We start from the raw sequence: 223,819 nt of genomic DNA on the forward strand, positions 1-223,819 counted from the left end.
CCGAACTCAACCTCTGCGCGCTCCGCTGGAGCGGCGAGGCAAGCCTTACTCCCGCGCTTCCCTCGACCCACGAGACAAGCCAGGGCCAAGCCTTCAATCCTTCGCGTCACAGGCGGGAAGCTGCTGCCTCATGTGCAAGGCCTGCCGCGCAATCAGGGATGACAAGTTCAGCCAAAACCGCCAAAGAATGGCGCCCGACCTGAGAGACCGGTTCATGAATCTCGACCTCATCCTGAGGAGCCCATTACGTGGGCTCCTCAGGATGAGGGTTAGGTGTGCAGATGAGCCCGAGCTGAGGATCCCGCCCATGTCCGCCGAGAAGCCCGCCGAGAAGGCCGCACTTGCCCTTGCCGAACTCCGCCAGGAGATCGACCGCATCGACGAGGCGATGCACCGGCTGCTCATGGATCGCAGCACCATCATCGACCGGCTGATCGCCTCCAAGAACGCTTCGAAGACAGGCCTCGCCTCGGCCTTCCGCCCCGGCCGCGAGGCCTCGATGATGAAGGCGCTGGCCGAGCGCCACGAGGGCCTGCTGCCCCTGGATACGGTGGAGAGCATCTGGCGCGTGATCATCGGCACCTTCACCTATGTGCAGTCCCATTACACGGTCCATGCCGACGTCTCCGGGGGCGACGCGCCCATGCGGGATTCGGCCCGGTTCCATTTCGGCTTCACGGTGCCCTACGTGATGCATCCGAGCGCCGCGGCGGTGATCGAGGCGGTGGCCTCCTCCGGGGGCGATCTCGGCATCTTCCGCCTCGACCAGGGGGCGACGAGCGGCGCCTGGTGGCGCACGCTGGCCGACCGGGACCGCCCGAAGGTCATCGCGCGCCTGCCCTTCATCGAGCGGCCGGCCCATCCGGCCGGCACCCCGGTCTTCGTGATCTCGAAGCCCCTGGTGGATGCGGCCGTGCGCGACGTGGTGCTCTATGCCGCCCAGTTCGAGCGCTGGCACCGGGGCGCCAACGAGGCCCTGATCCGCCTCGGCGGCGAGGTGGTGGCGAGCGCCGCCGATGCCCATGGCCTGTCGGAGCTCATCGCGGTGCCCGGCGCCGTCGAGCCGTCGCAGCTGCACGAGACCCTGACGCGGGCGGGCGCCAGCCTCGCCCAGCTCGCCGAGGTCGGGAGCCATGCCGAACGTTTCCACGTGAAATGAAGCCCGACCTGCGCTAGAGCAGCCGCCAACAATTCGATTGCTAGGAAACAATGATGTCCGTTCGTCCCCAGCCCCGTCCCGGCGTGATGCAGATCGACGCCTATGTGCCCGGCAAGAGCAAGGCCGCAGGGGTTGCGAAGATCCATAAGCTCTCCTCCAACGAGACGCCGCTCGGCCCCTCGCCCAAAGCCATGGAAGCGATCCGGACCTTCGATCATCTCGAGCTCTACCCGGACGGCGCCGCCACGAAGCTGCGCGAGGCGATCGGGGCCCGCTACGGGCTCGATCCGAACCGGATCATCTGCGGGACGGGCTCGGACGAGCTGCTGTCGCTCATCACGAACGCCTATGTGGGTCCGGGCGACGAGGGCATCTTCACGGAGCACGGCTTCCTGGTCTACCGCATCGCGATCCAGGCTGCGGGCGGCACGCCGGTGGTGGCGCCGGAAAAGGATCTGCGCACCGACGTTGATGCGATTTTGGCGAAGGTGACCGACAGGACCAGGATCGTCTTCCTCGCCAACCCCAACAACCCGACCGGCACCTACATCCCGTTCGACGAGGTGAAGCGCCTGCACGCAGGCCTGCCGCCCCATGTGCTGCTGGTGCTGGACGCAGCCTATGCCGAGTACGTGCGCCGCAACGATTACGAGGCCGGACTGGAACTGGTCGCCACCTCCGAGAACGTGGTGATGACGCGCACCTTCTCGAAGATCTATGGGCTGGCCAATCTGCGCCTCGGCTGGATGGTGGCGCCTCCCCACATCGCGGATGCGATCAACCGCATCCGCGGACCCTTCAACGTGAGCGGCCCGGCCATCGCCGCCGGCATCGCGGCGATCCAGGACGAGGCGCATATCGCAAAAGCCGTCGAGCACAACGAGCGCTGGCTCGCCTGGCTCACCCGCGAGATCGAGGCGCTCGGCCTGAAGGTCACGCCGAGCGTCGGCAACTTCCTGCTGATCCATTTCCCGCAGGAGGCCGGGAGGACGGCCAAGGATGCAGACAGCTTCCTCACGGCGCGCGGGCTGATCCTGCGTCAGGTTGCGGCCTATGGCCTGCCCGATGCCCTGCGCCTGACCGTGGGCAACGAGGAGGCGAACGGCCTCGTCGTGGCGGCTTTGCGCGATTTTATGGGTGGCAAAAATGCCTGAGCGTCTCGGCCCCCCGCGTGACACGCCGCTGATCGAGCGCGTGGCGCTCATCGGCCTCGGGCTGATCGGCTCGTCCATTGCCCGCGCCGCACGGCACATGAATCTTGCGCGCACCATCGTGGCGGTCGATGCGAGCGAGGCGGTGGTGGCCCGGGTGCGGGAGCTCGGGATCGCCGACGAGGCGACCGCCGATGTGGCGGCCGGCGTGCGGGATGCGGATCTCGTGATCCTGTGCGTGCCGGTCGGCGTCTGCGGCACGGTGGCGGAAGCGATGCGCTCAGGATTGAAGCCGGGCTGCATCGTGTCGGATGTGGGCTCGGTGAAGGCCTCCGTGGTCGCCCAGGTGCAGCCGCATCTGTCTGAGGGCGTGCATTTCGTGCCGGCCCATCCGGTGGCGGGCACGGAGCATTCCGGTCCTGACGCGGGCTTCTCGACGCTCTTCCACAATCGCTGGTGCATCCTCACGCCGCCCGAGGGAACGGACGAGGCGGCCATCGGACGCGTGCGCGCCTTCTGGGAGGCCATGGGCTCCAACGTGGAGGTCATGAGCGCGCAGCACCACGATCTCGTGCTCGCCATCACCAGCCATGTGCCGCATCTGATCGCCTACAATATCGTCGGCACGGCGGCGGATCTGGAGACGGTCACGCAAGGCGAGGTGATCAAGTTCTCCGCCGGCGGCTTCCGCGACTTCACCCGCATCGCGGCCTCGGACCCCACCATGTGGCGCGACGTCTTCCTGCACAACCGGGAGGCCGTGCTGGAAATGCTGGGCCGCCTCAACGAGGACATCGCGCTTTTGGCGCGCGCCATCCGCTGGGGCGAGGGCGACAAGCTCTTCGACCTCTTCACCCGCACCCGCGCCATCCGCCGCGGCATCATCTCGTCGGGCCAGGAAACCCCTGAGCCGGATTTCGGCCGGAGGCGCGAGGACAAGTCTTAGGCGGCATTCATCGGGTGGGACGAAACTCCACTGTCATTCCGGGCTCCGCTGCGCGGCCCTGGAATGACAGAGCGTGGGTACATCCATCACGTCATGGCCGGGCTTGTCCCGGCTATCCCGATGATGTGAAGCGCCATGCCTTTCGGATCGAGATCACCGGCACAAGGCCGGTGACGACGTGAGGAATAGCCCTCAATAAAGCGGCTGCAGCCTCACGTTCGGGATCACGAAAGGTCCCATGGCCAGGAGGCCGTTTTCGAGGCGTAAGGGAGGCAGGGAGGCGAGCTGCGGCTTGGCGTTCGGCTGAGCGGCATTCGCGCGCGGCCCCTGTCCCAGCAGCATCCCCAGCAGATTGCCGCCGAGGCGCCCGCCGGTGAGGTTGCCGAGAAGGCCGTCGAGGCCGGCGGCCGCCACGTTCAGCTGACCGGCCGGCCGGTGCTGCTCGTCGAGGCGCAGCTCGCCCTTGGTCTCGATCTGGCGCGCGCCCTTGGCGGCGGACAGCATCAAAATGTCGAGCCTGCCGCCCGCTTTGCGCCAGAGCTCCATCTCCTCCGCAATGGTACCGCCCCTGAAGCCGTCGGCCTGAGTGACGGTGATGTCGGCGTTGAGGTTCGTCGGCTCCGCACCGCCGATGAGCGCATCGAGAAGCGGAATGCGCGCCTCCGTCACGGAGGCCGCGACATCGCGGGCCTGTTCGGCGCTCCGCGATGGGTTGGGTCGCACGTGAAGCTCCAGACGCTTGCCCGATCCGGTCAGCTCGCCGGCCGGCAGGCCTGTGACCGTGACCTTCGGGGCGTTGGCGGCAACGGATATCCGCTGCAATCCCGCCTGCGAGGCATTGATGCTGGCCTGCAGCAGATCCCAGCTGCCCTGCACCGTCACCGTGCCGTCCGTCACCTTCAGGGGGCCGGCCACCTCGGTGATGATGCGCCGCGGCTGGTAGACCTGCGCCACGGCCTCGGTGCGCCCGAAGGAGGCGTTCACCGCGCCACGCTTCAGGTCGAGCGTGTTGCAGATCACCTCGATGCGAAACGGGTAGCCGGCGATGGTGCGGTCCGCGCACGTCCATTCACGACCGGCTTTCGCCTCCGCGGCGAGCCAGCCGTCGAGCGCCTCCGCGGTGCGGTTGCGGATCACGAACCAGGCGACACTCCAGGCAATGGCAAGAAGGAGCAGCAGGACGAAGGGCGTGTAGAGCCAGAAACGGCTTCGGCGAGCATGCCCTGCGGGGGCGGCCTGATCCATGCGCGATCTCCTGTTGTGCGGATGCTGGGTTACTGCTTAGCGCCTCGTGCGGAAAAGTGGACACCATTTTTCCGCGAGAACGATGCGCTCATCGAAAGACAAGCATCGAATTCAGCCCCAAAAGTGGTTCCCACTTTTGGGTTCGATGCTATAGGCCCGAAGCAGGCAAGGTTCGGGCGCGGTGACATGATGGACCTCACGGAGGATTTATGGGTGTTCGGCTACGGCTCGCTCATGTGGCGGCCGGGCTTTCCCCATGTCGAGCGCATGCACGCCCATCTCTACGGCTACCATCGATCCCTCTGCGTCTTCTCCCATGTCCACCGGGGAACCCCTGAGCATCCGGGACTGGTGCTGGGCCTCGACCGGGGCGGCCGTTGCCACGGGGTCGCCTTCCGGGTCGCCCCGGAGGAGGCGGAGGGCACGATCCAGTACCTGCGCGAGCGCGAGCAGGTCACCGCCGTCTATCTGGAGCGCCGCCTTCCGGTGCGGCTGGCCGACGGCCGACGAGTCAGGGCGCTGGCTTATGTGGTCGATCGCTATCACGGGCAATATGCAGGGCGCCTGTCCTTCGAGGAAGTCTTGAGGCACGTGCGGCAGGGCAGCGGGGTTTCCGGGCGCAACCCGGATTATGTGCGCAACACCTACGACCATCTCATCGGCATGAGCGTGGTCGATCCGCTGCTGCACAAGATCGTGGCGACGCTGGATCAGGAGGCCTGAGTCTCGTCCTCGCGCAGATCCTCGAAGATCGCCCGGCGATCCTCCTCCGTCGCGGCAAGCCTGTGGATGTGCAGCTCGGTGGCGCCCAACTCCTGCACCTTGGCGAGCCAGCGCATCCGGGTGTGTTCGGCCGGCTCGGAGGCAGCCATGCCGGCATCGATGACCGTGCCGGTCCCGTCGCTATCCCGCCTGACGGCAAGGATCACGGCGTCCGTGACATCGAGAAGCTCGGCTTCATTGAGGGGATGGACGCCCACGATATAGCGGCGTCCCGAACGGCCGCGCCAGGAACTCAGGGTGGAAGAGGAGCGAAGCCCTGCGGTCGCCCGTAGCCTTTCCTCGCGCACGCCAGCCCTCCGCATTCGGTCGTTGCGGAGATCCCGCATGGCCGCGTTCCAGGATATGGTTCGTTTGTTCGCCATATGTTCTTATATGTAAGAACGGCCGAGTGAGTCGTCAAGGTGGCTGAAAGCTTGGCAGGAATTGGATTTGCGGGTTTTTGCGCCGGGCGCGAGTGGTCGCCTTCTGTCGTCATCACCGGCCTTGTGCCGGTGATCCCGATTGTGTGGAGCGCCGTGCTTTTCAGGATCGGGATGGCCGGAACAAGGCCGGCCATGACGTGGTGGGTGTCATCCCCGGTGAGCGCAGCGAGGGAAGGGGATCCATAGTGCTGAGCGTGTGAGTGGATTCCCTTTCCCTTCGCTTCGCTCAGGCCGGGAATGACACCAGTTTTCACGCCTTCGACAGGGAAGCCTCCGAGGCCGTCGCAGGACCGAGACCGAGCTCCTGCCGGCCCTTCTCGTAAAGCCTGTCCGAGGCCGTCTCGATTTCAACCTGCACCCGCTGGAAGAACTCTTCGCGCGAGAGGCCCGCTGGAATGGGGTCGAGCACCTCGATCCGCACCGTGCCGGGCCGGCGGATGAACTGGCGGCGTGGCCAGAAAAGCCCGGCATTCAGGGCGATCGGAATGCAGGGAAAGCCCAGATTCTGGTAGAGATGCGCCACGCCGTATTTGTAGGCTGGCGGAGCGCCCGGCGGCCGGCGGGTTCCTTCCGGGAAGATGATGATCTGGCGTCCGTGCTGTGCTTCCTCCTTCGCGCGCTGGGTCATCTGCACGAGAGCGACCGTGCCGGCCTTGCGGTTCACCGGCACGCACTGGGCCTTTGCCAGATGCCAGCCGAAGATGGGGATCCACATCAGCTCCCGCTTCAGGATGTAGGTCGGATCGTCGAGGATCGTCACGATGGTGAAGGTCTCAAGAAACGACTGGTGCTTGGCCGCCACCAGCGCCCCGCCCGGCGGGATCTTCTCCCGGCCGGTAATCTCGACCTTGATGCCGGCAATGACCCGCAGAAGCCAGATCGACGTGCGGCCCCACAACTTGACCATGTCCATGAAGACCCGCCGCGGCGCCAGGAGGCCCGGGATCAGCAGGATCAGCCACAGGATCAGGTTGGCGTAAAAGGCGATGTTGAACAGCAGGGAGCGGAGGATCAGCATGGCGTCTTGAAAATGAAAAGCGGGGCACCTGCTCCGCGGCGCCCACCATAGAGGGTTTTCGCCTAGGGTCCAGCTAGCGCCAGAGCGGTTCCGCAATCAGCTGCTTCTTGACGGGGGATCCGCCGCTGATGAGGTGGGCCACCGACGAGCGCTCCGGGTCGTCCTCGAGATGGGTGCGCACCCAGACCGCCAGGAACTTCAGGTATTCGGTGAAGATCACCCGGGCGACCGCGGGATTATGCCACCAATCGTGCGGATCGATGGTCGCGGCCACCGGATAGGGGATCTTCTGCAGGTTCGGCAGGGCGTGGTCGAGCTCCGCGAGGGTGCGCGGCATGTGGTAGTTCGAAGTCACCACGATGATGGTGTCGAAGCTGTTCTTCTCGGCCCAGCGCCGGGTCTCGATGGCGTTGCCGATGGTGTTGCGGGCCCGGTAGTCGAGATCCACGCAGCAATCGAACAGGCGCCGCTGTCCGGGATTGAGCCGGGCGATCTGGTCCCGGCTGGTGTTCTCGTTGACGCCCGAGATCAGGAGTCGCTTGGCATAACCCTTGTCCAGAAGATCGATGGCATCGCCGATGCGCTGGGCACCGCCGGTCAGGGCCACGATGCCGTCCGCCCGGGTTTCGGGTCGCTGCTCGGAGCGGTCGAGGCTGTAGACGAAGATGAGAAAGCCCAGGAAGCCGGCTATGGCGGCGCATGTCGCGGCCCAGAAGCCGAAACCCAGGATGCGTCGCGCCCACGACCGCCGTGCGGGAGCCTTAGGCGATTCCAGCATCGTCCAGCCCCAGCCGACGGTTTCCGAGGTGTCCATGGCGCCCGGCGCACTCCAACTCTGCGTTCGCGAGGTCATCCTGGACGAGGATAAGGGAGATTGCGGCAATGGAGAGGCGGCCTGCTCTTTCTCTGTTAACTCTCACCATCAACCATTTTCGTTAAGAAAGCGTCTCACGGTCAGGCGCGACACGATGCCCGTGATCACGGCCACGAACAGCGCGATCAGCACCACGACCGCATAACCCCGCCAGCTGATGGTGAAGGCGCCGAATAGGGCCTCGATCTGGTCGCCGGTCGGGCTCGCCCGCCAGGAGCGGGTCACGAGGCCCAGGATGAGGGTCAGGATCATGGCGGCGCCGGCCCCGATGGCGCTGCCGCGCAGGCCTAGCCGGAAGAAGCGCCGCTGGAACTCCTTGGCGATGAAGTCGTCGTTCGCGCCCACGAAATGGAGCACGTCAACCACCTCCCGGTTGCTCGCCATGGCGCCCCGGGTGGCGAAGATGACGGCAAGCCCCGCTGCGACCAGCACCAGGCTGACCAGGAACACGCCGACGCCGATGATGGTGTTGGCCATGGTGGAGAGCCGCGAGACCCAGAGGGCGTGGTCGTCCAGGGTCGCGCCCGGCACATCCCGCTGCAGGGATTGCCGCAGGGCCGCGAAATCCGGCTTCGCGTCCTCCCGGATCTTGATCACGATGAGGCGCGGCACCGGCAGGTCGTTGAAGTCGAGGCCGGTTCCGAGCCACGGCTCGAGCAGGCGCTCTGACTCCTCCTTGGAAAAGGCCTGAGCCTCCTCGACTCCCGGCGCCTGACGGGCCAGCGCCACCGCGCGCTCGACATCCTGGTCGGTGGAGCGCTGGGCATTGGGCCGGATCTGGATGGTGACTTCACGGGCGATCTCGGAGCGCCACTGGGCCGAGGAAGCCGCCACGAGCTCCGCCCCGCCGGCGCACAGGGCCGCCAGGAAGGTCAGGATCGCGATGACGGCCGCCAAGGCCTGGCCGCCGGCGGAGTCCACCGGCACGAGCGGAGCGTTCCGGCTCAACGAGGCGGGCAGGGGGCGCTTCCGGCCGTCGGAGGCCGCGGCGGCCTTCTTCAGGCCCGGTTGCGGGGGGGCATTCATCCGGCTCACTCGTCGATGTGCAGCCGGCCGTCGCCGAGCACGAGGCGGCGCACGTCGAGCTGATCCATGAGGCTGAAATCGTGCGTGGCGATGATCACCGAGGTTCCGAGCCGGTTGAGTTCGATGAAGAGGCGCAGCAGGCGGCGGGCAAGCGACGGGTCCACGTTGCCGGTGGGCTCGTCGGCCAGAAGCAGGTCGGGGCGCACGATCAGCGCGCGGGCGATCGCCGCGCGCTGCTTCTCGCCGCCCGAGAGCACCGGCGGCAGCATGTGCATGCGGTCGCCTAAGCCCACCCAGCGCAGGAGCTCGACCACCTCCGCCCGGTAGCTCGCCTCCTCCTTGCCCTGCACGCGCAGGGGCAGGGCCACGTTCTCATAGGTCGTCAGGTGATCGAGCAGGCGGAAATCCTGGAACACCACGCCCATGCGGCGGCGCAAGGCGGTCAGCTCGTCCTTCGAGATCCGGGAGACGTCCTCGCCGAACATGGAGATCAGGCCGCGGGTCGGCTTCACCGAGAGCAGGATGAGGCGCAGCAGCGTCGTCTTGCCGGCGCCTGACGGGCCGGTGAGGAACTGGAAGGAATTGGGCTCGATGGAGAAGGTCAGGTCGCGCAGGACCTCGGGCCCCATGCCGTAGCGCACGCCCACATTCTCGAAATGCACGACCGGCGCCGCGCTTTCATCGTAGTGATAATCGTCGTGATCGAGCGCTTTCACACGTAGTCGAGCCATCCTTGAAGTGAAGAAACCCGGCGATTCGCTTCCTTATCGCCCCGTTATGGTTAGCAAGCCATAAACTTGCAGGACTGTAACGGGAAGCAAAGCTCTCGCGGGACATTGCCGCAGGATGCCAAGCAATGACACTCCCTGTCATCACCGCACAGGGCCGGTGATCCCGATCATGGGGAGCGTCGTGCCCCCCAGAATCGGGATGGCTGGGACTGATCCCCGGATCAAGTCCGGGGACGGCCATGACGTGGTGGGTGTTATCCCCTCCGCTGCGCTCCGGCCGGGAATGACATTGGAGTTCATGGATTCGCCTGAAAACACGCCAACTCCGTTTGACATCCTTGGACAGTCATGGTCGTGAAGGGGCGGCTCTGAAAGCCCATTATTCTTTTCTGGACGAATGACGATGAGCACTGCCCACCGCATCCGGGTTCTTTTCGACGAAGACATTATTGCCAAGCGCAACGAGGCGCTGGCCCAGGAGATCGCGGCCGCCAAGCCCGAAAACCTGCTCGTCGTGGCCGTGCTCAAGGGCAGCTTCATGTTCGCCGCCGACCTGATCCGCGCCCTGCACCGGTCCGGGCTCACGCCCCAGGTCGAGTTCGTTCATCTGTCGAGCTATCTGGACGGAACGGTTTCCACCGGCAACGTCACGATCCTGCGCGACGTCGAGAGCGACGTGCGCGGACGCGACGTGCTGCTCGTGGACGATATCCTCGAGTCGGGCCGCACGGTCACCTTCGCCAAGGACCTGCTGATGGCGCGCGGCGCCAAGAGCGTGAAGACCGCCGTCCTGCTCGAGAAGCCCGGCAAGCGCGCCGTGCAGATCCAGCCGGATTATGTGGGCTTCACTTGCCCCGACGTGTTCGTGATCGGCTACGGCATGGACGTGGCCCATTCCTACCGGCAGCTGCCGTTCGTCGGGGTCCTCGATCACCTCGACAAGGACCCGGACCTGTTCGACAAGCCGGGCCAATAGCGCACGCTTCCTCATACACGGCCCTCATCCTGAGGAGGTTGTTGTCCGAGATGCGAGATCAGCCGTTGAGCCGCCAGATCGTGCCGTTGAGCAGGGTGGCATAGCCGACCCAGGCGAGATAGGGCACCAGCAGCAGGGCCGCGAGGCGGTCGAGCTTCCAGAAGGTGCGGATCGTAGCGAGTATGGCCACGATCAGGGCCGCGATGACCACGAGGCCCGCTACCGGGCTTTTGCCCCCGAAGAACGCGAAGGACCACGTCCCGTTCAGCGTCAGCTGCACGAAGAACGCGACAATGGCCGCCGCGCGTCCGGGCCGGTTCTCCGGCAATGCGAGAATGCGCCAGAGCGCGTAGGCCATCATGGCGTAGAGCAGCGTCCAGGCGACCGGGAAGGCCCAGTTCGGCGGCGTGAAGGCCGGCTTCTCAAGTCCCGCGTACCAGGTCGGGATGTTCGGCTGCGTGATCAGGCTTGCCGACACCGCCACCGCGACCACCGGCAGCACGGCCACGAGAAAACGTGGCAGCGGCGGCATTGCATGGCTGCCCGGCGCAGTTTGGTCTGTATGCATCCTCGAAATCCCTTTAAGGACAGCGTGTCCGTTTCCAGTGACGCAACCTGTCACGCTCTCCGGAGGTTCCCATGCCGTCATCGCGTTCCCCATGGTCGAAGCGCAGCCTGACCGCTCAGGCCATGGGCCATGTGGATCCGATCACCAGGGCGGTCGTGCCGCCGATCCATGTGGCGACCACCTATATCCGCGATGAGGACAATGCCTATTCCTCCGGGTTCGTCTATGGCCGGCCGGACAATGCCACGATCCGCGAGGCGGAAGAAGTGCTGGCGATGCTGGAGGAGGCCGAGGCCGGCGCGCTGCTGTTCTCGTCCGGCATGGCGGCGGCCACCGCGGTGTTCCAGGCCCTCGATCCGGGCGATCACATCGTCGCCTCCAAGGTCATGTACTGGGCCCTGCGCAGCTGGCTGATGACGGAAGCCGTCCGCTGGGGTCTCAAGGTCGATTTCGTGGAAACCGACAACCTCGATGCACTGCGTGAAGCGGTAAAGCCCGGCCAGACCAAGCTGGTCTGGATCGAGACGCCCTCCAACCCGCTCTGGACCATCACGGACATCGCCGGCGCCGCCGAGATCGCCCATGAGGCCGGCGCGCGTCTGGCGGTCGATTCCACCACCGCGTCGCCGATCCACACCCGACCGCTCAACCTCGGCGCCGACATCGTCATGCATGCGGCGACGAAAGTGCTGAACGGCCATTCCGACGTAGTGGCGGGAGCGCTCGCGGGTGCCAAGGCGGATGAATTCTGGGCCCGCGTCGTCAGCATCCGCAAGATGCAGGGTGCGATCCTCGGTCCTTTCGAAGCCTATCTTCTGATGCGCGGCATGCGCACGCTCCATGTGCGCACGGCAGCCCAAGCCAAAAGCGCGCTCGATCTCGCGCAGCGCTTTTCCAGTCATCCGAAGGTCGCCCGCGTGCTCTATCCCGGCCTGCCGCAGCATCCCGGCCACGACATCGCCGCCCGGCAGATGGAGAACGGCTTCGGCTACATGCTGTCGATCCAGGTCTCGGAAGGCGAGGCCGCGGCGATCCGCGCGGCGGCCCGGGTCGGCCTGTGGAAGCGGGCGACGTCGCTGGGCGGCGTCGAGAGCCTCATCGAGCACCGCGCCTCCATCGAGGGTCCGGGCACCCCATGCCCGCCGGACCTCCTGCGGCTTTCCACCGGCATCGAGGATGTGGAGGACCTGTATTGCGATCTGGACGAGGCGCTGCGGGGCTGACACCCGCCCACGTCATGGCCGTCCCCGGACTTGATCCGGGGATCAGTCCCAGCCATCTCGATCCTGTGAGGCTCGGCACTTTTCTAATCGAGATGACCGGCACAAGGCCGGTGATGACGGACAGGGAGGCCGGTGAATTCTCAGCGCCCGCTTAGCCAGCTATATTGATTCTGTCACAAAACCTGTGCTTCTGTCGTGTAGAGGCGAATTCTGTTTCGCTGCACAACAAGACCAAAGGGAAGACCATGACCCAATCCATCACCCGCCGCCGCGTCCTGCAGACCGGCGTGGCTGCCGCGGCGATTGCCGGCCTGCCGCAGACCAGCTGGGCCGCCGGCCCGGTCGTGAAGCTCCGCATCCTGGAGACCACCGACCTTCACGTGAACATCTTCCCTTACGACTACTATCGCGATGCGGCTGACGACACGGTGGGGCTTGCCCGCACGGCCACCCTGGTGAAGGGCGCCCGCGCCGAGGCTAAGAACTCCCTGCTGTTCGACAACGGCGACCTGATCCAGGGATCGCCGCTCGGCGATTTCGTGGCCTATCGGCAGGGCATGAAGAAGGGCGACGTGCACCCCATGGTCGCCGCCATGAACGAGCTCGCCTATGATTGCGGCACGCTCGGCAACCACGAGTTCAACTACGGCCTCGAGTTCCTGCAGAACGCCATGGGCACGGCCAAATTCCCGCTGGTCTGCGCCAACGTGCTCAAGGCCAACGGCGAGTCCCTGCAGAAGCCCTGGATCGTCCTCGACCGCGAATTCACCGACGAGGCCGGCGCCAAGCAGACGATCAAGGTGGGCGTGATCGGCTTCGTGCCGCCGCAGATCGTCCAGTGGGACAAGTCCCACCTCGACGGCAAGGCCACCACCATCGACATCGTGGACGCTGCCAACAAGCACGTGCCAGACCTCAAGAAGGCCGGCGCCGACATCGTCGTGGCGCTGTGCCATTCCGGCATCGCCGGCGGCGAGCGCAAGGGCGGCGAAGAGAACGCGGCGCTCCACCTCGCCAAGGTCGAGGGCATCGACGTGATCCTCACCGGCCACCAGCACTTCACGTTTCCGGGCGGCAAGGAGTTCAACAACATCGCCGGGGTCGACGTGCAGAAGGGCACGCTGCACGGCAAGCCCGCCGTCATGGCCGGCTTCTGGGGCAGCCATCTCGGCCTCGTCGATCTCGAGCTGACCAAGGAAGGCAATGCCTGGAAGGTCGCGAACTTCCGCACCGAGGCGCGCCCGATCTACGACCGCGTCGACCGCAAGGTCGTAGCCAAGGTGGAATCCGATGCGGCCGTGATGGCCGCCGCGAAGGCAGGCCACGAGGCGACGTTGAAATACGTGCGCGAGCCCGTCGGCACGACCGCCGTGCCGATCCACTCCTACTTCTCGCTGGTGTCGGACGACGCCTCCGTGAAGCTCGTGACCGAGGCGCAGGCCTGGTACGTGGCCGACCAACTGAAAGCATCCGCCTTCAAGGACCTGCCGATTCTGTCCGCAGGCGCTCCCTTCAAGGCCGGCGGACGCGGCGGTCCGAACTACTTCACGGAGATCAAGCCCGGCCCGCTCGCCATCAAGGACATGGCGGACATCTACATCTACCCGAACACGATCCGCGTGGTGAAGATCACGGGTGCCCAGGTGCGTGAGTGGCTCGAGCGCTCGGCCGGCATCTACAACCAGATCGATCCGGCCAAGGGCGGCGAGCAGGAACTCGTCAATCCCAAGTTCCCGGCCTACAACTTCGACGTGATCGCCGGCGTGCAGTACAAGATCGACCCGACTCAGGCCTCGCGCTACGACGACAACGGCAAGGTGGTGAACGCCAATGCGCGCCGCATCAAGGACCTGACCCATAACGGCAAGCCCGTGACGGACGACCAGCAGTTCCTCGTGGTGACGAACAACTACCGGGCGGGCGGCGGCGGCAACTTCCCCGGCGCCGACGGCACCACCATCGTGTTCGAGGCGCCGGACCTGACCCGCGACGCCATCATGCGCTTCATCCTGGAGAAGAAGGAAGTGGCCCCGAAGGCGGACGGCTCCTGGGCGCTCGCGGTTCCGGCCGGCGTCACCATGACCTTCACCACCGGCCCGAACGCCGCCAACTACCAGCCGGCCGGCATCAAGGTCGAGAAGATGGGCGACGCGCCGGAAGGCTTCGTGAAGTACAGGATCGTGAGCTGATCATCGCAGCATCGCAATCGGAGACGGCCGGGCTCATGCCCGGCCGTTTTCGTAGGGACGTCCGGTGCTGAGCGGAGGCCAGGGCCGAACCTGTTCGGTAGTTGGCCGTTACTTGGCTGACCCCTGACCGGAGAGCCCTGTGGGACAGATCACCTTCGACGGCCTTGGCCCCTATGACCTGCCCGACGCCACCCATGCCGACGCCAAGAAGGACGGCGACGGGTTCATGCTGTCGTTTCGCATGTGGAAATCCGAGAACGAATGGACTCTGGTGCGAATCCACGTGAGCGATGAAGAAGCCCATAAGCTCGTGCGCCAGATCGGAGACGAGCAGGTGAGAACGGACGGATCGACCATCATCTAGCGCGAAGCTCATCGCGGGCGTCGCGATCCGTTCAACAGCTTCACGCGAGCATCGGGTTCCGAGCCGGGCCGCACTTACAAATGACGCATTGGCCCTGTATGGTTCAACCATCAGCGATTCCCTAGTCGGCCGCTGCCCTTTTGGGCGCATGCTGCGTCTCGAAGCTTGTCCAGGCTTTGGAGAATGAATCATGCCGGTCGACCTCCCTCCTCAGAAGAAGCTCGCTCAGGCCGTTCCGGCCTCATGGAACCTGGTCTTCGATCGCTCCCTGAACTGGCTCGCCGTGGTTGTCGGCCTGGGCCTTTGCCTTTGGGTCATCACCCTCGGCACGTGAAGGGGAATCTGCTCTTGGATCCGAACCAACAACGCAAACATCCCTGGCTCAGCCTCATCGGCATCGCCGCCATCGGCCTGTTCGGGCTCGTCCTGATGGTGATCCTGACCCCCTGAACGATTCAACGGATTGCCCGGTCAGGGCAGGGCGATCACGTCTTTCAGCTGCTCAGGCTTCGGCTCCCTGCCGAGGCGGCGGCGCTTGGCCAGGATGATCGTGCCGTTCAGCTCCCCGCCGAACAGGAAGATCGCGCTGAGGGTATAGAGGAAGATCAGCGCCACCATGGCTGTGGCGAGGCCGCCATAGGTGGACGCGTAGGCCCCCGGATAGAACTCCAGATACCAGCTGAAGGCGAAGCCGCCGAGAAGCCACAGCGCCAGGGTCACGCCCACGCCCGGCAGCACCGCGCGGAAGCTGCGCCGCCCGGAGGGAATAAGCTTGTAGGCGAGCAGCAGGCCCGCCACGATGACGGTGGTTGCCACCCCGATGCGCAGGAAGGCGATCAAGCCGTCGAAGGGCTGCAGCGCCGGCACCCAGGACAGCACGATCCGCCAGAGGAATGGGCCGAGCACCACGAGCAGGGCGAGCGCCAGCAGCATGAGGGCTCCGGCAATCACGAAGGCGATGGACTCGAGCCGCGTCAGCCACCAGGCGCGGGTTTCGCGCACCCCATAGGCGCGGTTGAGCCCGACCCGCAGGCTCTCGACCCCGCTCGATGCGAAATAAAGCGCGAGCACCAACCCGAGGGTCACCACGTCGCTGCGCTTGACCGAGAGAATGGTGTGCACCTCGCCCGCGATGGGTCCCGCGATCTCCCGCGGCCAGGCCTCCAGGATGATGTCCGCAACCTCGTCCGCCAGGGTCCCGGTGCCGAACAGGCTCGCCAGCGCCGTGACCAGGATCAGGAACGGGAACATGGAGGTCAGCACGGACAGCGCAATATGGCTCGCAATCGCCCAGGCATCGTGCAGCACGAAGCGGGTGGACGCGATGGCAACGAGTTCGAGCCAGAGGCGAAGGCGGTTCAACGGCGGAGTCTCCAAGAGGCTGGAGATGGTGCGGCGGGGGTCAAGGGCAAGGAAACGGACTTTGAGGCAGCTGGGTTATGAAGCGTAAAATGAAGAGCACACCTTAAGTTATTCTTGAAAGGTTAGCTCTGCGAGCATCGCCGCCACACCTCTCCCTCGTGGAGAGGTGAAGTCGCCCCTCATTACGCATCGACAAACACTGGGGCTCGGGCCTACAAGGCCATTCCTCTCCTACGGCTTCAGCTTCGCATCACCCCATGAGCCCAACCCTCTTCGCCCGCCTCGCGCCGCCGCTGTTCGTGCTCATCTGGGCCACCGGCTTCGTCGTGGCGCGCCTCGTGGCGCCCTATGCCGAACCGCTGACGTTTCTGTTCGTGCGCTACGTGCTCGCCACCCTGGTGCTCGCCGTCATCGTCACGGTGGCGCAGGTTTCCTGGCCGCGGACCTGGAAGGATTGGCGCACCAGCATGATCGCCGGCGTTCTCCTGCACGGGTTCTATCTCGGGGGCGTGTTCTGGGCGGTCAAGCACGGGCTGCCCGCAGGAATCTCCGCCCTGGTGGCCGGTCTCCAGCCGCTGGCCACGGGCCTTCTCGCCGGACCCCTGCTGGGCGAGCGGGTCTCAGCCAGACGCTGGACCGGGATCGGCATCGGCTTCATGGGCGCAGCCCTCGTGGTGGCTCCGAAGCTCGGCGATGGCGGCGTGCCGCCGCTGGCGCTCTTCATCTGCGTGCTCGGCATGCTCTCCATCACCTTCGGGACGATCTGGCAGAAGCGCACCGGCAGCAATCTCGACCTGCGGGTCAATGCGACCATCCAGTATATCGGAGCCGCCATCGTCACCCTGCCGCTGGCGCTGCTGCTGGAAGAGGGGCACATGGATTTCACGCTTCCGCTCATCGGCGCGCTCGCCTGGGCAGTGTTAGGCCTGTCCATCGGGGCGATCGGGCTGCTGCTGTTCCTGATCCGTCAGGGCGCGGTCGTGGGCGTGGCGACCCTGCTCTATCTCGTGCCGCCGGTTGCAGCCCTCATGGCTTTCGCGCTCTTCGGCGAAACCCTGAGCCTGATCCAGCTCGCCGGCATGGCTCTTGCGGCCGCAGGCGTCGCGGTGGCGAGCAGGAACTGACACGGACAAAAAGCGTCTGAATTCATCCCCTCAACCTCATCCTGAGGAGCAGACGTCAGTCTGCGTCTCGAAGGAGGCTCCAGTGCTCTCTGGAAGCTCCTTCGAGACGCCGCTTGCAGCGGCTCCTCAGGATGAGGACTGAGGTTAAGGCGGTTTCTGAAATCGAATTACTTCGTGATCTTCACGGAAACCGGGTCGCTGGCGGGAAAGGTCTCCTCCACGCCCTCGTCGAGAAGCTCTTCCTGATGCTTCTTGTTCTCGGTCTGCTTGTCGTCCTTGCGGTCGTTCTTGTCCTGGTTTTTATCATCAGAGCGGTTCTTGTCCGTCATAGGGATCTCCATCGTCGGATTGCGTGTCATGTCGTGAAGACAACGCGTGGGGCCAAGCTCCGATCCTCCATCCGCCCAAATGAAAACGGCGCCTTGCGGCGCCGTTTCGGATATCTGCAATGGTCAGCGCGGCTGGCCCTGCTGCTGGTTGACGAAGTAGTCGAAGGGCAGCTCGGCGATGCGGAACCAGGTCAGCTCCTTCTCGCGGAAGGCGTTCCAGGAATCGTACATCTTCTTGAACTTGGCGTTGGAGGCCGCGAGCTCGCCGTAGAGCTTGTAGGCTTCCTTGTAGCTCTGCTCCATCACGTCGCGCGGGAAGGGTCGCAGCTGCACGCCCTGGCCCACGAGGCGGCGGATCGCGTCGGCGTTCTGCGCATCGTATTTCGCCACGCACAGGGCATTCGCCTCGGCACAGGCGGCTTCGAGGATCGCCTTGTAATGGGCGGGCAGCTCGTTCCACTTGTTCATGTTCACGTAGAGCGAGGGCTGCGCGCCGCCCTCCCAGAAGCCCGGATAGTAATAGTACTGGGCCACCTTCACGAAGCCGAGCTTCTCGTCGTCGTGCGGGCCGGAGAACTCGACCGCGTCGAGGGTGCCGCGCTCCAGCGCCGGGTAGATGTCGCCGGCTGCGAGCACCTGGGGCACCACGCCGAGCTTCTGCATGATCTGCCCGCCCATGCCGGCGATGCGCATCTTGAGGCCGTTCAGGTCCGCGATGGACTTAATCTCCTTGCGGAACCAGCCGCCCATCTGAGCGCCCGTCTGGCCGGCCGGGATCGGATAGACGTTGTAGTCCTTCATGAACTCGCGCACGAGGTCGAGGCCGCCGCCGTAATACATCCAGGCATTGTGCTGGCGCACGTTCATGCCCCACGGCACCGAGGTCTCGAACATGAAGGTCGGGTCCTTGCCGATGAAGAAGCTCGACAGGGTATAGGAGCACTCCACCGTGCCGTTCTGCGTGGCGTCGAGGGTCTGGAGCGCGCCGACGATCTCGCCTGCCGCGAAGGGCTGAATCTGGAACTTGTTGTCGGTGGCGGCGGCCACGCGCTTGGAGATCATCTCGCCCGCGCCGAAGAGGGTGTCGAGGCTCTTCGGATAGGCGGACGCCATGCGCCAGCGGACTTCCGGCTGCGCCTGAGCGATGGCCGGGGATGCGACAGCGCCTGCTGCAACTGCCAGGCCTGCGCCTTTGAGAACGTTTCTTCTGTCCATGAGCGTTTCCTCAACCGTTTTATGTCGTCACTGCCGGTTCGGCTGAACAATCCATAAAGCGGGAGGCACGGGGCTGTCACTCCATCTTCCGTAGAGACAGCTATGCAGTAGGCTCATTGGGTCATCCCGGACGAAGCGCAGCGAAGATCCGGGATGCCGGACGGGAGTGGCGCGGAAGCCCTCCTCCCCCTTGTGGGGAGGAGTTGGAGGTGGGGGTGTGGGCGCCACGCTGGTCTAGTCCAGCACCGGCACCCCCACCCCTGCCCCTCCCCACAAGGGGGAGGGAGACATTCGCTTGATCCGCACGCGATCCCGGACCGGCTTTCGCCGTCCGGGATGATGCGTGGGGGATGGGACTACCGCTCCTCGTTGCCGCCCTTGGAGAGCGGGCGCTGCTGCTGGCCGCTATGGGCGCGACCCGAGCGCTTCGGCGGCTTCTCGTCGCCCGTGGAGGAGGTCGACTTTCCACCGGACTGGCTGGCCGTGGGATGGCCGCGCACCAGGGTGCCCTTGGGCACGTCCACCGCGTTGCCGGGCGCCGGCACGCGGGCGCGGGAGGTCGCCCCGCCGCTCATGCCTGAGGGGCCCGTCGTGCCTTCCGTCTGAGCGCCGCGGGGGGCCGGGCTCTTGGTCGCCGTCGTGTTGACGCTCTCGGCGATCTCCTCGTTGGAGAGCTCGAAGCCGGCGTCCGCTGCGCCTTGCTCCGGCGGCACCTCCTTGAAGGAATGGAGCCCCGCCTTGGAGCCGCTCTTCACGCGATTGTCGTCCACATGGTCGATGTCGAGGTCGGGGTCGAGCTTCTTCGAGGCGCCCATCACGCCGGTGGCTTTGGCGGCCGCGCGCTTGGTGTTGCCGACATCGTTGCGCTGGGTCGGACCTGCGACGAAGTCGTCGCCGGCCTCTTCCTGCGCGATCTCGTTCAGCACTTCATCCACAGGCGGCTCAGGAGAGCGACCGCGTTTGTCTTGCGCCATGGGCTATTCCTCTTCTTGGGTTTCAGCAGGCTGATGGCTAGGAAGCCTCGCAGAGCCAACGTCCTTTCGAGGACGGGTGTTCCGGCCCTGCGACCGTGAAAAGCAGGGCCGGACGATCATTGCGGCGCATCGTCCTGCCGATGAGCCGGCATCCTTCTCGCCGGGTGAGGCTTTACCGGCCAAGCTCCTTCTGGATGTCCTGCAGCATGGTCAGGTGCTCCTGGATCTGGCCCCGCGCGAGCTTGGCAACGTTCGTGGTTTCGCGGTTGCCGGAGCCCTGCTTGAGATAGTCCTCCTGCAGCTTCAGCAATTCCTGATGCCCCTGAATCTGCAGGGCGACGTAATCCTTGTCGAAGGCAGCGCCTCCGGGCGCCTTCGACAGACGCTCCATGGCCTGCGCATCCTTGGCCGGCAGCTCGGGCGCCGTGGAAGCAGCCGCTTGAGCGCCGCGCGTGGTTGACGCTGTGGCGTTCGGGTCTGCGAAGGAATGCATGATCTCGGTGAGCAGGTTCTGCTCGCCGACCTCGAACTCCGCGAACTGCTTCACGCGCGGGTTCTGCGCCTTGGTGAGCGCGAAGTTCGACTGCTGCAGCGACACGGTGCTCAGCGCCAGCGCCTGCTGGATGTACTGCCGGTCGGCCTGCGACTGCTCTTGGCCCATGGCGGCCGGGGCGCTGTTGGCCTGACCCTGGCGGGCGGGGGTCTGCGTATCCTGCGGGGCGCCGCCCTGTTGCGTGCGCTGCTGGCGCTCCTGCGCGTTCTGCCCGAGGGCCGGATTGGTCCGCGTCTCCGCAGGTTGCGGTGCGGTCGATTGAGGAATGGCCTGGTTCTGCTGCTGAGCGAAGGCGGGAACGGCAATGGCGGCCATGAGGCCGGCGATCACGAGACGGCGTGACATCAAGAACTCTCCTGCAAAGGGACTGTGAGAGCGAACGTTTGCGGGAAAGTTTGGTTCAGGCTCGGAGTGAAGCGGCGTCAGCGCCAATCCTTGTCCGAACTCATCTGCATCTCGTCGGCCGCACGCTTGATATCGTTGAGGTCCACCGGATCGCTGAACGGATCCTCGTCGAGCTCCGTCACCCGGTTCAGGCGCTTCTGCCAGCGCCGCAGCTCGTCGATATAGGGCCCGTAGGGTACGCGCTTCAGGCGGCCGTTCTCCTCGACCAGATCGCACAGGCCGTTGTGCAGCCATTCGCCATTGTGCCAGTCGGGCATGTCCACGGCGGGAAACAGGCACACCCCGTGCAGGTCGATGCCCTGGCGCACGGCGGCGAGCGATTCCTCGACGATGTCGCGCAGCCAGTCCGGGCGGCCCTCGCGCAGGCCGCTCGTCTCGCCCACGATCATCGGGCGGCGGTAGCGCTCCCAGGTATAGGTGAGCAGGTCGCCGAGCGGCCGGATGCGCTCGTCATGCGGCTCCAGGGAAGCGTGCGGGCCGTTCTCGCGATATTCCATCTGGCCGAACGAGTAGGCGTTGACGCCCACGATATCGAGCACCTCCGGCGAACCGCCGAGCTCCGGGTGGCGCCGCCCGGCGATCACGTCCCAGGCATAGAACGTGTCCGTAAAGGTTTCGTGATCCGCCTCGTCCTTGAGATCCGGGCGGTCGTGCGGCGCAACCACCAGAATGAGCGGGTCGATGTGCACCATCCGCGCCTCAGGGACGACCTCGCGGATCGCCTTCACGGCCGCGATGTCGGCCCGGCACAGGGCGAGGCGCAGCCGCCGGCGGTCTTCGTCGGTCTTGCGGAAGGGCGCGGTCCAGGCCCATTCCCCACCCATGAAGGCGAAGAAGGTGATCTCGTTGATGGGCGTGAAGAAATGCGGGCCGCGGATCCGCGGCGTCACGTATTCCGCCGCCGCTTTCGCATAAGATGCGAAACGATCCGTGAAATCGGCTGCGAAAGGATCGACGTCGTCCGGATAGCCGTAGTGGCACAGGTCCCAGATCGGCAGGATCTGGTGGCGGTTCATGGCCGCGATGAACGGATCGAGCCCCGAGAAATCGTAAGCGCCGCTCTTGTCCACGAAGGGCCAGGGAATGCCCTGGCGCGCCACCGCGATGCCGAGCGAACGGAGAAACGCGTAATCCTCATCCGCATGCTCGCGGTGCTGCGTCTCGGCCACGAGATCCCGGCGGCCCCGATCCTTCCAGATGAAGGTGGAGCACTCGAAGCCCGACAGGAAGAAGGTCGGGAAAATGCCTGCATGAACAGGGGAGCGGCTTCCTGACGGTGACGGATCATGCAAGGCATCCTCCTCCTGGTCCAGGCAGAAGGGTCGAGGACTTGCCTTTCGCCGGACAAGCTCAACCTCCGCAGGGACAAGCGGATGAGAGTCGCAGGGTTCCGCGAACGGGTCGTGCCGGTTCGGGATGAACTTCGCTCAAGCGTGTCCGTTGTGAGAGGGTTGATCAGGAGCAGGAGGACCAATGCAGGACCGGACGACGCGAATCATCATGCTGGTCGTGGCGGTGCTGCTCGCGATCCTGGTGCTGCAGCCTTATGTGAATACCTACTTCTATTCCGCCCGCGCGCCGCGGCCCGTCGCGGCGCGGGGCGACCTGGCGGAGTTCGAGCGCACGACGATCCGGGTGTTCGAGACCGTGGCGCCCTCGGTGGTGCAGGTGGTGGCGCTGCAGGGGCGAGGCCCCGCCGGCGGAGAGCCGGCCGGTTCCGGCACAGGCTTCGTGTGGGATGCCGCCGGGCATGTGGTGACGAACCATCACGTGGTGGAAAACGGCTCCTCGTTTGCGGTACGTTTCGCCTCCGGCGAGGTGCGGCCTGCCGAGGTGATCGGGCGCGCGCCGAACTACGACCTCGCCGTCCTGCGGCTCCAGCGCCAGGGCGCCCTGCCGGCCCCCGTGAACGTGGGAAGCTCGGCCGATTTGAAGGTCGGGCAGACCGCCTATGCCATCGGCAATCCCTTCGGGCTCGACCAGTCGCTCACCTCCGGGGTCATCAGCGCCCTCAAGCGCCGCCTGCCCACCAGCGGCGGGCGCGAGGTCGCCGACGTGATCCAAACCGATGCGGCGATCAATCCGGGCAATTCCGGCGGCCCGCTGCTCGATTCCGCCGGCCGCCTGATCGGCGTCAACACCGCCATCTTCTCACCCTCAGGAACGAATGCCGGCATCGGCTTTGCCATTCCTGTCGATGTGGTGAACCGGGTCGTGCCGGAACTCATCCGCACCGGCCGCGTGCCGACCCCGGGCATCGGCATTCTCGCCGGCGACGAGACGCTCGCCGCCCAGCTCGGCGTAACCGGCGTGATCGTGGCGGGCGTGGTGCCGGGCTCGCCGGCGGACCGGGCGGGCCTGCGCGGCGTGGATGCGCGCGCCGGCATCATCGGGGATGTCATCGTGGGCGTCGACGACGCGCCGGTGCGCCGCCTGTCGGACCTGACCGACAGGCTCGAGAGAGTCGGCGTCGGCAACACGGTCAAGCTCGCGGTCGTGCGCAACAACCGTTCCGAGACCATCGAGGTCGCCGTCGCCGATGTGGAGCAGCAGGGGACGCGGAGCCGCCGGCCCTGAACCGAAGACAACCTTGGCAGGGTCGAATTTGTTTCACTCCGACCGAAACCTTGTCTCCTGCCCGCCGTTAGCCATCGAACCTTCAGCAGCGGAGGACCGAATGAAACTTGAAAGCGGCGACAACAATATCCTCGTACAAAGCTCGACAGTCGACCTGGGCGAAAATTTCCCTGAATTTGCCAAAACCAACATCCAGCGCATTGCCGGAAAATACTTCGGCCGGCTGAGCATGGGATCCGTGCATGTCACCCGCGAGGGGCCGACCTATCGGTGCACGGTCAACATGCAGATGGGCGCGCTCAAGATGATGACCGGCGAGGCCAAGGACAAGGATCTTTACACCGCCTTCCGCGCCGCCCTGCAGAAAACCGCCAAGCAGCTTCGCCGGACGAAGCGGGAGCTTCGCGAGGACAAGGGCGAGCGCACCGACAAGGACATGCTCCTGCGCGAAGGCGCACGATCACGCGCTCCGGAACGCGACATCGACGATGCGGGCCTGCCCATGAACGACGAGGGCGATTACCGCGCGGCCGCAGAGTAAGCGCACATCAACATCCTCTCCATGTCATCACCGGCCTTGTGCCGGTGATCTCGATTGAGTGGGGCTCTGCACTTTTCCGCATCAGGATGGCCGGGACTGATCCCCGGATCAAGTCCGGGGACGGCCATGACAAAGAAGGTTTCGTTCACTTCAGTCACGAAAAAGGCCGGGCTCCAGCCCGGCCTTTTCTTTCTTCACGACTGCTTTCTAGTTCAGCCGCACGCCCTGCGGCGGGCGCTCCGTGCCGCTGACGGTGACGTCGCCGATCATCAGGCCCATGGGGCCTGCATGCACCGGCACGGTCTCGCCGTCCTTGATGTCGCCGGCGAGAATCAGCTCCGCCAGCGGATCCTGCACGTGCTTCTGGATCACGCGCTTCAACGGGCGCGCGCCATAGGCCGGGTCGTAGCCCTTGTTCGCAAGCCAGCTGCGCGCCTCCTCGTCGAGCTGCAGCGTGATCTTGCGGTCAGCGAGCAGCTTCTGCAGGCGGCCGAGCTGGATGTCCACGATGGCCCCCATCTCCGAGCGCTGCAGCCGGTGGAACAGGATGATCTCGTCCACGCGGTTGAGGAACTCCGGCCGGAAGTGCGCGCGCACCACGCCCATCACTTCGTCGCGTACCTCGTCGGTGTCATGGCCCTCGGTCTGGTTCACCAGATATTCGGCGCCCAGGTTCGACGTCATGATGATGAGCGTGTTGCGGAAGTCCACGGTGCGCCCCTGGCCGTCCGTGAGGCGGCCGTCGTCGAGCACCTGCAGCAGGACGTTGAACACGTCCGGATGCGCCTTCTCGATCTCGTCGAACAGCACCACCTGATAGGGCCTGCGGCGGACGGCTTCGGTGAGGGCGCCGCCCTCCTCGTAGCCCACGTAGCCGGGAGGCGCGCCGATGAGGCGGGCGACCGAGTGCTTCTCCATGTATTCCGACATGTCGAGGCGCACGAGCGCGGTCTCGTCGTCGAACAGGAAGTGCGCCAGCGCCTTCGTCAGCTCCGTCTTGCCGACGCCCGTGGGGCCGAGGAACATGAACGAGCCCATGGGCCGGTTCGGATCCTGCAGCCCGGCGCGGGAGCGCCGCACGGCGGTGGAGACCGCTGCCACCGCCTCTGCCTGGCCGACGACGCGCCTGGCGATCGCCTGCTCCATCTGCAGGAGCTTCTCGCGCTCGCCCTCCAGCATCTTGTCGACGGGCACCCCGGTCCAGCGGGAGACGACGCCGGCCACATGGTCGGGCGTCACCGCCTCCTCCATCAGCCCGCCGCCATCGGCATGGGCCTCCACATCGGTGAGCTGCTTCTCCAGGCCCGGAATGACCCCGTAGGAGAGCTCGCCGGCCTTCGCCCAGTCGCCGTTGCGCTGCGCGGTGGCCAACTGGTTGCGGGCCTCCTCGAGCTTCTTCTTGAGGTCGGCCGCGGTGCCGAGCTTGTCCTTCTCGGCCTTCCAGCGCGCGGTGATGGAAGCCGATTGCTCCTCCAGCTCCGCCAGCTCCTTCGTGAGGCGCTCAAGGCGGTCGCGGGACGCGGCGTCCGTTTCCTTCTTCAACGCCTCCTGCTCGATCTTCAGGCGCACGATCTCGCGGTCGATGTTGTCGAGCTCCTCGGGCTTCGAATCGACCTGCATGCGCAGGCGCGACGAAGCCTCGTCCACGAGGTCGATGGCCTTGTCCGGCAGGAACCGGTCGGTGATGTAGCGGTTCGACAGCGTGGCGGCCGCGACAAGCGCCGAGTCGGTGATGCGCACCCCGTGATGCTGCTCGTACTTCTCTTTGAGGCCGCGCAGGATCGACACGGTGTCCTCCACCGTGGGCTCGCTCACGAAGACCGGCTGGAAACGACGCGCCAAGGCGGCGTCCTTCTCCACGTGCTTGCGGTACTCGTCCAGGGTGGTGGCGCCCACGCAGTGCAGCTCGCCGCGGGCAAGCGCGGGCTTTAAAAGGTTCGACGCATCCATGGCGCCATCGGCCTTGCCGGCGCCGACCAGCGTGTGCATCTCGTCGATGAACAGGATGATGCCGCCCTCGGCCGACGTGACCTCGCTGAGCACAGCCTTCAAGCGCTCCTCGAACTCGCCGCGATATTTCGCGCCGGCAATCAGCGCGCCCATGTCGAGAGCGAGCAGCTGCTTGTCCTTGAGCGATTCCGGCACGTCGCCGTTGACGATGCGCAGAGCGAGGCCCTCGACGATGGCGGTCTTGCCGACGCCGGGTTCGCCGATGAGCACCGGGTTGTTCTTGGTGCGCCGCGACAGCACCTGGATGGTGCGGCGGATCTCCTCGTCGCGGCCGATCACCGGATCGAGCTTGCCGTCGCGGGCCGCTTCCGTGAGGTCGCGGGCGTATTTCTTGAGCGCATCATAGGCGTTCTCCGCCGTCGCATTGTCGGCGGTGCGCCCCTTGCGCAGGGAATTGATGGCGGTGTTGAGGCCTTGAGCGGTCACGCCGGCCTGAGCCAGGATGCGGCCGGCGTCCGAGTCCTTCTCGACAGCCAGCGCCAGCAGCATGCGCTCGACGGTGACGTAGGAATCGCCTGCCTTCTCGGCGGCCTTCTCGGCCGTGTCGAAGAAGCGCATCAGGTCGCGGGTGGCCTGGGGCTGCGCGGCGGAGCCGGACACCTTCGGCTGCTTGGCGAGCCACTGCTCCACCGCCGCATGGGCGTCGCGGGAGCGCCCGCCGGCGCGGTCGATGAGCCCGGCGCAGAGGCCTTCCGGATCGTCAAGCAAAACCTTCAGGACATGGCCCGGCGAAAGCTGCGGATGGCCTTCCCGCATGGCGAGATTCTGCGCCGCCTGAACGAAGCCCCGGGCACGCTCGGTGTATTTCTCGAAGTTCATCAATCATCCCTCCTCGGATCTGCCCGCCCTGCCTGAGGCACAGGCAAATCCTGCGATGTCGGACCCTCATCGAGAGGCATCCGCTTGGGCTTCAAGATGGTGTGTCTAATTGGACACAACAAGAGGGGGAACCCGCTTGCCGCGCTGGCATTGACCCCACGACAGTTTGAGGAGGTTCCCATGACACGCGACCCGCGTTCGGAAGCCGAAAAAGCCCGTGCCGCCCTTGCCCGCAATGCGGAGATGGGCTTGGGCGTGCCGCAAAGTCCGGCCGAGCAGCAGCCTTCCGTGACGCCGGAGACCTTCGGCGACACCACCGAGAATGGCCGGGTGATCCGGGACGATCAGGGAGGGGCGGCCAACGCGGCGGACCGTGACATCGGGGATTCCACCGGCACCATCGCGACCTCCCGCGACATCCCGGTCTCGCGCCAGAACGTTCAGTCCCCGCCGACCCATCGCAGCGACGAAGAGGACGGCGTCCTCTCGCGCGCAAAGGAGTGAAGCACAATGGCTCTTTCCGATATCTTTTCCATGTTCAGCCCCAAGAAGCGCAAGGCCGAGAAGGCCCGCGAGGAGCTGATGAGCAATGCCGAGAAGGCGCTGCGCATGAAGCAGGAGGCCGGCTCGCAATCCACCATTCCCGAGCATCAGACCGCCAACGAGGGGATGAATCCCAAGACCACCAACGAGGATCACATCCCGGCTCGCGAAGGGTTCAACACGCCCGAGCTCAAGCGCTCGAGGGTCGCCCGCTCGGGGGACGCTTCGTAAGTCCAGCTTCACTCAGTTGAAGACGACAGAGCCCTGCCACCTGGCAGGGCTTTTTCAGGTATGGCCGCCGAATGCTCTTCAAATCTGCTGCCATGGCGGCAGGCAGCTCCCGTTCAGCCTCGCTGATAGGTGCCCGGTAGAAGCTGCTCGAACTTCGCGCTGATGATCTCGTAGCACTCGCATGCGGCAGCCTCGAGACCCGGGCGATCCGTGACCGTGATGATGCCTCTGCCCTGGCGGATCAGGCCCTTGTCCTGCAGGGCCCGGGCAACGTCGCTGACCGTCGAGCGCTGAACCCCGAGCATCTCCGCCAGGGACTCCTGGGTGAGCGGCAGCTCAGACTGGCCCGCTCGATCCTGACTCATGAGGATCCACCGGCAGCAACGGGCTTCCACGCTGTGAACGGCGTTGCAGGCCACGGTTTGAAGCGTTTGCGCCATGAGCGCCTCAGTAAAGCGCAGGACGAGCTGCTGGATGGCCGGTCGAGCCGCCATGGCCTCGTGCATCGCGTTGAGTTCGGTCCGCGAGGCCGATCCGCTCATCTGGACGATATAGCGCCCGAACGATTGGCGGGTCACGAACGCGCTCACCAGGCCGAACAATCCCTCGCAGCCGAAAGTCGCCATCTCGACGGACTTGCCGTCATGCATGACGGTGACGAGGGACACCATCGCATCGTGCAGAAAATAGGTATGCCCGATGGTCTCGCCCGCCTCGTAGAGGGTCTGACCTCGCTGCAGGTCGACGATGGTCAGACGGGGCTCCAGAAACGCAAAATCCTCTGGCGCCAGGGCTGCGAGAAGCCGGTTATCCTGATGCTGCGGAGTTTTCCGAACCTGTGCCATGGCAGAGGCCCCGATTCAGCGGAATACGCCGTCTTATTCAACGCGCCGGAGGGGCGGTATGCTCCACCGATGAGTGAATTCGCAAGGCATCGGGCTTGGGAAGTCGGGCACGGCGCCCCAACCCACCTTGCCCGCCTCCGGCTGATACAGTATCCAAGCTTCATGACCATCCGCATCGCCTCCCTCCAGCGCTATCCGGTGAAGGGCCTCTCGCCCGAGACCCTGTCCTCCGTCACCCTTGCGAAGGGGGACTACTTTCCCGGGGACCGGCTGTTTGCCGTCGAGAACGGCCCGGCCGGGTTCGAGCCGGACAATCCGCAGCATCAGCCCAAGATCAAGTTCCTGATGCTGATGCGGAACGAAAGCCTGGCGCGGCTGAAAACCCGCTACGTCGATTCCATCACGACCCTCTTCATCGAACAGGGCGGCCGAGAGGTGGCCCGCGGGGATCTGTCGACGCCGGAGGGGCGGCTTGCCATCGAGGCCTTCTTCCGCCGCTTCATGCCGAGGGAGCTGCGCGGCCCGCCGAAGGTGCTGAGCGCCCCGCAAGGCTTCCGCTTCACCGATTCCCGGCGCGGCTTCGTCTCGCTCATCAATCTCGCGAGCGTGCGGGAACTGGAGACCGTCGTGGGCGCTCCTGTGGATCCGCTGCGCTTTCGCGGCAACATCCATGTGGAGGGGCTTGCGCCTTTCGCGGAGTTCGACCTGGTCGGCCAGGTGCTGACGGCGTCCTCAGGAGCCCGCCTGAAGGTCACCAAGCGCATCGAGCGCTGCGCCGCCACCAATGTGGACCCGGACACAGGCATCCGGGACCTGGAAATCCCGAAAAGCCTGATGAAGGCCTATGGTCATTTCGACTGCGGCATCTACGCGGAGGTGCTGGACGGCGGCACCCTGGGGGCTGGCGAGAGCCTCGCGCGGGAACAGGCCGAGCTGGCGCTGTAAACACCCCCGCCTCAGGCAACAAAAAAGGGAGAGCCAGGCTCTCCCTTTATCATGTGGCAGGTCTGATCCGCTTACTCGGCGGCCGGGGTCTCGACCGGATCCGGGATGAAGCCGGGGTTCTCGGCGTTGGCCGCGTCGATCATTTCCTGGCGGGTGCGGCGGCGGCGGCGCGGACGGGCTGCGGCCTCGTCGTTAGCCGCTTCCTGCATCACCGGAGCGGGAGCCGGAGCCTCCGTTTCGGCAGCCGCGGGAGCAGGCGTGCGGACCGGGTTCGTGAGAAAAGCCGGCAGGGTGCCCTGGTCGGAGACCTCGTCATCCCGGCGGCGGTCGCGCTGGAAGCGCTCGCGGCGCTCCGGACGGTCGCCACGCTCGAAGCGGTCGTTGCGCTCCGGACGATCCGTGCGCTCGGGACGGTCGGCGCGATCCTGACGATCAGGGCGGTCTCCGCGGTCGAAGCGGGCAGGGCGCTGTTCATTGCGCTCGGTGCGCTCGCCGTTGTCCGAACGGGCCTCGAAGGGCTGCTCGTCACGTTGCTGGAAGTCCTGGCGCGGGCCGCGGTCGCGGGGCTGAAAGCGCTCGCGACGGTCGCCGCGATCCTGGCGATCACCGCGATCCTGACGGTCACCCCGGTCCTGGCGATCGTTCCGGTCGAAGCGCGGCTGACGCTCGGCCCGGTTCTCGTAGGGCTGCGGCTGGGAGCCGAAATCGCCCTCGTCGCCGTTGCCGAAATCCTGGCGGTCGGAGCCGGCGCGCTCGAAGCTCGGGCGCTCACCCTGGGTGAAGCCTTCCTCCTCGTTGCCGTCCTCGTCGAAGGATCGCTGCTGCTGGTAGCCGTACTGCTCGCGCAGCTGCTCCTGGGCGGCCGCGATGATGCGGAAGTAATGCTCGGCGTGCTGGAAATAATTCTCGGCCGCCACCGGGTCGCCGCTGGACTGCGCGTCGCGGGCGAGCTGGCTGTATTTCTCGGCGATATGCTGAGCCGTGCCGCGGATTTTGACATCCGGTCCATTCGACTCATAGCTCTTCGTCAAGGGATTGGGACCCTTGTTGTTGTTACTGCGGTTGTTGTTGTTACGACCGCGCATACGCCTGTTTTGTCCTGGTCTCATTGTTCGCTCTACGAGCCTCGCTGGTTCTTTAAAGCCCACGCGATATGCAAGCCAATATTCAACGAACGGGCTCAATGCCCACCGTTCGCGTGGCAAACCGTCTGTCGTTCAGCCACAGCCTTCAAGAGGCTTGGCCATCCTTCAGTGTCGGGTTCAGGTGATCGCGCTAGGCCGTTCCGTTCAAAAGCCCCTGCCTGCGCGATTGATATCGTTTGGTCTTCCGGCATGCCCCTGAAGGGCTGCCGATTTGTTTAGACCGAGGACGATCTCTACGCTTGAATCTAGCGGGTTCCTCTCGGTCCAACAAGGGTTATTTCCCACTTTATCCCACCCTGGGACAAGAAAGCCTCACTCGGCCATCACAATCGCCTCATGGCGACGCAGCGTGGGTTGCCTGATAGATCGTGTGCGATCCGCAGGATTTCAAGGTCATGAAGCTTGGCCAAACGAGACAAGGCCTCGGCCTGGTCGTACCCGATCTCCACCGCCAGCAGCCCCCCGGGAGCCAGCAGCCGCTCCACCTCAGTCAGGAGGATTCGGTAGGGTTCCAGCCCGTCCGGGCCCCCGTCGAGGGCGAGCCTCGGATCGTGCTCCCGCACCTCCTGGTCCAGACTCGGGAGCACCCCGGAGGCGATGTAGGGCGGGTTCGAAACGATCAGGTCGAACGGTCCCGACACCGCATCGGCCCAGCGGGACAGGGCAAAATGGCAGCGCTTGCCGACACGATTGTCATCCGCATTGGTACGCGCTGTCACAAGGGCGCCAAAGGACAGGTCGACCCCAAGGCCGGTGGCGTGCGGCAGTTCGTGCAGCAGGGCAACCAGGATGCAGCCCGATCCGGTGCCGAAATCCACCATCCTCAACGCGGCCTGCCGGTCGGGAAGCAGGTCGAGCACGGTCTCGACCAGGGTCTCGGTATCCGGGCGGGGCACCAGGGTCTCCGGGGAGAGGCGGAAGGGCAGGCCCCAGAATTCCCGCCCGCCGGCAATCCGGGCCACCGGCTCATGGTTCAGGCGTCGGGCCGTGAAGGAGGCGACGGTTTCGGCCTGTTCCGGTGTCAGAGCCACATTGGGGTCCGTGACAAGGTCCGTAGCCGAAACCGCGAGGGCTTTCAGGAGCAGCAGCCGGGCATCCAGGGCCGCGGTCTCGAACCCTGCCTCGGTGAGGGTCAGGCGCAGCTCCCTCAGGGCCACGGCGCGGGTCTTCAAGGCTTCGGACCCCGCCGATAGCGTTCCAGTCGCTCTTCCAGGGTGCCGGTGTGCAGCTCGAACAGGTGGTTGTCGTCGTCGTAGAAATAAAGCGAATGCCCTTCGCCCTCGACCCGGGGCCGGGATTCGCGGATCTCCAGTCCCAGCGCCTCGATCCGCCGGCGGTACGCGTCGATCGCGGCGGCCGGGATCTTGAAGGCGATGTGGTTGTAGGTGCGGGAGGGAAGGCTCTCGCCCTCCATCACGGCGATCCAGAGCCCGCCCACATCGAAGAATTTCTCGCGGGAGAGGGAGAAGGTGTCGCTGCCGGACGAATAGATCTCCCGGCCGCCGAGCGCCCCTTCGATGATGGCGCTCATGCGGTCAAGATCGCGGGTGATGAGCGTGATGTGGCTCAGTCCCTCGATCTTGCCCTCGATCTTGCCCTCGCTCATGCCGCCTGATCCTGAGCGGCGAGCTGGGCTGCCTGGTGTTCGGTGACCAGCGCGTCGATCAGCTCGTCGAGGGCGTTGCCGGCCATCACTTCCTCCAGCTTGTAGAGGGTCAGGTTGATGCGGTGGTCGGTGACGCGCCCCTGCGGAAAGTTGTAGGTGCGGATGCGCTCCGACCGGTCGCCCGAGCCCACCTGCGCCTTGCGGTCGGCGGCGCGGGCTGCGTCCTTGGCGGTGCGTTCGGCGTCATAGAGGCGGGCGCGAAGCAGGGCCATGGCCCTGGCGCGGTTCTTGTGCTGGGAGCGCTCGTCCTGAACGAAAACCACCATCCCGGTGGGGATGTGGGTGATGCGGATCGCCGATTCCGTCTTGTTCACGTGCTGGCCGCCGGCGCCCTGGGCCCGCATGGTGTCGATCTTCAGATCCGCATCGTTGAGAACGATGTCCACGTCCTCGGCCTCCGGCAGCACGGCCACGGTGGCGGCCGAGGTGTGGATGCGCCCTTGCGTCTCCGTGTCCGGCACGCGCTGGACCCGGTGGACGCCGCTCTCGAACTTCAGCCTGGCGAACACGCTGCGGCCCTTGATTTCGGCCACCACTTCCTTGTAGCCGCCCGCCGTGCCCTCGCTTTCGGAGACGATCTCGACCTTCCAGCCCTTCAGGTCCGCATAGCGGGTGTACATGCGCAGGAGGTCGCCTGCGAAGAGGGCGGCCTCGTCGCCGCCGGTGCCGGCGCGGATTTCGAGGATGGCGCTCTTCTCGTCCGCCTCGTCCTTGGGCAGCAGCATGAGACGCAGGTCCTGGGCGGCTTTCTCCAGGTCCTCGCGGGCCTGGGGCAGCTCGTCCTCGGCGAGCGAGCGCATCTCGGAATCCATTGACGGATCATCGAGCATGGCCTGCAGGCCATGCAGATTGTCCTCCATCGCCCGGTAGGCGCGGATGGCCTCCACCACCCCGTCGAGCTCGGCGAGTTCGCGGGAGAGGGAAACAAACGTCTCCGGGTCGGGCCCGGCATTGAGCGTCGCCGTGATGATGTCATGGCGGGCGAGAATAGCGTTCAGGCGATCAGAGGGAGGGGCAATCGACATCAGACCGGAATACCATGGGTTTCCGCAAAATGGGCAAGCTTCGGCCGCAGCGTTTGGCCGCCCCCGGCGTTCTTCAGTTCCTCGCGGATCAGGGCACTGACCTGCGCAACGTTCATCTCCAGCAGCATGGCCTTCACCGGGCCGATGGCCGCCGGGGACATGGAGAGCGAGCGGAAGCCGAGGCCGATCAGGGCCATGGCCTCGAGAGGGCGTCCGCCGACTTCGCCGCAGACCGTAGCCATGCAACCGGAGGCCTCGGCATGCTCGGCCACCATGCTCAGAGCCCTCAGCATGGGGGCGCTCAAGGGATCGAAGCGGTCGGCCACGCGCCGGTTCTCCCGGTCGCTGGCAAAGAGAAACTGCATCAGATCGTTCGTGCCGAGCGAAATGAAGTCGGCGCTCTCGCAGATTTCCCTGAGCTGGAACAGGAGGGACGGAACCTCCAGCATGACCCCGAGCTTCAGGTCCGACGGCAATGGATGGCCATGGTTGGCCAGGTGGACCTTCTCCCGCTCCACGTACTGCTTGGCGCGTTCGAACTCGTCGCAGGTCGCCACCATGGGGAACATGATCTTCAGGGGCCGGCCCGCAGCCGCCTTGAGCAGCGCGCGGATCTGGGCGCGCAGCAGGCCCGGACGGTCGAGGCCGATGCGGATGGCGCGCCACCCTAAGGCTGGGTTCTCCTCCTCGACGGACTGCATGTAGGGCAGGATCTTGTCGCCGCCGATGTCGAGGGTGCGGAAGGTGACGGGCCTGTCGCCGGCTTCCGCGAAGACCGTGCTGTAGAGCGCCTGCTGCTCGGAGGCCGAGGGCATGCGTTCCGCGATCATGAACTGCAGCTCGGTGCGGAACAGGCCCACGCCCGCAGCGCCCGTCTCGGCCAGATGCGGCAGGTCGACCACGAGGCCCGCATTGAGCTGCAGGGAGACCTCGACGCCGTCCTTGGTGACCGAGGGCACGTCCCGCAGCTTGAGATACTGCTCCTGCCGGCGGGCGCGCAGCCGCGCCTTCTCGGCATAGGCGGCCTCGACGTCCGGATTGGGCCGGATCTGCACCTCTCCCGCGGCACCATCGACGATGATGGCATCGCCCGGCTCGGTGAGGGAGGTCGCGTTCGAGACCTCGCCGACAGCCGGGATGCCGAGCGCCCGGGCCACGATGGCGATGTGGCTCGTGGGCCCGCCCTCTTCGAGGACAAGGCCGCGCAGGCGCGAGCGGTCATAGTCGAGCAGAGCGGCCGGGCCCATGGAGCGGGCCACGATGATCGCGTTCTCGGGAAGGTTCTCGCGCTCCGTGACGAAGTCCCGCCCCACGAGCCGGTGGAGCAGGCGGTTGGCGAGATCGTCGAGGTCGTGCAGGCGCTCGCGCAGGTAGGGATCCGTCTGGCGCAGCATGCGGGCGCGGTTGTCGGACTGCACCCGTTCCACGGCCGCTTCCGCCGTCAGGCCCGACGTCACCGCCTCGCGCATGCGCCTGAGCCAGCCCTGATCGTGGGCGAACATGCGGAAGGTCTCCAGCACCTCCCGGTGCTCGCCGTGATGGGCCACATCCCCGCGCTCGATGAGCTCGTCGATGGACAGGCGCACCTCGCCGATGGCGGCATCCAGCCGCTTCAGCTCCGCCTCGATGTTCTCGGCGATGAGGTTCTTGACCACCACCCGCGGCTCGTGGAGCACCACGTGGCCGAGGCCCACGCCGTCGGCGAGCGCAACACCCTTCTGGTAGACGGGGCGGCGGAGCGCAATGCCCGTTTCCACCGGGGCCAGGGCCTGCAGCTCGCCCGTGGCGAGCATCTCGGCCACCACCATGGCGGTGGTCTGGAGGGCTTCGACCTCTTCCTCGGTGTAGACCCGGTAGGTGCGGTTCTGGACGACGAGGACGCCAAGGGTATTGCCGGCGCGCAGCAGGGGCACGCCCAGGAAGGCGTGGTAGACCTCTTCGCCGGTCTCGGGCTTGTAGGAGAAGGCCGGGTGGCTCTGGGCGTCGGACAGGGCCAGGGGCTCCGCCGTCGAGGCGATAAGGCCGACGAGGCCCTCGCCCGACCGCATGACGGTAAGGTGGACGGCCTCCCGGTTCAGGCCCTCGGTGGCGAAGAGCTCGAGCACGCCGTCGCCGCGCATCACGTAGACGGAGCACACCTCGGCCACCATGTTCGCGGCGATCTGGGTGACGATCTTGTCGAGACGGTCCTGCGCCCCCACCGGCTCCGCCATGATCTCGCGGAGGCGGCGCAGCAGTAGGCGCGGACCGCCGGGAGCGCTTGGCATGAGCTTCTCTGTTCCCGTCCTATGAGGGCCGGCAGGGCGGGCCGGCGGCTACCTATTACGAGTGTCGCAGCCCGACAGTTCCCTCGTCAATCAGGCTTGATCAAGGCCGTATAGCGAGTGGAGCGTGCGAACCGCAAGCTCCGTATAGGCCGATTCGATCAGGACCGAGAATTTGATCTCGGAGGTGGTGATCGCCCGGATGTTGATGCCCTTGTCGGCCAGGGCCTTGAAGGCCCGGGCGGCCACGCCCGCATGGCTGCGCATGCCGACGCCGATGGCCGAGACCTTCACCACGTCCGTTGCGCCCTGGAGATCCTGGAACCGGATCTCGTCCTTGTGGGCGTTCAGGATCGCGCAGGCCCGCTCGTAATCGGCGGTGGGCACCGTGAAGGTCAGGTCCGTGGTGGCCGCGTTGTCGGACACGACCTGGATGATCATGTCCACGTTGATGTTGGCCTCGGCCAGGGGCACGAAGATCGAGGCGGCGATGCCCGGCTTGTCGGCAATGTCCCGCAGCGTGATCTGGGCTTCGTCGCGCGAATAGGCGATGCCCGTGACAATCTGCTGTTCCATGATGTCTTCCTCGTCGCAGATGAGGGTGCCGAGCTTGGGGTCGGCGGGATCGTCGAAGCTGGAGCGCACATAGGTGGGAACGCGGTGCATCATGGCGAGCTCAACCGAACGCACTTGGAGCACCTTGGCCCCCAGCGAGGCCATTTCCAGCATTTCCTCGTAAGAAACCCTGTCCAGGCGCCGGGCCTTGGGCACGATGCGCGGATCGGTGGTGTAGACCCCGTCGACATCCGTGTAGATGTCGCAGCGCTCGGCCTGAATGGCGGCGGCGAGCGCCACGGCGCTCGTATCCGAGCCCCCGCGGCCGAGCGTCGTGACGCGGCCCGTGGGCTGGTGCATGCCCTGGAAGCCGGACACGACGGCAACTTCCTTGTTGTCCGTGAAGCCCTTGATGATCCCGGTGCCGTCGATGGCGGCGATCCGCGCCGAGCCATGGGCGTCCGAGGTCATGATCGGGATCTGCCAGCCCTGCCAGGAGCGGGCCTTGAGGCCCATCTCCTGCAAGGCGAGCGCCAGGAGGCCGGAGGTCACCTGCTCGCCGGAGGCGACGACCACGTCGTATTCCTTAGAGTCGTAGAGGGCGGAGGCCTCCTTGACCCAGCCGACGAGCTCGTTGGTCTTGCCTGCCATGGCGGACACCACCACGGCCACGTCGTAGCCGGCCTCGACCTCGCGTTTCACATGCCGGGCCACGTTGCGGATGCGCTCTACGGTGGCGACGGATGTTCCGCCGAACTTCATGACGAGACGGGGCATGGTCGAGGAAGGCCGTTAAGGGTTCAGGAAAGATTTTGCCCTTCGCGGCGCGAAAGGCGCGTATACATGACGGTAGGGCCGCGCCCTGTCAACGCGCGGGAATCAATTCTTTGTCCTAAGGAATCCGGCTCCAATGACCCACGGCGCATCCACCACCATCGACCCCGCCGAGGTCGCCCGTTTCGACAGGATCGCCGAGACCTGGTGGGACCCGAAAGGGCCCATGAAGGTCCTGCACAAGTTCAATCCGGTGCGCTTGGCCTATATCCGCGACGAGGCCTGCCGCCGCTTCGGACGCGACCCGCGCTCGGCCCGCTCGCTTGAAGGGCTGACCATTCTGGACGTGGGCTGCGGCGGCGGCGTGCTCTCCGAGCCGCTCGCGCGCCTGGGAGCAGCAGTGACGGGGCTTGATCCCGCCCCCACGAACATCTCCGTCGCCCGGCTCCATGCGGAGCGTGCCGGGGTGTCGGTCGATTACCGCAACGAGACGGTGGAGGCGGTGGTCGCCAGGGGTGAGACCTTCCACATGGTGCTCGCCATGGAGGTGGTGGAGCACGTGGCCGACCGGCAGGCTTTCGTGACCGCCTGCACCCAGGCCGTGAAGCCGGGCGGCTGTCTCGCCATGGCGACGATCAACCGGACCCTGCGCTCCTTCGCGTCCGCCATCGTGGGGGCCGAGTACATCCTGGGATGGCTGCCCAAGGGGACCCACGAATGGGACAGGTTCGTCACCCCCGAGGAGCTGACCGGCGCCATCGAGGCGGCGGGCTTCAGGGTCGATGACCTCAAGGGCGTCGCCTACAACCCCTTGAGGGACAGCTGGTCCCTGTCCCGCGACACGGCCGTCAACTATATGCTGCTGGCCTCGAAGGCTGGAGCGGCTGCTCCCGTGGGGCGACGCTGAGCACCAGATAACCGGCCAGCGCCGACAGAACCGAGCCCATGAGCACGCCGATCTTGGTGGCATCCCCCAGCTCCGGCTGGCCCGGGAAGGCGAGCGCCCCGATGAAGAGGCTCATGGTGAAACCGATGCCGCACAGCAGGGCGACGCCGTAGCATTGAGCCCGCGTCGCGCCGGCCGGGACATCGGCGAGGTTGAGCCTGATCGCCAGCTCCGTGAACGCGTAGACGCCTACCTGCTTGCCGATGAAGAGGCCAAGGGCGATGCCGAGGGGGAGGGGACTGAGGACAGCATCGAAGGACAGCCCGGACAGTGACACGCCTGCATTGGCGAGGCCGAAGATCGGGATGATCGCATAGGCGACAGGCTTGTGCAGGGCGTGTTCGAGCCGGTGGAGGGGCGCATCCTCGGCACGTGTCTTCTTCGGATCGGGCTGGAGCGGGATGGTGAGGGCAAGGGCCACGCCTGCCAGGGTGGCATGAATGCCCGATTTCAGGACGAAGAACCAGAGCAGCGCGCCCACGGCAAGATAGGGCAGAAGCGACATGATTCCGAAGCGGTTGAAGGCCACCAGCGCGACGAGGCAGAGACCGGCCGCGCCGAGCATCGCCAGGGACAAGTCGCTCGTGTAGAACAGGGCGATGATGATGATCGCGCCGAGATCGTCGAGGATTGCCAGCGCCGTCAGGAAGATCTTGAGGGACGTCGGCACCTTCGAGCCGAGGATCGCCAGGACGCCGAGCGCAAAGGCGATGTCGGTGGCGGCCGGGATCGCCCAGCCGTTGCGGAGATGCGGCTCGTTCCAGGTGATGGCGAGATAGACGAGCGCCGGCACCACCATGCCGCCGAAGGCCGCGATGCCGGGCAGCATGCGGCGCGGCCAGGTGGAAAGCTGCCCGTCCAGCATCTCGCGCTTGATCTCGAGCCCCACCAGCAGGAAGAACACGGCCATGAGCGCGTCGTTGATCCAGTGCAGGACGTTCAGGCCCAGGACATAGGTCTTGAGCAGGCCGAAATAGGCATCGGCTAGAGGCGAGTTGGCGATCGCGAGGGCGACCACCGTCACGCCCATGAGGATCATGCCGCCGGAGGCCTCGCTGTCGAAGAACCTGCGCATCAGCGAGATGCGTCGCGTGGGCCTCAAGTCGCTCTTCGGCAGATCCATTCGTGACTCCTTTCTACCCCAACCGGCCCTGGGGCGAATGGTTCGGATAAAGCGTCCGCAGACGATCCGGTCCAATAACAAAACCAGGAGCAACTCTGCTGGATCAAACCCTCTCGGCCGCCACGCGCCTGCGCCTTGTGCCGAGCACGGTCTCGAGGGTAACCGGCCGGAAGTCCCAGGCGTCCACGCCCACATCGTATTGCCGGGTCTGGGGCTTCAGCTTGCCGTGGGAGTGGCCGTGCAGGTCGATCCAGCCGCGCCCCATGTTCTTCCAGGTGCGGAAGGCGTAGTGGCACATCACGACCGCATGCCCGTCGTGCACGAGTTCCGCGTAAGCCTGCACGCTCTCCCAGCCTTTGGCCGCAAGAGTGGCAGCGCCATCGTTGTTGCCGATGATCAGGTGCTTGCGGCCATGGAGCACGCCAAGCAGCTCGTCGATCCTCTCCGGGCGAACATGCAGGGCGAAGTCGCCCAGATGCCAGACGTCGTCCTCGGGGGAGACGGTCGCGTTCCAGTTGGCAATGAGCCCCTCGTCATGCTCGGGGATCGTCTTGAACGGCCGCTTGTCGATGCGCAGCACCCGCGGGTCGCCGAAATGGGTGTCGCTGGTGAAGAAAACCGCCAAATGAGCCCCTGCTATCGGTCATTGATGAAGTGGAGTTCGAAAACTGAAACGTCGACCCTGGAGCAGAGTTCAGTCCGACGATGAATGACCGCTGTGGCCCATCCGCCGGACAATGCTTCCTTAACGTAAGCTATGCTATTTCTGTTCTGCATCTGGCCAAACCGAGACAATAAAAGTCCCCAACAGCTAGGCTCGCTGTAACTGAGGTGCACTCACGCAGGGCTATCCTGTCACCATTGCTACCTCAAGGGGCAGATCTTGAAGATCATCACCACTCTAGCCGCGGCCGGCTTCGTAGCCGTGTCCGCTTTCAGCGCAGCGTCTGCTGCCAATCGGCATGTCGACATCGTCAACGATACCGGAATGACCATGTCCGAGTTCTACGCGTCCGCGACCGGCACGGACGATTGGGAGGAAGACATCCTCGGTTCGGATACCCTGGTTGCCGGACAGGTGTTCGACATCGACATCGACGACGGCACCGGTGCGTGCAAGTTCGACTTCAAGGCAGTCTTCACCGACGGAAGCTCCCACGTGAGACGCTCGGTCGATGTCTGCTCGATTTCGACATTCACCTATCGCCGTTGAGACCGAAGATCGTTAAGGGGAAAACAGATGATCAAGTCTAAGATTTTCGGGCTGGTCCTGACGGGCCTTGCCATGACCATGAGCGTTCCGGCACTGGCCGGAGGGCCGGGCGTCTATACGGTCAAGGGCAACAACGGCGAGCCGGACAGCGACTACACGGGAACGCTGACCATCGTCCAGACGAGCAAGGACACGTTCAAGCTCACCTGGAACATTGCCGGCGAGCGGTATGATGGTTTCGCCATCGGCGACGAGCGCATCCTTGCTGCGAGCTTCACCAGCAAAGGCGCCAGCGGAACGGCGCTTCTCGTTGAGGACGACGAGAACAAGGGCGGCTACAAGAGCGTCTGGGCGTTCAGAAATGAGACGCAGCTCGGCATCGAGGTGATCACGCCGAAGAAGTAGCCTGTCTCTTCAACTGGCGGGATCGGTGGAGCACCGCTCCTAATTCCTGTCGTCAGGCACGACCGGCAGGGGCAGCACGTCGATGCCTTCCTCCAGGAGTGCTCGCGCTTCGGCGAGGTCCGCCTCGCCATAGATCGAGCGCTCCTCCGCCTCGCCGTAATGCATCTTGCGGGCCTCCTCGACGAAGTCCTTGCCCACGTTCTCGGCACTCTTCATCACGTGCTCGCGCAGTGCTCGCAAAGCTGCGCGCAGCTCGCGCTCGCGCTCCGAGAGAACCGCAACCGGCTGAGGCTCGGGCGCAAGGGCAGGCGCCGCCTTGTCCGTGCGCGCCACGGAGGGCGCCATGATCTGCTTCTCGACCTTTGCGGAGTCGCAGAACGGGCAGGTCACGAAACCGCGCTTGCGCTGCGTCTCGAACGCGTCGCTTGAGGGAAACCAGCTCTCGAACTCGTGGGCCTGCTCGCAGGCCAGGGCGTACTTGATCATGTCCTTGCGAGACGTAAGGATTCAGGTGCGGAAAGGGAAGGGGATCAGGCGGTGGCCGCCCGATCCGTCGCGATGGTGGGAACGACCTCGACCTTGAAGGGACGGGCATTCTTGAGGGTCGGGATGCGCCCGCGCACCTCGGCCACGAGGGCCGTGTCGATCTCGGCCAGGAACACGCCGGGCTCCGTACCGCCTTCCGCCAGCACCCGGCCCCAGGGATCGATGATCAGGGAATGGCCGTAGGTCTCGCGCCCGTCCTCGTGCAGACCGCCTTGAGCGGCGGAGATCATGAAGGATCCGGTCTCGATGGCGCGGGCCCGGTGCAGCACGTGCCAGTGCGCCTCGCCCGTCTGCCTGGTGAAGGCAGCCGGCGCCGACAGGAAGGAGGCGCCGTTCTCGGCCAGAGCCTTGTAGAGGGCGGCAAAGCGCACGTCGTAGCAGATGGTCATGCCGAGATAACCCCAGGGGGTCTCGGCGGCCACGGCCCAGGCACCGCCCGTATAGGTGGCCGATTCGCGCCAGCTCTCGCCGTTGGGCAGGTCGACGTCGTAGAGGTGGATCTTGTCGTAGGAGGCCACCACTTCGCCGCTCGCATCGATCAGGAACGCCCGGTTGGCGACCTTGTCGCCCTCCTTCACGGCAATCGAGCCGATCTGGATCACGATTCCCCGCTCCCGCGCGACGTCGCGCAGAGCTGCCAATACCGGGTCCTGCGCCTCCGGTCCGACCTTGTCAAAGAGTTCGCCGCGGTCGCGGCAGACCAGGGAGGTCATCTCCGGCGTCTGGGCGAAATGCGCGCCCTGGTCGGCCGCCTGGCGCACGAGGGCGACCGCTGCGTCGCGGTTCGTGAGGACGTCGCGCCCGGAACGCATCTGGATGCAGGCGGCGGTGAAGCGGGCTGGGGTCATGAAGCTAGTCTCCGTCAGGCCTGTAATAAGGCCTTAAAAGACTGACCTGTCCAGCGTCAGGATGCTTCACCCAGCACGAGGTCTCGCGCCTAGCGCACATCCAGTGAGTAGCGGGCTATTCGGGTTGAGCCGTTTGGAAAGATCGCTTCAACTTGGAATGTATCGGGGCCTTTGTAGCCAGACGAGGGAGTATAGAAGACCTGGGTCGCTGGCGCACGCTTGGCATTGCAATGAAAGCGAATGTTCTCCTTCGGATAAGTGGGAAAATCTATAGCCTCTTTGATCTGGACTTGGCCGTGCTTGGGTTGTTCCAGGACCCGGATGCTTGTCGATCCTGTGGAAACACACTCCGGATTGAGGGAGCCAAACGTATCAACCTTAAGAGGCTTGCCGTTCAGGACGACCTTTGTGTTGCCTGGAGCCGAACCGGTAGTGTTGCAGCCTGCTACAAGCAGCGTGCCGAGCAAAAAATGTAATTCAGTGTGCGCATGTTTGTCCCTGGAATACCAAGGCACAAATCTTCATACATGTTATAACCCCATGCAAGCCAATGAGTTCGATATGCCCTACAGCAAAGCCGCGTGTGACTTTGCTGCATCACGCGGCTTTGATTCAGACAGCAAGTAGTCTCTCAAGCTGGCCCCTGTCATCAAGCTCGTACAGGTCGTCGCAGCCGCCGACATGCTTTTCGCCGATGAAGATCTGCGGCACGGTCGAGCGGCCCTTGGCCTTCTGGATCATCTCGGCCCTGGCTTCGGGCTTCTTCTCGATGTCGATCTCGGTGAATTCGGCGCCCTTCTCGGCGAGAAGCTTCTTGGCGGCCGAGCAATAGGGGCACCAGCTCTTCGTGTAGATCGTAATGGCAGGCATAGTCGGAAGATCTCCTGTGGTCGGGAGGATATAGGAAGCTTTGCGCCTCCGTCACAACTCCTTCACCACCCGGGCGAAGGCCAGAACGTCCACGGACGCCGCACCGCCGCGCAGGAGCGCCCTGGAGGCGGCGTTGGCCGTGGAGCCGGTGGTCAGCACGTCGTCGACGAGGAGCACCCGCCTGCCCTGCAGCCGCGCCTTGGCCTCCGGGGGCACCCGGAAGGCACCCTGCAGGTTCTCCTGTCGCTGCGCCTTGGTGAGCCCCACCTGCCGCCGGGTACGCTTGATGCGGGCGAGCAGGAACGGATCGCAGGGGATGCCGCTCCCGACCGAAACCGCTTTTGCCAGCGCCATCGCCTGATTGAAGCGCCGCCACCAGAGGCGCCAGCGGTGAAGGGGCACCGGAACGATCACGTCGGCGTCCGCCAGGAGTTCCGTCCCCGCCCTGGTCATCATCCCGCCGAGCGCCCGGGCGAGTTCCAGCCGGTCGTTGTATTTCAGACGGTGGATCAAAAGGCTTGCGGTGCCGTCATACTCGGCGACGGCCCTGGCGCGCTGAAACACGGGCGGGTCGGCGATGGCGGCCGGCGAGAGCAGCGGCTGGCCGAGATCGACGGCAAACGGCGTTCCGAGCCGCTCGCAATAGGGACGCTCGATGAAGCGAACGCCCGACCAGCAGGAGGCGCAGAGGGTGTGAGGCTCTCCCGTCGCCGCCTGGCAGGCGATGCAGGTCGGCGGGTAGAGGAGACCCAGGGCCGCACGCCCAGCCTCCCGCGCTCCCTGACGGAGGCGGGCGGGCAGCGGAACTGATTGGACCTTGCTGGGCTCGCTCATGCGGGAAGCTTAGCCGATGAAGGTTCGGAGGGCGACAATGCGTTTTCCTTGTCTCTTCCAGAGAGGGGTGGGAATGGAGTGGTCTGACGGGTGAAACCTTTCCGGCGCCTCCGCCCCGTCATGGCCTTGTGCCGGCCATGACGGGGCGGGTGTCATTCCCGGGAGGACGCGTCAGCGGAGGGGAAGGGAATCCATAGTGCTGAACGTGCAGGTGGATCCCCTTCCCGCACTTCGTGCACCGGGGATGACAAGCGCGAGTTCCTAAAAACTCCTTGGACCTTCGCTCGGCACACGCCATATCCAGCGCCTCATGAGCACGCCCCTCGTCTTCGACCGTTCCCTCGTCCGCCGCCGCCTGTCGCGCGCGCTGCACCAGGGCTATGCCGACTTCCTCCTGGTTCGCGCCGTCGAAGACCTGGAGGACCGGCTCTCGACCGTGTTGCGGGAGTTCCCGCTCGCGCTCGACGTGGGCACCCCCACCCCGGCCGCGGCGGAAGCCCTGCGCCGGAGCGGGCGCGTCAGGACGGTGATCCGCCTCTCGCCGGTGCAGGAGCCGGGGGGCATCCTGGGCGACGAGGAGCGGCTGCCGTTCTCGGGCGAGCGCTTCGATCTCGCCGTATCGCTCCTGTCCCTCCATTCCGTGAACGATCTGCCGGGCTCCCTCATTCAGATCCGGCGCGCCCTCAAGCCCGACGGTCTCTTCGTCGGCGCGCTGCTCGGCGGAAACACCCTCACCGAGCTGCGCCAGTCCCTGACGCAGGCCGAATCGGAGGTGGAGGGCGGCGTCAGCCCCCGGGTGGCTCCGTTTGCCGACCTGCGCGACATCGGCGGCCTGCTTCAGCGTGCGGGGTTTGCCCTGCCGGTGACGGACTCCGACATGGTCCGGGTGCGTTATGCCGATGCCTTCGCGCTCATGCGCGACCTGCGCCTCATGGGGCTGACCAACGCGCTGAACGACCGTCGCAGGACCCCGCTGCGGCGCGCCACCCTGATGCGTGCGGCCGAGATCTATGCCGAGCGCTTCGGCGAGCCCGATGGGCGGATTCCCGCGACCTTCGAGATCGTCTGGGTCTTAGGCTGGACGCCTCATGAAAGCCAGCAGAAGCCCCTGCGCCCCGGCTCCGCCAAGGTGCGGCTGGCCGATGCCTTGGGCGTGAAGGAGGGCGTGCCGAAGCCTGAGAAGGAGTAGCCGGCCCGCTTGCGCCTTGGGGTGCAACCAGGTTGCCCTATCTTCATTCTCCAGAGAGCCTGTCTTGGAGAAGGAAGCGCCATGAAGGAGCCCGGCCCGGATCACCCGATCACCGTTACGAAAAACCCGAACCGCATCCGGGTCATGCTCGGCGGCTTCATCGTCGCGGAGACCACGCAGGCGCTCACCCTGCAGGAGGCGAATTACCCGCCGGTGCAGTACATCCCCCGCGAGGATGTGCACATGGACCTCCTGGACTCGACCGATCACCACACCCATTGCCCCTACAAGGGCGAGGCCTCCTATTTCACCGTCAACGGAGGCGGGCTCGTGCGGGAGAATGCGGCCTGGAGCTATGAGCAGCCGTTCCCCTCGGTCGCCACCATCAAGGAGCATCTCGCCTTCTATCCGAACAAGGTGGACGCCATCGAGGAGTTCACGGACTAGGGCGTTCTCCTAAGGGCGTAAGGGATCCGGGTTGCTGCCTCGGCAGGCACAAGGCATCTTCGGCGCACATAAATCCCATCTCGGGAAGCATCCATGTCGCCGTTCATCTTCAACACCGCTCCGTCTCTCGTCTTCGGCTCCGGCAGCATCGCGCGCTTAGGGGAAATCGTCGCCCATCGCCTCGGGCCCCGGGTGGCGCTGGTCACCGATGCAGGGCTGGTGAAGGCCGGGCTCATTGCGCCGGCCCTGCACGCCCTGGAACAGGCCGGAATTGCCGTCGATGTGTTCGATGCGGTCGTGGCCGATCCGCCGGAAGACGTGGTGCTGGCTGCCGTTGAAAAGGCAAAGGCCTTCGATGCCAGGGCCGTGATCGGCTTCGGCGGCGGCTCCTCCATCGACGTGGCGAAGCTCGTGGCGCTGCTGGCTGCCAGCGGCGAGGCTCTTGCCGACATCTACGGCGTGGGAGCCGCGAAAGGACCGCGTCTGCCGCTGCTCGCCATCCCCACCACGGCGGGCACGGGATCCGAGGTGACGCCGATCTCCATCGTCACCACCGGGGCGCATGAGAAGAAGGGCGTCGTCTCGCCCCTCATCATCCCGGACATTGCGCTGCTCGACCCCGACCTCACCCTCAACCTGCCGCCCCATGTAACGGCAGCCACCGGCATCGACGCGATGGTTCACGCCATCGAGGCTTATACCTCGACGAGCGCCAACAACAATCCGGTCTCGCAGGCGCTCGCCAAGGAGGCCCTGCGCCTGCTTGGCCGCAACATCGAGCGCGCCGTGCATCAGGGCCAGGATGTGGAGGCGCGCTCCGCCATGCTGCTGGGCTCCATGCTGGCGGGCCAGGCCTTCGCCAATTCGCCGGTGGCGGCCGTGCATGCGCTGGCCTATCCCATCGGCGGGCATTTCGGCATTCCGCACGGGCTCTCCAATGCCCTCGTGCTGCCGCATGTGCTGCGCTTCAACGCGGGCGCCTGCGAGCAATCCTACGCGGAGCTCGCCCCTCATGCCTTCCCGGAGCTCGAAGGCCGCGCGACCGGATCGGCCTTCGTCGAGGCGCTGGCCTCCCTCTGCACGAAAGTAGGCTTGCAGCCGCGCCTGCGCGATGTGGGCATCCCGCAGGAGGCCGTGCCGATGATGGCCGAGGATGCCATGAAGCAGACCCGCCTTCTGGTGAACAACCCGCGACCGCTCACGCTGGACGATGCGCGCGCGATCTACGAAGCGGCCTGGTGAGACGCACCATGACGGAACGTCCCTCGCGCCCCGGCCGCTCGGCCTTCCGGCTGTTTCGTCCCATCGCCACCCGCTGGATGGACAACGATGCCTACGGGCACGTGAACAACGTGCATTACTACTCGTATTTCGACTCGGCCGTGAACGGCTGGCTCGTCGAGAAGGGGCTTCTCGCCATCACCGAGAGCCCCGTTGTCGGCCTCGTGGTCGAGTCGGGCTGCACCTATTTCGAGAGCGTCGCCTTTCCCGACGCGCTGGAGGCCGGCATTGCGGTGGCGCATCTCGGGCGCTCATCGGTGCGTTATCGGATCGGCATCTTCAAGCAAGGGGCTCAAGCGGCGGCGGCCCAGGGACATTTCGTCCACGTCTATGTGGATCGTGAAACCCAGAAGCCGGTGGAGATCCCGCCTGAAACGCGGGCCATGCTCAGCGAGCTGGTCTGATCCGTCCGCTCAACGACACGATGGCGACGCCCGACAGCACTACGGCGCCGCCGATGAACTCGCGCAATCCGATTGTCTCGTTGAGGAAAAGGACGGCGAGGACCGCCGTCCAGACCGGCTGGAGATACCCGACCATCGAGGCTCGTGTGGGGCCGGCGCGGCGGATGAGGCGCATGAACAGCAGGATCGGCAGGGCGGTCGAGACGATGCCGAGCGCCAGCAGCGAAGCCGCGCTGTCCGGCACGGCTGCGAAGGCTGAAGGGCCTGCGACGACGAGCGCCAGCGCCGTTGCCGGAATGGCGGAGCAGATCTGCTGACCGAGAGCGAGACGGGACGGGTCCGCATGCCTGATCGACCGGACATAGAGGTTCGCGCTGGCGTAGCTGAGGGCGGTCGCCACCATGGTCAGCACCCCCCAGGGACTGATGCCGCTGTTCGGCAGGGCCGCAGGTCCGATGAGAATGCCCATGCCCGCAAGGCCGACGAGGACGCCTGCGAAGCGCCGCAAGGTCAGCCGCTCGTCCACGAAGAGCAGGTGCGACAGAACCGCGACGATGAGCGGGCCGGAGGCCTGGATCATGGCCGCCGGAGCGGTTCCGATCTGGGTCAGCGCATGAGCCACGAGCACGTTCGGGATCCAGCCGTTGAGGGCGCCGAGAACCACCCAATGGTGCCACTGGCCGTTGTCGGGGCGGATGCTCTTGGCCTGCACGGCAAACCACAGGCCAAGGACGGACGCCCCTATGAGGCCGCGCATGGCAGCCAGCACGAAGGGGTTTATGTCTCCGCTCAGCTTGATGAACAGGAAGGAGGTCGACCACAGCATCGAGCAGACGAGGAGGTTCGTGGCCAGGAAGACCGGGGTCGGGGCTGCGGGAAGCGCGGCGGCTTGCCCTTGTGCGGAGGACATGCGCGATCTCAGACCAGGAGATCGACCAGGAAGGGGATCAGCGGCTCATCGGCCGGCGGCATGGGGTAGGAGCGCAGATCCTGCGGCTTGACCCATTTCAGCCCCTGTCCCTCCAGCGGCTGCACGAAGCCCTCCCAGCGGCGGCAGACATAGAGCGGCATGAGCAGGTGGAAGGTCTCGTAAGGATGGCTCGCGAAGGTCAGCGGCGCGAGGCAGGGCTCCTTCACGGTGATCCCGAGCTCCTCTCGCAACTCGCGGATCAGCGTTTCCTCCGGCCGCTCCCCCGGCTCGACCTTGCCGCCGGGAAACTCCCACAGGCCCGCCAGCTGCTTCCCCTCCGGCCGCTGCGCCAGAAGGATGCGGTTGTCCGCGTCGATCAACGCGACGGCAACGACGAGGGTGAGCTTGAGAGGGGGCACGTCGGAGATCCGCTTGGGCGCATGGCGTGAAGGGTCGGGGCCGGTTCTTAGCCTGTTTTCCCGGTCGGGGCGAACTGAATCTCGTGCGCGCTACGGCGCAGGTCCGGCGGCTTCCTGCGACACGATCATCGAAAAAGATCAGGCCCCATCTGCGGGATTGCCGACTGGCCTGCAGCGAGAGTCGAACGCGCAGCTCCATGCCGCTGTGGAGAAGCCTTTGTCCTATAGGGATGGATTTTCAGGGCAGGGTCACGGAGCCGCCCGTTCCAGTCCCGCCTGTGGCCGTGCCGCCGGTGGATCGGGCGGACGATGTGCCTTGCACATTCACCCTGGTGCGCGTTCCGTGCGTGCCGATCCCCAGGGCGATGCCCGCACCTGCTCCGTTGAGGAAAGCCGTCACGGGAGCCTGTGCGAAACCCGCTGCAACCGGCGTGTAGCGGCCGGGACGATCTTCAAACAGAACCACGTTGGTTGGCGGGGTCACCCCGTCTCCCGGATTGGACACCATGGCGACGCGCTGGTTCGTGGACAGAACGGTCTCACGAACTGTCATCGAATTGCAGGCGGACAGGAGAGAACCCAAGGTGCAGACAGCGGCAATGCAGGGTTTCGACAGTGGTGCTGCCAGCATCGCGAGCCTCCCGGATCAGAACTCAGCCACTTTAAGTGGGTCTCAGCAGCAGGGCCAGAAGCTATGCCGGATATCCGTAGACCTTGATTACTACCCCCTTCGAAGATGCTGGTTGAGGGGAAACGCCAAGCTTGGGCAGCGGGGGATCGGAATTTGCCGATCTTGGCAGTAATATTTTTCATATATTTATTGTGAACAAAGTCATCTTACGTTAGTTTTCGCGACAGACGGGCCAGTATTCGCCGTCCAATACTTCCCTAAATGCGGGATATCTTCAAATAACGGGGTTATTTTCACATCCGAAAGCTATGGGCCATCGGAATTCCTATGGTTTTGGCCTGAAGGAGAGAAATCATGAACTTTCCGAAGATCGCAAGATATGCCTTGATTACTGCTTTTCTCGCAGGAAGCTCATCTGTTGCGCTTGCGCAGGCGACAGGTGGAGGCGGGTCCGCCACAGGAGGTGACGCCACCAGCGGCGACGCGACAGGCGGCAGCGCCTCGGTTGGCGGTGGAGGAGGCGGAACCTCGACCGGCGGGAGTGCCACGAGCGGTGAGGCCACCGGTGGCGCCGGCACATCCAGCGGCGGTTCCGGCGGCAGCGGAACCGGCGGCAACGCCACGAGCGGCGATGCCACAGGCGGCGATGCGTCCGTTGACGGCGGCGGGGGAGGAACGGCCACGGGTGGCAATGCCACGAGCGGCAACGCCACAGGGGGAGCCGGCAGCGTGAATGGCGGCACCGGCGGCGGCACCGCCACGGGCGGGAATGCCACGAGCGGCAACGCTACGGGCGGAGGTGCCAGCGTGGGTGGTGATGCGGGTGGCGAGGCCATCGGCGGCTCTGCCCTGAGCGGAAGCGCCGTTGGCGGTAGCGGCACTGTCACGGGCGGCGGTGGCGGCACGGCAACGGGCGGCAGCGGCCTCAGTGGAACGGCAGCCGGCGGCACCGCTTCCGTCGGCGGAACCGGCGGGGGTGGTACCGGCGGCAGTGGTGGTGGGACCGGGGCCCCGGTGATCAACTCGGATCGCACGTCTGATTAGTTAGACAAGAGGTAGCCCGGCTGCGGAGTTTTGGCCGGGCTACCTTCATCGATCCTCGAAGCCCGCCGGAGGTTCGCCATGATCCCAAGGATTCTCGCCGGGCTGATGCTGGCAACTGCAATCGTTCCCGGTTTTGACGGCAGGGCGCTCGCGCAGGATCCTGCCGTTTCCCAGGGCCGATCGCATGGTGGATCGGCAACGGGCGGTGCCGCTCGCGGGGGCGATGCACTCGGAGGCACGGCCCGCGGGGGAGACGCCAAAGGCGGCAGCGCTGTCGCTGGGCGAGCCGAATCCGGCCAGTCGAACTGCGAGCCGGCCCTCATCAGGGGCGCCGATGCCAAAGGACAGAATGGGGTCGGCGTCAACGCGCGAGGAGGCGATGCTCGCGGCGGAGACGCGATGGGATGCAACGCCAGAGGTGGAGATGCCGTCGGCGGCAGCGCCACAGGGCAACCCCACTGATCTCCCTCGCGGAGCGCAGGATCGGGAACCCGGTCAGCTCCGGTAGTCGCCGTTGATCTCCACATAGGCCTTGGTGAGGTCGCAGGTCCACGCAGTGGCCTCGCCGCGGCCGAGCCCGAGATCCACCCGGATCGTGATCTCGTCGCCCTTCATGTAGGCGGAGGTCCTGGCCTCGTCGTAGTCCGGATCCCGGGCACCCTTTGCGGCGACCCGGATATCGCCGAACCAGATCGCCAGCTTGTCCCGCTCGGCGGGCTCGCCGGCTTTGCCGACGGCCATGACCACGCGGCCCCAATTGGCGTCCTCGCCGGCCACTGCGGTCTTCACCAGGGGCGAATTGGCGATCGCCATGGCGATGCGTTTGGCTGACGTTGCGCCCGTTGCGCCGGTCACCTTCACGGTCACGAACTTGCGCGCGCCCTCGCCGTCGCGGGCGACCTGCTGGGCCAGATCGCACAGGAGGCCCTCAAGCGCCGCACGGAACTCCTTGAGGCGCCGGTCGCTCGGCAGCGAGATCGCTGGCGCGCCTTTGGCGGCGGCGGTGCCGGTGGCGAAGAACAGGAGCGTGTCCGAGGTGGAGGTGTCGCTGTCCACCGTCACGCAGTTGAAGCTCTTGTCGGCACCCTTCTTCAGCAGCGCCTGGAGCGTGGAGGCGGCGATGGGCGCATCCGTGAAGATGAAGGAGAGCATGGTCGCCATGTCGGGGGCGATCATGCCGGCACCCTTGGCGATGCCGTTGATCGTCACGTCGACGCCGCCGATTTTGGCCGTGCGGGTCGCCACCTTCGGAAAGGTGTCGGTGGTCATGATGGCCTTGGCCGCATCGGTCCAGCCGGTGGGCCTGGCCTTCTTCTCGCAGGCCGCGAGCACGCCTTCGAACTTGGCGGCGTCGAGGGGCTCGCCGATGACGCCGGTGGAGGCGATGAACACCTGGGAGGCGCGGCAGCCTGCGGCCTCGGCGGCGATGTCGGCGGTCAGCTTCACCGCTTCCGCGCCCCTCTTGCCGGTGAAGGCGTTGGCATTGCCCGAGTTCACCACCAGGGCCCGCGCCGTGCCCTTCGTCAGGTTTTTGCGGCACCAATCAACCGGGGCGGACGGGCACTTGGAGCGGGTGAAGACGCCTGCCACGGCCGTGTCCTTCGGCAGCGTCACATAGAGCACGTCCGTACGGTTCTTGTATCGGATGCCGGCCTCCGCGGTGGCGATCCTGACGCCCTCGAGGGAGGGAAGCGTCGGAAACGACGTGGGCGCGAGCGGAGACACGGTCTTGGACATGAGGAACTCGGGAAAGAGCCGATGGGATACGACGTTGCGACCGCGACCTGTGGTTTTTTAAGGCTTTTTGTCAAGTGCAAGCTTCCCCGGCATAGCGGCCGCAAGGCGGAACGACGCTTCGCCCCTGCCGTCGACCCGGTCCTCGAGAACAATGGAGGCCTTCCATGACGGGCAAGCACCCCAAGATCCAACCTCAGGACCGTCCCCGCAGCGATCTCGAAGTCGATCCAGGCATCGGCCGGTCGAAAGGCTCCACCATGGCCGGCGAAGACCCGCGCGATCTCGACGGCGGTTCGACCTTCCAGGGCGACGTGGAGAACCAGACCAACCGCGAAGGCGGCGTCGATCCAGGCCGGATGGGCCGGACGAACAAGTAACATCCCCAACACTGTCATTCCGGGGCCGCGCAGCGGAGCCCGGAATCCATAAACACGACGTCTCAAATCAAAGTGAGCCGCGTGCCGCCTCGTCCTGGATCGTTAGGGGATATGGATCCCCGCCTTCGCGGGGATGACAGTGAGAGCTTCCTCAAACGAAAAGGGCGGCCCTTAAGGCCGCCCTGAACATTCCCGAAGCTGAAAACCTTACGGCTGCTTCTGCTCGACGAGGTTGCCCTTGTCGTCCAGGCGCTCGACCTTGGCGTTCTTGCGCAGGCCGAGGATCAGGTCCTGCTGGGCCTTGCGGGCAAGGTAGGTTTCCACCTGGTCCTTGGTCTCCTCGAAGGTCGGAGCCGGCTTGTTGCGCTTCTCCTCGACCTTGATCACGTGCCAGCCGAACTGGCTCTTGACGGGATCGGAGATCTGGCCGGCCTCCATCTTGAAGGCCGCTTCGGCGAAGGGCTCGACCATGCGGTCCTTGGTGAAGAAGCCGAGGTCGCCGCCATCGGTCTTGGAGCCGGGGTCCTTGGAGACCTCGCCGGCCACCTTGGCGAAGTCCTCGCCGCCCTTCACACGGGTCGCGATCGTCTTGGCCTCGTCCTCGTTCTCCACCAGGATGTGGCGGGCGCGGACCTCCTGCTCGGCCGGCACGCTCTTGACAGTCTCTTCGTAAAGCTTGCGGGCAGCCTCCGTAGTCACGGCCTTCTTGGCTTCCTGGTCGAGGTATGCGTCGAGGAGGGTCTTGTCCCGGTTATAGGCGAGCTTGCGGGCAAATTCGGCGCCGCTGCCGACCTTGGCGGCTTCGGCCGCCTTGGCCCCGAGCTTCAGGTCGATCAGGTAGCCGGTGAGCAGCTCGCGCTTCTGCTCATCGGGAACGTTGGGCATCTGCAGGGCCGAATCCTCGGACGCGATGGCGAGGTCGCCTTCCGTGATCTCGACGCCGTTGACCCGGGCCACCACCTTGGCGGGATCGACGGCCGGAACGGCCGCAGGCGACGTTGCGGAGGCCGCAGGGGAAGCAGGGGTCTGGGCGTAGGCGGTGCCGGCCAGGAGCGGCAGGGCGACGCCGAGGGTCAGAAGGCTCTTTCGGACGTTCAGTGAGCGATTCATTGTGTTTCCTCTGGTGAGCGTGATCGCCCACGGACAGCGACGATCAGATGGCCGAATGTGTTTACGTTTGCAAGTGATGGCATATTTATGTCACAGCATCGCCGCTCGCGGGGTGTTGAAGGCCCTCCGGACGTTCCTTGAGGCTGCGCCACTAAGGGCGCAGCCTTTAAGATGCACTCTGGGATGATTAGGTCTATAAGGCGGCGCAAACGCTCCTTGTCTCTTTACGGAATTTTCGAAGGCTCCCGATGTTCGGTTCTCTCGCGAAGAAAATCTTTGGCTCGGTCAATGATCGCCGGCTGAAGTCCTACCGGCCCAAGATCGCGGCCATCAACGCGATGGAGGCCGAGCTTGAGGCCCTGTCCGACGAGCAGCTGCGCGCCCGCACGGAGGACTTCAAGGCCCAGCTCGCGGCCGGCAAGACCCTGGACGACCTCTTGGTGCCGGCCTTCGCCACCGTCCGCGAGGCGGCCAAGCGGACGCTCGGCCAGCGTCACTTCGACGTGCAGCTCATCGGCGGCATGGTCCTCCACGAGGGGTCGATCGCCGAGATGCGGACCGGCGAGGGCAAGACCCTGGTGGCGACCCTCCCGGTCTATCTGAACGCGCTCGCCGGCAAGGGCGTCCACGTGGTCACGGTGAACGATTACCTGGCCAAGCGCGACTCGGAGTGGATGGGCCAGATCTACCGCTTCCTGGGGCTGTCCGTCGGCGTCATCGTCCACGGGCTCGACGATGTGGAGCGTGCCCAGGCCTATGCGGCCGACATCACCTACGGCACCAACAACGAATACGGTTTCGATTATCTTCGCGACAACATGAAGTACGAGATGGCGCAGATGGTCCAGCGGGGCCATAACTTCGCCATCGTGGACGAGGTGGACTCGATCCTGGTCGACGAGGCCCGCACGCCGCTCATCATCTCGGGCCCCCTCGACGACCGCTCCGAGCTCTACAACGCCATCGACGTGGTGATCCCGCGCCTCGACAAGAAGGACTACGAGCTCGACGAGAAGCAGCGCTCCGTGGCGCTCACCGAAGACGGGACCGAGAAGATCGAGGGCCTGCTGCGGGAGATCGGCCTCCTCAAGGAGGGCGACCTCTACGACGCCCAGAACGCCACCCTGGTCCACCACATGAACCAGGCGCTGCGCGCCCACACCCTGTTCCAGCGCGACAAGGACTACATCGTCCGCAACGGCGAGGTGGTCATCATCGACGAGTTCACCGGCCGCATGATGCAGGGCCGCCGCTATTCGGAAGGCCTGCACCAGGCGCTCGAGGCCAAGGAGAAGGTCCAGGTCCAGCCGGAGAACCAGACGCTGGCCTCCATCACGTTCCAGAACTACTTCCGCCTCTACGACAAGCTCGGCGGCATGACCGGCACGGCGGCGACCGAAGCCGACGAGTTCCTGGAGATCTACAACCTCGAAGTGGTCGAGATCCCGACCAACCGTCCCGTCGCCCGCATCGACGACGACGATGAGGTCTACCGGACGTTCGAGGAGCGCTACAAGGCGGTGATCCGCGACATCGAGGAAGCCTCCGCCAAGGGGCAGCCGATCCTGGTGGGCACCACCTCCATCGAGAAGTCCGAGCATCTGGCCGATATGCTGATCAAGGAGGGCTATACCCTCATCAACTTCGAGGATCCGCTGGCGCTCGAGCCCCTCTACCGCGATGCCCGCGCCGGACGCGGCACCAAGCACTTCGCGGTGCTGAACGCCCGCTTCCACGAACAGGAGGCCTTCATCGTCGCCCAGGCCGGCGTGCCGGGCGCGATCACGATCGCCACCAACATGGCCGGCCGCGGCACCGACATCCAGCTCGGCGGTAACGCCAAGATGCGCGTCGAGCGTGAACTCGCGGGCGTCGAGGGCGAGGAGCGCGCCCGACGCGAGAAGGAGATCCTCGACGAGGTGGCGTCCTTCAAGGAGAAGGCGCTCGCCGCCGGCGGCCTCTACGTGCTCGGCACCGAGCGCCACGAGTCGCGGCGCATCGACAACCAGCTGCGGGGCCGCTCCGGCCGCCAGGGCGATCCGGGCCGCTCCAAGTTCTACCTGTCGCTCCAAGACGACCTGATGCGCATCTTCGGCTCCGACCGCATGGACGGCATGCTGCAGAAGCTGGGTCTCAAGGAGGGCGAGGCCATCATCCATCCGTGGATCAACAAGGCCATCGAGCGGGCGCAGGCGAAGGTCGAGGCGCGCAACTTCGACATCCGCAAGAACATCCTGAAATACGACAACGTCATGAACGACCAGCGCAAGGTCGTGTTCGAGCAGCGCAAGGAGTTCATGGCGCAGGAGAGCGTGCGCGAGACCATCGACGACATGCGCCACGGGGTGATCGAGGACATCGTCTCCCGCGCCATCCCCGAGCAGGCCTATGCCGAGCAGTGGGACGTGGAGGGCCTCAAGGCGAACGTCCTCAACTTCCTCAACCTCGACCTTCCGATCGAGGAATGGGCTAAGGAAGAGGGCATTGCCGACGACGAGATCCGCGAGCGCATCACCAGGGCGGCCGACGAGGCTTACGCCCAGCGCATCGAGGCGAACTCGGCCGAGGTCATGAACTACGTGGAGAAGCAGGTTCTGCTGCAGAGCCTCGACCATCTCTGGCGCGAGCACCTCGTGACCCTCGACCACCTGCGTCAGGTCATCGGCTGGCGCGGGCTCGCCCAGCGCGATCCGCTCAACGAGTACAAGTCCGAGGCCTTCGAGCTGTTCAATGCCCTGATCGGTCATCTGCGCGAGCAGGTGACGGGCCAGCTCATGCGCATCCAGGTGGTGTTCCAGCAGCCGGAGCCGCAGGAACTGCCGCCCATGTTCGCCCAGCACCTCGACCCGGCCACCGGCGAGAACGAGTTCGACTTGGCCCGGGGCAGCGCCCTCGGGGCCGGGCCGGCTCTCGGCTTCGCGGCCGCCGCGGCGATTGAGCCGACGCCTTCCCGCGACCCGAACGACCCCTCGACCTGGGGCCGCGTCAGCCGCAACGAGCCGTGCCCCTGCGGATCGGGCAAGAAGTTCAAGCATTGCCACGGACAGTTCGTGGCCTAAAGCCGCCACTCACTGAACCATATCCATGAAAAAGCCCGGCCCCATGGCCGGGCTTTTGCTGCGCCGCCCAACATCTTCAAGTTTCAAAGACCATGATTCGCATCGAGAACGTCAGCAAGCAGAGCAGCCATCGGATCCTCTTCATCGAGGCTTCCGGAACCCTTCAGAAAGGGGAAAAGATCGGCCTCGTGGGTCCCAACGGCGCGGGCAAGACGACGCTCTTCCGGATGGTCACCAAGGAGGAGCAGCCGGACGAGGGCCAGATCTCCGTCGATCGCGGCATCACCATCGGCTATTTCAGCCAGGATGTGGGCGAGATGGCGGGCCGCAGCGCTGCGGCCGAGGTGATGGAGGGCGCAGGCCCCGTGAGCGCGGTGGCAGCCGAGCTGCGCGAGCTCGAAGCCGCGATGGTGGACCCGGACAAGGCCGGCGATCTCGACGCGATCATCGAGCGCTACGGCGAGGTGCAGGCGCGCTACGAGGAACTCGACGGCTACTCGCTCGAAGGCCGGGCGCGGGAGGTTCTCGCGGGTCTCGGCTTTTCCCAGGAGATGATGGACGGCGACGTCGGCGCCCTGTCGGGTGGGTGGAAGATGCGCGTGGCGCTCGCCCGCATCCTGCTCATGCGGCCGGACGTGATGCTGCTCGACGAGCCGAGCAACCATCTCGATCTTGAGAGCCTGATCTGGCTCGAGGACTTCCTGAAGGGGTATGACGGCGCGCTGCTCATGACCTCGCACGACCGCGCCTTCATGAACCGCATCGTCAACAAGATCATGGAGATCGACGGCGGCTCGCTCACCACCTATTCGGGCAATTACGAATTCTACGAGCAGCAGCGCGCGCTGAACGAGCAGCAGCAGCAGGCGCAGTTCGAGCGCCAGCAGGCGATGCTCGCCAAGGAAATCAAGTTCATCGAACGCTTCAAGGCGCGCGCCTCCCATGCCGCTCAGGTGCAGAGCCGGGTCAAGAAGCTGGAGAAGATCGACCGGGTGGAACCGCCGAAGCGCCGCCAATCGGTGGCATTCGACTTCCTGCCGGCGCCGCGCTCGGGCGACGATGTGGTCGTCCTGAAGAACGTTCACAAACGGTATGGCAGCCGCAGCATCTACGAGGGCTTCGACTTCGGGGTGCGCCGGAAGGAGCGCTGGTGCGTCATGGGCATCAACGGCGCCGGCAAGTCGACGCTGCTGAAGCTGGTGGCGGGCGCCACCGCGCCCGATGTGGGATCGGTGACCATCGGGGCGAGCGTCAAGATGGGCTATTTCGCCCAGCACGCCATGGAGGTGCTGGAGGGCGACCGCACGGTGTTCGAGTTCCTGGAGGATTCCTTCCCGCAGGCCGGGCAGGGGTCCCTGCGCACGCTCGCCGGCTGCTTCGGCTTTTCAGGAGACGATGCGGAGAAGAAGTGCCGCGTACTCTCGGGCGGCGAAAAGGCCCGCCTCGTGATGGCCAAGATGCTCTACGACCCGCCGAACTTCCTGGTGCTCGACGAGCCCACGAACCATCTCGACATCGCCACCAAGGAAATGCTGATCGATGCGCTCTCGCGCTACGAGGGCACCATGCTCTTCGTCTCGCACGACCGCCACTTCCTGGCCGCCCTGTCCAACCGCCTCTTGGAGCTCACGCCGGAGGGCGTTCACCAGTACGGCGGCGGCTACACCGAGTACGTGGCGCGCACCGGCCAGGAGGCCCCGGGGCTGCGGCACTGAGCGAGCGGCCCCATTCAAAGCCAAAAAGCCCGGCCCCACGGCCGGGCTTTTTGCTGCGGTGACGCCAGCCTGAGGCAAGCATCGTGAGGGATAAGGCAGGGAACCCGACAACCTTTTCGAAAAGCGTCCGTCACAGGTCGCTCTTCACATTTCCTTCCTCACTTTGCAGGCCGAAATATCATGGCATTGAACACGTCTCTTCCGGTGCTCATCGTTGACGACTACCAGACGATGCTTCGCATCATCCGCAACCTCCTGAAGCAGATCGGCTTCAACGACGTCGATGAGGCCAAGGACGGCTCCGAGGCCTTGGGCAAGCTCAAGGAGAAGAAGTACGGGCTGGTGATCTCCGACTGGAACATGGCGCCCATGACGGGCTTCGAGCTGCTCCAGAAGGTGCGTGCCGATGCGGAGCTGGGCAGCCTGCCCTTCATCATGATCACCGCGGAGGCCAAGACCGAGAACGTGGTGGCCGCCAAGCAGGCCGGCGTCAACAACTACATCGTCAAGCCGTTCAATGCGGAGACCCTGCGGTCGAAGATCGCCGCCGTGTTGGGTGAGTAGCCGCCATGCGTCTCCCACCGCCTGTTTCCTTCGATCCCCTGAGCCTGGATCTCCTGGCCCAGTCGCGCGAAAGCATCGCAGCCCGGCGGCATGCCGAGATCATGCGGGGCATGGCGGCCATCCATGCCGCCCTCGAGCCGAGCAGCGGAGCCTCCAAGGCCCTTCTGGACCAGATCCGGACCGACCTGCGCGAGGCGCTCCACCTCAAGGACGAGCTCGACGCCATCACGGAGTCTATCCAGCGCACCAAGCGCGAGATCGCGACCCTTCACTCCCACACCCCGGGCGGGCAGGTGACCAGCGTCACCGACGAGCTCGGGGCCGTGGTCTGCGGTACGGAGACGGCCACCAACAGCATCCTGGCGGCCGCCGAGGAGATCGACGAGATCACCGGAGCGCTGGCCTCCCGCCTGTCGGGTCCCGACGCCGAGATGGCGCGGCGGATCTCGGACCGGGTGATCACGATTTTTGAAGCCTGCAACTTCCAGGACATTACCGGCCAGCGCATCAGCAAGGTCGTGGGCTCCATGAAGTTCATCGAGGAGCGGGTGACCCAGATGGCACAGATCTGGGGCGGCCTGGAAAGCTTCAACGACGTGGAAGCTTTCCAATTGCCGGAGCGGCAGGGGGACGAGGCCCTCCTGAACGGACCGGCCCTGGACGGCGATCCGAACCGCACCTCCCAGGATGCCATCGACGCCCTGTTCGGGTGACCGAAAGACAAGGATCTGCAAAAGCCAGCGCTGCCTCCCAGCGAAGGCTTTTCTCTGACGCCGGCTTCTGACTTGCCCCCAAACATGCCGTTCCATCGGCTCAGCAGGTTACCTCAAACGAAAAGCCCGCCGGTGAGGCGGGCTTTTGCATTTCGTCAGGCTCGGCTGGGTCAGTTCGCGTTCGCGACCTTGACCGGTGTCGCGGCCTGTGCCCGCTTCTGCGGCACGTTCTTCGCGGCCGGAGCCAGCCTGGCAGCAGGGATGGCAGGCGCTGCCTGGACCGTCTCAGCCACGGGCTGTGAGGACGAGGTGCTGAAGAGGTCGGCGACGCCGCCGAACATCTTCTTGTAGAACGGCGTCTCTCCGGACGCAGGAGCTGCCGCGGCAACCGCCACCGGAGCCGTCTGCTGGGTCACGGCCGCCCGGGTCTCAGCCTGCGGGACGGGAACTTCCTTCATGGATGCGAAGGCCAGCGCGGTCGGCGGAGCCTCCGGCACTTCCTTGCCGGTGTCGTTGAGGGCGACCACCCGCGGGCCGGAGGAGATGCCCTCGGTGCGGCTCACATAGCCGAGCCTGCTGTCTGACACGCCCGTGACATTGGCGAGCGCCGTGCGGAAGGATTCATGCGTGTCGCCGTCGTGGTAGACGAGCTTGACCGGCTTCTCGCCCTTGGCGACGAGCTCCGCCACCTCCTGCTCGTCCTGGGCGCGCTTCTGGGCAACGACGGAGGCGGCGTCGGGATCGAGGTTGAACTCGTAGCGTCCGGGGCCGACGGCGACCCGGACTTCGTCCTTCGTCACCTCGAAAGCGTCGGCGCCTTCCTTCAGGTTCTTCCAGAAGGCGATGTTCGGGTCGAGGCGGTGTTTGGCCAGGTTCTCGGCCGTCATCCGGAACGGATAGGACTGGAACTGGAAGCCGCGCTGGCCGGCGCCGAGCGCCTCGCGAGCAATGGCGTAGATCTCGGCGACGTTCTGGTCCGTCATGGCGAAGCAGCCGCGCGACGAGCACGAGCCATGCACCATGATGTCGCCGCCGCTGCGGCCCATGGACCGGTCGAGCGCGTTCGGATAGCCGGTGTCGAACGAGAGATAGAAGTTGGAGTTGGGATTCATCTGCGCCGGGGTGACCGTGTAGAAGCCTTCCGGCACCTGGCGGTCGCCCTCGCGGTTCTTGGGGCCGAGCTGGCCCGACCAGCGGCAGACCGGGTAGGTCTTGAGGAGCGCGTACTTGCCGTTGGAGCCGCGCTTCCAGATCTCCAGCTCCGATTCCTTCTTGTAGGCTCGGACCAGGATCGGATCTTCCTTGGACATGCCCTTGGTCGACATCAGCGCCATGGTGGCGGACGGAATGGGCACGAGGTGGCGCGTGGAGCCACGGGAGAGATTATCGTCCTGGCAGGCAGCAAGCGCGAGCACCAGGCTCGCGGCCAATGCGATACGCTTCATCATGGGGACCCCGCAATTTTTGATCTGCCCGGCGCCTTTGCCGAACAGTTCCCCTTTACCCCTAAATCGTTAGCCTTAACCCGCCCTTACTGCAAGCGGGGCCATGATGGAGTCGTGGTGAATGGAAGGTAAAAAATCCGGTTTCTCGGCTTTTTAGCCGGCCTCTTTGGGGAGCAGAGCTCTCTTTGGAGGTAAAATGGCACCTGCAAAGGCGCCGGAGACCGCAAACCTGGTGCAGGCCTCCAGCCCCGGGCCCGCCGGCCGGTCAGAGCTTGCGGCCGATGGCGAGGAACTTGTCCGCCCGGTGGTCGCGGATCTCGGCCGGGCCCATGTTGCCGAGGTCGTGCAGGGCTTCCTCGATGGCATTGCCGGCGGCTTGAATCGTCGCCTGCGGATCGCGGTGGGCGCCGCCCACGGGTTCGGTCACGATGCCGTCGATGATGCCCAGCCGCAGGAGGTCCTGGGCCGTGATCTTCATGTTGGTGGCGGCATCCTGGGCGCGGGCCGCGTCGCGCCAGAGGATGGAGGCCGCGCCTTCCGGCGAGATCACGCTGTAGATGGCGTGCTCCAGCATCAGCACCTTGTTGGCGGTCGCGATCGCGATGGCTCCGCCCGAGCCGCCCTCGCCGATCACCACGGCGACGTTCGGGACGCCGAGGGACAGCTGCATCTCGGTAGAGCGGGCGATGGCCTCGGCCTGCCCGCGCTCCTCCGCCTCGATGCCTGGATAGGCGCCGGCCGTGTCCACGAAGGAGATCACCGGCAGGCTGAAGCGGTCCGCCATCTCCATCAGGCGCACGGCCTTGCGGTAGCCCTCGGGACGGGCCATGCCGAAATTGTGCCGGATGCGGGTCTCGGTGTTGTGGCCCTTCTCCTGGCCCATCACGCAGACGGGCTGGCCTCGGAAGCGCCCGAAGCCGCCGACGATCGCCTCGTCCTCGGCGAACTTGCGGTCGCCGGCGAGCGGGGTGAATTCGGTGATGAGCCCGGCGCAGTAATCGACGAAATGCGGCCGCTGCGGATGGCGGGCCACGAGGGTCTTCTGCCACGGCGTAAGCCTGCCGTAGAGATCCTTGAGGGCGTCGGCCGCCTTGACCTCCAGGCGCGAGATGTCGTCGGTGATGGAGACGGCGTCCCGGTTCTCACCGAGCGCCCGAAGCTCCTCGACCTTGGCTTCCAGCTCGGCGACGGGCTTTTCGAAATCGAGATAACTGCGCATCAGACTCTATGGGAAAAGGAGACCGGCGTGGCCCTATAGCCCTGCCGAAGCGGGGCGGACACTGGCGTTTCAGGCAGCCCAAGTCAAGTTGAGCCCCGCCTTGTCCCGTAAGACGCGGCGGAATCAAGGGCGATCAACCTACCCGCGATGCGGGAGCAGCCGGAACCGGGGCGAAAACCGGCGAGAGGCGGCGCGAGCGCTGCACGGCACGCACCGCGCCGGGCCGGTAGAGCTGCTTGGTCGCCTCCACGATATGGAGCCCCGCGAAGGGCAGGGAGAAGCCGGACCCCACCTGCTCCCAGGCCTGGGCTGTCTGGAGCAGGAAGCGGTTGCGCAGGGGCGGCACGTAGAGGGTCTCGGCCCAGCCCTCCGGGGAGAACCAGGTCTGGCGCATGAGGCTTTTCAGCTGCGAGCGGCTGTAGGGCTGGCCGTACCCGAAAGGCGTCGTGTCCATGCGCGCCCACAGCCCGCGCCGGTTGGGTGCAACCAAGATGATCCGGCCGCCCGGGGTGAGGATGCGCCAGATCTCGTGCAGGAGATCGCTCGGGCTCTCCACCGTCTCCAGGGCATGGACCACGAGAACGCGGTCGATGGAGGCGTCGGGCAAGGGCATCATCAGCGGATCGACGAGAGCCGAGGCCGAGGCCCCGGTGCTGGGCCAGTTCACCACGCCCTGGTTTGCCGGCATGAAGGCCAGCGTGCGCTCGCTCTCATCCTTCACAGCCAGGAGGTAAGGCGGCGCGTAGCCGAGGCCAAGCACGCGCAGGCCTGTCAGCGGCCCCCAGAACCGGTCGATCGCCCTGCCCACGAAGCGGCGCGTCACCGCCCCGAGAGGGCTGGCGTAGAAGCCGCGCAGATCGGTGATGTCGATGCTCATGACCTCAACAGGCTGCCTCTCGGGCTGATCCGATCATTGCAATAGAGGGTTCGGGATCTGGTTTCACGGGCCGACTGTCCCATGATAGCTCAGAGCACATCAAGACAAGGTTCCTCGATGTCAGCCCAGATCCACGCCTTTCTCTGCCTGCAGGACAATATCGGTGTTCTGATCCACGATCCCAATACGGGCGCCTGCGCGGCCATCGATGCGCCGGAGGAGGGGCCGATTCTCGCAGCCCTGGCCGAGAAGGGCTGGCAGCTGACCGACATCCTCGTCACGCACCGCCATTCCGACCACGTGCAGGGCGTCGAGGGTTTGAGGCGCCGCACCGGCTGCCGGGTGGTGGCGCCCGTGAAGGCGCGCGAAGCCGTCCCGTCCGCCGATGCTTATGTGCGGGAGGGGGATACGGTGCATGTGGGTGGCCTTCAGGCGCATGTATGGGAAACGCCGGGCCATTGCGCCGATCACGTCTCCTACTGGTTCGCGGCGGACCGCGCCCTGTTTGCGGGCGATACCCTGTTCACCCTCGGGTGCGGGCGCATGTTCGAGGGCACCTATGCCGATTTCTGGCACTCGCTGCAGCGCCTGGCTGCCCTGCCGGACGAGGCGCGGGTCTATTGCGGGCACGATTATACGCTCTCCAACGCACGCTTCGCCCTTGCGGCGGATCCGGACAATGCGGCGCTGAAGGCCCGAGCCAGGGAGGCGGAGGAGGCCAAGGCGCAAGGCCGCTTCCTTGTGCCGTCGACCATCGGCCAGGAGAAGGCGACCAATCCTTTCCTGCGGGCCGGGGAGCCGGCGCTCGCGAAATCCGTTGATAAGGAAGGAGCCGGCCCGGCGGAGGTGTTCCAAGCCTTGCGCGAATGGAAGAACCGGTTCTGATGCAGGGCAATCCTGCAGGAGCGGACGGCCTCATGAACCACCACAGCCTCATCATCGGACTCGAGAGCCGGCTCCTGAACGCCTGGCCCTCGTTCGATTATCAGCTCTATGACGGCTGGGTTCTCCGCCTCGCGAACGGCTACTCGAAGCGGGCCAATTCCGCGACGCCGTTCCGGCCCGATATCGGCCTCGACGATGAGTTGCTCGATTACATGATCGCCCGCTTCGTCGAGGCCAATGTGCGCCCGACCTTCCGTCTCAACGGCGTCGAGGCGTCCGATGTGGACGAGCGGCTGAAGCTGCGCGGCTTCAAGGAGATCGAGGCGACCCATGTGCTCACCGCCTCCATCAGCAGCGACGATTGCGAGCGCGACCCCGAAGTGGCTCTCGAGCCGCAGGTCTCCAAGCGCTGGGTGCGGGAGGCTGCGGGATCCTATGGCGGCGACAAGGCCGATGACGAGACCCTGATGCGGATCGTCTCCCGCATCCGCCAGAAGGCAGCCTTCGCCACCCTCAGCCTCGACGAGAAGCCCGTGGCCTGGGGGCTCGGGGTGGTGGAGCGGGGCTATGTCGGCCTCTACGACATCGTGGTGGCGCCTGAACTGCGCGGCATCGGCCTAGGCCGGCGCGTGGTTTCCAGCCTCATGGCCTGGGGCTGCGGGGAGGGGGCACACACGGCCTATCTCCAGGTGCGGGAGGAGAACGAGATCGCCCGCTCGCTCTACGGGGCGCTCGGCTTCGGAACCGCCTACCGCTACACCCACCGGGTCATGCCGGGACGCTCTTCTTCGGCGTGAGCGTGGCCACGAGCGCTCCCACCACGATGAGGCCGCAGGCCAGCGCCAGCGAGAGGGTCAGCGCCGCATAGCCGGCCACCACCAGCAGCAGGGTCGAGAGCACCGGGGTCGCATAGGAGGCGACGCCGAGAAAACGGATATCGCCCTGCTTCATGCCGATATCCCACACGTAGAAGGCCGCGCCGACCGGGCCCAGGCCGAGCGCCAGAAGGGCGAGCCATTGCGTCGTCGTCTCGGGCCAGACGGTAGTCTCGAAGGCCAGATGGCAGACGAGGCTGAGCAGCGAGGTCATGAGGCAGAAGCCCGCCACCGCATCGGTCGGCACCTGGCCGAAGCGGCGCGAGAGAACGGAGTACCCGGCCCACACGAAGGCGGCCACGAAGGCGCAGAGATAGCCCGGCATGTACTCCGCCCGCGCGTCGAAGGCGCCGCGACCGGCGATCAGCACGATCACGCCGGCAAAGCCGAGCAGCGCTCCGACGATGTGCGCCCGGCGCAGATGCTCGCCCGGCAGGAATGAGGAAAACAGGACGATGAGAAGCGGCCAGAGATAGTTGATCAGCCCCGATTCGGCCGGCGGCGCCCAGCGGAGCGCCGCGAAGTAGAGGGCGTGATAGCCGAACAGGCCGCCGATGCCCAAGGCCCAGACGACCGGCTTCTGGCGCAGGGCCTTGAGTCCCTGCGGCCGCACGATCCAGCTCGCCACGCCCACCAGCCCGCCGACCAGGAAGGTCATGGCGTTGAGCTGAAACGGCGGGATCGTGCCGGTCGCCGCCGTGAACAGGGCGAGCATGGACCAGAGCAGGATGGCGGTGAGGCCGATGGTGGTGGCGGTGCGAGTCGTCATGGTGCCGCCACTAGCATGTCATCCCGGTCGAAGCGAAGCGAAGAACCGGGGTGGCCCGATGAGACAAGCGCCTTTTTCCGCAAACGATCCCGGATCGCGGCCTGGAGCCGCGTCCGGGCTGACGCTTTCCGGTCAGGCCATGTACTGACCGCCGTTCACCGACAGAGTCGAGCCGGTGATGAAACCGGCATCGTCACCGGCCAGGAAGAGCACGCTGCGGGCGATCTCCTCCGCCTCGCCGAGACGGCCCACCGGAATGAGCGGCAGGATCTTGGATTTCAGCACCTCTTCCGGCACCGCCTTCACCATCTCGGTGGCGATATAGCCCGGCGCGATCACGTTGACGGTGACGCCCTTGTTGGCGTTCTCCTGCGCCAGAGCCTTGGCGAAGCCGATCACGCCGGCCTTGGCGGCGGAGTAGTTCGACTGCCCCATCTGGCCCTTCTGGCCGTTGATGGACGAGATGATGATGATGCGGCCGAAGCTACGCGAGCGCATGCCGTCGATGACGGGACGCGTGCAGGTGAACATGGAATCGAGATTGGTGCGGATGACGGCCGACCACTGATCGAAGGTCATCTTGTGGAACATGCCGTCGCGGGTGATGCCCGCATTGTTCACGAGGATATCGACAGGACCGAGCTCGGCTTCGACCGCCTTGATCCCGGCCTCGCAGGCCGCGACATCCGACACGTCGAACTTGAAAACCGGAATGCCGGTTTCACCCTTGAACTGGTTTGCGGCTTCATCGTTGCCGCCGTAATTCGCAGCAACCTTGTAGCCTGCCTGCTTGAGGGCTGTTGAAATCGCGGCACCGATGCCGCGAGTGCCGCCGGTGACCAATGCGACGCGCGCCATGCTGTTTCCTTCCCAAGAACGTTCTGCGGATCTCTCACGGACCCATTGCTGTGCGGCGGCCCGATTCAGTTCAGGCCGCCGCACAGCATACCTTACGATATGTGGCAGAACGTGGAAGGGAGAAGCTCCGTAATGTGCCTTAACGAAGCTTCTTGCCGTCCTGGCGTTTGAGGCGCTTATCTTTCAAGGCACATGGCAACGCCCATGCCGCCGCCGATGCAGAGCGTGGCGAGGCCCTTCTTGGCGTTGCGGCGGCCCATTTCGTGCAGCAGGGTCACGAGCACGCGGGCGCCCGACGCGCCGATGGGATGACCGATGGCGATGGCGCCGCCGTTCACGTTCACGATGGACGGATCCCAGCCCATGTCCTTGTTGACCGCAAGCGCCTGCGCCGCAAAGGCCTCGTTGGCCTCGACGAGGTCGAGGTCCTGGACTTTCCAGCCGGCCTTCTCCAGGGCCTTGCGGGAGGAGGGGATCGGGCCCGTGCCCATGATGGCCGGATCGACCCCGGCGGTGGCCCAGGAGGCGATGCGGGCGAGCGGCGTCAGGCCGCGCTTCTGGGCCTCGGCTTCCGTCATCAGCACCAGGGCGGCGGCGCCGTCATTGATTCCCGAGGCGTTGCCGGCCGTGACCGTGCCGTCCTTCGAGAAGGCAGGCCTCAGCTTGCCGAGCGCCTCGACCGTGGTGCCGGCGCGGATGTACTCGTCCTGGTCCACCACGATGTCGCCCTTGCGCGACGCGATCGTCACGGGAGCGATCTCGTCCTTGAAGCGGCCTTCCTTCTGGGCGGCCTCGGCCTTGTTCTGGGACGCGGTGGCGAACTGGTCCTGCTCCTCGCGGGTCAGCTGCCAGCGCTGGGCCACGTTCTCGGCGGTATTGCCCATGTGGTAGCCGTTGAAGGCATCCATCAGGCCGTCCTTGAGCATGGTGTCCACGAGCTTGAAGTCGCCCATCTTGGTGCCGGAGCGCATATGGGCGGCATGCGGAGCGAGCGACATGGATTCCTGGCCGCCGGCCACGATGATGCTGGCATCGCCGTTGGCGATCTGCTGCATGCCGATGGCCACCGTGCGCAGGCCCGAGCCGCAGAGCTGGTTGAGGCCCCAGGCGGTCTTTTCCTGGGGCACGCCGGCCGCCATGGCGGCCTGCCGGGCCGGGTTCTGGCCCTGGCCGGCCGAGAGGATCTGGCCGAGGATCACCTCGTCCACTTCCGAGCCGTCGACTTTGGCGCGCTCGAGAGCCGCCTTGATGGCGATGGCGCCGAGATCGTGAGCCGTGGTGTTGGCAAAGGCTCCGTTGAACGAGCCGACCGGGGTGCGCGCCGCTCCGACGATAACGATGCTGTCTCGGGCCATGCCTCTCTCCTATGCTGATCCGTGTGGTGCTGGAACGTATGTAGTGCTTGTTCGATGAAAGCCCCAGGGGGTGGGATGTCAAGGATAGGATCGTTCAGGCCACTCTCAAGAAGCCTTAGACTTTTGGCGCTTTGCACCCCTGTCATAAGGCCTATAATCAAATCGAGGCCGGCATCCTGCAGGACGGCGGCCCGGTGGATTTCCCAGGAGCGTATCGGGACAACATGGCGACGGACAAACAACCGACGGTCATCAAGAAATATGCCAACCGCCGCCTCTATCACACAGGCACCTCGACCTACGTGACGCTGGAAGATCTGGCCGGCATGGTGCGCAAGGGCGAGGATTTCGTGGTCTTCGACGCAAAGTCCGGCGAGGAGATCACCCGCTCGGTCCTGGCCCAGATCATCTTCGAGCAGGAGAACAAGGAGGGGCCGAACCTCCTGCCCGTCACGGTCCTGCGCCAGTTGATCCGCTTCTACGGCGACAGTATGCAGGCCCTGGTGCCGAGCTATCTCGAGTTCTCCATGAACAACCTCTCGCAGGAGCAGCAGAAGCTCAGGGAGCAGATGGCGCAGGCCTTCGGCCCTTCGGCCTTCCAGGCCATGGAGGAGCAGGTGCGCAAGAACATGGGCTTCTTCAGCGAGGCCATGCGCATGTTCTCGCCCTTCCCGCAACCTAATGCGGGCGCACCCGACGCAAAGCCCGTTCCCAAGGGTGAGGGGACCGATGAGCTCGATACCCTGAAGCGGCAGATGGCCGACATGCAGGCCAAGCTCGACAAGCTGGCCACAAAATAGGTCGAGGCTCTAACCTCGCGCCTTCTTCAGCATGTGCTGCAGGGAGGACGGCTGCAGGACGGCCTCGGGCTCCCCGAACAATCCGCCCTGCAGGTAATCCACGCCCCAGTTGGCGAGGAGCCGGGCGGTCGCTTCGTCATCGACCCATTCTGCCGCGGTGGCGATCCCCATATGCTGGGCCCGGTCGACAAGGGTGCGGACATGGAGCCGGTCGTCCGTGGAGCGCTTGAGCGGCTGGATGAAGACACCGTCGATCTTGAGAAGATCGATCGGCAGCACCCGCAGCTGGGCCGGCGGCACATGGCCTGCCCCATAGCCCGTGAGCGCGATCCCGACGCCGAGCGCCTTCATGGCATGAAGCCGGCCGAGATTGCGCCGGCACTCGGCAAGGGCGATCTCGGGGATTTCCAGAACAAGCCGGGCCTCGATGCCGGGGCGGGCGCCCAGATGCGCCGCCAGCATCGACAGCCATTCGGCATCCTGGAGGGTCCTGCCCGAGACCGGCAGCGCCAGGCGCTGACCCGGGGTGCGGGCCAGGAGATCGGCGGCCAATTCCAGCATGCGTCCATCGACGAGCAGAGGAAGGTTCGCCTCCTGCAGTGCGGCTGCAGGACCGAGCGGAGTGACGCGCCCGTCCGCTCCGGCCACCGAGGCGCAGGCGTGGGCCAGCATCGGCGCACGAGACTGCGCATCCACCATGGGCTGGCAGGCCAGAATCAGGCTGCGGGCGTTGAGGGCGGCAACCCAGTCGAACGGCGCCTGCTCGGCGCCGGGCGCCGGCTTGCCGGAGCGGGGCTTGTAGACAGCCGAGGCCTCACGCCGCTCCATAGCGGCTGCCAGAGCCTGCTCGGCAAAGCGCAGCAGCTTGGTGGCCTTGAAGGTATGGTCCGGGGCGCAGGCAGCGCCCAGGTGCAGCGAGGATCCGCCGGGACGATCCTGAAGAAGTCCCGACAGGCGCTTCATGGCGCCTGCGGCGTCTGCGGCCGGGCAGCAGGTGAGAGCCAGCGCGAAGCGGTTCGGACCGAGCGCCGCGAAGAGGTCGTGGCGGCGCAGCATCGGGCGAACCCGGCGGGCGACCTCGGTCATCTCGAGCGAGGTCTCCTGGCCGAACGCACCGATGATGAGGGTGCAGGTTTGGGAGACGCGGACAGCCTCGTTGATGGCGTCCTGGATGCCGCAGAGAAGTGCCGAGCGCTCCTTCAATACCGTCGGCAGGAGATCCCGGGCGCCGAAGGCGGAATCGACCCGCATCTGGCCCCGGGCGAAAGCGGGACGCCCGTGGAGATCCGGCAGCCAGCGGCCGGCATCCTCGATCATGACGACGCGGTCGGGCTCGAGGCGAAGGGCATAGCGGGTCTCGTAGGCCTGTCCCGGAGGCTCCGAGGCCGCAATGGCATCCTGGCGGGAGAGGCCGCAGCCCGCTTCGATCAGCTGGGCGAAGGCTTGACCGGTCTTCGGCAGGTCCCTGGACGGGAGCCGCAGAGCCTCGGCGGCGCCGGGTCCCCAGGTCAAGACGTCCGTGATCATGTCCCAGGCATAGAGCACGCCGGCGGTGGACGGGCGGGAGGCCCCAGCCTGGCTCCTGCGCGGCGGCCGGGAGGCTCCCTTGAACAGCCCCATGGGGCCCTGCCGCTTCGTTGCCATCACTCTCACCCTCGGAAATACGCAACAGATCCAGGGCGGCGACGCATGGGTCGCAGGTCAGGCCGGCCCTGGAGAACAAGGGTGCAGGATCGGCCTTGAGGCTTAATGAAGCGTAAAAAGCGTCGGGGATTCAGGGTTCATGGGGATTGCGGGCATAAAAAAACCGGCGCCTCGGGCGCCGGTTCTTGATGCTTTCGCATGCCGCGTAGGCTTACGCGTCAGCCTTCACCTTCAGGACCTGACGGCCACGGTACATGCCGGTCTTCAGGTCAACGTGGTGAGGACGGCGCAGCTCGCCGGAATCCTTGTCCTCGATGTAGGTCGGGGCCTTCAAGGCATCGGCGGAGCGACGCATGCCACGCCGCGAGGGCGACGTTTTTCTCTTAGGAACGGCCATTTCTCGTCTCCGGTAAAAAAGCGGAGCGCCCGCTCAACCGGGGAACGCTCACATCTCAAACTTGATGAGGTTGCGCCTCATACAAGGTCTCGGTGCAAATATCTAGCCCCCTGGAGCATTCGGCATGTTTTTCATTGCCGCAGGGGGCCCTCAAGAGGCCTCAGGGCTTCAGGCAATCGCTGAAGGGTGCCGCCCTCACCATCCGCACCTGCAGCTGTCCCGCCAAGGCCCGGTGCCCCGGCCTCGGGCGGGCCGGATTGCGGACCAGAGGGTTGGGCAGGGCCCGCGCCAGGAGAGCCGCCTCGCGGGCATTGAGGTTCCTGGCGGACTTACCGAAATATTTCTGGGCCGCGGCTTCGGCCCCGAACACCCCTTCGCCCCATTCGGCGATGTTGAGATAGACCTCCATCATCCGGCGCTTGGACCAGATCAGGTCGAGATAGAGCGCGATCGGGATTTCGAGGCCCTTGCGGATGTAGGAGCGGCTCGGCCAGAGGAAGAGGTTCTTGGCCACCTGCATGGGAATGGTCGAGGCGCCGCGGGCCGGCCCGTCCCCGTCGGCGGCCTCCACCACGTCCCGGAGGGCGTCCCAGTCCACGCCGTTATGCTCGCAGAAGCGGCTGTCCTCGGCGGTCAGAACCGCCAGCGGAAGGCTGGGCGAGATCTCGTCGAGGCTGACGAAGGTCCGCTCCACCGGCTGGAGGGTGAGCCAGCGGCCGAGCATGAGAGTCGAGACCGGCGGCACGGCCCAGTACAAAAGGCCTAGCCAAAAGACCGCACCGACCCATAAGAGAACAAGACCGAGGCCAATCTGGACGAGGCGGCGAAGAAAGCGGGCAGCCGTCATCGGCCTCCCGGACCGTCTCGACCGCAGCGTCCATTTCGGCTTCGATTGTTCACCCACGTTCCCCTCGGGCGGAGCGGCGGCCCCACCCGAATCCAGGCTCATCATGATGCCATCCACCCCTACTTTCACGACGCGGCTCTCCGAGGCCGCGAGAACGGTCGAAGCCAGTCTCGAAGCCTTGCTATCAGACAAAGCCTTCCCCGGCGAGATTGCCCGGCCGCCCCGGCTCATGGCCGCCCTGCGTCACGCCGCCCTAGGGGGCGGCAAGCGCCTGCGGCCTTTCCTGACCATCGAGGCGGCGCGTCTCTTCGGCGTGGAAGGGGAGGGTCCCCTGCGGGCCGGATGCGCCGTCGAACTCCTGCACTGCTACTCGCTGGTGCATGACGACCTGCCCTCCATGGACGACGACGACCTGCGCCGGGGCCGTCCCACGGTGCACAAGGCCTATGACGAGGCCACCGCCATTCTCGTGGGTGACGCCCTCCAGACCCTGGCCTTCGAGGTTCTCGCGGATCCGGCGACGGATACGGATCCGGCCGTCCGCTCCGACCTCGTGCTCGGCCTCGCCCGTGCCTCGGGTCTCGGCGGCATGGTGGGCGGCCAGCTCCTCGACCTGTCGGCCGAGGGCCGCTACGGGCCGGCGGAACTTACTGAGACTGATGTGCGCCTGCTCCAGATGATGAAGACCGGCGCCATCCTGACCTTCTCGGTGGAGGCGGGGGCGCTCCTGGGCAGAGCCGATGCGGCGGCGCGGCAGAGCCTCGTTGCGTATGGGCGCGCCCTCGGCGCCGCCTTCCAGGTGGCCGACGACATCCTCGACAGGGAGGCGACGCCCGAGGCGCTCGGCAAGCGCACGGGCAAGGACCAGGAGAAGGGCAAGGCCACCCTCGTCGATCTGCTCGGAATGGACGGCGCCCGCCGCGAGTGCCGTGAGCTCGTGGAGAAGGCGCACGCTTCTCTCGATCGGTTCGGCGCAGGGGCGGACACGCTGCGGGAGGCGGTGCGCTTCGTGGTCGAGCGGCAGGTGTAGCTCAGCCGATCACCCTGGGCGGACCTCAACCTCTTCCTGCCATCTGCGGACGGAGGCTGAGGATCTGCTCCTGCTGCGAGTCTGCTGTCCTTTCGAGGGGCGTCAGCGGTTCGCGGCACAGAGGGATCTCGAACGAGATGCGGCAGCGGCCATTGCCGTCGATCTCCGCTCTTGTCGCATATTCGGACAGAATGTCCTCCACGATGCCGAGACCCAAGCCGCTGGAGGAGGGGTCGGATCGCTCCTGCACGCCCCGTTCCGGCCTTGCACCATGGGTGCCGGTAAAGCCCGCCCCATCATCCTCGACCATGATCCGCGCCTTCTCGCGAAGGCGTTCCGCGCGAACCGCAATTCGCGTAGCGGCCCATTTGCGGGCATTGTCGAGGAGGTTGCCCATGACCTCCCCGAAATCGTGGGGATCCATGTCGACCGCGAGACCAGCCGGAATGTCGATCTGCCAGCGGAGTTCCTCGCCGCGCGGCAGGTGCTGCATGAGCCGCACGAGGCGGGCAACGGTCTCGTCCACCTGCGTGTAGGCGCCGCAGCCGACGGAGGCACCGCTGGTGCGGGCGCGGGCGACCTCGCGCTCCACATGGGCGCGGATGGTTTCGAGCTGTTCCTGCATGCGTTCCGCCGCCTCGAGCCGGCCTGTCTGCTCGAGGCGCCGCACCTCGCCGCCGAGGATGGTCAGGGGGGTCTTCAGGCCATGAGCGAGCGTTCCGGCCCGATCCCGAGCCTTGCGGACGAGGTTCTCCTGCCGGTCGAGCAGCTTGTTGATGCTCTCGACCAGCGGCGCGACTTCATCCGGAAAGCGGCGCGTCATGCGCCGGATCTGTCCTGTCTGCACCGCGTTCAGGTCGCGCCCGACCGTCCGCAAGGGACGCAGGCCCAATGAGACCTGCAGCCACGCGAACAGGACAAGGACCGTCGCGATGGGGATGAGGATGCGGGCCACGTCCCAACCGAAGGCCTCCCGCAACTCCACCACCTGCGCATGGTCGAGGGCCACCGCCAGGCTGAGGGTGCGCGGACCTTGCGGGCCGTCGATCGTGACCTCCCGCTCGATGACGTAGAGTTCGGCTCCGCCCGGTCCCTCGACCTCGAAGGCTTTCTCCCGGTCGGCGCGCTGGCCCGGATCCCCCGCTGAAAGGGTTTGATCCCATAGGGAGCGCGACCGCAGGATCGGGCGTCCTGCCTCGGATACCTGCCAGTAGGCCCCGCCATAGGGCTGGTGATAGCGCGGATCCGTCAGCCTCTCGCTCAAGCCTGCCTCTCCTTCCGTGCCGAAGGCAGTGGCAAGCTCGGTCCAGTGGATGTTGAGGTCCTGTTCCACATAGCGAAGCACTTGGCGTTCGAAGAACACTACGAGCGATGCCCCCGCGACGGCAATCGTCACGAGGATGGATGTGACAGCCACGATCAGCAGACGCAGCCTGATGGAATTGCGCGTCATGACGGGGGCGTCTCCATGATGTAGCCGTGGCCGCGGCGGGTCCCGATCGTCTGCGATCCGATCTTGCGCCTCAGGCGCGCCACCAGCGCCTCGATCGTGTTGCTCTCGGGCTCGTCCGAACCGTAGACGTGTTCGACCAGTTCGCTCTGGGCGACGACGCGGTCGCGGTTGTGCGCAAGATAGCGCAGCAGACGAAATTCCAGCGGGGAGAGCTCGATGGCCCGGCCGCTGACCATCACCCGCAGCCGCCGCGTATCGATGCGCAGGGGCCCGACTTCGATCAGAGGGGTCACATGCCGCCCGACGCGGCGGAGAAGGGCCGCGAGGCGGGCGATCAGTTCCTCCATCTCGAAAGGCTTGGTCAGGTAGTCATCGGCACCGGCGTCGATGCCTTCAACCCTCTGCAGCCAGGAGCCGCGGGCGGTGAGCACCAGGATCGGAACGGGACTGGCCTCTTCCCGCAATTGCCGCACCACCGACAGGCCGTCGAGCTTCGGCAGGCCGAGATCCAGGACGACGGCATCGTAATCCTCGGTCGACGCCTTGAACCAGCCCTCCTCGCCGTCTCTGGCGATGTCGACGACGTAACCGGTCTCGCCCAACGCACCGGCAATATCCCGGGCGATGGCCGGCTCATCTTCGACAAGAAGGATTCTCATCAGCGTCTCCTGATCTGCAGGATCTGGTTGCGGCGGGCGTCCACGACGACCTCCTGGTAACGGCGATCGCGGGTGAGAACGAGAAATTCATAACGCCATTCGCCGGCCCAGGATTGACGCAGGTCAACCTCCAGCACCTGCCCCGGAACAGCTTTGGCCACGGTGGGAAGGACTGTACTCAGGGCAAGAGCCCATCCCTGGGAGACCGCCTCATGCGCACGATCGGAGGAGGTGCTGCCCCAACCGCCCGGATGGGCTCCGGCCCGAGCGTCATCGTCGCCCCCTCGACCGCGTCCGCGACCCTGGCCGCCCTCGTCACCCCCGCGGCCCCGGCCGTGTCCTCCGTCGTCTCCACGGTCGTCGCGCCCCCTGTCATCTCCGCCGCCCCGGCCGCTGTTATCGCTGCCTCCACGGCCGCCATCATCCCCTCCGCCCCGGCTGCCACCGCCGCTGTCGCCGTCTTTGGCAAGGGCCGGCGGCAGCCAAGCACCTTCCACCGTGGCAAAGGCCAGGGGGAGAAGAACAAGGGCAATGAGACGACGCCGTATCATGGAGCTTTCCAAAGCAGCGCAGCATAGCACGCCCAAGCTGAGATTTCGCTGACATGACCCGTCAGGTTGGGGTGCTCGCCTTGATCCAGATTGCTCCTGCATCGGCGCCGTTCTGTGCGGCACCGGGTGAATGGAGAAAAACGATGCTGAAGCCAATCAAGAACGGTCCGAGTGTTCTGGTCCTGGGAGCCATGCTGGCCTCGCTTACCGCAGCGGCGGTTCCGGCGATGGTCGCAGGCGCGATTCTGTCGCCGGCCATGGCCCGGGGCGGTGGTGACGACAGCGGCGGTGGCGGCCGTGGCGGCGGGGATCGCGGCGGCAGCGACGACAATGGAGGCGGCGGCCGCGGTGGGCATGGCGGCGACCACGGAGGCGGACGGGGCGGCAGCGACGACAGCGGCGGCCGCGGGGGACGCGGCGGCGACGACAATGGACGGGGCGACGACAGCGGCCGGGGACGTGGCGGGGATCGGGCCGAGCGCGGCGATGATCGCGGCCGCGACAGGGCGGACGATCACGGCCGCGGGCGCGGCCGAGGGGCCGACGACGGGATGACTCGCGCCGATGACCACCGGCGCGGTCGCGGAGCGGACGACGTCCTGATGCAGGGCCAGACGAGAACGCAGACCCGCGATCAGCATCAAACCCGAACCCGCACGCGGGGCGCCGATCATGTGGCGGATGTGCGCAGGTCCCGCACGCGTGGGGCGGATGATCCCGCCTCCGCGCAGGACGACAACGGCGGCCGGCTTGACCGCGACAGGCGCTTCGAGCCGGGAGACGACCGTCGGGTCAACGGGCAGTAGCAGAGATTGCAGGCATGCCGGCTGTGAGAATGGTCCCCCGCAGCCGGCTTCGCCCGACGGGGTGAGGAGGAACCCCGCCTCACCCCGTCGGTACCCAGAACAGAAGCTTCACATGTCCTGGCCGGGCATTGTGCGGGACCGTGCCGGAAGGCGCGCCGCCATTGGCGAGGATCACCCTGCGCGATGCCTCGTTGTCGTCGTCGCAGGTGATCAGAACCCGCGAGAAGCCCTCCTGGCGGCAGACAGGCAGGATCATGCGCAGCGCCCGGGTGGCATAGCCGCGCCGCTGCTTCCACGGCACGATGGTGTAGCCGATATGGCCATAGGCGGTGGGCGGCAGCTCTTCCGTGCCGCGCTGGAAACGAAAGCCGATCCGGCCGCAGAATTCGCCGTCGCTGATCCAAAAATCATGCGCGGGCAGGCGCGCAACCTCCCGCCCATCGGTCAGGCGGATCATGGGACTGTTGTAGAGATCGTGAAGGAAGCGCTCGGGGTTGCGGCGCAGCTGCCAAAGCTGCTCGCGACTCACGTCCTGATCCGTGTTGGGTGACCAGCCGCGGGCGAGGGCGTCTTCGTAAGCCGGCAGCCAGACGAGGCTCGGGCGGATGAGGGTGATGTCGGTCATGGCGGCCCGAAGGTGACATCGCGCCGCCACGAGAGCAATATGTTTACACCGTCACCTGCGTGCCGACCTCGACCACGCGTCCCGTCGGGATCTGGAAGAAGTCCGTGGCGTCGCTTGCCGATTTCGCGAGGCTGATGAACAGCTTGTCCTGCCAGAGCGGCATGCCCGATTGGCTTGCCGGGCGGATCGAGCGCCGCGACAGGAAGAACGACGTCGCCATGATGTCGAACTTGAAGCCCTGCTTGCGGAGGATCGCCAGCCCGCGCGGGATGTTGGGCGTCTCCATGTAGCCGTAGCTCAGGCGGATCCGCCAGAACGAGTCGCCCACATGCTCGATGGAGACGCGATCCTCGTCCTCCACGCGCGGGATATCCGCGCCGTTGACGGTGAGGATCACGTTCTTCTCATGCAGCACCTTGTTGTGCTTGAGGTTGTGCAGGAGTGCGGCAGGCGCGGTATCCGGATCGCTTGTCAAGAACACGGCTGTGCCCTTCACCCGGTGCGGCGGGCTCTTCTCCAGCATCTGCACCAGCTCGACGAAGGGCACGTCGATCTTGCGGGTTTTCTCGAACAGGATCCGGGTTCCCTTCACCCAAGTGAGCATGACCACGAAGAAGCTGCCGGCGATCAGCAATGGCACGTAGCCGCCGTCCAGCAGCTTCACCAAGTTCGCGGACAGGAAGGTGGTGTCGATAAGCAGAAGGGGGATCATTGCCAGGGCGGTCTTCACCGGACCCCAGCCCCAGCTCCGGCTCATCACGATGCAGGCGAGCAGGGTGGTCACGACCATGGTGCCGAACACCGCGATGCCGTAGGCGCTGGCGAGGCTGCTTGATGAGCCGAACAGGATCACGAGAGCCACGACGGCAGCGAGGAGAAACCAGTTCACCCGCGGCAGATAGATCTGCCCCTGATGCGTCTCCGACGTGAAGCGAACCTCTAGGCGCGGCAGGATACCCAGCTGAACCGCCTGACGGGTCAGGGAGAAGGCGCCGGTGATCACAGCCTGGCTCGCCACGATGGTCGCCAGAGTGGCCAAGATGACGAGCGGCAGGAGCAGCCACGGGGGGGCCAGCAGGAAGAACGGGTTGGCGATGGTCTCAGGGTTCGACAGGACGAGGGCACCCTGGCCGAGATAGTTCAAGGCGAGGGCCGGAAAGACGACGGTTCCCCAGGCCATGCGGATCGGCTTGCGGCCGAAATGACCCAGATCCGCATAGAGCGCCTCCGCTCCGGTGACCGCAAGGCACACGCTTCCGAGAATGGCGAAGGCGGTTCCCGGATGGGTCACCAGGAAGGACACGCCGTAATACGGGTTGAAGGCGAGCAGGACCTCCCAGTCGTCGGCGATATGAAGAATGCCGAGGCACGCCATGGTGATGAACCACACGAGCGTGAGGGGACCGAAGAAGGCTGCCACCTTACCGGTACCGCGGCTCTGTACGGCAAACAGGCCGATGAGGATCGCCAAGGCGCCTGGCAGAACATAGTTCTCGAAGGAGGGGGCGACGAGCTTCAGGCCTTCCAGAGCGGAGAGCACAGAGATGGCCGGGGTGATCGCGGCATCGCCGTAAAACAGGGCCGCTCCGGCCATGCCCATCACAAGCACAGGCAGGCTTCGGCGCCCGAGAGCGAGCTGCGTCAAAGCGACAAGCGTCAGAGAACCGCCCTCGCCCTTGTTGTCGGCCCGCAGCAACAGAATGACATATTTGATAGTGACGGTCAGGATTAGCGCCCAGAGCAGCAGCGACAGGATGCTGATCACCAGCTCACGGGTCAGATCGACCGGAACACCGTGATGCCCTCCGGTCGCAGCTGCAACCGTCTCTCGCATGGCATAGAGCGGGCTGGTGCCGATGTCGCCATAAACGACGCCGATAGCGCCAAGAGTCAGGGTCCAGAAGCTCGCCTTGTGGTGGCTTTCCGGAAGGGTCGCCTCAGGGACTGCGGAATCCGCATGCCCGGGGGCGACAGCGTGCTGTTCTGCCATGGATGTTTTTCTTTGCGGATGTGCCCGCGGACGGCCCTTGTTCAAGTCACTTTGCAATCGACGAAGGGCGCCCCTTCTCCAAGAGCGCAGCGGCCGTCATTGCCGGCGCGGCAGGCTTCTAGCACATTACGTTTCAGCTTAAAACGGAATTTCTCTTAGGGTTCCATGGCTCAGCTTGCCGCCTCATTCGGCGGCATCGCGCCCGGGCTGGCCGTAGTTCCTGTCGATGTAGTCGATGACGATCTTCTGGAAGTCCTGGGCGAGGGTCGGTCCGCGCAGGGTCATGGCCTTCTTCCCGTCGATGAAGACCGGGGCCGCCGGCTGCTCGCCGGTGCCCGGAAGCGAGATGCCGATATTGGCGTGCTTCGATTCGCCCGGCCCGTTCACGATGCAGCCCATCACGGCCACGTTCAGGTTCTCGACGCCCGGATGGGTGCGGCGCCATTCGGGCATGGAGGTCGATATCCATGTCTGGATGTCGCGCGCCAGCTCCTGGAAGACCGACGAGGTGGTGCGTCCGCAGCCGGGGCAGGCCGCCACCAGGGGCACGAAGGTGCGGAACCCCATGGTCTGGAGCAACTCCTGGGCCGTCTTAACCTCAAGCGTCCGGTCGCCGCCGGGCTCCGGGGTCAGGGAGAAGCGGATCGTGTCGCCGATGCCCTGCTGGAGCAGAATGCCGATGGCGGCCGAGGAAGCCACGATGCCCTTCGAGCCCATGCCGGCCTCGGTAAGGCCGAGATGGATCGCATAGTCGGACCGGCGGGCCAGATCCTGATAGACGGCGATCAGGTCCTGCACGGCGGAAACCTTCGCCGACAGGATGATCCGGTCGCGCCCGAGACCGATCTCCTCGGCACGGGAGGCGGACAGCAGCGCCGACTGGATCATGGCCTCACGGGTGACCCAGCGCATGTCGCGCGGGTTGGCCGAGGCCGCGTTCTCGTTCATGAGGTGGGTGAGCAGCTCCTGATCGAGGGAGCCCCAGTTGGCGCCGATGCGCACGGCCTTGTTGTGCCGGATCGCCTGCTCGACGATGGCGCCGAACTGCCGGTCCTTCTTCTCCTTGAAGCCCACATTGCCGGGATTGATCCGGTACTTGGCCAGCGCCTCGGCGCAGGCCGGATGATCGGCGAGCAGCTGGTGGCCGATATAGTGGAAGTCGCCCACGAGGGGCACGTCCACGCCGAGCCGGTCGAGCCGCTCGCGGATCCTCGGCACGGCGGCCGCAGCCTCGTCGCGGTCGACCGTGATGCGCACGATCTCCGAGCCCGCCCGGGCCAGCGCCGCCACCTGGGCCACCGTCGCGTCCACATCCGCCGTGTCCGTGTTGGTCATGGACTGGACCACGATCGGGGCGCCGCCGCCGACCATGACGGAGCCGACCAGCACGCCCACCGTACGGTGGCGCCGGGCCGGCCCGGCCGAGCTCTCGGATGTGGTTTCGGCTTGAGGAGACGAGATGAAGGACATGCTGCAACCCACGACGGCAGCTCCGGGCTGCCGTCGTTTAGCTGATGCCAAAAGCCCCCTTCGTCAAGCGCGGCTTATCAAAGCATGCCGGGTGCTCGGTCAGTGAACGTCCCGGCAATGGGAGCAGTGTCCCGTGATCTCCAGAACGCGGGCCCGGGGTTGGTAGCCCTGCTCGGTCAGAATCTTGACGACGGTATCGGCGACATCGGGCGAGTTGACCTCCGTCGCTTCGCCGCAGGCCTCACAGATCAGGAAAGCCGTCGTTCCGCGGCTGCCCGAGCTTGCGAGATAGGCGTTCCGGCTCGCGAGACGGTGAGCCAGCCCCTGCTCGATGAGAAAGTCCAGCGCGCGATAGACGGTGATGGGAGCCATGCGGCGCCCGCCGGAGCCGAGCCGGTCAACCAGATCATAGGCGCCCAGCGGCTTGGTCGCGCTGAGAAGCACTTCCAGCACCTGGCGGCGGATCGGCGTTAGCCGGGCGCCTCTGGCCCGGCACAGAGCTTCCGTATCGGCCAGAGACTGCTTCGCCGTTACCGCGCTCAGAGAGGCCTTGAAGCCTTCGCTCTCGGTGGGGAGGTGATGCTGCAGAGACAGGGCATGGACCATCGGAATTCTTCTCCGGCTATGGCTGAAAGCGGCTCGGTGCCACACCCCAAATCAGGCGCATCCACCTCGTTCATACAGGTTATAACACTACCTGTATTGAGGGGTAAACAGCAAAGTCGATTGTTTGAGGATTAAAATACCCGGACCGCTGTAAGGCCGGCTTACGGATGCCGGAAGCGCCAGACGCTGGATTTCTTGATGTCCGAGTCCTCAAGGGTGCGGGTGACGGGCACCTCGTAGACGGCTAGGTTCTCAAGCCGGTCTTTTGGCAGGTAGCTGCGTCCCGGATCGCCAATGAGGACAATCGCCCCCCTGGTGCTGAGGCTCAGCAGCCAATCGGACACCCGGGCGGCCAGATCGTGCTCGTAGCAGATGTCGCCGGCGAGGACCGTGTCCCAACCCCCGTCCCGTCCGACGATGTCGGCCGCAAGCGGGGTGACGGCAACGCCGTTGGCCTCGGCATTGACGCCGATGGCCGCGATGGCAAAGGGGTCGATGTCGCAGGCGGTCACCTCGGCGGCGCCGGCCTTCATGGCCGCGATGGCGACAAGACCCGAACCCGAGGCGAAATCCAGCACGCGCCGTCCGCGCACCGTCTCGGGATGATCGAGAATGTAGCGCGCCAGCGCCTGTCCGCCGGCCCAGGCGAAGGCCCAGAAGGGCGGAGGAAGGCCGATCTCGCCCAGTTCCTCTTCCGTCCTCTGCCAGAGCTCCGTCGCCTCGTCCGCCACATGCAGGGCGATCTCCGGCGCATGGGGCACGGGGCGAAGCCGGGTCTCGGCGAGGATGAAGGCGACGGGATCGGCGATCATGAGGCCAGCATGGAGCGGTACAGTCCTTTGACGCTGTCCATCACGTCCCGTTCCGTGAAGCCGTCGAGAACCCGGGCGCGGGCGGCCTCCCCCATGCGGGCGACAAGATCCGGCTGGCCGGACAGGGTCAGGAGGGCATTGCTCAGGGCCGCGGCGTCGCCGGGCGGCGCGAGCAGCCCCTCGGCACCGTTCCGAACAAGGGTGCGGCAGCCGGGCACGTCCGTCGTGACGATGGCGCGGCCGCAGGCCGCCGCCTCCAGAAGCGTACGCGGCAGGCCCTCGCCGCCGCGGGAGGGCAGGCAGGCCACGTGATGCTCCCGCCAGACGCCCGCGATGTCCCGCGTTGCACCATGCCAGGCGATGCCGGGCTCCGCGCCCCAGGCCTTGAGGGTTTCCTCCGGGATCGCCTTGGGATTCGACGGATCGGGGGCGCCATAGAGGGAGAGCTCGACGGGCGCACCTTTCGCCCGCGCCATGCGGACCGCCTCTACGGCCACGTCGATGCCCTTGGACCAGAGCATGCGGGCGACGACCGCAACCTTCAGGGGCGGTTGCGGGGGCAGGGGGGCGGGCCTGAGGGCTTCGGGATCGACACCGGCGCCGCCGAGGATCGTGATGCTGGCGTCCGAGGAATCGAGGCCGAGAAGCGCCGGATCGTCCGTGTTCTCGAAGACGTAGCGGGTCCGGCTCGTCTGGAGACCGCGCACCAGCAGGCGGATCGCCCGCTGCGACAGGCGCCCGATCGTGTCGGCCCGGGCACCCAGAAAGCCTGAGCCCGTAAGCGCATAGACCCGTCGCCCGACCCCGGCGAGCGTGGCGGCAAAGCCGCCGATCAGAATGCTCTTGAGGGCGATGCAATGGACGAGATCCGCCTTCTCGGCCTTGAGGATCGCGGCCAATTGGCCGGAGGCATCGCCCATGGTGATGGGATTCAGGCTGCGGCGCTCGATGTTGAGCGGAACGACCTTCGCGCCCAGGGCCTCGATCACCTCCCGGTGCGCGCGCACCCGTGTCACCACCGTGACTGCAAGCCCCAGCTCGCGGGCAGCCCTGACCATGGGCAGGAAGTGGGAGGCGAAGAACCAGTCCTCGGTGACGATGAAGACGAGCTTGCGGCCAAGGATCTCGGGAACTTGGGTCTCAGGGAACGGGGTGGAGGGCAAGGGACGATCCGGGTGAAGCAAGGCGCCCTTGTAGCCTCCCCACCGGGAGAAAGGGAACTCCCCCCGGCCGCACCCGTTGCCGTCGACTTGTGCAACGGGAGGATTTCATGGCGGATTGGCTGCCGACCCTGCTGGCGACGATCGCCGGCATTCTCTCCACGTCGAGCTTCGTGCCCCAGGTGCTGAAGGCTTGGCGCGAGCGGGACACGGCCGCCATCTCCAAGCGCATGTATCTCGTCACCGTCACGGCCTTCGTCCTGTGGTCGGCCTATGGGTTCCTGATCGGGGCCTGGCCGCTCATCGTCTTCAACCTGCTGAGCTTGGGTCTCAGCGGCACCATTCTCTTCCTGAAGATCCGCAACGACCGCAGCGAGGCCGACGCACCCTCCCATGCGTCGACCTCACACAGGGAACCCGAGGCGGTACGGCCCGGTTGACGTTCTGCTCGTCAACAAGGCGCCCCATGCTGTTGGAACCCAACGCCACCTCCGAGAACATCGTCGACCCGCGGGATGCCGCTGAAACGGCAGGCCTCCTTTATGTCTCGGACGAGGTGCCCGGCATCCGGCGCAAGAAATCCGGCAAGGGCTTCACCTATCTCAAGCCCGACGGCTCCAAAGTCGCCGACAAGCCAACGCTCGACCGCATCAGGTCGCTTGCCATCCCACCCGCCTATACGGATGTGTGGATCTGCGCCAATGCCAATGGCCACATCCAGGCGACGGGCCGGGACGCCAAGGGCCGCAAGCAGTATCGCTACCATCCTGCGTTCCGCGAGGTCCGCGAGAGCACGAAATACGAGCACATGCTCGAATTCGCCCGAGGGCTGCCGGCAATCCGCAAGGCCATCGACGACCATATGAGCCTGCGCGGGCTTCCGCGCGAGAAGGTGCTGGCGACGGTGGTTCATCTGCTCGAGAACACCCTCATTCGCGTCGGCAATGCCGATTACGTGAAGCAGAACAAGAGCTACGGCCTCACCACCCTACGCGATCCGCATGTGAAGGTCGAAGGCGGCGAGCTGCGCTTCCAGTTCAAGGGCAAGAGCGGCAAGATCTGGAAGCTGAAGGTGAAGGACCGGCGGATCGCCAGGATCGTGAAAGCCTGCCAGGACCTTCCGGGGCAGGACCTGTTCCAGTATCTCGACGACAACGGCGAGCAGCAATCGGTCACCTCCGCCGACGTGAACGCCTATCTCAAGGAGATCACGGGGCGGGACATCACGGCCAAGGATTTCCGCACTTGGGCCGGGACCGTGCTGGCGGCGCTCGCCCTTGCGGAGTTCGAGGAATTCGACAGCGAAGCCAAGGCGAAGAAGAACATCCGGGCGGCCATCGAGAAGGTCTCGGGGCGGCTCGGCAACACGCCGAGCATCTGCCGCAAGTGCTACGTGCATCCAGAAGTGTTCTCTTCCTATCTGGACGGCGAGCTTCTGATCGAGATCAAGGAGGAGATCGAGACGGAACTGCGCGAGGACCTGGCCTCCCTGAAGCCCGAAGAGGCTGCGGTTCTCACCCTGCTGCAGGAGCGCCTGTCCCGCGAGGTGAAGAAGCAGGAAGATGCCAAGCCAGCCAAGAGCCGCCGCTCCACGTCGCGCAAGGCGCAGGCCAAAGGCCAGCCTGAGATCCTGGCCTAGGACGGAAGACAGAGTCCTAACTTTCCCGTCATGGCGGCCTCGTGCCGGCCATCTCGATTCTGGATAACACTGCGCTCTCCCTGATCGGGATCACCGGCACAAGGCCGGTGATGACGCGACATGGTACGCCGCAATCATACCTCCCAGCAGCTTGACCGGATCCGCCGCTCATGGTCCATCGCGCTCGTCCGATTGGCTTGAAAGGGTTTCGCGATGAGAGTGCTGGCGGTTGTTGCAGTTGCGTGGGCCTGTTCAATGGCGGGCGGGCTGTCATCCGCTCTCGCTCAGAACACCCCGCCGAAACCCTGGCCCGAGGTGAAGTGCGAGCGCTATGGAAAGGCCTGGGCTGAGGCGCTCGTGCGGCGGGGCCGGCAGGGCCTGAGCCGGGAATTCATCGAGCGTCACGAAGGTTTTCTCGCATCCGGCTGCACGACGCGGGCCGATGTCTGCCCCAGATCCGCCGAGGAACTCGACATGGCCAACATGATGGTCGTCGCAGCCATGAACGCCGGCACGGCGAGCACCTTCCCGCCCTTCGCCTGCCGCAAATGATCGCCGGCTTCGGGCTTTTGCCTCTCGAACATTTTCCGATCCCGTCGCGTTAGGCCTTCGCTCCCTTCGTTCAGCGAGGTTCCCATGCGCATCCATCACCTCAATTGCGGCTGCATGTGTCCGGTGGGGGGGCGGCTCTGGGATGGCGTGAGCCGCGGGCTGACCGGAAACCTGGTCTGTCACTGCCAGCTGATCGAGACCGATCGCAGCGGGCTCGTGCTCGTCGATACGGGCATCGGCGCCCGCGACGTGGATGATCCCTACGCGCGCCTGAGCCCGCTCTTCGTGCACGTCAATCGCATCCAGCTGGAACACCGCTATACGGCCATCGAACAGGTGAAGAGCCTCGGCTTCTCCCCGCGCGACGTGCGCCACATCGTGCTGACGCATCTCGACTTCGATCATGCGGGCGGCCTGGAGGATTTTCCGGACGCGACGGTCCACGTCCTGCGCGCAGAGTTGGAGGAGGCGGAGGTGCGGCAGGGCTTCATTCATCGCCGCCGCTACCGTCCCGAGCAATGGGACGGCGTCCGCGACTGGCGCTTCTACGATCCTACGGGCGAGCGCTGGTTCGGCTTCGGCTCAGTGCGCAGCCTCGACGGCCTGCCGCCCGAGATCCTGATGATCCCTCTGCCGGGCCATACGATGGGGCACGCGGGCATCGCCATCGACACGCCCGAGGGCTGGCTGCTCAATGCGGGCGACGCGTATTTTCACCGGCACGAGATGGACGAGGAGCCGTCCTGCACGCCGGGGCTGCGCGCCTACCAGAAGCTGATGGAGGAAAACCGGCCCCTGCGCCTCCACAACCAGGAGCGCCTGCGGGACCTGGCGAACGATCCCCGCGGCAATGTCAAGATTTTCTGCAGTCACGACCCTGTCGAACTGGAGGCGCTGCAGCGCATGAGCACCGGATGGCGTCCGCTCCGCTCGGACCCCATGTCGGGAATGCGGACGCACTAGCCTTCCCGACCCCTGGTCCCGGCCTGCCGCCGCCCTAAAAGCAGGCAGGTAAGTCGATAAGGGGAAGGCGGATATGGAATTCGATGCCCTGCTGCTCTCGCGCATCCAGTTCGCGTTCACGATTGCCTTCCATATCATCTTTCCGGCCTTCACCATCGGCCTCGCCAGCTGGCTCGCGGCGCTGGAGTTCAACTGGCTGCGCACGGGCAACCCGCTCTACCGCAATCTCTTCCGCTTCTGGGTGAAGGTGTTCGCGGTCTCCTTCGGCCTCGGCGTCGTGTCCGGCATCGTCATGAGCTACCAGTTCGGAACGAACTGGTCGCGGTTCTCCGAGTTCACCGGCAATGTCCTCGGGCCCGTCATCGCCTACGAGGTCATCACGGCGTTCTTTCTGGAAGCGGCCTTTCTCGGCATCATGCTCTTCGGCTGGGAGCGCGTCGGCGACCGCCTTCATTTCTTCGCCACCTGCATGGTGGCTTTGGGCACGCTCATTTCCGCCTTCTGGATTCTCTCCGCCAATTCCTGGATGCAGACGCCGGACGGCTTTGCCATCGAGAACGGCAAGGCGGTTCCGGTCGACTGGTTCAAGGTCGTGTTCAATCCATCCTTCCCCTTGCGCTATGCGCACATGGTGATGGGCTGCTACCTCACGACGGCCTTCGCGGTCGCCGGCATGTCCGCCTGGATGCTGCTGCGCCATCCGCACGATGCGCCGGAGGCGAAGCTCGCCGCCTCGCGGCGTTCGCTGTCCATGGCACTGTGGTTCGCCACGATCTTCGTGCCGGTCCAGATCATCATCGGCGATCTTCACGGCCTCGGCGTGCTGAAGTATCAGCCGACGAAGCTTGCCGCCATCGAAGGCAACTGGGATCGCATGGCCAACATGCCGCTGCGCCTCTTCGCCATCCCCGACGAGGTGGCGGAGACGAACCACTACGAGATCGGCATTCCGAAAATCGGCAGCTGGGTTCTCACCCATGCGTTCGACGGCGTCGTTCCTGGGCTGAAGGAGGTGCCGCCCGACCAGCGTCCGCCGGTCTGGCCTGTCTTCTTCTCCTTCCGCATCATGGTCGCCATCGGCTTCGCGATGCTGGGCATCGGCCTGTGGAGCCTTTACCTGCGCTGGAAAGGCACCCTGTTCACCAACAGAACATTTCTCACCGCTGCCATGATCATGACGCCGTCCGGATTCGGCGCGGTGCTCTTCGGCTGGTTCACCGCGGAAATCGGGCGCCAGCCCTGGGTGGTCTACGGACACCTGCGCACGGCGGATGCGGTGTCGCCCATATCGGCCGGAGCAGTCACGGCGTCGCTCCTGACATTCATCGTCGTCTATGCCTTCGTGTTCGGCTTCGGCTCCTATTATCTCGCCAAGCTCCTGCGGCGCGGTCCCGATCCGATCGAGGACATCCGCGGCGAGGATCTCGGCAAGAAGCCGAAGCGCCCGTTCTCCGTGCCGGACGAGGGCCTCGAAGGTCGGCCCGGCCACAAAGCTCTGCCTGCGCGATAGGAGACGGCACCATGTTCGGGTTTGGGACGGAATACGAGGGGTTGGCCTTCTGGCTGCCGCTGATCTGGTCGGGCCTCATCGCGGTGGCTGTGGCCATGTACGTGATCGTCGACGGCTTCGATCTCGGGGTGGGCATCCTCTTCAAGGCGGCTCACAACGAGAACTGGCGCGACCGCATGATGTTTTCGGTCGCTCCCATCTGGGACGGCAACGAGACCTGGCTCATCCTCGGCGGCGGCGGACTGTTCGCCGTGTTCCATGTGGCCTATGCGGTTCTGATGCCGGCGCTCTACGTGCCGATCATCCTCATGCTGATCGCGCTCATCTTCCGCGGGGTGGCGTTCGAGTTCCGCTTTAAGGCGGAGCGTTCGAAATTCCTGTGGGACAACGCCTTCTTCTTCGGCTCCCTGCTCGCGACTTTCTTCCAGGGAATGGTGCTGGGCGCCTTCGTGCAGGGCTTCGCCCACGATGGGCGCCAGTTCACCGGCGGCACCTTCGATTTCCTCACGCCGTTCAGCGTGCTCACCGGCATCAGCCTGATCTTCGGCTATGCCCTTCTGGGTGCCACCTGGTGCGTGATGAAGACCACGGGCGAACTGGAGATCTGGGCGCGGCGGATGTCGGTGCGTTTTCTCCTGCTCACCATCGTGGCCATGGCGGCGGTGTCCCTTTGGGTGCCGTTCCTCGGCCGCGAGATCGAGACGCGCTGGTTCTCCTGGCCCAACATCGCCTTCCTGGCGCCGATTCCCCTGGTCACGGCCTACGTGGCCTACCGGCTCTTCCGGGATCTGGAGGAGGGGCGCCATTACCGGCCGTTCTTCCTGACGATCGGCCTGTTCCTGCTCGGCTACCTGGGCTTGGGCATCAGCCTCTTTCCCTACAACGTGCCGCCGAACCTCACGATCTGGGAGACGTCCAACACGGTCAGTTCGCAGCTCTTCGCGCTGGTGGGCTTCGCCATCGTGCTGCCGATCACCTTCGCCTACACGGCCTATGCCTATTGGGTCTTTCGCGGCAAGGTCGCGGAGGAGATCTCGGGCGGCGGATACGGATATCACTGATGCGGGGCGATGCGCAGCGGTCTGGAGAGCGGCGCGGGAAGCGCCTGCTCTGGTTCGTCTTTCTCTACGTGGCGAGCCTCGCGATCTTCGCGGGGCTCGTCTACGGCCTGCGGGGCCTGGTGGACGATGTCTACCGATAGGTGCCGATGAAGCCCTTGTCAGTGAGCACGACCCAGCGGGTGCCGCGGCGCTCGATGGCCTCGACCTTGCCGACGCCCGGGAGGATGCCGCCCGGCATGACCTCATACAGGCGGCGGTTGCGGCTCTCGACGAGCGCCGCGCCGTTATAGACCTCGCGCAACACCCATCCGTCCACCGGCTCGCTCTTGACCGGCTTCGGTGCGGGCGCCTCTTCGCGGGCGGCGGCTTCCGTGACCGGCTGAGCGGCAGGGGCAACCGGTGCAGGAGGGGCAACCGGTGCAGGAGGAGCAGCCGCTGCGGCAGGCTTCGTGTTCAGAGCGGCCAGGGTGGTCATGATCTGGCCCTCCATTTTGTCCAGCCGGCCCTCGAGCGAAGAGAGCTTCTTGCTGGGCTCCTGAAGGCTGATCGCGAGCCGTTCGACCCTGTCGGTGAGCTTCGCCTGTTCGGACATGGCTGCTGTGGACGAGGTGTGCTCGATTTCCTTGAAGGCGGCAGCCGTGTTCCTGAGGGACTCAAGGTCGCTGCTCAGGCGTGACAGGATTTCCTGGCTGCGGGCGGTCTCGGCCTCGAGCTTCTCGATCGCGTCGCGGTTCGCAAGCGTTCCCAGGTAGGACGCGGACCAGCCGGCGCCGACCAGAATGAGGGCGATGGCCGCCTGTACGACGAATTGGGAGGAAGCGGACCGGCGGGTGCCGGCAGCCGGGGCCTTCACCGCGGAGGTCGGAACCGGGGGCTTGGCGTTCTCACGGGCACTTTTGATGGCCTCAGCCAGGGCGGCGCTTGCCGGGGAAACGATGCGGGCCGCGCTGTCGGACGCCGCGCCGGTTTCCGGTTTGGCTTGGCTGCCGTCCTGTAAACGTTTGCTGCTGTCCATAATGCGACCTCATTTTCAGGTCACAGACGATTAACCACGAATGCTTACCAATCCGTTATGGTTAAGATTCGAGGTGGTATTGCAACCCTCTCCAAATAAAGAGGGGCAGTAACTTCGCGCACATCAGCGTGGATCTACTAAGAACTTTTTATTGACATAGTTACATATAATAGGGTTACAACAGGTGGCGTAACGGAAAGCGACACCTTAGGGGCATCTCAATACCCATAAGAGTAATGAGCGCCATAGGCCGCGAGGCCTAACTATGACGAGATACTCTCGTGGGGCTCAAACCCCAACATGGCAGCCATCGCCAAATGGCTACCGCTGCGCTAGGTAATAACCTTGCGGAGCGGCACTGCAATCAAGCTGGCGCCGGTGACGCGTGCGCCGATGGAAAGAACACATGAAGCAGGCATCGAGAAATCGGGAAGAAAGCACAGAGGTCCAAGACGCTCTGAAATCCTGCTTTCCCTCATTCACGGGAGTTGCCGTCTTTTCGGCGGTGGTCAACCTTCTGGCCCTGACGGGCTCCATTTACATGCTCCAGGTCTATGACCGGGTGCTGTCGAGCCAGAGTATCGCCACCCTGATCGGCCTCTCCCTGATCACGCTCGCGGCGTTTGCGCTCTCGGGCGGCCTCGACATGCTGCGCGGCCGCATGCTGGCACGCATCGGCGCCCGCTTCGACGAACTCCTGTCGCACCGCGTCTTCGACCTCGTGGCCACGATGCCGCTGAAGGGCGCCAAGCAGTCGGAGAGCATGCAGCCGATCCGCGATCTCGACACGATCCGCGGCTTCCTTTCCAGCCTGGGTCCCACGGCCCTGTTCGACATGCCCTTCATGCCGATCTTCCTTATCGGCTGCTTCATGATCCATCCCGGCATCGGCGTCATGTCGGTTGTGGGCGGTGTCGTCATCATCTTCCTGACCATCTACACGGATGCCAAGAGCAAGGGCCCCTCCTACGAGGTGACCAAGAGCGGCGCCGAGCGGCATGCGATTGCGGAAACCAGCCGCCGCAACGCGGAGTCCATCCGCGCCAACGGCATGTTGGGCTTCCTGGCCAAGCGCTACGACGAGGTGCATGTCCGCCACGTCAACGACGGTCTGATGGCCAGCGAATCGTCCGCCGGCATCAGCGCCTTCGCCAAGGTCTTCCGCATGGTCCTCCAGTCGGCTGTTCTGGGTCTGGGCGCCTATTACGTGATCAAGGGCGAGATGTCGGGCGGCCTCATGATCGCCGGCTCGATCCTCATGTCCCGCGCCCTGGCGCCGATCGAAATCGCCGTGGCGCACTGGAAGGGCTTCACCGCCTCCCGCCAGGCCTATCGCCGCCTCGCGCACATCATGTCGATCGTGCCGGCCCAGGGCCAGCGCATGCCGCTGCCCGCACCCAAGTCGACACTCCTGGTGGAAGAGGTCTATGTGGGCGCTCCCGGCGCTCCGCTGCCGATCGTTCAGGCCGCCACCCTCCAGCTCCAGGCTGGCCAGGGCCTCGGCCTCATCGGTCCCAGCGCCTCCGGCAAGTCGACCCTCGCCCGCGCTCTCGTCGGCGTGTGGCCGACCCTGCGCGGCGAGATCCGCCTGGACGGCGCTGCCCTCGACCAGTGGGAGGCGGATCCCCTCGGCCGCTACATCGGCTACCTGCCGCAGGACGTCGAGCTGTTCGAAGGCACCATCGCCGAGAACATCGCCCGCTTCCAGCCCGACGCCAAGCCGGACGACGTCATTGCGGCGGCCCAGACGGCGGGCGCCCATGAGCTCATCCTCAACCTGCCCGACGGCTACGACACCCGCATCGGCGAAAGCGGCGCCTCCCTGTCGGGCGGCCAGCGCCAGCGCGTAGCCCTCGCCCGTGCCCTCTACGGCAACCCGTTCCTGGTGGTTCTCGACGAGCCGAATGCCAGCCTCGACGGTGCCGGCGACGAGGCCCTGAATCAGGCCATCCTGTCGGTCAGGAAGCGCGGCGGCATCGTGGTCGTCATCACCCATCGCCCGGCCGCCCTCGGTCAGGTCGATCAGGTCGCCATCATGGAAGAGGGGCGGATCAAGGCCGTGGGCCCGCGGGACGAGGTCCTGCAATCCGTCATGAAACGCAACGCGGCGCCGGCACCCGTGCGCCCGCAGCAGGCGCCGGCCGCCCAGGCTGCTAACCTGCGAGAGGTTGGTTAAATGTTGGTCATTCAAGCTCCCGAGAAAAAGCCCTCCGCCCACCAGCGGATCCTGCGCCAGTCGACCATCGGCGGCATCGCCATGATCGCCCTGTTCGGCGGAACGATCGGCCTGTGGGCGGCGACTTCGACCCTGTCCGGCGCCGTTGTCGCCGGCGGTCAGTTCGTGGTCGATACCAGCGTCAAGAAGGTTCAGCACTCGACCGGCGGCATCGTCGGCGAGCTGAAGGTCAAGGAAGGCGACCGGGTCGCGCAGGGCGATCTCCTGATTCGCCTCGACGAAACCCTGACCCGGGCCAATCTCCAGGTCGTGGCCAAGCAGCTCGACGAATATATCGGCCGCCAGGCTCGCCTTGAGGCCGAGCGCGACGCGGCCGCCGAGGTGCAGACGCCCCCCGAATTCGCCGGTCGCCTCAACGAACAGGCCATTCAGAAGATCATGTCCTCCGAGCGGACCCTGTTCCTGGCCCGTCGGGCCTCGCGGGATGCGCAGAAGGACCAGCTCAAGAAGCGAATCACCCAGTCGCATGACGAGATCAGGGGCCTCAGAGCTCAGCAGCAGGCGAAGGTTCGCGAGGCCGAGCTGATCGTGGAGGAACTGAAGGGCGTTCGCGATCTCTACCAGAAGAACCTGGTGCAGCTTCCGCGCCTCAACGCCCTCGAGCGCGACGCGGCCAGCATCGAAGGCCAGCGCGGCCAGCTTATCGCGTCGATCGCCCAGGCCGAAAGCCGCATCGCCGAAACCGAATTCCAGATCATCCAGATCGACGAGCAGATGCGCGCGGAAGCGATGCAGGAGCTGCGCGACATCCAGGGCAAGGTCGCGGAATACACGGAGCGGCGCGTGGCCGCCGAGGACCAGCTCAAGCGCATCGACATCCGGGCGCCGAGCGACGGCTTCGTCCATCAGCTCAACGTCCACACCATCGGCGGCGTGATCTCCCCTGCCGAGCCGGTGATGAACATCGTTCCGGTGAATGACAGGCTCGAGCTCGAGGCCCGGGTTCTCCCGAACGAGATTGATCAGGTGAAGATCGGCCAGAAGGCGAATGTGCGCGTTCATGCCTCCAATGCCCGCAACACCCCGGAACTGCACGGCAAGGTCAGCCGGATCTCGGCGGACGTGTCCAAGGACCAGCAGACCGGCATGACCTACTATACGATCCGGGTCGACCTGCCTCAGGACGAGGTCAAGAAGCTCGAGAACGTGCACCTTATCGCCGGCATGCAGGCGGAGGTCTTCGTCGAGGTGAACCAGCGCACCCCGCTGCAGTACTTCTTCAAGCCCATGCAGGAGCAGATTGCCCGCGCCTTCCGCGAGCACTGATCATCCGGTCGCATCCTGTTGAGCCGCGGTCAGGGCGACAAGCCCTGGCCGCGGTTTTTCGTTTGGGTATCCCTCAGGCTCCGCTCAAACCTGGAAAGTTCCGCCCAAGAACCCATAAACAGACGCGAAGGCCGCGCTCCCTGCGGCCCTTCGGCGAAGGGACATCCTGATCGTCCGCGCTGAGGCCGGGTCCGCCCCTTCGCCGATGGTGCTGGTTTTCTTGAGGAACTGAGTGTTTTGAGGATCATCTTCCGCTTCGGCGGTATCGCATTGCTCGTGGCGGCCATCGTCATCCTGGCGGTGCTGCCCTTTGCGACATCCTTCGTGGAGCAATGGTCGCGCCGCGACGTCGAGCTGCGGTCCCGTTTGGTGTTCAACTCCGTCCGCGATCAGGTCACGGGCCTTCTCGCCCGCAACGATGCTCAGCAGGTGGGGGGCCTGTTCGAGCGAATCGCCTCTGACGAGCGCATGCTCGCCATCGGATATTGCGACGGACAGGAGCTGCGCTTCCCCACAGCCAACATGCCCAAGTCCTTCTCCTGCGCGGAGGCGGCCCGCTCCGATGCGGAAAGCTTCTCCACCGTCAGGAACCAAGATCACAACGTCCTGGTCAGCTCCTTTCCCCTGAGCGCCGGTGGACGCTCGGGCCACCTCGTCGTCCTGCACGATCTGAGCTATGCCGACGAGCGGGGCGGGGAGGCGAGAAACTATCTCTTCCTGGCCCTTGCCGGGGTCGCCTTCGGGGCGGCGGCGCTGGCCGCCATGATCGCCGCCCTGATCATGCGGCGATGGCTTGCATCGATCCGGCAGGCGCTGGAGAGCGCCCGCGCGGGCAATGCTCAGCCGTCCACGGAGGAAAACATCATTCCCCTTGGCAGGGAAATCCGCGACGTGCTCCAGGAGCTGGAATCCTCCCGGCGGACCATCGATGCCGCGCACACGGACTGGAGCCCGGATACCTTACGGGCGGCGCTCGCCAACGAATTATCCGGCTCCGAGGTCATCGTGGTGTCGAACCGCGAGCCCTACATTCACAACCGCACGGATGCGGGCGAGGTCTCTCTCCAGATACCCGCCAGCGGCCTCGTATCGGCCCTGGAGCCGGTGGTGCGCGCCTGCGGAGGCACCTGGGTCGCCCATGGCAGCGGCACGGCTGACCGGGATACGGTCGACGCCAACGACCGGGTGCCCGTCCCGCCGAATCACCCGTCCTATACCCTGCGCCGGGTCTGGCTGTCGGAGGAGGAGCAGGATGGCTATTACTACGGGGCCGCCAATGAGGGCCTCTGGCCGCTCTGCCACATCGCCTTCGTGCGGCCGATCTTCCGCGAAGCGGACTGGCAGCTTTACCGGTCGGTCAACGAGAGGTTCGCCGACGCCATCGTGGCCGAAGCCAAGCGCGAGGACCCGGTCATCCTGGTGCAGGACTACCATTTCGCCCTGCTGCCGCGCATGATCCGGGACCGGCTGCCCAATGCCACCATCGTGACCTTCTGGCATATTCCCTGGCCCAATGCCGAGACCTTCGGCATCTGCCCGTGGCGCGAGGAGATCATCGACGGACTGCTCGGATCCTCCATCCTCGGCTTCCACACCCAGGCGCATTGCAACAACTTCCTGGACTCCGTCGATTCCTACGTGGAGAGCCGCATCGACCGGGAGAAGGACTCGGTGTTCTTCGGCGGCGAGGAGACCCTGATCCGTCCCTATCCGATTTCCATCGAATGGCCCCCGACGGCCATGGAAGGCCAGAAGCCGGTGGAGGAATGCCGCCGCGTCGTGCGCGAGCGCTTAGGGTTGTCGCCGGACATGCGCATCGGCGTCGGCATCGAGCGGTTCGACTACACCAAAGGCATCCTCGACCGCATGCAGGCCATCGATGCGCTCATCGGAGAGAATCCGGAATGGAGGGGCAACTTCACCTTCGTGCAGGTTGCAGCCCCGACGCGGAGCAAGCTTGCCAATTACCGACTGCTGCAGGAGGAGGCTGAGACTCTTGCCCGCGACATCAACGAGCGCCATGGCGGGGACGGATACCAGCCCATCAGGCTCCTCATCCGACACCACGAGCCGGACGAGGTGTTCGAGCTCTTCCGCGCTGCGGATCTCTGCATCGTGTCGAGCCTGCACGACGGCATGAATCTCGTGGCCAAGGAGTTCGTGGCCGCCCGCGACGACGAGCAGGGCGTGCTCATTCTTTCGGCCTTCGCCGGAGCGTCGCGCGAATTGTCCGAGGCTCTGATCGTCAATCCCTACAACGCCTATGCCATGGGCCAGGCCATCAACCGCGCTCTGACCATGCCCCAGCCCGAGCAACGGGAGCGCATGCGGCTGATGCGCGATCAGGTCAAGGAGCGCAACGTCTATCGCTGGGCCGGGCAGATGCTGCTCGCCGCCTCCCGTCTGCGCAAACAGCAGCGGATCAGACAGCTGATCGCCCGGGGCCGCAGGCGGGCGGCCGCCAATGCGTGACGTTTCTGCAGGACATAAGGCAATGGTCAAGACGAACGGGAACTATGCCCTCTTTCTCGATTTCGACGGAACGCTCGTCGATATCGCAGAGCGTCCTGAAGCGGTCGTTGTGGATCCGGCCTTGCCAGAGGTGCTCACGAATCTGCAGGACCGGCTCGGCGGTGCGCTCGCCATCATCAGCGGGCGTCCCATCGCCTTTCTGGACGGGCACTTCGCGCCGCGCGTGTTCGACACCGCCGGGCTTCACGGGCTCGAGCAGCGCATCGCCGGGCGACTCTCCATGTGCGAGCCGGACGAGCATCCCGCCCTGCGGGACATGGTGGCGCGCCTGAATACCATCGTGGCCGACAAGGAAGGCCTCCTGATCGAGGACAAGGGCTGCTCGGTGGCGATCCATTGGCGGCTGGCCCCGCACGAGAAGGACTTTGCCCTGGCCACCGCGCACGCGGCCATTGAGGCTCTTGGCAATGATTACCGTGTTCAGCACGGTAAAGCTGTGGCAGAAATCCTTCCCTCGGCGGCAGGGAAGGGCAAGGTGATCGAGCGGTTTCTGCACGAATCCCCCTATAGGGGACGACGCCCGATCTTCATCGGCGATGACCTGACGGACGAGAACGGCTTCAAGACCGTGAATGCCCATGGTGGCCTGTCCGTGCGCATCGGCGCTGGCGAGACCATCGCCAGGGTCCGGCTCGAAACGCCCGCGGACCTGCGCCAGTGCCTGGCCGCATGGGCGTCGGACGGTTCTCTTCCTTTCAATGAGGATGATTGTTGATATGAGTTCGCTGGATCTTGCCGTCATCGGCAATTGCATGATTTCGGCCCTGGTCGATCGCCGTGCGCAGATCGTCTGGAGCTGCTTTCCGCGGTTCGATGCCGACCCGGTCTTTTCGGCTCTGCTCGATTGCCCCGAAGGGCGGAGCGATGCGGACCAGAAGGGCGTCTTCGCCATCGACATGGCCGGCATGGTGAGCTGCGAGCAGAGCTATCTCCAGAACACCGCGGTTCTCGTGTCCCGCATGACGGATTCCTACGGCAATGTCGTCGAGGTCACGGATTTTGCGCCGCGCTTCAAGCATTTCGACCGCACCTTCCGTCCGCCCATGCTGATCCGCCGGGTAACCCCCGTGAAAGGGCGTCCGCGCATCCGCGTCCGGCTGCGGCCGCATTTCGAATGGGGCGAGCATCAGCCCGGCCTGACACGCGGCAGCAATCACCTGCGCTTCGTCGGCCCTGACTCCTCCCTTCGCCTGACCACAGACGCGCCGATCTCATACATCCAGGACGAGCGGTTCCTCGTGGTGGACCGGCCTATGTCGTTCTTCTTCGGCGAGGACGAGCCGCTGCGCTCGGAGGCCGACACTACGGCCCGCGCCTTTCTCGACAGCACGGTCGATTTCTGGCGCGACTGGGTTCGCTCGCTCTCCATTCCGTTCGACTGGCAGGAGGCGGTGATCCGCGCCGCCATCACGCTCAAGCTGTGCAACTTCGAGGAGACGGGTGCCATCGTGGCGGCGCTCACCACCTCGGTGCCGGAGGCGCCCCACACGCAGCGCAACTGGGATTATCGCTATTGCTGGCTGCGCGACGCCTATTTCGTCATCCAGGCCCTCAACCGGCTCGGCACCACGAAAACGATGGAGGAATACCTCACCTACATCACCAACATCGTCGACGACATGGACGCCGATCCCAATCAGAAGGACATGCCGCCGCTCTTCAGCATCACCCGCTCGCCCGATCTCGAGGAGCGGGAAGCCACGGCGCTCGCAGGCTATCGCGGCATGGGCCCGGTGCGCGTCGGCAACGCGGCCTATACGCAGATCCAGAACGACGCCTATGGCAGCGTCGTGCTCGCCTCCGTTCACGCCTTCCTCGACAAGCGCCTGATCCGCACCGGCAACCGGGCGCTCTTCGAGCATCTGGAGAAATTGGGTCACAGAGCCATCGAGGTGTTCGACCAGCCCGACGCCGGGCCCTGGGAGCTGCGCACCAAGGCGGCCGTGCATACCTTTCCGAGCGTGATGTGCTGGGCGGCCTGCGACCGGCTCATCAAGATCGCCGAGGCCATGGGGCGCGAGGACCGGGCCGCCTTCTGGCGCGAGAACGCCGAGCACATGCACCGGGTCATCGATGAGCGTGCCTACAACGCCGACAAGGGCACTTTCGTGTCCTCCTTCGACGGCGAGGACCTCGACGCCACGCTCCTGCTCCTGGCGGAGCTCGATTTCGTGAAGGCTGACGATCCGCGCTTCATCGCCACCGTGGAGGCGGTCGGGACCAAGCTGCGACGGGGTGACCTGCTTCTGCGTTATGATGTGGAAGACGATTTCGGGCTCATGCACACGGCTTTCATGATCTGCGGCTTCTGGTACGTGGATGCTCTGAACGCCATCGGGCGCAAGGAGGAGGCGAAGGAATTGTTCGAGCATATCCTGAGCCTGCGCAATTCCTTCGGCCTCTTCTCCGAGGATGCGGATTTCACCACCGGGGAGCTGTGGGGCAATTTCCCTCAGACCTACTCCATGGTGGGCCTCATCAACTCGGCCGTGCGCTTGAGCCGGAGCTGGGAGGAGGCGTTCTGATTGATGCGCTTACCTGAAAGATGAGCATCGGATGGATCCTAAAAAGTGCCTTCCACTTTTGGGTTCGATGCTCCGGACACCATAGGCGGAAAGGACGATAGGCTTCGATGTTCGCATTTCCCGTTCTGCTCGGCGATATCGGCGGCACCAATGCCCGCTTCGCCGTTCTGCCCGCGCCTGGAGAGCCTGTTCAGCTCCTGCCCCGCGCTCTGACGGCGCAGACGCCGGATCCGGTCGGAGCCGTCAGGATCGCGCTTCAAGGCTATGCAGGAGCCGCACCCCGCTCGGCCATCATCGCGGTGGCCACCCGCGTGGATGCGCCGGCCATCCGCCTGACCAATGCCCATTGGCTCATCGATGCCGAGGCCATCGGCCGGGCCCTCGACCTGGAGCGCGTGACTCTCGTCAACGACTACACGCCGGTAGCCGCCTCGGTGACCGTGCTCGACGAGGCAAGGGGTGATCTTGCGGCTCTCGGCAGCTTCGCTCCGCCCGGATCCGGAGCGCGCGTGGTCCTGGGGCCTGGCACCGGCCTCGGGGCCGGCGCCCTGGTACCGGTGGAGGACCGCTTCGCGATCCTGGCGACCGAGGCGGGCCACATGGAGTTCGGCCCGACGGATGACGAGGAAACTGCCCTTTGGCCCCATCTGGAACGGGTCGGCGGCCGTGTCTCCGGAGAGGTCGTCCTGTCCGGTCCCGGCCTCTTCCGCATCGCCAAGGCGCTGGCCGCCCATCGCTGCGTGGACTGTCCTTTCGCGATGCCCAACGACGTTCTGGCTGCAGCCCGCGAGGGCGACAGCCTGGCCAAGGATGCGCTTGATCTCTTCGCGCGCTTCCTCGGCCGCTTCGCAGGCGATCTGGCGCTCACCTTCGAGTCCTCCGGCGGCGTCTTCATCGCGGGCGGCATCGCGCCCCGGATGATCGACATCCTCCAGGCCGGCGCCTTCCGCGAGGCCTTCGACCGCAAGGCGCCCCATGACGCGTGGGCCAGGAAGGTGCCGGTCTACGCCATCGTCAACCCGGAGCCGGCCTTGCAGGGATTGGCCGCCATCGTGACGAATCCCGAGCGCTTCGTCTTCCCATCGCAGGGGTGGCAGGCTACCTGAGGGGCTGCCGCAAACGCGCCGAGCGGCCTAGAGCATCGGACCGAAAGTGGATTTGCACTTCGGGACCGAGGCTCCTTCTTTGAAGAGCGCATCGTGTGGACCGGAAAACCGGATCCCCTTTTCCGCACGATGCGCTAGGCCGACGGCGCTTCAACCTGCTGATTGGTGATGAGAACAGAACAGATCGCCCTTGCTCCGCTCGCTCCCGGAGCCGACCTCTCCCTGACGGTCCAGCGCTTCGGGCTGGAAGGCGCCCGTCCGCGCATCTATGTCCAGGCCTCGCTCCATGCGGACGAGATCCCCGGCATGATCGCAGCCCACCACCTGCGCGAGCGCCTCGTCGCCCTTGAGAACGAAGGCCGGATCCAGGGCGAGATCGTGCTCGTGCCCTCGGCCAATCCGATCGGCCTGGGGCAAAGGGTGCTGGGCAGCCATATCGGCCGCTTCAATCTTTCCGATGGCATCAACTTCAACCGGGGCTATCCCGACCTCGTGCCGAAGGTGACCGAGCGCATCGACAGCAAGTTGACCGGCGACGGGGAGGCGAATGTGGGGCTCATCCGCGAAGCTCTGCGGGCCGAGCTTGAGGCCTGGGAGCCGTCCAACGCGACCGAGGTCATGAAAAAAGCCCTGCTGGGCCTCGCTCAAGATGCAGACATCGTGCTCGACATGCACTGCGATGCCGAGGCCGTGGTGCACCTCTACGCCCATACCCGCTCGGCTGAGGCGTTCGCGCCGCTTTCCGCGCTCATCGGGGCCCATGCCTATCTCCTGGCCGACGTGTCCGGCGACGAACCCTTCGACGAGGCGTGCAGCCGCCCCTGGGCGGAACTGGCCGATCGCTTCCCGGATCGCCCGATCCCGTTCAGCTGCCACGCGACCACCCTGGAATTCCGGGGCGAGCGGGACGTGAGCCACGAGACCGGCCAGGCCGATGCGGCCGCGCTCGTCAGCTTCCTCATTCTGCGCGGTGCGATCGCGGGGGAAGCGCCGTCGGTGCCGCAGCCCCTGTGCCAGCCCACGCCGCTCGCGGCCTCCGAGCCGGTTCAGGCCCCTGTCTCCGGCATTCTGGTCTTCAGGGCCGATGTGGGAGCGCAGGTGAAGGCTGGGGACGTGATTGCCGACGTTGTCGATCCGCTCACCGGCGCTCTGGTTCAGGCCAAGGCGCCCTGCGACGGCGTGATGTTCGCCCGGATCGCCCAGCGCTTCGCCACCAAGGGCATGCGGCTGGCCAAGGTCGCCGGCACCACGGCCAAGCGGACCGGCAAGCTGCTCAGCGTGTAAGAGCAACGCTGCCTGTTCCCTCCCCGCAAGGGGGAGGGAAGCACCTTCTATGAGAACAAAAAGAAAGGCCGTCCCGAGGGACGGCCTTTCCATTGTCGGTTCCACGGCCCCGAAGAGCCGCCCTTAAAGGTGCGTTACGCACAAATCTCGGCAGAGGCCAAGATCCAGGTCGCGGCAACCGGGGAACGTAGGGTATGACAATGAGACACTGGATCACCTCCTTTCGTTGTTGACGGGAAACCCCCATATGGGGTGAGAAGAGCCCAGCAAAAGGGCGGGGCGCTGCGGCGTTCTGTCTCCCAACTCGATCCCAGAGAATTTTTGAGAACCATGACCGATCTTCCGGCCCCGGTGGGCCGCCGCCGAACCTTTGCCATCATCTCCCACCCGGACGCGGGCAAGACCACGCTCACCGAGAAGCTGCTGCTGTTCGGGGGCGCGATCCAGCTCGCCGGCGAGGTGAAGGCCAAGAAGAACCGCGTCTCGACCCGGTCCGACTGGATGGGCATCGAGAAGGAGCGCGGCATCTCGGTGGTGACCTCGGTCATGACCTTCGAGTATGGCGGCTGCGTCTTCAACCTGCTCGACACGCCGGGCCACGAGGACTTCTCGGAGGACACCTACCGCACGCTCACCGCCGTCGATTCCGCCATCATGGTGATCGACGCGGCCAAGGGCATCGAGGCGCGCACCCGCAAGCTGTTCGAGGTGTGCCGCATGCGCGACATCCCGATCGTGACCTTCATCAACAAGATGGACCGTGAGGCGCGCAGCCCCTTCGACCTGCTCGACGAGATCGAGAAGACCCTCGCCCTCGATACGGCTCCCGTCACGTGGCCGATCAGCCAGGGCCGGAGCTTTGCCGGCACCTTCGACCTGCGCCGCAACATGGTCCGGCGCATCGACACGGACGAGGAGCCGACGGAGGTCTCAGGGGCAGACGATCCGAACCTCATCAGCCTGCTGCCGCCGGAAGAGGCGGACGCGTGGCAGGAGGAGGTGATGCTTGCGCAGGAAGCCTGCAAGCCGTTCGACCTGGAAGCTTTCCGCGAAGGGCATCTCACGCCCGTGTTCTTCGGCTCGGCTCTGCGCAATTTCGGCGTGCGCGACCTCATCGACGCGCTGGCTGCCTACGCGCCGCCGCCGCGGGGCCAGGAGGCCGACAAGCGCCTCGTGGAAGCGGGCGAAGGCCGGATGACCGGCTTCGTGTTCAAGATCCAGGCCAACATGGATCCCAACCACCGCGACCGCATCGCTTTCATGCGCATCTGCTCCGGCAAGCTCCAGCGCGGCATGAAGGCGAAGCTCGTGCGCACGGGCAAGCCCATGAGCCTGAACTCGCCGCAGTTCTTCTTCGCCCAGGATCGGGCGATCGCGGACGAGGCCTGGGCCGGCGACGTGGTGGGAATCCCCAACCACGGGACGCTTCGCATCGGCGATACGCTCACTGAGGGCGAGGACATCGTCTTCCGCGGCGTGCCGAGCTTCGCGCCGGAAATCCTGCGCCGCATCAAGCTGCAGGATGCCATGAAGGCCAAGAAGCTGCGCGAGGCGCTGCAGCAGATGGCCGAGGAGGGCGTGGTCCAGCTCTTCGTGCCGCAGGACGGCTCCGGCGCCATCGTGGGCGTCGTCGGCGCGCTGCAGCTCGACGTTCTGAAAGAACGACTGAGTGCCGAGTACGGCCTGCCGATCGACTACGAGCCGACGCGCTTCTCCATCTGCCGCTGGATCACGGCGGACGATCCGCGGGAGCTCGACAAGTTCATCGAGAGCCACCTGTCGTCCATGGCGCGCGATCTCGACGATGCGCCCGTGTTCATGGCGGCTAACCAGTTCAACCTTCAATACGAGGTGGACCGCTACAAGGCGATCCAGTTCTCGGACGTGAAGGATTACCAGAAGAAGGCGGCGTAAAGCGCAAGTATCCTTCCGCGATTGAAACTCCTATCATCACCGGCCTTGTGCCGGTGATCTCGATTGGAAAGGCGCGGCACTCTTCGAAACGAGATGGCCGGGACAAGCCCGGCCATGACGTGGAGGGTATCATCCCCGGCGAGCGTCAGCGAGGGAAGGGGATCCACTCAGGCGCGTGACGCTATGGATTTCTCTTCCCTGCGATGGCTGCGCCATATCCGTCCGGGAATGACACCTCCGGATCAGGCTTCCAATTGGTTCAGCGGCAGGTCGATGCGCACCTGCAGGCCCTCGGGGCGCCAGTCATAGGCGATGGCGCCGCCGAGCTGGTCCTTCACGCTCCGGCGCGCGAGCTTCGAGCCGAAGCCTTCCGTGCTCGGCACGCCGTGGATCGTCGGCCCGTTCTCCTCCTGCCATGTGAGCGTGAGCATCACGCCCCGCACCCAGGTGATCCTCAGGCGGCCTTCGGGAACCGAGAGGGCTCCATATTTCGACGCGTTGGTGGCCAGCTCGTGCAGCACCAGCGTCAGGATCGTCGCGGCCTTCGGGCCGATCCGCACCGGCGGCCCCTCCAGGGTCATCGGCGAGGGCGCGTCCTGGTTGATGTGCGGCGCCAGGATGGCCTGCGCGATCTTCTCGACCGAGGTTTCTCCGTCTGTCGGCTCGCTGCCGGTGATGGCTGGGCGGATCAGTTCATGGGCCCGGGCCAGGGCCTCGATGCGCCCGCGCAGGGCGGCTGCCATCTGCTTCGGCGTCTCCGCCGTCCTGGCCGTGAGGGCAATCATGCCGCTCGTCATGGCGAAGAGGTTTTTGACCCGGTGGTTGAGCTCCTGCACCAGAAGCTGCCGGACCTCTTCGTTCCTGCGGCGCTCTGTGATGTCGATGATCGTTCCGAGAACGCGGGCGGGTTTCAGTTCGCCATTGACGATCTCGTAGAGCATGCGGCCGCGGCTGAGGATCCAGCGCACTTCTCCGTCAGGGCGGACGACCCGGTGCTCGACCTGGATCTGCCCTCCCGACCGGGGATCGCTCAAGCCCCCGACGCTGCTCACCACGTGCTCGCGATCCTCCGGGTGGATGGCCGAGTACCAGAACTCATAGGTTGCGGGCTCGTTCTTCGGCAGGCCGAAGATCTCCTTCTGCCGATCAGACCAGAAGGTCTCGCCGGTCTGGGCGTTCCACTCCCACAAGCCCATCTCCGTCGCCTCGACGGCGAGCGCCAGGCGCTCATTGTGGAGCGCGACCTCGCGGGCCTTGATCTCGGCCTCGCCGCGCGCCTTGACGCGCTCGGTCACATGGGCGGCCAGGGCCAGAATGCCGCTGATCTGATCGCCCCCATCGCGGACGGGCAGAAACTTGATGTCCCAGTAGGTGGTGGTGCCGGGCGTGAGGACGAGAGCATGGTCCTTCAGCTCCTGCGGCTCGCCGGTCAGAAACACCTTCTCGCGCAGGGAGCGAAGCTCGGGGGTGTACCTCTCGCCCATCACCTCCTGCACAGTCTGCCCGGTCAGATCCTCTTCGGAGGCGGACAGAGCGGATCGGAACAGGCGGTTGGCGAAAGCGAACTGCTGGTTCTGTCCAAGGGTCACGGCGATTGCCAGCGGCACGTTCTCCAGAAGCTCGGACAGAGCCTCACGGCTGAAACCTTCCGCTCCTCCGGGGAGGCGGATCTCATCGAGTCCATAGGCCCAGGGCTGAGAGGGACTCACGCTGACATCCTATACGAAAGCACATGAAGGAGAGACGCCAACACCGTAAAGACATTGTCGTCGTAATATTATTCTAGGCCGTCAACTTGCTTTGTCCAACCGTGGCAGAATCATCCAGCAGAGCTCTGGATGAAGCCTTCTCGGGAAACTGCGCCTGCACCTGCGCGATGTCGGCGATCGTCGGAAGGCTCGCCTCGTTGCCGAGATGCTGGATGGCATGGGACGAGGCCCCGCGGGCGAAGATGAAGTGCTCGCGCCAGGGCAGTTCGGGCCGGGCCATGGCGGAATAGACATAGGCGCCGTGGAAGATGTCCCCGGCCCCATTCGTGTCCACCACCTTGCCGGCTGGAACGTCGAGGGCGGGCAGGACGCCTTCCTGACCGGTCTCGTCGTACCAGACGAGGCCGCGCTCGCCCAAGGTCACGCCGCCGATCCTGCAGCCGCGGCTCTTCAGGTAGCCCAGCATTCCGGCCGGTGTCAGATTCATCTGCTCGCACAGGCGCTCGGCCACGATGGCGACATCGATGAATTCCAGGAGTTCATGGGTGTTGGAGCGCAGTCCGCCGCCATCGAGGGAGGTGAGGATGCCCGCCTCGCGGCAGGCCTTGGCGTAGTGGATCGCGGCATCGGCCTGGTGGCCGTCGAGGTGGAGTGCCCTGCAGCCTTGCAGGTTCAGCGGCGGGACCGGGTGCAGGTAATGGTCGTCGCGGCAGCGCACGATGGCGCGCTTGCCGCCTCGCGGCATGATGAAGGACAGGGAGGATTCGTGGACCTTCCGGTGGTGGACCGAGATGCCGTATTTCGCCGCCATGTCGATGAACATGCGGCCGAGCCAGTCGTCGGCGATCGATGTGAGCAGGTCGGGCGGAAGCCCCAGCTTGGCGCAGGCGAAGGCCGCCGTGACCGCATTGCCGCCGAACGAGATCGCATAATCCCGCGCTACGGTCTTCTCATCCCCGGTCGGAAGCTCGTCCGCCAGGAAGGTCACGTCGATATAGGTCTGACCGACAAAGAGAGCATGCATGGCTAAAACATCGTCTCACTGGATTTTCCGCCAAGTCTTGGACGAGCGGGAATGATTAGGCAAGCCGTGCGGTCTTCGCCTTTGGGCTTGGCGGTTGTCAGGCCCTGTTGAGCGTCGCGGCCAGGCGAGCCGCCGTCAGGGCCGCGTCCAGATCGGTCGCGATGAACTCGACGGGCGCGACGAGACCCTTGCGGAAGGCGCCGGAGACGATCGGATGAAGCCGGGCGCTTCCGCCCACCAGGGCCACCGGCCGGGAGCCAAGGCGCTTGATGAGGGCATTGGCGAGGCGAGCCAGCTCCTCGCCGGCTTCCTTCAGGATGCGAAGGGCCGTGGCGTCATCGGCATAGGCCGCCTCGCCCACGGCGCGGGCCAGCGAGCCGATCTTGCCCCGGTCGCCGCCATAGACGAAGGAGCGGACGACGTTCCAGTCGGTGCCGCCGAGCGCTCGGGCCAGGCAGGTGCCCAGCGTCGAGGCCCAGCCTGCGCCGGGGCTTTCCTCCTCCACCCGCAGGATGGCTTTGAGTGCCTCGCGGGCGATCCAGAAGCCGGAGCCGCCGTCATCGATGAGGTTGCCGCGCCCGCCGACCCGGATCACCTGCTTGTCCTCGGACAGGTAGTAGCCGATGGAGCCGGTGCCGCTGTAGACCAGGATGCCTTCGCCCAGCGCAAAATAGGCCAGGTAGGCGATCCACATGTCCTCGGCGACGAAGACCTTGTCAGGCGACAGTTCGAAGGTTTCCGCAAACATCGCCCGCATGGTGGCCTCGGCCGGGGTCTCGCGGGTCAGCCCCGTGATGCCCGCGACGATGCCGAGAGGCTTTCCCGTCCTCAGCACGGCTTGGGCCATGTCGAGGACGATCTGCCGGGCGCGCTCTTCCGCAGCCGCAGAAAAGAGATGGCCGGTCAGGGGAGCAACGGAGCCTTGCGCCACGCATGGGCCCTTGGCATCCGCCAGCCGCCAGCGCGTGGCGGTCCCGCCCGCATCGATGCCCAGCCCCAGCCCCATGTGCCCGCAGCCTTCTTGTCAGTGCCAGCTTTCTAGTCGACTTTGTTAGGACGTCCTGGAGAGATCCGCCAGAGCTTTGCGCAGATTGCCGTCGTGGCGTTCGAGCGCGCCTTGCGCCTCCGCCGGACTGGCACCCATCGCGATGAGGACGGCGGATTTCAGGTCGCCGCCGGCTTCAAGGATGGCATCCGTTGCGGTGGCCTCGTCGCAGTCGGTGATCTGCATGACCATGATCTCGCTGCGGCGGCGCAGCTTGGCGTTGGTCGCGCGCATGTTGACCATGAGGCCGCGATAGACCCGGTCCATGCGCACCATGATCAGGGTCGAGAGCAGGTTGAGGATCACCTTCTGGGCCGTGCCGGCCTTCATGCGCGTCGAGCCGGCAACCACCTCCTCGCCCGTATCGGCCAGGATCGGATGGGAGCAGACCTCGAGCAGGGGCGTGTCGGGATTGTTGGAGATGCCGATGGTCTGGGCACCCCTGGCGGCCGCCTCCTTGAGGGCCGCGATGGTAAACGGCGTCCGGCCGCTGGCCGCCACGCCGATCACAACATCGTCCGGACCGATGTTGTTGGTGCGGATGCCTGCAATGCCGTCCTCGACCGAATCCTCGGCATTCTCGACCGCCTGCATGATGGCGCCTTCACCGCCGGCGATCAGGTAGACGATGCGATCGTCGGGCCAGTTGAATGTCGGCGGCAGCTCGGTTCCGTCCTGAACGCCGATGCGGCCCGATGTTCCGGCCCCCGCATAGACAAGCCGTCCGCCGCGGCGCAGACGCGGCACCGCCTCTTCCGCTGCGGTGGCGATAGCCGGGAGAGAAGGCCTCACGGCTGCGACGGCGGAGAGCTGTCCCTCAAGGAAGGCGGAGAGGACGTCAAGGCTCGGCCAGGTGTCGAGGTCCTGATAGCGGGTACTGAAATGTTCTGTCGCCATTATGCCAACTTTCTTCCAGACCAGTATAGGACCAGTTGCGAGCCTCAACAATCGCCCGCCGGTGACTGAGCGGGGTCGGGCATCAACTTTCCTGTTGGCATCCTTTAAGTCACGCGAGCCGATCGAACAACGCGATCACCTGCTCGCCTGTTGCACGGCGTAAGGCAAGGATCCCGCTGTCCTTGTGCCGGCTCGGATGAACCCGGTTGGTCAGGAGAGACCAGGCGAGCCCGCGCTCGAAATCGATCCATAACCCTGTGCCGGTGAAGCCCGTATGGCCGATGGTGTCCAAAGAACAGGCATCGCCGCCGTGCCAGCCCGGATAGAAGCCCTCCCACCCCACCGTCCGCTTCTCCGATTCCCGTGTGCGGATGGCCTTGATGGATTCGGGAGACAGCCCTGTGCCGTCGAGGAGCGAACGGGCGAAGTCGAGCACGCCGTCGATGGTGCCGAACAGTCCCGCATGGCCCGAGGCGCCGCCCAGCGCGAAGGCGTTCTCGTCATGCACCTCGCCCCGGATCACGCGCCCGCGCCAAGAGTCCTTCTCGGTTGCAGCGCAGAGTTTGGGATCGGGCCTGAACGAGAAGCGTTCAGGAAGCGGCTGATCGATCAGCGACTGCCCGGTGATGCGCTCGACGGCGATGCCGAGCAGCATGTAATTGATGTCGGAATAGACAGGCGGCCCCGGCTGCCAGACGCGCTGCAGGATGAAGGCGCGCAGCGTGTCCGGGTCCTGCCCGTAGGTATAGAGCGGTTCAACGGCCGGCAGATGCGTCTGATGTGCGAGGCATTGGCGGAAGGTGAGCCGCCGCTCCACCGCGTTCATGTCGTATTGGCGCAGGTCCGGAATGACCTTCACCAACGGATCGTCGAGCGCGATCCGGCCCTGCTCGACCAGTTGCAGAACGCGCGTGGTCGTGAAGATCACCTTGGTGAGGGAGGCGAGGTCGAACCATGTTTCACGGGAAACAATTTCATGTTCCGGCTCGATCTGCGCCGCGCCGGCCCATTGCACCGCGCGTTCGCCATTGGTGGTAACGAGCCCAAGAACCGCGCCGGGAATGCTGCCGTTCTGGACCGAGGCGGCGGCAGGCGCGAAGGCTTCGTCGATCAGATCGGTGAGGGGCATTGCCGTCTCACGCTGCCCGGTGCAGTTCACCGCCTGGCATGGGGTGCGGCACGCCGGTCGTGGTCGGCAGGCTCAAGGGCAGATTGAGAGTTGATCTCACGGCGAGATAGCCGAAAGCCTGCGCCTCGAGGAAGTCTCCGTCCCAGCCGACAGTCTCAACCAGATCAACCGCAACGCCCAATTCTGCGTGCAGGCGCCTCATGAAATGGGCGTTGCGCCTTCCGCCGCCCGTGACGAGCCATCGCTGCGGAGCACGCGGAACGTGGCGCAGCGCAGCGAGGACGGATTGGACGGTGAACTCGGCCAGCGTGGCGGCTCCATCCGCATCGGAGAGCGCTTCCACGCCTCTGGCGCGGGCATGAAAATCCTGGCGGTCGAGAGACTTCGGCGCAGGCCGGTCGAAGAACGGGTTCTGCATGAACGCGGAGACGAGTGTCTCGTCGATCCTGCCGGAGGCTGCGAGCTGTCCGTTCTCGTCGAAGCTCAGGCCGCGGCGGCGCAGCACGAAATCATCAAGCAGCGCGCTCGCAGGGCCGGTGTCGAAGGCGATCACCACATCGCCGTCGATATAAGTGACGTTCCCGACGCCGCCGAGATTGAGGATCATGATCGGCTGGGCAAGGTTGCTGGCCAGGGCACGATGATAGAGGGGAACGAATGGAGCGCCTTCGCCCCCTGAGGCGACATCCGCATGGCGGAAGCGGTCGACGGTGTCGATGCCGAGCGCCTCTGCGACCCTCGGGCCCAGCCCGAGCTGGCGCGTGAAGCGGATCTCCGGCCGGTGGTAGACGGTCTGGCCATGAAAGCCGATGAGCTTCACCTCCGCGGCGGTGATTCCGGTCTCTTCCATGAAGCGCCTGATGGCTGCGATGTGCGCGTCCGTCACGGCCTGCTCGAGATCCTCCAGCGGCTCGGTCTGCGCCCGCGCCGGCTCGGCGATCAAGGCCTGGAGGGTTTGTCTCAGATCGTCCGGATAGGAGAAGGTGCAGCCTGGTCCTGGCTTCACGACCGTGTCGCCGTCCGTCTCGACCATGGAGACGTCGATGCCGTCCATCGATGTGCCGCTGATCACCCCGATGGCTTTGACGATGGAACGCTCCGACATCTGTTTCTCCGGCCCTGCCTGTTTGGTCGCGACCATAGCACAGACCAGGAGCCGGTCCAGAGTGGTATGATATTGGACCATGACAGGTCCGCGGCGATGTCCTATAAAATGCTTTGCGGCTTCCAAGGGAGGAATAGACGTATGGTCAGGTCAGCACTGCGCGGCGCGATCGGCGCAGGTTTCATGGTGGCGGCAATGGCCTCCGCCTCGGCTCAGGTTCTGGAAATCGGCGCGGATGCAGGCCCGACGGGCCTCGACCCGCATCTCATCACCGCGTTCCCGAGCTTCATGGTGGTGAACGGCAACATCTATGAAGGCCTCACGGCCATCGACAAGGATCTGAAGACCGTCCCGGGCCTCGCCGAATCCTGGACCGCTGCGCCGGACGGCAAGGGCTATACCTTCAAGCTGCGCGCGAACGTGAAATTCCACGATGGCTCCGACATGAACGCGGAGGACGTGGTGGCCTCCATCAAGCGCGTGCAGAGCAAGGACATCGCCTCTCCCCTGGCGAGCCGCCTGGCCGCGGTGGAAAGCGCCAATGCGCTCGATCCCCAGACCGTCGAGCTGAAGCTCAAGGAGCCGTCCGCCGCTCTCCTCAGCTCGCTCGCGACCATCGCCATCGTGCCGAGCGCCATGGAGGCGAACAAGGACGCCCTGCAGAAGGCGCCGGTCGGCACGGGTCCGTTCAAGTTCCAGGAATGGCAGCCCAACGGCTTCATCCTGCTCACCAAGAACGATGCCTATTGGGAGAAGGGCCTGCCGAAGCTCACCGGGCTCAAGTTCAACATCGTGCCTGAATCGGCCACCCGTCAGGTGGGTCTGAGCAACGGTCAATATGCGCTCCTGCCCAACATCGATGCGGCGACGGCCCTGCAGCTCAAGGGCAAGCCCAACGTGAAGCTCGCCGAGACCATGGATCTCGCCTATACGCTCATCGGCATGAACGTGTCGAAGCCGCCCTTTGACAACGCGAAGGTGCGCGAGGCGGTGAACTACGCCATCAACCGCCAGGAGATCGTGGATGCGGCCCTCTTCGGCGCCGGCGTTCCGGGCGGTCCGCTTTCGCCGGCCTTGAAATCCTGGGCGCTCAATGTCAGCCAGTTCGCCTGCTACAAGCCCGATCCGGCCAAGGCCCAGGCGCTCCTGAAGGAGGCGGGCGTCACGACACCCGTGGCCGTCACCCTGAAGGTCCTGCCGCGCCAGGACGTGAAGGACATCGCCCAGGTGGTGCAGGAGCAGCTGAACAAGGCGGGCTTCAAGGTCGAGCTGGTCAACCAGGAGCAGGGCCAGTTCATCCAGGATTGGCGCAACAGCAACTTCGACATGTTCGCCTCGATCAATGCCGGCCAGCCGGATCCGGACGAGTATTTCTTCCGCACCTTCCGCGCCGGCGGATCGACCAACGTGTTCAAGTATTCGGACGCGGAGATCGACGGGCTGCTCGATCAGGCCCGCAGCCAGCAGGATCAGACGGCGCGCAAGGCGGCCTATGACAAGGTGCAGCAGAAGCTCGCCTGCTCCGGCCCCGTGGCGCACCTGACCTACGGCACCCTGTTCTCGGCCATGAACAGCAAGCTGCAGGGCTATGACGTGATGCCGAACCGCTCGCTCATGCTGCTGCGCAACGCATCCTACTGAGCGGTTTCTCTCGCCCTGCGCCGCATTCGCGGCGCAGGGATCCATTCATCGAAGAGCCTGCCCGCATGAATCGCGTTCTGCTCGCCCGCCTCATCGATCTGTTCATCGTCCTCTTCGGTGTGTCGATCATCGTATTCCTGATGATCCGCCTGATTCCGGGCGATGCGGTGGCGATCATGCTGGGAGCCAATACCGAGATCACCCCCGAGCGCATGGCGGAGCTCAACCGCCGCGTCGGTCTCGACCGACCCATCGTCGAGCAGTACCTGCTCTGGGCGGGCGCTGCGCTCCGCGGTGATTTCGGCACCTCTCTCTGGACGGGACGGCCCGTGGCCGGCGAAATTCTCCTGCACCTGTGGCCGACGCTGGAGCTCACATTCCTGGCACTTCTCGTCGGTGCCGTGCTGGCGGTGCCGGTCGGCTGCCTGATGGCGCAGACCCGCGGCGGCGCGGCCGACGTGGCGATGCGCGTGACGGCCATCGCCGGGCTGACGATTCCCTCTTTCTGGCTCGGGATCGTGCTGATCCTGCTTCTCGCCAGCTGGGCGCCGGGCTTCGCGTCGCTCGGATATGTGCCGTTCTCCGAGGATCCCGCCGGAAACCTTCAAAGGATGACGCTGCCGGCCATCGCGCTGGCGCTGCCGATCCTCGCCAACCTCTCGCGCCTCGTGCGCTCGGCCATGCTCGATGCGCTGGGTCAGGACTATATCCGCACCGCCCGGGCCAAGGGCTTGGCCGAGCGCAAGGTCGTCTACAAGCATGCCCTGCGCAACGCGCTGATTCCGTTCCTCACCAGCGTCGGCATCATGACGGGCTATTTGCTCGGTGGCGCCATCGTGGTCGAGCAGGTCTTCGCCATTCCGGGCCTCGGCCGTCTCATCCTCGGGGCGATTGCCGAGCGCAACTACCCGCTGATCCAGGCCACCATCCTGGTAGTCACGGCCGGCTTCGTCCTCGTGAACTTTCTCGTCGACCTTCTCTACATCGTCGTCGATCCCCGCGTGAGGGCCTGAAGCCGTGCAGCGTCTGGCCAAGAACAAGCTTCTCGCCTTCGCGGTCGTCCTGGTGGCGATCCAGATCATCCTTGCTCTCGGCGCCCCCTTGTTCGCGCCTTACGATCCTATGGCGCAGAGCGTGGCGCGCCGCCTGCGGGCGCCAACCGAGCTGAACTGGTTCGGCACCGATCAGCTGGGCCGCGATGTGCTCACCCGCATTCTCTACGGCTATCGCACCTCGCTCATGGCCTGCCTGCTCGCGGTCGGTTTCGCGCTCTTCGCCGGAGGCGCCCTCGGACTTGTGGCCGCCTACTACCGCGGCTGGCTCGACCGCGTCATCATGCGCATCATGGACGTGCTCTTCGCCTTTCCGGTGATGCTGCTCGCCATCGGCATCATCGCGGTGCTGGGGCCGCATACCTACAGCGCAGCCGCCGCCATCGCGGTGGTCTACACGCCGATCTTCGCCCGGCTCCTGCGCGGCCCGGCTCTGGTTTTATGCGAGAGCGAATACGTGGCCGGCGCCCGCGCCATCGGCGCGTCGGATGCCCGCATCATCTTCCTGCACATTCTGCCGAACCTTGCGTCCGTCATCCTGGTTCAGACGAGCCTGCTGCTCTCCGCCGCGATCCTCGTGGAAGCCTCGCTCTCGTTCCTCGGACTCGGCACCCAGCCGCCGACGCCGTCGCTCGGCCTGATGCTGTCGGAGGGGCGCAACTTCCTCATGCTGTCTCCCTGGAGCGCGATCTTCGCGGGCTTTGCCATCCTGTTCCTGTCCTTCGGCTTCAATCTGTTAGGGGATGCCCTGCGCGATACCCTCGACCCGCGCCTGAGAGGACAGCCGTGATCGTGCGGCCTGCCGTAGCGGGTGACGTTCCGGCTCTGGCGGCTATCGCTGAACGGTCCTATCAGATGGCCTTTGCCGGGATACTGGAAGCGGATGTGCTTGCGGGCCGCGATGAGGCTTTCTTTGCCGAGCGTTTCGCGTCCTCATGGGAGCACATGCTGGTCGCCTTCCTGGACGACGAGCCCATTGGTTTTCTGCTCATGAGCGATGGCCATATCGACATGCTGTTCATGGATCCCAGGGCCAGCGGCAGGGGAGGCGGCGCACTTCTTTTGAGGGAGGCCGAGCGGAGAGGTGCGAAGAGCCTCGAGTGCTTCCGAGACAACCATGCAGCCCGCCGTTTCTATGAGTGCCATGGCTGGCAGATAGAGCGGGAATACGACCGGGAGTTCGCCGGCAGGAGCCGCAGCTTCGTCTTTTACGTGAAAATCTGACGTCTCAGAGCGTCACCACCCGACCCGTGCGCACCGCCTCGTCGGCGGCGAGCACGATGCGCAGGGAGCGGACGGCATCGTTCATGTGGTCCGTCAGGTCGAGATTCTCTTGGATCGCGCGCAGGAGGTAGCGCTGCTCCCGCTCGCAGAGGGTATCGTGATCCGGCTCGTCAGTGGTACTGATCCGCTCGTCGGCCTTCGCGAAAGTGCCATCATCCTTCAGAGCAGCATGATGGAGCAGGATCTGGTTGGTCTTCGTATGCGCGTTGATGTCGTCGGAGCGGATGTCCCCGGCTGTCTCGGCCATGACGATGCTGACGCTGCCTTTCGGGCCGATCACGTCCTTCACGAAATAGGCGGTTTCGCTCATCATCGGACCCCAGCCGGCCTCGTACCAGCCGACCGAGCCGTCGTCGAAGGTCACATAGAGATGACCGTAATTATACATGCCGGCCGGCATGTCCTCCGTCAGGCGCGTGCCGACACCGTGAACCTGCACGGGCTTCGCCTTCGTGATCTGGCACATGACGTCCACATAATGCACGCCGCAATCGACGATGGGCGACAGGGACTGCAGCAGCCGCTTATGCGCTTCCCAGGCTGCGCCGCTCGATTGCTGGTTGAGGTTCATGCGGAAAACGTGCGGGGTGCCCAGCGTCCTGGCGATCTCGATGAACTTGATCCAGGACGGGTGGTGGCGAAGGATGTAGCCGATGACGAGCTTGCGGCCGGTGCGCTGCGCCGTATCCACGACGCGCTGCGCATCCTCGACTGTATCGGCAAGAGGCTTTTCCACGAACACGTGAGCACCCGCTTCCATGGCCCGGATCGCATAAGGCGCATGAGTGTCCGACCAGGTGTTGATCGACACCACGTCTGGCTTCGTTGCCGCAAGCGCCTCCTCGAAGTCGGTGAAGCGCGGCGCGCCCAGCAGGGTCTCCGGAAGCGTCATGACCTCGATGTTGCGCGTGCAGAGCCCTGCAATTTCGTAGCCTTCGATCCGTGTATAGGCGAGGGCATGGGACAGACCCATATTGCCGAGGCCGACGACCAGAACCCGCTGCGCGCTCATCGAAGCTTTTCCTTTATTCGCTTTGACCGTCGATCCAAGTCTGCCGCACCTGCAGGCCCTCGTCGAGAAGGACAAGGTTGGCGCGGTAACCCGGCGCGATGCGGCCGAACTCATGATCCAGCCGCAGGAAGCTCGCCGGCACGAGGGACGCCATCCGCAGCACGTCCGGCAAGGAGAGGCCGAGGCGCTCGACGCTGTTGCGCACGGCGCTCGCCATGTCGAGGTCGGAGCCTGCGAGGGTTCCGTCCTCCGTGGTGAGGCGGCCGTCCTTGCGGTAGATCGTGCGGCCATGGAGCTCGAAGCTCGTCAGGTCCGTGCCGGTCACCGACATGGCATCGGTCACGAGCATCATGCGCTCCGTGCCCTTGGCGGCAATCGCCACGCGCAAGGCAGCATCGCTCACGTGGTGCCCGTCAACGATGAGGCCGCACCACGTATCCTTGCTGTCGAGTGCCGCGCCCACCGGGCCCGAATCGCGACCGGTCAGAGGCGGCATTGCATTGTAGAGATGAGTGAAGCCGCGCAGACCATGGCGCACAGCCTCCATGACGGTGGCGTAGTCGCTCGCGGTATGCCCGGCGCAGATCAGAACGCCGGCCGAGGCAAGGCGTGAGATGGCTTCCATGCTGTTGCGCTCGGGCGCCAGCGTCACAAGGGTGCGGCCCCCCTTCAGGGAGGTCAGGATGGCGATATCCTCCTCCTCCATCGGGCGCATGAAGGCAGGATTGTGCACGCCCTTGCGTTCGGGGCTGATGAAGGGACCTTCGACATGGATGCCGAGAACGCCTGGAATGCGCGCCGCCAGAGCGTCCCGCATAGCCTCGACGGCTTGCGCCATTGTCTCACGCGTGTCGGTGATGAAGGTCGGCAGAAGGCCCGTGGTGCCATAGGCCCGGTGTGCCTGGGCGATGGTCCTGATGCCCTCGACGCTGCGCATGTCGTTGTAGAGAACGCCGCCGCCGCCATTGACCTGAACGTCGATGAAGCCGGGAGCCAGCAGGCCGCTGACCGTGTGTCGTTCGATCCCGGTCCCGAGTTCGCCCTCATGCGGCACGCCGGTTATGCGGCCGTTCTCGATCACGACGGCGCGGCCATCGAGCATGTGCGACCCGTCGAAAATGCGGGCGCCGGTCAGAGCAACGGCCATCAGACGGTCTCCGTCACCTTGCGCAGCCGTGGCGGTTTGTCGGGATTGCGCCCGCGCGCCAGCGCAACGGCGTTCACGAGAGGGTAGAAGCTCTGAATGAGAGCGATCGGGGCGAGATAGGGATGCACATCCTCCACGGGCGGCAGCATGACAGAGGCGGGGCCTTCCGCCGCGCCCGCCACCACGACGGGAACACCCTGTTCGTTCAGCTTCGTCACGAGATCGTTGACGCCGCTGAGGGTCTCGTCCCGCTGGCTGAGGACCAGGATCGGGAAGTGGTCGCCGGCCAATGTCCAGGGACCGTGCATCAATTCGGCGGCGCTCATCGCTTCCGCATGAACGCCCGATGTTTCCTTGAGCTTGAGCGCCGCTTCCTGCGCGACTGCGAAACCGACGCCGCGCCCGACGACGAAGAGGTTGTCGGCGTCCGACAGGAGCGGCAGCGCGGGCGACCAGTCGACGGCGGACGCTTTGGCGAGAACGTCCGGCAGCGTGTCGAGCGCGTTCAGCAGGTCCTGATCCTGCGACCAGTGGGCGGCGAGCTGCAGGCCTGCGGCCAGGGCCGCGATGAAGGACTTGGTTGCCGCGACACTCTTCTCAGGTCCCGCGTGGAGCGGCAGCACCACCTCGCAGGTGGACGCCAGCGGCGACGAGGTGTCGTTCACCAGCGCGACCGTCAGCGCGCCGTCATCCCGCCCGGCCTGGGCGAGATTGAGAATGTCGGGGCTGCGGCCCGATTGCGATACGGCGAGGAACAGCGCATTGCGCATGCGGGGACGCGCCTCGTAGACGGACGTCACCGAGGGGCCGACGGAGGCCGTCACCAGACCTGAATGGATCTCGAGCAGGTACTTGACGAAGGTCGCGGCATTGTCCGAGCTGCCCCGCGCGCAAGTGACGGCAAAGGGCGGCGGAGCGGCGCGCAGACGCTCGCCCAGGTCCCGGCAAAGAGGCGCATTGCTCTCGATCAGGGATGCTACCACCTGCGGTGCCTGCTGCGCTTCGCGCAGCATGGCCGTGACGGTGGAAACAGCGCTGTTCGTTTCAAGTGTCATCATTGTGCATCCGTTCCGGCTGGCTGATGGTCAGCTCGGCCACGAAATCATAGGCATCGCCCCGGTAGTAGGACGAGGTGAACTCGACCACTTCACCGGTGACCGTGAAGGAGCGACGCTCGATGTAGAGCGCCGGGCTCTGGGGCGGAACGCCGAGGAGCGAGGCCTGTTCCTCGTTCAGAAGAACCGCATGGAGCCGCTGCAGGGCGCGGGTCGGCATGAAGCCCTTCTCGTGCAGCACGGCATAGAGGGATTGCTGCACCAGGGACGGATCCGGCAGAACGCGCGATGGAATGACGGCGTTCTCGATCGCCATGGGAATGCCGTTCGCCAGGCGCAGGCGATTGACGCGGCTCACCAGGTCGCCGGGCGAGAGGCCGAGCGCCATCAGCTCGTCCGTAGAGGCTGGCCCGGTCGACTGGCTCAGCATCACGGCCGAGGATTTCAGGCCGCGGGCCGACATGTCGTCGGTGAAGCTCGACAGGCGGGACAGGGGCTGCTCCAGCCGCATCTGCTGCGCGATGAAGGTGCCCGAGCCCCAGCGCTGGACGAGCACGCCCTTCTGCACGAGGCCCGTGATGGCCTTGCGCACGGTGACGCGCGAAATGCCGAGCTGCTTGGCGAGATCCCGCTCTCCGGGCAGGGCAGCGTCCGCCTTGAGCGCACCCTTGCGCACCGCCTCCTCGATGGATTGCTGAAGCTGAAGATACAGCGGGGTGGGATTGGCCTCGTTCAGGGGAAGAAGCGACAGGGCTTCACCCGATTGCTCGCTCATGAGGATCTCCCGGTCACGGCCACGCGAGCGAGCAGGATGGCGCCGTCGACAGCGTCTGCCATGGGAGCCGTGATGGTGCGCTGTATGGGGGGCGGGAGCCAGGGGCGCATGGGTTCGGCGAGGCCGCCGAAGAGGCAGATGGCTGGAGCGCCGAGGTCGAGGAGGCGCGTGGCGATCTGGCCCAACCCAGCGGCGGCGTGCGCAACAAGGTCGATTGCAAGTGGGTCCCGCCGTCCGGCATATTCAAGCACAAGCGGCGCATAGCGCCCGTAATCGCTCGGTCGGGCCTTGCCGACCCAGTCGACCAAGATCTCGAGATCGTTCTTGAACTCGGCCAGCACGGCATCGGAGAGAGAGGTCGAAGCCGCGCGACCGTCATGAGCCCAGATGCAGCGGCGCAGGAGTTCCCGCCCGATGGCAGCCCCGCTGCCCTCGTCGGAAACCTCATAGCCCCAGCCCCCGACATAGTGGCATTGGCCGCTCACGCCTCCATAGCCGCAGGAGCCGGTGCCGACGATGAGAATCGCCCCGGCGCCTCCCTTGAAGGCGCCGAGCCAGGCCGTGTGGGCATCCGTCTCGATCTCGAAGGATGCGAAGGGATGGGAGCGCGCCAGCAGGCGCTCGACCGCGCTGGTCTGGCCCGCGCCTGCAGCCCCCATGCCGGCATGAACCCGGCCGAGATCGCTCTCCTGAAGCCCTGCCTGAGACAGCGCTTCGCGGCACGCCGTGAGAATCGAGTTCCAGACCAGTTCGGGATCAAGGCGGATGTTGGATGGGCCGCCCGTTCCTTCCCCCAGCAGATCCCCTTGCCCGTTGCGCAGGCGCGCCCGGCACTTGGTGCCGCCGCCATCGATGCCAAGGAACAGGAGATCGGTCATGCGCGGATGAATCTCAAGGATGCGAGCAATTGGACGGCACAATGCCACTTAATATCCAGTTCGGGAAGGGTGTCGGCGGCATAACCCGGATCCCTGCGGACCGGTCCTGTGGATGCAGGTTCGTGAGAGGGTGGATGGAAGCTGGCAAATTCCGGAGGATCCCGCCGATGGGGAGTTGTCTTTGAATTTTGTCGATACCAATATGAGGTCACTTGTCCAAGGCATCTTCCGGTGAAACAGTCATGGCTGTCCGCTGGAAGGCACAACAACGCACATAATGGGCACGGGGCAACTATAAGGGAACATGCTCGGAGGTGTGGTTCGCAGCCGCCCCTGAGTTACGGAGGACGAAAACGATGAAGACGCTCCATTCCAAGGCTATCCGGCGCCGCGCGAGACAGCTGCTGGCGACCGCATCGGTCGTCGCGGCCGCTCTGGCTTTCGCCAATGCCGCCTCGGCCCAGACTCTCACCATCGAGAGCTGGCGCAACGACGATGCGGATGTGTGGAACACCAAGATCATTCCGGCCTTCAACAAGAAGCACCCGAACATCAAGGTGCAGTTCAAGGCCGATCCGCCGACCGAGTATAACGCTGCGCTCAACGCGCGCCTTGCCGGCGGTACGGCCGGAGACCTCATCACCTGCCGTCCGTTCGACGCGTCTCTCGACCTGTTCAAGAAGGGCAGTCTCGTCTCCGTCAACGACGTGAAGGGGCTGGAGAACTTCTCCGACGTGGCCAAGAGCGCCTGGTCCACGGATGACGGCAAGACCACCTTTTGCATGCCGATGGCCTCGGTGATCCACGGATTCGTCTACAACAAGGAGATCTTCGACGAGCTGAAGCTCGCGCCGCCCAAGACCGTGGCCGAGTTCCGTGCGGTGCTCGACAAGATCAAGGCCGACGGCAAGTACACCCCCATCGCCATGGGCACGGCCGACCAGTGGGAAGCCGCCACCATGGGATTCCAGAATATCGGCGTGAACTACTGGAAGGGCGAGGAGGGCCGCAAGGCGCTCATCGAGGGCAAGCAGAAATTTACCGACAAGCCCTATGTGGATGCGTTCAAGGAGCTGGCGAGCTGGGCTCCCTACATGGGCGACGGCTACAAGGCTCAGAAGTATCCGGACACCCAGAACCTGTTCACCCTGGGTCGCGCGGCCATCTATCCGGCCGGCTCCTGGGACGTTCCGATCTTCCGCAAGCAGGCCGATTTCGAGTTCGATGCCTTCGCTCCGCCCGTGGTGAATGCCGGCGACAAGTGCTACATCAGCGACCACACCGACATCGCCATCGGCATCAACGCCAAGTCGCAGAACATGGAAGCCGCCAAGACCTTCCTGTCCTGGGTGGCCTCGCCTGAATTCGCCGAGATCTACGCCAACGAGCTGCCGGGCTTCTTCCCGCTCTCCAAGGCGAAGGTGGATGTGAAGGATCCGGTGGCGGCCAAGTTCGTCGGCTGGCGCGGCACCTGCGAGAGCTCGATCCGCAATTCCTACCAGATCCTGTCGCGCGGCACGCCGAACCTCGAGAACGAGCTCTGGAACGTGAGCGCCCAGGTGATGAACGGCACCATGAAGCCCGAAGAGGCGGCCAAGAAGGCCGAGGACGGCCTTGCCAGCTGGTATGAGCCGCACAAGAAGTAAACCCTGACAGCGTCAGGCGGGCCGCCCCCGGGGGCGGCCCGCCTCCTTTTCCTCATTTGGTCCGGAGCGGCATGACGGATCTCACGGCCTCCAGCGTGCAGGCGGCGGACGCGGTTCCGGCCCGTTCGCGTTTCCCGATCCACATCGCGGTCTTCCTCGCGCCGGCGCTGGTGATCTACAGCCTGTTCTCGATCTATCCGCTGTTCGACACCATCCGCTTGAGCCTCTATGCCGGCGACGAGTCAGGCGTGCGCAGCTTCGTCGGGCTGCAGAACTTCCACACCCTTATGACGGATCCCAACTGGTCGGGGCAGTTCTGGAACGCGTTGCGCAACAACCTGATCTTCTTCGCCATTCACATGGTGGTTCAGAATGGGATCGGCCTGGGATTAGCCATGCTGCTCAGCCTGCCGCGGCTGACGGGCGGCAGCGTTTACCGCACCCTCATCTTCCTGCCGACCATGCTGTCCGTGGTCATCATCGGATTCATCTGGCAGCTGATGCTCAATCCGCTCTGGGGCATCGCGCCGAGCCTTTTGAAGGCGGTTGGGCTCGGCGGCCTCTTCGGCCCCTGGCTCGGACAGGAATCGACGGCGCTGCTGACGGTCTCCCTCATCTCCGTGTGGCAGTTCGTCGGCATTCCGATGATGCTGATCTATGCGGCCCTTCTGAACATCCCCGACGATTTGCTGGATGCCGCCACCGTCGACGGGGCAGGTCCCTTCAGCGTGTTCTGGTTCGTGCGCCTGCCCCTGATCCTGCCGACGCTGGGTGTGGTATCGATCCTGACTTTCGTTGCCAACTTCAATGCGTTCGACCTGATCTATGCGATCAAGGGTGCGCTGGCCGGCCCGAACTTCTCGACGGACATTCTCGGGACCTTCTTCTATCGCACCTTCTTCGGGTTCCAGCTCCAGGTCGGCAGCCCGACCATGGGAGCCGCGGTGGCGACCGCGATGCTGATCATCATCCTGATCGGCATTCTGATCTATCTGTTCGGCGTGCAGCGGCGGCTGCAGCGGCACACGTTCTGAGGAGTCCGGGACATGACAATCAGGCCCGGCCGCATCGCCGTTCATATCGCGCTGATCCTGTATACGATCCTGGCGCTTGGCCCGATCTTTCTGATCCTGATCAACGCGTTCAAGACACGCCGGGCGATCTTTGCCGACCCGCTCGGCCTTCCGAACGGCCAGACCTTCACCACCATCGGCTTTGATCGTGTTTTCGCGAATTCCGATTTCGGCCTCTACTTCTTCAACAGCCTCACCGTGACGGTCGTGTCCCTGGTGCTGATCGTGCTCATCGGGGCCATGGCCGCTTGGGCACTGACGGAATACCGCTTCCGCGGCAACACGCTCATTGGGCTTTACCTTGCCATCGGCATCATGGTGCCGATCCGCCTAGGGAGCGTCAGCATCCTGCGCATGATGGTGGAGCTTAATCTCGTCAACACTCTGACGGCTCTCATCCTCGTCTATGTGGCGCAAGGGCTGCCGCTCGCAATTTTGATCCTCGGCGAGTTCATCCAGCAGATCCCGAAGGACCTGCGCGATGCGGCGCGCTGCGACGGGGTCAGCGAGTACCGGATCTTCTTCAGCATCATCCTGCCCTTGATCAGCCCAGCCATCGCAACGGTCGCTGTGTTCACCATGGTGCCGGTCTGGAACGACCTCTGGTTTCCGCTGATCCTGGCGCCCGGCGACGGCAAGCAGACGATCACGCTTGGCGTGCAGCAGTTCATCGGTCAGTACGTGACGGACTGGAATGCGGTGTTGGCCTCCCTGACGCTGGCGATCGCGCCGGTTCTCGTCCTTTATCTTCTCTTCTCCCGCTATCTCGTGCGCGGACTCACCGCCGGTGCGGTGAAATGAGCATCATTCCAGGAATCGACCGCGATGGCTGAGGTTTCCCTTCACGGTGTTGCAAAGTCCTTCGGGGCCACCGAGATCCTGCGCGACATCAACCTGTCCGTGGATGATGGCGAGTTCGTCGTCTTTGTCGGCCCGTCGGGTTGCGGCAAATCCACGTTGCTGCGCATCATTGCGGGCCTTGAGACCGTGAGCGGCGGCGAGATCAGGATTGACAAAAAGCGGGTGAACGAACTGCCCCCGGCGGATCGCAAGATCGCCATGGTGTTCCAATCCTATGCGCTCTACCCGCATATGAACGTCTACAAGAACATGGCGTTTGGCCTGAAATTCGCCAAGACCGACAAAGCCGAGGCGGACCGCCGGGTGCGGCAGGCCGCCGAGATCCTGAAGCTGACGCCGCTTCTCGACCGCAAGCCGCGGGAGCTGTCGGGCGGCCAGAGGCAGCGCGTCGCCATCGGCCGGGCCATCGTGCGCAACCCCAGCGTCTTCCTCTTCGACGAGCCGCTGTCCAACCTCGATGCGGCGCTGCGCGTCAACACCCGACTCGAGATCGCCAAGCTCCATCGGGATCTGGGCGCCACCATGATCTATGTCACCCATGATCAGGTCGAGGCCATGACGCTCGCCTCCAAGATCGTGGTGCTGAACCAGGGCCGGATCGAGCAGGTCGGGGCGCCCCTGGAGCTCTACCGCTCTCCCCGCAACCTGTTCGTTGCCGGCTTCATCGGCTCGCCGCGCATGAACTTCATCAAGGGACAGGTTCTCCGCGTGAGCGAAGAACTCGCCACCATCGGCTTTGCCGGCACCGAGGCTGTCTTGGATGCGAGACCCGGCAGCGTGAAGCCCGGCGACCATGTGACTGTGGGCATCAGGCCCGAGCACATGGAAGTGGGTGGAGCGGATTCTACCCCTCTCAGGGGCACCATCGACGCCGTGGAGCAACTGGGCGAGTCGAGCTATGTCTATATGCGTCTCGCCAGCGGGGACGATGTGATCGTCCGTGCTCCGGGCGAGGTCGAGGCGACCCCGGGCGGCACCTATACGGCCCATGTGCCGACCCGCGCGCTTCATGTCTTCGATGCAGCGGGCCTGTCGGTTCTGCCTGAGCGCTCTTGAAGCGGAGCCTCTACGAGTTCGAGACGGCTGCCGCGATCCTCGGTGCCAGCGCACTGTTGAGAATCTCGGCAGGACGGCCTGACGCGACGACCTTGCCATCGGCGACAAAAGCCATCTGATCCGCCACGTCGGCAGCATCCTCAGGGGTATGAATCGTCATGAGGATGGTCACGGGGCGTTTCCGTCGCATCTCGTCGACGAGGAGAATCATGTCGCGCCGCAAGGTAGGGTCGAGGCTGCTGAAGGGCTCGTCGAGCAGGATCAGCGGGCGGCCCGAAACCAGGGCACGCGCGAGGGCCACGCGCTGGCGCTGACCGCCCGACATCTCACCGGGCCGGCGGTTTTCGAAGCCTTCAAGACCGACGGCTTCGAGTGTTTCTTCGATGAGCACCTTTTCACCGTCGGTCAGACTTAAGGAAGGCCGTATGCCGAGACCTACGTTCTGCGTCACGTTCAGGTGCGGAAACAGGTTATGATCCTGGAAGACGATGGCGACGGGCCGTTTGGCCGGGGCGAGCGGCAGCAGATTGTGGCCACCGAAGGTCAGTGTGCCGCTCTCAGGCGTCTCAAAACCCGCGATCATGTGGAGCAGGGTAGTCTTGCCGCCGCCGGATGGGCCGATGACGGCGCAGAGGTGTCCCGCCTTCACCGACAGCGAGTAATCGGCCACGAAATCGGGCCAGGTCAGGCGGCAGTTCTCAATCACCAGCATGGGACAAGCGACCTGAAATGTGAGCAAGCAGGAAGGCGACGAGAACGATGACGAGGCCGATGGCGGAAGCCTCATCGAGCCGGTATGCGCCGAGGCGCTCATAGAGAAGATAAGGAAGCGTCACCAACTCGCTGCCCCCGAACAACGCGATGATGCCGAAATCCCCGAAGGACAGGGCCATCGCCAGGGCAAAGCCTGCGGCGAGCGGGCGCCTGAGTACGGGCCAATCCATGATCGTCAGCTTCGCCCAGCCGGTGACGCCGAGCGAGGCAGCAACCCGGCCGTAGCGCTCCTCGGCGGTCAGCAGATGAGGCGCGACGAAGCGATAGGCGAAAGGCACGGCAGCCAACCCGTTGATCAGCGGCAGCAGGATCAGACCGGCGGAGGATGGATCTCCGAAGCGCTGGATCAGCAGGAAGAGGCCGGCCGTGAGTGCAAAGGGAGGAACGGCAAGGAGCGTGTCAGGCAGGAAGTCATAGAAGGCCGCGATGCGCGGCGAGCGCAGGACGAGGCGCCTGCGCCGTCCTGCTGTGGCGAGCGCGAGCGCCAGAATGCACGCGATCAAGGCCGCAGCGGCGGCGATAGCCATGCTCGTGACGAAGGCTTGGAGAAGATCCGCTTCCAGGATGTCGGGAATGCTGCGAACGCCTGTGAGGACGCTGAGGGCGAGCGGCGCGATGAACAAGGCTGCGATCGCGAGCACAAGGGCATCCAGGATCTTCAGGTGGCGATCCTCCGCATCGGGCCGGCGAATGAGGTTGCGGATCGTGTGGCCGACGGGCGGCCGGGTGAAGGCCCAGTGGAGAAGCGCCGTCATCGAGAGGCAGATCACGAGCTGGATCAACGCCAGCCAGGCGACCCGGCCGAAATCGAGATCGATCTTGAGCGCCTCGTAGATGGCCACCTCGAGGGTGGACCGGCTCGGGCCGCCGCCGAGCGCCAGCACGATGGCGAAGCTCTTGAAGCACATGAGGAAGATCAGGCCCGCGATACCGGGTAGCTCAGTGCGCAGCACGGGCCAGTCGAGGTGGCGGAAAATCTGCGCCGGCGTGAACCCGAAGGCGGTGGCGAGCCGCCAATGCTCGGCGGGGATCTGGTTCAATCCGTCCAGGGTGATCCGCGCCACGAAGGGAGCGTTCAGGAACACGTGGGCGATGAGAATGCCAGGATAACCGAAGATGCTGAAGTCGCCTTGCCATCCGAGGAAGGCGAGCAGCTCGGACAGCCATCCGCTGCGTCCATACACGGCAAAGACAGCGAAGACCGCAACAATGGTAGGCATCACCATCGTGGTGCTCAGGGCGGCCAGAACGATGCTCCGGCCGGGAAAGGAGCGCCGGACGAGGGCGAGCGCCAGGCCGATGCCGAGGGCAAGCGACAGAACGGTCGAAACCGTCGCCTGAACGATCGAGAAGGCGAGAACGCGGCCGAGGTAAGGGCCGATGGAGAAAAGCGTCGGCGTTCCTCCATCGACAGTGGCAAGGGCGATGAAGCCGCCGGCAACCAGACTCAGGATGGCGAAGGCCACCAGGGTCCCGGGATGAGGCAGCCTCAAGGTCAGCATGAGCGATCACCGCGCCGTGGCGTTGAGCCAGGCATCGGTGAAGGCGCGGCGGTTCTGCTGCACTTCCTCGGGCGTGAAGAGAAGCGCCTGTCTCGGCTGGATCATGTCCTTGAAGATCGCAGGCGTGCCCGACGGCGGGTTCTTCGCCGGATACATCCAGTTGGTCTCAGGGATCGCCGTCTGAAACGGCTCGCTGAGGATGAAGGCCATGAACTTCTTGGCGAGCTCCGGCTGCTTCGTCGTGCGGGTCATGCCGGCGAGCTCGACGTGAAGGTAGTGTCCTTCCGTGAAGGCGGCGGCCTTGTAGTTGTCCTTCTTCTCCGCGACGATGTGGTAGGCGGGAGACGTGGTGTAGGACATCACCATGTCGGCCTCGCCCTTCATGAAGAGGCCATAGGCTTCCGACCAGCCCTTGGTGAAGGTGACGATCCGCGGCTTCAGCTTGCCCCAGGCCTCGCCGGCCTTCTCGCCATAGACCTTCTGCATCCAGAGCAGAAGACCGAGGCCCGGTGCGCTGGTGCGGGGATCCTGCAGGACAACCTTCGGGCCGTCGGGATTGTCGACGAGCTCCTTCAGGCTCTTCGGCGGATTGGGCAGCTTATTGGCGTCATACACGAAGGCGTAGTAGCCCCAGTCGAACGGGATGAAAGTGTCGTCCTTCCATTCGATGGGAAGCGACAGGTCCTTCACCTCGGCGCCGTGTTGGGCGAAGAGGTTGAGGGACTTCGCCTCCGCCACGAGGTTCATGTCGAGACCGACCACCGCATCGGCCTTGGTGTTCTCCCCTTCAAGCCGCAGGCGTCCGAGCAGGCTGCCCGCATCCTCGGCGGAGACCCAGTTCAGCTCGCAGCCACAGGTCGCCTCGAAGCGTTCCTTGACGGTCTTGCCGGGGCCGTATTTTCCGGCGAACGAGCTGTAGGTGTAGACGGTGAGCGTCGGCTTGGTCTGCGCCTGAGCAAGGCCGGTGGCGAGCCCGAGCGACACGAGGGTGAGAAGAAGGCGGCGTAACATCTTAAGGGCGCTCCCATGCAAGAGGCAGGCCGGGCTGACGGCGCAGATTGCACGGGGCATGGCTTTTGTGGCGATGTCGCATGCTCATTCCCTCCGCCGGCATGACCCGGATCAGGTTCGACGGGTCGGCGGCCTGGCCGCCTCTCAGCCTCGTGTGAGGCTCCCCGTGAGACGCTTTGCTTCTAGACCAGATCAGAGGCGGCCACAAGCCACCCCTATTTCATTCATTTCCGGCTGCCCTTGTCCTTGCCGCCGGCTGTTGCCGCCCGGCGCAGGGCATCAGCAAGTGCGCCTCCGGACGCAGAGGCTTGCACCGCAGGCTTACGCTCCGCTTGAGCCCGGTGCTTCTGGAAGGCTCCCCGATTGTCGTCCTGCCGCCCTATGCCGCGCTTCTCGGCTGGGTCGCTCATGCGCATGGTCAGCGAGATGCGCTTGCGGGGAATGTCCACCTCGAGCACCTTCACTTTTACGATATCGCCCGGCTTCACCACGGTGCGGGGATCCTTCACGAAGGTGTCGGCCAGTGCCGAGATGTGAACGAGTCCGTCCTGATGCACGCCGACATCCACGAAGGCGCCGAAGGCCGCCACGTTGGTGACGACGCCTTCCAGCATCATGCCGGGCTTCAAGTCGCCGATCTTCTCCACGCCTTCCATGAAGGTGGCAGTCCTGAACTCAGGGCGTGGATCCCGGCCGGGCTTCTCCAGTTCGCTCAGGATGTCCTTGACGGTGGGTACGCCGAACTTCTCGTCCGTGAAGTTCTGCGGGTTGAGCTTTTTCAGGACGGCGCCGTTGCCGATCACCACCTTGATGTCGCTCTCCGTGGCTTCGAGGATCCGACGCACGACCGGATAGGCTTCCGGGTGGACGCCGGAGGCATCGAGCGGATCGTCGCCGTTCGGGATGCGCAGAAATCCTGCGGCCTGCTCGAAGGTCTTCGGCCCGAGACCTGAGACCTTGGTCAGCGCCTTGCGCGTCTTGAACGGGCCGTTGGCATCGCGGTGGGTGACGATGTTCTGCGCGACCCAATCGCCAAGGCCCGACACGCGGGCGAGCAGCGGAGCGGAGGCCGTGTTGAGATCGACGCCGACGGCGTTCACGCAATCCTCCACCACCGCGTCGAGAGAGCGGGAGAGCTTGTACTCGGCGAGATCGTGCTGGTACTGTCCGACGCCGATGGATTTGGGGTCGATCTTCACGAGTTCGGCGAGCGGATCCTGCAGGCGTCGGGCGATGGAGACGGCGCCGCGCAGGGACACGTCGAGGTCCGGCAGCTCCTGACTGGCAAAGGCGGAGGCGGAATAGACGGAAGCGCCTGCTTCCGACACCATGATCTTGGTGAGCTTCAGGTCCGGATGCTTCGTCACCAGCTCGGCCGCGAGCTTGTCGGTCTCCCGCGAGGCCGTGCCGTTGCCGATGGCGATGAGCTCGACCCTGTGGATGCGGCAGAGCCGCGCCAGGGTGGCCAGCGCCTCATCCCATTGTCGCTTGGGCTCGTGCGGATAGATGGTATCTGTTGCCACCACCTTGCCGGTGGCATCCACCACGGCCACCTTCACGCCCGTGCGATAGCCGGGATCGAGCCCGAGGGTCGCACGCGCGCCGGCGGGAGCCGCCAGCAGCAGGTCGCGCAGGTTGCCGGCGAACACCCTCACGGCCTCGTCCTCGGCGAGCTGCCAGAGCTTCATCTTCATGTCGAGCTCGATGGCGAAGCGCAGCTTCGTCCGCCAGGCCCAACGCACCGTGTCGAGCAGCCACTTGTCGCCGGGACGGCTCTGATCCGTGATGTTGAAGGCGAGCGCGACCCGGCCCTCGTAGCGGCTCACATAGCCTGGCTCGGCAGCGTCCTTGTCCTCCTCCATGCGCAGATCGAGAACCTCCTCCTTCTCACCGCGGAAGAGGGCGAGGATGCGGTGGGAGGGCAGCTTCGTCAGCGGCTCGGCGAAATCGAAATAGTCGGAGAATTTCGCGCCGTCGTTCTGCTTGCCGTCGCGCACCTTGGAGGTGAGGCTCCCGCGCTCCCAATAGATGTCACGCAGAGCGCCAAGTAGCTCGGCGTGCTCCGCGAAGCGCTCGACCAGGATGGAACGTGCGCCTTCGAGAGCCGCTTCCGGCGTCGCCACATCCTTCTCCGGGTTCACGAAAGCGGCTGCAGCCTCCTTCGGCTCGCGGGTCGGCTCGCTCAGGAGCAGGTCGGCCAGCGGCTCCAAACCGGCTTCCCTGGCGATCTGCGCCTTGGTGCGGCGCTTGGGCTTGTAGGGCAGATAGAGGTCTTCAAGGCGCGCCTTGGTGTCGGCGGTGTTGATCTGGAGCGCCAGCTCGTCGGACAGCTTGCCCTGCTCGCGGATGCTGTCGAGGATCGTCTTGCGGCGGCTCTCCAGCTCGCGCAGGTAGCTCAGTCGCTCCTCCAGGGTGCGCAGCTGGGCGTCGTCCAGGGTGCCGGTGACTTCCTTGCGGTAGCGCGCGATGAAGGGCACGGTCGAACCGCCGTCGAGGAGGTCGACCGCCGCCTTGACCTGCCACTCCTGAACATTCAGTTCGTTCGCAATGCGCTGACCGATGGATAGCATGGAAGTCTCCGAAAGGTTGAGGCGCGGCTTCTACGGTGCGGGGCGGCTCCGGGTCAACGGCCCGTCCACAGCGCCAGGGTCGCAGTGCCGGAACGGAAGGCACGTTTCCCGGCGATTTCACTTGGCTCCCGAAGCCCTGGCGTATAGACCGTCCGGCCCTTCTCGCCCGTTTCCGAGGTCCTCATGCCCCCGTCTCAAGATTTTTCCATCGGCATCGACTTCGGCACCAGCAACACGGTCGTGGCTATCGCGGGTCCGGATGGGCAAGTGGAGGCGCTGACCTTCGAGCATGGGGGCGAGAGCCTCAAGGTCTATGTGACGGCGCTCTGCTTCTGGGACGAGCGCCACGGCAATGGCCTGCGCACCGAGGTCGAGGGTGGCCCCTGGGCCATCGACCAGTTCCTGGAGGGGCTCCATGCCCACCGGTTCATCCAGTCCTTCAAGACCTTCGCGGCGAGCGCCACCTTCAAGGAAACCCGCATCTTCCGGGAGCGCTACGGCTTCGAGGACCTGCTGAGCGCCTTCCTGCGCACCCTCGTGCGCCACGGCGGCTCCCGCCTGGATTGGGGTGCCCGGAACGTGATCATCGGCAGGCCGGTCCAGTTCGCAGGCTACAATCCGGATGACGATCTCGCCATGCAGCGCTACCGGGCCGCGTTCGGCAGGCTCGGGGCGGAGCATGCCCGCTATGTCTATGAGCCAGTGGGGGCCGCCTTCTTCTATGCGCGGCAGCTCGACCACGACGCGACCGTGCTCGTGGCCGATTTCGGCGGCGGCACCAGCGACTTTTCCGTGATGCGCTTTTCGAAAGCTGACGGAGTGCTGCGGGCCGAGCCCCTGGGCCATGCGGGCATCGGGATCGCCGGTGACGCTTTCGATTACCGGATCGTCGACCGGGTCGTCTCGCCGCGCCTTGGGAAGGGCGGACATTACCGTTCGATGGGCAAGGTCCTGTCGATCCCGAACCACTACTATGCGAATTTCGCCCGCTGGAACCAGCTCGCCATGATGAAAGGCAGCGGGGATCTCAAGGAATTACGGGAACTCGCCCGTGCCGCACTTGAGCCCGAACCGCTCGAGAAATTCATCGACATCATCGAATACGATCTGGGCTTTGCCCTCTACCGCGCCGTCTCCTCGGCCAAGGTGGCGCTCTCCAACCGGGACGAGACGGAGTTCCGCTTCCAGGGTGAGGGAGTGGATATCCAGGCGCGGATCACCCGTGCCGATTTCGAGTGCTGGATCGCGGATGATGTCCAGAAGATCGCCGGCACCGTGGACGAGGCGCTCGCCAAATCCGGCGTGAGGCCGGAGCAGATCGAGCGCGTCTTCCTCACGGGCGGTACGTCCTTCGTGCCCGCCATCCGCCGGCTGTTCGTGGATCGCTTCGGCGAGAAGTGCCTGACCTCCGCCGACCAGTTCGAGTCGATTGCCTACGGCCTCGCCCTCATCGGCCAGACGGAGGAGCCGGGCCGCTGGGCCGTCGCAAACTAGATCCCGGGATCTGGCGAGTCTGGCTCCGGCCGCGGATGAAGGTCGCCTTAGGGTAGTGCGCCCGGCGGAAAGCAGGTGTATGAGGGTCCCCTGATCCTTTGCCCAAGCTCTGCCATGGAGGAAGCCTTGCTCACGAGTTCAGCCGCCGGCGTTTACGTCATCTGTCCCACGCCCTTCGAGAGCGACGGGCGGGTGGACGTCGCCTCGACCGACCGGATGGTCGAGGCCTATCTGAAGGCCGGGGCCACCGGGTTGACGATTCTCGGCATCATGGGCGAGGCCCCCAAGCTGGCGGCCGACGAGGCGCTGGCCTTCGCCCGTCAGGTCATCGCAACGGTGGCAGGTCGCGTTCCCGTGATTGTCGGTGTCTCGGCGGCGGGCTTTGCCGCCATGTCGGGCCTGTCCTCGAAGGTGATGGATGCGGGCGCTGCCGGCGTCATGATCGCCCCGCCCTCGACCCTGAAGACCGACGATCAGATCGTCTCCTATTATGCCGATGCGGTTGAAGCCATTGGTGCGGATGTACCATGGGTGCTCCAGGATTACCCGCTTACGACGAACGTGGTCATGACCTCGAAGGTGATCATGCGCATCATCGAGCAGAGCCCCTCCTGCGTGATGCTCAAGCACGAGGACTGGCCCGGCCTCGACAAGATCACCGCCTTGCGCCGTGCCAGCGACGCTGGGCAGGCGCGCCGTGTGTCGATTCTCTGCGGCAATGGCGGCATGTTCCTGCCCTTCGAGATGGAGCGCGGCGCAGACGGCGCCATGACGGGCTATGCCTATCCCGAAATGCTGGTCGGCGTGGTCAATCTCATCAATCAGGGCAAGCGGACGGAGGCGCATGATCTCTTCGACCGCCACCTGCCGCTGGTGCGCTATGAGACCCAGCCCGGCGTCGGTCTGGCCGTGCGCAAATACGTGCTGAAGCGGCGCGGCATCATCGCGACCGACACGCTGCGCAAGCCCGGACCGAAGCTGAGCCCGGAGACGATCGCCGATATCAAATGGCTGATGGAGCGCATTGAGCGCCCGTAAGAACAAGGAATACAAGATGAAAACAGGATTGGAAGGAAAGCGCGCGCTCGTCCTCGGCGCAAGCAAGGGCCTGGGCTTCGGCATCGCCCAGGGCTTGGCGGAGGAGGGCGCCCGCGTGGCTATCGCGAGCCGCACGATGGAAGGCTCGAAGGCGGCGGCCGACAAGATCGGCCACGATGTTCTGCCGTTCATCTGCGACACTGGCAAGGTCGATCAGGTCGATGCGCTGGTCAAGGACGTGACAAAGGCTCTCGGCGGTGTCGACATCCTCGTCCTCAACAGCGGCGGCCCCCCTCCCGGCAAGGCCCAGGGCGTGTCGTCCGATCAATGGCGTCAATCCTTCGATGCCATGTTCGTCAACTTGGTGCGCATTGCCGATCAACTGCTGCCCGGCATGATCGAGCGCAAGTTCGGCCGCATCATCTCGGTCATTTCGTCCGGCGTGATCCAGCCGATTCCGAACCTCGCCATCTCCAATGCCATCCGCCCTGCGCTTGTGGGCTGGGGCAAGACGCTGGCAAGCGAGGTGGCCTCTCATGGGGTGACGGTGAACGCCATTGCACCGGGCCGCATCGCCACCGATCGCCTGAAGCAGCTCGACGCTGCCAATGCCGAGCGCACGGGTCGCTCCGTGGAGGACGTGGCTGCCGCCGCTCGCGCGGGCATTCCGGCCGGGCGCTACGGCGAAATCGAGGAGTTCGCGGCAGCGGCCGTGTTCCTCGCCAGCGAGAAGGCCTCGTTCATGACCGGCTCGATCCTACGCGTCGATGGCGGACAGATCTCGTCCGTGACCTGATCGAAGACGGGTGAGGCATGACATTGCCTCACCCCCGCCATCACACGATGGCGCCGGCTGCGTGGAGAGCAATTCCGGCCGCCGAAGTCGCAGCCAGTGTCGGCAGCATTCCGATCTTGAAGCGGAACATCGCGATGATCGCCGCCACCGACAGCAGCAGCGCCCAGAGGTTCTCGCTCCCCCACACAGGTGCGTCAAAGCTGAGTATCCCCCACTCCATAGGGCGAACGTCCCTGAAGATCGTATGGATGCCGAACCAGATCGCGAGGTTCAGGATCACGCCCACGACGGCCGCCGTGATGGCCGTCAAGGCGCCGCTCAAAGAGCGATTGCCGCGCAGCAGCTCGATGTAAGGGGCGCCAAGGAAGATCCAGAGGAAGCAAGGGGCAAAGGTCACCCATGTGGCGAGAAGGCCGCCCAGCGTGCCTGCTAAAAGCGGATAGAGCGCGCCTGCGTCCCGAAAGGCCGCCATGAAGCCCACGAACTGCAGCACCATGATCAGCGGACCCGGCGTCGTCTCGGCCATGCCGAGGCCATCCAGCATTTCGCCGGGCTGCAGCCATCCATAGGTCTCGACCGCCTGCTGCGCCACATAGGCCAGAACCGCATAAGCGCCGCCGAACGTCACCATCGCCATCTTGGAGAAGAAGATCGCGATCTGGCTGAAGACATTGCCGCCGCCGAGAAGCAGCAGGAGGGCGGCGACCGGCAGGAGCCAGAGCGCCAGCCACGCAGCGGCTATGCGCAGGCTTCGTCCTGTGCTGGGCCTCGCATGAGCTGGCATATGCTCACCAAGCAGGTTACCGCCTTCGGTGTCACTCTGACCGCCATGCCCGCCGACTTGGAACTGCTGCAGGTTTGCTCTTCCGCCAAAAAAGCCCGTCAAACCGGCGGCTAGGATGATCAGCGGGAATGGCGCATCGAAAAAGAAGATCGCCACGAAAGCAGACGCCGCAATCCCGATAAGGATTGTGTTCTTGAGCGCGCGTCTGCCGATTCGCACCACCGCCTCGAGCACGATGGCCAGCACGGCCGCCTTCAGGCCGAAGAAGAGCGCCGCGACGAAGCCGACTTTTCCATAGAGCGCATAGATCCAGCTCAGGCCCATGATGGCGATGATGCCGGGTAGGATGAAAAGGCCGCCAGCCATGATGCCGCCCAGGGTGCGGTGCATGAGCCAGCCCACATAGGTGGCCAACTGCTGGGCCTCGGGGCCCGGCAGGAGCATGCAGTAATTGAGCGCATGGAGAAATCGGCTCTCCGAGATCCAGCGCTTCTCCTCGACCAGGATGCGATGCATCACGGCAATCTGGCCTGCGGGCCCGCCGAAGCTCAAGGCAGCGACCCGCAGCCAGACGCGAAAGGCTTCGCCCAAGGAGACGCCATGACTTGGGGCGGGCTGAGCAGGCGAGTCCCCTGAGGTCTGTAGCGTCTCGCTCACATCATGCTCCCGGCTTCTTCGAGGGCCAATTGTGTGTCTCATCCGTGGCATCCCGACACCACCGATAGAAGCTGTCATAGAGCAGGAGCCCCGCTTCCAGTTGAGCGAGATCATCCGAATACATGCGTGATAGTCCCAGGGATGCGGCTAGAAGGCCGGCCGCTTCGGGTGCGAGGTCGAGCCGAGCCGTGTCGGCGCCCCTCACGATCGTAGCGAGGTGCCTTAAGGGCCTAGTGCCAAGCCCGAACTCCTTGACCATCACGTCGAAGGTGCAAAGCTCCCCCCGATGGCTCCAGAACACATCGTGACCCTCGATATCAAAGGGCATGGCCCCAAAACGCTCTACGACACCTGGAACTTCCGAGGTCGGAACGAACAGGAATACAGCGTTCGGATCGACGAAGCGGCGGATCAGCCACGGACAGGCGATCCTGTCGATCTTGGGGCGTGAGCGTGTCACCCAGATCGTTCGACCGTGCGCGTCACGGGATGGAATTCTCGCGGTTGGCACCATGGGCAAGTCGGCTTGGGCCCAAGCCAAAGTCCCTCCCTCAAGGGTATTGGCCGGTATGCCCATATGGCGGAGCCAAGCCGCGACCCCATGGCTGAGCTTTAGTCCCTTCTGGCAGATCACGATGGCGGATTCACCCGTGAACTCATGAGCCCAGTCTGGCACCGTCCCGAATGGGCGCCTGATGGAGCCAGGAATGAGGCAAGGGTCGCTTGCGAAATCCTCCTCAGTGCGGACGTCGATGAGGACTGGGCACTTGGGGGTGCCGACAAGACGTGAAAGCTTTTCAGCCGAGATGGTGTTGAATGACGACATGATGCATCCGTGAGCGTTTGGTGCGGATGCGATGCTTGGGCATGTCGCCTCGTGGGGAGATCGCGTTCCCCATGACCGTCATCAAAGTTCAGCCCTTCGATTTTGTCAAATCAATTCAATCCAAACCAATAGTCTCTGAATCCGCCTCAGAGATCCTGCTCGGAGCCACGCTCCAGCGTCTGAACCACGAGGCCATTCTCGATCAATGCAGCCCATACGGCCTCGGCGGTGTCGGCAAAATTGACCAGTTCTCGATCCCTCTCGCTCACCATGCCGTGTTCGAGAAGGGCGTCGAACTTGATGACAGATTGCCAGTAAGCCTTGTCGAAGAGCACGATGGGCAGAGGCAGCGCCTTGCCAGTCTGCCTGAGGGTCAGGATCTCGAACAACTCGTCCAGGGTGCCGAAGCCTCCGGGGAACACCACCAGGGCATTGGCGCGCATCGCCAGGTGCATCTTGCGCATGGCGAAATAGTGGAAGCGGAAGGTCAGGTCAGGGGTCGAATAGGCATTGGGCTCCTGCTCGTGCGGCAGGGTGATGTTGAAGCCGATCGATGGTGCACCCACGTCGGCCGCTCCCCGATTGGCGGCCTCCATGATCCCGGGCCCGCCGCCTGTGGCGATCACATTGTCGCGTGTCCCGCTGGTGACGGTCAGGGCACCGCCGCGCTGTGAAGCGATGGCGCCAAAAGACCGCGCCTCCTGGTACCAGAACGGATGCCTGCCCGGTCCATTCTCGCGGATGCGAGCGCTGCCGAACACGACTATGGTGGATCGCACGCCCCAGGTCCGCAGGCTTTCCTCGGCCTTTGCGTATTCCAGCATGAACCTGACGCCCCGTGTGGAGTCACCCAGAAGGAAGTCCTGATCGAGTGCTGCCAAGCGGTACGATGGCGAGGCCATGTTGGCTGCAGGGGAACGCTTGCTGTCATCCATGAGGTGGGGCTCCTCTGACCCAGCCGCGCACAAAGCACAGTTTCTGAGCAGCGTTAATTTCCCATCGGTCCTATCGGCAGTTCCTGAGGGCTTGACGGCGGAATGCCCACTGGTTCGGCAGGGCTAGGAGCCTCACTGGGGATGGTCGGGGGAACGCCCACAGGTTCCTCAGGGCTCGGGATGCCGGCTGGGCCTGGGTCCGGGTGCACAGGCTGTGGTGCCGGATTGGGCACATCGGGCTGCGGATTCGGAGACGGTGTATCGGACATGTCTTGCATTCCTTCTCGGCTCGAAGCCAGACGGCGCCTTCCTGGCATTGCAATTGGGTAACTACGCAGCGAACGGAGGATGAACCGGGTTTGTTCCGAGCCTCCCCCACAGAGCAAGGCTGCAATGAATTTTCTCTATAGCCGCTTGCATCATGCTCGCTATATCAAAGGCGCACGAGGGAAGAGGGCGAAGCACAGCCTTCAAGGAAAGCGAGCGCCAGCCGATGAACCACCTGTCTTCAACGAACATCGCCCGTATCCTGCCGGAGGACGGCTTTCAGGGGGCGCTCGCCGGGCGTATCTGGCGTCCCGGTCTGGGGCCTTCGGTCGTGGCGGTGAGGGAGGATGGCCTCTTCGACATCTCCTCCACATGTTCCACGGTCAGCGATCTTGCCGCCATGGATGATCCGGCGCGGGCCCTGAAGGCTGCACAGGGCGAGAGAATCGGCACGCTCGAAGAGATTGCCGCCAATACTGCGCCCGACAGCCGCGATTCTACGAAGCCCTGGCTCTTGGCACCGATCGATCTTCAGGTCATCAAGGCTGCCGGCGTTACGTTTGCAGTCTCCATGCTGGAGCGTGTCATCGAGGAGCGTGCCCGCGGCGATGCCAGTGCGGCAGCGGCGATCCGGGCCGAGGTTCTCCGCCTCGTGGGCGACGATCTCAGCCGCCTCAAGCCGGGCTCCGCCGAGGCCATGGCGCTGAAAGACGTTCTCATGGCTCAAGGCGCCTGGAGCCAGTATCTCGAGGTGGGCATTGGGCCGGACGCGGAAGTCTTCACCAAGGCGCCGACCCTCTCCGCCGTCGGTACCTTCATGGATGCCGGTCTGCATCCCAAGTCCACCTGGAACAATCCAGAGCCGGAAGTGGTGGTGATCGTCACGGCTGAAGGAAAGATCGTCGGCGCCACCCTCGGCAATGACGTGAACCTGCGCGATTTCGAGGGGCGCTCGGCTCTGCTGCTCTCGAAGGCGAAGGACAACAATGCGTCCTGCTCGGTCGGTCCCTTCGTCCGGTTCTTCGACGAGGCCTTCTCTCTCGATGACGTGCGACAGACCACGGTGACGCTCACGGTGGAAGGGGAGGATGGGTTCAGGCTTGAAGGGTCGTCCTCCATCACGAAGATCAGCCGAGATCCCGAGGATCTGGTCGCGCAAACCGTTGGTCCGCACCATCAGTATCCAGACGGTTTCGCGCTCTTCCTGGGAACGATGTTCGCCCCCACGCAGGATCGGGGCGAGCCCGGCATGGGCTTCACCCACAAGCACGGCGACATCGTCACCATCGCGGCACCCAAGCTCGGGGCGCTCGTCAACCGCATGAAGCCCAGCTCCGAATGCGAGCCTTGGACCTTCGGTATCCGGGCACTCATGTCCAACTTGGCCCAGCGGGGCCTCATCAACACCAGACAGGCAGGTTAAGATGACGAAGAACTACATTGCGGGCGAGTGGCTTGCGGCATCGGAGGCCTCGCCGAACATCAACCCGTCGAACACGCAGGACGTGGTGGGCGAGTTCGCCCGCGCTTCGGCGGCAGAAGCCGAGCGCGCCATCGCGGCAGCCTATGACGCCTTCCCGGCCTGGTCGCGCTCCTCGATCCAGCAGCGCCACGACATCCTCAAGGCCGTGGGCGACGAGATCCTGGCCCGCAAGGAGGAACTCGGCCGGCTCCTCTCCCGCGAAGAGGGCAAGACCCTGCCCGAGGGCATCGGCGAGGTGACCCGCGCCGCCCAGATCTTCCACTTCTTTGCCGGCGAGTGCCTGCGGCTGGCCGGCGAGAAGGTGCCCTCCGTGCGGCCCTTCATCGATGTGGAGATCACCCGCGAGCCGGTGGGCGTGGTCGGCCTGATCACCCCGTGGAACTTCCCCATCGCCATTCCGTCCTGGAAGATCGCCCCGGCGCTGGCCTACGGCAACACCGTGGTGTTCAAGCCCGCCGAGCTCGTGCCGGGCTCGGCCCATGCCCTGTCCGAGATCATCATCCGGGCCGGGGTGCCGGCCGGCGTGTTCAATCTGGTCATGGGCCGCGGCTCCGTGGTGGGCGAAGCGATGCTGCAGAGCCCCAAGGTCTCGGCGATCTCGTTCACCGGCTCGGTGCCCACCGGGCGCAAGGTGGCCCAGACCTGCATCACGGCCGATCCCATGAAGAAGGTTCAGCTCGAGATGGGCGGCAAGAACCCGATGGTGGTGCTCGATGACGCTGACCTGAAGGTGGCGGTGGACTGCGCCGTCAACTCGGCCTTCTTCTCCACCGGCCAGCGCTGCACCGCTTCCTCGCGGCTGATCGTGACGGAGGGCATCCACGACCGGTTCGTGGCCGCCATGCAGGAGCGCATGCAGGGGCTGGTGGTGGACGATGCCCTGAAGGCCGGCACCCATATCGGCCCGGTGGTGGATCAGGGCCAGCTCGATCAGGACCTGAAGTACATCCGCATCGGCCAGGAGGAGGGCGCCAAGCTGGTTGCGGGCGGCGAACTGCTGAAGCGGGACGCGCCCGGCTTCTATCTGGCCCCGGCCCTGTTCACGGAAGTGGACAACCGGATGCGGGTGGCGCAGGAGGAGATCTTCGGGCCCGTGGCGACGGTGATCCGGGCGAAGGATTACGACGAGGCGCTGGAGATCGCCAACGACACGCCGTTCGGCCTGTCCTCGGGCATCTGCACCACGAGCCTGAAATATGCCAGCCACTTCAAGCGCAACGCGGAGGCCGGCATGGTGATGGTGAACCTGCCGACCGCTGGCGTGGACTACCACGTGCCGTTCGGCGGCCGGAAGGGTTCGAGCTATGGTCCGCGCGAGCAGGGCCGATACGCGCAGGAGTTCTATACCACGGTCAAGACCGCCTACACCTTCGACGGCAACGGTCCCTACGTGCCAAAGACGAAGGGAAGCGAGTAGCGCATTCCCGCGGCTGTTCCAGTCCCGGCACCTCTCACGGAGGTGCCGGGCCTCCGAACCCTTAACCTATGTGATCGACTAACCTCGATCTCCCATGCCTGTTGAACAAGATGAGCATTCCGGGCAGGGGTGCATCGGCTGTCGGATGTCATGCTCTGAGCTGCATTAACTTTATCGACAAAACTCAGGCAGCTTTTTGCCACATCCATTGAACTTTGCCACGCGAACGCCATCATAGGATTCCAAGAGGATTTCGCTTACACGCTCGAATTTCCGCAGTATCAAACGTTGTTGCATGTCGAATCCAGACGAGTTGCCTCTGGAGTATGAATTGTAACTTCGTTGTTTTAGGTCATCATGCTGTAAGTTCTTCGAGCTGATAAACGGCACTCGGTTAATAGTAGAGAACTTAATATGGTTACTTCCCGGCGTTACCTCATTGCCTCTTCTCTTGCGCGGCTCATCCGCAAGGAGCGGGGAGGCAATCGTGTCACGGAAGGCCACTTCCCGAACCAGGCTGACCGCAACTCCTTCGTGGTCGTCGAGGGTGACAAGGGTAGCCTCGTTCTGGTTCACGCGAGCTCCGGCGGGCCGATCGAGGAGCGCACCGAGGTTCCACGGGCTCATGCTGAGGCGCTTCTCGACGTGACACCCGGCAAGCTGGACTATCTCCTGACCCACTTGACTGTCGGCACCCGTGACATCCAGATCCTCCGCTTCGTGACGCCGGGCCCCCTGGACCTGATCTCCGTGTTCTTCGAGAGCGAGGATGAGGCCCGTGATTTCCGGCCGCTGTCGTGGTTCGGCGATGATGTCACGATGGAAGTTGCCTATCAGAACCGCTCCATCGCGCTGGAGGGTGCTCCTCAGGCCCCGGACGTCCCCATGTCGAACGCGGCTCTCAACAGCCTTCTCGATGCGCTGGAAAACCGTTACGTGGCGCCTCGGGGCTATACGACTCACCACGCGCCCGCTCGCAATTCCGTCGAGCAGGGTGGAGGGCAGCGGAACGCACCTCCTCCGCCTCCTGCAGCGCAGGCTGGCGAGAGGCCGGCGGCCCCGCAGCGGGGCGTTCTCACCAGGCCCGCCGCTCCGGCGGATGCCGACATGAGCGACGACGAGAATGATGACGGCGATCTGAACCTCAACATCGAGGACAACGTCATTCGCGAACTGGCGCGCTCGCTCCGGCCGCAGCGCCGCTGATTCTTGATCCCTCAAGAGCTCCCTGATGGTCGCATCAGGGAGCTTTTTCTTTAGCTCGGCAGGACGATGCAACTGCCTCCAGCCGAGCGGATGTCCCGGCACAGTTGTTCCGCGGCCTGCCGCGTTTCCGCCGGCGCGCGCACGCGATAGAAAGTTCTGGTCCCGCGGTAGCGCAGGCGTGTGCCGATGATCATCGGCCGCGCATCCTTGATCAAGGATGCGTAAGCCTGGCTCGCTCGCCTGAAGCTTGCCAGTGCTCTGTCCTTCGAGAAATTGCCGGCCAGCTGAACGCCCCAGGGTGCGAAGGGAGCTTCAAGCGTATTGCCACGGCCTGGCACGCGCAGGGTGGCGACGATCTGCAGGCATGTTTGTGGTTCGGTGCCTGATGCTTCCTGGCTGGTATCCTTCCTGTCCCTTGCATCGGAGGCCCACTCCTCCGCCGAGCGACCCGTCACGGCGACCACGTAGTTCTGCGTCTCCGCCGGTAATCCTCCCCGGCCGGCGAGCCATGAGGCGACCCGTGCCGGGCCGCCGTTATAGGCAGCGGCGGCCAAACCCAGATTGCCGAACTGCTCCGTAAGGTGGGCGATGAATTCTGCGGCTTTCGGGATCGCCTGCTCAGGATCGAAAGGATCGAGCAGCCCCCGCTCCCTGGCGGTGCCCGGCATGAACTGCGCAATGCCTTGCGCTCCCGCCGGGCTGACGACATTCGGACGGAAAGAGCTCTCCTGCCAGATCAGCTTGGTCAGCATGTTCCCCGGGATCTTCTGGGCCCGTGCGGCGCCTTCGATCAGCCGGCACAGGGCCTGCTCGACGGTTTCGCCCGACGATCCAGGATTGGCGGAGACCGTGCTGCAGCAAAGAAGGATTCCGCAAAGCGCCAGCCGCAAGCGCATGAACACCTCAGCGAGGAAAGGAGTCGGGGACAACGGATCGTGCCAAGCTACAGATAGGCGATCATGCGTCCTGCCAAGAGCGTGACGATCCAAGCAAGGAGCGACACGAGAGCATAGGTGCGGGCTTCCGGCGGCAGGGCTCCGGCGCGCAGGGCTGATTGGAATCGGGCATGGAAAAGCGCGACATTGACGAGGCCTAAGGCGATGAAGGCGAGCTTCACATAAAAGGCAGGGTTGGTTCCAAGCGCGCGGGCCTCCACGGCGAGAAGAAGCATGCCCGTCGGAATCTGCAGAGCAAGACCCGCAGCCGCGAGGGGAATGGCATAGCGCCCCACCTGCCAGGCATGCTTGCCATGTTCCGCCAGCACTTTCAGGTCGAACACGGCGATGCCGCCGACCACGAAGGCGGCCCCGAGCACATGCAGCAGGTTCGCGGCCGTATAAAGCCATGCGGAGTGGCGGCCCATGTGGCCAAGCCAGGAGCCTTCCAGGGCCGCGAGCAGGTCCAGATACATCGAGCGTCTAGCGCAGCTCGTAGGTCGTGCCACCCACGATAATGCGCTCCGCCCTCATCTCGGTCTCCGTGCGGGTGGAGGGGTAGCCCTCGAGCCTGACCGACGTTCCGGGCTTGATCATGTCCGGATTCAAGCCTCTCGCGCTCATCCGGAAGGGCGGCGCCAGCACCGCGTCCCAGTTCTTGTTCTCGTGGGTCACGACCACCGTCACATGGGGGTTCTCCCAGTTGGCCCGTTGGATATTGCTCGTGACCGATACCAGCCGGCCCGCGTCGTAGCTGCCCCAGCCGTGATGGGCTGCGGCGATGCCGCCTGTCAGAAGAGCGCCGGAGAAGAACAGTCCAAACAAGGGATACTTCATGGTCGTGGCCTCCTGCATTCCTCAGACCCTATCTCTTGGCAGAGTTGGCTGCAGCACAACTCCCGTCAAGGCGTTGATGCGATAAGGTCAAGCTCGATCATCGGATCGTGATGGGACGGGCGGGATTCGCTCCTCTGCTGATGCACGATTATGCTTCGGCTTCACGAATCACAGCTTGAGTGTGGCAATGTCGTCGATCCTGAAAAATCTTTGGAATCGCTTTGCAGGCGGAGGCGGCGCGAGCCGCCGCGAGGAGCCTGCTGCAGAAGCCATCGAATACAAGGGCTTCCGCATTCGTCCAGCGCCTTACTCCGCCAAGGGCGGGTACCAGACGGCAGGGATCATCGAGAAGGATTCCGAGGCCGGTGTGAGGGAACACCGCTTCGTGCGCGCCGAGACGCATCCGAGCAAGGACGATGCGACTGCCTTTGCGATCATCAAGGGCAAGCAGATCATCGACGAGCAGGGTGACCGCATCTTCGGCTGAATCATAAAAGACGCAGAGCTCCCAGGTAATCCGGCGCAACATCCGCGTCCGCGGCGAAACCAATGCCGTTTCCGGATGTTGCCTCCGCGAACATGCGGCAGCCCGCTGGAAGGCTCGATTAGATATTCTGATCAGTGTCCACAGAAATAACGATTAGCCTTGATGATAGCCGACCTTTTAAGTTCCTTCAGGGGCGCATCGCTATCAACCATTCACTCAAGGGAGAGAGCCATGGATAAGAGCCCCAAAGCACCGTCGGGAACGCCGGACCAGGTCCTGACGAATCGGCAAGGCCATCCGATCACCAACAACCAGTCCCAGCGCACCGTTGGAAGCCGCGGTCCGGCCACGCTGGAGAACTATCAATTCCTTGAGAAGATCACCCATTTCGACCGCGAGCGGATCCCTGAGCGTGTCGTCCACGCCCGCGGTTTCGTCTGCTACGGCGAACTCGAAGTCACCGGCAGGATCGGCGACGAGCCTGCCTCCAAGTACACCCGAGCCAAGCTGTTCCAGGAAGCCGGCAAGAAGACGCCGCTCGCCATCCGCTTCTCGACCGTGATCGGCGGCCGCGACTCCTCCGAGACCGCCCGCGACCCGCGTGGCTTCGCGGTGAAGTTCTACACCGAGGACGGCAACTGGGATCTGGTCGGCAACAACCTGGCCGTTTTCTTCATCCGCGATGCCATCAAGTTCCCTGATGTCATTCACTCCCTGAAGCCCGACCCGATCACGTTCCGCCAGGAGCCGAACCGAATCTTCGACTTCATGAGCCAGACGCCGGAATCCATGCACATGCTGACGCACCTGTTCAGTCCGCGCGGCATTCCGGCGAGCTACCGGCACATGGAAGGTTTCGGGGTCAACACCTACAAGATGGTCAATGCCCAGGGCGATACGGTGCTGGTGAAGTATCATTTTCATCCGCGCTGCGGGCTGGCGAGCCTGACGGCGGATGAAGCGGCCAAGGTCCAGGGCCAGGATCTCGGCTCCGCGTCCAAGGATCTCTTTGAGGCCATCGAGCGGGGCGAGCACCCGCAATGGGACATGTACGTCCAGATCATGGAGGATCACGACCATCCGGAACTGGACTGGGATCCGCTCGACGACACCAAGATCTGGCCCGAGAAGGATTTCCCGCTGCGGCACGTGGGCGTCATGACGCTCAACCGCAACGTCCAGGATCACTTCAACGAGAACGAGCAGATCGCCATGGGCACGGGCGTTCTCGTGGACGGGCTCGATTTCTCCGACGACAAGATGCTGGTGGGGCGGACCTTCTCCTATTCCGACACCCAGCGCTACCGCGTCGGTACCAATTATCTGCAGCTGCCGGTGAACCAGGCCAAGAACGCCAAGGTCTCCACCAACCTGAACGGTGGCCAGATGTCCTACCGCCGCGACCTGGCGCCGGGGCAGAACCCGCATGTGAACTACGAGCCGTCGATCCACAACGGGCTGCATGAGGCGCCCCGCGAGGAGCCGAACAACTCGCCCGAGATCCGGGGGCGACTGACCCGCAGCGTGCTTGAGCGCCGCAACGACTACGTTCAGGCGCGGGGCCGCTACTGCACCATGATGGACTGGGAGCGCGACGACCTCGTCCTCAACCTGGGCACGTTGCTCGGCCAGTGCGAGCGCGACGTGCAGGAGCGGATGGTCTGGCACCTCCTGTTGGTCCACGACGATTACGGCACCCGGGTGGGCGAGATGATCGGCATCACGGCGGATGATGTGCGCACCCTCCAGCTGCTGCCGAAGCAGGTGCTGACGGACGAGGATAAGGCTCGTCTGCAGAAGCTCGGCAGGAACGGCGACAAGATCGACCCGACCGTCTGGGGGCAGTGGACGAGTTCCGTGAAGAACTACAAGGCTTCCGCCGAAGAGGTCCTGAGCGGCATGCGCGACGTTCCGACGACCCCTGCAATGGGGCAGGCAGCCGAGTAGTCTACGCGGATCACTCGGGACGGTATAGGAACGGGTCAGGCTTCCTGGCCCGTTCTTCTTTGCGCATCTGCCATCCTGCGGCCCCGCCGGCTGCCCCGGCTCTCCGCATAGGCTTTTGTAAACTCCGCGCCGAAGAGCAGGATCAGGGACGAATAGTAGATCCAGAGCAGGATCGTGATGATCGAGGCGGCGGCTCCATAGCTCGAGGCCACGTTGCTCTTGCCGAGATAGTAGCCGATCAGCAACTTGCCGAGAGTGAACAGGAGGGCGGTCACGAGGGCACCGGTCCAGACGTCGCTCCATTGGAGATCTACGGACGGCAGCAGCTTGAAGATCATCGCGAACAGGAGCGTGGCGACGGCAAAGGCGACGAGGCTGTTGAGGAACCGGAGGATGATCGTCGCGCCTGAGAAATTAGCCTCAAGGTAAGACCCGACGGCCGTGAGGCCCGTATCGATGACCAAGGAGACGAGAAGCAGGAAACCGATGCCCAGCACCAGCGCGAGGCTGATCAGCCTGGTGCGGATGAAGCTCATGACCCCATAGCTGGCTGGCGGTTTCGCCTTCCAGATGATGTTCAGGTTATCCTGGAGCTCGACCACGGCTCCGGTCACCAGGAGCAGAAAGGTGAAGATCCCGACCGTCATGCCGATGATGCCGGAGCCGACATTGCTGGCGCTGGCGATCATCGCCTCAAGCGCCGAGGCTTCGTTGTTGCCGATCATGCCGCCGAGTTCCGCCACGATGGCGCCTTGTGCCGCCTCGCGACCGAAGGCGAGGCCGGCGACCGCGATGGCGGCGAGCAGCATTGGGGCCAGCGAAAAGACCGTGAAGAAGGCGATGGAGGCGCCAAGGCTCATGGCGCGGTCGTTCCACCAGCCTGCGGATGCCACCTTCAAGAGCTGCCATGTTTCGGAGAGCATGCAAGAACCGATCCTGCCGGACGGATCGGTCCGGCCATGCAAGTGTGTTGCCTTGGCCATTAACTGGCCGGCGCTTCCTCTTGTTCCTGCGAAGGTTCAGGACTTCCCAACAGGCCTGAGTGATCGCGGAGGAGCCGGCCATAGCGGTCGCCAGCCCGGCGCAGGCGGGCGACCTCCAGTCCTTCGCCCAGCGCCTCCGCCGCCATCAAGTGAGTGCCCAGCTGAAAAGCGAGATAGCAGGGCAGCATGAAGGCGAGCAGGGCCTGATCGAGCGGTCGCCCGCTCTCCTGCCGGACGATCTGACAGAGCAGCGAGGCTTCGCCTTCCGAGAGGTCCAGTTCGACGATCGCGCCCGCAACGTCCCAGCTCACGTCCTGGTGGCCGACGAGATCATGGGCCGCACCGTGATCGAGTGCATCCGTCTTGATCAGCCTGTTGCCCGAAACGAGCCACTCCCAGGCATGCAGGCGATTGTCGGTGGAGATCCGGTGCCCGCGGCCTGCAAGAGTGCTCGGATCTGCCAAGGACTGCTCCATGGCTGCCGCCACGTCCTCCCCGAGGGCTTGGCCTGCATTGTAGATCGCCATGTGGCGCAGCGCGTCGAGTGTAGCGCCCTGGTGCTCGGCTGCGGGAAAGTGTCGAGCGCGGAATCCCAGATAGGCGCCGACCCGATGAACGAGGCTCTCGCGGCTAATGCAGGCCTGATCGAGCCCGTCTAGGTCTCCATGCCAGCGCTCCACGAGGAAGCCATGGCGGTAGCCGACGGGCTGCGGCGTAAAACCCGCCTCATGAAGCCGGCGGGCCATCTTGAGTTTCCGTGCGCTGGTCTCGCCCAAGCCAGCAAATTTCACCAGCCAGGTCGCCCCGTTTGCGCGGGCCAGGAACTTGCGCCGTTCCTGCTGGATGTTTGCCGGTGGCCACGAGCCTTCGTCCGAGTAGCGTCGGGATCGCCAGGCACCTCCCGAAATCTCCTCCAGTGGCCCCTCCAACGGGCCCAGGAGGTCCTCCATCCAGCTCTCGATGCGGCGGGGAGGCGGCCCCCGTAGCAGGAAATCGTCCATGGTGATGACATGACGCGGAGCGGAGCTCCACCGCGCCCGGTGCTTGGCGCTGGCCTGCGGACCGAGCGAGCCGCCGTGGCTCGGGAAGAAGTGGATCTGGTCCCGCGGAACTCCGGCTTCTTCCAGCCAGTCGGCCACGGCTCCGAACGAGCTGCCCGACAGGCCCGGCCCCTCGTCGACGATGGCAAAGGTCTTCTCCCGACCGGCCGCTAGGCTCTTCGTGAGGTCCGGATCGACCCTCACTTCGCGTCCGAAGGGATGGCCGACCGGGCGCAGGGTGAAGGGAGCAGGGGCGCCGAGTTCTGCCGCCACGAGGGCACTCAGGCCCGCGCCGATGCTGCGGATGCCGATAACCTGGGTATCCCGCCCCAGACCCGACGCCCTGGCCGCTTCCAGGTAGCTTTCCGGATAGAGGGCATAAAAGGCATAGCCCTCCGCCTGCTTGGTCCGAATGGTTCGCGACCGATCGAACCCGTGAAGCTTCTCGAAAAAGGAATCGGGCAGCGGCGAAAGCTGCCTGAAGCCGCTGCGCCAGGACTCTCCCAGGGCGCGCGCGATTGCGGAAAGGCATTCCATTCCTGCTTCGTGGTCTTGGGTGCGGGCGTCAAAGCCGCGTTCATGGAACTCCGCATCGATGATGCCCTGGACGAGTTCGCTCGCGCTGATGAACGCTGTGACGAGAACCCCATGCCGTTCGATGCCCGACGGCATGGAGGATGCCTCAGACAGAAGAGCCATGACGGCAGCCTGCTTGGCTCCGACCGTCTCGACCGTCTCGATATCGCCGTAGACCAGCATCGGGGCTGCTTGCGGAACTCTAGGCAGCAGCCTCCTGCTTCAGCGAGGCCATATCGATCACGAAACGGTATTTGACGTCGCTCTTGAGCATCCGCTCATAGGCTTCGTTAATCCTCTGGATGGGGATGATCTCGATCTCGGCGGTAATTCCGTGCTGGGCGCAGAAGTCGAGCATTTCCTGCGTCTCCGCGATCCCGCCGATCAGGGAGCCGGCGAGCTGGCGCCGCTTCATGATCAGGTTGAAGACGGTGGTGGCCGGATGCGGTTCAGCGGGAGCGCCGACGAGCACCATGGCCCCGTCACGGGCGAGCAGCACGAGGTAGCTGTCGAGGTCATGCGGGGCCGCGACCGTGTCGAGGATGAAGTCGAAGCTGTTGCGGTGCGCCTTCATGGCTTCCCGGTCCTTGGAGACGACCACTTCGTGGGCCCCCAGCTTCAGCGCATCCTCGCGCTTGTTGGGAGAGGTGGTGAAGAGCACCACATGCGCGCCCATTGCGCGGGCAAGCTTCACGGCCATGTGGCCAAGGCCGCCCAGGCCCACGACCCCGACCTTCTGGCCAGGCTGAACGCGCCAGCGGCGCAGGGGCGAGAATGTGGTGATGCCGGCGCACAGGAGCGGCGCCGCCGCGGCTGGATCGAGGCCATCCGGCACCCGCAGGACGAAGCTCTCATCGACCACGATGGCGTCGGAATAGCCGCCATAGGTATTGGCGCCCGTGCCCTGCTCCGGGCCGTTGTAGGTACCGGTGAACCCAACCTCGCAGTATTGCTCCAGGCCGTCGCGGCACGAGCGGCAGGTACGGCAGGAATCGACCATGCAGCCGACCCCTACGACATCGCCGGCTTTGAATTTCTGCACCCCTGAGCCGACGCCGGTGACGCGGCCGACGATCTCATGACCCGGCACGCAGGGATAGAGCGTTCCGCCCCATTCCTCCCGGACTGTGTGCAGGTCTGAATGGCAGACGCCACAATAGAGGATCTCGATCTGAACATCGCGCTCACCCGGTTCCCGGCGCTCGAAGCTGAAGGGGGACAGCGGTGTGGATGCATCCTGGGCGGCATAGCCGAAAGCTTTGATCACAGGAAAGTTCTCCGGGTAGAGCGGACTGAAGGGGTAAGTCCCGCTGTGTATTCAGGCGCTACAGACGATAGGCTCCATCGACCCGCCGTCAACGGATGCAGACGGGGTTTGTTCAATGCGGGAGCCAAGCTCTTGCTGCATTGCAGCGCACGGCAGCTTTTCCACATGGTCACGGGCAAGTGAATCACCGGAGTCTGGCTTCCGTTTCGGCCCTCCCCACATCTTAAGTAAGGGCTTATTCTTGCTTGAGGAAAAGGCGCTTCGTGACTGTACGGGCGGCAATGCGGCACACCGAAACGGGTGATTGGTGAGAAACTTTAACTTGCCGTTCCGCCCGCAATCCGCGACGCTGGTTGTCAGGGCGGGCAGACTTCCAAGTCGCACAGACGGACCCGAGATTAGCCCGATCTGTCGCGACCTGTTCACCAGCCGCCGCAACGAAAGGGTTACGCCGCACCATTTGGCCGCATCATCGTATCGCATGGTCTGGGCAACCTTAGCGGTGCACAATAGTTGTCTCTGAGAGGGATTGGATTTCGGTGGCGCCATGCTTCATTCCGACGACCTGTTCTCGAGTTTCTTGAAGGCCTATGAGACCCGCCGCGAGGCGGAGATGTCCCTGGCGGAATACCTGGAAGGGTGCCGCACCGATCCCATGATGTATGCAAGCGCTCCAGAGCGCATCCTGGCGGCCATCGGCGAACCTCAACTCGTCGATACCTCGAAGGACGCGCGGCTCGGCCGCATCTTCATGAACCGTACCATCCGGGTCTATCCGGCCTTCTCCGAATTCTACGGCATGGAAGAGACGATCGAGATGATCGTCAGCTTCTTCCGTCACGCGGCCCAGGGGCTCGAGGAGCGCAAGCAGATCCTCTACCTGCTCGGCCCCGTCGGCGGCGGCAAATCCTCCCTGGCCGAGCGTCTGAAGGCCCTGATGGAGGTCAACCCCATCTATGTTCTGAAAGCCGGCGACGAGATCAGTCCGGTCTTCGAAAGCCCGCTTGCATTGTTCGATCCGGAGCAGATGGGCTCCGTGCTGGAGGAGCGCTACGGCATTCCCCGGCGGCGCCTGACCAATCTGCTCAGCCCCTGGGCGATCAAGCGCCTCGACGAGTTCAAGGGCGACATTTCCAAGTTCCGGGTGGTCAAGATCAACCCGTCCCGGATGCGACAGATCGGCGTCGCCAAGACGGAGCCGGGCGACGAGAACAACCAGGACATCTCGTCCCTCGTCGGCAAGGTCGACATCCGCAAGCTCGAGACGCTCTCCCAGAACGATCCCGACGCCTACAGCTATTCCGGCGGCCTCAACCGGGCGAACCAGGGCATCCTGGAATTCGTCGAGATGTTCAAGGCGCCGATCAAGATGCTTCACCCCCTGCTCACGGCGACGCAGGAAGGGAATTATGTCGGCACGGAGAACATCGGCTCCATCCCGTTTACTGGCATCATCCTGGCCCATTCCAACGAAGCGGAGTGGCAGACTTTCCGCACCAACAAGAACAACGAGGCGTTCATCGACCGCATCTACGTGATCAAGGTGCCCTACTGCCTGCGGGTCACGGAGGAGCAGAAGATCTACGAGAAGCTGATCCGCGGCTCCGAGCTGGCTGGCGCACCCTGCGCGCCAGCCACGCTGGAGATGCTGGCCCGGTTCTCCGTGCTGTCGCGCCTGCGGGCGCACGAGAACTCCAACTTCTATTCGAAGATGCGGGTCTATGACGGCGAGAGCCTGCGCGAGGTCGATCCACGCGCCCGCAGTCTGCAGGAATACAAGGACTCGGCCGGCGTCGACGAGGGCATGGACGGGATCTCGACCCGCTTCGCCTTCAAGGTCCTGTCCGCTACCTTCAATCACGACACGATCGAGGTCGCGGCGGATCCGGTGCACCTCATGTATGTGCTCGAACAGTCGCTCCGTCGCGAGCAGCTGCCGCAGGACGTGGAGCGGCGCTATCTGGAATTCATCAAGGCGGAGCTTGCCCCGCGTTATGCCGACTTCATCGGGCATGAGATCCAGAAGGCCTATCTCGAATCCTACCATGACTACGGTCAGAACCTGTTCGACCGCTATGTGGCCTATGCGGATGCGTGGATCGAGGACCAGGACTTCAAGGATCCCGATACCGGCCAGCTTCTCAACCGGGAGCTCCTGAACCAGGAGCTGACCAAGGTCGAGAAGCCGGCGGGTATCGCCAATCCGAAGGACTTCCGCAACGAGGTCGTGAAGTTCTCGCTGCGGGCGCGGGCCGGCAACAACGGCCGCAATCCGTCCTGGACGAGCTACGAGAAGATCCGCGACGTGATCGAACGCCGGATGTTCTCCCAGGTGGAGGAACTCCTGCCGGTGATCAGCTTCGGCTCCAAGAAGGATGGCGAGACCGAGAAGAAGCACGGGGAGTTCGTGCAACGGATGATGGAGCGTGGCTACACCGAGCGCCAGGTCCGGCGCCTCGTGGAGTGGTACATGCGGGTGAAGCAGGCGGGCTGACAGAAAACGGAGGCAGATCAGGCGTTCCTATGTACATCATCGACCGGCGCCTCAATCCAGGAGGCAAGAGTCTGGCGAACCGCCAACGCTTCCTTCGCCGCGCCAAGGCGCAGATCCAGAGGGCGGTGCGCCAGACCGCAGGAGACCGGGACATCACCGATCTCGAAAGGGGAGGCGAGGTCTCGATCCCGGCCGAGGGTGTTCGCGAGCCCAGCTTCCGGCGCTCGGGCGAAGGGGGCGTGCACGATCACATCCTGCCCGGCAACAAGCGCTTCGTCGAAGGCGATACGGTCGATCGCCCGCCCGGCGGCGGGGGCGGCAGCTCTGCCGGCGGTGATAACGGGGAAGGCGAGGACGACTTCCGCTTCGCCCTGACTCGCGACGAGTTCCTCGATCTTTTTCTTGATGACCTCGAGCTTCCCGACCTCGCCAAGCGGCGGGTTGCCACGGTCGAGACCCAGGGCGTGCGGCGGGCCGGCTACACGGTCACGGGCTCCCCGGTGAACCTGGCGCTGCTGCGCTCCATGCGGAACGCCCTGTCGCGCCGCATCGCCTTGCGGCGCCCCAAGCCCGAGGAACTGCTGCGCCTCCAGGAAGAGATCGACCGCCTCGAGAAGCAGGAAGGACCGTCCGAGCATCTCACCGCGCTGCGGCAGGAACTCGAACAGCTGAAGCTGCGCACCAAACGCTTCCCGTATATCGATCCCATCGATTTGCGCTATCGCCGCTTCGAGCCGGTCTCCCGGCCGGTCGCGCAGGCGGTGATGTTCTGCCTGATGGACGTATCGGGCTCCATGACGGAACACATGAAGGATCTGGCCAAGCGGTTCTACATGCTGCTCTACATCTTCCTGACGCGCCGCTACAAGCACGTGGAGATCGTGTTCATCCGGCACACCCACGAGGCGAAGGAGGTGGACGAGGAAACCTTCTTCAACAGCCCCGAGACGGGCGGCACCGTGGTGTCCTCGGCCCTGCGCGAGATGCAGCGGATCGTGGAGGAGCGCTATTCGCCTGACAGCTGGAACATCTACGCGGCCCAGGCCTCGGACGGCGACAACTCCCCGAACGACGGCAGCACCAGCGCTGCCTTGCTCCGCGACGTAATCCTGCCCGTCTGCCAGTACTATGCCTACCTGGAGGTCGGCAGCGACAGCGACCGGATGCAGACCGGCTTTATAAACCACAAGACATCTCTGTGGCAGACCTACGAGACGCTGCAGGAGCAGGGAGCATACCTTGCCATGCGCAAGGTGAACCACCGCCGCGAGATCTATCCCGTTTTCCGCGAACTCTTCCGCCGGCGTGACGCGGAGGCAGGAGCCAGGGTGCCATGAGCGTGATGGAGCGCGATCACCTGCTGTTTGAGGGTGCCGATTGGGATTTCGGCACCATCCAGCGCATCCACGATGCCGTCGAGAGGATCGGCGTCGGGGAAATGGGGCTCGACGTCTACCCGAACCAGATCGAGGTGATCACCGCCGAGCAGATGCTTGACGCCTATGCCTCGATTGGCATGCCTCTGTTCTACAAGCACTGGTCCTTCGGCAAGCGCTTTGCCCTTCATGAGGCGAGCTACCGCCAGGGGTTCATGGGGCTGGCCTACGAGATCGTCATTAATTCGAACCCGTGCATCTCCTACATCATGGAGGAGAACTCGGCCACGATGCAGACGCTCGTGATCGCCCATGCCGCATTCGGGCACAACCACTTCTTCAAGAACAACTATCTGTTCCAGGAGTGGACGGACGCCGACGGAATCCTGGACTATCTCGAATTCGCCAAGGGCTACATTACCCGCTGCGAGGAGCGTTATGGACACGCCGCCGTGGAGCGCGTGCTCGATGCCGCCCATGCGCTGATGTCCCATGGCGTCCACCGCTACCCGCGCAAGAAACGCCCTGACCTGCGCTCCGAGGAGCGGCGGGAGAAGGAGCGTCACCTTCATCTGGAGCAGACCTTCAACGATCTCTGGCGCACGGTGCCCACAAAGGGGGCTGCCGCAAAGCCGCAATTGAGCGATGAGCGCCGCCGTGCCCTCCTTGAACTGCCGCAGGAAAATCTCCTCTACTTCCTCGAGAAGTCCGCACCCCGCCTACAGCCCTGGCAGCGGGAGATTCTGCGCATCGTTCGCCAGATCGCCCAGTACTTCTATCCGCAGCGGCAGACCAAGGTGATGAACGAGGGCTGCGCCACCTACTGCCATTACCGCATCATGACCCGCCTGCACGAGACGGGGCAGATCAGCGACGGTGCCTTCCTGGAGTTCCTGCAGTCGCACACGAACGTGACGCGCCAGCCCGAATTCGACGATCCGCATTATGGCGGCATCAATCCCTATGCTCTGGGTTTCGGCATGATGCAGGACATTGAGCGCATCTGCACCAAGCCTACGGTCGAGGACCGGGAGTGGTTCCCCGAGATCGCCGGCAGCGGCGACGCCATGGCGGTCCTGCGCGATGTGTGGGCGAACTACCGGGACGAGAGCTTCATCTCGCAATACTTGAGCCCGCGTCTGATCCGGCAGTGGCGCATGTTCCATCTCGTGGACGATCCTGACCAGCCCGAACTCAGGATCGAGGCCATTCACGACGACCGCGGCTATCGCCGACTGCGGCGCTCCCTCTCGCGCCATTACGATGTCGGCTGGAGCGATCCCGATATTCAGGTGATCGATGTGGACCTCGCCGGAGACCGTCGCTTGATCCTCCACCATCATGTGCTCAATCGAACTCTGCTCCATAAGGACGATGCTCTGAGGGTGCTGCAGATGGTGGCTAATCTTTGGGGTTATGCGGTCGTGCTCAAGGAGGTCGAGCCCGCTACCGGGGCGATCTTCCAGGAGCATGTGGCGCATCCGCACGAAACTCTCTTCTGAGCGGCTGCTTTGACGCAAAAAAGCCAGGGACTCGCGGGATCATAGGTTTCCCTGGGCTCGGCCCTGGATTTCAGGGTCGGCTCCCTTGCAGGAGAATACCTATGGAACACAAGCCTGTAGAGAAGCTGCGTAGCGTCGCTGAGGTGCATGAGTTCAACCAAGGTTTCCTGTCCCGCCGCGAACGCCTTGAGCGCTGGGCGGAAGTGCTGGAGCGCCAGCCAAAGCGGCGCTTAAGGTCTCTGGGCGAGATCGAGTTCGTTCCGAAAGACAAACGGCCGCAACTGAGGTCGGACGAGTCGCCGCTCACGGTTGCCTTCGAAGACCCGATCCTGCGCGCTGCAGGCTTGAAGGGTGACACGCTCGGAGACGCCATGGAGTTCTTCGAACTCTCCGAGGGAGCCTCCCACCGCCTTCTCTGCTCCTGCATGAACGGCTGGAGCATGGAGGCCGGGACGACCGCCCGGAAAGTGAATCGCATTGCGAACCCTGATCATCGGCTCACGTTATTGACGGCAGCCGGGCTGCTGACTGCGGCACCCGCTGTGTTCTATATGCTGAGCTGAAGGAACGCTGCAGCATCGAGCCCTCTCAGGACATGAGGGCTCGATGGCTGGCCGATGTAGGGGCAACGGGAATGACGAAAGAGCCGGCGCGTCGTATCGGGCTGCCTTGGTACCGACGTGAGGATTATCCCCGCATCCGCGAGATGATGGCCGACAGGCACAATCTGGCGCCCACCTATGAGAGCTGGCTTGCGGCTGCCGAGAACAATGAAACCGTCGGGAGGGAGGCCGGTCTTCAGGTCAGTCGCATCCTGATCGAGCCTGAGGCCTTTACCCGCTGGTGCGCGGAGAAGGGTATGGAGCCCGACAGCGCAGCACGCAGAGACTACGTCGCCGAGAAAAACTCCGAAACCGCGCCCTGATCGCGGTCCTAAAGCCAAGCCTTGAAGTCTCCTCCCCGGTTCCTAGTTGCTCGGACATCATGGTGGAGGGACACCCTTGCTGAACGAAAACGGCACGAGCAGCGATATTTCCACTCTCGCGCACAAGAGCGATCGAGCCGGAGCGGCTCAATCCATGCGGGCGGCTATTCTCACGGGACCTGGACAGATCGAGGTACGCCAGGTGGCGCGCCCGGAGCCTGGTCCCGGTCAGGTGCGCCTGCGTCTGGAAGGGTGCGGCGTCTGCGCGTCCAATCTCACGCCCTGGGCCGGACCCGAATGGATGCGGTATCCCACCGAACCGGGCGCGCTTGGGCATGAAGCCTGGGGCTTCGTGGACGCTCTCGGCGAGGGTGTCGAGGGACTGACGGTTGGTGATCGCGTCGCGGCGCTCTCCTACAAGTCCTATGCCGAGTACGATCTCGCGGATGAAGGCGCCGTGGTGCGGCTGCCGGAAACACTTGCAGGGCAGCCGTTTCCCGGCGAGCCGCTCGGCTGCGCCATGAACATCTTCCGTCGCAGCGAGATCGAAGCCGGGCAGACGGTCGCGATCATCGGCATCGGCTTTCTCGGAGCCATCCTGACGAAGCTTGTCACCGATGCGGGCGCCCGCGTGATCGCGATCTCGCGCCGGCCCTTCTCGCTCGATCTCGCCCGCCGGATGGGCGCTGCCGAGACGATCCCGATGGACGATCATCACGCGATCATCGAGAAGGTGAAGGAACTGACGGGTGGCACGTTCTGTGATCGCGTGATTGAGGCTGTCGGCAAGCAGTGGCCGCTGGATCTTGCAGGCGAACTTACCCGTGAGCGCGGCAAGATCATCGTTGCCGGATACCATCAGGATGGCCCCCGTCAGATCAACATGTGGCTGTGGAATTGGCGGGGCGTCGACGTGATCAATGCCCATGAGCGTGATCCGAAAATCTACATGCAGGGTCTTCGCGAAGCGGTGGACGCGATTGCATCCGGCAGGCTCGATCCGAGTTCCCTCTACACCCACGCCTACCCTCTGGAGAAGCTGGACGAGGCTCTCAACGCCACGCGTGATCGGCCGGACGGCTTTCTCAAAGCTCTGGTGACCTACTGATGACGCAGCAGGCCCTTCTCAAGGAAAAGTCCGAACCATCATTGGGCCGTCCTCGCCTCGGCTTCCTCGGCGTCGGCTGGATCGGCCGGCACCGCATGCAGGCGATCCTCGGCACGGATGCTGTTGATGTGGCTGCCATTGCCGACCCGTCGTCGGAGATGGCCTCGGAGGCGGGCAAGCAGGCGCCAGATGCGAAGCTGGTCTCGACACTCGACGAGATCCTCGATCAGGGCGTCGACGGTGTGGTGATTGCAACGCCCAGCGCCATGCACGCGGAGCAGTCGATCCGGGCCCTGGAGCGAGGTGTCTCGGTGTTCTGCCAGAAGCCGCTTGGGCGGAACGCCGCGGAGGTGCAGGCGGTGGTCGATGCCGCGCGCAGGGCCGATCGGCTGCTCTGCGTCGATCTCTCCTACCGCTTTACGGAAGGCATGCGCCGCATCCGCGAGATTATCGGCTCTGGTGAGCTGGGGCATGTCTACGCCGTGGATCTTGTCTTTCACAACGCCTATGGCCCGGACAAGCCGTGGTTCTACGATCCGGCGCTCTCCGGCGGGGGCTGTGTGATGGATCTCGGCGTCCACCTCGTCGACTTGGCGCTGTGGAGCCTGAGCAACCCCGGAGTTGCCAGCGTCACCAGCAAGCTCTTCGCCGGTGGTTCGCCGCTGAAGGACATGGCCACTCAGGTCGAGGATTATGCGGTTGCGACCGTGGAACTGGAGACGGGCACTGCGGTACAGCTCGCCTGCTCCTGGCGGCTTCAGGCCGGGTGCGATGCGATGATCTCCGCCACATTCTATGGAACGCAGGGCGGTGTGTCATTGCGCAACGTGAACGGCTCGTTCTACGACTTCACCGCCGAGCGCTATCGGGGCACGTTGCGCGAGACGCTAACGACGCCGCCCGATGAATGGGGCGGACGCGCGGCTGCGGATTGGGCCTCTCGCTTGGCGGCAGGCGAACGATTCGACCCTGCGGCGCAGCAGTTGGTGGATGTCGCGAGAGTGCTGGATCGAATCTACGGCCGATGATGCCGTCTGCCGGCGGGATCCTGGAAACGATTAGGGCGGCTGAACCCGGTTCAGCCGCCCTAATCATGAGCGCTGCTCCGTGTGGATTCAGAGCACTTCCAGAATCTTGCTGGTCGGAGCCGACTGGCCCGCAGGCGCATAGCGCCGGATCATGCTGGCGCAGAACTCGGCGAACTCTTCCTTCACCTGCGGGGCGCTGGTGTGATGCGGTGCGATTCCGCGGTGCTCGGGTGTAAAGCAGAACGTCACCGTCACGTCGAATTCGGCAAGTGCTTCCATCTGGCGGTCGAACCACTCCAGCGCATTGGGACGGAAGCTGTCGGCCCAGGACAGGCCGGTGCGCAGATACTTCACGCCCAAACGCTTCATCCACATCACCGCATCATCAAGGCGGTGATCCTCGAAGTGGAACCACTGGCACAGGCCCATCTGGGAAGCGTACTTCGCATATTCCTCGAGAGAGGGCTTGGGCGTGCCGTCCTCGCGCAGCAGCCCCATGTAGAAGTGGCGGTAATACGAGGACCCTTCAGCCTCCCGGTGCCGCGTGGTCGCCTCCCAGGCGCGGGGCAAATCGTACAGGCTGTACCAGTGGATCTTCGGCACTTTGCCGATGAGGAGCTCTGCGGTTCTATTGAGGCCCCAGACCTGCACTTCCTCGGCTCCGAAGGTCGAGATGCCGACTTCGCTGACCCAAATGGGCTTGTCCGTCACCGCTCGGATCTCATCGATCTTCGCCGGCCAATCATGGATCTGCCAGAGGTTCCAGTCGAGTGGGAAGCCGTGAACGGCCACGACGTCGAGATGATCGAGGGCGCCGTGGCCCTCCAGCTTCTTGATGAAGCCGGGATCGATTGGCGAGATGCCGCCGAGTGCGCGGGGCAGGTTGGGATTCTCAGCCTTGATCGCTTGTCCGGCGGCAATCACCATCTCGGAAAAGAGCTTCCAATCCGGGTCGATCTCCGGATCCCAGTGGGATTTGTTGTTCGGCTCGTTCCAGATCATTGCAGCTTCGATCATGCGGTTCTCCCTTGGGCCGGGTAGACGGCGCCCGCTCCAGGCGGGGCATCGACACGGCGACAGATGTAAACTTCGGCTTCCGGATGCTGGACGATCTCGAATCCGGCGCTGCGGAGCATGGCTTCTACGCAAGCCGAGTTCGGTGCCCACCAGTTGGTCGGGTCATCCGCATAGCGATGTTCGATGAAGTGCATCTTCGGGTAGCGCGGATCGTCGAAATGGTCCGTCTGCCAGAAGGTGTAGTTCTCCTCGACCGGCATGGTTTCCGCCGATCCACGCTGCATAGACTGGAATACGAGAAGATCCCTGGCGACATGCTCGTGAATAAGGTCGAGGGCGAGAAGCGGATGGCGCAGATGGTAGAGGACGCCCATGAAGAGCACCACGTCGAACTTTTCGCCAAGCCGCCCGACATCATAGACCGACAGCTTCTGAAACTCGATGTCGTAGCCCATTGTCTGAGCAGCGAAGCGCGCCTGAGCAAGATAAGCCTCGTCGAAATCGACTCCCAGTACGCGCTCCGCCCCACGCTTCTTCATCTCCATGGAGTAGAAGCCGCCATTGCAGCCGATGTCGAGAACGCTCTTGCCGGTAAGGTCCTGCGGAATTGCCTCGGCGAATTGCTGCCACTTCACGGCAGGGTAATTGCCGAGGAAGTGACTGGGGGCGGTCCAGACGCCGCCTTTCAGCTCGATGTTGTGAAACCAGGGGCCAAGCGCTTCGGCTTTCCGGCGGATTTCTTCCGGTGGCATCGGATCGATCGCATTCATCGTGGAGTCTACTCCCTGCTCAAATCGTGGAGGCCGCGGGGCAGCCGGCCGGCAGGCCAACCCAACGCAACCCGCGCGCCTGTGACGTTCTCCTGCTGGGCCGCCTCACTCAGCAAGCCGATAGCGGATCGGTAGCCATGCAGCGTTCCGACATCGACATAGGATACGCCGGCCTTGACCCCGATGGCCTCGCCGCCTTGAGCAAGATAGGCGTTCACCAGGGTGCCGAAATACTCATCCTGGCGGTCGCGGGAGAGCCAGAGCTGGCGCAGCGCCTCGAGCACATGGCCCGGCATCCTGAAGGCGCCCCAGATCCAGCGCGACGAAGCATCATCCCGCTTCACCTGGATCTCCTGTACATGCATCGTCTCGTCCAGGACCACCGCGTCGAAGACCTGCGGGTTGTCGACAGGAAAGAGAAGGAATGAGAGTATTCCCTCCGGCAGTTCCGCGAGAGCCTTCTCCGGGAACCAGACCGTGTCCGGCAAGCCAACGATCACGCTCTCCTCGGCCGGGATCAGGGGAGCTGCACGGAACACAGCATCGCATAATCCGCTCGCCTGCGGCTGGACCACATAGGCGATGGAGGCGGTCCCGTAGCTTGCGCCATAGTACTCCATGATGTCGGACTTGCCCGGGGAGATCACGAAGCAGATCTTGTCGGCGCCGCCATGGATCATGCGCTCGACAAGGTATTCGCTGACCGCACAGGGGCGCTCTACGCCGTTGTCGAGACGGCTTCCCACCGGAAGAAGCTCCTTCGAGAAGGCCAGCGGCTGGATGCGACTGCCGATCCCTGCTGCAGGAATGATACCCCACATGGTCAGGCCTCCATCATGGCGGCGGGGCCACCGGTCGAAGATGGGATGGAACTGGCGCTCTCCAGCAGGATCTCAAGCTCGCGGGCCCGTTGCTCCGCGGTATGGTCCGCGAGCACCCGCTCACGGCCAGCGCTGGCAACGCGTTTCAGCTCGGCATCCGTGAGATCGAGAGCACCGACCGTATCGTCACTTGTTTCCGCAATGAGGATCTCCTGGCCGGGCTGGAAGAAGCTGTCGAGGCCTTCCCAATTGTCTGTGAGGATCGGTGTGCCGCAGGCTGCCGCCTCGAACAAGCGTCCCGAGGGGCACCAGCCCATCTCCGCCATAGCCTGCCGGGTGATGTTGAGCGTCAGGCGCGAGGAGGAGAAGAAAGCGGGGTGCTCCGGCGGCGGCAGATGTCGGACGAAAGAGATGTTGGCCTGCCAGGGGAAGTCGGCTGGATATTGCGCTCCTCCGATCAGGAAGTGGTGATCCGGCCGCAAGCCTGCAGGATCGATGAACAGGCGTTGCAGGGCGGCTTGCCGGTCCGCCGCATAGGTGCCGAGATAGGAAAGGTCCGAGACATAATGCTCTACCGGCTGCACCGGGTGGTGCACGTCGGGATCCACGTGCCCGTAAAGGGGCGCAACGCGGCGGGCCCCGAGCTCAGACTGAAGCCTGTCGAGGGCGCAACCGCCCGTGTAGCTGAGCGCCAGATCGAAGTCGCGCAGGCCCCGCGGGCTGATGTAGCTAATGGACTCTCCTGCTTCCAGGCGCGAGAAGGTAACCGGAGTGTCAAGATCGTAGAACACATGGAGCGGACGTGGTGCGTCGAGCAGGAGTTTGCTCGCTGCGATGCCGTCCGGGCAATAGGAGGTTGCCATGGCCACGTCTGCGTCGGCCAGTTCGGCCTCGGCCCGCCGGCGGATATCGCTCCAATCCTGATAGAGGACGAGCTCGCCGCCCGGGATTTCGAAGAGATCCCGGTTAGCGGAATAATAGGGCACATCCTTTTCGAAGAACACGACTCTGTGTCCCCGCTTCGCGAGCGCCCGGACAAGACCTCGCCAGAGGGTCGCGTGGCCATTTCCCCAGGATGAGGAGATCGTGAGGCCGAAAATGACGATCTTCATGCGGGCACGACCTCGTTCAGACGCAACACTTTCGAGCCCCAGTCGCCGACCACGAGGGTGCTGATGGAGGCAGGGTCGATGTCGAAGCGTGCATAGGCGTCGAGCGGCAGGCCGAGATGATAGAGCAGGGCGGCCTTGATGACGTCGCTGTGGCTGACGAGGATGACGCAGCGATCAGAATGGCGGCTGCGCAACTGCTCCAGTACGCCGACGATCCGGATCTGCGCTTCAAGCATCGTCTCCCCATAGGGCGGGCGGCTGTTGCTGCGGGCATTGTTCCATGCCGCCCAGCGGGGATCCTGCGCCAGAGCCTCGAAGCTCGTGCCGGACCAAGCTCCGAAGTCGATCTCGGCGATGTCCTCGCAGAATCCGAGCTCCTGGCCGAGACGGGCCGCAATGGGTTCGGAGGTCTCTACGGCCCGCTCGAGCGGGCTTGTCTGAATGCTGGCTATGTTCTCGTTGGCGAAGCGCGCCGCCAGACGTTCAGCCTGGGCCTTCCCGATTGTGCCGAGATGCACACCCGGCATGCGGCCGCACAAAATGGTGCCGACCCGGTCATGGGCTGCATGGCGCACGAGATGGAACGTGGTGGTCACGTCCAGGCACCCCTATTCTTCGTCGCCATCAATGAACCGGATGGTTCTCTCGCGAGCTTCGTTGTCGGTGAATTGCTGCGGCGGTGACTTCATGAAGTAGCTGGAGGGGCCGGTCAGTGCGCCTCCGATCTTGCGATCCAAGGCAAGCTTCGCGCAGCGGACGGCATCGATCACGATTCCAGCGGAGTTGGGCGAGTCCCAGACTTCCAGCTTCACCTCCATGTTCAGCGGCACGCCGCCGAAAGCGGTGCCTTCCAGGCGGATATAGGCCCATTTGCGATCCGTGAGCCACGGCACGTGGTCGCTGGGGCCTACATGGATGTCGTTGGCGGGCAGGGGGATGTCGAGCTGGCTGGATACAGCCTGAGTCTTCGAGATCTTCTTGGATTCAAGCCGCTCTCGCTCCAGCATGTTCTGGAAATCGGTGTTGCCGCCGAAGTTGAGCTGATAGGTACGATCAAGCCGCACGCCGCGCTCGCGGAAGAGATTGGCCAGCACGCGATGGACGATGGTGGCGCCGACCTGGCTCTTGATGTCGTCGCCCACGATGGGCAGCCTGCGCTCCTCGAAGCGCTTGCGCCATTCCGGGTTGGAGGCGATGAAGACCGGAATGCAGTTGACGAAGGCGCAGCCCGCCTCCAGCGCCCGTTCGGCATACCATTCTGTCGCCTTCTGGGATCCTACGGGCAGATAGGAGACCAGGACATCCGTCTTGGACTGCCGCAGGATCTCCGTGACATCAGCCTCCTCCTGGCCCGATTCCTCGATCTCCTCCCGCAGGTACTTGCCGAGACCGTCGAGGGTCTTGCCGCGATGAACGATGATGCCGCTCTCAGGAACGGGCGCAAAGCGCTGCGTGTTGTTGGGTTCGGCGAAGATCGCCTCGGAGACGTCCCGGCCAACTTTAGAGGCGCTTATGTCAAAGGCCGAAGAGACCTCGACATCGCTGATATGATATCCGCCGATGTCCACGTTCATCAGTCCCGGCACAGGCTCGTTGCCCTTGGCGTCTTTATAATAGGAAAGGCCCTGCATGAAGGACGAGGCACAATTGCCGACGCCCACGATCCCGACGCGGACCTTTCTCGAACTCATGGCAGTTTCTCCCTTGTGCGCCCGGACAATTGCCTGCACTCTTGAGGCGCCTCCAGAGGCGGCAACGGGCAAAGACCGGGCGGCATCGTCCCAAGCTTGGCCGTCAACGTTCGGGAAAGGTATGTAGTTCCCTCTCTCGATTCCTGCCTTGGGTCTCTTGTCTTAGCGCGTCGGCGCCCAAACTACTCAGCAGGTGCAGGAACAAAGATGAAGCCTCGGCGTTTCCACAGCGAAAGGCCAAGCTTGCAAGGGATATACATGGCGGGACTGGTTGCCTGATGGGTCCCGCCTTTGCCTGTTCATGTCTGGAATATGCGGATGTCTCGCGTCGCTTTTCCGGTCAGGAAACGGGCTTCGGTTCCCGGTCGACCATTTGGCTTGCAGATCAGTGAACAGATCCGGAGGCATCTCGTGACGGAAACCATCCTCATTACCGGCGGTGCAGGCTTCATTGGACGTTACGTTGCTCGCGCCTGCCTGGAGCGCGGTCACCGGGTTCGGGTGCTCGACAGCCTCATCGAGCAGGTTCACGGCGACAAGACGCAGGCCGACGGACTCGATCCCGAGGTCGAGGTCGTCGTTGGCGACGTGCGCGACGAGACGGCGGTCCTGAGGGCGCTGAAGGGGGCCACGAAGGTGGTCCACCTCGCGGCGGAGGTCGGCGTCGGCCAGAGCATGTATGCCGTCGACCGTTATGTCTCTGTCAACGATTACGGCACCGCAGTGCTGTTCCAGCAGCTCATCGATAATCCGGTCAAGCGGGTGGTCGTCGCCTCGTCCATGAGCATCTATGGCGAGGGCCTCTACAAGGATGCCGAAGGCCGCATCCGTGAGGATGTCGCACGCACGCCGCGCGCGAGCGAGAGCGACCCCTGGGATCCCCTCGACGAGCAGGGGCGCCCCCTCGTCCCGGTGCCGACGCCGGAATGGAAGAAGCCGGCGCTCGCTTCCGTCTACGCCCTGTCGAAATATGTCCAGGAGCGACTGACCCTGACCCTCTGCCCAGCTTACGGAATGGAGGGTGTCGCACTCCGGCTCTGGAACGCCTATGGCCCCGGGCAGGCACTGTCCAACCCCTATACCGGCGTTCTCGCGATCTTTGCCTCGCGGCTTCATAACGGTCAGCCGCCGATGATCTTCGAGGACGGACAGCAGCGCCGCGACTTCGTGCATGTCGAAGATGTGGCGCAGGCCTTCGTTCTGGCCCTTGAGCATGAGAAGGCGCCGGGCGGCGTCTACAATGTCGGCAGCGGCCAGGATCGCACCGTTTCCGAGGTGGCGGAGCTGCTGTCCCACGCCATGAACCGCCCCATGGCGCCGGAGATTGCCGGCAAGGCGCGCATCGGCGATATCCGTCATTGCATTGCCGACATCACGAAGATCCGTGAGGAGCTGGGTTACAGCCCTAATAAGGACTTCTCGGAGGGCTTGGCGGAACTCGCCGAATGGGTTGCCAAGCAGGAAGCCAAGGATCTCGTGCAGGAGGCCCGCAAGGAGCTGGAAGCGAGAGGCCTGGTGGCATGAAAGCAACCGACACGCCTCCCGGTGCCCCTGCCATCCTCCGTCGGAGGCCAGTTCTGGTCACCGGCGGTGCGGGCTTCATCGGGTCCAATCTCGCCGACCGCTTTGCAGGCGAGGGTCACGACGTTCTGGTTTATGACGCGCTGGCGCGTCCCGGCGTCGACCGCAATCTGGAATGGCTGAAGAAGCGGCATCCGAGCAAGATCTCGGCCGTCGTCGGCGACATCCGGGACGAGACGGCTGTGGCCGATGCCGCGGGTGAGGCGCAGGCCGTGTTCCACATGGCGGCGCAGGTCGCCGTCACGACGAGCCTCGTCGATCCGCGCGAGGATTTCGAGATCAATATCCGCGGCACCCTGAATCTGCTCGATGCGCTCCGGCAGCGGAATGAGCGGGTGCCGCTGATCTTCGCTTCCACCAACAAGGTCTATGGCGACCTTGCTGATGTGGAGCTTGAGAAGACGAACGACGCCTACAAGCCCCGCAACCCCGCTGTCCGGGATGCGGGCATCGGCGAGACGCGGCCGCTCGATTTCCATACGCCGTACGGCTGCTCCAAGGGAGCGGCCGATCAGTATGTTCTGGACTATGCCCGCTCCTTCGACATTCCCACCTGCGTGATGCGCATGAGCTGCATCTACGGCCAGCGGCAGATGGGAACCGAGGACCAGGGCTGGGTCGCACACTTCCTGATCCGCGCTCTCGAGGGCGAGCCCATCACGATCTACGGCGACGGCTGTCAGGTCCGAGACGTGCTCAACATATCCGATGCGGTCGATGCCTACGCGGCCGCGTGGGCGCGGATCGATGCGGTCCAAGGCAAGGCTTTCAACCTCGGTGGAGGGCCGACGAATGCCATCAGCCTGCGCCAGCTCATCACCCATATCGAGGATGTGATCGGCCGCCCAGTCGAGACAATCTACTCAGACTGGCGGGCCGGCGATCAGCGCTACTACGTCTCCGATACCCGACTCGTGACGCGGGAACTCGGCCTGAAGCAGCCGACCTCATGGCTCAAGGGCGTCGCCGCTCTTGCAGAATGGCTACAGGCGGAGAGGGGGCTCGCGCGGCCGGAATCGGCTCCCCGTCTGCGGGCTGCCGAGGCTCTGTCATGAAAGCGGGCCGTGGGCTTAGGTTGCGTACCCTCGAGAGCTGCAATGGCCGCACCTGAAGTTGCGACGAACCTGCATGTACTCATGACGGCCGATGCGGTCGGCGGGGTTTGGCAATATGCCATCGACCTCGCCGGTGGCCTGCGAGCGCAAGGTGTCAGAATGACGATTGCGGTCCTGGGCCCTGCGCCTTCAGCGGCTCAGCAGGCCGAGGCCGAAGCGGCTGGTGCGGAGCTCGTCGCAACGGGCCTGCCTCTCGACTGGACTGCACTTCATCAAAGCGAAGTGGAAGAGGCCGGTCACGCCATCGCGCGCCTTGCAGCGCAGGTTCGGCCGGACCTCGTTCATCTCAATGCGCCCGCGCTGGCAGCCGATGCAGAATTCGATGTGCCAATTGTGGCTGCATGCCATTCCTGCGTTGCCACTTGGTGGCGGGCCGTCAAAGATGGGCCCTTGCCGAACGATTTCATCTGGCGCACGGACCTCGTGCGGCAGGGGTATGCTTCTGCGAGCCAGCTTCTGGCGCCCACCCTCGCATTTGCTCAGGCGACTGCTGAAACCTATGGCCTCGCGCAGCTCCCAACAATCGTGAGAAACGGAAGGCGCGTCCTGTCAGGTCAGACGGATGCTCGCTCAGAGCCGTTCGTCTTCACTGCAGGGCGCCTCTGGGACGAAGGAAAGAACTTCGCCACCATTGATCGTATGGCTGCGCGCCTGTCGGTCCCGGTCGTCGCTGCTGGCCCGCTGCAGGGGCCGAATGGCGTGCACGTCGAGGCCCACCATGCCAAGCCTCTTGGCCGCTTGAGCGATGCGGATGTTGCACGCCAGCTCATCAAGCAGCCGATCTTCGTGTCGACGGCGCTCTACGAGCCGTTCGGCCTTGCTGTGCTGGAGGCGGCCCAGGCCGGCTGTGCCCTTGTCCTCTCAGACATCCCGACCTTCCGTGAGCTCTGGGAGGGCGCGGCGCTGTTCGTCGACCCAAGGAATGAACATGAGGCTGCCGATGCCGTCGAGCGTCTGGTGCGGAACCCGGACGCACGAGCCGTCCTGGGGCGTGCAGCCAGAAAGCGGGCCGAAGCTTATGCGGTCGAGGTCATGAGTGAAGGTGTTCTGAGATCCTATCGGTCCGTGCTCGCCGGCACATGCCATGAATCCTCCCTTGAGGGCGCTGCCGCATGAAGTTCGTCTATTTCACCCATTCCCTTGCCTCCTGCTGGAATCACGGCAATGCGCATTTTTTACGTGGTGTGCTGCGCGATCTGGTTCATCGCGGGCATGAGGTGGTGGCTTACGAGCCCAAAGGCTCCTGGAGCCTTGAGAACCTGCTGAAGGATCACGGCGAAGCGGGGCTCAATGCTTATCGCAGTCTCTATCCCGAATTGTCGTCGACCGTCTTCGATCCTGATCTCGATCTGGAAGAGGCGCTCGCCGATGCGGATGTGGTGATCGTCCATGAATGGAACGACCCTTGGCTCGTTGCCGCCATCGGCAAAGTGCGCAGGCAGGGCGGCCGTTTCACGCTTCTCTTTCACGACACGCACCATCGGGCTGTGAGCGATCCCAACGCCATCCGTCAGTTCGATCTCGACGGATATGACGGTGTCCTCGCCTTCGGCGAGACCCTCGCGGAGGTCTATCGCCGCTGGGGCTGGGGCGAGCGCGTTCATGTCTGGCATGAGGCTGCGGATACGCGTCTTTTCCATCCTCCGGCTCAAGAGGGAGAGCGGAAGGGGCTCGTCTGGATCGGCAACTGGGGCGACGGCGAGCGCAGTGATGAACTGGAAAGCTTCCTCTTCCGCCCGTCACAGGCCGTCGGTCTGCCACTGGATATCTATGGAGTCCGCTATCCCGAGCACGCGCTCGAGACTTTGGCCCGTTATGGGATCACCTATCGCGGCTGGCTCCCGAATGCCCGGGCTCCGGAGGTATTCGCCCGTCACCTGGCGACAGTGCATGTGCCGCGCCGCTTCTATGTCGACATGCTGCCGGGCATTCCCACCATTCGCGTGTTCGAAGCCCTCGCTTGCGGCATCCCGCTGATCTCCGCCCCCTGGAGCGACTCGGAAGGCCTGTTCAGCCCGGGAACGGATTATCTCGTCGCGCAGGACGAGGCTGAGATGGCGCGCCATCTCAAGGCTGTGCGCAACGATGCCGAACTGCGCCGCTCATTGGTCGAGAATGGCCTCAACGCCATTCGCAGTCGCCATTCCTGCGCCCACCGGGCCGAAGAGCTTCTTGCCATCCTTGCCACTCACGGCGCCGGAGCGCCGCTGGAGATGTCCGCATGAAAATCGCCTTCTACGGCTCAAGCCTTCTGTCCTCGTACTGGAATGGCGCCGCCACCTATTATCGCGGTCTGCTGAGCGATCTCGCCCGCCGCGGCTACAGCATCACCTTCTACGAGCCGGATGCCTTCGATCGTCAGAAGCACCGCGACATCGATCCGCCGGACTGGGCGGAGGTGAAGGTTTATCCCGCGACTGAGGATGCGATGCGCGGCGTCGTGGCCGAAGCAGCAAAAGCCGATGTGGTGGTGAAGGCCTCCGGCGTGGGCGTTTTCGACAACGAACTTCTCGAAGGAGTTGTGGCCGCCTCGCGTCGGGACGCCATCCGCATCTTCTGGGATGTGGACGCCCCGGCGACCCTCGCCGAGTTGCGCGAAAGCCCGGACCACCCGCTTCACCGCACCATGCCGTCGCTCGATCTGGTGCTCACCTATGGCGGAGGCCCGCCGGTGGTCGCGGCCTATGAGGGATTTGGCGCCCGCCGCTGCATCCCGGTCTATAATGCCTGCGATCCGTCGACCCATCACCCGGTGCCGGCAGAGGAGCGTTTCAAGGCGGATCTGTCCTTCCTCGGCAACCGCCTACCCGACCGCGAAGCCCGCGTGGAGCAGTTCTTCCTGGAATCCGCCGCCCACCTGCCGAACCGCAGCTTCCTCATCGGCGGCAATGGCTGGGAAACCAAAGGCATGCCATCGAACGTGCGCCACATCGGCCATGTCTACACCCGCGATCACAATGCCTTCAACACAAGCCCGCTGGCCGTTCTCAACATTGCTCGCAATTCCATGGCGACGACAGGTTATTCGCCCGCGACCCGTGTCTTCGAGGCAGCAGGTGCCGGCGCGTGCCTGATCACGGATGCCTGGGTCGGACTTGAGCTCTTCCTGAAGGAGGGCGAGGAAGTGCTCGTGGCTCGTGACGGGAAGGATGTGGCCGATCATGTCGAAGCCCTGACTGCCGAGCGCGCCCGCGCCATCGGCGACGCCGCCCGGGCGCGGATCATGGCCGAGCACACCTATACGCGCCGCGGCGCGGAGGTGGACGCAATCCTGCGCGAGGAGGCATCCCTGAAGCGTGAAAGGAGCGTGGCGTGAGCAATCTTCGCGTCATCGTTCTGGGCTTGAGCCTCTCCTCATCGTGGGGAAACGGTCATGCGACGACCTTTCGGGCGTTGCTGAAAGCCTTTGCGGCACGGGGGCACGACATCCTGTTCCTCGAGCGGGACGTGCCCTGGTATGCCTCGCATCGCGATCTGCAAGACCCCGACTTCTGCCGCCTTGAGTTCTACTCCAGCCTGGAGGATCTCAGGCGCTACCGCGATGTGATCGCCGATGCGGATGCGGTCATCGTCGGCTCCTACGTACCCGAGGGCGACCTCGTCGGACAATGGGTGCAGCAGACGGCAAACGGCGTGGTGGCGTTCTACGACATCGATACGCCGGTGACGCTCGCTAAGCTGGAACGGGGCGATTACGAGTATCTCACGCCCGGGCTCATCGGTGATTACGATGTCTACTTCTCATTCACGGGCGGCCCTACCCTCGACCACCTCATGGAGCATTACGGCTCGCCGGCTGCGCGAGCGCTCTATTGCTCTGTTGATCCAATTGCTTATCCCGCGCTCGATCGCGAAAAGCGGTGGGATCTCAGCTATCTCGGAACCTACAGCCCCGACCGGCAGCCGACCCTTGAGCGGCTGCTGATCAAGCCGGCGCGGCGTGCGCCGCATCTGCGTTTCGTCGTGGCAGGCCCGCAATACCCTGCCGATATCGACTGGCCGTCCAATGTGGAACGCATCGACCACGTTCCTCCAGGGGATCATCCGGCCTTCTACGCCCAGAGCCGCTACACGCTCAATGTGACCCGGGCCGACATGATCCGCGCCGGGTACAGCCCGAGCGTCCGCCTCTTCGAGGCAGCGGCCTGCGGAACGCCGATCATTTCCGACATCTGGGATGGTATCGAGACCCTGCTCGAGCCGGGGCAGGACATCGTCCTCGCCGAGAAACCGGATGACGTCCTCGATGTGCTCAGTACATGGGCCGAGACCCGACGGAAGGCTTTGGGCGCCTCGGCACAGAAGCGAATTTTAGCCGAGCACACGGCCGCTCACCGCGCGGCTTCCATGGAGCGGGATCTGCTGGATGCGATGAACCGTCAGCGCAGGGGTTCTTCTCTGGCTTTGGAAGTCGGGGCCTGACTGTGTGAATAGATTCGGAGGACGGCATTGAACCAATGCCAAGCTTCAACGTTGGACCAGACCAGGTTTGTACCTCGGGACCACCGTTGCCGGTCTGAGAAGGAGCGTTTGCATGAAGAACGGTAAGAGCAAGCACGTCCTTGTTGCGGGCGGTGCTGGATTTCTAGGATCCCACCTTTGCGATGCTCTTCTCAGCGAAGGCGCTCACGTGGTCGTTCTCGATAATTTTCAGACAGGGCGAAAACAGAACCTGCGCCATCTGGAACGTGATCCCCGCTTCGACCTTATCGACAGCGATATCATCAAGCCCTTGCCTGCCCGCCTGCGGTCCAAGCGGGGGAGGTTCGACGAGATCTACAATCTCGCCTGTGCGGCCTCGCCTCCCCATTATCAAGCAGATCCCGAGCACACGATGCTGACGAGCGTTGTCGGGACGCACAACCTTCTCACATACGCAGAAGACATCGGGGCACGCTTCTTCCTTGCATCCACGAGCGAGATTTACGGCGACCCTGAAGTTCATCCGCAGACCGAGAACTATTGGGGCAACGTTAACCCGACGGGTCCACGGGCTTGCTACGACGAAGGCAAGCGCGCCGCCGAAACCCTGACCTTCGACTTCGACCGTTCCGGCCGCGCCGATGTCCGGGTTGCACGGATCTTCAATACCTATGGACCCCGCATGCGCGCCGATGACGGCCGGGTCGTATCGAATGTAATCTGCCAAGCCCTGGCTGGCGAGGACATCACGGTTTATGGGGACGGGAGCCAGACGCGTTCGTTCTGCTACGTGTCGGATCTTGTCGATGGTTTTCTCCGCCTCATGGCCTACCAGGGACCGTTCCCGGGGGCGGTCAATCTGGGCAACCCGGTTGAGCTGACCGTCGGCGACCTCGCCGAAAAGGTTCTGGCGATGACGGGTTCGTCCTCTCGCATCGTCACGCGGCCTTTGCCGATCGACGATCCTCGCCGCCGCCGCCCCGACATTACACGCGCCAAGCAGCTCCTCGGATGGTCCCCGCTCACATCCCTTGAGATCGGCTTGAAGTCCACGATCGCGTGGTTCTCCGACGAGAGAGCCCATGACGGCAAGTCCAATCGAACAGCACCTGCCCTGCAGAACGCCGCCACGATGGGGCAGGTCTAGTTCCGTCGCTCCTCCGTTTTCCATCGGAAAAATTTGTGAATGCGCTGGCGAGGGTCAGCGCATTTTTGCTGCTCGGATCAGCTCCCGCTTGCAGCGAGCCTCGAACAATTGATCCGTCTGAACCTGAGTCGGATACGCGATAGACTCTGCTCATTCTCGATAGGGGGCAAAGAAAAGGGCGCTCCCGGAGAAGCGCCCTTGTTCCACCTGTACCGGGTTGGATCAACTCTTCGCCACGCCTACCGTGTCCGCCATCTGAGCGCCGCGGGTACCCATGGGCTGGTGGGCGCCCTCCGTCGTATCCTTGGCTGTCTGGTGCTCCATCTCGGCGTTGATCTCGGCCCCGAGCAGAACGACCACGCTCGAGATCCAGATCCAAGTCATGAAGCCGATCACTGCACCCAAGGAGCCATAGGTTTCGTTGTAGCTGCCGAAATTGGCCACGTACCAGGAGAACAGCATCGATACGGCAAGCCAGAGCACGGCGGCGATGATGCCGCCCGGGGTGACCCATTTCCATTCAGCCTTGTCGCGGCTCGGGCCGTAGCGATAGACCAGCGACAATCCGAACACGACGACAAGCAGCAGGACCGGCCAACGCGCCAGGGATAGCAGCCATTCGAGGCTGCTGCCCAACCCGATGAAATCCAAAAGGATTGGAAGGACGATAATCCCGGTAATAGCGAGGATAATGAAGACGATCGCTCCCAAGGTGAACGAGAGAGACATGGCGTTCAGCTTAATGAAGCTTCTCTTCTCTTCCTCGTCATACATAATGTTGAGGGCATCGAAGACTGCCTTCATGCCGGCATTGGCGCTCCAGAGGGAGATGGCGAGACCGATGACGAAGCTGAGGCCTAGGGTTCCTCCGCCTTGCGAGGCGATCCGCGTGACCTGTTCGCGAACGATGTCGAGAGCCCCGCTTGGAAGGACGCCCGAAAGCGCATTGAGGTGATCCTGCAGTGAAACGGGATCAGCGAAGAGGCCGTAGAGCGACACTAGAGCGGCGATGGCCGGGAAGATGGCAAGCAGGGCATAATAGGTCACACCGGCTGCAACGGACATCACCCGGTCCTTGCCGAACTCCTCATAGGTACGCCACAGAATGTCCTTCCATCCTTTCGAGGGAATTTCGGTCGGCGTGTCCGCACTGCGTCCGCGGCCCTGCTCATTAGCTGCATGAGGCGGAGCATGCTGCTTCTCGGAGAAGCCGGTGTCGCGCTCACGTCTTTGGGTTTTACCCTGCTGCAGGGGGCGCCGCACGGGGCGTCCAGCTGCGGCTTGGACAGGGCGACGCTCCCCGGATGCCACGAGCCTCACGAGAGCCCAACCGAGAACCACAGCCCACATGGTCGTGACGGCCGAAGAGGTTTGCTGCGTTCCAGGTTGCTGGACAGCCGGATTATTCGCCATAGTCAGACACAGCCTCGCTTGTCAATCGCCAGCCGGAGCGGCCTTGGCTCAACCGTAAACCTCCCGAAATAGACAGCGGTTCCAATTGGTTGCCCCGTTCACAGAATACGGCTGCTGCAGAATCCGGGAAGGAAACCCTGCAGGGGTAGGTTTCGAACAGGGCTGCACTACAACCAAAAAGTCCCCTGAAGCCTTGAGTATAAGGAGCAGTTATGACGGCGGCCGCGCGCTGGATCACAGGCTTTGTCATTATCATAGCGGCTCTTCTCGCAATTTACGCCGAGCTTCCCCGCATCATCCATGAGCCCGGCCTGTGGGATTTCGGATCCTTCGTTGCCTCCGGGCGAGCCGCGAGCGAGGGGCTCAATCCGTATGGGATCTACCCTCTGACCCTACGCGTGGAACTTCCAGGGTTCGAATCGTGGAACCCCAATCTCAATCCGCCGATCTCGGCGCTCCTGTTCCAGGCCTTCGATGTGGCCGATCCATACGTGACATACCAGGTCTGGCGGTGGATCTCGGTTTCCGTCTATGCGGCTGCGATCCTTCTTCTCGTCAGCCGAGTCAAGAGCCGTGCCGAGGCTCTGGTTGTCACCGTGTGGGCTTTTGCGCTTGCCGGGTTCTGGGACACGCTCTTTCTTGGACAGATCTATCTGCCGCTGGTTCTCGTCGGCATTGCAGCATGGCTGTTGCTTGAGCGCGGGAAGGGTCTCATGGCGGGTCTTCTCATTGGCATCGTCGTGGCCATGAAACCGAACTTCCTGGTTTGGCCCGTGCTTCTCTTCCTGTCAGGGCACCACCGCTCTGCGGTCGCATCTTTCATTACGGCAGGCGCCATCAGCCTGATCCCGATGATGATCTACGGACCTGAGGTTTATCGGCAATGGTTCGAGCTGGTTGCCGCTGACGGAAGCCGAGCCCTCTTCCTCACGAACGGCTCCTTTGCCGGTCTTGCTGCCCGAGCCGGTATCCCATCCGTCGGTCTCGCGCTCGGCTTTCTTCTATTGGCAGGGCTGGCTGTCTGGGCTTTGTGGCGGCGACCCGATGTTCTCACGGTCAGCGGCATGGCGCTCCTGGCGTCGATACTGGCTTCGCCGCTCGGCTGGATCCACTACACGCTGTTCCTGCTCCCCGTGATCGTGCGGCATTGGCACAAGCCTGCCATGCGCGCCGTCGCCCTGCTGCTCATCATCCCGGTGCCCTTCATCATCGATCAACTGGGCAAGCCCGATTGGGTTCAGCTGACAACAGGGTCCGTCTACGGCTGGGCGCTGGTGCTGTGCCTGGCGATCCTCATCAGCGATGAGTGGCGTCGTCCCCGGCAGGACGAACAGCGAAGGTCAGACGCTGTTCCCTTACCCGAGCGCCATTACAAGCCGAGCGCCTCCTGATATGCGAGCTGTCAGCCGCCACTCGAGGGGGAGATCTTCTGCTCTTCCTGTTCGGCTTCAGGCGAGCGGCTGACGGTTTCAGCAGGCTCGCGAAGGACATACACCTTCCAGTCCTTCGTTTCCTCCTCGAGGTCATAATGGTCGGACAGGTAGTCCGCATAGATCTGGCGCAAGCCTTCGGCCGTTGAGAACTCGACGGGCCATTTCGGCTCCATCACGACGCGGACATCCTGAAAGAGCGTCTCAGGAGGGAGATGGTGGTGCTCGTTGATCGTACGCCCCCAATGGTGCCACGTACTGTCTCCCCGCGGCGGCGCAAGGTCGAGGCCAGCCGAGAAGGGACCTACGAAATCAAGGACGTGAACCCGGCCTGCTTCATCGCCAAGCGCAGAAAGGGCCCGAGCGCCGTCACCGAGGCTTTCGAGATAGCGGGAGAAGACGGGGTAGTTATCCTCCGTCCATAACTGAACCAGCCTGACCCGGTCGAACTTCGGCAACGGCACCGCCTGACCCTGGTGTGTGCTGGCCAGAATGGCGTGGAGGCCAAGGGTTGCAGCGTGATGGAGGCTGCTGGGCAGAACGAAAGCCAGCAGCAGAAGCTGAGTGCCAGCGGCCAGGGCCGGAGCCTTCCTGTTGGCCGGTGCCGGCGCAGAACGAGCCAGAAGCTCCGCCGCGACAGCCGCCCCGGCCGGAAGGGTGACGATGCCCCAGACCTGAAAATTCTGCATGATCAGCATGAAACCGGAGCCGGCGCAGAACCCATAGAACAGTAAGTCGCGGATGCTCCGCGTGCGCCAGAGGGCAAGAGCGGCGAACATCGCAAACAAGGTATAATCGGCAAGATTCCTGAGAAACACCGAGACGAGTTCATCCAGCGACTTGAAGCTGCCGCTGACCCCGCCTGCCAGAAGAAGGTCGTCGAAGTGGGCCTCGGTCGCATTCCAAAAGGATTCAATCAGCAAACCACCTGCCAGAACCATGCCGAATGCCGCCGATGCCCATCGCCGCTGCTGCGAATCGAGCAGCATCAGGATGAGAAAGCCGAGCGCCACCAGCCCGTAGCTGAGCTTCATGTACAGCATGAGCAGGGTCAGCCCGGCGGCGCAGAAGGCATCGAGTACGCTTTGCAATGAGCGATGGTGGAGTGGCCGGAGGTACAGGATCAGAAGGAGGCCGAGAGCCGCCCACCCGATCCGGTTGTAGAACATGCCGAAGGAAAGACCGGCAATGCTCTCCCCTAGATTGACGGGAACGGCTGCAACCAGGATCAGAAAGACGGACAGCGGCAGGGCGATCGCAGGTCTCAGGCGCGAGCTGACGATGTGAGCGGCAGCCAACGCCATCATCAGGACCAGAAGCGCCATGCCCACCGGCATGGCTGCGCCCAGATGGCCGGAGATCCAGTAGCCCAAGGCTGGAACATAATAGACGAGCGGCCCAAGAGCCGTATGGAAATCCCGGTTCGGGACCTGCCCCTCGCTCACGCGATGCACGCCATCGAGGAAGATGAACAGGTCGTTCAGGTAACGGGTCGTGACCGTCTGGCCCGGCAAGGCGAGCAGCAGGGCGCAGATTCCCGCCGCAGCAAGAACGAGCGCCGCCGAGGTTGCCGGGCTTATCTTCGATACATTCATGGTCACATTCCATCCCCAGCCCCAACACGGGATGGCTGTGCATGTTCCAACGGCTGTCCGACGCTGCTGAGCATGTTCGCTTCGCGGCGCTTGTACACGGTCCAGAGATCGCTGTAGCGTATGGGATCAAATGCCTCTCGGATGTAGGCCCCGTAGAGGTTGCGCAGGGGGATGCCGTTGATGCCGGCCTTCGGCACCATCAACACATCGACATCTCCGAGCAGATGCTCCGCAGGCAGGTGATGGAGATCATTGATGTTGCGTCCCCAGTGGAGCCAAGCGTAGTCGCCGCGGGAAGGGGGCAGCCCCAAGCCCGCCGAAAAGGGATTCGCGAAATCCAGAACCGAGACGTTCTTCGGTTTCACCGGTAGCTCGCTCAGGAGGCGCGCGCCTTCCTGGATGCTCATGAGATAGTCGGTCATGAAGCTGCGGTCGCCCGCTACCCAAAGGTTGGTCAGTCGCAGCTCATTGAAGCGCGGCAGGCCAAACGGCTCGCCCACGCGTGCCGTGGCAGCGCTGGAATGCACGCCGAGCGCCATGAGGCAGTGGAGGCTTGTCGGCAGGAGAAAGGCGAGCAGCAACAGCGGCGCCCCGCGGGCCAGAATCCCGCTGCCTCCTTGGCCGGCGTGCCGGTGGGAGCGCAGCAAGATCTCCGTCGCGACGGCCGCGCCGGCGAACAATGTGATAATCCCCCAGGGTTGTGAGTTCTGGTTTTGGATCATCAAGCCAGGACCCGCACATATTCCGAAGAACAGGAGATCGCGAATGTTGCGGGTCTGCCAGAGCACCAGGGCAGCAAAGATGGCAAGAAGAACATAATCCGCCAGATGACGGAGGAAGGCTAATGACAGATCGACTATGCCGCGCGTTCCGCTCACCCGGCCTGCGAGCGCGAGATCCTCGAGATGAGCAAGCGAGGATCTCCAGACCGCTGCAATGAGCAGAGCGGAGAGGGCAATCATGCCAAGAGCCCAAAGCACCCAGCGACGCTGGCGGGCATCGAACAGCATGAACGCGAGAAAGGCGAGGGCGACAAGGCCGTAGGTCGCCTTGGTGTAGAGCATCGTCAAGGTGAGGGCGGCGGCGCAGAGAGCATCAAGCGGGTCCTGGCCGCCTCGGGTCCGCCCGGGCTGAAGATACATCACGAGAAGCGCGCTGAGGGCCGCCCAACCGATTCGGTTGTAGAACATCGCAAAAGAGAGGGATGCGATGCTCTCGCCGAGATTCATGGGAACGGCAACGATCAGGAGCAGAAACAGGCCGTAGGGAATTGCCACGCTCGGTCGGAGGCGCGAACTGAGGATGTGAGCCATCGGCAGGGCAAGCCCGATGGTCACGGTCGCCATCGCTGTCGGCAGTGCACCGCCCATGCTGCCGGAGATCCAGTATCCGAGAGCCGGCACATAGAATGACAATGGGCCCAAGGCTGTGTGGAAGTCGCGGTTGGGCACCTGACCCGACACAATCCGATGCGCACCGTCGAGAAAGATGAAAAGGTCATTGAGGTAGGCGGTCGTCACCGTCTGGCCTGGAAGGGCGAGGAGCAATCCGAAAGCCACCGCGGCACAAAGGAGTGTGCCAGCTACCCACTGCGTCCGGTGGCCAGGAGAACTCGTCATGAATGGCCGTCCTGCTGCAAGGCGGCCTCTGAAGCCGAAGGAGGACGGCGCCGGTGCAGCTTCCAGTGCTGCGTCTCGCCGGCCGTGTCGAAATGCGCCGCGATATAGGGGCCGTAGATGGCCTGGAGCTGTGGCAACGGACCTTTCAGGGCGTCCGGACCATCAGCAGGTTTCGGCTCCATCACGAATTGCACATCGGCCAGCAAATTCTCCGCTGGAATGTGGTTCGTGCCGCCGAGGGTTCGGCCCCATTGCAGCCATGGCGTATCGCCTTGTGCCGGAGGAGCGTTGAGCGCCATCGAGAACACGTTCCCCTGATCGAGCACGAAGATCCGACTCGGCTTCGGGTCGAGTCTCGATAGTGCGTCGAAGCCGTCTCGGAGAGTGTCCTGATGGGCGACGGCTGTATCGAAGTCGCTCCATGTCCAGAGGTTCGCAACCCGAATCTGCTCAAGGTTCGGAAGTGGCACGGCATTGCCTGCCCGAATGCTTGCTGCAGCCGTGTGAAGGGTGAGCGCAGCCAAGCAATGGATAGAGGTGGGCAGGACAACCGCAAGGAAAAGCAGTTTCGCACCTGCGCCCGTCGACCAGCTCCCATTGTCGATGGCCCTCGCTCGGTGCTCGTCAGACCGAAGGATCGTCTCTGCGGCAACAGCTGCCGCGCCATGAAGCATGATGATGCCCCAGGCCTGGAAATTCTGATTGATGATCAGGAACCCTGCTACGGCACAGAAAGCATAGAACAGAAAATCCCGGATGCTGCGAGTCCGGTACAGGGCCATGCCGGCGAACAGGCCGAGCAGAACGTAGTCGGCGAGGTTGCCGAGGATGTGATCCGTGATCTGCCCCCAGGTACCACGCAGCCCGCCGCCCACATCGAAGGCCATCCGCAGATCGGCTAGATGAGCAAGGGAGGATTGCCATATGAGCTCGATGATCAGCGCGGCTAGCACCGTGATCCCTAAGGCACCAGCGGGCCAGCGGCGCTGCTGCCGGTCGGACAGCATGAGCACAAGAAAGGCGAGGGCCACAGCACCGTAGCTGAGCTTCGTGTAGAGCATCAGAAGCGTCAGAGCGGTCGCGCAGGTCGTATCCAGGATCGTCTGGCGACGGTCGATACTCAGCGGGTGGAGATACATGACGAGGAGCGCGCCTAGGGCGACCCAGCCGATCCGGTTGTAGAACTTGGCAAAGGACAGGGATGTGACGCCCTCGCCGAGATTGATGGGCGCCGCCAGAATCAGGAGCAGGAACAGGCCGTAGGGTATGGCGATGAAGGGATGAAGCCGCGAGCCGAGAATATGCGCCATCGGCAGGGCGAGCACGAGGGTGATCAGGGCCATGGCGGTGGGCATGGTGCCGCCGAGGCTTCCTGACAGAAAATAGCCAGCTGCCGAAAGGTAATAAGCGAAGGGACCTAGAGGCGTATGGAAGTCCTGATTCGGGACTTGACCTGCGGCGACCCGGTAGGCGCCGTCCAGAATGACGAAAAGATCATTTAGGTAGCGGGTCGTAACGGTTTGTCCTGGAAGGGCGAGCAGCAGGGCGAGGAAGGCCGCGGCTGCGAGCAGGATCGGCCCAATCTTCATGGGGCGCTCAGTCCAGAGCCGCATGGTTCTTATCCTCCAGGCGTCAAGGGTTGTTAGAGGCGCAAGCGCTTGAAGAAACGTTCCGGAATGCTCCCGATGGCCATCATGACGGGCCGCCAGATCGGGCGCACGTAGATCACGTCACGGCCGCTCTTCTCGGCAGCCGTGAAGATGGCGCGTCCAACCTCACTGGGCTCCGCAGTCAGGACGGGAGGCAGCTTCATGCCGGCTGTCATCTGCGTACGCACGAAACCGGGTTTGACGGTCACCACCCGCATGCCTTTAGGCGCCAGACGGTTGCGCAGGCCTGACAGGAACGCCGTGAAGCCTGCCTTGGCGGCGCCATAGAGATAGTTGGACCCGCGTCCGCGATCGCCTGCAACGGAACTCACGCCGACAAGGGTGCCGGATCCGCGCGCCAGGAAGCGCTCGGCGAACAATCCGAGCAGGAGCGCCGGCCCCTCGAAATTCGTTCGCAGCACGAGGGATGCATGGCTCATGTCGGTCTGACCCTTGGCCTGATCGCCCAGTTCCCCGATGACGCACACCACCGAATCCGGCAGCGTGGACAAGGCATCGGCGAAGCTCTCGAAGGCACCGGTCTCGAGGATGTCGAGCCGGTGCACCGTCACCTCGGCGCCGGTACGAGCGCGGATGTCATCAGCGTTGCGCCGGGCCTCCTCCTCGTTTCGGGCGGCGAGCTGCACCTGCCACCCGGCCTGAGCGTAGTGAAGGGCCGTAGCGCGTCCGATATCGGAGGTGCCGCCCACGAGAAGGAGAGTTTTCGAAGGTTCCATCAGATGCCCAGCCGTGCCGACAAACGTGAAGAAATTCGGCCGGTCGCCCCTATGGCCCGCCGCATGTCACGAAAGCGGGACAATCCGGGATAGCCGGCCTCAAAGGTTGCAGGCGATTGCCTTGCATCCTTGGCTAGATAGAGCCGTCCCCCGGCTTCGACCACCAAGCGGTCAAGCTCGTCGAGCAGAGGGAAGGTGTCATCGCCGACGGGCAGGTCGAGGGTCAGGGTGAACCCCTCGAGCGGGAACGAGAGATCGCCGTGGCTCGGCCCCAATTGCTTGAGTACGGCCAGGAAGGACGCGTTGCCATGTTTGGAGATCCGCTCGAGGATGCCGCCCAGGACAGCTTGTGCCTGCGCGGTGGGGATGACGCATTGATACTGCAGGAAGCCGCGCCGACCATAGATGCGGTTCCAGTTGCCGATCCCGTCGAGGGGGAAGAAATAAGGATTCCAGTGCACCAGGAAAGGATAGCCGGACTTCACGGCGCCTGCCCGGAAGTACAGCTCGTTGAAGGCGGACACCGACAAACGGTTGAGAGTGAAGGAGGGCAGGTCGAGCGGAACTCCCAGGCGCCCGAGCCTGGAGGACGGATAGGGCTCGGCTCCGGGTCGGAGGGCGTCCACGTCCCGGCCGGTGGCGTGCTCGGCCGCAAAGATCAGTGAACGACCGAGCGAAGCGCCGCGGGACAAGCAGTCGATCCAGGCCACCGAATAGGTGGCGCGGCTCGTCTCCTTGAGGGCCTGGATGGCGCCGTCGAGATCGTGGGCCATAGTGGTCGTCTGGCGCATCCATCCGGTCTCGATGGGCCGGAGACGGAAGGTGGCATCAAGGATGGTGCCCGTAAGCCCCATCCCGCCGATCGTGGCGGACAGGAGCTCGGGATTCTCGTCACGCGAGCAGGTGACGATGTCTCCGTCCGGCAGAGCCAGCGTCAAGCTCTCCACGTGGTCCCCGAACCCACCGTCCCTGTGGTGGTTCTTGCCATGAACGTCCGAGGCGATCATGCCTCCGATGGTGACGAACTTGGTGCCCGGCACAACGGGAGGGAAAAAGCCCCTTGAAACCACGATGTCGAGCAGGTCGGAGAGCAGGACGCCTGCTTCGACTTGGATGCGGCCCGTCGTCCGATCGAAGGCTCGGATGCGATCGAGCCCCCTGGCCATGAGAGTGACCCGTTCTCCGATGGCGGCATCGCCATAGGCGCGCCCGTTGCCGCGGGCCACCAGCCCGGTCCGGGAGGCCATCAGGGAAGGGAAGGCTTTGGAGGACGTGGGGCTGAGGGTCTCTGACGGATGGCGGGGGTAGCGTCCCCAACCGGTGAGTTCCGTCATGCCTGTCGCTCCTTGAACACGAAGGTCCGATCCAGAATGAACTTGGCGGCGTAGCCGATGGAAAGTCCAAGCACCGCGCCGGTATACTTTGCCAGATCCGTTTGCCAGATCATCCAGAAGGCCACCTCGAAACCCCAGAAGACCAAAGTGGTCAGAACGCTGAAGGCGCCATAGAGGGTGATCTTCTGGAACTCCTGCCGATGGCCCCCATAGTCATCGTCGAACACCCACTTTTTGTCGAGCACGTATTTTAGGATGAAGCCGGCGGCCGTTCCCATCAGGATGGACAATGCCAAGGGAGCGACGGGCGCGGTCCGGATGACGATCTCCTGGGTGACCAGATTAACCAGGGTCGCGATGATGGCGAACAGGACATAGCGGACAAACATCATCGACCCCGCTCTCCCGTGAGGCCTTGGAGGAGGCTTTGAGAAGGTCCTGTGCTCTGGATTGCTCGCCGACGGGTCATGACCTAGACGGCAGCCAGGATCAGGATAGCGGCGGCTGCCACTGTCATAAGGCTGCCTCTGTCCTTGAGCGCGAACACCACAGGATCATCATCCATTATCCGTCGCCCGGCGAGCATCAGCGCGCGTGCGATCCAGAACATGAGAAGCGGTCCTACAAGCCAGAGGAGCTGAGGACGCGAGTAGAGCTCATTGACGCTGTCGCTCGAGATGTAGAGTGCCAGGATCGTCACGGCGTTGAAGCCCGCAGCCGCAGCCAGGGCCGCTACGATGTCCAGGTCGCTGTTCTTGTAGTCACGGCTGGTCGGGTCCGGAAGATTGGCGTCGCGGCGAGCTGCCAGTTCCACGTAGCGCTTGATCAGGGCCAGCGACATGAAGATCATCATGCTGAAGGCGATCAGCCACTCGGACACGGCCACGGATGCAGCCACAGCGCCTCCGACCACCCGGACCGAGTAAAGGCCAGCCAGCGTGATCACGTCGACCACCATCATGCGTTTGAGCACGAAGGAATAGGCAGTGGTCAGAGCGAAGTAGCCAAGCAGCACTCCCAGGAACGACAGCGACACAGCGGACCCGACAACCAAGGCTGCGAGAAAAAGAACCGGGATGGCAATTACGCCGTGCATCAGGGGAATGGCGCCGCTTGGCAGGGGGCGCTTGCACTTGCTGCGATGCCCCCGGTCGTCCTGCAGATCCACCAGATCGTTGAGAATGTAGATGCTCGAGGCGCAGAGCGAGAACGCAATGAACGCCAGAACAGCCTGGGTGACAGCCTCCAGCGTGAACAGATGAGCTGCCAGGAGGGGGAGGAAGATGAGCGCATTCTTGGCATACTGATGCACACGCAGCATCTTGGCCCAGGTCCGCCAGGTCGGGCGCGCATGGTTCAGGTGCTCGGCATCAGGACATTGGCTGGCAAGCTTTCTCCGCACCCCGGCAGAGGTGCGGATGGCGATGGACTTGGCAGCTTTCTCCCAGACGGGAAGATCTGCTGCATCGTTTCCGACATAGTCGAACCCACGCTCCCCGAAAGCCTCGACGAGCTGCTGGGCTTTCCTTTGACCGGCCAGATTCGTGGTCTCGTTGGAAGCGAACCATCCGTTGAAGAGGCCAAGGTGCTCCGCGATGCCCTCCACCAAACGCTGGTGACTGGCGGAAGCGAGATAGACAGGGCGTCCAGCAGCTCTGGCCTGATGGATCAGGGACAGGACTTCGGGGTCGTACGGCAACGTTCCGGGGTCGAAATCGACAGGCTCGGACAGGCGGTGCTTGAGGGCGGCCTTGCCACGGGAGAGCGCCATCAGCATGTCGAAGACGGATTGCGGTCGACGGCCCAATTCCGAAAAGGCTGTTTCGATCAGGAGGTCAGAGGCGATCAAGGTGCCGTCGAGGTCGACGACGAGAGGGCGGGACGCCTCCTTAGGAGTTTCGATTTCGAGAGTCGTCCAATGGGCCTCATCCCTCTCGTATCGACGCTCGGCGCGCTCTGACTGGCGGGGGTTGTGGGCGCTATGGGGCAGAGTCCGCGATTTGAGGTCAGATTGCACCAAGAGCCCATGCTCCCTTTCTAAAAGTCTTCAAAGAACTTGTTTTCGGTCGTTCTGCCGCTGTTTAAATGGAGCACTGTCGCTCCATGCCAAGACACTGTTGCCCCTTTCAGCCGCGAGCATCGTCAACTGGCTGATCCGGATTCGCTGTTCCATAGCGGTCGAGTAGAACGTGACGGCAAACCAACAAACGCGGCTGTAAAAAGTTTCATGGCTTGCTTCGTTCAGTGGCCCGAACTCGGGGTTTTGGAACGTGGCAGGATGCCTGCCGGGCGCAAGAAACGTTAACCATCATCCTTAACCGCGCTGCAAGGATGTTGGACCAGAGTTTGTCTCAATCCACGAGGAGGATCTGAGATGGACGAGTGGTCAGGGCGCAAGTGGGAGCCTGTTACCGAGGAGCGCCTGCTTCGGGCAATTGATGTGCTCGTTGAGATCGCCAAAGAGCATGGGTCGTCGTTCGATCCTGTTCTGGAAACGGTCAGGCAGGAGCTTCACGATTTCCGACGCAGGCATTCTGCCATCGGGCAGGTAGAGCATGAGTCAGGAGTTCTCCTCCGCAAGGCAGGCTAAGTCATACCGATTGCCGATGTGCCACGACTACCTGAGGCAATGGCATGGCCCATTGTCAATGAGGGGCTTTGGTTCGCGCAAGGGCAGCGAAGCATTAGGCTGGCTGCAACTGCTCCTCGCGAACGAGGCGCGCTGGACCATCGTGGGTTCCTCGCACGTGATATTGAAAGCCGGCTTGATCCGCTGGGAGGAGACGAGTGACCTCCCAGATGTCCTCAGGGCGCATGGTGTCGGTAGTCGTCACCATGTTGAGAAAAGCTTCCACCGTGTTGGTGCTTGCGAGCTTGACCAATCGCACCCGGTCTCCGACTTTGAACTTGTGCGACGTCATGGCACGCTTCCCCACTCGATAACGACCTGAGCAGTAGGAACTAACATAGGTTAGTTTCGTTCCACGCCTCATGATGAACAGCTATTCACACCAATCTCCTGTCGTCCTGCTCGTCGAGGATGAGCCGCTCGTGCGCATGGCGGCGGCCGACGACCTGCAGGAAGCGGGCTTCCATGTTCTGGAGGCTGCCAATGCCGATGTCGCGCTGGCGGTTCTGGAAACCTGCTCCGAGAACGTACAGGTTCTCTTTACGGACATCGACATGCCGGGGTCCATGAATGGGCTGGATCTTGCGGAAAACGTTCAGCAGCGCTGGCCGCATATCTCGCTCTTGATTTCCTCGGCTTATCACCGCCCGGGCCCTGAAGCGCTCCCAGATGACGGACGATTCGTGCCTAAACCTTATTGCAGCGACGACGTAGTCCAGCAGATCCGTGAACTCGTAACGAGCCATTGATCCCGATCTGCTTGTCTCATCACGAGAGCTGTTCTTGAGGCTTGACGGTTATCGCGATCGCGAAGCAGCGCGTTTCTCCGGGCTGGATTAATACAATCCCTGGCTTGTCTGAGAAGTCGCCCGTGAAATCTTGCGGATCTGCATGTCCTTGCCATGGTTCGATGCAGATGAAACCTGCTCCCGGTTTGGACCAAATTCCCAGATGCGGCATGTCAGGAAAGTCGACGCGAAGCGAGGCATTACCGCGGGCGCCATATTCGACGGAACGGCTTCTGAGCCGATCAAACACAAGAGCATCCGCTTCAAAGAGACTGTCGCGCAGAGCGAGGGTACGGCCTTGCACAGGGCTGGGTTCCGTCTCCTGGCGGAGAAGACCCTCGAGAGGTCGGCGGACCGGCGCGGTTTCCTCATGCTCAAATCGAATCTCATGTGCATCGCGCGGGTCGCCATAGGGCAGCGGCCATCTAAAGGCCGGGTGGAAGCCGAACGAGACGGGCAGACCGGAGGAGCCGGTGTTGATGACAGCCGCCGCGATGCTCAAAGTTGAACCCTCAACCGCATAGGTCACATCCAGCTGGAAGGGAAAAGGATAGCGCTGAAGCGTGGCTTCACTGGAGCAGAGCCGGAAGTGGCACTGAGATGAGCTTGCCTCTTTGACCTCAAAGCGAGACGTGCGGGCAAAACCATGCCTGGGCAACTCGTAGTCCGAGCCGTTGAGACGGATGCGATCGTTCCTCACGCGGCCTATGATGGGGAAGAGCAGGGGAGAGCGTCCGGTCCAGAAGGCAGGATCTCCGTCCCAGAGCCAATCATGCCCCCGCTCATCCTGAAGTCGAATGAGCTCGGCTCCCTCGGCAGACACTTGGGCTCTCAGCTGTGGACTGGATATGGTGACGCTCATTCTTCAAGCTTCCTTTCCCATGGCAGACCTAAGCACTAAGACGCGGATAGGCAGATGGGGCCCGAGGCAGGATGGACAAGGCTGATGAAGCTTCAGGAAAGAAACCAAGAGTTTTCCCCCGCCTTACTAGCCTTCTCTTGAAAAGTAATTCGCTTGAACAACGCGGCTCCGCAACAGGTCTGCCAGGGTGTGGACTGCGGTCTATTATTTGCCGAACAGCTTTGCCGTTCTGTCGAGGCGAGGCCTGACAAGCATGGAACTCCACCGGCTCACGAGATCTGGGATCTGTGAGGCTGCCATCGGTTTCGCATACAGAAAGCCCTGGGCATAATCGCAACCTAGCTCGCAAAGGCGGCGGGCCTGCCCGTGTGTCTCCACTCCTTCGGCCGTGACCCGAAGCTGCAGGCTCTTTCCAAGGCTGATGACAGCCGCGATAATCGCTTCGTCATCGGAGTCCTGCTCGAGATCCCGCACGAAGCTTCGGTCAATCTTGATGTGATCCACGGGAAATTGCTTCAGATGTGTCAGGGAGGCATATCCAGTTCCGAAATCATCCAGTGCAATCTGGATCCCCTGCTGCCGGAATTTCGCGAGAGCCGAGGAGACGTTGTCTGAATTCTTGCCAAGAAGAACCGTTTCCGTGACCTCCACCTCGAACAGCGAGGCCGGCACTCTCAACCGGTCGAGTGTCCGCAGCAGGTTGTCGACGATGCCCGATTGGCTGAACTCTGCAGGGGAAAGGTTCAGCGCCACCCGGCCGATCTGGAGATCCTGATCCAGCCAGTTGCGGACATCGGCGGCTACTTTTGCGGTCAGCTTCTTGCCGATGGAGGCCGCGATGTCATGGTCCTCGAAGACCGCACCGAAGTAGCCAGGGGTGAGCAAACCCTCTGTCGGATGCTGCCATCGTGCCAGCGCTTCAAGGCCAATGATCTCGCCTGTCGTGAGGCAGATCTTCGGCTGATAGAAGGGAACGATCTCGTCGTTGGCGATGGCCTCGCGCATGCCCCGTCCGAGTGACACCCGCTGCTCGATGACATTCCGCATCTCGGGCGAGTACGTAATGACACGGTTCCTCCCCTGAGACTTGGCTTGGTACATCGCAATGTCAGCATCCTTGATCAGTTCCGCGGGAATGCCATCATGATCAGGATAGGCGGCAATGCCGATACTCACGCGGCTGATCAGCGTCCGCTTCCGGTAAATGAATGGCTGCCGAAGCATCTCGGCGAACAAAGAGCCGAGCCGTGTCGCATTCTCAAGCTTCAGCGGGTCGACGACGAGAACGGCAAACTCGTCGCCGCCAATCCGCGCCACAGTATCGCATCCGCGGACCATCGTTGACAGGCGGCGAGCCGTTTCCTGCAGCAGGGCGTCCCCCGCATCGTGTCCGATTGTATCGTTGATATCCTTGAAGTCGTCCAAGTCGATCAAGAGAAGGCTGACGCTTGTATCGTTCTGCCGCGCATAATCTAGAGCGGCATCGAGGCGGTGCTGAAACAAGGTGCGGTTGGGGAGACCGGTCAGAGCATCATGATTCGCCGACCGCCATATCTCTCTTTCCGCTTCCTTCTGCTCGCTGATGTCGAAGGTGACGCCCACGATACGATCGGGGCCGGCCTGTTCACCTCTGGCGCGCAGCCAACGGGTCTCCCCGCTCGGCAACACATAGCGGCATTCGATAGAACTGGCGCCGTCTGCCTGAATCTGCCGCAGAAAGCTCTCCACTGCCTGGTGATCATCAGGATGAATGCCCGTCATGAAGGTTCCGTCGACACCTGACCTGATACCAAGAAGGGCGAGAGAATTTTCAGAGCGGGTGGTTGCGCCTGATTGCGGATTGAACTCCCATGCAATCATATGGGCAGCCTTCAGCGCCAGCTGCAGGCGTTCTTCGCTCGCCCTCAGTGCCTGCTCCGACTGCTTGCGTTCGTGGATATCCATGGCAATGCCGAACCATTGCTCGACCTTCCCTTGCTCATTCTTCAGGGGCTGCCCACGCACGATGAACCAGCGATACATGCCGTCCAGAGCACGGCGCAACGGCATCTCGATCTCGAAGGAAATGCCTTTGCCGAGGGAGGCGCTCCACATGCCGAGAATCTGCTCGCGATGAACGGGATGAATTACGGAGGCCCAACCGTCGGCAGGGCCATCCTCGGAACGCAGGCCAGTATACTCGTACCAGACATCGTTACAGTAGGTGAAGTCTCCGTCGGGGTTGCTGAACCAGACGACCTGCGGCGCGCTGAAGGACTGCGGCATGACGTCGATAAGAGTGCGGAGGCGCCTCTCGCTCTTTCGCAGACGCTCCTCAGTCGCGCGAAAACCCGTGATATCCCGCGAGATGCACAGGAAGCCTTGCGGGTCGCTGTCACCCCCTCTTATGGCGGTGACGACAACATCCCACCACTTCTGGGTTCCTGTCATCGTTGCGCATGGTCCTTGGAAACGTCCTATCCCGCCCGCCTTGACAGCGTCGATGGCCTCCTCGGCCTCCTTGCCGTTAATGCTGCTCCAGATTTCAGCCCAATGGCGGCCTTCAATCGTGCGGAAATCCTCGACTTCCATGGCACGCATGCCACCCTGGCTCATGAAGCGCAGACGCCCCTTCAAATCGAATACCTTGATGCAGTCGTCCGAGCTTGCCAGAAGGCGGCGGGTAAACTCCTCGCTTTCTGCGGCCGTCTTGCCGGCAAGCTTCAGTTCGATTTGGCACATGATGGCTTGGGCTAGAGTTGAAAGCGCTTCTCCCTGATGCTCAGCGAGTCCAGCAGGACGTGCAACGTGATCGAGAACGCAGAGCATTCCCAGAGGTAGGCCGTCCTTCGTTCTGAGTGGAACCCCCGCGTAGAAGCGTACGTCAGGCTCACCTTCGACACGGACTCTATCCTTGAAACGTGGGTCCAGGCTTAAATCGGAAACAACGAAAAGGCCTGGCTGCAGAATGGCGTGATTGCAGACTGAATTTTCACGAGGGCTCTCTGTGAGTTCAAGTCCGATCCTGGCCTTGAACCACTGCCGATCATCATCAAGGAATGAAACATAGGCAATCGGGGTATTACAGATCTGAGCCGCGATCTTCGCAAGGCTATCAAACTCGATCTCCGGTTCCGTGTCCAGAATGTTAAAGTTCTGGAGCGCAGCGAGGCGGTCAACCTCTTTCCAATGAGGCAGATTGCTGTGACCAGGGCACTCAAGCATGCAAAAACTGCCTGTTGGGAAACATAGGGGCTGTTCGGAGATGCCAGGCTGCTGCCGACCCGATGGAGCGGCATCATTCCTTCGAGCAGTCACTCGATCCGTTGCAAATCGATGATCCGGGCTGACCGGTAAAATGGCAGTGCGTCATGCTGGTCTTAGGAAAAGACCTGCCATAGTGCTGATGACTTCAAGTTCGCAATGATTGAACGATTGTCAAACAAACGAGGTACTTGCCGCTCTACCTAAGGTCAAGAAGCAGCAACATGACACCGAGCTTTAGAGTTAATGAAAGCCTCATGAGAGTCTTGCCTGTTGCACGTGTAACGATACCTGTTTTGCCGGCGTGGGGAACCGTACGGATCTACCTGTCGTGCGCTGATGCCTGAAAGAGCTTCGCCTCGACTGACATGAAGCTTTGCACTCAATTTGGCCGTGGCAGCCTGCTGATTTCGCAGGTTGCGTAAGTGGTTCTACGTACCCCTAGATTACGGAGACTACGTAGTTACATGAGATCATAACAACAATCCTAGAGAGCAGGAGAGGGGATGCAAAGTTCCATGAAGTGAAAAACATCAATTTTGGCAACTGCTTGAACTCGGCGATGGGATGTGCCTGTCACGAGCTGATGGGACATTCTGCCCCTGAAAGTATTGTTTAACGTTGGTTAAGGAGCATTAACCATAAGCCAGTAACAGCTCCCTTTATTTACGTATTGTCCTCGTGAGGGCCAAATTATAGTTTCTGCCTCAGCCGCTAAGCGACATAAAACAAAGTAAATATCAGCATGCGGCAAGCATAGAATAAATTGACGCACTTAATTACTAAGGCGGGGCAGAAAAAATGTATATCGTCGTCGATGACCGGCAGATGGTTACGTCTGGATATGTTGCAAGCTTCAAGCGTGAAGGCATATCCTCCCTTGGCTTATATGCAGACGAATTCAGCGATTGGCTCGAGTCAGCCTCCGACTCCGATCTGGAAGCAGTACAAGGCTTCGTGCTCGGCAGCTTCGAAGAGCGGGTTCACTCTGCCGAGAGCATCCGGCGCTATTCCAAAGCACCGATCATCGCATTGAGTGATGTTCGGTCTCTTGAAGAAACGCTGGAACTCTTCACTGCGAAGTTTGACGATGTTGTGCGTAAACCTGTTCACGTCCGGGAAATTCTTGCACGGGCCGAAGCCGTCTGGCGCCGGGTGAATGCAAGCTCTGGGAAAAAAGTTCAGGATGAGAGCGACAGGCTCAAAGTTTTCTTTGATGGACGGGATCCGGAGATCGATGGGCTCCCTCTCTCCCTCCCGCGCCGTGAGAGGCACATTCTTGAGTACCTGGTTCGCAAGAAGGGTCACCGTCTGACCAAGAAGCAGATCTTCGATGCGGTTTACGGAATCTACAGCGATGACGTCGAGGACAGCGTTGTTGAGGGACATATCAGCAAGCTGCGCAAGAAGCTGCGGCAGCGGCTCGGGTATGATCCGATCGATGCCAAGCGGTATATCGGCTATTCCTACGTAGGTGTCGCCTCCTAGATCCTTGTCGCTTTGATGTTCGGCCATCGCACCTAGCTGCGATAGCCTATGTCTTTACAGATCCCGCAGGACTAGAGCAGTTTCTGAAAGGGCTTCAGGCCTTCATAAGTCCGGCAATTCGCTCATTGAGGCGCTCGCCTGTCGAACTCCCATGGCTGAACAAGGTCTCTCTTCTCCAAGAGCTTCGACGGGTTATGCAATGCTCGCGAACCATGTTTGCCGGCGATCTGCAGACGCGCATCATTGGCTTCTATGCTGATCGATTGTTCTCTCCGAATGGATTCGGAGGCGATAGTGACAAATCCATTACCCAGACTTGCAGATGTAACGGCAGGGCCATCTGAAACCTTACTACACTGCGCCTGAGCAATTTTCTGTCGAAATCGAGCCGCATAAGTGCCCGTCTCATGCGTGCGTTAACTCTATTGCAGGAAACGCCGTCTTATTCTTCCTCAACGTCATGGCTGCGGCTCAAGAGGCGCAAAGCTCAACGGATCAATTCTTCGTCCGACTTCAGGCGAAGCAATGATCAGGTCCGGCCGCTCAGCCTAAGTGGCTGGCAAAGTGACGGAATGAACGAGGCGGACTGGGGTGCTGTCATGAAGATGAAAATTCCGCAGGCCACGGCCTGTATGCGGCACGTATACGGCAGGTGCATTCCGGTTCTCCGATCCTGAACTGAAGTCGACCCTTCCGTTTCCACGCGTGAACATGAGGTTCAGCGCTTTATTGCCGGCGTGAAGGCCGCATGATCCTCCCATACTGAAGCGCCAGGTGATCGGCGCTGCTCAGTTCACATAGTAAGAGTTGAGACACGGCAATGGACGACCTTCTTCTTGAGTTTCTGACGGAGACCAACGAGCATCTCGAAACGGTCGACGTGGAGATGGTCCGTTTCGAGCAGGATCCGAATAACGAGGCAATTCTCAGCAACATCTTCCGCCTGGTTCATACCATCAAGGGAACCTGTGGCTTTCTCGGCCTGCCGCGGCTCGAGGCGCTGGCCCATGCCGCGGAAACGCTCATGGGCAAGTTCCGTGATGGGATGCCGGTCACAACACCGGCCGTTTCGCTGATCCTCACTACCCTTGATCGAATCAAGGAGATTCTTGGGGAACTGGAGCGCCAGGGAGCCGAGCCGGAAGGGTCGGATGGCGATCTCATCGAGCACTTGGAGAGAATGGCCGCGCAGGAAGCGCCTGCCCCGGTAGCAACTCCTGCTCCACAGCCGGCGCGATCTTCGGTCACTGCAGTTCACCAAGTGCTGGACCGGGAGCTGAAGCCGGGTGAGGTCTCGCTCGACGAGTTGGAGCGCGCCTTCCAGGAAGCTCCAGGTCCGGAGAAGACTGTGACCGCCGGAACTCTGGCATATCAGGTGCTTGAGCGTCCTCTGAAGCCGGGCGAGGTTTCTTTGGATGAGCTGGAGCGTGCATTCCGCGAGGCTCCTGGGCCGGCTCCTCTCGTGATCGACAAGCCTGCTGAGAAAGCATCAAGCGAGAAGTCCGTGGCTCCCGCTGCAGCGCCTTCAGCTGCTAAGAAGAATTCCGACTCGCCGGAAGCTGGTGAGGGTGGGGAAGGCATCTCCGGCAAGGTTCAGACGATCCGTGTCAACGTCGACACCCTCGAACATCTCATGACGATGGTGTCGGAGCTCGTTCTCACCCGGAATCAGCTGCTAGAGATTGCCCGGCGCAGTTCGGAGGACCACGGCTACAAGGTGCCACTGCAGCGTCTGTCCCAGGTTACGGCCGAGTTGCAGGACGGGGTGATGAAGACCCGGATGCAACCGATAGGAAACGCCTGGCAGAAGCTGCCGCGCGTCGTGCGTGACCTGTCGAACGAGCTCTCGAAGAAAATCGAGCTTGTGATGCAGGGTGCCGACACTGAGCTCGATCGGCAGGTCTTGGAGGTCATTAAGGATCCTCTCACCCATATGGTCCGCAACTCGGCGGATCATGGCATCGAGAGCCCGGCCGACCGGAAGGTGGCCGGCAAGCCGGAGAAGGGCACAATCCGCCTCAATGCCTACCACGAAGGTGGCTCGATCACGATCGAGATCGCGGATGACGGCAAGGGGTTGAACTTCGCGGCCATCAGGAAGAAGGCTGCCGAGCGTGGGATCGCAAGCGATGCCGAACTCGAGCGGATGAGCGATGCCCAAGTGGCGAAGTTCATCTTTCACCCTGGCTTCTCCACCGCCGCGAAGGTGACTTCCGTCTCGGGTCGCGGCGTCGGCATGGATGTGGTCAAGACCAATATCGAGCTCATCGGCGGAACAGTCGACATCCGCTCAGAGCAGGGGCGTGGAACGACCTTTACGATCAAGATCCCGCTGACGCTGGCTATCGTGGCAGCGCTCATCGTGTCGTCCAAAGACCAGCGCTTCGCCATTCCTCAAGTCGCTGTATCGGAACTCGTCCGGGTGTCGCCCACCTCCGAGCACTCGATCGAGCGCATCAACGGGACGCCGATCCTGCGCCTACGAGACCGCCTGCTGCCGATCGTGCCGCTGTCGAAGGTCATGGGCCTGTCCGGAAACGAGGACGTCAACCACGGCTTCGTGGTGGTGACGCAGGTGGCGCATCAGCGCTTCGGCATTCTCGTCGACGGAGTATTCCATACTGAGGAGATCGTCGTAAAGCCGATGTCCTCCAAGCTGAGGCACATCCAGCTCTTCTCCGGAAACACCATTCTGGGCGACGGAGCCGTGGTGCTGATCATCGACCCTAACGGGCTTGCCCGCATGGTCGGCTCGGAATCTGACCGCAACGAGTTCCAGAGCGAGGCCAACCTCGAGCAGACGGTGGTTGCAGCGGACGAGATGACGAGCCTGCTCGTCTTCCGCGGAGGAGGCGAGAGCCTGAAGGCGGTTCCGCTCTCCCTGGTGACGCGCCTAGAGGAAATCGAGGCATCGACCATCGAGTGGTCGAGCGGACGTCCGGTCGTTCAGTACCGTGGACGTCTGATGCCACTGGTCTCTTGTGACGAAGAACTCACGATCAAGCGGCAAGGCATGCAGTCGCTGCTGGTGTTCTCGGATGGTGACGTGTCGATGGGGCTCGCCGTGGCCGAGATCGTCGACATCGTGGAGGACAAACTCGATATCGAGCTCCTTGCCGAGCGCTCCGACCTTGTCGGCTCCGCGGTTGTCAGGGGACGCACCACTGAGATCGTCAATGTGGCACACTACCTGCCAATGGTTCTCGAGACATGGTCGCGCAAGGATCGAAGGGGCGGCTCGGAGAAGTCCCTGCTCCTCGTCGACAGCTCGACCTTCTTCCGGGACATGCTTGTGCCGGTTCTGAAGGCGTCGGGTTACCGCGTTCAGACCGCTTCGACAGCCCAGGATGCGGTTCGCCTACTTTCCAATGGCCTGCAGGTTGATGTGGTCGTCACGGACCTGGAGCTTTCAGGGCATTCCGGCTTCGCCTTGGTTGCGTCCCTCCGGGCTGATCCGCATCACAGCACGACTCCGGTGATCGGGCTGACCGTCAAGCCCGACCCTCAGCAAATTGCCTTGGCGAGGAAGCTGCGTATCTCCGAGATCGTCTCCAAAATCGACCGTAGAGGCCTTCTCTCCGCACTTTCAGAGCTCAATGGCTCGCTTGAAGAGGCTGCTTAATCATGAAACTCATTGACTCAATCCCTTCGGGGAACGTGAAAACCACCTCCAGGCAGATGGAGTTCGTGACGGTCACAGTGGCGGGACAATTGCTGGGGCTGCCGATCAGTCGTGTGCATGATGTCTTCGTCGTGAGCGAGATGACCACCGTTCCTTTGGCGCCTGGGGAAATCGCAGGTCTCCTGAACCTCCGTGGGAGGGTCGTTACCGCAGTGTCGCTGCGTCGTCGTCTCGGATTGGACGACACCTACGAAGGAGGTAGACGCATGGCTGTCGGCCTCGAGAACCAGGGCGAGGCCTATGGACTTCTCGTGGATGACGTCGGTGAGGTCCTCAAGCTGGATCCGGACGAAATGCAGCCGAACCCGGTTCATATGGATCGTGGCTGGGTAGGGCTCTCGCAGGGCGTTCATCAATTGAGGGACCAGTTGCTGATCGTGCTCGATGTTGACGCCGTACTAGCCTTCGAGACGGAGCGGGAAGCTGCGTAAGTCACGTTCGTTGAGCCCGTGTGCTTCAGTTCATCAAATCAGGATATAGGAAGTTTGTCGTGAGTCTTGATCTATCAACACCTGTTCTCATCGTTGACGACTACCAGACGATGCTTCGCATCATCCGCAACCTCCTGAAGCAGATCGGCTTCAACGACGTCGATGAGGCCAAGGACGGCTCCGAGGCCTTGGGCAAGCTCAAGGAGAAGAAGTACGGGCTGGTGATCTCCGACTGGAACATGGCGCCCATGACGGGCTTCGAGCTGCTCCAGAAGGTGCGTGCCGATGCGGAGCTGGGCAGCCTGCCCTTCATCATGATCACCGCGGAGGCCAAGACCGAGAACGTGGTGGCCGCCAAGCAGGCCGGCGTCAACAACTACATCGTCAAGCCGTTCAATGCGGATACGTTGCGATCTAAAATCAGCGCTGTCTTTGGTTGATAAGTAGAACAAGAGCAACGATCATGACCGTTAGAAAGAGCTACCGCATCGAGGCGAGCCTAGGCATTGGTTCGCAGGACGAAAGTGTTATCGAGCGTCATTCCGAAGTCATGGGAATGCTGGCGACGATCAAGGAGTCGATCGTCCCGGCAAAAGAGATCTCAACATCTCTGCTGGAGGAACACCGCCGCGATATGCAGGAGGCTCTTCGGCTGAAGGCGGAGCTCGATTCGATCTATGAGGCGATCGAGCGCACGAAGAGAGAGATCGCCACACTCCGGTATGCCGGTGCCCAGGGAAAGGAGATCACCCGGGTAACGGACGAGCTCGGCGCCATCGTTACCGGAACGGAGACAGCCACGAATTCGATCCTCGCTGCCGCAGAAAAAATCGATGAGCTCTCCAGCAACTTGTCATCACGGCTAGCAGGAAGTGATCAGGATATCGCTCGTGAGATCCTGGATCATGTGATCAGTATCTTTGAGGCCTGCAACTTCCAGGACATTACGGGTCAGCGAATCAGCAAGGTCGTCAATGCGATGAAGTTCGTTGAGGAACGCGTTCATCACATGATGGAGATTTGGGGCGGCATGGAAAGCTTCAAGGATGTCGAAACTATCGACGATCCGAAGCGCGAGGGAGATAAGGCGCTCCTCAATGGACCAGCTTTGGCATATGATAACGGGGTGACGTCCCAGGACGCCATTGACGCGTTGTTCAACTAATCCCGGCTGGGTGACCGTCAGACTTTTAGGTACAGCATAAGCCCAGCCTCCGAGGGCTGGGCTTATGCTGTACGGCAGTTTCGGGTTGCCGGAAATGCTAACTCAATAGCTTTTGCACCTGCTGCGAGGCGATGAGGCTCATGAGCCTCTTCAAACCATCTTCTGTTATTGCCAGAATTATGCCGCCACACACTTCAGAACCGCCGGCGAAGCCATAACTCAACACAGTTGCAGGCCTAAGGCCGCCGGTGCCATTCGAGAGATAGCCTTGCAAGGACCCTGCTCGGCCGGTATGTCCATTCTGGACTCTCAATCCGGTAAACTGCCCCGCAAGAGGATGAGGGATAATCCGCAGCCTATCACGCTTGTGAAAGGCGATGGCGAGGTTGCTGTTGGCAAGGGCAACCGCAATATTCTCTTCGAAATGAAGATGGGCCTCGAAGCCAGCTGTGCTTCGGGAAGATCGGAAGCGATCGAAGATTGCGATCGCGTTCATATCATCCAGGCACACGAGAATGCGCGAATGATCGTAGCAGGGGCCATGCACATTCGTGCCCACCCGAATGGCGCAGGCCTTCTCGAGCGATAGCGCTGCTTCAATCCATCCAAAGCCAGCAGTCTGTTCGCGATGATCTGGAACAGCCACGTTATGAGCTCGTGACGCGAGCAGGTACTGGCGCGTAGGACCGGCCTCCAGGACTCCCGATCCTCCAGGATCCGTAATCCACCTCACTCCGCGGGCGGAATAAACGAATGACGTGCAGTCGTAATGCCCATTCTCATGCCGCTGCTCGTTGATCGTGGCACAGAGATAGCTCCAGTCCGGCTTCTGGGCGTAGTTCCGGAAGGCGATGAGACCTGCATGATCCGATATATGGAGCCTCGGACCCAATGGGTAAGCCAGCTCCCCCGCGAGAGCCTGATCCGATAGGAGATGTCTTCCGTATCCCGAGATCAGGCGCCGCAGCCAGGAGGCGTGATGGAGGCTACGCGGAATGTCTCCGAAGGGAGCAAGCATCCCGGCCGGGTCAGTCGTTGCGACAAGAGCTTTAAGGCTGTCCTTCAGACGCGCGTCGAGAAGCTGTGTGAGGTCCTCAGCCCCACGTTGATCCTTGAGATGCTGGGACAGGATCATGCCAATGGATATCAATTCCAGCCGGTAGTGTTGGGACTGCTCATTCGATGACCCGCCTGGACCGAGGAGATGGTCAAAGCCGTTACGCAATTGGGCAAGGGCAACTGATCGCCAGTATTGGGAAAGGGGGAAGTTCGGAATGCCGGACGAAGCGCTCAAAAGGGCACAGGCGATGCGGATTTGCAGAATGGAATGGAGGAAGATATTCTGGCCCAGGATCTCGGCGAGAGCGAACCCATGCTGAATGACCTCCGCAGCGATCACGCGCAGCTTTTCGACAGGTCTCTTCTTGACGATTGCTGCGGCTGCGAGCAACCGAAGCAGAACTTCCGTCCGTACGGCGACCGACGCAGGATAGGCGCTGAGGGGGTCCTTGGGATGCCCCCATGGATTAATACGAGACCAGGAGAAGGCGAGGTCCACGGCCCTTTGCACCCCGCTCGCCTGCGGATCGTCAACCAGATCCAAAAGCCATGACAGAGACTGGTATTCCAGGCGCCATGCGGGCGACTGATAGGGATCCTCGGCCCAATCCGGTGATGAAGGCAAGGGCCACGCCTGGAAGCTGCCGAGAGTGAGCAGGCCATCGGCGAGGGCTGCCGATTGGCCCTGCTGAACTCCCCGCAGCTTGTCGTGTATTGTCGGTGCAGTTGCCAGCGTCTGACGATCGATCAGACTGTCGATCATGCTGGTGTCATTGATGCTAGCCCTACCTGTAGAGCTTGTCTGAAGCTGTCGGAAGACCTCATTCACGAAAGCCAAGGCATCGGACTTCTCTTCGCCCATGATGCTCTCCAGCAGGAGATCGTCACCGAGAGATGTCTCGAGTGGGGTCACAAGGCTGACTTGCGCCTCGTCTCGCCGAACTTGAAAACCGAGGTCGACCGTTACGGCCTGATCCGGCGGAGCCAGCTCTAATGTGAAGCGTCTCGTCTGTCGGTTGATCGGTATATCGATGTAGGCTCCGACACCAGGCAAGCTTTGCAGATCGCCCGGCGGGGCTACAATCTCCCCGTCTGTGTTGCGAAAGATGACGCGCGCCAAGGCTCCTTCGGCGCTTAAATTCTGGTTGACGAGTTGGCCTCGAACAAAAAGGGTTTTGGCAGGGGCGACCCCGTAGGAAAACCAGGCTGGGTCGGTCTTCAACTGAACCCAGGAGCGACGCGGGCCACTTGCTATTGGATGAGAGGGAATGCTCGATGCATCTGCCTCGTCACTTGCATGCTGGGCAATCTGCAGAAGCTTTGGGTCGACAATGGTGAAGGGATGTGAATTGCGCCAACTGCGGAAGGTAATCGTGATGTGCTTCGCCGGAGAAGGCACCAGAAAAGCGCATTGAACCTCTGCCGCATTCCTCTGATCGCTGCTTCGATCGTAGTAGTCGGGGCCGGCAATGTGGCAGCTGTGAGGGTCGATCTGAGCACGGGTCAGACCCGGAACATAAGCGAAGTCGATGCTTGAGCTATCCTCGGTCAGGAAATCCAAGCCAATGACCGCGAAATCATGCACCATCCTACTTTTCTCTTCGGGGTGCCAGGAGATCTGGAAGCTGAGCTCGCACCAAGCATCCTGCGTAAGATCCTTGAATTCGAGAGTGGCTCGCGACCATCGGTTCTGGTTCGCAACGACAAACTGTCGGGCGCCGTTTTCCTCTTGAGGTGTTTCCTCGCCGCGGTCCCGTGGTGCCGGAAGGATCTGTATGACATCGGCCATTGAGGCACCAGAGTTCTAGGTGGAAAGGTTTGTCGAGGAGGGTTTGCCGTACACGCCAGCGCGAACCTTGTTCACTTCCGACAGAGTCAGAGCCCGGTCAATTGAAAATTCGCAGCCACCAAGCGACGCAGAAGCCTGAGCTTCAGTTCGCCTGCTGGTTTGGTCAGTTTCCTGTTGTGACCTCTAGGAACAGGGCCATGCGGATCAGCTCGGAGAGACTCTTGGCTTCCATCTTCGCCATGACATTCGACCGATGGATCTCCACTGTGCGGATGCTAATGTTCAACTCGTGAGCAATCATCTTGTTGGCTTTGCCGGCAACCAAGCCATCGAGCACTTGCCGCTCCCGCTGTGAGAGCGACTGCAGCCGCGCCTGGGTTCGAAGAAGCTCCTGGTTTCTGCGAACGCTTTTCTCGTCGCAGACAAGCGCAAAGCGGACAACCTCCAGGAAGCGGTCCTCCCGGAATGGCTTTTCGAGGAAATCGATGGCCCCTGCCTTCATGGCTTCCACGGCGAGCGGAATGTCCGCATGGCCAGTCATGACGATTACAGGAACATTCAGCCCACGCCCATTGAGGCGCCGAATGAACTCCAAGCCGTCGATGCCGGGCATCCGCACATCTGTTACAATGCAGCATCGCCCTGGATCGTTGACCTCGTCGAGAAAGGCTTTGGCGGATTCATACAGACGAACGTTCAGGCCAGCCGACACCAGCAGGAAGGAGAGAGCCTTTCGCACTCCGACGTCATCATCCACCACATACACGATCGGCGTGTTCGACACTGGCCATGTCCTCCTTGTCGACGGTTCTGAGGGTAAAATGAAAGGTGGTGCCTTCACCAGGGATCGACACAGCCCAGATCTTGCCGCCATGGGACTCCACGATCGTCCGGCTGATCGAGAGCCCCACGCCCATGCCGCTTCGTTTCGTCGTGGTAAAGGGCTTGAAAAGGTTCTTCAAGACCTCCGGCGCAATCCCTGAACCCGTGTCCTGGACACTGACCTGGACCATGGACTCCGCTGGCACAGGCTGAGCCTTGATCAGCAGTTCGCGCCGGTCCGCCTCCTGCATCGCTTCGATGGCATTGCGGATCAGATTGAGCAGCACCTGCTGGATCTGTACGCGGTTTACAAAGACCAGCGGATTCTCGGACGGAAAGTCGTATTCAACCTTTACGTCTTCTTCCTTGGCGCCCACCAGAGCCAGGGCACTGGCTTCCTCGACGAGACGCTGGAGCGCCTCGATCTGGTGCTCGCTTCCTCCCCTGGACACGAACTCCCGCAATTGCCGAATTACCTCTCCGGCGCGCAGGGCCTCCTCGGCGGCCTCGTTAACGGCATGGCGGACGAGGGATATCTTGTCGCCTTCAACGTTACTGAGGATGAGGCCACATCCTTTCAGGTAGCTTGTGATGGCCGTCAGGGGTTGATTGATTTCATGGGCCAACGTCGAGCCCATCTCGCCCAAAGCGGTGAACCGAGACATGTAGGCGAGTTCGGATTGCAACTCCTGCATCCGGGTCTCGGTACGCTGGCGTTCCGTCAGATCGCGGATGAAAGCCGTGAAGAAGCGCTCTCCTTCCGATTCCATCTCGCCGACCTGAACCTCCATCGGAAAGGTTGAGCCATCCTTGCGCTGGGCGACCACCACGCGTCCGCTCCCGATGATGCGTCGTTCTCCCGTCTCGCGATAACGGCGGATGTAGCCGTCATGCTGCTCGCGATAGGGCAGGGGCATCAGGAATTTGACGTTAGTGCCAATGATTTCCTCGGGCTGGTAGCCGAACATGTTCACGGCTGTCGCGCTGAAGGACTGAATGATGCCGCTCTCGTCGGCCACGACCATCGCGTCTGGGACAGTCTCGAGAATGGACCTAAGATGCGCCTCGCTCGTACGCAGGCGCTCTTCGCTCGAGCGCAGGGCATTCTCGGCCAGCTTGCGTTCCGTGATGTCTTGAACCGTTCCGATCTTGCGAATGGGACGGCCGTCATCATCGACCAGGGTGCGGCCGATCGCCGTAACCCAGCGTTCTACACCGGTGTCGGCACGAATGATCCTGAAACTGCCGCTGTAGGTCAGGTCGCTGCCCGGCTGATCATCGTAGAAGGTGTTCGCCATTCGCTCACGATCATCGGGGTGGACGCAGTCGAGAATGACTTCGCGCGTGATGGTCACATCCGGCGCCAAACCAAGGATCTGCCGCGCCTCAGGCATCCACTGGCGCCTGCCGGTGACAAGGTCTTGATCCCAGATGCCAAGGGCTGTGGTTTCGATGGCCAGGCGCAGCCTTTCCTCGCTGCTGCGCAGCCTCATCTCCGCCCGGCGCTGATCGTGGATGTCCGTGACGGTGCCCACCCATTCCTGAACTTGACCATCTTCGTTGAGCAGCGGGACTGCCCTGGCCAGCATCCAGCGATATTTGCCGTCGAGGCGCCGGACGCGGTATTCGAGCATGCCGGGCTCTTCTGCCGCACGGATGACCTGCCACTGGGCGGTGAGCTTCTTCCGGTCGTCCGGATGCACGGTATCCAAGAAACCGAAACCCGTGTAATTCTCGTTGGACTGGCCGCTGAAGGCTTCCCAGCCCCAGACTTTGGTAATCGCACCGTCCGTCGCCGCACGCCAGACGATCGCGGAACTGGCTTCGATGAGTGCGCGGTACTGCTCCTCGCTTCGTCGCAACCGCTCAGCAGCCAACTTCTGCTCATGAATGTCCGTGACCGTACCAATCCACTCCTGAACTGCGCCATCGGCATCGAGAAGGGGGACGGCTCTCATCAGGACCCAGCTATATTCGCCGTCCGGCGCAAGAGTTCGATACTCATTGGTCCCCGTTTCCTCTGAAGCCAGGGTTTCCAGCCAGGCTGCCGTCACGCGCTCTCGATCTTCGGGATGAACGGCATCAAGCCAGGCAAAGTCTCCGCCGCTCTCAGACGGTAGGGAGGGGTGTGTGTCCCAGCTCAGAGCGCCGTCAATGATCATCCCACTGGCATCTGCACGCCAGACGATCGCGGAGCTTGCCTCGATGAGGGCCCGGTAACGCTCCTCCTGAGTTTTCAAGGCTGCTTCCGCAGCCATGAAGCGGCTGATGTCGCGGGCGGTGAGGACGAAGCTGGGCTTTTCATCGTCTCCGGTGCGAAGCGCATCAAGCGTCAATCGGCACAGGATGTGGATGCCATCCTTTGTCCTACAGCGGACTTGGTCGGCTGAGTGCCCGGAAGCGGCGGCTGTGTTGAGATCCTGCAGGGGCTTCCCGCGAAGCTGCGCATCCGATGAATAGAGAAGGGAAAAGTGGCGGTTCAGGATCTCATCCGATCGCCAGCCATAGATGCGCTCTGCGCCCATATTCCAAGATATAACATTTCCATCCTGATCGAGAGTGATCAGGGCGAAATCGACTATGGCATTAAGAACGCAGGCAGGATCGGGGCTCGCGTGAGACGCAGGCCCGCTGACAAGATCCTTGAACGCAGATGTATGAGTCATGACCCCCCAACCCAAGAGCTGCGTTGCTTGCAGGTTTTTAACGTATTGGCAATTGATCGTGCAAATCGGCAAACCGGATATGCTCATGTGGCATTGAAGAGTGTTCCGGCGACCGCGCTCTTCATGAGGATAGCTGGTCGAAAAGCAACTGATTCGAATGCGACATGGTAGCGCTCACAAGCGCAATGTAATTCAGTAATAAATCAGAGTTTTCGGAACAGAGTTTCAACGATCTGCTCTGAGCCGCAGGTCTCATGCGTTTGAAGACGCACTTTAGCCTCCGGCTCCAGCCGTACTGACATCCGCAGAGGCCAAGTCAGCCTCGTGCAAGGTTAGCGGCTTAAATGCCTCTTTACCATGTTTGCTCGGAGATTCCTGTGACGGCACCTGTCTATCTGTTCGATCTGGCATCGCGACAGGCTCAATGGCTTGCCGCGCGCCAGACAACAATTTCCGGCAATGTCGCGAATGCCAATACTCCCGGCTATCGCGCCCGGGACGTGGAGCCTTTCGCCGATGTTCTCGACAAGACCAAGCTGGTCATGGCGGCGACGGACAACGGACATATCGGGATTCCTCAATCGCGTGTTGAAGCAACGAAGGTGAAGAAGTCCGAGAGCTGGGACACGGTCTACTCGAAGAACTCCGTGAGCCTTGAGCAGGAGCTCATCAAGGCAGGCGAGGTCAATCGCCAGCACTCCCTGAACACGAGCATCGTCAAGTCATTCCACAGAATGCTGCTGACTAGCGTGAGGACCCCGTCATGATAGATCCTTTGATTGCTTCCGGTAAGCTGTCCAGCGCTGGCCTGGAAGCACAGTCCGCGCGTTTGCGGGTGGTGTCTGAGAATATCGCAAATGCGAATTCCACCGGGCGGACCCCAGGGTCAGACCCCTATTCGCGCAAGACGATCACCTTCCGCTCCGAGCTCGACCGGACACTGGGCGCGGCTTCGGTGTCGGTGAAGGATGTCGGCCAAGACGAGGCTCCTTTCCCGGTCGAGTATGATCCCGGCAACCCGGCTGCCGATGAGAACGGCATGGTCAAGAAACCGAACGTGAACATGCTGATCGAAATGGCCGACATGCGGGAAGCCAATCGTTCCTATCAGGCCAACCTGCAGATGATGAAGCAGGCGAGAGCCATGATCTCCGCAACAATTGATCTCATGAGAGGCTGATATGATCAGCGCCGTATCCTCCATCTCTTCAATGATTGACAGTCCTGCGGCGGTCACTGCTGTTCCAGCGTTCGGCACGATGCAGCCGCCGGCAGGAGCCGCCGCCGGCGCGTCGCCAGTGAGCTTCAGCGACATGATGGCTCAAGTGGCCACGTCTGCCGTCGACACGATGAAGGCGGGCGAAGCCGCGTCTATTGCGGGCATCCAGGGAAAGGCCTCGGTGCAGCAGGTGGTCGAGGCAGTGATGTCGGCCGAACAGACACTTCAGACTGCAATCGCCATCCGTGACAAGGTGGTTGCGGCCTATCAGGAAATCGCACGGATGGCGATCTAAGGGGATAAGACAATGAGAGCGCTTGCGATTGCTGCTACGGGAATGAATGCTCAGCAGCTGAATGTCGAGGTGATCGCCAACAACATCTCGAACGTCAATACAACTGCCTTCAAGGCGGCACGGGCGGAGTTCACGGACCTGCTCTATCAGACCGAGCGTTCTCAGGCGATCCCGAACCAGGCAGGCTCGAGCCCTGTGCCTGAAGGGGCTATGCTGGGTCTCGGCGTGAAGACGGCGGCCATCCGCAACCTCCACCGGCAGGGCTCCCTGACGAACACCTCGAACCAGTTCGATCTTGCCCTGAACGGACGCGGTTGGTTTCAGGTGAACGCACCGAGTGGCGAGATTGTCTATACTCGTGCAGGATCATTCAACAAGAACGGCGATGGACAACTCGTCACCCTCGACGGCTACACCCTCAATCCGCCCATCCTCGTTCCGCCGAATACGCTCGACGTGACGATCAATGAGTCAGGCGAGATCTTCGCGAAGATCGCTGGGGAGGCTCAGCCTCAGAACCTGGGCCAGTTGACCCTTGCGAACTTCGCCAACGATGCAGGCCTGGAGCCTCTCGGCGGAAACTACTACCGTGAGACTCTGGCCTCAGGCGCTCCGGCTGTGGGCATTCCGTCCGATCCCGGTTACGGAAAGATCCATCAGGGATACCTCGAAGCCTCGAACGTGGATCCGATCAAGGAAATCACGAATCTGATTTCGGCCCAGCGCGCTTTCGAGATGAACTCCAAGGTCATCCAGGCCGCGGACGACATGGCCGGAACCGTCTCAAAAGGCATCCGCTAAAAGCGGTATCCGAGTGATCCCATTATGAAGCACATCGTCAAGCTCACTCTCGCCGCAACGATGCTAAACATCGGAATGCTGCATGTTGCGATGGCGGAGGAGCGTATCCTGCCGGTTCCAGCCGTGACCATCTATGTGGGCGATACGATCCAGGAGTCGATGCTCAAGGATAGGGCTTTCCCGGAGAACTACCGCTACCGTACGGCAGTCGTGGAGTCGCCCCGCGTCTTAGCTGGAAAGATGGCGCGCCGAACCCTTCTGCCAGGCGAGCCGATTCCGATGAACGCCGTCGACAACCCTAAGCTCGTCACGCGTGGCGTTCAGGCTCAGATCGTATTCGAGGAAGGCGGGCTCTCGATCATGGGAGTCGGCGTTCCCTTGCAGTCCGGCACCATGGGCGAGACGATCCAGGTCAAGAACGTCGACAGCGGTCGGGTCATCACCGGACGGGTTCAGGCCGACGGCCGGGTCCGGATTGGAGTCTATTGATGCTTCGCGTTTTCCTCTTTCTCTTCGCCGCCCTGCTCGCAGGTCAGGTTCAGGCTGCCACGCGCATCAAGGACGTGGCATCGGTTCAGGGCGTCAGGGACAACCAGCTGATCGGCTATGGCCTCGTCATGGGCCTGCAGGGAACCGGCGACACCCTCCGCAACTCCCAGTTCACCGAGCAGTCCCTGCAATCCATGCTCGACCGCATGGGCGTGAATGTTCGCGACATCAACCTGCGCACCCGCAACGTCGCAGCCGTCATCATCACGGCCGACCTGCCGCCCTTCGTCGGCACCGGGTCGCGAATCGACGTGACCGTCACATCCATGGGTGATGCGACGTCGCTGAAAGGCGGCACCCTCATGCTGACCGCTTTGCAAGGCGGCGACGGCCAGGTCTACGCGGTTGCCCAGGGCGCCATCGCAGTGTCCGGTTTCTCCGCGCAAGGGCAGGCCGAGACCTTGACCTCCGGGGTTGCAACGGCCGGACGCATTCCGAACGGCGCATTGATCGAGCGTGAGGTCCAAGGGGGCTTCGATGCCGTCGGTGGGCTGGCGTTCGAGCTCAAGAACCCTGACTATAAGACGGCGACGCTGATCACCGATGCGATCAACCAGTATGCCCAGCAGCGTTTCGGCTTCCGCGTCGCGTCTCCCCGGGACTTCCGGACAGTCGTGCTGCAGAAGCCGAAGAACATCGCAGCAACCCGCTTCATCGCCGAACTCGGCGATCTGGAGATCCGGCCCGATACGCCTGCGCGAATCGTCATCGATCAACGGACCGGAACGGTCGTTATCGGAAAGAACGTGCAGATCTCGACGGTGGCGATCACTCATGGGGCTCTCACGATCCGTGTGACGGAGACGCCCGAAGTCTCGCAGCCGGATCCGTTCTCGATGGGTCAGACAGTGGTGGTGCCGCGCACGCAGATCACGGCAGCGGAAGAGCGTGTGCCCCTCGCGATCGTCCGGGGCTCGGATCTGCAGACCCTTGTCAAAGGGTTGAACCAGATGGGTCTCAAGCCGTCCGATGTCATCGCGATCCTCCAGGCGGTCAAGACCGCAGGAGCTCTTCAAGCGGAGTTGGTGATCCAATGATCTCTCACATGACGCGTCAGAAGTGGCGGCGAATGGCAGCCTGCGGCCTGATCCTGGGGAGCATGGCATCCGGCGGCGTTAAGGCCCAGGACGCGAATGCGTCCCCTAAGAACAGCCAGTTTTGCACCAATATCGCCGATGCGGCCTCGGATGCGCGCTTTGCGCTGCAGAAGCAGGCCCTTGCCGATATGGAAAAGGAAATCGAGGGCCGCATCAAGGTCCTGGAGGCAAAGCGCGCCGAGTACGAGGAATGGCTCAAGCGCCGCAACGAGGTTCTGGAGAAAGCTGACGAGACAATCGTCATGATCTATTCGCGGATGCGTCCGGACGCGGCGGCTCTCCAGCTCATGAATATGGATGAAGAGATCGCGGCAGCCGTCATCGCCAAGCTCAATCCACGTGCCGCAAGCGCGGTTCTGAACGAGATGGAGCCGGCGCGCGCTGCCCAGCTGGCCAATGTCATCACCGACGCTCCCAAGCGCGAAAAGAACCTCGTGAGGCAAAATTGAATCATCTCATTGCCATTGTCGGCCTGTGTTTCCTTGCCGCCTGCGCGACAAGACCGGAGGATCTGGGGCGTGAGCCAGGCATGACGCCCGTCGGCTCGGGTATTGCCGTCCAGCGCGAGCCGCTCCCGCACCTGTTCAAGGGTACCGGACCGTCGGCCGCCAATTCTACCTGGAGCAATGCCAGCGCCGATCTCTTCACCAGCCCACGGGCCCGGCAGGTGGGCGACATCGTGACGGTGAACATCCAGATCGACGATAAGGCGGAGTTCGAGAACGCCAGTGACCGGTCGAGGCGATCCTCGGTGGGCGCCGGTCTCGACTATGCGTTCTCTTTCAAAGGCTGGAATGCGGATGGCACGGCGGATGCCGGAATCAACTCCTCATCCGACTCGAAAGGGCAGGGGACCATTGATCGCTCCGAGAAGCTGCGCCTGTCGGTTGCCGCGATCGTCAACGAGGTGCTGCCGAACGGCAACGTGGTGATCAGCGGCTCGCAGGAGGTACGCGTGAACTACGAGGTTCGCGTGCTCAACATCGCCGGCATCGTGCGGCCCCGCGACATTTCGCCGAAGAACACCATCAGCTACGACAAGATCGCCGAGGCCAGGGTTTCCTATGGCGGACGCGGGCGCCTCATGGAAGTCCAGCAGCCTGCCTATGGGCAGCAGCTGTTCGATGTTCTGACCCCCTTCTAGCCAGAATACGAGGATCAGAAACATGGCCAAGGCACTGGAACTTCCGGCTCCAGCCGGCAGCGCACCGGCCCGGGAGGGATCGTTGAGATGGATCCTGACGCTCGGCCTCCTGACCCTGCTCTCGGCGGCAATCGGAGGTGGGTTCGGGCTGGTGATGGTCTCCGGCATCGAGAAGCGGGTCGAAGAGAAGTACAAGGCTCTGCCTGAAAAGACTGAAGTCGCAAGTCCTTATGCCGGCGACATCGGGATCAAGAAGCTCGCCCCGGTCGTGACGAATCTCGCCGCCTCGGCCGAGGATTGGGTGAGGGTGGAGGCTTCCATCGTCTACAAGATGAGCGAGGGGCAGAATCCCGACGTGATGGCCGGTGAGATCCGACAGGATATCCTGGCCTACCTCCGCACGCTGTCGCTAGCGCAGATCCAAGGGCCGAGCGGCCTTCTCCATCTCAGGGAGGATCTCAACGAGCGCGTCAAATTGCGCTCGAAGGGTGCCGTCCAGGAGCTTGTTCTCGAAACCCTTATCGTCCAGTAGGTGCGAACGCAGTCTGAGTTTTCAAACCGCCAGTTCATTCTCCCGAAAGACCATTGCCATGCCTCTCCGCCTTATCCTGACCGGCGCATTCATTCTGCTGGCATCAAGCGCCAATGCCCAATTGGCGGATCTCCAGGCTCTGCTTCCTTCCGGGGAGGGCGCCGTCAGCGGACGCATCATTCAGCTTGTCGTGCTCCTGACGGTGCTGTCTCTCGCGCCGGGTCTTCTGATCATGGTGACGAGCTTCACCAGATTCGTCGTGGCCTTCTCGTTCCTGCGCTCGGGGCTTGGTCTCCAGAGCACGCCGGCCAATATCTTCCTGATCAGCCTATCCCTGTTCATGACCTTCTTCGTCATGGGCCCGACCTTCGACAAGGCATGGAATGAGGGTGTTCGACCGCTGACGGAGAACCGAATCACCGAGACGGAGGCTTTCACCAAAACCACGGAGCCGTTCCGGGATTTTATGCTGACGCATGTCAGGCCGAAGGATCTCCAGATGTTCAGCGATCTGGCTGCCGTCAATTATCCCAAGCCCGAGGAAGGCGAGAAGATTGACCTGCGCATCCTGATTCCAGCCTTCATGATTTCCGAACTGAGGCGCGGTTTCGAGATCGGGTTCCTGATCGCTCTCCCGTTTCTCGTGATCGATATGATCGTCGCCACCCTGGTGATGTCAATGGGCATGATGATGATGCCCCCGACCGTCCTGGCCCTGCCGTTCAAGATCCTCTTCTTCGTCCTGATCGACGGCTGGAACATCCTCGTGAGCGGCTTGGTGCGCTCCTACTTTTGATTTCCACCTGGCGCGGCAAGCTCCCCACCAACGAATTGAGCAAACTCTGAGAGGCAGCAACCTTCGCACAAGGTTGGCGACGCAAAAGTAGTCTCGATAACTTCTATCAGTACCGAGATTCCTCATGCCTGGTCGTCAACACGCCGAAAGACTCTGGAGTAGTTTGCTGCTGCTGGGCCCACGTCGCCTGGCTGCCTTGGCCGCCATCGGCCTTGCTGTCTTCCTGTCCGTCGGCGTCGGAGCCTATTACCTCAGCCGTCCGGCGCAGGAGACCCTGTACACGGGCCTCGACCGGGAAGATGTCGGCCGAATGGGCGCCGTTCTCAAGGACGCGGGCATTCCCTTCGACGTCAGCGCCGACGGAACGGCTCTCCTAGTCAGCTACGGCAACACGGCTGCCGCTAGAATGCTGCTGGCCGAGAAGGGGCTGCCGCACAGCACGAAATCCGGCTACGAGCTCTTCAACGATCTCGGTTCACTCGGCCTGACCTCCTTCATGCAGGAGGTCACGAAAGTTCGTGCCCTCGAAGGCGAGCTGGCACGCACCATTCAGGGCATGAAGGGAATCAAGGCTGCCCGCGTCCACATCGTTCTTCCGGATCGCGGCTCCTTCCGCCGTGAACAGCAGGTGCCTTCCGCCTCCGTGGTCATCCGCACCTCGCCGGCTGATGATGCAACGGCGGCCCAGGCGATTCGGCACCTCGTGGCAGCCGCCATCCCAGGCATGGCCGTCGACAAGGTGACCGTCATGAACACTGACGGCACTCTTCTGATGTCCGGGGATGATGCCGCCAATGCTTCGACAGGCAAGATGGCCCGCCTTGAGAAGACAGTGGGTCTGGAGATCCAGGACAACGTTCGCCGCACCCTGGCACCCTACCTTGGCACAGGCAATTTCGAGATCAGTGTCGCGGCTCGCCTGAGCACGGACAAGGTCAACACCAGCGAGACGATCTTCAACCCCGAATCGAAGGTCGAGCGCTCGGTCCGCACGGTCAAGGAGACGGAAGTCGCGCAGAACAGGAGCGGACAGAAACCGACGACCGTTCAGCAGAATCTGCCTGACGAGAACGTCCGCGCCGAGTCGGGGGACAGCTCGAGCGAAGACAACCAGCGTCGCGAGGAACTCACCAACTATGAGATCTCCTCGAAAACGATCCAGACCATCAGCGACGGCTACCAGATCAAGAACCTCTCCGTTGCCGTGCTGGTGAATAAATCCCGGATCGCCTCCCTGCTGGGCGAGAATGCCACTCCTGCAGAGATGGACGCGAAGATGACGGAGATCGAGCAGCTGGTGTCTTCGGCTACCGGCTTCAGCAAGATGCGAGGCGACCAGATCAAGGTCGCGGCTGTGAGCTTCGTCGACGATGGCGGCATGCTGCAGCCAGTACCCGGCCCGTCGCTGACCGAGATCCTGATGCGCCAGTTCGGCACGGTCGTGAATGCCCTTACCATTCTGGCTCTGTGCGCAATGATGATCTGGTTCGGCCTGCGCCCTGCCGTGAGAATGCTGATGGCGCGCCATCAGGCTGAACTCGAGCTTCAGCGCGAGCAGGCGGCTGCTCTGGCTGCCGCGGAGGCCGAGGAGGCTGAGAATGAGAATGGAAGGCAGGCGCTTCAGGCCGCTCTCGAACGGGAGGAGCAGAACCTCATCGAGATGCCTCGTACTCCACAGCGCAAGCTTGAGCAGATCATTGAGCTCAGCGAAGAGCATGCCGCTGCCGTGCTGAAGCAGTGGCTCGGGCGGGAGGCCGCATGATGCCTGGAGCGATCGCCAGCCTGCTTGAGGATTTCTCGCCAGCGCCCCGCAGGGAACCAGTGGGAATTGGGATTCTGCGCTCCGTCAAGGTTGCGGCTGAACCCGACCTCACGCCGCCACCGCCGGCGGTGGACCGGCAGGCCGAACTCGCCAAAGCTCTCGAAGCGAAGGTGAGGGCTGAGGAGAGGGAGAGTGCCCGGCAGCAGCTTGAGGAGGCAGTTGCGGCCGAAAAGGCACGCTGCGACGAGGAATTGGCGGCCCAGCGGGTAATCTGGGCTGAGCAGCAGGCCGGACAGCTCTCGACGTTGATCGTGGAAGGTCTCGGCCGGATCGAAACCATGCTGTCTGAGAGAGTGGCCAACGTTCTGAGGCCTTTCGTTTCTGAAGCCTTCCGGCAGCAGAGCATCGTCGAGTTTAAGGAAGTGCTCGCCACTCTTCTCCTTGGTGAGGAGACCGGGCCGATGAAGATCGCGGGCCCCAAGGATCTATTGCTGGTGCTGAAAGAGAGTCTCGGCCCCCACAGCGCTGTGATCGATTTTCTTCCGGGCGACTATGTCGAGGTGAGCGTCACCACCCGTGACACGACTGTTCAGACCCAGCTGCGTGCTTGGTCGGATCGACTCGAGCGGGTTTTGAAAGCTGAGCCATGATGTCAAAATCGGATAAGCAGGAAATCGTCATCGTCAGGAGAGGCGGTGACGACGAGGATGTCGTGAAGGGCGGAGCGTGGAAGATCGCTCATGCCGATTTCATGACCGCCATGATGGCCTTCTTTCTTGTCATGTGGCTCATCAGCCTGACGGATGAGGAGACGCGCAGCGGCGTAGCCAACTACTTCAACCCAGTGCAGCTTGCGGAATCGTCCCCAAACAAGAAGGGACTCGACGACCCGCAGAATGTGCCGCCCGATAAGGAGACCGACAATACGAAGGACGGTAAAGAGAAGGGCAGCGGCGAGGGAACAGGCGGGAAGTCCCACCAATTGCAGAAGCCTCGGTTCAAGGAAGGGGCCTTGTTCCAGGATCCTTACGCCGTGCTCGCCCGAATCGCAGACGAGGTCGAGGCAACGCCGCACGACACACTCGGCGCGGACGTCACTCCTGGTGAGAGCGACGTGCCTGGTTTGAAGGCCGGCGAAGCTTTCCGCGATCCATTCGATCCGCTCTACTGGCAGGTCGCGCCCGTCGAGGAAATGAAGACCGACACGCCGTTGAAGCCCGGTACGGCGCCGTCGGCGCCGTCCAAAGCCATCATCGATGCAATCGCATCCTCGAGCGAAAAGCCGCAGGCAGGTCACAAGACGCAACAGCAGGCGCCTTCAGGCGGTACGGCATCCGCAGAGGGCCGGGCTGCGCCTTCGTCGGCTCTCGGCTCCCCTGCAGAACAGAATGCCGCGGAGGTGAACGCCGCCGACCAGAAGGCGGCGGAGCTGAAGCGGGAGATCCTCAAGGCCGTTCAGCCGACAAAAGACGTGACGCCTCAACCGCATATCGAGGTCCGCCGGACAGGCGCCGGGACGCTCATCAGCCTCACGGACGATTTCGACTTCACGATGTTCGCGCTCGGCTCCGCCGAGCCGCACGCCAAGGTCGTGCGCGCCATGGCTGAAATCGCCAAGATCCTGCAGGCGCGCCCGGGGAAGATCGTGATCCGTGGTCACACCGACGCTCGCCCCTTCAAATCGGCCAATTACGACAATTGGCGCCTGTCCCATGCCAGAGCCCAGATGGCCTTGTACATGCTCGTGCGAGGAGGCTTGGATGAGAAGAGGATCGTACGCGTCGAGGGGCATGCAGACCGGGAGCCGAAGATCCCGTCCGATCCGAATGCCGACCAGAACCGCCGAGTCGAGATTCTTCTGCAGGAGTAATGACGGTGAGATTACGCCTGCTCGCTGCTTTCGGGATGATTTCGCTCCTCACTACGCATGGCATTGCGAACGAGAGCGGCCGCCCTGTCGAGGCTGCGCCGAAGCCTGCTGTCGAGGAGCCCAGACCTTTGGCTGTTCCCAGCCCCCTCCAGATGGTGCGCACGCTGCACCTGATGCAGGATCAGATCGCAACGGGCTCGACGGAGGCTCATGTCGCTCAAAGAGGCTTGTTGGGTGTTCTGGATATTCGTTTCATGGAGCTGGCGCCGGAGGTCTGGCAGAACGGCAAGAACGTTCATGCCGCCGTGTTGTTCGTTCTCAGCGGCGGCAATCCTGGGCTCTTGCGGAAGCTTCTGGAATTGGGTTCCTCCGTGGTCGCAGAGAATGACAGGCCTCTCGTCGAAGGCGCTCTCGCCTATGTCGAGGGCCGGGAAGAGACCGCATACAATGCCCTCGTGTCCCTGGACCCGCGCACCTTTCCACCGACCATGAGCGCGCAGCTGGCATTGGTTCAGTCGGCACTCGTCGTCCGGAAGGATCCTGCGAAATCCGATGAACTGCTTGACTTCGTGCGGCTCCAGGCGCCAGGCACGCTTTTTGAAGAGGCTGCGCTGAGACGGCAGGTCTTCATTGCAAGCCAGACGGACCACATCGAAAAGTTTCAGTATCTCGCAGCAAATTACCTCCGGCGCTTCCGGCACTCGGTTTATGCAGGCAACTTCCGGCAACGTCTCGCTTCTGCCTCGACACGGATAGACTTCGGTCAGGACAAGTCCCGGTTCGACGGCTTTGTCGCTATGATGCAAGAGCTTGAACCCGAGGCGCGACGCGATCTTTACCTTCTTGCTGCCCGCGCATCCGTCGACCAGGGATTTACCAAATCCGCTCGCCTGCTGGCGGAGAAAGCCCAGGAACTGGTGGAGGGCGATAGGTCTAGCGCCGTCCGCGCAAGGCTCTATCGTGCGGCCTCCATGATCACTTCGCCTGAGAGTATCAAAGCGGCAGCCGAAGAACTTCGCCAACTCGACCGGTCAGTTCTTCCTGCGAGCGACGTGGCTTTGCTGGATTCAGCCATCGCAATGGCCAACCACATTCAGACGATGCCGGGCGCGCCTCCTGGTCTGGCCGAGAAGGAGAAGCCCTTGCCCTCCAAGGCAGCCCCCGAGAGGACCGCGGACCTGACCGTTCCAGCGCAAGGGCTGGAACAGCTTCAGGCCCTATCCAAAGCCCGTGACGCCTTGAGCCGCGTCGACAGGTTAATCAAGAATCAGGCGTCCGTAACTCAATGAACCGTCTCGATCTCATGTCTCAGACACCGCCGCGTCCCGCCGACTCGACGCAGACGCCGCGCGGTCTCTCCTCCGCTCCCGATGCTCGGCAGGGTGGTAAAGGCTCCGGGAGCGGGGTGACGGGGTTCGACACTGTGCTCGAAGGTCTCTCGCGGGAGCAGGGTCGGGAGAGCGTGGATCCTTTTCCGGATGATAATCTGTTGAACCTGACCGAGCAGGCAGCGGAATCGCCTCCAGTCGACACGACAGCATTAGAGGCTCTGCTCTCGGCCACCTCGCCGGACGGGACCAGTGCGGGAACGGCCGTCCCCTCGGCAGGAAGTCAAGCCTATTCCGTTCTTGAGAGCCTTCTGCCTCGCATCCTGCCGCAGAGCGGTGCAAGCGGCGATGCCGATCCGGAGATGCGCAACGGCGCTTCTTCGATGCTTCCGCTGCTGACCTCAGATGCAACGGCCGACACCATCCTGAGCCCTGCCATCGGGCCGAAGCTATCGGTTTCGGTTCAGAACCAGGAAACGCATTTCCGGCCCATCGTCGAGGGCTTCGAAGCAGCACTTCCAGAGACGGCTCCGGCCGAATCGATCGAGGCTTCGACCGAAGTTTCTTCGAGGGATCTTGGCGTCAGGAAACCCATAGAGGTTGCAACGAGGCAGCCTCCAATCAATCTGCAGCAGCGATTGGGCGACGAGCCGGTGCGCCGTGATGCTGACGCGCCAGGCACCCGTCGGGTTGATGAGGAGATGGGCTTCGACAGAATTTCTCACGGTCGCCTGGCTGACCGGACCGAGGTGCAGAAACAAACTGCCGTAGGAGTTCAGAAGGCCGATGGCGGTTCGCTACCAGCTGGAACGCTCCATCAGATGGCCAGAGCGATCCTGGACGATGTGTCGGAAGTCTCCAGCCTCCAACAGCCTTCTTTCGCGGGTGACGGCGTGCATCGCGTTGCCGTAGCCCGCGCCTCAGGAGGTGTTCTCAGGGTTCTCAGTCTGCAGCTCAATCCAGTGGAACTGGGCCTCGTGACGATCAAGATGCGTCTATCCGGCGACAGCCTGGAAATGGAGCTTCAGGTTGAGAAACAGGAAACGGCCGAACTCCTCAGAAACGATACCGAAAGACTCTCCAGCCTGCTGAGAACTTCTGGTTACAAGCCAGACGTGATCAACATTCAGACTGCTGAAACAACCAACCATGACCGCAATTCCTTCCAGCGTCCGCATTCAGGTGCGCAAGACCAAAGCTTCCAAGGCAATGCAGACGGCCGGAATCATTCCTCCAGACAGCATGGGCGAGACGAGACGGAAATCCGCAATGAGCCGAAGCAGCAGAGTGGGACTGTTGGCAGCAGCAGCTCTGGCGGGGTTTACCTCTAGCGTCATTCACGTGTCATCGGCAGTCGCTCAGCCTCAATCAGGGCTGTGCGAGCGTGAAATGATGCGCGCTTCCGCTTTGTATGGCGTTCCGCTGGGAATGCTCTATTCCGTAGGCCTCACCGAGACCGGAAGGCGAGGTAGCCTGCAGCCCTATGCTATGAACGTCGAGGGCAAAGCCGTCTTCTCGAACAGTGCGGCCGAGGCAATCCAGAAGTTCGAGCAGGCGAGCCGGTCCGGAGCCAAGCTGGTCGACATGGGCTGCATGCAGATCAACCATCACTACCACCGCGAGAAGTTCCCAACGATCGAGAGCATGCTGAACCCGCGCATGAACGTGGAATATGCTGCGCGCTTTCTCAAAGAACTGAAGACCCGTCACGACACATGGACCATGGCGGTCGCGCGTTATCACGCCGGACCCAATAACGATCCGGCGCAGAAGCGCTATGTCTGCCGTGTTATTGCCAACATGGTCGCAACGGGGTTCGGCGCCTGGACCCCTGGGGCGCGCTCGTTCTGCGCGGATGCTCCGGGCCTTAACCCCGGGCAAACAGCTTCCGCCGATTAGGAAACCTCCACGAGATCACTTTTCCCGCTAGGGCGAGCCGTCCTAGCGGGTCATCGTCAGTTCAGTCTTGGAGCCGCTCAGCGTACCAGACAGAGCCGCCTCGGCGCCTGACAAACGGGCGATGACCTGCCCCCGTGAGAACAGGGTGACCTCGTTGTCACGGATGCTCCATGCATTGACCATCTTGAGGGTGTCGCTGGAGCAGCCCTGTGTCGAAGCTCTATACAGATCCAGCGATGGGACACTCGAGAGCTGGATGCGGCACGAGGCGGATCCGACATTGGCATTCCATGTACCCGCATAGGAAGATGGGCGACGAGGCGGCGTGAAAACTCCAGGGGCACTGGCCTGAGCATCGGGGCTGGTCTCGCGTTGCACAGGCGCAGAGTCCTGGGAACCGGATGCGGGAAGAGGCTCCTGGTAGACGTCGGTGCCAAGCGCCGACCGGCTTGGAAGCGATCCAGGAGGGAGCTCCGGCTCAAGATGGACCTCATAGCCTTTCCGGACGGCGCTCAAAGGCGCTTCAACGACATGGGTCGTCTCATGGGCCTGCTGAATGGCAACTCCGTCTATGGACAGAACCTGCGGTTTCCCCCAAGGAGCGGAATAGGCTGGGTAGCTCCTTAGTGTGGAAGTGTGCCCCCATGGGCCTTGGCGATAAGGACCGTCCGTCGAGTTGCACGCTGAGACCGTGCCTGCAACCATGAACACGGCAACCTTGGAAGCTGCTTTGCGATTCATGAGTTTAAGCCGCGGGCGCTCAGTCATCAATGCCGAACAGCTTCAGTAAGGCAGTAGGAAGACTGGAAACGCGGAGGAAGGGGCCGGAGGCGCGCGGAGGAAACGATGCGCGCGAAGGAGGATAGATTGAAGTCGGATCGCTTGAAGGCTGGATCGAGCAGAACCCTGCTGATCTTCACACCAATGTAGTAGTCGCCGAAGATAAGCTGGAAAAAAACGGTCACGGAATCGTGCACGAATTCCATATCGAGGATGACGCAGGACTGGTCGCCCCGGACCGTTCTGACATGGGCGACATGGCCATATGACAGGGTCTCGTCCTTGAAGAACAGTTCGGCGGACGAGGTCAGCATCTCATCCATGTTTCCGTGCAGCTGGTTGTCAGCATAGTACCTGATGATATCGGCATCCGCGAGGCAAAAATCCGCAATGACATCCTTAATATTGCAAGCGAGGACCTCCTCGAACGCCCGGATATCCAGATGCTCGATTGACGAGGCCACCATGTCCACGGCGCGAATGCTTCTCATTTCGACCTCGTGAGAATGTAGAACAGGATCTGTGCGACAGCTTTGTAGAAGTCAGGAGGAATCATGCGATCCACCTCAACATGATTGTACATGGATCTTGCCAGAGGCTTGTCTTCGATGACGGGAACGCCACTCTTCTCGGCAATCTCGCGGATCTTGAGCGCGATGAGGTCCTGCCCCTTGGCGACAACGATCGGCGCGTTTGCCTCGCTGCGCTCGTAGCGCAGAGCAATCGCGTAGTGAGTCGGGTTTGCGATGACGAAGGTAGCTTTCGGTACGGCGGCCAGCATCCGTTTGCGGCTTCGATCCTGAGCCAGGGAGCGCATACGTGCCTTGACCATGGGATCGCCTTCCATCTGCTTGTACTCCTCCTTCACCTCCTGCTTGGTCATCTTCAGGTCGCTGCGCCACTTGAACCGAGCCCAGAGGAGGTCAGCGGCGACGAGGACAATCGTGGCAATCGCGATGGCGGAGACGAGACGCATCGCCATGGTCAACATCAGCTCCGGAAGAAGGGACGGATCACTGAACATGGCATTCAAGACCTTATGTTGCTCCGATCTCAGGAGCAGGATGCTGACCAGTGTCATTGTTCCGAACTTGAACAACGACTTCAAGAATTCGACGAGGCCCTGCTTGCCGAAGATGCGCTTCAAGCCACCGGCGGGTGAGACCCTGTTCCATTGGGGCCTGATCCGTTCAGACACCACGGACGGAACATTCTGAAGGATTGAGGCCGAAAGGCTGCAGGCGGCCAAGATGACGATGACGGGCAGCAGGCATTGTCCCACCTCCATGGCAACAGCCTGCATCAGGTTCGCCGCATCGGCGCCCGTCTCCAGGCGGAAATCCTGCGGACGGTTGATGAAAAGCGACAGTTTTTCCGTCAGCGTCTTGGTGTTGTTGCGAACCGCAAAGGTCAGGCCGATGAGGATGCCTAGGACCGAGGCGAACAGAGGCGCCTCCCTGGAGAAAGGAATGTTCCCCTTCTCCAGGGCATCGCGCACCTTCTTATCGGAAGGCGCTTCTGTCTTGCTGTCCTTGTCATCCGTATCAGACATAAGCTGAAACCTGCCGCCTAGAAGTAGGCTTCATCCTCTGTCTCTGAGTTGATGACGATCTCTCCGCGACCGGCCATCTCGAGTGCCAAGTCCGTGATTGTCCGGCGAGCTTCCGCGATGTCGCGATGCGCCGAAGGCTCCTTGCTGTTCAACTCGTGCTCGATCATGCGGCGAACACGCGATGAGAGAGCCGACAGGACGACTTTACGGAACTCGTCGTTCGTTCCCTTAAGGGCGAGGACCACACGATCCGGCGGCACCTGATCGAACAGCGTCGTACGATCCTTGGGAGTGAGCTTGACGATATCGTCGAATGTGAAGAGCAGCCCTCTGAGAATTTCCGCCGATTTCGGACGGACGGTCGAGAGATTGGTCAGGACGTCTTCCATGTGATCGCGTTCCATCTTGTTGATGATGTCGGCGATCTTGGCGTGGGTGTCCGCGCCAGCGTTCTTCGAGAAGTTTGCCATGAAGTCCTCATGGAGCGTTTTCTCGATATTCTTCATGGTCTCATCCACGATCGGCTTCATGCTGAGCATACGGCGCATGAGGTTGTTCCGAAGCGGCTGAGGAAGCTGAACCATAACTTTCGCTGCGCAGGAGGGCTTGACCTTGGAGAGGATCAAGGCTGCCGTCTGAGGGTGCTCCTTCATCAGGTAGGAAGCGATGGCGCTTTCAGACACCGTCGAGATCCGCTCCCAGATGCTCCTGTTGGCATTGCCGACCACCTCGCTCATGATGCTGGCGATCTGCTCCGGGCTTAAGATTCCGGTCAGCAGCTTCTCGATGTGGGCAGCGCCTCCGATGAGGTCCGCTCCATCCGTGAAGTTGGATGCGAATTCCTCCACCAGTTGTTCGATCTGCGTGGGCGAGACGGGGCCCAGATGCGCGGCCGACTTGGTGACGAGGCGGATCTCATCCTCGCTGAAATGCTTTAGGACCCTACTAGCAGCAGGCTTCCCCATCGCAAAAAGCAGTGTTGCGACACGCTCGGGGCCCTTCAGGACCTTGGAGCCATTCGCCTTCATGGGAACTGGTGCGACCATGCGGATAAGCCACTTCAGCCGTTAAGATCGTTGCTCGGAGGCCCGACGATCTCGGTCAGCGAGATCCCGAAGCGGGAATTGTCGTCCTCGACAACCACCACTTCGCCACGGGCAATAATTCGGCCATTGACCACGACATCGACAGGTTCGCCTACGCGGTGATCGAGCGGAACGATGGCTCCTCTGCCGAGCTTCATCAGGTTGGCGACGGGCATGGTGGCGGATCCGAGAACCACCTGGATCGTGACCGGGATTCGCAAGATGGAGTCGAGGTTTCTGCCTCCAAGCTTGTCGTCCTGCGAGGAGATGGCACTCTCCTGCTGCCAGATGGCCTTGTCGTGAGACTTAGGATCGAAGGGATTTGTCATGGGAACGAACCTTACGAATTAAGGGAATTGGGGCGTGGCTGAGCTTGCCGGCTGGCCTCTCGTGTGAGGGTTTCCAGTTGCGCTGCGACCGCTTTGGCCTCTTCGATACGCGAGCCGAGCAGGGCGAGCGTCTCCTTGCCTTCAGCCCCGAAGCTCATGACTGCCGTTTGAGCGCCCTTAAGGGCGTCTCCCGTTCTGTCGAAGATCTGCTGATACTCGGCATGGTACCGATCGAGCTTCTTGAGCTTCACGTACATGACCGCAACCATGATGCTGGTCGTGACAAGAGCCAGGAAGAGGATGATGTTAGCGAGGGAGGACATCGTCGAGGAATTCCTTTTCTTGGTCGATGTGCTCGTCGACCTTAAGAACGTAGGTGCCTTCAGACTGGCCGATATTGCACCAGAACAAGCCTTGATTGTTGCCTTCGAGCTTGACCCGGCTGCGGGGTGTCGCCTGCAGTTCGATGACGTCACCCACCTTCAGATCGGCGATCTCGCCCAGGGATAGGAAGCGCTCCTCGAGCACCGCCTTGAGCGTCACTTCCGTCTTCTTCACCTCGGTTGCGATCTGCTTCATCCAGCGCGGATCCCGGCCGGAAGACTCGCTTGATACGACGCGGGAGAGCACCTTGCGCATCGGGTTCAGAACCGATTGCGGAATGACGACGAACATCTCGCCGCCGCGGTTGAGCGCCTGAAGCAGGAACTTCGCGGCCACGGCCTGATTGTTCCGGCGTCCGATGACCGCAAAGTCCATGCGGGTTTCGATGCGCTCGAGCTTGAACTTGGTGTCGGCGACCAGCGCGAAGGATGCTTGCAGGGCCTTGGCAACCTGCTCGAACAGCGTCTGCGCCATCCGCAGCTCGATGGTGGAGAAGCCGCGGGCCTCCTCGACGGGTGCCTCGGATCCGTCGGATCCGAAGAGTACTTCCACCATCGTGTAGATGAAGTCGCGATCGAAACCGATCAAGATGTGGCTGTCCCACTCTGGGGCATGAAAGATGCCGGCGACCGCATTGGCCTCGTACATCTCGAGGATTTCGCTGACTCGCCCGCTCTCGAGGCCGCTGAGCGAGTAGTACATGGGCGAGGCCGCCATGTGGCGCAGATGCTCGGCGCAGCTCGTGGTCATGCGGTCGAAGATGACATGGAGCATCGGAAGCCGGTCGAGCGAGAGACCCGCCGAGTCCAGCAGCATGTCGCGAATGTCGTTGGCGCTCTGTGTGCCGCTCATCGTTTAGGCCGCCTCTTTCAGTTCTTCGGAACGGCCACCCGTCGTCGTGGCGGCTTCGACCTCGTCGATGGTGGGGCGGTACTCCACCGAGATGCCCTTACGGCCATGCTCGACGGCGATCTGCGGCAGCGCGCCGTTCATGTAGGCGATGAGCGCCTGCTTCACGATCACATAGACACGCGTCTGCTTTTCCCTCGTCGCCTTGACCTTGTTGGCGAGGGGCGACAGGAACGCATAGGAGATGAAGATGCCGACAAAGGTTCCCACTAGGGCCGAGGCAATCAGACCGCCCAGGATCGCCGGGGATTGGTCGATGGCGCCGAGAGCCTTCACGATCCCGAGCACGGCAGCCACGATGCCGAGCGCCGGCAGGGCTTCAGAGACGGTGTTGAGGGAATAGTACGGCTTCATACGATCACGCTTGAGAGTCGCGATCTCCTCCTCCATGAGCGCTTCGATCTCATGGGGACGGGCATTGCCGATGATGATCAAGCGGGCATAGTCGCAGATGAAGAGTGTCAGGTCCCGGTCTTTCAGGACGCTCGGGAACGACTTGAAGATCTCCGATTCCTCGGGCTGATCGATGTGCCCCTCGACCTCGTTGCGCGGCCTGTTCTTCAGTTCCCGCATCAGGGCGTAGAGGAGGCCGAGGATCGAGAGGTAGTGTTCCCGCTTGGGAACGGTGCCGGAGATTGCCTCACGGGCGGCGCGCCCGGTGTCCTTCACCAGGGGCATGGGATTGGCGATGATGAAGGTGCCGATCGCGATGCCGCAGATGATCACGTATTCCCAAGGCTGCCAGATGACGGCCAAATGCCCGCCCATGGCGACATAGCCGCTGACGAGCGAGCCGATGGCAACTGCCAGTCCGATCAAGACGCCCAATGTCGTAGTCCTCTATCGAAATTCAACCTGTTGACGATGTCCTAACCACGGAGGCTTGCGCGAAGCTGGAAACGCGGGAGCAAGCCTCGTGCAAGGCTGCTCGACTACGGATCCTGCATAGATCACCGGGCCTGCAGCTGCCGCATCTGAAAGGCTGGCGCACCACCTGGTGACATCGGTGTCCCACGGGGACGCAGGCTGGAGGAGTTCAGATGCAATCTTCGCTCTATGTGTCGCTGTCCGCTCACGTGGCCATGGAAAAGCGCCTCAGCACGATTGCGAATAACGTTGCAAATATCAACACGGGCGGCTTTCGCGCGGACGAGGTGAAGTTCGAGGAGATCCTGTCCCTCGCGGCGAAGGAGAATGTGTCGTTCGCCTCATCCGGTCAGAACTTCGTATCCCGACGTACGGGACCCATCGTGAAGACGGACAATCCGTTGGATGTTGCGATCCAGGGAGAGGCCTGGTTCGCTTTCAACGGTCCCAACGGAGCCGTCTACACGCGGGATGGCCGGTTCAAGATGAACGAGAATGGCGACCTGCTGACCGTCGAAGGGTTCCAGGTGCTCGATGCGGGTGGGGCTCCCATTGCCCTTGACCCGATAGCAGGAACTCCCACGATCGGCCGGGACGGCACGATCTCCCAGGGCAACAACCAGGTCGGGGCCATCGGTCTCTTCAACCTGAGCCCTGATGCCAAGCTCACCCGCTATCGAAACTCGGGCGTGATCTCGAGCGTCCCGGGTGACGTCGTTCAGGACTTCAACTCGAACGGTATTCAGCAGGGCTACAGCGAGGGATCGAACGTCAATCCGGTCTTGGAAATGACCAAGATGATAGCCGTTCAGAGAAGCTTCGAGAGCGCGGCGACGACGATTCAGGAGAGCGAATCGACTCTCATGGATGCAATCAAGACCCTGGGTCCTAGCACCTGATGGCTGCTATGAACGCGCTGCAATCGCTCGAAGAGTTCGTTCTCACCGAAGGTGGGGCGCGGCGGAAGGTCAGGATCAGCGGCGTCATCAACGAAGTCACGCCGAGCTACTACCGCGTCGCCGGTCTGTCCCAGTTCGTCAAGCTCGGGGATCGGGTCGGGTTTGCTGCTCAGGACAAGACCGAGATCGGGGAAGTCGTCCGCATCGACAGCGGCGGCGTCACGGTCAAACCCTTCAACGGAAGGATTGAGGCCGGTCTCGGTATGCCGGCCTTCCTCGTGGGGGATATCGGCTTGAGCCCCGATCACAGCTGGCGCGGGAGGGTGATCAACGCCCTCGGAGAGCCGCTGGATGGATTAGGGCCGCTCATTCCGGGCGCCAAAGCGGTTCTGAACGACGCCGAACCCCCATCGGCCATGCTGCGCTCTAGGGTCAAGGAGCCGCTCAGGACCGGCGTGAAGGCCATCGACCTGTTCACCCCGATCTGCAAAGGGCAGCGCATCGGGATCTTCGCCGGTTCGGGCGTCGGCAAGTCCACCCTCCTGACCATGCTGGCGAAGTGCGACGGCTTCGACACCATCGTCGTTGCCCTGGTCGGCGAGCGTGGACGTGAGGTCAGAGAGTTCCTGGAGGGGCCGATCCAGGCTAATCTCCACAAGTCGATCATGGTCGTCTCGACCGGGGATGAGAGCCCGATGATGCGCCGTCAGGCGCCGAGGACAGCCGTGGCCCTGGCGGAATACTTCCGCGATTGCGGCGAATCGGTTTTGCTCATCGTCGATTCCGTAACCCGCTATGCCCATGCGGCCCGCGATGTGGCGCTTGCCGCCGGCGAGCCTGCGGTCGCGCGCGGATATACGCCCAGCGTGTTCAGCGATCTCCCGCGCCTTCTCGAGCGTGCCGGGCCGGGAGAAGAGGGCCGGGGAGGAGCGATCACGGGCATCTTCTCGGTGCTTATCGATGGCGACGATCACAACGATCCTGTGGCCGACAACATCCGCGGAACGCTCGACGGGCATATCGTTCTTGATCGCGCCATCGCCGATCAGGGGCGCTATCCAGCCATCAATGTCCTCGGCTCGATCTCGCGCTTGGCCGATCACGTGTGGTCGCCCGATCAGAAGGAGCTCGTTCGTCGCCTGCGCGGCCTCATCGCGCGATTCGAGGATACGCGCGATCTCCGGCTGATGGGTGGTTACCACCCTGGCAACGATCAGGAGCTCGATCAGGCCGTGGTGCTCGTCCCAAAAATCTACGATGCTCTGCGGCAGGATCCCTCGATGCCGGCGAGCCGCGACGCTTTCATGGATTTGGCTCAGATCCTGAGACAATAGCATGAACCTTTCACCCCCATCCAAAGCATGGCTCAACACAGCTTCGCACAAGCGTCGTGGTGTTTAGTTCAGGCTGAAATCTAGGAGCTATCCATGAGTCTTTATGGCGTTCTTCGTAGCGGCGTCTCTGGCATGAACGCCCAGTCCAACAAGCTAGGGACTGTCGCCGAAAACATCCAGAATTCGAGCACGACCGGATATAAGCGCGCCTCGACGGAGTTCTCGTCGCTGATCCTGCCTTCGAGCGAGGGCAACTACAATTCCGGCTCCGTCACGAGTCGCGTCCGCTATACCATCGCCGATCAGGGGCCTATCGCCTACACGACATCCGGGTCGGATCTGGCGATCTCGGGCAATGGCTTCTTCGTGGTCACCGACCCGAGCGGCTCTCCTTATCTCACGCGCGCCGGCAACTTCGTCAAAGACGGGCGGACCGGCAATCTGATCAACGCGGCGGGCTTCACGCTGATGGGCTACAAGCTTGGAACGGAGGCGGTCGATCCTTCCCTGAACAGCCTCGATGGCGTCGAGCCGGTCAACATGGCTTCCTTCGGCATGCAGGCGACGGGGTCGACGGCGGGAACATTCAAGGGCAATCTTCCCTTCGGCCAGCCCGTCGCAGTCGCCACCGGCGTACCAACGCCTCCGACTGCTGCGCCGCCCGTGGCCGGCAGCACTCGTTTCGAGGCTCCTGCCGTGAGTCGCGGCGCACAGATCGCATTCAGCGTCGGTGGCGGCGCGGATCAGTTCTTTACAGTTACGACGCAAAAGACACCTGCCGAAGTCGCTACAGCCATCAATGCTGCCGTCACGGCCGGTACGCTCTCCGGAGTGAACGCCACGACGAATGCCGCCGGCGATCTGATTCTGACGTCAACCGTCTCACCCACGACGACCAGTGTGACGGGATCCTTTACATCGGTGAGCAAGGCATCTTCGCTTCAGGTTTACGACAAGGTCGGAAATCCGATTAAAGTCGACATCTCGCTCTCGAAGATCGACGCCGATACCTGGACCATCAGCGTCTTCAACGGCAGCGATCCCGCCGCACCGCTCACGGGAACGACAGCGATGGAGCTGAACTTCGATGCGGACGGCAAGCTGACCGGATCGGGCGTGCTGGGCTTCAACATCCCTGGCGGCGAGGCCTTCAACCTCGACATGACGGGCATGACGCAGCTCGCCGGCGAGTACAACGTCACCGGCAGCTCAAACGGCAATGCGCCTTCGGCCGTCAAGGACGTCGAATTCGCTGCCGATGGCACAGTCTACGCGGTCTATGAGGACGGTACCCGTGTTGGCGCCTATCGGATTCCGCTCGCGACCGTTCCGAGTCCCGACAACCTCAGCCCGCGAGCCGGCAACGTCTATGAGACGACGGCGGCTTCCGGCGGCTATCAGGTCGGCTTCCCGGAAATGTCCGGCTTCGGCTCGATCGCTTCGGGAGCCCTGGAAGGGTCGAACGTCGATATCGGCACCGAGCTCACGGCGATGATCGAAGCTCAGACCAGCTACACGGCCAACTCGAAGGTCTTCCAGACCGGGTCGGAACTGCTCGACGTTCTGATGAACCTGAAGCGGTAACCTGCACTCTCTTGCCCCAAGGCCATTGATCTATGTCTTTGTCTGTTGCCTACAACACGGCACGTTCATCGCTCCAGGCGTCGCAATCGCAGATGGCGGTTGTGTCGCGCAATACGGTCGGTGCTTCGGACCCGAACTACTCACGCAAGATCGGGGCGCTAACGACGACGGGTGGATTCGCCCGGATCACGGTGCTTCGGGCGAGCGACAGCGCCCTTTTGTCGAAGATGCTGGAGACCACCTCCAGTGCCGCAACCCAGAAGGCGCTGCTCGAAGGGCTGCAAAAGCTCAGCGCGACCATTGGCGATACGGAGCTCGATCAATCGCCGGCGGCTCGCATGGGAGCTCTGAACAGCGCGCTCCAACAATACGCGAATGCACCGGACAATCCTGATCTCGCTCAGGCGGTCGTCAAGGCCGCCACAGAGATGGCGACGAGCCTCAACGATGCCACATCCACGGTTCAGGCCGTCCGCCTGGAAGCCGACGGCCAGATCGGGGATTCGGTTGCGCGCATCAACGACCTACTTCTCAAATACGAGAAGGCAAACAACCAAGTGATGAGCGGATCGGCTCTTGGAGCCGATGTGAGCGACGCGATGGACCAGCGTGACAGCCTCATCGCGCAGCTGTCCGAGGAGATCGGCATCACGGTCGCTCCCCGCGCAGGCAACGATGTTGCTCTCTACACGGATAGCGGTGTCCCGCTCTTCGACCGGTCTCCGCGGACCGTGACGTTCGCGCGCACGACCGTGTTCGGACCTGCGGTGACGGGAGCGGATGTGTTCATCGACGGCATCCGCGTCACGGGACCGGGTGCGCCGATGCCGCTGAATTCCGGCAACCTTGCGGGGCTGACCCAGCTGCGTGACGACATCACCACAACCTACCAGGGACAGCTCGACGAAATCGCCCGCACCCTTGTCGAGGCCTTCGCGGAGAAGGACCAGACGGTGCCGCCAGATGTGGACAAGCCTGGTGTCTTCACCTATCCGGCTGGCAAAACTGTGCCTGGAACGCCGGCTCCGATCGGGCTCGCCGGGGTGCTGCGGGTGAACGCTGCGGTCAATCCGGCTGAGGGCGGAAAGTTCGAGCTGATCCGCGATGGCGGCATCAACGGAGATGACTACGCCTACAACCGGGCCACCAGCCCGAATGCTGCATTCTCCGAGCGCCTCTCCGGGCTTGTGGATGCCATGTCGGTGAAGCGTCCGATCAACACCGGCCTGGGATTCGGCCCACAGGCATCGCTTCTCAGCCTTACCTCATCGTCGGGCAGCTGGCTTGAGGCGACGCGTCAGAGTGCGCATCAGCGGGTGGAGTATCAGACGACCCTTCTCGGCCATGCATCCGAGGCGCTGTCCAATGCGACGGA

The 223,819-nt window shown here is 63.5% G+C and carries 213 protein-coding genes and 1 riboswitch (1 of these 214 cut by a window edge); of the genes, 108 read left to right on the forward strand and 105 right to left on the reverse strand.

Annotated elements, in window-relative coordinates:
• Positions 1–307 precede the first annotated feature (307 nt).
• Genes AC0QTX_RS01710 through AC0QTX_RS01720 form a run of 3 tightly spaced genes read left to right on the forward strand, consistent with a single transcriptional unit; the run spans position 308 to position 3,256 of the window.
• Positions 308–1,159, forward strand: coding sequence for a chorismate mutase (locus tag AC0QTX_RS01710; protein WP_474602090.1), 852 nt, complete (start codon positions 308–310; stop codon positions 1,157–1,159).
• 53 nt (positions 1,160–1,212) lie between these two features.
• Positions 1,213–2,313: a histidinol-phosphate transaminase gene (hisC, locus tag AC0QTX_RS01715; protein WP_474602395.1), complete on the forward strand. Its 1,101-nt coding sequence runs from the start codon at positions 1,213–1,215 to the stop codon at positions 2,311–2,313.
• Positions 2,306–3,256 carry a prephenate/arogenate dehydrogenase family protein gene (locus tag AC0QTX_RS01720; RefSeq protein WP_474602091.1) on the forward strand — a complete coding sequence of 317 codons (951 nt, stop codon included), beginning with the start codon at positions 2,306–2,308 and terminating at the stop codon, positions 3,254–3,256. The genes hisC and AC0QTX_RS01720 overlap by 8 nt, the downstream gene beginning before the upstream one ends.
• A gap of 192 nt (positions 3,257–3,448) precedes the next feature.
• On the opposite strand, the gene AC0QTX_RS01725 is transcribed toward AC0QTX_RS01720, so the two are convergent.
• Positions 3,449–4,501, reverse strand: coding sequence for a DUF2125 domain-containing protein (locus tag AC0QTX_RS01725; RefSeq protein WP_474602092.1), 1,053 nt, complete (start codon positions 4,499–4,501; stop codon positions 3,449–3,451).
• A 186-nt stretch (positions 4,502–4,687) separates the two neighbouring features.
• Between AC0QTX_RS01725 and AC0QTX_RS01730 the strand changes: the two genes are divergently transcribed.
• Positions 4,688–5,224 carry a gamma-glutamylcyclotransferase gene (locus tag AC0QTX_RS01730; RefSeq protein WP_474602093.1) on the forward strand — a complete coding sequence of 179 codons (537 nt, stop codon included), beginning with the start codon at positions 4,688–4,690 and terminating at the stop codon, positions 5,222–5,224.
• Here the strand turns inward: AC0QTX_RS01730 and AC0QTX_RS01735 are convergent.
• From AC0QTX_RS01735 to ftsE, 5 genes are all read right to left on the reverse strand, one after another.
• Positions 5,212–5,610: a hypothetical protein gene (locus AC0QTX_RS01735; RefSeq protein WP_474602094.1), complete on the reverse strand. Its 399-nt coding sequence runs from the start codon at positions 5,608–5,610 to the stop codon at positions 5,212–5,214. The two genes, AC0QTX_RS01730 and AC0QTX_RS01735, sit on opposite strands and share 13 nt — an antisense overlap.
• A gap of 346 nt (positions 5,611–5,956) precedes the next feature.
• The gene (locus tag AC0QTX_RS01740) at positions 5,957–6,724 is read right to left on the reverse strand and encodes a lysophospholipid acyltransferase family protein (protein ID WP_474602095.1); all 768 of its coding nucleotides are present in this window, start codon (positions 6,722–6,724) and stop codon (positions 5,957–5,959) included.
• 73 nt (positions 6,725–6,797) lie between these two features.
• On the reverse strand, positions 6,798–7,538 hold the full coding sequence (locus tag AC0QTX_RS01745; RefSeq protein WP_474602096.1) for a YdcF family protein: 741 nt from the start codon (positions 7,536–7,538) through the stop codon (positions 6,798–6,800).
• Positions 7,539–7,646: 108 nt separating this feature from the next.
• Entirely contained in the window at positions 7,647–8,624 is a 978-nt protein-coding gene (locus tag AC0QTX_RS01750; protein WP_474602097.1) for a cell division protein FtsX, read from the reverse strand.
• 5 nt (positions 8,625–8,629) lie between these two features.
• On the reverse strand, positions 8,630–9,253 hold the full coding sequence (gene ftsE, locus AC0QTX_RS01755) for a cell division ATP-binding protein FtsE (RefSeq protein WP_474602396.1): 624 nt from the start codon (positions 9,251–9,253) through the stop codon (positions 8,630–8,632).
• Between the two features lie 505 nt (positions 9,254–9,758).
• Between ftsE and hpt the strand changes: the two genes are divergently transcribed.
• Positions 9,759–10,331: a hypoxanthine phosphoribosyltransferase gene (gene hpt / locus AC0QTX_RS01760; RefSeq protein ID WP_474602098.1), complete on the forward strand. Its 573-nt coding sequence runs from the start codon at positions 9,759–9,761 to the stop codon at positions 10,329–10,331.
• A 58-nt stretch (positions 10,332–10,389) separates the two neighbouring features.
• Here the strand turns inward: hpt and AC0QTX_RS01765 are convergent, their stop codons facing one another.
• Complete coding sequence (locus AC0QTX_RS01765; protein WP_474602099.1) at positions 10,390–10,899, reverse strand: TspO/MBR family protein; 510 nt, start codon at positions 10,897–10,899, stop codon at positions 10,390–10,392.
• A 71-nt stretch (positions 10,900–10,970) separates the two neighbouring features.
• Here AC0QTX_RS01765 and AC0QTX_RS01770 point away from each other — a divergent pair, with 71 nt between their 5' ends.
• The 4 genes from AC0QTX_RS01770 (at position 10,971) to AC0QTX_RS01785 (ending at position 15,009) form a co-directional block, all read left to right on the forward strand.
• On the forward strand, positions 10,971–12,122 hold the full coding sequence (locus AC0QTX_RS01770) for a trans-sulfuration enzyme family protein (protein ID WP_474602100.1): 1,152 nt from the start codon (positions 10,971–10,973) through the stop codon (positions 12,120–12,122).
• A 245-nt stretch (positions 12,123–12,367) separates the two neighbouring features.
• The gene (locus tag AC0QTX_RS01775; RefSeq protein ID WP_474602101.1) at positions 12,368–14,311 is read left to right on the forward strand and encodes a bifunctional 2',3'-cyclic-nucleotide 2'-phosphodiesterase/3'-nucleotidase; all 1,944 of its coding nucleotides are present in this window, start codon (positions 12,368–12,370) and stop codon (positions 14,309–14,311) included.
• 139 nt (positions 14,312–14,450) lie between these two features.
• A complete protein-coding gene (locus tag AC0QTX_RS01780) occupies positions 14,451–14,675 on the forward strand; it encodes a hypothetical protein (RefSeq protein ID WP_474602102.1) in 225 nt (74 codons plus the stop codon).
• A 190-nt stretch (positions 14,676–14,865) separates the two neighbouring features.
• Positions 14,866–15,009: a hypothetical protein gene (locus tag AC0QTX_RS01785; protein ID WP_474602103.1), complete on the forward strand. Its 144-nt coding sequence runs from the start codon at positions 14,866–14,868 to the stop codon at positions 15,007–15,009.
• A gap of 137 nt (positions 15,010–15,146) precedes the next feature.
• Here AC0QTX_RS01785 and AC0QTX_RS01790 read toward each other — a convergent pair whose 3' ends face one another.
• Entirely contained in the window at positions 15,147–16,037 is an 891-nt protein-coding gene (locus AC0QTX_RS01790) for a YihY/virulence factor BrkB family protein (protein WP_474602104.1), read from the reverse strand.
• A gap of 257 nt (positions 16,038–16,294) precedes the next feature.
• Between AC0QTX_RS01790 and AC0QTX_RS01795 the strand changes: the two genes are divergently transcribed.
• A complete protein-coding gene (locus tag AC0QTX_RS01795) occupies positions 16,295–17,161 on the forward strand; it encodes a DMT family transporter (protein ID WP_474602105.1) in 867 nt (288 codons plus the stop codon).
• A gap of 167 nt (positions 17,162–17,328) precedes the next feature.
• On the opposite strand, the gene AC0QTX_RS01800 is transcribed toward AC0QTX_RS01795, so the two are convergent.
• From AC0QTX_RS01800 to AC0QTX_RS01820, 5 genes are all read right to left on the reverse strand, one after another.
• Positions 17,329–17,490, reverse strand: coding sequence for a hypothetical protein (locus tag AC0QTX_RS01800; RefSeq protein ID WP_474602106.1), 162 nt, complete (start codon positions 17,488–17,490; stop codon positions 17,329–17,331).
• 123 nt (positions 17,491–17,613) lie between these two features.
• Entirely contained in the window at positions 17,614–18,705 is a 1,092-nt protein-coding gene (locus AC0QTX_RS01805; RefSeq protein WP_474602107.1) for a TRAP transporter substrate-binding protein, read from the reverse strand.
• Between the two features lie 356 nt (positions 18,706–19,061).
• Entirely contained in the window at positions 19,062–19,679 is a 618-nt protein-coding gene (locus tag AC0QTX_RS01810) for a hypothetical protein (protein WP_474602108.1), read from the reverse strand.
• 172 nt (positions 19,680–19,851) lie between these two features.
• Positions 19,852–20,577: a DUF4142 domain-containing protein gene (locus AC0QTX_RS01815; protein WP_474602109.1), complete on the reverse strand. Its 726-nt coding sequence runs from the start codon at positions 20,575–20,577 to the stop codon at positions 19,852–19,854.
• Positions 20,578–20,654: 77 nt separating this feature from the next.
• A complete protein-coding gene (locus tag AC0QTX_RS01820) occupies positions 20,655–21,929 on the reverse strand; it encodes a glycoside hydrolase family 1 protein (protein WP_474602110.1) in 1,275 nt (424 codons plus the stop codon).
• A 181-nt stretch (positions 21,930–22,110) separates the two neighbouring features.
• Between AC0QTX_RS01820 and AC0QTX_RS01825 the strand changes: the two genes are divergently transcribed.
• Together AC0QTX_RS01825 and hpf are read left to right on the forward strand one after the other, a co-directional pair.
• Positions 22,111–23,214: a S1C family serine protease gene (locus tag AC0QTX_RS01825; protein ID WP_474602111.1), complete on the forward strand. Its 1,104-nt coding sequence runs from the start codon at positions 22,111–22,113 to the stop codon at positions 23,212–23,214.
• Between the two features lie 100 nt (positions 23,215–23,314).
• On the forward strand, positions 23,315–23,755 hold the full coding sequence (gene hpf / locus AC0QTX_RS01830) for a ribosome hibernation-promoting factor, HPF/YfiA family (RefSeq protein ID WP_474602112.1): 441 nt from the start codon (positions 23,315–23,317) through the stop codon (positions 23,753–23,755).
• A 207-nt stretch (positions 23,756–23,962) separates the two neighbouring features.
• On the opposite strand, the gene clpB is transcribed toward hpf, so the two are convergent.
• Positions 23,963–26,584: an ATP-dependent chaperone ClpB gene (gene clpB / locus AC0QTX_RS01835; protein ID WP_474602113.1), complete on the reverse strand. Its 2,622-nt coding sequence runs from the start codon at positions 26,582–26,584 to the stop codon at positions 23,963–23,965.
• A 180-nt stretch (positions 26,585–26,764) separates the two neighbouring features.
• Between clpB and AC0QTX_RS01840 the strand changes: the two genes are divergently transcribed.
• Entirely contained in the window at positions 26,765–27,088 is a 324-nt protein-coding gene (locus tag AC0QTX_RS01840; protein WP_474602114.1) for a hypothetical protein, read from the forward strand.
• Between the two features lie 6 nt (positions 27,089–27,094).
• Positions 27,095–27,358: a hypothetical protein gene (locus AC0QTX_RS01845; RefSeq protein WP_474602115.1), complete on the forward strand. Its 264-nt coding sequence runs from the start codon at positions 27,095–27,097 to the stop codon at positions 27,356–27,358.
• Between the two features lie 113 nt (positions 27,359–27,471).
• Here the strand turns inward: AC0QTX_RS01845 and AC0QTX_RS01850 are convergent, their stop codons facing one another.
• Entirely contained in the window at positions 27,472–28,203 is a 732-nt protein-coding gene (locus tag AC0QTX_RS01850) for a Crp/Fnr family transcriptional regulator (RefSeq protein ID WP_474602116.1), read from the reverse strand.
• Between the two features lie 162 nt (positions 28,204–28,365).
• Here AC0QTX_RS01850 and AC0QTX_RS01855 point away from each other — a divergent pair, with 162 nt between their 5' ends.
• The gene (locus AC0QTX_RS01855) at positions 28,366–29,148 is read left to right on the forward strand and encodes an MOSC domain-containing protein (protein ID WP_474602117.1); all 783 of its coding nucleotides are present in this window, start codon (positions 28,366–28,368) and stop codon (positions 29,146–29,148) included.
• Positions 29,149–29,219: 71 nt separating this feature from the next.
• Here the strand turns inward: AC0QTX_RS01855 and AC0QTX_RS01860 are convergent, their stop codons facing one another.
• From AC0QTX_RS01860 to AC0QTX_RS01885, 6 genes are all read right to left on the reverse strand, one after another.
• Positions 29,220–30,233 carry a DUF4167 domain-containing protein gene (locus AC0QTX_RS01860; protein WP_474602118.1) on the reverse strand — a complete coding sequence of 338 codons (1,014 nt, stop codon included), beginning with the start codon at positions 30,231–30,233 and terminating at the stop codon, positions 29,220–29,222.
• Between the two features lie 383 nt (positions 30,234–30,616).
• The gene (gene prmC, locus AC0QTX_RS01865; RefSeq protein WP_474602119.1) at positions 30,617–31,465 is read right to left on the reverse strand and encodes a peptide chain release factor N(5)-glutamine methyltransferase; all 849 of its coding nucleotides are present in this window, start codon (positions 31,463–31,465) and stop codon (positions 30,617–30,619) included.
• The gene (gene fosX, locus AC0QTX_RS01870) at positions 31,462–31,899 is read right to left on the reverse strand and encodes a FosX/FosE/FosI family fosfomycin resistance hydrolase (RefSeq protein WP_474602120.1); all 438 of its coding nucleotides are present in this window, start codon (positions 31,897–31,899) and stop codon (positions 31,462–31,464) included. The genes prmC and fosX overlap by 4 nt, the downstream gene beginning before the upstream one ends.
• Entirely contained in the window at positions 31,896–32,984 is a 1,089-nt protein-coding gene (gene prfA, locus AC0QTX_RS01875) for a peptide chain release factor 1 (RefSeq protein ID WP_474602121.1), read from the reverse strand. Before prfA ends, fosX begins: the two co-directional genes overlap by 4 nt.
• The gene (gene ptsP / locus AC0QTX_RS01880) at positions 32,984–35,251 is read right to left on the reverse strand and encodes a phosphoenolpyruvate--protein phosphotransferase (protein ID WP_474602122.1); all 2,268 of its coding nucleotides are present in this window, start codon (positions 35,249–35,251) and stop codon (positions 32,984–32,986) included. The genes prfA and ptsP overlap by 1 nt, the downstream gene beginning before the upstream one ends.
• A gap of 90 nt (positions 35,252–35,341) precedes the next feature.
• Entirely contained in the window at positions 35,342–36,580 is a 1,239-nt protein-coding gene (locus AC0QTX_RS01885) for an aspartate kinase (protein WP_474602123.1), read from the reverse strand.
• A gap of 133 nt (positions 36,581–36,713) precedes the next feature.
• On the opposite strand from AC0QTX_RS01885, the gene ubiG reads away from it, so the two are divergent.
• The gene (gene ubiG, locus AC0QTX_RS01890) at positions 36,714–37,484 is read left to right on the forward strand and encodes a bifunctional 2-polyprenyl-6-hydroxyphenol methylase/3-demethylubiquinol 3-O-methyltransferase UbiG (protein ID WP_474602124.1); all 771 of its coding nucleotides are present in this window, start codon (positions 36,714–36,716) and stop codon (positions 37,482–37,484) included.
• Here the strand turns inward: ubiG and nhaA are convergent.
• Together nhaA and AC0QTX_RS01900 are read right to left on the reverse strand one after the other, a co-directional pair.
• Positions 37,426–38,646, reverse strand: coding sequence for a Na+/H+ antiporter NhaA (nhaA, locus tag AC0QTX_RS01895; RefSeq protein ID WP_474602125.1), 1,221 nt, complete (start codon positions 38,644–38,646; stop codon positions 37,426–37,428). The two genes, ubiG and nhaA, sit on opposite strands and share 59 nt — an antisense overlap.
• A gap of 103 nt (positions 38,647–38,749) precedes the next feature.
• Positions 38,750–39,271 (reverse strand): metallophosphoesterase family protein, encoded by a 522-nt coding sequence (locus tag AC0QTX_RS01900; protein WP_474602126.1) that lies wholly within the window; start codon positions 39,269–39,271, stop codon positions 38,750–38,752.
• A 258-nt stretch (positions 39,272–39,529) separates the two neighbouring features.
• Between AC0QTX_RS01900 and AC0QTX_RS01905 the strand changes: the two genes are divergently transcribed.
• Together AC0QTX_RS01905 and AC0QTX_RS01910 are read left to right on the forward strand one after the other, a co-directional pair.
• Positions 39,530–39,859 (forward strand): hypothetical protein, encoded by a 330-nt coding sequence (locus tag AC0QTX_RS01905; protein WP_474602127.1) that lies wholly within the window; start codon positions 39,530–39,532, stop codon positions 39,857–39,859.
• 27 nt (positions 39,860–39,886) lie between these two features.
• A complete protein-coding gene (locus AC0QTX_RS01910; RefSeq protein ID WP_474602128.1) occupies positions 39,887–40,264 on the forward strand; it encodes a hypothetical protein in 378 nt (125 codons plus the stop codon).
• A gap of 39 nt (positions 40,265–40,303) precedes the next feature.
• On the opposite strand, the gene AC0QTX_RS01915 is transcribed toward AC0QTX_RS01910, so the two are convergent.
• The 5 genes from AC0QTX_RS01915 to AC0QTX_RS01935 form a co-directional block, all read right to left on the reverse strand.
• On the reverse strand, positions 40,304–40,750 hold the full coding sequence (locus AC0QTX_RS01915) for a DUF1178 family protein (RefSeq protein ID WP_474602129.1): 447 nt from the start codon (positions 40,748–40,750) through the stop codon (positions 40,304–40,306).
• 44 nt (positions 40,751–40,794) lie between these two features.
• Positions 40,795–41,658 (reverse strand): carbon-nitrogen hydrolase family protein, encoded by an 864-nt coding sequence (locus AC0QTX_RS01920; RefSeq protein ID WP_474602130.1) that lies wholly within the window; start codon positions 41,656–41,658, stop codon positions 40,795–40,797.
• An 89-nt stretch (positions 41,659–41,747) separates the two neighbouring features.
• A complete protein-coding gene (locus AC0QTX_RS01925; RefSeq protein WP_474602131.1) occupies positions 41,748–42,173 on the reverse strand; it encodes a hypothetical protein in 426 nt (141 codons plus the stop codon).
• Positions 42,174–42,270: 97 nt separating this feature from the next.
• The gene (gene grxC / locus AC0QTX_RS01930; protein ID WP_474602132.1) at positions 42,271–42,528 is read right to left on the reverse strand and encodes a glutaredoxin 3; all 258 of its coding nucleotides are present in this window, start codon (positions 42,526–42,528) and stop codon (positions 42,271–42,273) included.
• Between the two features lie 51 nt (positions 42,529–42,579).
• A complete protein-coding gene (locus tag AC0QTX_RS01935) occupies positions 42,580–43,362 on the reverse strand; it encodes a ComF family protein (protein ID WP_474602133.1) in 783 nt (260 codons plus the stop codon).
• Positions 43,363–43,672: 310 nt separating this feature from the next.
• Between AC0QTX_RS01935 and AC0QTX_RS01940 the strand changes: the two genes are divergently transcribed.
• The 4 genes from AC0QTX_RS01940 (at position 43,673) to AC0QTX_RS01955 (ending at position 46,683) form a co-directional block, all read left to right on the forward strand.
• Entirely contained in the window at positions 43,673–44,551 is an 879-nt protein-coding gene (locus AC0QTX_RS01940; protein WP_474602134.1) for a methyltransferase domain-containing protein, read from the forward strand.
• 81 nt (positions 44,552–44,632) lie between these two features.
• The gene (locus tag AC0QTX_RS01945; protein ID WP_474602135.1) at positions 44,633–44,998 is read left to right on the forward strand and encodes a DUF427 domain-containing protein; all 366 of its coding nucleotides are present in this window, start codon (positions 44,633–44,635) and stop codon (positions 44,996–44,998) included.
• Between the two features lie 93 nt (positions 44,999–45,091).
• On the forward strand, positions 45,092–46,240 hold the full coding sequence (locus AC0QTX_RS01950; RefSeq protein ID WP_474602136.1) for an iron-containing alcohol dehydrogenase: 1,149 nt from the start codon (positions 45,092–45,094) through the stop codon (positions 46,238–46,240).
• Positions 46,241–46,248: 8 nt separating this feature from the next.
• Entirely contained in the window at positions 46,249–46,683 is a 435-nt protein-coding gene (locus AC0QTX_RS01955; RefSeq protein ID WP_474602137.1) for an acyl-CoA thioesterase, read from the forward strand.
• On the opposite strand, the gene AC0QTX_RS01960 is transcribed toward AC0QTX_RS01955, so the two are convergent.
• From AC0QTX_RS01960 to AC0QTX_RS01970, 3 genes are all read right to left on the reverse strand, one after another.
• Positions 46,667–47,593 carry a DMT family transporter gene (locus AC0QTX_RS01960; protein ID WP_474602138.1) on the reverse strand — a complete coding sequence of 309 codons (927 nt, stop codon included), beginning with the start codon at positions 47,591–47,593 and terminating at the stop codon, positions 46,667–46,669. The genes AC0QTX_RS01955 and AC0QTX_RS01960 overlap by 17 nt on opposite strands.
• 8 nt (positions 47,594–47,601) lie before the next feature.
• Complete coding sequence (locus AC0QTX_RS01965) at positions 47,602–48,012, reverse strand: (deoxy)nucleoside triphosphate pyrophosphohydrolase (RefSeq protein WP_474602139.1); 411 nt, start codon at positions 48,010–48,012, stop codon at positions 47,602–47,604.
• 238 nt (positions 48,013–48,250) lie between these two features.
• Positions 48,251–48,643, reverse strand: coding sequence for a hypothetical protein (locus AC0QTX_RS01970; protein WP_474602140.1), 393 nt, complete (start codon positions 48,641–48,643; stop codon positions 48,251–48,253).
• 354 nt (positions 48,644–48,997) lie between these two features.
• Between AC0QTX_RS01970 and AC0QTX_RS01975 the strand changes: the two genes are divergently transcribed.
• Both AC0QTX_RS01975 and AC0QTX_RS01980 read left to right on the forward strand, forming a co-directional pair.
• Positions 48,998–49,687 (forward strand): hypothetical protein, encoded by a 690-nt coding sequence (locus AC0QTX_RS01975; protein WP_474602141.1) that lies wholly within the window; start codon positions 48,998–49,000, stop codon positions 49,685–49,687.
• Between the two features lie 78 nt (positions 49,688–49,765).
• The gene (locus AC0QTX_RS01980) at positions 49,766–50,149 is read left to right on the forward strand and encodes a hypothetical protein (protein ID WP_474602142.1); all 384 of its coding nucleotides are present in this window, start codon (positions 49,766–49,768) and stop codon (positions 50,147–50,149) included.
• Positions 50,150–50,182: 33 nt separating this feature from the next.
• Here the strand turns inward: AC0QTX_RS01980 and argJ are convergent, their stop codons facing one another.
• Positions 50,183–51,424 carry a bifunctional glutamate N-acetyltransferase/amino-acid acetyltransferase ArgJ gene (argJ, locus tag AC0QTX_RS01985; protein WP_474602143.1) on the reverse strand — a complete coding sequence of 414 codons (1,242 nt, stop codon included), beginning with the start codon at positions 51,422–51,424 and terminating at the stop codon, positions 50,183–50,185.
• Positions 51,425–51,588: 164 nt separating this feature from the next.
• Between argJ and AC0QTX_RS01990 the strand changes: the two genes are divergently transcribed.
• A complete protein-coding gene (locus tag AC0QTX_RS01990) occupies positions 51,589–51,801 on the forward strand; it encodes a hypothetical protein (protein ID WP_474602144.1) in 213 nt (70 codons plus the stop codon).
• Positions 51,802–52,008: 207 nt separating this feature from the next.
• Here AC0QTX_RS01990 and AC0QTX_RS01995 read toward each other — a convergent pair whose 3' ends face one another.
• The gene (locus tag AC0QTX_RS01995) at positions 52,009–52,911 is read right to left on the reverse strand and encodes a peptidylprolyl isomerase (RefSeq protein WP_474602145.1); all 903 of its coding nucleotides are present in this window, start codon (positions 52,909–52,911) and stop codon (positions 52,009–52,011) included.
• Between the two features lie 248 nt (positions 52,912–53,159).
• On the opposite strand from AC0QTX_RS01995, the gene secA reads away from it, so the two are divergent.
• The 4 genes from secA to AC0QTX_RS02015 all read left to right on the forward strand — a co-directional run bounded on the left by secA (position 53,160) and on the right by AC0QTX_RS02015 (position 58,962).
• Complete coding sequence (gene secA / locus AC0QTX_RS02000) at positions 53,160–55,970, forward strand: preprotein translocase subunit SecA (protein WP_474602146.1); 2,811 nt, start codon at positions 53,160–53,162, stop codon at positions 55,968–55,970.
• A 92-nt stretch (positions 55,971–56,062) separates the two neighbouring features.
• Positions 56,063–57,685, forward strand: coding sequence for a ribosomal protection-like ABC-F family protein (abc-f, locus tag AC0QTX_RS02005; RefSeq protein ID WP_474602147.1), 1,623 nt, complete (start codon positions 56,063–56,065; stop codon positions 57,683–57,685).
• A 180-nt stretch (positions 57,686–57,865) separates the two neighbouring features.
• Entirely contained in the window at positions 57,866–58,249 is a 384-nt protein-coding gene (locus AC0QTX_RS02010; RefSeq protein WP_474602148.1) for a response regulator, read from the forward strand.
• Between the two features lie 5 nt (positions 58,250–58,254).
• On the forward strand, positions 58,255–58,962 hold the full coding sequence (locus AC0QTX_RS02015) for a protein phosphatase CheZ (protein ID WP_474602149.1): 708 nt from the start codon (positions 58,255–58,257) through the stop codon (positions 58,960–58,962).
• 170 nt (positions 58,963–59,132) lie between these two features.
• On the opposite strand, the gene AC0QTX_RS02020 is transcribed toward AC0QTX_RS02015, so the two are convergent.
• The 3 genes from AC0QTX_RS02020 to AC0QTX_RS02030 form a co-directional block, all read right to left on the reverse strand.
• A complete protein-coding gene (locus AC0QTX_RS02020; protein ID WP_474602150.1) occupies positions 59,133–60,410 on the reverse strand; it encodes a L,D-transpeptidase family protein in 1,278 nt (425 codons plus the stop codon).
• Positions 60,411–60,672: 262 nt separating this feature from the next.
• The gene (locus AC0QTX_RS02025; protein WP_474602151.1) at positions 60,673–61,626 is read right to left on the reverse strand and encodes an acetyl-CoA carboxylase carboxyltransferase subunit alpha; all 954 of its coding nucleotides are present in this window, start codon (positions 61,624–61,626) and stop codon (positions 60,673–60,675) included.
• Between the two features lie 133 nt (positions 61,627–61,759).
• Positions 61,760–62,503, reverse strand: a complete 744-nt coding sequence (locus AC0QTX_RS02030; protein WP_474602152.1) for a class I SAM-dependent methyltransferase — start codon at positions 62,501–62,503, stop codon at positions 61,760–61,762.
• Between the two features lie 117 nt (positions 62,504–62,620).
• Here AC0QTX_RS02030 and gloB point away from each other — a divergent pair, with 117 nt between their 5' ends.
• Both gloB and AC0QTX_RS02040 read left to right on the forward strand, forming a co-directional pair.
• On the forward strand, positions 62,621–63,388 hold the full coding sequence (gloB, locus tag AC0QTX_RS02035) for a hydroxyacylglutathione hydrolase (protein ID WP_474602153.1): 768 nt from the start codon (positions 62,621–62,623) through the stop codon (positions 63,386–63,388).
• Between the two features lie 32 nt (positions 63,389–63,420).
• The gene (locus AC0QTX_RS02040; RefSeq protein WP_474602154.1) at positions 63,421–64,185 is read left to right on the forward strand and encodes a GNAT family N-acetyltransferase; all 765 of its coding nucleotides are present in this window, start codon (positions 63,421–63,423) and stop codon (positions 64,183–64,185) included.
• Here AC0QTX_RS02040 and yddG read toward each other — a convergent pair.
• The 3 genes from yddG to AC0QTX_RS02055 all read right to left on the reverse strand — a co-directional run bounded on the left by yddG (position 64,157) and on the right by AC0QTX_RS02055 (position 67,245).
• Positions 64,157–65,032, reverse strand: coding sequence for an aromatic amino acid exporter YddG (yddG, locus tag AC0QTX_RS02045; protein ID WP_474602155.1), 876 nt, complete (start codon positions 65,030–65,032; stop codon positions 64,157–64,159). The two genes, AC0QTX_RS02040 and yddG, sit on opposite strands and share 29 nt — an antisense overlap.
• 132 nt (positions 65,033–65,164) lie before the next feature.
• Complete coding sequence (phbB, locus tag AC0QTX_RS02050) at positions 65,165–65,890, reverse strand: acetoacetyl-CoA reductase (RefSeq protein WP_474602156.1); 726 nt, start codon at positions 65,888–65,890, stop codon at positions 65,165–65,167.
• 176 nt (positions 65,891–66,066) lie between these two features.
• Positions 66,067–67,245 carry an acetyl-CoA C-acetyltransferase gene (locus AC0QTX_RS02055; RefSeq protein ID WP_474602157.1) on the reverse strand — a complete coding sequence of 393 codons (1,179 nt, stop codon included), beginning with the start codon at positions 67,243–67,245 and terminating at the stop codon, positions 66,067–66,069.
• A 224-nt stretch (positions 67,246–67,469) separates the two neighbouring features.
• Between AC0QTX_RS02055 and phaR the strand changes: the two genes are divergently transcribed.
• Positions 67,470–68,045 carry a polyhydroxyalkanoate synthesis repressor PhaR gene (gene phaR, locus AC0QTX_RS02060; RefSeq protein WP_474602158.1) on the forward strand — a complete coding sequence of 192 codons (576 nt, stop codon included), beginning with the start codon at positions 67,470–67,472 and terminating at the stop codon, positions 68,043–68,045.
• A gap of 9 nt (positions 68,046–68,054) precedes the next feature.
• On the opposite strand, the gene AC0QTX_RS02065 is transcribed toward phaR, so the two are convergent.
• The 3 genes from AC0QTX_RS02065 to mtgA form a co-directional block, all read right to left on the reverse strand.
• Positions 68,055–69,689 (reverse strand): EAL domain-containing protein, encoded by a 1,635-nt coding sequence (locus AC0QTX_RS02065; protein ID WP_474602159.1) that lies wholly within the window; start codon positions 69,687–69,689, stop codon positions 68,055–68,057.
• 211 nt (positions 69,690–69,900) lie between these two features.
• Positions 69,901–70,086 (reverse strand): 50S ribosomal protein L32, encoded by a 186-nt coding sequence (gene rpmF / locus AC0QTX_RS02070; protein ID WP_036358586.1) that lies wholly within the window; start codon positions 70,084–70,086, stop codon positions 69,901–69,903.
• 160 nt (positions 70,087–70,246) lie between these two features.
• Positions 70,247–70,933, reverse strand: coding sequence for a monofunctional biosynthetic peptidoglycan transglycosylase (mtgA, locus tag AC0QTX_RS02075; RefSeq protein ID WP_474602397.1), 687 nt, complete (start codon positions 70,931–70,933; stop codon positions 70,247–70,249).
• A 103-nt stretch (positions 70,934–71,036) separates the two neighbouring features.
• Here mtgA and AC0QTX_RS02080 point away from each other — a divergent pair, with 103 nt between their 5' ends.
• The gene (locus AC0QTX_RS02080; protein WP_474602160.1) at positions 71,037–71,963 is read left to right on the forward strand and encodes a polyprenyl synthetase family protein; all 927 of its coding nucleotides are present in this window, start codon (positions 71,037–71,039) and stop codon (positions 71,961–71,963) included.
• Positions 71,964–71,988: 25 nt separating this feature from the next.
• On the opposite strand, the gene AC0QTX_RS02085 is transcribed toward AC0QTX_RS02080, so the two are convergent.
• From AC0QTX_RS02085 to AC0QTX_RS02095, 3 genes are read right to left on the reverse strand one after another with little or no spacing between them, the layout of a single operon-like run.
• On the reverse strand, positions 71,989–73,416 hold the full coding sequence (locus tag AC0QTX_RS02085) for a sensor histidine kinase (protein WP_474602161.1): 1,428 nt from the start codon (positions 73,414–73,416) through the stop codon (positions 71,989–71,991).
• Positions 73,413–74,075, reverse strand: coding sequence for a response regulator transcription factor (locus AC0QTX_RS02090; protein ID WP_474602162.1), 663 nt, complete (start codon positions 74,073–74,075; stop codon positions 73,413–73,415). The genes AC0QTX_RS02085 and AC0QTX_RS02090 overlap by 4 nt, the downstream gene beginning before the upstream one ends.
• Entirely contained in the window at positions 74,075–74,236 is a 162-nt protein-coding gene (locus tag AC0QTX_RS02095) for a PepSY domain-containing protein (RefSeq protein ID WP_474602163.1), read from the reverse strand. Before AC0QTX_RS02095 ends, AC0QTX_RS02090 begins: the two co-directional genes overlap by 1 nt.
• Before the next feature lie 51 nt (positions 74,237–74,287).
• Between AC0QTX_RS02095 and AC0QTX_RS02100 the strand changes: the two genes are divergently transcribed.
• Both AC0QTX_RS02100 and AC0QTX_RS02105 read left to right on the forward strand, forming a co-directional pair.
• Positions 74,288–74,653: a hypothetical protein gene (locus AC0QTX_RS02100; RefSeq protein WP_474602164.1), complete on the forward strand. Its 366-nt coding sequence runs from the start codon at positions 74,288–74,290 to the stop codon at positions 74,651–74,653.
• Positions 74,654–74,769: 116 nt separating this feature from the next.
• The gene (locus AC0QTX_RS02105; RefSeq protein ID WP_474602165.1) at positions 74,770–75,432 is read left to right on the forward strand and encodes a hypothetical protein; all 663 of its coding nucleotides are present in this window, start codon (positions 74,770–74,772) and stop codon (positions 75,430–75,432) included.
• Between the two features lie 79 nt (positions 75,433–75,511).
• Here the strand turns inward: AC0QTX_RS02105 and AC0QTX_RS02110 are convergent, their stop codons facing one another.
• The 6 genes from AC0QTX_RS02110 to AC0QTX_RS02135 all read right to left on the reverse strand — a co-directional run bounded on the left by AC0QTX_RS02110 (position 75,512) and on the right by AC0QTX_RS02135 (position 82,098).
• Positions 75,512–76,057, reverse strand: a complete 546-nt coding sequence (locus AC0QTX_RS02110; RefSeq protein WP_474602166.1) for a GNAT family N-acetyltransferase — start codon at positions 76,055–76,057, stop codon at positions 75,512–75,514.
• Between the two features lie 43 nt (positions 76,058–76,100).
• Positions 76,101–78,047, reverse strand: a complete 1,947-nt coding sequence (locus tag AC0QTX_RS02115; RefSeq protein ID WP_474602167.1) for a potassium transporter Kup — start codon at positions 78,045–78,047, stop codon at positions 76,101–76,103.
• A gap of 183 nt (positions 78,048–78,230) precedes the next feature.
• Positions 78,231–79,517, reverse strand: coding sequence for a flavodoxin-dependent (E)-4-hydroxy-3-methylbut-2-enyl-diphosphate synthase (ispG, locus tag AC0QTX_RS02120; protein ID WP_474602168.1), 1,287 nt, complete (start codon positions 79,515–79,517; stop codon positions 78,231–78,233).
• Positions 79,518–79,616: 99 nt separating this feature from the next.
• Positions 79,617–80,123, reverse strand: coding sequence for a Fur family transcriptional regulator (locus AC0QTX_RS02125; RefSeq protein ID WP_474602169.1), 507 nt, complete (start codon positions 80,121–80,123; stop codon positions 79,617–79,619).
• Between the two features lie 161 nt (positions 80,124–80,284).
• Positions 80,285–80,935 (reverse strand): class I SAM-dependent methyltransferase, encoded by a 651-nt coding sequence (locus AC0QTX_RS02130; RefSeq protein WP_474602170.1) that lies wholly within the window; start codon positions 80,933–80,935, stop codon positions 80,285–80,287.
• Positions 80,932–82,098, reverse strand: a complete 1,167-nt coding sequence (locus tag AC0QTX_RS02135; protein ID WP_474602171.1) for a glycosyltransferase family 4 protein — start codon at positions 82,096–82,098, stop codon at positions 80,932–80,934. Before AC0QTX_RS02135 ends, AC0QTX_RS02130 begins: the two co-directional genes overlap by 4 nt.
• A 107-nt stretch (positions 82,099–82,205) precedes the next feature.
• On the opposite strand from AC0QTX_RS02135, the gene AC0QTX_RS02140 reads away from it, so the two are divergent.
• The 7 genes from AC0QTX_RS02140 (at position 82,206) to AC0QTX_RS02170 (ending at position 87,960) form a co-directional block, all read left to right on the forward strand.
• Positions 82,206–82,535, forward strand: coding sequence for a SemiSWEET family sugar transporter (locus AC0QTX_RS02140; protein WP_474602172.1), 330 nt, complete (start codon positions 82,206–82,208; stop codon positions 82,533–82,535).
• Positions 82,536–82,561: 26 nt separating this feature from the next.
• Positions 82,562–83,734, forward strand: a complete 1,173-nt coding sequence (locus tag AC0QTX_RS02145; protein WP_474602173.1) for a DNA topoisomerase IB — start codon at positions 82,562–82,564, stop codon at positions 83,732–83,734.
• A 255-nt stretch (positions 83,735–83,989) separates the two neighbouring features.
• Positions 83,990–84,286, forward strand: a complete 297-nt coding sequence (locus AC0QTX_RS02150; protein ID WP_474602174.1) for a hypothetical protein — start codon at positions 83,990–83,992, stop codon at positions 84,284–84,286.
• 84 nt (positions 84,287–84,370) lie between these two features.
• Positions 84,371–85,249 carry an MBL fold metallo-hydrolase gene (locus AC0QTX_RS02155; protein ID WP_474602175.1) on the forward strand — a complete coding sequence of 293 codons (879 nt, stop codon included), beginning with the start codon at positions 84,371–84,373 and terminating at the stop codon, positions 85,247–85,249.
• Between the two features lie 73 nt (positions 85,250–85,322).
• Positions 85,323–86,759 carry a cytochrome ubiquinol oxidase subunit I gene (locus AC0QTX_RS02160; RefSeq protein WP_474602176.1) on the forward strand — a complete coding sequence of 479 codons (1,437 nt, stop codon included), beginning with the start codon at positions 85,323–85,325 and terminating at the stop codon, positions 86,757–86,759.
• Positions 86,760–86,770: 11 nt separating this feature from the next.
• Positions 86,771–87,820, forward strand: coding sequence for a cytochrome d ubiquinol oxidase subunit II (gene cydB, locus AC0QTX_RS02165; protein WP_474602177.1), 1,050 nt, complete (start codon positions 86,771–86,773; stop codon positions 87,818–87,820).
• Positions 87,820–87,960: a hypothetical protein gene (locus tag AC0QTX_RS02170; protein WP_474602178.1), complete on the forward strand. Its 141-nt coding sequence runs from the start codon at positions 87,820–87,822 to the stop codon at positions 87,958–87,960. The genes cydB and AC0QTX_RS02170 overlap by 1 nt, the downstream gene beginning before the upstream one ends.
• On the opposite strand, the gene AC0QTX_RS02175 is transcribed toward AC0QTX_RS02170, so the two are convergent.
• The gene (locus AC0QTX_RS02175) at positions 87,951–88,835 is read right to left on the reverse strand and encodes a hypothetical protein (RefSeq protein WP_474602179.1); all 885 of its coding nucleotides are present in this window, start codon (positions 88,833–88,835) and stop codon (positions 87,951–87,953) included. The two genes, AC0QTX_RS02170 and AC0QTX_RS02175, sit on opposite strands and share 10 nt — an antisense overlap.
• A gap of 406 nt (positions 88,836–89,241) precedes the next feature.
• Between AC0QTX_RS02175 and AC0QTX_RS02180 the strand changes: the two genes are divergently transcribed.
• The 8 genes from AC0QTX_RS02180 to AC0QTX_RS02215 all read left to right on the forward strand — a co-directional run bounded on the left by AC0QTX_RS02180 (position 89,242) and on the right by AC0QTX_RS02215 (position 101,698).
• Positions 89,242–91,011, forward strand: a complete 1,770-nt coding sequence (locus tag AC0QTX_RS02180; protein ID WP_474602180.1) for a type I secretion system permease/ATPase — start codon at positions 89,242–89,244, stop codon at positions 91,009–91,011.
• Positions 91,012–92,337, forward strand: coding sequence for an HlyD family type I secretion periplasmic adaptor subunit (locus tag AC0QTX_RS02185; RefSeq protein ID WP_474602181.1), 1,326 nt, complete (start codon positions 91,012–91,014; stop codon positions 92,335–92,337). It begins immediately after the preceding gene.
• A 237-nt stretch (positions 92,338–92,574) separates the two neighbouring features.
• Positions 92,575–94,809 (forward strand): alpha,alpha-trehalose-phosphate synthase (UDP-forming), encoded by a 2,235-nt coding sequence (locus AC0QTX_RS02190; RefSeq protein ID WP_474602182.1) that lies wholly within the window; start codon positions 92,575–92,577, stop codon positions 94,807–94,809.
• A gap of 22 nt (positions 94,810–94,831) precedes the next feature.
• Positions 94,832–95,584, forward strand: coding sequence for a trehalose-phosphatase (otsB, locus tag AC0QTX_RS02195; RefSeq protein WP_474602183.1), 753 nt, complete (start codon positions 94,832–94,834; stop codon positions 95,582–95,584).
• A gap of 1 nt (position 95,585) precedes the next feature.
• A complete protein-coding gene (locus tag AC0QTX_RS02200; RefSeq protein WP_474602184.1) occupies positions 95,586–97,394 on the forward strand; it encodes a glycoside hydrolase family 15 protein in 1,809 nt (602 codons plus the stop codon).
• 167 nt (positions 97,395–97,561) lie between these two features.
• Complete coding sequence (locus tag AC0QTX_RS02205) at positions 97,562–98,500, forward strand: glucokinase (RefSeq protein WP_474602398.1); 939 nt, start codon at positions 97,562–97,564, stop codon at positions 98,498–98,500.
• Positions 98,501–98,668: 168 nt separating this feature from the next.
• On the forward strand, positions 98,669–99,784 hold the full coding sequence (locus AC0QTX_RS02210) for a succinylglutamate desuccinylase/aspartoacylase family protein (protein ID WP_474602185.1): 1,116 nt from the start codon (positions 98,669–98,671) through the stop codon (positions 99,782–99,784).
• A gap of 330 nt (positions 99,785–100,114) precedes the next feature.
• Positions 100,115–101,698 (forward strand): peptide chain release factor 3, encoded by a 1,584-nt coding sequence (locus AC0QTX_RS02215; protein WP_474602186.1) that lies wholly within the window; start codon positions 100,115–100,117, stop codon positions 101,696–101,698.
• Positions 101,699–101,940: 242 nt separating this feature from the next.
• Here the strand turns inward: AC0QTX_RS02215 and AC0QTX_RS02220 are convergent, their stop codons facing one another.
• From AC0QTX_RS02220 to AC0QTX_RS02245, 6 genes are all read right to left on the reverse strand, one after another.
• Complete coding sequence (locus AC0QTX_RS02220) at positions 101,941–103,407, reverse strand: PAS domain S-box protein (RefSeq protein ID WP_474602187.1); 1,467 nt, start codon at positions 103,405–103,407, stop codon at positions 101,941–101,943.
• Between the two features lie 73 nt (positions 103,408–103,480).
• Positions 103,481–104,431 carry a sugar kinase gene (locus tag AC0QTX_RS02225; RefSeq protein ID WP_474602188.1) on the reverse strand — a complete coding sequence of 317 codons (951 nt, stop codon included), beginning with the start codon at positions 104,429–104,431 and terminating at the stop codon, positions 103,481–103,483.
• A 97-nt stretch (positions 104,432–104,528) separates the two neighbouring features.
• The gene (locus AC0QTX_RS02230; RefSeq protein WP_474602189.1) at positions 104,529–105,437 is read right to left on the reverse strand and encodes an N-acetylglucosamine kinase; all 909 of its coding nucleotides are present in this window, start codon (positions 105,435–105,437) and stop codon (positions 104,529–104,531) included.
• Positions 105,438–105,482: 45 nt separating this feature from the next.
• The gene (locus tag AC0QTX_RS02235; protein WP_474602190.1) at positions 105,483–106,373 is read right to left on the reverse strand and encodes an N-acetylmuramic acid 6-phosphate etherase; all 891 of its coding nucleotides are present in this window, start codon (positions 106,371–106,373) and stop codon (positions 105,483–105,485) included.
• A 109-nt stretch (positions 106,374–106,482) separates the two neighbouring features.
• Entirely contained in the window at positions 106,483–107,502 is a 1,020-nt protein-coding gene (locus tag AC0QTX_RS02240) for a serine hydrolase domain-containing protein (protein ID WP_474602191.1), read from the reverse strand.
• 7 nt (positions 107,503–107,509) lie between these two features.
• A complete protein-coding gene (locus AC0QTX_RS02245) occupies positions 107,510–108,607 on the reverse strand; it encodes an anhydro-N-acetylmuramic acid kinase (protein ID WP_474602192.1) in 1,098 nt (365 codons plus the stop codon).
• Positions 108,608–108,748: 141 nt separating this feature from the next.
• On the opposite strand from AC0QTX_RS02245, the gene AC0QTX_RS02250 reads away from it, so the two are divergent.
• The 4 genes from AC0QTX_RS02250 to AC0QTX_RS02265 all read left to right on the forward strand — a co-directional run bounded on the left by AC0QTX_RS02250 (position 108,749) and on the right by AC0QTX_RS02265 (position 112,524).
• A complete protein-coding gene (locus AC0QTX_RS02250) occupies positions 108,749–110,248 on the forward strand; it encodes an ABC transporter substrate-binding protein (protein ID WP_474602193.1) in 1,500 nt (499 codons plus the stop codon).
• A gap of 65 nt (positions 110,249–110,313) precedes the next feature.
• On the forward strand, positions 110,314–111,261 hold the full coding sequence (locus AC0QTX_RS02255) for an ABC transporter permease (RefSeq protein WP_474602194.1): 948 nt from the start codon (positions 110,314–110,316) through the stop codon (positions 111,259–111,261).
• A gap of 4 nt (positions 111,262–111,265) precedes the next feature.
• Positions 111,266–112,090 carry an ABC transporter permease gene (locus AC0QTX_RS02260; protein ID WP_474602195.1) on the forward strand — a complete coding sequence of 275 codons (825 nt, stop codon included), beginning with the start codon at positions 111,266–111,268 and terminating at the stop codon, positions 112,088–112,090.
• Positions 112,087–112,524, forward strand: a complete 438-nt coding sequence (locus tag AC0QTX_RS02265; RefSeq protein WP_474602196.1) for an N-acetyltransferase family protein — start codon at positions 112,087–112,089, stop codon at positions 112,522–112,524. The genes AC0QTX_RS02260 and AC0QTX_RS02265 overlap by 4 nt, the downstream gene beginning before the upstream one ends.
• 4 nt (positions 112,525–112,528) lie before the next feature.
• Here AC0QTX_RS02265 and AC0QTX_RS02270 read toward each other — a convergent pair whose 3' ends face one another.
• From AC0QTX_RS02270 to AC0QTX_RS02290, 5 genes are read right to left on the reverse strand one after another with little or no spacing between them, the layout of a single operon-like run.
• The gene (locus AC0QTX_RS02270; protein ID WP_474602197.1) at positions 112,529–113,596 is read right to left on the reverse strand and encodes a Gfo/Idh/MocA family oxidoreductase; all 1,068 of its coding nucleotides are present in this window, start codon (positions 113,594–113,596) and stop codon (positions 112,529–112,531) included.
• A gap of 13 nt (positions 113,597–113,609) precedes the next feature.
• Positions 113,610–114,743 (reverse strand): N-acetylglucosamine-6-phosphate deacetylase, encoded by a 1,134-nt coding sequence (gene nagA / locus AC0QTX_RS02275; protein ID WP_474602198.1) that lies wholly within the window; start codon positions 114,741–114,743, stop codon positions 113,610–113,612.
• Positions 114,743–115,801 (reverse strand): SIS domain-containing protein, encoded by a 1,059-nt coding sequence (locus AC0QTX_RS02280; RefSeq protein ID WP_474602199.1) that lies wholly within the window; start codon positions 115,799–115,801, stop codon positions 114,743–114,745. Before AC0QTX_RS02280 ends, nagA begins: the two co-directional genes overlap by 1 nt.
• A complete protein-coding gene (locus AC0QTX_RS02285; RefSeq protein ID WP_474602200.1) occupies positions 115,788–116,573 on the reverse strand; it encodes a GntR family transcriptional regulator in 786 nt (261 codons plus the stop codon). Before AC0QTX_RS02285 ends, AC0QTX_RS02280 begins: the two co-directional genes overlap by 14 nt.
• Complete coding sequence (locus tag AC0QTX_RS02290) at positions 116,570–117,451, reverse strand: glucosamine kinase nucleotide-binding domain-containing protein (RefSeq protein WP_474602201.1); 882 nt, start codon at positions 117,449–117,451, stop codon at positions 116,570–116,572. The genes AC0QTX_RS02285 and AC0QTX_RS02290 overlap by 4 nt, the downstream gene beginning before the upstream one ends.
• Positions 117,452–117,807: 356 nt before the next feature.
• Between AC0QTX_RS02290 and AC0QTX_RS02295 the strand changes: the two genes are divergently transcribed.
• From AC0QTX_RS02295 to AC0QTX_RS02310, 4 genes are all read left to right on the forward strand, one after another.
• Complete coding sequence (locus AC0QTX_RS02295) at positions 117,808–119,097, forward strand: ABC transporter substrate-binding protein (RefSeq protein WP_474602202.1); 1,290 nt, start codon at positions 117,808–117,810, stop codon at positions 119,095–119,097.
• 71 nt (positions 119,098–119,168) lie between these two features.
• Positions 119,169–120,131 carry a carbohydrate ABC transporter permease gene (locus AC0QTX_RS02300; RefSeq protein ID WP_474602203.1) on the forward strand — a complete coding sequence of 321 codons (963 nt, stop codon included), beginning with the start codon at positions 119,169–119,171 and terminating at the stop codon, positions 120,129–120,131.
• 12 nt (positions 120,132–120,143) lie between these two features.
• A complete protein-coding gene (locus AC0QTX_RS02305) occupies positions 120,144–120,971 on the forward strand; it encodes a carbohydrate ABC transporter permease (RefSeq protein ID WP_474602204.1) in 828 nt (275 codons plus the stop codon).
• A gap of 24 nt (positions 120,972–120,995) precedes the next feature.
• Positions 120,996–122,087, forward strand: coding sequence for an ABC transporter ATP-binding protein (locus tag AC0QTX_RS02310; protein ID WP_474602205.1), 1,092 nt, complete (start codon positions 120,996–120,998; stop codon positions 122,085–122,087).
• Between the two features lie 10 nt (positions 122,088–122,097).
• Here the strand turns inward: AC0QTX_RS02310 and AC0QTX_RS02315 are convergent, their stop codons facing one another.
• From AC0QTX_RS02315 to AC0QTX_RS02335, 5 genes are all read right to left on the reverse strand, one after another.
• Positions 122,098–122,799 (reverse strand): thiamine ABC transporter ATP-binding protein, encoded by a 702-nt coding sequence (locus AC0QTX_RS02315; protein WP_474602206.1) that lies wholly within the window; start codon positions 122,797–122,799, stop codon positions 122,098–122,100.
• On the reverse strand, positions 122,786–124,363 hold the full coding sequence (locus AC0QTX_RS02320) for an ABC transporter permease subunit (protein WP_474602207.1): 1,578 nt from the start codon (positions 124,361–124,363) through the stop codon (positions 122,786–122,788). Before AC0QTX_RS02320 ends, AC0QTX_RS02315 begins: the two co-directional genes overlap by 14 nt.
• Positions 124,364–124,369: 6 nt before the next feature.
• On the reverse strand, positions 124,370–125,374 hold the full coding sequence (gene thiB / locus AC0QTX_RS02325) for a thiamine ABC transporter substrate binding subunit (protein WP_474602208.1): 1,005 nt from the start codon (positions 125,372–125,374) through the stop codon (positions 124,370–124,372).
• A gap of 70 nt (positions 125,375–125,444) precedes the next feature.
• Positions 125,445–125,551, reverse strand: a riboswitch (TPP riboswitch).
• A 47-nt stretch (positions 125,552–125,598) separates the two neighbouring features.
• Complete coding sequence (locus AC0QTX_RS02330) at positions 125,599–127,944, reverse strand: Tex family protein (RefSeq protein WP_474602209.1); 2,346 nt, start codon at positions 127,942–127,944, stop codon at positions 125,599–125,601.
• Positions 127,945–127,997: 53 nt separating this feature from the next.
• Positions 127,998–128,129: a hypothetical protein gene (locus AC0QTX_RS02335; RefSeq protein WP_474602210.1), complete on the reverse strand. Its 132-nt coding sequence runs from the start codon at positions 128,127–128,129 to the stop codon at positions 127,998–128,000.
• Here AC0QTX_RS02335 and AC0QTX_RS02340 point away from each other — a divergent pair.
• From AC0QTX_RS02340 to AC0QTX_RS02350, 3 genes are all read left to right on the forward strand, one after another.
• The gene (locus AC0QTX_RS02340; RefSeq protein ID WP_474602211.1) at positions 128,128–129,438 is read left to right on the forward strand and encodes an Hsp70 family protein; all 1,311 of its coding nucleotides are present in this window, start codon (positions 128,128–128,130) and stop codon (positions 129,436–129,438) included. The genes AC0QTX_RS02335 and AC0QTX_RS02340 overlap by 2 nt on opposite strands.
• Before the next feature lie 114 nt (positions 129,439–129,552).
• Complete coding sequence (locus tag AC0QTX_RS02345) at positions 129,553–130,476, forward strand: dihydrodipicolinate synthase family protein (RefSeq protein ID WP_474602212.1); 924 nt, start codon at positions 129,553–129,555, stop codon at positions 130,474–130,476.
• Between the two features lie 16 nt (positions 130,477–130,492).
• Positions 130,493–131,272, forward strand: a complete 780-nt coding sequence (locus tag AC0QTX_RS02350) for an SDR family oxidoreductase (RefSeq protein WP_474602213.1) — start codon at positions 130,493–130,495, stop codon at positions 131,270–131,272.
• Positions 131,273–131,312: 40 nt separating this feature from the next.
• Here the strand turns inward: AC0QTX_RS02350 and chrA are convergent, their stop codons facing one another.
• From chrA to AC0QTX_RS02365, 3 genes are all read right to left on the reverse strand, one after another.
• Complete coding sequence (gene chrA, locus AC0QTX_RS02355) at positions 131,313–132,755, reverse strand: chromate efflux transporter (protein ID WP_474602214.1); 1,443 nt, start codon at positions 132,753–132,755, stop codon at positions 131,313–131,315.
• Positions 132,715–133,539: a chromate resistance protein ChrB domain-containing protein gene (locus tag AC0QTX_RS02360; protein ID WP_474602215.1), complete on the reverse strand. Its 825-nt coding sequence runs from the start codon at positions 133,537–133,539 to the stop codon at positions 132,715–132,717. The genes chrA and AC0QTX_RS02360 overlap by 41 nt, the downstream gene beginning before the upstream one ends.
• Positions 133,540–133,685: 146 nt before the next feature.
• Positions 133,686–134,474 carry an LOG family protein gene (locus AC0QTX_RS02365; protein WP_474602216.1) on the reverse strand — a complete coding sequence of 263 codons (789 nt, stop codon included), beginning with the start codon at positions 134,472–134,474 and terminating at the stop codon, positions 133,686–133,688.
• Between the two features lie 493 nt (positions 134,475–134,967).
• Here AC0QTX_RS02365 and AC0QTX_RS02370 point away from each other — a divergent pair, with 493 nt between their 5' ends.
• From AC0QTX_RS02370 to AC0QTX_RS02380, 3 genes are all read left to right on the forward strand, one after another.
• Positions 134,968–136,164, forward strand: a complete 1,197-nt coding sequence (locus AC0QTX_RS02370; protein WP_474602217.1) for a fumarylacetoacetate hydrolase family protein — start codon at positions 134,968–134,970, stop codon at positions 136,162–136,164.
• Position 136,165: 1 nt separating this feature from the next.
• The gene (locus tag AC0QTX_RS02375; RefSeq protein ID WP_474602218.1) at positions 136,166–137,641 is read left to right on the forward strand and encodes an aldehyde dehydrogenase family protein; all 1,476 of its coding nucleotides are present in this window, start codon (positions 136,166–136,168) and stop codon (positions 137,639–137,641) included.
• Between the two features lie 414 nt (positions 137,642–138,055).
• On the forward strand, positions 138,056–138,847 hold the full coding sequence (locus AC0QTX_RS02380) for a hypothetical protein (protein WP_474602219.1): 792 nt from the start codon (positions 138,056–138,058) through the stop codon (positions 138,845–138,847).
• Positions 138,848–138,897: 50 nt separating this feature from the next.
• Here the strand turns inward: AC0QTX_RS02380 and AC0QTX_RS02385 are convergent, their stop codons facing one another.
• From AC0QTX_RS02385 to AC0QTX_RS02395, 3 genes are read right to left on the reverse strand one after another with little or no spacing between them, the layout of a single operon-like run.
• Entirely contained in the window at positions 138,898–139,743 is an 846-nt protein-coding gene (locus AC0QTX_RS02385; protein ID WP_474602220.1) for a lytic transglycosylase domain-containing protein, read from the reverse strand.
• Positions 139,744–139,790: 47 nt separating this feature from the next.
• A complete protein-coding gene (locus tag AC0QTX_RS02390; protein ID WP_474602221.1) occupies positions 139,791–140,258 on the reverse strand; it encodes a DUF2214 domain-containing protein in 468 nt (155 codons plus the stop codon).
• A 7-nt stretch (positions 140,259–140,265) separates the two neighbouring features.
• Positions 140,266–140,619, reverse strand: coding sequence for a DUF6152 family protein (locus tag AC0QTX_RS02395; RefSeq protein WP_474602222.1), 354 nt, complete (start codon positions 140,617–140,619; stop codon positions 140,266–140,268).
• Between the two features lie 187 nt (positions 140,620–140,806).
• Between AC0QTX_RS02395 and AC0QTX_RS02400 the strand changes: the two genes are divergently transcribed.
• Positions 140,807–141,106 carry an HlyU family transcriptional regulator gene (locus tag AC0QTX_RS02400; RefSeq protein WP_474602223.1) on the forward strand — a complete coding sequence of 100 codons (300 nt, stop codon included), beginning with the start codon at positions 140,807–140,809 and terminating at the stop codon, positions 141,104–141,106.
• Positions 141,107–141,337: 231 nt separating this feature from the next.
• Complete coding sequence (locus tag AC0QTX_RS02405) at positions 141,338–143,053, forward strand: catalase (RefSeq protein WP_474602224.1); 1,716 nt, start codon at positions 141,338–141,340, stop codon at positions 143,051–143,053.
• 35 nt (positions 143,054–143,088) lie between these two features.
• Here the strand turns inward: AC0QTX_RS02405 and AC0QTX_RS02410 are convergent, their stop codons facing one another.
• Genes AC0QTX_RS02410 through AC0QTX_RS02420 form a run of 3 tightly spaced genes read right to left on the reverse strand, consistent with a single transcriptional unit; the run spans position 143,089 to position 146,919 of the window.
• Entirely contained in the window at positions 143,089–143,976 is an 888-nt protein-coding gene (locus tag AC0QTX_RS02410) for a YihY/virulence factor BrkB family protein (protein ID WP_474602225.1), read from the reverse strand.
• A 59-nt stretch (positions 143,977–144,035) separates the two neighbouring features.
• The gene (locus tag AC0QTX_RS02415) at positions 144,036–145,835 is read right to left on the reverse strand and encodes a hypothetical protein (protein WP_474602226.1); all 1,800 of its coding nucleotides are present in this window, start codon (positions 145,833–145,835) and stop codon (positions 144,036–144,038) included.
• Positions 145,836–145,854: 19 nt separating this feature from the next.
• On the reverse strand, positions 145,855–146,919 hold the full coding sequence (locus tag AC0QTX_RS02420; protein WP_474602227.1) for an NAD(P)-dependent alcohol dehydrogenase: 1,065 nt from the start codon (positions 146,917–146,919) through the stop codon (positions 145,855–145,857).
• Positions 146,920–147,466: 547 nt separating this feature from the next.
• Here AC0QTX_RS02420 and AC0QTX_RS02425 point away from each other — a divergent pair.
• The 7 genes from AC0QTX_RS02425 (at position 147,467) to AC0QTX_RS02455 (ending at position 155,352) form a co-directional block, all read left to right on the forward strand.
• Positions 147,467–149,413: a PrkA family serine protein kinase gene (locus AC0QTX_RS02425; RefSeq protein WP_474602228.1), complete on the forward strand. Its 1,947-nt coding sequence runs from the start codon at positions 147,467–147,469 to the stop codon at positions 149,411–149,413.
• A 29-nt stretch (positions 149,414–149,442) separates the two neighbouring features.
• Entirely contained in the window at positions 149,443–150,750 is a 1,308-nt protein-coding gene (locus AC0QTX_RS02430; protein ID WP_474602229.1) for a YeaH/YhbH family protein, read from the forward strand.
• Entirely contained in the window at positions 150,747–152,291 is a 1,545-nt protein-coding gene (locus tag AC0QTX_RS02435) for a SpoVR family protein (RefSeq protein WP_474602230.1), read from the forward strand. Before AC0QTX_RS02430 ends, AC0QTX_RS02435 begins: the two co-directional genes overlap by 4 nt.
• A gap of 101 nt (positions 152,292–152,392) precedes the next feature.
• Positions 152,393–152,854, forward strand: coding sequence for a hypothetical protein (locus AC0QTX_RS02440; protein WP_474602231.1), 462 nt, complete (start codon positions 152,393–152,395; stop codon positions 152,852–152,854).
• Between the two features lie 71 nt (positions 152,855–152,925).
• Entirely contained in the window at positions 152,926–153,216 is a 291-nt protein-coding gene (locus tag AC0QTX_RS02445; protein WP_474602232.1) for a hypothetical protein, read from the forward strand.
• 154 nt (positions 153,217–153,370) lie between these two features.
• Positions 153,371–154,324: an MDR/zinc-dependent alcohol dehydrogenase-like family protein gene (locus AC0QTX_RS02450; RefSeq protein WP_474602399.1), complete on the forward strand. Its 954-nt coding sequence runs from the start codon at positions 153,371–153,373 to the stop codon at positions 154,322–154,324.
• Complete coding sequence (locus AC0QTX_RS02455; RefSeq protein ID WP_474602233.1) at positions 154,324–155,352, forward strand: Gfo/Idh/MocA family protein; 1,029 nt, start codon at positions 154,324–154,326, stop codon at positions 155,350–155,352. The genes AC0QTX_RS02450 and AC0QTX_RS02455 overlap by 1 nt, the downstream gene beginning before the upstream one ends.
• 87 nt (positions 155,353–155,439) lie before the next feature.
• On the opposite strand, the gene AC0QTX_RS02460 is transcribed toward AC0QTX_RS02455, so the two are convergent.
• From AC0QTX_RS02460 to AC0QTX_RS02485, 6 genes are read right to left on the reverse strand one after another with little or no spacing between them, the layout of a single operon-like run.
• Positions 155,440–156,369 (reverse strand): glycoside hydrolase 5 family protein, encoded by a 930-nt coding sequence (locus tag AC0QTX_RS02460; RefSeq protein ID WP_474602234.1) that lies wholly within the window; start codon positions 156,367–156,369, stop codon positions 155,440–155,442.
• Entirely contained in the window at positions 156,366–157,139 is a 774-nt protein-coding gene (locus tag AC0QTX_RS02465; protein ID WP_474602235.1) for a TIGR04290 family methyltransferase, read from the reverse strand. The genes AC0QTX_RS02460 and AC0QTX_RS02465 overlap by 4 nt, the downstream gene beginning before the upstream one ends.
• An 8-nt stretch (positions 157,140–157,147) precedes the next feature.
• On the reverse strand, positions 157,148–157,960 hold the full coding sequence (locus tag AC0QTX_RS02470; RefSeq protein WP_474602236.1) for a sugar phosphate nucleotidyltransferase: 813 nt from the start codon (positions 157,958–157,960) through the stop codon (positions 157,148–157,150).
• 2 nt (positions 157,961–157,962) lie between these two features.
• A complete protein-coding gene (locus AC0QTX_RS02475; RefSeq protein ID WP_474602237.1) occupies positions 157,963–159,072 on the reverse strand; it encodes a CgeB family protein in 1,110 nt (369 codons plus the stop codon).
• Positions 159,069–159,668: a histidine phosphatase family protein gene (locus AC0QTX_RS02480; protein WP_474602238.1), complete on the reverse strand. Its 600-nt coding sequence runs from the start codon at positions 159,666–159,668 to the stop codon at positions 159,069–159,071. Before AC0QTX_RS02480 ends, AC0QTX_RS02475 begins: the two co-directional genes overlap by 4 nt.
• Before the next feature lie 12 nt (positions 159,669–159,680).
• Positions 159,681–160,763 (reverse strand): inositol-3-phosphate synthase, encoded by a 1,083-nt coding sequence (locus AC0QTX_RS02485; RefSeq protein ID WP_474602239.1) that lies wholly within the window; start codon positions 160,761–160,763, stop codon positions 159,681–159,683.
• Positions 160,764–161,174: 411 nt separating this feature from the next.
• Here AC0QTX_RS02485 and AC0QTX_RS02490 point away from each other — a divergent pair, with 411 nt between their 5' ends.
• The 7 genes from AC0QTX_RS02490 to AC0QTX_RS02520 all read left to right on the forward strand — a co-directional run bounded on the left by AC0QTX_RS02490 (position 161,175) and on the right by AC0QTX_RS02520 (position 169,028).
• On the forward strand, positions 161,175–162,287 hold the full coding sequence (locus AC0QTX_RS02490; RefSeq protein WP_474602240.1) for an NAD-dependent epimerase/dehydratase family protein: 1,113 nt from the start codon (positions 161,175–161,177) through the stop codon (positions 162,285–162,287).
• The gene (locus tag AC0QTX_RS02495) at positions 162,284–163,399 is read left to right on the forward strand and encodes an SDR family NAD(P)-dependent oxidoreductase (RefSeq protein ID WP_474602241.1); all 1,116 of its coding nucleotides are present in this window, start codon (positions 162,284–162,286) and stop codon (positions 163,397–163,399) included. Before AC0QTX_RS02490 ends, AC0QTX_RS02495 begins: the two co-directional genes overlap by 4 nt.
• Positions 163,400–163,441: 42 nt before the next feature.
• A complete protein-coding gene (locus AC0QTX_RS02500; protein ID WP_474602242.1) occupies positions 163,442–164,575 on the forward strand; it encodes a glycosyltransferase family 4 protein in 1,134 nt (377 codons plus the stop codon).
• A complete protein-coding gene (locus tag AC0QTX_RS02505) occupies positions 164,572–165,684 on the forward strand; it encodes a CgeB family protein (RefSeq protein WP_474602243.1) in 1,113 nt (370 codons plus the stop codon). Before AC0QTX_RS02500 ends, AC0QTX_RS02505 begins: the two co-directional genes overlap by 4 nt.
• On the forward strand, positions 165,681–166,775 hold the full coding sequence (locus AC0QTX_RS02510) for a CgeB family protein (protein ID WP_474602244.1): 1,095 nt from the start codon (positions 165,681–165,683) through the stop codon (positions 166,773–166,775). Before AC0QTX_RS02505 ends, AC0QTX_RS02510 begins: the two co-directional genes overlap by 4 nt.
• Positions 166,772–167,881 (forward strand): CgeB family protein, encoded by a 1,110-nt coding sequence (locus AC0QTX_RS02515; protein ID WP_474602245.1) that lies wholly within the window; start codon positions 166,772–166,774, stop codon positions 167,879–167,881. The genes AC0QTX_RS02510 and AC0QTX_RS02515 overlap by 4 nt, the downstream gene beginning before the upstream one ends.
• Positions 167,882–167,993: 112 nt before the next feature.
• Positions 167,994–169,028: a UDP-glucuronic acid decarboxylase family protein gene (locus tag AC0QTX_RS02520; protein WP_474602246.1), complete on the forward strand. Its 1,035-nt coding sequence runs from the start codon at positions 167,994–167,996 to the stop codon at positions 169,026–169,028.
• Positions 169,029–169,250: 222 nt separating this feature from the next.
• Here AC0QTX_RS02520 and AC0QTX_RS02525 read toward each other — a convergent pair whose 3' ends face one another.
• Positions 169,251–170,441, reverse strand: a complete 1,191-nt coding sequence (locus AC0QTX_RS02525; protein ID WP_474602247.1) for a YihY/virulence factor BrkB family protein — start codon at positions 170,439–170,441, stop codon at positions 169,251–169,253.
• Between the two features lie 212 nt (positions 170,442–170,653).
• Between AC0QTX_RS02525 and AC0QTX_RS02530 the strand changes: the two genes are divergently transcribed.
• On the forward strand, positions 170,654–171,832 hold the full coding sequence (locus tag AC0QTX_RS02530; protein ID WP_474602248.1) for a glycosyltransferase family 87 protein: 1,179 nt from the start codon (positions 170,654–170,656) through the stop codon (positions 171,830–171,832).
• A gap of 11 nt (positions 171,833–171,843) precedes the next feature.
• Here AC0QTX_RS02530 and AC0QTX_RS02535 read toward each other — a convergent pair whose 3' ends face one another.
• The 7 genes from AC0QTX_RS02535 to AC0QTX_RS02565 form a co-directional block, all read right to left on the reverse strand.
• Positions 171,844–173,466: a hypothetical protein gene (locus AC0QTX_RS02535; protein ID WP_474602249.1), complete on the reverse strand. Its 1,623-nt coding sequence runs from the start codon at positions 173,464–173,466 to the stop codon at positions 171,844–171,846.
• Positions 173,467–173,468: 2 nt separating this feature from the next.
• A complete protein-coding gene (locus AC0QTX_RS02540; protein WP_474602250.1) occupies positions 173,469–175,085 on the reverse strand; it encodes a hypothetical protein in 1,617 nt (538 codons plus the stop codon).
• On the reverse strand, positions 175,082–176,698 hold the full coding sequence (locus AC0QTX_RS02545; protein WP_474602251.1) for a hypothetical protein: 1,617 nt from the start codon (positions 176,696–176,698) through the stop codon (positions 175,082–175,084). The genes AC0QTX_RS02540 and AC0QTX_RS02545 overlap by 4 nt, the downstream gene beginning before the upstream one ends.
• Before the next feature lie 29 nt (positions 176,699–176,727).
• Positions 176,728–177,471 (reverse strand): SDR family oxidoreductase, encoded by a 744-nt coding sequence (locus tag AC0QTX_RS02550; RefSeq protein ID WP_474602252.1) that lies wholly within the window; start codon positions 177,469–177,471, stop codon positions 176,728–176,730.
• Entirely contained in the window at positions 177,471–178,805 is a 1,335-nt protein-coding gene (locus AC0QTX_RS02555) for an FAD-binding oxidoreductase (protein WP_474602253.1), read from the reverse strand. The genes AC0QTX_RS02550 and AC0QTX_RS02555 overlap by 1 nt, the downstream gene beginning before the upstream one ends.
• On the reverse strand, positions 178,802–179,197 hold the full coding sequence (locus AC0QTX_RS02560; RefSeq protein ID WP_474602254.1) for a GtrA family protein: 396 nt from the start codon (positions 179,195–179,197) through the stop codon (positions 178,802–178,804). The genes AC0QTX_RS02555 and AC0QTX_RS02560 overlap by 4 nt, the downstream gene beginning before the upstream one ends.
• An 80-nt stretch (positions 179,198–179,277) precedes the next feature.
• Positions 179,278–180,822 (reverse strand): UbiA family prenyltransferase, encoded by a 1,545-nt coding sequence (locus AC0QTX_RS02565; protein ID WP_474602400.1) that lies wholly within the window; start codon positions 180,820–180,822, stop codon positions 179,278–179,280.
• A 357-nt stretch (positions 180,823–181,179) separates the two neighbouring features.
• On the opposite strand from AC0QTX_RS02565, the gene AC0QTX_RS02570 reads away from it, so the two are divergent.
• Positions 181,180–181,395: a hypothetical protein gene (locus AC0QTX_RS02570; RefSeq protein WP_474602255.1), complete on the forward strand. Its 216-nt coding sequence runs from the start codon at positions 181,180–181,182 to the stop codon at positions 181,393–181,395.
• Between the two features lie 94 nt (positions 181,396–181,489).
• Here AC0QTX_RS02570 and AC0QTX_RS02575 read toward each other — a convergent pair whose 3' ends face one another.
• Positions 181,490–181,726, reverse strand: a complete 237-nt coding sequence (locus AC0QTX_RS02575; RefSeq protein ID WP_474602256.1) for a hypothetical protein — start codon at positions 181,724–181,726, stop codon at positions 181,490–181,492.
• Between the two features lie 136 nt (positions 181,727–181,862).
• Between AC0QTX_RS02575 and AC0QTX_RS02580 the strand changes: the two genes are divergently transcribed.
• Complete coding sequence (locus tag AC0QTX_RS02580; RefSeq protein ID WP_474602257.1) at positions 181,863–182,183, forward strand: response regulator; 321 nt, start codon at positions 181,863–181,865, stop codon at positions 182,181–182,183.
• Between the two features lie 19 nt (positions 182,184–182,202).
• Here AC0QTX_RS02580 and AC0QTX_RS02585 read toward each other — a convergent pair whose 3' ends face one another.
• Positions 182,203–183,084 (reverse strand): aldose 1-epimerase family protein, encoded by an 882-nt coding sequence (locus tag AC0QTX_RS02585; RefSeq protein ID WP_474602258.1) that lies wholly within the window; start codon positions 183,082–183,084, stop codon positions 182,203–182,205.
• Positions 183,085–183,288: 204 nt separating this feature from the next.
• Positions 183,289–186,381: a bifunctional diguanylate cyclase/phosphodiesterase gene (locus tag AC0QTX_RS02590; RefSeq protein ID WP_474602259.1), complete on the reverse strand. Its 3,093-nt coding sequence runs from the start codon at positions 186,379–186,381 to the stop codon at positions 183,289–183,291.
• A gap of 747 nt (positions 186,382–187,128) precedes the next feature.
• On the opposite strand from AC0QTX_RS02590, the gene AC0QTX_RS02595 reads away from it, so the two are divergent.
• The 5 genes from AC0QTX_RS02595 (at position 187,129) to AC0QTX_RS02615 (ending at position 193,093) form a co-directional block, all read left to right on the forward strand.
• Positions 187,129–187,815, forward strand: coding sequence for a response regulator transcription factor (locus AC0QTX_RS02595; protein WP_474602260.1), 687 nt, complete (start codon positions 187,129–187,131; stop codon positions 187,813–187,815).
• A gap of 820 nt (positions 187,816–188,635) precedes the next feature.
• The gene (locus AC0QTX_RS02600; RefSeq protein WP_474602261.1) at positions 188,636–191,437 is read left to right on the forward strand and encodes a hybrid sensor histidine kinase/response regulator; all 2,802 of its coding nucleotides are present in this window, start codon (positions 188,636–188,638) and stop codon (positions 191,435–191,437) included.
• A 2-nt stretch (positions 191,438–191,439) separates the two neighbouring features.
• Positions 191,440–191,928, forward strand: a complete 489-nt coding sequence (locus AC0QTX_RS02605; protein ID WP_474602262.1) for a chemotaxis protein CheW — start codon at positions 191,440–191,442, stop codon at positions 191,926–191,928.
• 59 nt (positions 191,929–191,987) lie between these two features.
• Positions 191,988–192,368: a response regulator gene (locus AC0QTX_RS02610; protein ID WP_474602263.1), complete on the forward strand. Its 381-nt coding sequence runs from the start codon at positions 191,988–191,990 to the stop codon at positions 192,366–192,368.
• 23 nt (positions 192,369–192,391) lie between these two features.
• On the forward strand, positions 192,392–193,093 hold the full coding sequence (locus AC0QTX_RS02615) for a protein phosphatase CheZ (protein WP_474602264.1): 702 nt from the start codon (positions 192,392–192,394) through the stop codon (positions 193,091–193,093).
• 97 nt (positions 193,094–193,190) lie between these two features.
• Here the strand turns inward: AC0QTX_RS02615 and AC0QTX_RS02620 are convergent, their stop codons facing one another.
• The 3 genes from AC0QTX_RS02620 to AC0QTX_RS02630 form a co-directional block, all read right to left on the reverse strand.
• Complete coding sequence (locus AC0QTX_RS02620) at positions 193,191–195,740, reverse strand: heparinase II/III domain-containing protein (protein ID WP_474602265.1); 2,550 nt, start codon at positions 195,738–195,740, stop codon at positions 193,191–193,193.
• Positions 195,741–196,104: 364 nt separating this feature from the next.
• Positions 196,105–196,725 (reverse strand): response regulator FixJ, encoded by a 621-nt coding sequence (fixJ, locus tag AC0QTX_RS02625; RefSeq protein ID WP_474602266.1) that lies wholly within the window; start codon positions 196,723–196,725, stop codon positions 196,105–196,107.
• Entirely contained in the window at positions 196,691–199,516 is a 2,826-nt protein-coding gene (locus AC0QTX_RS02630) for a PAS domain-containing sensor histidine kinase (protein WP_474602267.1), read from the reverse strand. Before AC0QTX_RS02630 ends, fixJ begins: the two co-directional genes overlap by 35 nt.
• A gap of 257 nt (positions 199,517–199,773) precedes the next feature.
• Here AC0QTX_RS02630 and flgB point away from each other — a divergent pair, with 257 nt between their 5' ends.
• The 16 genes from flgB to AC0QTX_RS02710 all read left to right on the forward strand — a co-directional run bounded on the left by flgB (position 199,774) and on the right by AC0QTX_RS02710 (position 212,721).
• Positions 199,774–200,196: a flagellar basal body rod protein FlgB gene (flgB, locus tag AC0QTX_RS02635; protein WP_474602268.1), complete on the forward strand. Its 423-nt coding sequence runs from the start codon at positions 199,774–199,776 to the stop codon at positions 200,194–200,196.
• A complete protein-coding gene (gene flgC, locus AC0QTX_RS02640) occupies positions 200,193–200,609 on the forward strand; it encodes a flagellar basal body rod protein FlgC (protein WP_474602269.1) in 417 nt (138 codons plus the stop codon). The genes flgB and flgC overlap by 4 nt, the downstream gene beginning before the upstream one ends.
• Before the next feature lies 1 nt (position 200,610).
• Entirely contained in the window at positions 200,611–200,943 is a 333-nt protein-coding gene (gene fliE / locus AC0QTX_RS02645; RefSeq protein WP_474602270.1) for a flagellar hook-basal body complex protein FliE, read from the forward strand.
• A gap of 12 nt (positions 200,944–200,955) precedes the next feature.
• Positions 200,956–201,744 (forward strand): flagellar basal-body rod protein FlgG, encoded by a 789-nt coding sequence (gene flgG, locus AC0QTX_RS02650; protein WP_474602271.1) that lies wholly within the window; start codon positions 200,956–200,958, stop codon positions 201,742–201,744.
• Positions 201,745–201,768: 24 nt separating this feature from the next.
• Positions 201,769–202,233 (forward strand): flagellar basal body P-ring formation chaperone FlgA, encoded by a 465-nt coding sequence (gene flgA / locus AC0QTX_RS02655; RefSeq protein WP_474602272.1) that lies wholly within the window; start codon positions 201,769–201,771, stop codon positions 202,231–202,233.
• Positions 202,233–203,330 (forward strand): flagellar basal body P-ring protein FlgI, encoded by a 1,098-nt coding sequence (gene flgI / locus AC0QTX_RS02660; RefSeq protein ID WP_474602273.1) that lies wholly within the window; start codon positions 202,233–202,235, stop codon positions 203,328–203,330. Before flgA ends, flgI begins: the two co-directional genes overlap by 1 nt.
• 8 nt (positions 203,331–203,338) lie before the next feature.
• Positions 203,339–203,839, forward strand: coding sequence for a MotE family protein (locus AC0QTX_RS02665; protein ID WP_474602274.1), 501 nt, complete (start codon positions 203,339–203,341; stop codon positions 203,837–203,839).
• Complete coding sequence (gene flgH / locus AC0QTX_RS02670; protein WP_474602275.1) at positions 203,836–204,534, forward strand: flagellar basal body L-ring protein FlgH; 699 nt, start codon at positions 203,836–203,838, stop codon at positions 204,532–204,534. Before AC0QTX_RS02665 ends, flgH begins: the two co-directional genes overlap by 4 nt.
• 22 nt (positions 204,535–204,556) lie before the next feature.
• Positions 204,557–205,066, forward strand: coding sequence for a flagellar basal body-associated FliL family protein (locus AC0QTX_RS02675; RefSeq protein ID WP_474602276.1), 510 nt, complete (start codon positions 204,557–204,559; stop codon positions 205,064–205,066).
• 58 nt (positions 205,067–205,124) lie between these two features.
• Positions 205,125–205,862: a flagellar type III secretion system pore protein FliP gene (fliP, locus tag AC0QTX_RS02680; RefSeq protein ID WP_474602277.1), complete on the forward strand. Its 738-nt coding sequence runs from the start codon at positions 205,125–205,127 to the stop codon at positions 205,860–205,862.
• Between the two features lie 124 nt (positions 205,863–205,986).
• Positions 205,987–207,624 (forward strand): flagellar basal-body MS-ring/collar protein FliF, encoded by a 1,638-nt coding sequence (gene fliF, locus AC0QTX_RS02685; protein ID WP_474602278.1) that lies wholly within the window; start codon positions 205,987–205,989, stop codon positions 207,622–207,624.
• Positions 207,621–208,274, forward strand: coding sequence for a hypothetical protein (locus tag AC0QTX_RS02690; protein ID WP_474602279.1), 654 nt, complete (start codon positions 207,621–207,623; stop codon positions 208,272–208,274). The genes fliF and AC0QTX_RS02690 overlap by 4 nt, the downstream gene beginning before the upstream one ends.
• Positions 208,271–209,494 (forward strand): MotB family protein, encoded by a 1,224-nt coding sequence (locus AC0QTX_RS02695; RefSeq protein WP_474602280.1) that lies wholly within the window; start codon positions 208,271–208,273, stop codon positions 209,492–209,494. The genes AC0QTX_RS02690 and AC0QTX_RS02695 overlap by 4 nt, the downstream gene beginning before the upstream one ends.
• 5 nt (positions 209,495–209,499) lie before the next feature.
• A complete protein-coding gene (locus AC0QTX_RS02700) occupies positions 209,500–210,783 on the forward strand; it encodes a chemotaxis protein MotC (protein WP_474602281.1) in 1,284 nt (427 codons plus the stop codon).
• 200 nt (positions 210,784–210,983) lie between these two features.
• Entirely contained in the window at positions 210,984–212,153 is a 1,170-nt protein-coding gene (fliK, locus tag AC0QTX_RS02705) for a flagellar hook-length control protein FliK (RefSeq protein WP_474602282.1), read from the forward strand.
• Positions 212,092–212,721 carry a transglycosylase SLT domain-containing protein gene (locus AC0QTX_RS02710; protein ID WP_474602283.1) on the forward strand — a complete coding sequence of 210 codons (630 nt, stop codon included), beginning with the start codon at positions 212,092–212,094 and terminating at the stop codon, positions 212,719–212,721. The genes fliK and AC0QTX_RS02710 overlap by 62 nt, the downstream gene beginning before the upstream one ends.
• A 42-nt stretch (positions 212,722–212,763) precedes the next feature.
• On the opposite strand, the gene AC0QTX_RS02715 is transcribed toward AC0QTX_RS02710, so the two are convergent.
• The 8 genes from AC0QTX_RS02715 to motA all read right to left on the reverse strand — a co-directional run bounded on the left by AC0QTX_RS02715 (position 212,764) and on the right by motA (position 218,588).
• Complete coding sequence (locus AC0QTX_RS02715; protein WP_474602284.1) at positions 212,764–213,099, reverse strand: AprI/Inh family metalloprotease inhibitor; 336 nt, start codon at positions 213,097–213,099, stop codon at positions 212,764–212,766.
• Positions 213,100–213,488: 389 nt separating this feature from the next.
• Positions 213,489–213,974, reverse strand: coding sequence for a hypothetical protein (locus AC0QTX_RS02720; RefSeq protein WP_474602285.1), 486 nt, complete (start codon positions 213,972–213,974; stop codon positions 213,489–213,491).
• A 14-nt stretch (positions 213,975–213,988) separates the two neighbouring features.
• The gene (flhB, locus tag AC0QTX_RS02725) at positions 213,989–215,053 is read right to left on the reverse strand and encodes a flagellar biosynthesis protein FlhB (RefSeq protein WP_474602286.1); all 1,065 of its coding nucleotides are present in this window, start codon (positions 215,051–215,053) and stop codon (positions 213,989–213,991) included.
• A gap of 17 nt (positions 215,054–215,070) precedes the next feature.
• Positions 215,071–216,099 carry a flagellar motor switch protein FliG gene (locus AC0QTX_RS02730; protein WP_474602287.1) on the reverse strand — a complete coding sequence of 343 codons (1,029 nt, stop codon included), beginning with the start codon at positions 216,097–216,099 and terminating at the stop codon, positions 215,071–215,073.
• A 14-nt stretch (positions 216,100–216,113) separates the two neighbouring features.
• The gene (gene fliN, locus AC0QTX_RS02735; protein ID WP_474602288.1) at positions 216,114–216,467 is read right to left on the reverse strand and encodes a flagellar motor switch protein FliN; all 354 of its coding nucleotides are present in this window, start codon (positions 216,465–216,467) and stop codon (positions 216,114–216,116) included.
• A gap of 11 nt (positions 216,468–216,478) precedes the next feature.
• Positions 216,479–216,790 carry a hypothetical protein gene (locus tag AC0QTX_RS02740; RefSeq protein WP_474602289.1) on the reverse strand — a complete coding sequence of 104 codons (312 nt, stop codon included), beginning with the start codon at positions 216,788–216,790 and terminating at the stop codon, positions 216,479–216,481.
• The gene (locus AC0QTX_RS02745) at positions 216,774–217,703 is read right to left on the reverse strand and encodes a flagellar motor switch protein FliM (RefSeq protein WP_474602290.1); all 930 of its coding nucleotides are present in this window, start codon (positions 217,701–217,703) and stop codon (positions 216,774–216,776) included. Before AC0QTX_RS02745 ends, AC0QTX_RS02740 begins: the two co-directional genes overlap by 17 nt.
• A 3-nt stretch (positions 217,704–217,706) precedes the next feature.
• Positions 217,707–218,588 (reverse strand): flagellar motor stator protein MotA, encoded by an 882-nt coding sequence (gene motA, locus AC0QTX_RS02750; protein WP_474602291.1) that lies wholly within the window; start codon positions 218,586–218,588, stop codon positions 217,707–217,709.
• A gap of 212 nt (positions 218,589–218,800) precedes the next feature.
• On the opposite strand from motA, the gene flgF reads away from it, so the two are divergent.
• The 4 genes from flgF to flgK form a co-directional block, all read left to right on the forward strand.
• On the forward strand, positions 218,801–219,526 hold the full coding sequence (gene flgF, locus AC0QTX_RS02755; protein WP_474602292.1) for a flagellar basal-body rod protein FlgF: 726 nt from the start codon (positions 218,801–218,803) through the stop codon (positions 219,524–219,526).
• An 8-nt stretch (positions 219,527–219,534) separates the two neighbouring features.
• A complete protein-coding gene (fliI, locus tag AC0QTX_RS02760) occupies positions 219,535–220,860 on the forward strand; it encodes a flagellar protein export ATPase FliI (protein ID WP_474602293.1) in 1,326 nt (441 codons plus the stop codon).
• 93 nt (positions 220,861–220,953) lie between these two features.
• On the forward strand, positions 220,954–222,444 hold the full coding sequence (locus AC0QTX_RS02765) for a flagellar hook protein FlgE (protein ID WP_474602294.1): 1,491 nt from the start codon (positions 220,954–220,956) through the stop codon (positions 222,442–222,444).
• Positions 222,445–222,476: 32 nt separating this feature from the next.
• Positions 222,477–223,819: the 5' portion of a flagellar hook-associated protein FlgK gene (gene flgK / locus AC0QTX_RS02770; RefSeq protein WP_474602295.1), read on the forward strand. It continues 121 nt past the right edge of the window; the window shows 1,343 of its 1,464 coding nt (coding positions 1–1,343); its start codon is at positions 222,477–222,479; the stop codon falls past the right edge of the window.

The sequence above is a fragment of the Microvirga sp. jy35 genome, from assembly GCF_056148915.1.

What these genes read in the sequence shown, in the direction of transcription:
- AC0QTX_RS01710 (WP_474602090.1), top strand. Translation starts at nt 308, where the DNA reads ATGTCCGCCGAGAAGCCCGCCGAGAAGGCCGCACTTGCCCTTGCCGAA.
- hisC (WP_474602395.1), top strand. Translation starts at nt 1,213, where the DNA reads ATGTCCGTTCGTCCCCAGCCCCGTCCCGGCGTGATGCAGATCGACGCC.
- AC0QTX_RS01720 (WP_474602091.1), top strand. Translation starts at nt 2,306, where the DNA reads ATGCCTGAGCGTCTCGGCCCCCCGCGTGACACGCCGCTGATCGAGCGC.
- AC0QTX_RS01725 (WP_474602092.1), bottom strand. Translation starts at nt 4,501, where the DNA reads ATGGATCAGGCCGCCCCCGCAGGGCATGCTCGCCGAAGCCGTTTCTGG.
- AC0QTX_RS01730 (WP_474602093.1), top strand. Translation starts at nt 4,688, where the DNA reads ATGATGGACCTCACGGAGGATTTATGGGTGTTCGGCTACGGCTCGCTC.
- AC0QTX_RS01735 (WP_474602094.1), bottom strand. Translation starts at nt 5,610, where the DNA reads ATGCGGGATCTCCGCAACGACCGAATGCGGAGGGCTGGCGTGCGCGAG.
- AC0QTX_RS01740 (WP_474602095.1), bottom strand. Translation starts at nt 6,724, where the DNA reads ATGCTGATCCTCCGCTCCCTGCTGTTCAACATCGCCTTTTACGCCAAC.
- AC0QTX_RS01745 (WP_474602096.1), bottom strand. Translation starts at nt 7,538, where the DNA reads ATGGACACCTCGGAAACCGTCGGCTGGGGCTGGACGATGCTGGAATCG.
- AC0QTX_RS01750 (WP_474602097.1), bottom strand. Translation starts at nt 8,624, where the DNA reads ATGAATGCCCCCCCGCAACCGGGCCTGAAGAAGGCCGCCGCGGCCTCC.
- ftsE (WP_474602396.1), bottom strand. Translation starts at nt 9,253, where the DNA reads ATGGGGCCCGAGGTCCTGCGCGACCTGACCTTCTCCATCGAGCCCAAT.
- hpt (WP_474602098.1), top strand. Translation starts at nt 9,759, where the DNA reads ATGAGCACTGCCCACCGCATCCGGGTTCTTTTCGACGAAGACATTATT.
- AC0QTX_RS01765 (WP_474602099.1), bottom strand. Translation starts at nt 10,899, where the DNA reads ATGCATACAGACCAAACTGCGCCGGGCAGCCATGCAATGCCGCCGCTG.
- AC0QTX_RS01770 (WP_474602100.1), top strand. Translation starts at nt 10,971, where the DNA reads ATGCCGTCATCGCGTTCCCCATGGTCGAAGCGCAGCCTGACCGCTCAG.
- AC0QTX_RS01775 (WP_474602101.1), top strand. Translation starts at nt 12,368, where the DNA reads ATGACCCAATCCATCACCCGCCGCCGCGTCCTGCAGACCGGCGTGGCT.
- AC0QTX_RS01785 (WP_474602103.1), top strand. Translation starts at nt 14,866, where the DNA reads ATGCCGGTCGACCTCCCTCCTCAGAAGAAGCTCGCTCAGGCCGTTCCG.
- AC0QTX_RS01795 (WP_474602105.1), top strand. Translation starts at nt 16,295, where the DNA reads ATGAGCCCAACCCTCTTCGCCCGCCTCGCGCCGCCGCTGTTCGTGCTC.
- AC0QTX_RS01800 (WP_474602106.1), bottom strand. Translation starts at nt 17,490, where the DNA reads ATGACGGACAAGAACCGCTCTGATGATAAAAACCAGGACAAGAACGAC.
- AC0QTX_RS01805 (WP_474602107.1), bottom strand. Translation starts at nt 18,705, where the DNA reads ATGGACAGAAGAAACGTTCTCAAAGGCGCAGGCCTGGCAGTTGCAGCA.
- AC0QTX_RS01810 (WP_474602108.1), bottom strand. Translation starts at nt 19,679, where the DNA reads ATGGCGCAAGACAAACGCGGTCGCTCTCCTGAGCCGCCTGTGGATGAA.
- AC0QTX_RS01815 (WP_474602109.1), bottom strand. Translation starts at nt 20,577, where the DNA reads ATGTCACGCCGTCTCGTGATCGCCGGCCTCATGGCCGCCATTGCCGTT.
- AC0QTX_RS01825 (WP_474602111.1), top strand. Translation starts at nt 22,111, where the DNA reads ATGCAGGACCGGACGACGCGAATCATCATGCTGGTCGTGGCGGTGCTG.
- hpf (WP_474602112.1), top strand. Translation starts at nt 23,315, where the DNA reads ATGAAACTTGAAAGCGGCGACAACAATATCCTCGTACAAAGCTCGACA.
- clpB (WP_474602113.1), bottom strand. Translation starts at nt 26,584, where the DNA reads ATGAACTTCGAGAAATACACCGAGCGTGCCCGGGGCTTCGTTCAGGCG.
- AC0QTX_RS01840 (WP_474602114.1), top strand. Translation starts at nt 26,765, where the DNA reads ATGACACGCGACCCGCGTTCGGAAGCCGAAAAAGCCCGTGCCGCCCTT.
- AC0QTX_RS01845 (WP_474602115.1), top strand. Translation starts at nt 27,095, where the DNA reads ATGGCTCTTTCCGATATCTTTTCCATGTTCAGCCCCAAGAAGCGCAAG.
- AC0QTX_RS01850 (WP_474602116.1), bottom strand. Translation starts at nt 28,203, where the DNA reads ATGGCACAGGTTCGGAAAACTCCGCAGCATCAGGATAACCGGCTTCTC.
- AC0QTX_RS01855 (WP_474602117.1), top strand. Translation starts at nt 28,366, where the DNA reads ATGACCATCCGCATCGCCTCCCTCCAGCGCTATCCGGTGAAGGGCCTC.
- AC0QTX_RS01860 (WP_474602118.1), bottom strand. Translation starts at nt 30,233, where the DNA reads ATGCGCGGTCGTAACAACAACAACCGCAGTAACAACAACAAGGGTCCC.
- fosX (WP_474602120.1), bottom strand. Translation starts at nt 31,899, where the DNA reads ATGAGCGAGGGCAAGATCGAGGGCAAGATCGAGGGACTGAGCCACATC.
- prfA (WP_474602121.1), bottom strand. Translation starts at nt 32,984, where the DNA reads ATGTCGATTGCCCCTCCCTCTGATCGCCTGAACGCTATTCTCGCCCGC.
- ptsP (WP_474602122.1), bottom strand. Translation starts at nt 35,251, where the DNA reads ATGCCAAGCGCTCCCGGCGGTCCGCGCCTACTGCTGCGCCGCCTCCGC.
- AC0QTX_RS01885 (WP_474602123.1), bottom strand. Translation starts at nt 36,580, where the DNA reads ATGCCCCGTCTCGTCATGAAGTTCGGCGGAACATCCGTCGCCACCGTA.
- ubiG (WP_474602124.1), top strand. Translation starts at nt 36,714, where the DNA reads ATGACCCACGGCGCATCCACCACCATCGACCCCGCCGAGGTCGCCCGT.
- nhaA (WP_474602125.1), bottom strand. Translation starts at nt 38,646, where the DNA reads ATGGATCTGCCGAAGAGCGACTTGAGGCCCACGCGACGCATCTCGCTG.
- AC0QTX_RS01910 (WP_474602128.1), top strand. Translation starts at nt 39,887, where the DNA reads ATGATCAAGTCTAAGATTTTCGGGCTGGTCCTGACGGGCCTTGCCATG.
- AC0QTX_RS01915 (WP_474602129.1), bottom strand. Translation starts at nt 40,750, where the DNA reads ATGATCAAGTACGCCCTGGCCTGCGAGCAGGCCCACGAGTTCGAGAGC.
- AC0QTX_RS01920 (WP_474602130.1), bottom strand. Translation starts at nt 41,658, where the DNA reads ATGACCCCAGCCCGCTTCACCGCCGCCTGCATCCAGATGCGTTCCGGG.
- grxC (WP_474602132.1), bottom strand. Translation starts at nt 42,528, where the DNA reads ATGCCTGCCATTACGATCTACACGAAGAGCTGGTGCCCCTATTGCTCG.
- AC0QTX_RS01935 (WP_474602133.1), bottom strand. Translation starts at nt 43,362, where the DNA reads ATGAGCGAGCCCAGCAAGGTCCAATCAGTTCCGCTGCCCGCCCGCCTC.
- AC0QTX_RS01940 (WP_474602134.1), top strand. Translation starts at nt 43,673, where the DNA reads ATGAGCACGCCCCTCGTCTTCGACCGTTCCCTCGTCCGCCGCCGCCTG.
- AC0QTX_RS01945 (WP_474602135.1), top strand. Translation starts at nt 44,633, where the DNA reads ATGAAGGAGCCCGGCCCGGATCACCCGATCACCGTTACGAAAAACCCG.
- AC0QTX_RS01950 (WP_474602136.1), top strand. Translation starts at nt 45,092, where the DNA reads ATGTCGCCGTTCATCTTCAACACCGCTCCGTCTCTCGTCTTCGGCTCC.
- AC0QTX_RS01955 (WP_474602137.1), top strand. Translation starts at nt 46,249, where the DNA reads ATGACGGAACGTCCCTCGCGCCCCGGCCGCTCGGCCTTCCGGCTGTTT.
- AC0QTX_RS01960 (WP_474602138.1), bottom strand. Translation starts at nt 47,593, where the DNA reads ATGTCCTCCGCACAAGGGCAAGCCGCCGCGCTTCCCGCAGCCCCGACC.
- AC0QTX_RS01970 (WP_474602140.1), bottom strand. Translation starts at nt 48,643, where the DNA reads ATGCTGGCAGCACCACTGTCGAAACCCTGCATTGCCGCTGTCTGCACC.
- AC0QTX_RS01975 (WP_474602141.1), top strand. Translation starts at nt 48,998, where the DNA reads ATGAACTTTCCGAAGATCGCAAGATATGCCTTGATTACTGCTTTTCTC.
- AC0QTX_RS01980 (WP_474602142.1), top strand. Translation starts at nt 49,766, where the DNA reads ATGATCCCAAGGATTCTCGCCGGGCTGATGCTGGCAACTGCAATCGTT.
- argJ (WP_474602143.1), bottom strand. Translation starts at nt 51,424, where the DNA reads ATGTCCAAGACCGTGTCTCCGCTCGCGCCCACGTCGTTTCCGACGCTT.
- AC0QTX_RS01990 (WP_474602144.1), top strand. Translation starts at nt 51,589, where the DNA reads ATGACGGGCAAGCACCCCAAGATCCAACCTCAGGACCGTCCCCGCAGC.
- AC0QTX_RS01995 (WP_474602145.1), bottom strand. Translation starts at nt 52,911, where the DNA reads ATGAATCGCTCACTGAACGTCCGAAAGAGCCTTCTGACCCTCGGCGTC.
- secA (WP_474602146.1), top strand. Translation starts at nt 53,160, where the DNA reads ATGTTCGGTTCTCTCGCGAAGAAAATCTTTGGCTCGGTCAATGATCGC.
- abc-f (WP_474602147.1), top strand. Translation starts at nt 56,063, where the DNA reads ATGATTCGCATCGAGAACGTCAGCAAGCAGAGCAGCCATCGGATCCTC.
- AC0QTX_RS02010 (WP_474602148.1), top strand. Translation starts at nt 57,866, where the DNA reads ATGGCATTGAACACGTCTCTTCCGGTGCTCATCGTTGACGACTACCAG.
- AC0QTX_RS02015 (WP_474602149.1), top strand. Translation starts at nt 58,255, where the DNA reads ATGCGTCTCCCACCGCCTGTTTCCTTCGATCCCCTGAGCCTGGATCTC.
- AC0QTX_RS02020 (WP_474602150.1), bottom strand. Translation starts at nt 60,410, where the DNA reads ATGATGAAGCGTATCGCATTGGCCGCGAGCCTGGTGCTCGCGCTTGCT.
- AC0QTX_RS02025 (WP_474602151.1), bottom strand. Translation starts at nt 61,626, where the DNA reads ATGCGCAGTTATCTCGATTTCGAAAAGCCCGTCGCCGAGCTGGAAGCC.
- AC0QTX_RS02030 (WP_474602152.1), bottom strand. Translation starts at nt 62,503, where the DNA reads ATGAGCATCGACATCACCGATCTGCGCGGCTTCTACGCCAGCCCTCTC.
- gloB (WP_474602153.1), top strand. Translation starts at nt 62,621, where the DNA reads ATGTCAGCCCAGATCCACGCCTTTCTCTGCCTGCAGGACAATATCGGT.
- AC0QTX_RS02040 (WP_474602154.1), top strand. Translation starts at nt 63,421, where the DNA reads ATGAACCACCACAGCCTCATCATCGGACTCGAGAGCCGGCTCCTGAAC.
- yddG (WP_474602155.1), bottom strand. Translation starts at nt 65,032, where the DNA reads ATGACGACTCGCACCGCCACCACCATCGGCCTCACCGCCATCCTGCTC.
- phbB (WP_474602156.1), bottom strand. Translation starts at nt 65,890, where the DNA reads ATGGCGCGCGTCGCATTGGTCACCGGCGGCACTCGCGGCATCGGTGCC.
- AC0QTX_RS02055 (WP_474602157.1), bottom strand. Translation starts at nt 67,245, where the DNA reads ATGGCCCGAGACAGCATCGTTATCGTCGGAGCGGCGCGCACCCCGGTC.
- phaR (WP_474602158.1), top strand. Translation starts at nt 67,470, where the DNA reads ATGGCGACGGACAAACAACCGACGGTCATCAAGAAATATGCCAACCGC.
- AC0QTX_RS02065 (WP_474602159.1), bottom strand. Translation starts at nt 69,689, where the DNA reads ATGGCAACGAAGCGGCAGGGCCCCATGGGGCTGTTCAAGGGAGCCTCC.
- rpmF (WP_036358586.1), bottom strand. Translation starts at nt 70,086, where the DNA reads ATGGCCGTTCCTAAGAGAAAAACGTCGCCCTCGCGGCGTGGCATGCGT.
- mtgA (WP_474602397.1), bottom strand. Translation starts at nt 70,933, where the DNA reads ATGACGGCTGCCCGCTTTCTTCGCCGCCTCGTCCAGATTGGCCTCGGT.
- AC0QTX_RS02080 (WP_474602160.1), top strand. Translation starts at nt 71,037, where the DNA reads ATGATGCCATCCACCCCTACTTTCACGACGCGGCTCTCCGAGGCCGCG.
- AC0QTX_RS02085 (WP_474602161.1), bottom strand. Translation starts at nt 73,416, where the DNA reads ATGACGCGCAATTCCATCAGGCTGCGTCTGCTGATCGTGGCTGTCACA.
- AC0QTX_RS02090 (WP_474602162.1), bottom strand. Translation starts at nt 74,075, where the DNA reads ATGAGAATCCTTCTTGTCGAAGATGAGCCGGCCATCGCCCGGGATATT.
- AC0QTX_RS02100 (WP_474602164.1), top strand. Translation starts at nt 74,288, where the DNA reads ATGCGCACGATCGGAGGAGGTGCTGCCCCAACCGCCCGGATGGGCTCC.
- AC0QTX_RS02105 (WP_474602165.1), top strand. Translation starts at nt 74,770, where the DNA reads ATGCTGAAGCCAATCAAGAACGGTCCGAGTGTTCTGGTCCTGGGAGCC.
- AC0QTX_RS02110 (WP_474602166.1), bottom strand. Translation starts at nt 76,057, where the DNA reads ATGACCGACATCACCCTCATCCGCCCGAGCCTCGTCTGGCTGCCGGCT.
- AC0QTX_RS02115 (WP_474602167.1), bottom strand. Translation starts at nt 78,047, where the DNA reads ATGGCAGAACAGCACGCTGTCGCCCCCGGGCATGCGGATTCCGCAGTC.
- ispG (WP_474602168.1), bottom strand. Translation starts at nt 79,517, where the DNA reads ATGTCCTTCATCTCGTCTCCTCAAGCCGAAACCACATCCGAGAGCTCG.
- AC0QTX_RS02125 (WP_474602169.1), bottom strand. Translation starts at nt 80,123, where the DNA reads ATGGTCCATGCCCTGTCTCTGCAGCATCACCTCCCCACCGAGAGCGAA.
- AC0QTX_RS02130 (WP_474602170.1), bottom strand. Translation starts at nt 80,935, where the DNA reads ATGATCGCCGATCCCGTCGCCTTCATCCTCGCCGAGACCCGGCTTCGC.
- AC0QTX_RS02140 (WP_474602172.1), top strand. Translation starts at nt 82,206, where the DNA reads ATGGCGGATTGGCTGCCGACCCTGCTGGCGACGATCGCCGGCATTCTC.
- AC0QTX_RS02145 (WP_474602173.1), top strand. Translation starts at nt 82,562, where the DNA reads ATGCTGTTGGAACCCAACGCCACCTCCGAGAACATCGTCGACCCGCGG.
- AC0QTX_RS02150 (WP_474602174.1), top strand. Translation starts at nt 83,990, where the DNA reads ATGGCGGGCGGGCTGTCATCCGCTCTCGCTCAGAACACCCCGCCGAAA.
- AC0QTX_RS02155 (WP_474602175.1), top strand. Translation starts at nt 84,371, where the DNA reads ATGCGCATCCATCACCTCAATTGCGGCTGCATGTGTCCGGTGGGGGGG.
- AC0QTX_RS02160 (WP_474602176.1), top strand. Translation starts at nt 85,323, where the DNA reads ATGGAATTCGATGCCCTGCTGCTCTCGCGCATCCAGTTCGCGTTCACG.
- cydB (WP_474602177.1), top strand. Translation starts at nt 86,771, where the DNA reads ATGTTCGGGTTTGGGACGGAATACGAGGGGTTGGCCTTCTGGCTGCCG.
- AC0QTX_RS02170 (WP_474602178.1), top strand. Translation starts at nt 87,820, where the DNA reads ATGCGGGGCGATGCGCAGCGGTCTGGAGAGCGGCGCGGGAAGCGCCTG.
- AC0QTX_RS02175 (WP_474602179.1), bottom strand. Translation starts at nt 88,835, where the DNA reads ATGGACAGCAGCAAACGTTTACAGGACGGCAGCCAAGCCAAACCGGAA.
- AC0QTX_RS02180 (WP_474602180.1), top strand. Translation starts at nt 89,242, where the DNA reads ATGAAGCAGGCATCGAGAAATCGGGAAGAAAGCACAGAGGTCCAAGAC.
- AC0QTX_RS02185 (WP_474602181.1), top strand. Translation starts at nt 91,012, where the DNA reads ATGTTGGTCATTCAAGCTCCCGAGAAAAAGCCCTCCGCCCACCAGCGG.
- otsB (WP_474602183.1), top strand. Translation starts at nt 94,832, where the DNA reads ATGGTCAAGACGAACGGGAACTATGCCCTCTTTCTCGATTTCGACGGA.
- AC0QTX_RS02200 (WP_474602184.1), top strand. Translation starts at nt 95,586, where the DNA reads ATGAGTTCGCTGGATCTTGCCGTCATCGGCAATTGCATGATTTCGGCC.
- AC0QTX_RS02210 (WP_474602185.1), top strand. Translation starts at nt 98,669, where the DNA reads ATGAGAACAGAACAGATCGCCCTTGCTCCGCTCGCTCCCGGAGCCGAC.
- AC0QTX_RS02215 (WP_474602186.1), top strand. Translation starts at nt 100,115, where the DNA reads ATGACCGATCTTCCGGCCCCGGTGGGCCGCCGCCGAACCTTTGCCATC.
- AC0QTX_RS02225 (WP_474602188.1), bottom strand. Translation starts at nt 104,431, where the DNA reads ATGCATGCTCTCTTTGTCGGTCAGACCTATATCGACGTGACCTTCCTG.
- AC0QTX_RS02230 (WP_474602189.1), bottom strand. Translation starts at nt 105,437, where the DNA reads ATGGGGCTGGGGCTGGGCATCGATGCGGGCGGGACCGCCACGCGCTGG.
- AC0QTX_RS02235 (WP_474602190.1), bottom strand. Translation starts at nt 106,373, where the DNA reads ATGGCGACAGAACATTTCAGTACCCGCTATCAGGACCTCGACACCTGG.
- AC0QTX_RS02240 (WP_474602191.1), bottom strand. Translation starts at nt 107,502, where the DNA reads ATGCCCCTCACCGATCTGATCGACGAAGCCTTCGCGCCTGCCGCCGCC.
- AC0QTX_RS02245 (WP_474602192.1), bottom strand. Translation starts at nt 108,607, where the DNA reads ATGTCGGAGCGTTCCATCGTCAAAGCCATCGGGGTGATCAGCGGCACA.
- AC0QTX_RS02250 (WP_474602193.1), top strand. Translation starts at nt 108,749, where the DNA reads ATGGTCAGGTCAGCACTGCGCGGCGCGATCGGCGCAGGTTTCATGGTG.
- AC0QTX_RS02255 (WP_474602194.1), top strand. Translation starts at nt 110,314, where the DNA reads ATGAATCGCGTTCTGCTCGCCCGCCTCATCGATCTGTTCATCGTCCTC.
- AC0QTX_RS02270 (WP_474602197.1), bottom strand. Translation starts at nt 113,596, where the DNA reads ATGAGCGCGCAGCGGGTTCTGGTCGTCGGCCTCGGCAATATGGGTCTG.
- nagA (WP_474602198.1), bottom strand. Translation starts at nt 114,743, where the DNA reads ATGGCCGTTGCTCTGACCGGCGCCCGCATTTTCGACGGGTCGCACATG.
- AC0QTX_RS02280 (WP_474602199.1), bottom strand. Translation starts at nt 115,801, where the DNA reads ATGATGACACTTGAAACGAACAGCGCTGTTTCCACCGTCACGGCCATG.
- AC0QTX_RS02285 (WP_474602200.1), bottom strand. Translation starts at nt 116,573, where the DNA reads ATGAGCGAGCAATCGGGTGAAGCCCTGTCGCTTCTTCCCCTGAACGAG.
- AC0QTX_RS02290 (WP_474602201.1), bottom strand. Translation starts at nt 117,451, where the DNA reads ATGACCGATCTCCTGTTCCTTGGCATCGATGGCGGCGGCACCAAGTGC.
- AC0QTX_RS02295 (WP_474602202.1), top strand. Translation starts at nt 117,808, where the DNA reads ATGAAGACGCTCCATTCCAAGGCTATCCGGCGCCGCGCGAGACAGCTG.
- AC0QTX_RS02300 (WP_474602203.1), top strand. Translation starts at nt 119,169, where the DNA reads ATGACGGATCTCACGGCCTCCAGCGTGCAGGCGGCGGACGCGGTTCCG.
- AC0QTX_RS02305 (WP_474602204.1), top strand. Translation starts at nt 120,144, where the DNA reads ATGACAATCAGGCCCGGCCGCATCGCCGTTCATATCGCGCTGATCCTG.
- AC0QTX_RS02310 (WP_474602205.1), top strand. Translation starts at nt 120,996, where the DNA reads ATGGCTGAGGTTTCCCTTCACGGTGTTGCAAAGTCCTTCGGGGCCACC.
- AC0QTX_RS02315 (WP_474602206.1), bottom strand. Translation starts at nt 122,799, where the DNA reads ATGCTGGTGATTGAGAACTGCCGCCTGACCTGGCCCGATTTCGTGGCC.
- AC0QTX_RS02320 (WP_474602207.1), bottom strand. Translation starts at nt 124,363, where the DNA reads ATGCTGACCTTGAGGCTGCCTCATCCCGGGACCCTGGTGGCCTTCGCC.
- thiB (WP_474602208.1), bottom strand. Translation starts at nt 125,374, where the DNA reads ATGTTACGCCGCCTTCTTCTCACCCTCGTGTCGCTCGGGCTCGCCACC.
- AC0QTX_RS02330 (WP_474602209.1), bottom strand. Translation starts at nt 127,944, where the DNA reads ATGCTATCCATCGGTCAGCGCATTGCGAACGAACTGAATGTTCAGGAG.
- AC0QTX_RS02340 (WP_474602211.1), top strand. Translation starts at nt 128,128, where the DNA reads ATGCCCCCGTCTCAAGATTTTTCCATCGGCATCGACTTCGGCACCAGC.
- AC0QTX_RS02335 (WP_474602210.1), bottom strand. Translation starts at nt 128,129, where the DNA reads ATGAGGACCTCGGAAACGGGCGAGAAGGGCCGGACGGTCTATACGCCA.
- AC0QTX_RS02345 (WP_474602212.1), top strand. Translation starts at nt 129,553, where the DNA reads ATGGAGGAAGCCTTGCTCACGAGTTCAGCCGCCGGCGTTTACGTCATC.
- AC0QTX_RS02350 (WP_474602213.1), top strand. Translation starts at nt 130,493, where the DNA reads ATGAAAACAGGATTGGAAGGAAAGCGCGCGCTCGTCCTCGGCGCAAGC.
- chrA (WP_474602214.1), bottom strand. Translation starts at nt 132,755, where the DNA reads ATGAGACACACAATTGGCCCTCGAAGAAGCCGGGAGCATGATGTGAGC.
- AC0QTX_RS02360 (WP_474602215.1), bottom strand. Translation starts at nt 133,539, where the DNA reads ATGTCGTCATTCAACACCATCTCGGCTGAAAAGCTTTCACGTCTTGTC.
- AC0QTX_RS02365 (WP_474602216.1), bottom strand. Translation starts at nt 134,474, where the DNA reads ATGGATGACAGCAAGCGTTCCCCTGCAGCCAACATGGCCTCGCCATCG.
- AC0QTX_RS02370 (WP_474602217.1), top strand. Translation starts at nt 134,968, where the DNA reads ATGAACCACCTGTCTTCAACGAACATCGCCCGTATCCTGCCGGAGGAC.
- AC0QTX_RS02375 (WP_474602218.1), top strand. Translation starts at nt 136,166, where the DNA reads ATGACGAAGAACTACATTGCGGGCGAGTGGCTTGCGGCATCGGAGGCC.
- AC0QTX_RS02380 (WP_474602219.1), top strand. Translation starts at nt 138,056, where the DNA reads ATGGTTACTTCCCGGCGTTACCTCATTGCCTCTTCTCTTGCGCGGCTC.
- AC0QTX_RS02385 (WP_474602220.1), bottom strand. Translation starts at nt 139,743, where the DNA reads ATGCGCTTGCGGCTGGCGCTTTGCGGAATCCTTCTTTGCTGCAGCACG.
- AC0QTX_RS02390 (WP_474602221.1), bottom strand. Translation starts at nt 140,258, where the DNA reads ATGTATCTGGACCTGCTCGCGGCCCTGGAAGGCTCCTGGCTTGGCCAC.
- AC0QTX_RS02395 (WP_474602222.1), bottom strand. Translation starts at nt 140,619, where the DNA reads ATGAAGTATCCCTTGTTTGGACTGTTCTTCTCCGGCGCTCTTCTGACA.
- AC0QTX_RS02400 (WP_474602223.1), top strand. Translation starts at nt 140,807, where the DNA reads ATGTCGTCGATCCTGAAAAATCTTTGGAATCGCTTTGCAGGCGGAGGC.
- AC0QTX_RS02405 (WP_474602224.1), top strand. Translation starts at nt 141,338, where the DNA reads ATGGATAAGAGCCCCAAAGCACCGTCGGGAACGCCGGACCAGGTCCTG.
- AC0QTX_RS02410 (WP_474602225.1), bottom strand. Translation starts at nt 143,976, where the DNA reads ATGCTCTCCGAAACATGGCAGCTCTTGAAGGTGGCATCCGCAGGCTGG.
- AC0QTX_RS02415 (WP_474602226.1), bottom strand. Translation starts at nt 145,835, where the DNA reads ATGCTGGTCTACGGCGATATCGAGACGGTCGAGACGGTCGGAGCCAAG.
- AC0QTX_RS02425 (WP_474602228.1), top strand. Translation starts at nt 147,467, where the DNA reads ATGCTTCATTCCGACGACCTGTTCTCGAGTTTCTTGAAGGCCTATGAG.
- AC0QTX_RS02430 (WP_474602229.1), top strand. Translation starts at nt 149,443, where the DNA reads ATGTACATCATCGACCGGCGCCTCAATCCAGGAGGCAAGAGTCTGGCG.
- AC0QTX_RS02435 (WP_474602230.1), top strand. Translation starts at nt 150,747, where the DNA reads ATGAGCGTGATGGAGCGCGATCACCTGCTGTTTGAGGGTGCCGATTGG.
- AC0QTX_RS02440 (WP_474602231.1), top strand. Translation starts at nt 152,393, where the DNA reads ATGGAACACAAGCCTGTAGAGAAGCTGCGTAGCGTCGCTGAGGTGCAT.
- AC0QTX_RS02445 (WP_474602232.1), top strand. Translation starts at nt 152,926, where the DNA reads ATGACGAAAGAGCCGGCGCGTCGTATCGGGCTGCCTTGGTACCGACGT.
- AC0QTX_RS02450 (WP_474602399.1), top strand. Translation starts at nt 153,371, where the DNA reads ATGCGGGCGGCTATTCTCACGGGACCTGGACAGATCGAGGTACGCCAG.
- AC0QTX_RS02455 (WP_474602233.1), top strand. Translation starts at nt 154,324, where the DNA reads ATGACGCAGCAGGCCCTTCTCAAGGAAAAGTCCGAACCATCATTGGGC.
- AC0QTX_RS02460 (WP_474602234.1), bottom strand. Translation starts at nt 156,369, where the DNA reads ATGATCGAAGCTGCAATGATCTGGAACGAGCCGAACAACAAATCCCAC.
- AC0QTX_RS02465 (WP_474602235.1), bottom strand. Translation starts at nt 157,139, where the DNA reads ATGAATGCGATCGATCCGATGCCACCGGAAGAAATCCGCCGGAAAGCC.
- AC0QTX_RS02470 (WP_474602236.1), bottom strand. Translation starts at nt 157,960, where the DNA reads ATGTGGGGTATCATTCCTGCAGCAGGGATCGGCAGTCGCATCCAGCCG.
- AC0QTX_RS02475 (WP_474602237.1), bottom strand. Translation starts at nt 159,072, where the DNA reads ATGAAGATCGTCATTTTCGGCCTCACGATCTCCTCATCCTGGGGAAAT.
- AC0QTX_RS02485 (WP_474602239.1), bottom strand. Translation starts at nt 160,763, where the DNA reads ATGAGTTCGAGAAAGGTCCGCGTCGGGATCGTGGGCGTCGGCAATTGT.
- AC0QTX_RS02495 (WP_474602241.1), top strand. Translation starts at nt 162,284, where the DNA reads ATGAAAGCAACCGACACGCCTCCCGGTGCCCCTGCCATCCTCCGTCGG.
- AC0QTX_RS02500 (WP_474602242.1), top strand. Translation starts at nt 163,442, where the DNA reads ATGGCCGCACCTGAAGTTGCGACGAACCTGCATGTACTCATGACGGCC.
- AC0QTX_RS02505 (WP_474602243.1), top strand. Translation starts at nt 164,572, where the DNA reads ATGAAGTTCGTCTATTTCACCCATTCCCTTGCCTCCTGCTGGAATCAC.
- AC0QTX_RS02510 (WP_474602244.1), top strand. Translation starts at nt 165,681, where the DNA reads ATGAAAATCGCCTTCTACGGCTCAAGCCTTCTGTCCTCGTACTGGAAT.
- AC0QTX_RS02520 (WP_474602246.1), top strand. Translation starts at nt 167,994, where the DNA reads ATGAAGAACGGTAAGAGCAAGCACGTCCTTGTTGCGGGCGGTGCTGGA.
- AC0QTX_RS02525 (WP_474602247.1), bottom strand. Translation starts at nt 170,441, where the DNA reads ATGGCGAATAATCCGGCTGTCCAGCAACCTGGAACGCAGCAAACCTCT.
- AC0QTX_RS02530 (WP_474602248.1), top strand. Translation starts at nt 170,654, where the DNA reads ATGACGGCGGCCGCGCGCTGGATCACAGGCTTTGTCATTATCATAGCG.
- AC0QTX_RS02535 (WP_474602249.1), bottom strand. Translation starts at nt 173,466, where the DNA reads ATGAATGTATCGAAGATAAGCCCGGCAACCTCGGCGGCGCTCGTTCTT.
- AC0QTX_RS02540 (WP_474602250.1), bottom strand. Translation starts at nt 175,085, where the DNA reads ATGACGAGTTCTCCTGGCCACCGGACGCAGTGGGTAGCTGGCACACTC.
- AC0QTX_RS02545 (WP_474602251.1), bottom strand. Translation starts at nt 176,698, where the DNA reads ATGCGGCTCTGGACTGAGCGCCCCATGAAGATTGGGCCGATCCTGCTC.
- AC0QTX_RS02550 (WP_474602252.1), bottom strand. Translation starts at nt 177,471, where the DNA reads ATGGAACCTTCGAAAACTCTCCTTCTCGTGGGCGGCACCTCCGATATC.
- AC0QTX_RS02555 (WP_474602253.1), bottom strand. Translation starts at nt 178,805, where the DNA reads ATGACGGAACTCACCGGTTGGGGACGCTACCCCCGCCATCCGTCAGAG.
- AC0QTX_RS02560 (WP_474602254.1), bottom strand. Translation starts at nt 179,197, where the DNA reads ATGATGTTTGTCCGCTATGTCCTGTTCGCCATCATCGCGACCCTGGTT.
- AC0QTX_RS02570 (WP_474602255.1), top strand. Translation starts at nt 181,180, where the DNA reads ATGGACGAGTGGTCAGGGCGCAAGTGGGAGCCTGTTACCGAGGAGCGC.
- AC0QTX_RS02575 (WP_474602256.1), bottom strand. Translation starts at nt 181,726, where the DNA reads ATGACGTCGCACAAGTTCAAAGTCGGAGACCGGGTGCGATTGGTCAAG.
- AC0QTX_RS02580 (WP_474602257.1), top strand. Translation starts at nt 181,863, where the DNA reads ATGGCGGCGGCCGACGACCTGCAGGAAGCGGGCTTCCATGTTCTGGAG.
- AC0QTX_RS02585 (WP_474602258.1), bottom strand. Translation starts at nt 183,084, where the DNA reads ATGAGCGTCACCATATCCAGTCCACAGCTGAGAGCCCAAGTGTCTGCC.
- AC0QTX_RS02595 (WP_474602260.1), top strand. Translation starts at nt 187,129, where the DNA reads ATGTATATCGTCGTCGATGACCGGCAGATGGTTACGTCTGGATATGTT.
- AC0QTX_RS02600 (WP_474602261.1), top strand. Translation starts at nt 188,636, where the DNA reads ATGGACGACCTTCTTCTTGAGTTTCTGACGGAGACCAACGAGCATCTC.
- AC0QTX_RS02605 (WP_474602262.1), top strand. Translation starts at nt 191,440, where the DNA reads ATGAAACTCATTGACTCAATCCCTTCGGGGAACGTGAAAACCACCTCC.
- AC0QTX_RS02615 (WP_474602264.1), top strand. Translation starts at nt 192,392, where the DNA reads ATGACCGTTAGAAAGAGCTACCGCATCGAGGCGAGCCTAGGCATTGGT.
- AC0QTX_RS02620 (WP_474602265.1), bottom strand. Translation starts at nt 195,740, where the DNA reads ATGGTGCATGATTTCGCGGTCATTGGCTTGGATTTCCTGACCGAGGAT.
- AC0QTX_RS02630 (WP_474602267.1), bottom strand. Translation starts at nt 199,516, where the DNA reads ATGAGCATATCCGGTTTGCCGATTTGCACGATCAATTGCCAATACGTT.
- flgB (WP_474602268.1), top strand. Translation starts at nt 199,774, where the DNA reads ATGCCTCTTTACCATGTTTGCTCGGAGATTCCTGTGACGGCACCTGTC.
- flgC (WP_474602269.1), top strand. Translation starts at nt 200,193, where the DNA reads ATGATAGATCCTTTGATTGCTTCCGGTAAGCTGTCCAGCGCTGGCCTG.
- fliE (WP_474602270.1), top strand. Translation starts at nt 200,611, where the DNA reads ATGATCAGCGCCGTATCCTCCATCTCTTCAATGATTGACAGTCCTGCG.
- flgG (WP_474602271.1), top strand. Translation starts at nt 200,956, where the DNA reads ATGAGAGCGCTTGCGATTGCTGCTACGGGAATGAATGCTCAGCAGCTG.
- flgA (WP_474602272.1), top strand. Translation starts at nt 201,769, where the DNA reads ATGAAGCACATCGTCAAGCTCACTCTCGCCGCAACGATGCTAAACATC.
- flgI (WP_474602273.1), top strand. Translation starts at nt 202,233, where the DNA reads ATGCTTCGCGTTTTCCTCTTTCTCTTCGCCGCCCTGCTCGCAGGTCAG.
- AC0QTX_RS02665 (WP_474602274.1), top strand. Translation starts at nt 203,339, where the DNA reads ATGACGCGTCAGAAGTGGCGGCGAATGGCAGCCTGCGGCCTGATCCTG.
- AC0QTX_RS02675 (WP_474602276.1), top strand. Translation starts at nt 204,557, where the DNA reads ATGGCCAAGGCACTGGAACTTCCGGCTCCAGCCGGCAGCGCACCGGCC.
- fliP (WP_474602277.1), top strand. Translation starts at nt 205,125, where the DNA reads ATGCCTCTCCGCCTTATCCTGACCGGCGCATTCATTCTGCTGGCATCA.
- fliF (WP_474602278.1), top strand. Translation starts at nt 205,987, where the DNA reads ATGCCTGGTCGTCAACACGCCGAAAGACTCTGGAGTAGTTTGCTGCTG.
- AC0QTX_RS02690 (WP_474602279.1), top strand. Translation starts at nt 207,621, where the DNA reads ATGATGCCTGGAGCGATCGCCAGCCTGCTTGAGGATTTCTCGCCAGCG.
- AC0QTX_RS02695 (WP_474602280.1), top strand. Translation starts at nt 208,271, where the DNA reads ATGATGTCAAAATCGGATAAGCAGGAAATCGTCATCGTCAGGAGAGGC.
- AC0QTX_RS02710 (WP_474602283.1), top strand. Translation starts at nt 212,092, where the DNA reads ATGAGCCGAAGCAGCAGAGTGGGACTGTTGGCAGCAGCAGCTCTGGCG.
- flhB (WP_474602286.1), bottom strand. Translation starts at nt 215,053, where the DNA reads ATGTCTGATACGGATGACAAGGACAGCAAGACAGAAGCGCCTTCCGAT.
- AC0QTX_RS02730 (WP_474602287.1), bottom strand. Translation starts at nt 216,099, where the DNA reads ATGGTCGCACCAGTTCCCATGAAGGCGAATGGCTCCAAGGTCCTGAAG.
- fliN (WP_474602288.1), bottom strand. Translation starts at nt 216,467, where the DNA reads ATGACAAATCCCTTCGATCCTAAGTCTCACGACAAGGCCATCTGGCAG.
- AC0QTX_RS02740 (WP_474602289.1), bottom strand. Translation starts at nt 216,790, where the DNA reads ATGTCCTCCCTCGCTAACATCATCCTCTTCCTGGCTCTTGTCACGACC.
- AC0QTX_RS02745 (WP_474602290.1), bottom strand. Translation starts at nt 217,703, where the DNA reads ATGAGCGGCACACAGAGCGCCAACGACATTCGCGACATGCTGCTGGAC.
- flgF (WP_474602292.1), top strand. Translation starts at nt 218,801, where the DNA reads ATGCAATCTTCGCTCTATGTGTCGCTGTCCGCTCACGTGGCCATGGAA.
- fliI (WP_474602293.1), top strand. Translation starts at nt 219,535, where the DNA reads ATGAACGCGCTGCAATCGCTCGAAGAGTTCGTTCTCACCGAAGGTGGG.
- AC0QTX_RS02765 (WP_474602294.1), top strand. Translation starts at nt 220,954, where the DNA reads ATGAGTCTTTATGGCGTTCTTCGTAGCGGCGTCTCTGGCATGAACGCC.